The sequence below is a fragment of the Hyalangium versicolor genome (assembly GCF_020103695.1).
Lineage (GTDB): Bacteria > Myxococcota > Myxococcia > Myxococcales > Myxococcaceae > Hyalangium > Hyalangium versicolor.
Genome location: NZ_JAHXBF010000015.1, coordinates 57,672 through 288,357, shown reverse-complemented (window position 1 = coordinate 288,357; position 230,686 = coordinate 57,672). Strand labels below are relative to the sequence as shown.

Sequence of the window (230,686 nt, the reverse complement as noted above, 5' to 3'; positions counted from 1 at the left end):
AAGCTCCAACGTAGCCACGGCGCCCTTGCCCAGGCCCTCGCTCTCCAGCGTGACGCGCCCCCCGAGTAGCTGCGCCGCCAGCGCGCTGGTGTGCAGCCCGAAGCCGTGGCCGTCCTTGCGCGTGGTGAAGCCGTGCATGAAGAGCTTCTCACGCACCTCCGGCGCGATGCCCCTCCCATCATCCCGCACCTCGATGCGCGCCAGCTTCCCCTCCGCGCTGAGCCGCATGGTCAGGTGGCGGCTCCCCTCGGGGGCCGCGTCCAGGGCGTCCTTCGCGTTGCTGATGAGGTTGACGAGGATCTGCAGCACCTTGTGCTTGTCCACCTTCAGCCGCGGCACTGGTGACAGCTCGCGCTGCATGGTCACCCCGTGGCGCTCGAGCGCCGCCAGCTGGATCCGCAGGGCGTCGTCGATGAGCTGCGCCAGGTCGCACTCCTCCGGCATGAGCGCGGTCCGGGCGTAGTTCTGCTGCACATGGACGATCTTGCGGATGTGCTCGATGTGACGGCCCAGCACATCCATGTCTTCCAGCAGCCGGGTCTGCTCTCCCGCCAGATCGTCCGTCGCCGCTGACAGGTACTCCGGCAGGTGATTGCCGCGCGCTCCCGGGGCCAGGAACTCCGCCAGGTGCTCCCGGTTCTCCATCAGCAACTCCGTCGCCCGTTTCAACCGGCCAATGCGCGAGGAGCCCACCTCCTTGGACATCGTCTCGATGTTGATGACGACGCTGGTGAGCACATTGCCCACGCTGTGCAGCACGTTGGAGGCCACCTCGGACATCCCCACCTCGCGCGCCGTGTCCACCAGCCGCGCCTGGGCCTGCTGGAGTTCGCGCGTGCGCTCCTCCACCCGTTGCTCGAGCTCATCGTTGGCCTGGCGCAGCTCCGCCTTGCCGCGCTGCACGTCCGCGTACAGCCGCGAGTTCTCGAGCGCGATCGCGGCTCGGCGCCCGAGCTCCTTCACGAACACGACATCCGCGGGGCCGTACGCAACGCCCGGCGTCGCCGAGGCGAGTGAGAGCGCACCGATCTGCTTCCCGCGGACGGAGAGCGGGACGGCCATCACCGTCCGCGTACCCAGCTCCCGCAGCAAGCGCGCGTGCTCCTCGTCGACGCTGTGCTTGCGGATCTCCTCGTCGGTGACCTGAGACAGCAGGAGAGGCTCGCCCGCGCGCAGCGCGTGAGCCGCGGGCTGAGGCGAGCGGCTGTCGGGCGAATAGCGCTCCGTGAGATCCTTGAGGAGCCCCAGCTTCGAGGAATCCCGATGCGCGGAGCCCAGGCGCCGAAGCCCGGCGTCCTCGATGACGTCGAGCACGCACCAGTCCGCCAGCGACTGCACGCACAGCCGCGGCAGCGCGGAGAGGGTCTCCATGTAGTCCAGCGAGGCCGACAGGCTCTCGGTCGCGGTGGCGAGGAACCGGGCGCGCTGCTCCGCTTGCTCGGCGGCGGCGCGCGCCTGCTGCTCCTTGACGACGACCACCGCCAGGATCAGCACGAACACATTGAGGAACGCGATGTAGAGCTGCAGGTTCAGGACGCGCGTGCCGAGGGCCATGTTCAGCATGGCGAAGGGGCCACGCTCGTGAATCGTGTGCCAGGTCGCCAGCAGATCGAGGATGACCGTGGCCACCGTCGCGCCTCGCACTCCCAGCCGCAGAGCCGGCCAAGTGATCACGGGGAGGAGGAAGAAGGGAAGCGCCGCGTCGAGCTCCCGTGGCTGCATGGTGGCGAACACCCACCACCCCGCGGTCGTCAGCAGCGCGAGCAAGGCCACTCCTTCGACAGCGCGGCTGAAGCGAGGCTTCTCGGGTGCCTTCCAGGTCAGGAAGAAGGGACCGACGAGAATCACCCCGAGGGCATCACTGCTCCACCAGGCGGCCACCTTGGACCAGTATCCACCAGGCTCCAGCCATGCGACGTTGGCCGCCGCCGCGAGGAGCGCGCCTGGGAGTGCGGCGACCCCGGCGCCCAGCAAGACCAGACGGAGGACGTCCCCCGCGCGCCCGAACGCGAAACGCTGGCCTGTCGGAGGGCGGAGGAGCGAGGCGCCGATGAGCGGCAGGAGCCCGTCGATCACCCCCCAAGCCAGGGAGACGGAGAGTGGGATGTCATGCCAGAGGTTGATCAGCAGCTCCGCGCTGGCGCTGGCGAGGAGCCAGGCAGGCCAGCGAGAGCGGGGCGTGCGGACGAACCAGGCCAGGGCCATGCCGCTGGGCAGCCAGAAGATGGCGCTCTTCTGCGGATGGAAGATGAAGACGTAGTTGACCTCCGCGAGGACCAGGTAGGCCACGAAGAAGGCAACGAAGCCGAGGAGCACGGGGAGCGCTTGCTCCATCGCCGGGGGCAGCCCGGAGGGCCAGCGTCGTGGGTTGCTCACGGTCATGACTGCTCCCAAACCCAGGGGAGGGAGCACGCTAGGACATTGCACATGGAAGGGACAGGTGCCGTGGGGAGGCGAGGAGGGGCATGACGCAGCGGAGAGAGGCTGGCGGGACCCAGGGTCCGAGGAGCCCCTACGCCCGTCCGCTGGATCGCCGCACTTCATCTACAGCGAGGTGCTCTGTTTGTTCCAGGGACGTGGAGGCCCGGTCGACCTGCTCGCCGATCGAGCACCCGAGAGCCTTGGACTAGACGAGGCGCCCCGCGTGGGCTGGGCGAGCGATCCACCGCCGGGAGGATCGTGGTCTTCCCGGCATGGGCCTGGCGCTCGACGCCGTCGGGCCAGCGCTCGATGAGGGCATGGAGATCCTGCACAACGGTCGCCTGCACACCGTCGACCGCGAGAATCCCACCGCCAGCGCCGCCGCCATCAAGGACGGCAGATTCCTCCCGCAGGCCCCGCCCGGTAGCGCTCGGCTCGGGTGCGCAGGTGCTGCAACTCGAAGAGCCCCGACTCGGGCGAGCGCTCGGGCCAGCTGAGCCAGCATCTGGATGGCACGGGGCTGGTGGAGAGCACTCCCGAAGCGGAGGGGATTGCCCCGGCCTCGCTGGCCCAGCGGCTGAAGACGGTAAAGCAGCGCGAGGGGACCAGGCGTCTCCCGGTCCCCTCGCTTCACGTCAGTGCCGTCCGCGTGCTACGGCGTCACGCCGAACCTGGCGAGGCCCTTGAAGAAGCCGCCGACCAAGCCGCCGAAGCGGTACTGCAGCTGGCCGCAGTTGGGTGAGCAATCCTTGACGTAGTTGACGCCCGCTCCGTCTCCGCCGAACACGTACGGAGCTGCAGCCTCGCCTACCGCGTAGCCCGCGCCGAAGGACGCGATGCCCGCGACGACCGGCGGAGAAGCACCGGCGACGACCGCCACACCGCCGGCGACATCCGTGGTGCCTTTGATGACAGTGCCGGCGTGCCCGACGACGGACGCGGTGTCACCCCGGGCACTGGCCTTCTGAATTTCTGTCCCACCCTTGTAGACGTCAATGCCGCCAGAGATGATCGAGCCCACGGCGCCCGCCTTCGCCAGGCCGGTACCGAGAGCGCCCTTCCCCGCGATCGTCCCCGCCGTGGACAGGAACCCGTCCGCCACGGTCGCGCCTCCTGCGACGACGGTGGCCGTGTCCCCTGATGCCACGCCTTCGGCAATCTTCGCCGTGCCGCCGACGATCTTCGCGGCGCCAGCGTAGATGCTCCCCCCGGCCGTGCCTGCTTCGCCCACCTCTCCAAATCTCTTGATGGCCACGGGTATCTCACGGACGGCGAGGACGGTGCTGATCGGCTTCTCGACGAGGCCGGCAGCGGTCTGTACAGACTGCGATTGGTCGCTCGCCTGCTGCTGCGCGTTGAGCTCGGCGGACCACGCGAACATCGGGGAATCGGATTCCTGGCCCTCGGTGCCGGTGGGATCCACGAGGTCCAGCGGGCGGTTGCGCACGTAGCTGTAGAGGTTGCACTCCACGGGGCTGGCGCGGCACTTCTCCACGTCCTCGAGGAAGACCGGATCGGGGGTGGTGAAGCGGTTGATCTGCGGGTCGTAGTCGCGCACGCCCATGCGCACCATGCCCAGGTCCGCGTCGTACGCCTTCTCCACGTAGTCCAGCGCGGCCGCGCTCGTGGGGTGGATCGCGCGGTCACCAAACGGGGAGGCCAGGCGCTCGGTGCCATCGACGTCCGCCATCACCGTCCCGCGCTGGTCGGCCGACAAGAGCTGGAACACGCCATTCTTCAACAAGCCCACCAGTTGGCCGTCCACTCGCACCGGCTGGGTGAGGCCCGAGGCATCCAGGTAGTTACCGCCTGCGAGGTATGCCGCGACAGGCGTGCCCGAGGCGTCGCGCTTCAGGAGGCGCTGGCCGCCCTCATCGTAGAGGAAGCTCCAACTGGTGCCGCCCTTCTGCGCCGTGGCCACCTGGCCGTTGGGGCCGTAGGTGAGGGTGAGGTTGCCCCGGGTCACCGTGCGGCCCAGGCCGTCGAACGTGTACGTCACTCCGCCCGCGGCCAGTGTCCCGCTGCCGGCGACAAGGGCGCGTGTGCCCGCGGCGTCCGAGATGGAGCTGGGCAGGCCCGCGGCGTCGAAGCCGTAGCCGTAGCTGTGCTGTGCATCCTGCGCGCTTGTGAGGAAGCCCTGCGCGGAGTAGCCGTACTGGCGTGTCAGCTGCGTGGCTCCGAACTGCATCATCTCCATGCCGGTGAGGCCCCGAGCGTTCAACTTCCAGGCGACCGACGAATTCCATCCGGGCGCCGTGTGCTGGAGGCTCGTGCGGTGGCGCGTCAGCGTGTCGTAGCCGAGCTGGAGGGTCGTCCCACCGCCGAAGTCCACCACCGAGATCTGCCCGTGGGCGTTGTGCCACACGCTGGCCCAGAGATCTCCGTCGAGCTGCAGTTCGCTCATGCGACCGTAGGCGTCCCACGCGTACCCGATGGAGGTGGAGTAGAGCGGCTGGCCATTCTCATCCTTCACCGTCACCAGCTCCTGCTCCACGTCGCCGCCCTCCGCGTAGCTGAGCTCGCCCTCAACGGTGCGCCAGCCGGTGAAGCTGAGCGTCGTCTTGAGCAACGTGCCGTCCACGCGATACTGCATCTGCTTCGTGTACCCGTCACCGGCCGCGGCCGTCAGGAAGCCAGGCCAGCTGGTGTTCCCCGGCTGCGCAGGCGAGGCGCCATCATAGTAGAGGCGGTACGTCTGCGTGCCTCCGCCCACCGCGTTCGTGTGAGTGATATGAGTGCGGCGGCCGATGGCGTCGTACTGGTAGCCCTCGGTGCGCACCAGCGTATTGGCCGGGGTGCGGAAGCGCTTCTCGGACACCAGCCACGTGCTGGGCTTGTACTGGAACTCCACGTTGGCGACGCCGTCGCGCTCCACGCGCTCGATGCGGCCATAGCCGTCGTACGACACCCGGTGGCCCTGCCCGCCTGGCAGCGTCACGCTGCGCAGGCGACCGAGCGCGTCGTAGCCGTAGGTGTAGAGCGTGTTGAGCTCGTCCTGGTAGTGGACCAGGCGCTTGCCGCCGTCCAGGTACTGACGGCGCGTCTGGGCGTTGTTCTCCTGTGTCTCCACGCGCAGGAGGCCTGACGCGATGGACCAGCCCTCCGTCACCTTCTGCTCCACGTCCGCGTGCAGGCGCAGCAGCTTCTCCACCTCGTAGCCGAAGACGGCGCTGCGTGCGCTGGCTGTCTCCTCCACGCCGGTCAGCAGCGTGGAGTAGTCGAGCGCCGACATGTCCGTATTGGCGGGGAGGTTCGGCCGCATGTACCGATGTGTCTCACGCTGCTGGCGGCTGTGCGTGGTCACTCCGTCGAGCACCCAGCCCTCGGGGACCAGGCGCGCGCTGGATACGCTCTCACCGGCGGCTGTGACATAGCCTCGCTTGAAGAGCCTGGCGTTGCTGCTCGCGTCCACCAGCGAAGTGGCCGCGATGCTGCCTGGCTGGGTGGCGGTGGCGAACTGGTAGGTGAGCAGCTCGTTGGGGTTCGCCTCGGTGGCGCCCCCCAGGGTGTCCCATTGTTTCATCAGTCGCTCCATGCCGTCGTAGCGGAAGCGCTGCACGTAGGTATTGGCGCCTCGCCGCGTGGTGAACGTGAGCAGGCCGTCATGCAATGGACTGCGCTCGGTAGCCTCCACCACCACGCCGTCCGGCTGTGTCACCTTCGACAGCAGGAGGCGGCCTGGGGCGTACTCGAATGACGCCGTGCCCTGCCCCGGTGCGCTCACGGTCTTCACGCTGAAGTCCGGGGTGTACGTCACCGCTTGCAGCAGCAGGAGCCCCTGGGGGCCCTGCGACTCCACCTTCTCCACCAGGCCTATCGCGTTGCGCGTGATGGTGCCCTGGTACGAGAAGTCCAGCTCCGGCTGCTGCGGGTGGACGCCGGTGAGGGTCACCGTGCCCGGCAGGCAGTGCAGGTGCTTCACGAGCCCGCTTGGGTTCGCATGCACGTTGGTGGTGGTGAGGGTCCCCCACTGAGAGGTGTGCACCGTTTGCTTCGCGCACACCCCCTCGAAGAGGAGATTCTCGGTCTTCTCGCCGAGCGCCGAGGCCGGCAGGCTTGGGTCCCGCAGCCCCTGGCCCTCCTCCTTCATTCGTTTGAAGGACACGCCCATGTAGGTCGCGTCCTCGTACTGGCGGTAGGCGTACTCCTGCACGAGCGGGGTGCGCGCATCCGCGCGGGTCATGGAGGCGAGGAGGCCCGCGAAGGTGTCCCCGTTGAGGAAGTTGATGGTGTGCGTCTCCTGCGGCGCGGTGCGGACCACGCTGTCGAAGCCCACCAGGTAGCCGCCCTGCGAGTGGTAGTTCGCGCCGTAGTACTGGTAGGTATAGGTGACGGGATCGTAGCCAGACGATGTGGACGTCAGCGAGGCGAGCACGGGCTGGCGGATGCGAGCACCCGGAGCGGCTGGCAGGCGCGTGTACGTGAAGTTCAGCACCGTGCCCTTGCCGTCATCCGCGGACTTCAGCAGGCCCGTCTCGGGCCCATCCAGGGAGGCGCTGTAGGCATCCGAGCCCTTCGTCACGGTGAGGCTGGTGTTCCCGCTGCCGGCGAAGTCGCCCTGCGCCAGCGCGCTCGTCGTGCCGTTGAAGAAGGCGAGGGCCGGGACGGTGACCTCACGGAACGCGGTGCCGTCGTTGACGAAGAGCAGCGCGAGCCCCGGCTTGGACAGCAGCACGTCGGAGAGGCCGTCGCGGTTCACGTCCACGAACATCGCGGAGTAGGTGCTCAGCTGCGCCAGGTTCACGCCGCTCTTTGTCAGCACCGGGAACAGCTTGCTGGAGGCAGAGTCGAAGGCGAACTTGCCGGTGCCCGGCCACACGTGCAGGCCGTTGGTGAGCCGCGCGACGATGTCCGGGATGCTGTCTCCGTTCATGTCGTGCACCCACGTCGCGCTCGCCGACACGCTGGGGCTCAGCGTGCCCGTGGTGATGGCGCCGAAGCTGATGGCTGGCGGCGCGCCGCTGGTGTTGGGCCGCACCTGGTAGCCGCCCGGGACCACGCGGATGAGGTCTGGCTGCTGATCATTGTCCAGGTCCACGAAGCGGGTGTGCGGGCCGAGCTGCCAGGCGCCCGAGAGCGACTGCTGCGCGACGAGCGCGCCCGCGCGGTCGCAGACCTTGATCTCGGTCGTCGAGCCGCTCGGGTTGTTGATGGCGACCACCTCGGACTTGAGCTGGTTGGGCCGCAGCCGCGCGAGCAGGCGCGGCTCGTTGTTGACGCTCGCCGCGGGGCGGCACACGGACTGCGTGCTCCCGTTGGGGGGTGGGAGCGGCTCGGCGCGGAAGCCGGTATCCTCCTGCACGTAGAGCGTCTGGGCCTGGGCGTGCTCGAAGTCGAGCCGGCCGTCCTCGTCCTCGTCCAGCAGCGTGGCGCGCCAGGGCTGGATGGCGTCCTGGCCCGCGGTGGCGAGCGTCGTGTCCAGCTTCGTCACGCGCGTGAACGCGGCGGCGGCGAGCGCGTCCGCGGACTTGTGGTAGGTGTAGTAGGCCGTCGGGGCCGGCGTCAGGTTGGGCGCCGTGCCGTAGGTCTGGTCCACCTGGGTGAGGTAGAAGGCCACGCTCTCGGCGGGGTCCTCGTAGGTGAGCTGGTACTGCCAGCGCGCCTCGAACAGGCCCGTGGAGGTGTTCTTCGCCTTCACCGCCACCGTGGACACGCGCCGGTCCAGCCGCAGCTTCTTGCTCGAGCGGAAGTCGTCCACCGGCTTCGCCAGCGTCGCGTAGCCGAGCTCCACCAGGTACTGGAAGTCGCCACCGGTGCCTCCGTACTGCACCGTCTTCACGAAGAGCCGCCCGGTCGCGTTGGCTTCGTAGGTGAAGCGCGTCTTGCGCCCGGTGGCGCTCACCACCTCGCGCAGGGACCACGCGTAGGTCCCCTGGGGCGTGTTCACCTGCGCCGAGCCCGCGGCGCCGCCCGCGCCGTCACCGAAGCTCCAGACGCTGCCGTCCGGGAGATAGGCGGTGAGGCCCGTGGCTGACTGCTCCACGCGCACCGCGGGGTTCATGTCCGCGGGGTACCAGGCTCCGTCGCTGCCCAGGACGAGGCGGCCCCAGGGGCTCGAGAGCTCGTCGGTCGCGTAGTCGAGGTCTCCGCGCACGCGCCAGCGGCGGATCTCCAGCCGGGTCTGCCAGCCGTGGCCCCACTCGGACAGGCCCGCGTCCGACGAGTAGGTGGGGAACGGAGTGCCGAGCATCTCGCCTCGGTCCGAGGGGAGGGTGAACGGGGATGCGAGCGCGAACCCGCCACGCGCCACGTCCGCCGCGCCAAAGGCCGTCTGCGCATAGGTGCCGATGAGCGAGCCGCGCTGCGGAGCGGTGAGCTGAGGAGGCTGGATCTTCGCGTCCGTGAAGCCGGCGGGCTGCGCGAGCGCCAGGGGTGAGAGGAGCAGAGCGCTGCTACCCAGCAGCCGCCGTAGGAACGATTGCAGTTTCATGGGTCTTCCTGATGAGAGAGGGAGTGAAGCGGGAGGGGCTACTGGCAGGCCTTGACGCCAGCGACATTGCTGGCGACTTCGAGCGCGTCCACCTTCATGGTGATGACCAGCGCGGAGGCCTCGTTGAACAGCGCGGGGGACGCGTTGCCGAGATCGATGGTGAAGGTGCCAAAGGGCGACAGCCCATTGCCCGCCACCGTCGCGAGCGGCTGCTGGATGTCCTGGGCGAAGGTGGTCAGCACGTCGATGTCGTTGCCGAACAGCAGGTGCGGGCCCCCGACGAGGAAGTCCGGGTTGAGCATCACATAGCTCTTGGGGGTCCCCGCCGAGGGGTAGGCGAAGACGTCCGCCCACCGCACCGGCACCAGCAGGCCTGCCTGGGAGTCTGCGCCGTTGGTGCTGCTGAAGGGCCGGACCACCTGCACGCCCAGGTTCTTGATCACGGGCATGTGATGGTTACAGAGCAGCACCCCCCCCTGGCCGCCCGCGCTGTAGAGATCGTCCGGGGTGAGGGTGATGCTCACTTCGCCCGAGCCCTGGAGGATGCTGTTCCACACGGCCTCGGAGCGCTCGAGGTCCGCGCTGCGCCACTGGGTGCTCAGGATGGAGGTGGGGTTGGGGAAGGCGAAGGCGAGCGCGAACTCCTTGGGCGCCTTGTCGTTGATGCGCGCCTGGGCCAGGGCGGTCTCGATGGTGGTGACGGCCGTGAGCGCCTGGGTGCAGAGCGCCGCGAAGTCGTCGGACCAGTCCGCCTGCACCAGGGCCTCCAGGCTCGCGTGCGTCTTGAGTGGGACGAGCGAGCTGGGGTGGCGCAGATCCATGGTGGGGTAGAGGTACTCGGTGACGAGGCTCGTCAGCACGCGCGCCTTCTCGCGCAGCTCCGCGCCGTCCAGGTTGCGCAGCCGCCACAGCGGCAGCAGCCGCAGCAGGCGCGCCTTGTCCGCGCCCGCCGTGAGGTCGTCCGCCAGGGACTGGATGTCGAGCAGCGCCAGCTCGATGGCGCGCTGCGTGGCGCGGATCTGCACCAGGCGCTCCAGCCGCGCGAGCTCCTGGGTGACGAAGGTGTTGAAGAGCGCGTGGAACACCTCGGGCATCTGGCTGGACGAGCAGCCAGGGCACTGGACGGTGTACTCCTGCAAGAGCCGGGTCTGGGCGTTGCTGCGCAGCGCCTCCAGCTCGCTGCCCGTCACGCGCCCCTGGGCGACGAAGGCCGGCGTCGCCGCGCGCAGCTCGGTCATCACCGTGGCCATGGCGTTGCCCAGCGCCTTGGCGGCTTCCCCCGTGGGCATCAGCCGCACGGACTTCACCGTGAGCTGGTGCGAGGTGTCGTCCGCGCACGAGCCGAGATCGTTGACCACGAGGTAGTAGTCGGCGTCCTTGTCCACCACCACCGAGCTGTGGGGCGACTGCAGCACCTGCACCTCGAGGATGCCAGCCTTGCCAGTGCTCCCCGGGCCCATCGCCACCAGCAGCAGGCTGCCAACCGGGGCCTCGGGGAAGGGGGTGTTCGGCAGGCGCAGGCCGAAGGCGAAGCTCGCCGAGCTCCGGTTCTCGGAGCCATTCTGGGTGGAGGTGGTGCTGTCGGTGCCTTTCGTCCTGTCCATGCACCCCTCCGCATACGCGTACGCCGTGACCCCGCTCCCGAACCACTCGGTGCCCACCTGCGCCCTGACGCCGGCGCACGCGCGCTCATTGGTGGAGTCCCTCTGGAAGGCCGACTCGCTCGCGTTCTGCGAGGTGTAGCTGCCGTTGCTGAAGGTGACGGTGTAGCCGCCGGGGCCCGTGAGGGCCGCCGTGCCGCCCAGCCCGATGGCCGTGGGGGCTCCGCTCGTGGGGTGCGGGAGCAGCGCGCTCGAGAGCGCGCAGCTGGGCGTGTACTCGCCCAGAACGTCGAAGTTCAGCAGCTCGCCGCGCTTCGCGGCGATGGTGAAGGGCTGGGAGTTCCCCTGGCCGCTGAGCACCGCGAGCGTGAGGATGTTGAACGTCCCGCCCTGCGCTCCGTGCGCGTCCGCCGCGCTCACGTTGAGCGTCTGCATCGGGCCGCGCTGGATGTCCGTGCCCAGGTTGGGCGACTCGTTGGCGAGGGTGGTGTTGAACGCCGAAGCGAAGTCGCTGAACTGCGCCGCCTGGCTCTCCAGGTTGTCCTGCAGCCCGACGAGATCCGCGTTGAGCGCGTAGAACTCCGTGAGCTTGCGCGCCAGCGTGGCCCGCACGGTCTTCTGGTTCGCCGCGTTGGCCACCTCCCCCAGCACCTCGTTGATCAGCGCGGTGCGATTCTGGGTGTACTCGTTCACCGCGGTCGTGAGCGCACCCTTGCGCGCCGACACCACGTCGTTGATGAAGTTGGACTTGTACTCCTCGATGCCCGTCTTCAGCGTGTCGCGCGCGGTGCTGACGAAGAAGCCGGACTTGGCATAGCTGTCCGAGTAGGCGTCCGCCTTCTCGACCATCTGCGCCCACCTGGCCATCGGTGCGGGTGCGGCATTGATGCCGCTCAGAAACAGGGACGGTGAGTACGAGGGCGCCCCCGTGGTCAACACCACCGCCTGGGTGAAGACGGCGTGGTTGGCGCGCAGCAGGTCAAACACCGTCACCCAGTCCGCGTGGTGGTCGTAGCCCGACGCGGTCAGCTTGTTGGCGTTCGTCACGGCCGTCTGCAGCTTCGAGGACTCGGGCACCGCGCCGAAGAGCGCCCACAGCTCGGCCATCTCGGTGTCCACCGAGCCGCCGCCGCAGCCCTTGAAGCGGCAGCCCAGGTCGTGCAGGTAGCTGAAGTCCTCCATGCGATCGAAGAGGCCGGTGAAGCCGTCCCCCAGGAGCATCAGCAAGGGCGGGCCGCTCATCGCCGGGCTGCCGGTCAGGGTCGCCTTGAGCACCGTGAGGTCCACCAGCAGGCCCGCGTTGAGCGGCTTGGCGTGCACCGGCAGCCCGTTCACGTTGAGCAGCGCGTTCTCGTAGGCCACCTTCCAGAAGATGCCGAAGGTCTCGCTCAACTGCTTCATCAACACCGGGCTGTTGAGCTCCGCCGGGAAGAGCTGCGCCTGCTGCGCCGCGTACCAGTCGCTGATGCTCTGCAGGTGGGTGCGCACGTCGTCCGGGTGCGGGACCCTGCGCTGGAGCACATCCCCCGCCACGTCCTGGCGGCGCATGTCCGAGAGCGTGCGCTCGTACAGCTTCAACCACATGCCGTGGTACTTCTCGCGGTACACGGCACCCTGGCAGGCGCCCGCGGGCACCGCCGCCACCTGAGAGGCCAGGCCCACGCAGTACGGCACCTGCGAGCGGGCCGAGGCCCCAGGCACGTGTGCGGACGCCAGGCGCGTGCAGATGTCCATCGCCGCGTTGAGCGGCACCAGGTTCGTGCCGCAGCCCGAGACGACGGGCGGGACGAAGCCGGAGCTGCACGTGGAGTTGGCCGCCGGGTCGGACTGGTACAGCCCTCGCACGAACTGCGCCTGAGCGACCGTCATGTGGTGGCCGTGCAGCTCGAAGAGGAGCTTGAGCCGGGACACGACCTCGGAGCGCAGCTGCGCGCCCCCGGCGCCCGCCGGGAGCCCCGCGGCCAGCCCCTGCACCAGGCAGTCGTACTTGGCGGTGACCTGCGTCTGCCCGCTCTGGGCGGTGAGCGGGAGCTGGTCACAGGTGCGGCAGAAGGGCTGCTGCACGTAGAGGGGGCTGGCCTCGTAGTTCTTCGGGCTCATCGCTCCCCAGACGGTGTTCGCCGCCTGCTTCACCGCGCCCTGCGTGGTGCCAGCCGCGGCGAACAAGGGGTTGGCGTTGCAAGCGGATGCGACGTCATCGCCGAAGTTGTTGTGACGGCACGTCGGGTAGATGGGCTTGGTCAGGTCGTCACAGAGGTGCGAGCCCGTGGAGGGCCCGCATGCGGGGTCCTCCTGGTCATTGTACGTGGGCCAGTCGCTCAGCGTGTAGGTGCAGGAGCCAGAGGACGAGCTGGATTCGATGTCGCCGCCGTACGAGGTGATGCCGACGAGGTTGCGGTCCGCTACAGGCAGGGTGTTCTTCTTCGCCTGCGCCGCGCTCAGGCAACTCTGATGGCAGTTGTAGTAGGTGACCATCTCGCAGATCTCGACTTCAGGTGTGTGCGGCTTCGGGCGGCACTCCTGAACCTGGTACGGGCTGCATGTCACCGTCTGCGTGAACGTCTTCGACCCGCGGCTCTCGACCCCAAACTGCGGGAGCCGGCACGTCGGGTAGTCGTAGCAGGTCTTCTGCTGGTATCCCGTCAAGGAGCCGCAGGCGCTGGTGCTGCCCGACTTGTTGCAATCGAGCCCGTACTGCCACGGCACCGCGCAGACATTGGAAGGATCGCCGGCGGACGCCCACGCCAGTCCCGTCTCGTCACAGGCGCTGAGCGCCTGCTCGCTCGTCGCGAACGCGGCACCCCCGTTCACTTCCTCCTCGGTGGCTTCTCCGCACGCCAGCAGCGTGCACAGGACACCGAGACACCACAGCTTCAAGGGACGCATCGGACGGACTCCTCCTGCGGAGCTCGCGGACAGGCGCGGACTCCGAAGCTGGCGCCTTCAGGGCGCCTTCGGGCTGGGACTGCGAGGGCCCCCCTGAAGCGTTCAGACCGGGTCGGTCCTCGAGGCTTGGCGAGGGGGAGGGTTATTTCCGAGAGAACGAGGTGGCCTTCGGATCTTCCCCGCACTGCGAATGCCCGCTGTGTTTTCCCGCCAATAGGAATCGACCGGGGGCTGAGATCACTCGCCCAGGAACTCTTCCAGCGCCCGGGCGAGCGCCTGGGGTTCGACGGCATGCGTCTGTCCCTCCAGCGTCCGGTGGCGTGCGCCGGGAATGGCCCGTGCCAGGGTCTGGATCGCCTCGCGCATCCAGCCCGGGCTCGCACCTCCGTCCATGACGAGCGTCGCCGCGCGCACGGCCGACACCTGCTCGAGACGCAAGGGGCCGCGGGCGGTGATGAGAAGATCGCAGCTCAGCGTGTGAGCGAGGTGCTCGAGGCCCGCCCACATCGGTGCCTTGCGCAACTGCGCGACGGCTGGCGCGGGCATCTGCATCACCTTCGTGAAGTACAGCACGACGGCCTCCGAACGCCGATTCCCCGCGGCGGCCTCGTCGAGCTGCTTCGCAAGCTCTTCAAATGACCGGGCCCGGCCCGCATCGAGGATGACGGGAGGCTCATAGACGGCCAGCTTCGGGATCGACAGTCCTCGCGCCGCGGCGTCGATGGCCAGGAGGCCACCCGACGAGTTGCCGAACACGGCGGCTGCTCCACCGGCGGCGGTGATGAGCGCCGCGAGGTCCTCCACTTCCCGCTCGAGGGCATGGGGCGGTGTGTCCTCGCTGTCCCCACGGCCGCGCCGGTCATAGCTGAACACGGTGAAGCGATGGGCCAGCAGGGCCGCCAACGGCGTTCCCGAGGTCGGCGCGGTGCGGTCGCAGAACGATCCGCCGACCAGGATGAGCGGTGGACCCTTGCCGGTGGTCTCGAACGCAATGGACGTCCCATCAGCGGATTTGACGGTGTTGATCTTCATGGCAGATCCTTCAAGGCGAGGCAGCAGGGCGGTAGCCGTGCGTGCGAAAGGGGACGTCGAGCTCGCGGCAGACCTCGGTGAGGACCTCGGGCGCGTGGTAGTAGTTGCGCAGCCGCGCGATGCGCTCGCCGTCCAGTTCGATCCGCACGACGGCATGCACTTCGTCTCCCAACCACCAGAGGAAGATCGATTCGCCGCGGTGTGCGCGGAGCTCGCAACGAGGCGGATCCACGAGCACGTAGCCGCCCTCGGGACAGCCGAAGAGCGTTCCCTTGAACGAGCCGTCCCTGACCGCCTGGGCTCCGGACTCGATCTTGAAGCCCGGATACTCCAGGGTCGCCGTATCGAGCAGGAGCGCCGTGAGACGATCGAGGTCCCGCGCATTGAAGGCGTCGCAAAAAGCGTTGAGGACAACGGGAGCCACCGGAGCTGGCTCATCCGGTTCCGACGTCACCAGCTTCGCCCGCCCCCGATGCAGGGCGGCCTTGATGGCCCCGGTGGTGGTGGAGAGCGCCTCGGCGGTCTCCTCGAGTGACAGCCCGAAAGCGTCCTTGAGAACGACCGCGGCGCGCTCTTGCGGCGAGAGCTGCGAGAGCAGCGTTCCGGCGGCCTCACGCGTCGCGCGAGGCTCGGCGCGCGTTGCCAGCTCTGGGACTTCGACGCCGTCGGGGGCCGGTGCCTCTCGCGTCTGCCGCACCCGGTTGAGCCACAGGTTGCTGGCGACCCGAAAGAGCCACGCCCGCGGGCTGCGCGGCGGCTCCGCCATGATGCCGAGACTCACGAACGCCCGGGACATCGTCTCCTGGGCCATGTCCTCGGCATCCCAGGGGCTGCGCGTCAACTGCCGACAGTACCGGTAGAGGTCCGGGCGGAGTGGCTCGTAAGTATCGAGAAAACGGCGCCAGGACGCCTTGACGGCGGCTCCCAGGGGATCTTGTGACTCAGTGCTCATGCCGGAGAGACACGCGACGGGCGAAAAAGGATACGGCGGCTGCGTGTCACGTTCCTGGAATCGCGAACCTACTTCCAACCACAGGAGCAATGGAGGCCCTGGGGCGGCGGCGCAGTCAACCTCTCCTCGGGATTACCGGGTGGCGCGTCTTCGAGCCAGGATGGCTGCCGTCATGGCAAGGCCACCGGTGATGAGCAGGATCCAGGAGAGGCTCGGCCAGTAGTTTGTGAATCGATGGAGATACGCGCCTGCCCCCATTCCGACGAGCACCCCGCCGAGGAAGAGCAGGCCCTGCGCAAACGCAGGTGTCGACGAAGCATGGGAGGGAGCCTTTGGCGAAGAGATGGACATGACCGTTCACCCAGTCGCACAGCAAAACCGCAGCGGTCAAGGGATGGGCCGTTTCAAGCTCATGGCCACGATGGCGGCCCCAGGCGCCCTCACAGTGCCCGCTGTCGGCATGAGCCCTGCGCAAGTCCCGCGAACTCACCTGTTGAAACGAGGACCCCCGAGATAACGCCTCGAACTGACAAGGACTCGAGGCGTTGCAGTGGCCCGGGCGAGCTTGCTCGCCGCGAGCGAAATCACGCGCTTCTTGCGGATCTTCTCCATCCTCTGCTGCCCGTGGTGCTGGGGCGTCCCCGGCACCGGCAAAGCCTAACGTTTATGACACAGTAGTACTAGGACCCACTATGGGCTTGCAGAACCAGGATCTCGATTACCTCCGGTGAGAGCACTCGGAGGCGCCCCAGCCCGAAGAGAGTGAGCGCCTCTCCTGCAAAGAGTTTGCGCAGGAGTTGGAAGGTGCTTGAGTTCAAATTGAAGTGCTGCCGTGAAAGGTTCATCCGGAACTGCGGGTGCTCACCCGCAACCATTTCAACGAACGGCACTCGGTCAGGATCGGAACGATTTCTCAGGGCGGAGACCGCTGTTCCAGGCCCGAAGCCGCGCTCCAATTCGTGCCCCGCCATGGGGAGCAGTTGCCTGACGACTTGCTCGAACTCTGGGATGCGAAAGGAGTGCGCGAAGTAGACCCACTCGCCATCGAGCTCCGTGCAGGGCGGCCAGCCTGCGAGCTGCAGGGCGGGCATGAACAACACCCGCGCATGGGAGAAGAGGTGGTGCGAGACCTCACTCAGCTGCAGGAAAGTGTTGCCTTCGGAGCCTGAAGACGGCTTGCACAACGAGGCATGGGCCTCGCGGATCTTTCGCGGGCTGAAATACACGCAGTGACTGTCAGGCAGCCCGTCCTCAAGGTTGACGAAGCGCCTCGCGTGCTTGAGGAGGTCGATGACGGCGGCTCGCTGTCTCGTATCTCCCAAGAGCTGTCTCGGCAGGGAGTACTCGAGGTGCTGCTGGTGGTCGCCACGCATGTGGCGGGTGCGGTCATAGACGCTGACCGCCTGGAGACACGCGTTCTGCTGCGAGGGCTCGACGCCGAGGATACCCAGCGCGCGCTGGAGGAGCTCTCGATCCAGTGGCTCTCCGCGGGGCGCTGGAGCCGCCAGCTTCGGGCCGGAGAGGGCGTGCGTCGCGCAGAATTCACCCTCGGGAGTGTTCTCCACGTCGAGGACGAACTCTTTGGAGCGATCGGACCATCGCCTCGGCCAGATCTTGACCTGCAACGTGCCATTCGAGGCGAAGTCGATCGTGCCGAAGCTGTAGCCGTGGCTGTTGGGAACGCCGGGCGGGAGTGCCTCGTTGTGAGCCGCTCCGGCGGAGACCTGGATGATTCCCGCGCCTCTTCCCGTCCGTACGAGCATGGACTCTTGAAGATGGACGTGCCCTGCGAGGTGAACGTGTGCGTACCGGCGGACCCATTGAGATAGCTCGGCACCGTCGGACAGCCAGCCGGAGTTCAGGGGATGATGCGTGAGGAGCACCACCACCTCGTCTGGAGCGATGGGAGGGTCGAGCAACGTTTGGGTGATGGCTCCTTTTCCAAGCTGGAGCTTACCGAAGTCATCATCGCCAGTGCTGAGCAGCGCGGTGTTGAACCCTACCAAGCGGACCTTCAGCCCGTGTTCCGCTGTCAGCAGCTGGCGCCAGTGGAAGACCGAGCCGGGAGCCTGCTCCCGGAAAGCGGGGGCGAAGGCATGGCTGAAGCTCGCGTAGTGGGCGAACCGTTGGGCAAGCATGGCCCGGTCCAGTGGGGATTGGAGGACGTTGTCGAGGGACTCCATCCCCGAGCGAAGCTGTGTGACGAGCCGGCCGACGTTCCGGTCGGACGTGTCTATGCTGCGCTGGACATCATGGTTACCTGGAACGAGGTAGATATCTGTGGACTGGAGGCCGCATCGCCATGCGAGCCGGACGAGCCACTGCTCGGCCTTCTCATACTCGTCTGGTGAACGGACGCCGCCGCTGAAGGCAATGTCTCCTGTGACCAGAATGACCCGTGGCCGGGGACACCGGCCCTCCGTGAAAGTCTTCTCAACATCATAGAGGAGTTGAGACAGCACCAGCTGCTGATCCCACCCGTGCGCCACTCCGCCGTGGCCGAAGTGCAAATCGGAGATATGTAACCAAGAGAAGAGAGGGGACTCCATCTTAGCCAAGGTACCACGGTGCCTGAGGAACGCGGGACACAGGGGCCAAGGTCCGAGGCTCAGGGCAGGCGGAGGTCGAGCGTATGTTTCTTGCGCACCACGGCAGGAATGAAGTGATCGAGCACGTCGTGGGAGAGGCCGATGTAGAGCTGGGCCGGGTTGAGCAGCCTCAGCAGGGTGCGTGACCACTGGCGCTGCACGCCGGCATTACTGCCGCCCCGCATCGTTACGCGAAGGTCCTCCACCATGGGCATGACGTTCTGCTCGACATGCTGGCCATACAGATCGAGAAGGTCGGGCCTGTCGAGCTGGCAGACCCGGATGCTCCAGGCTCCGCGACGGCTCCCGTTGCGAGGCCTGGGAAGCCACTTTCCTGTCTTGGCGACGCCATGGGGCATCCAGACGAACTGAATGTGCTCAATGCCAGACTCCGCTGCCGGGTCGATGAGCAAGGGGCGCTCCTGGCCTGGAGGGAGTTGCCTCTGCTGCAGGACAGCGCTGCCCTCGGCGAGCGGGAACTTGCCGGATTTGGCAGGGTACTGGTTGCAGTTGCGGCACGAGAAGAGGAGGTTCTCCCAGGTCCAAGCCAGCCACCAATAGCCATGGTCCACATGAGAACCAGGGCGCCGGTCGGCTTGCGACTTGGGTCGGAAGTGCTCGACGTCGTTGCGCTTCGATTGCTCCCGGCTTTCGCAGTAGCAGCACTTGTAGTGCTGCGCGTTCCAGAGCGCGTCGTGGGCAACCTTGTATCTTCCTCCAATGTCATCCTGGGTGGGGGGGCGCGTCGCGGCGAGGGCCTGGACTCGGGGCAGTTCGCTTGCCCGAGCTGTCGTGAGCGCCGCGGGTTCCACTCCGCGATGGATGCGGATCATGACGGCTCTTCGCTCCCGTCCGTCTGCTCCGAAAGCTCCCGCACTCTCTGGACCGGTTCCCAGCCCGGGTCGACGCCCGCCTTCGCCAGACGTTCCTGGAGCCTGTACATCTCTGCATCCTCGGAATCGCTCCTGAGCGGGTCGGCGATGAGAAAGCTGTACCGTTGGAGGTCCGCGCCGAGGTTGGCCGGGTGCAGCCGGTCGATGCCGAAGAAGAGGCGATAGATTTCGCTCCCCGTGAGCAGCGCAGGAGTCTCCGGACTCTCCTGGGCAACCACGTTGCCTTCATCATCGGGGCGCAGGATGACGACCTCCTCTCGGGACAGCCCCGGGAGAACCATGGGTGAGTGGGTCGTCACGATGAACTGGAGCTTCGGAAAGACGCGCTTGAGCGTGGGGATGAGGCCGAGCTGCCACTTGGGATGGAGGTGCAGGTCGATCTCATCGATGAGCACCAGCCCTTCCATTTCAGCGAGGGCGACAGGGCCCCCAGCTTCCGAGAACACCTGGCCGATGATGTCCGCAATCCAGGCAATGGTGCTCTGGTAGCCCTGCGAGAGCCACGTCGCGGGGAGCTTCAAGCTTTCGGCACCAATCTTGAGTTCGAAGCGGTGCTTCTCGACGAGGTCGCTTGCTGACTTCACGCCACCACGCCCTCGGAGCTCGACATCGGTCGCGCGAGGGAGCAGTTGGCTCTCGATGAGAGCTGCTCGCAAGGTCCGTGCGAACTCACGAGGATCCTCGAGCAGATCTGCGAAACCCGTTCCGATGAGCCGTCCGCGATCGAAGAGGGGGTTCAATCGGCTCAGGATGGGATCCTCTGCCTTGTCGCTGGAGAGGGGGCGTGGCAGCAGGCGGGAGGTGCCGTAGCCAGCGACAAACCAGAGTGGCAGGTTGAGTGACCGGACATCCTCGATAGGATCGGAGCCTTCCTGTACACCGGAGGGGACATACCTGGAGTAGCCCTTGAGGATGTTGTGTCCGGGGGCAACGGTAAGGCTCGAGGTGATGATGGGCGGCGAAGGGGGACGTGTCCCGAGCCCTGGGTACTCTCGTATCCCGTGTAGCGCTTCGCTGAAGGTAAAATCTGCTCGAATGCTCAGCTCGGCATCGGTTCGCCTGCGGTCCGGCAGCGAGGGCACGTCCGCGAGCTGATTGGCCCGCACATAGCCGCTGGCCGCCATCGCAATTGCCTGCAGGATGCTGGTCTTGCACAGCCCGTTCTCACCGATGAGGACGGTCCACATTCGTGGCCGGCCTTGCTCGTCCCTCGGCGAGAGACGGAAGTCGCGCAGGAGCTTGAGGCCGGATATCTCGAGGTTGAGCAGGTACATGGCTTCCCGTGTCGGGCAACAGCACCCGAGTGCCCTGTGGACATCATAATCACGGGGGGCTTTCGGAAGGGCGGTGACATCAGGAGGAAACACCACGCCCAGTCCCTCTCCTAGAGGAAAGCATGGCGACCTGGACCTCCTCGCGGAGGGCGCAGTTGCGGCTGGGCATACCTGACGCGCGGATCAGCTACCGACGGAGTAGATCTGTTTGATCTCGTAGTCGTGGGAGTCGTGATTCTCGTCACGGCTGTGCGCGGACACGCTCCAGCGGTCACCCACCTTGCCGTAGGGTAGGAGAATCACCGGCCTGAGCTGGAAGGTCTCGGTGAAGCGGTGCCGGATGATCCGCTGGAAGTCGTCATGGCCCGTCAGCGGTCCCTCGAAGAAATAGACCATCTTGCTGTCGACCACCTTGCCCTGGAACCAGGACGTCACTTCAATCTCGGCGACCGCTCCGGGCTCCATCTTGCGGACGGTGCGGACCTTGGCTCGGGCTGCCCGCGCGTAGAAGTCCTTCGCGTGTTGGATGCTCTCGAAGAGCGAGGCGTGTCCCGTCGTCAGCCGCGCCCTGGCCTCTTCCTCGAAGAGGGCCGTGGCCTTCTGCAACACAATGATGAAGCCAGGAAGCGCATCAGGGACGGAGAGACTCAAGCTCCCACGCGACGAAGCGTTTTGATCCTTCCGCCGGCCCATGAGCTTACGAGTGAGGCTCGGTCTCCGGCTCCGGCTCCGGCGGAGGAGCCGCATCCCCCTCCGTGTCCGCGTCCGCCAGCAGCAACTCCCGCACCTTGCGCAGGCTCTCGCGCGTCCGGTCCACGAACGCGCTCTGCGAGCCGATGCGCTCGGCCGCCTCCAGCGTCCGCTCGTAGATGTTGATCGACTTGGTCAGCAGCACGCGGATCTTCTTGCGCAGCTCCTGCCGGTACACCTGCGCCTCCTCCGCGTTCAGCTCCGGCGGCGCCTGCGTGTGCACCATGTGATCGTACAAATTCTCGTACATCGCGCCGATCTGCGCCCCCGCCGCCGTCGCCCAGTACCCATTCCCGATCCGGATCGACCGCAGGTAGTGCCCCTGCGCCGACAAGAGCAGCTCGGCCTTGTAGTTCAGGTCCTCGGCCAGCTTGTCCGTGCCCTTGTTCGGGTCCAGCTTCACGTTCTCGTAGTGCAGCCGGTAGATCTCCCCGACGAAGAAGTGCGCCTGCGCCGGGAAGTAGTCCTCCACCTCGTCCTTGTCCGCCAGCGCCTCGTACTCATTCAACGCCTTGCGCAGCGTGGCCTCGGCCTGTTCGGAGCGCCCCCCCTCCAGCTCGCAGACGCCCTGCTGCACCCGCGCCTCCATGCGGCGGCCCACCGGAACGTCCTGCCGGTTCGCGATCGCCGACAGCACCTTCACCGCGTCCTCGTACCGCTCCAGGTGGTACTGCGTCTCCGCCACCCGGAAGGCCGCGTCCAGCGCGTCCCCGGTGCCCTTCTCCGCGTCCGCCAGCTCCGAGAAGCGGTGGTACGCCTCCTCCCACTCCTTGAGCCGCTGGTGCGAGAGCCCCGCGTTGTACAGCGCCTCGCGCCGGTGCGGGCTGTCCGGGTGGAAGTCCACCAGCCGCCCGAAGTACCGCGCCGCCTGCTTGAAGTCGTTCGCCGCGAACGCCGAGGTACCTCCCGCGAACAGCTCCTCGTCGTTCAGCTTCTCCAGCTCCAGATCCGCCGTCACCTCCACCGGATCGAACTGAATCTCCTGCCGCGGCCGCTTCGCGTCCTCGCGCACGGCCGTCCCCGTCGTGCGACAGCCCATCAGGCCAATCACACCCACCAATACCCACCTGTGCCATGTGCCCGACATGTGCGTCCTCTCGCTCATGCTCACCGTCCAGGCCCTTCCGAGCCGACGCCCTGTCAGGACAGCGCCGCCCGGCCTGGGGTTCCGTTGCCTTCGGGCTCCCAGCTTAATGCGCGCGGGCCGTTCTGGCTTCCCCGGCTGCCCTCCCGAGCGTGGAACAATCCACAGAAGGCGCCAGGCGGCCGGGCGGCCTTCAGCCGATCTGCTCGTCTCCCAGCAGGAAGCGGCCGGTGCGCCACAGCGCGGAGAGATCGTGCACGTCCAGGTCGAAGCGCGGCACCTGGATCAACGGCACGTCCGGGCAGGCGGCCGAGAGCTGGGCAATCGCGGCGGCATCCTGCGCGGCCAGGGCTTTGAGCTCCTCCAGCGTCTCGAGCACCTTGGCGCTGCGGCTGCTCGTCAACCGGGCCGCATCCTCCCAGAGCGACGGAGGCGGGGTGGGGTGCACGCGGTTCACCACCAGCGCCAGCACCTCCATCTGGTTCTGCTTCAGCAGGGTGCGGAAGTGCGTCACCTCGTCCAGCCGCTCCGGGTGGGGGCCCGTCACGAGCACGAAGCCCGTCTGCGGATCCCTCAGCAACTCACGCACGCCCTTGGCCCGCTCGCGGAATCCCTCGTTCATGGAGGAGATGGCCAGCATGAAGGCGGAGAGCTCCTGGAGCGTCTCCACTCCAGTGAACTTGGACAGGGCCTTCGTCGCGTAGCTGCTGCCGAGGTTGAACAGGGACAGGCCGATCTTCCCCGCCTTGAGCGCCGGGGTGAGCAGCCACTTCGCCGCCTCGTTGTCCAGGAAGTCCAGGATGCGGTTGGGCGCGTCCAGGAAGTCCAACGCGTGCGCGGTGGGCGGCGTGTCCAGGACGATGAGCTCGTAGGCGCTGCGGCGGCGCAAGTCCCAGAGCTTCTCCAGGGCGATGTACTCCTGGCTGCCGGCCAGCACCGTGGAGAGCGACTGGTAGAAGCGGTTGGAGAGGATGCGCTCGCGCTGGTCGGGCGCGGCGAACCGGGAGATGAGCTCGTCCCACGTCTGCTTCATGTCCAGCATCATCGCGTGCATGGAGGCCTTGGGCTTCACGCCCAGCCCCTCCAGCACCTGCGAGGACACCTGCGTCTCCGCGTTGCCCAGCGCCGACAGCCCCAGCGAGTTGGCCAGCCGCTTCGCCGGATCAATCGTGCACACCAGGCTGGAGCGGCCCTCCACCGCCGCACGCAGCGCCAGCGTGGCGGCCACCGTGGTCTTCCCCACGCCGCCCGAGCCCACGCACACCAGCACGCGCTTCTTCGCCAGCGCGGTTCCGAGGGAGGTGGTGCTCATTTCGCTCCCGTCACCAACGGCTCGAGGTATTCCATCACCTGCTCGATGGCCTTGCGCCCGAAGGTGGGCGTGAAGATGCGCGGCACCGTGTACACGGGCGCGCCCAGGTTGCGCTCCAGCTTCGTCTCCGCGAGCACCGCCAGCGACACGCGGTCATGGTGCGACCTGGCCACCCGGAGCAGCTCGGGGTGTCCGGCGAGCGCCTCCAGGTCCCCCTCGGAGAAGCGCTCGGTGAAGGCGCCGTTGAGCACGGCGGCGTGCGTGCGGATGCGCACCATGTCCCGCAGCGCCGCGTGCAGCTCCAGCGCCTCGTTCACCGGCAGCTCCTCGGGCATGGCCACCAGCACCGCCGCCGTCACCTGCGGATCCACCAGCAAGTCCCTCATCTTCAGCGCATCCCGCGCCATGGGGCCGGGTGGCACCGTGCGCAGCAGCACCTGCGGCACGTTGAGGAAGGTGATGGCGTGCCCGGTGGCCGGCGCGTCCAGGACGATCGTGTCGTAGCGGAACCGGCCGTCCGGCAGCGTCTCCTGCAGGTGGTAGAGGATCTTCCCCAGCATCACCAGCTCCGCTAGCGAGGGGATGAAGCGCAGGAAGTAGCGCACCAGGCGGTTCTCGAAGACGGTTTTGTAGAGCGTCTCGAAGCGCAGCACCATGAGCGCGTACTCGCGCATGGCCTCCTGGGGGCGCACGTCCACCGCCCAGAGGTTCTCCTCGATGAGCTTCACCTCGGGCCCCACCGGAGGGTGCTCGAGGAAGCGGGTGATGCGCTCCTGGGTGTTCACCTCACATACCAGGGTGCGGCGGCCGGCACGGGCCGAGCGCAGGGCCAGCGCGGCGGAGACGGTGCTCTTGCCCACGCCACCTTTGCCAGAGACGATCCAGAGGCGCTTGTCGAGCAGGCCGGGCATACGGAAGCGGCGAACCGTAAGGACGGCTCCGCCCTCTGTCAACGGGAGTTGACACGTCGCGTTGGCAGCCCCCACAGTGCGCCGTCCTCTTCCCGACGCGCCGGGGGCCCGGACAGCCCCCCTTCAAGGACCCAAGACCATGCTCAGAGACAATCCGGTGATGAAGAAGCTGGTGGAGACGGGCGAGGAGCGCATTGGCAAGATCGCCCAGCAGCTGCTGTCCAACGAGAAGTTCGTCGCCATGGTGCAGGGGCTGGTGTCCCGCTCGCTGGCGGCCAAGGGCACGCTGGACACGGCGCTGCGCACGGCGCTGTCGGCCATGAACCTGCCCTCCACCGCGGACCTGGAGACGCTGCGCGCCAAGGTGGATGACCTGGAGAAGCTGCTCGCCTCCGTGGAGAGCAAGGTGGACGCGCTGGCCAGCAGCAAGAAGCAGTAGCCCTCCCAGGCCCCAGGAGCTGCCATGCGGCGCATCGCCTTCATCAACGAGAAGGGTGGCACCGGCAAGACGACGCTCGCGGTGAACACCGCCGCGTGGCTCGCCCGGGAGCAGAAGCTCCGCGTCCTCCTGGTGGACCTGGACACCCAGGGCCACGCGGGCAAGTCCCTGGGCGTGGATGTCCGCACCCTGCCGCGCAACGTCTTCCACCTGCTCACCGAGGACGGGGTGCGCCTGGAAGAGGTGGTGCAGCCCTGCGCCGTGGAGGGGCTGAGCGTGTTGCCCTCCTATAAGGAGATGAGCGACTTCCCGGTGGCCGTGGCGCAGGACCCGCGCCGCGCGCACCGGCTGGCGGACCGCCTCGCCGCCGCCGAGGCCGCTGGCTACCAGGCCCTGGTGTTCGACGCGCCGCCCTCCATGGGGCTCACCACGCGCAACATCCTCGTGGCCGCCACGGAGGTGGTGGTGCCCGTGGCGCTCACGTACCTGGCGCTGGATGGGTGCGCGGAGATGGTGGAGACGGTGAAGAAGGTCGGCGAGGCCGAGGGCCGGCCGGACCTGCGCGTCACCAAGGTGGTGCCCACGCTCTACCGGAAGACGGCCCTGGCGGACGCCATCCTCGAGCGCCTCAAGGCTTACTTCCCGGACTCGCTGGCCGCCATGCCGCTGGGCTTCAACGTGAAGATCGACGAGGCCCAGAGCCACGGGAAGACCATCTGGGAGTACGCCCCGCGCAGCCGCGGCGCGGAGATGCTCGCGGCCATCGCGCAGGAAATCCACGACGCGCCCAGCCCCAGGAAGGGGAGGGCGCCTCGGGTGGCGTGAGCCGTCAGCCTTCGCCGGCGGCTAGGACTTCTTCTGCTGCTCGATGGCGTCGAGCTTCTTCTCGAGCTCCTCGAGCCGCTGCGTCAGCGTGGCCATGTCGCGGCCGAGCGCCGGTAGGTTGCCCGTGAGACCCTCCACCACTTGCTTCACGCGCTCGTCGATCTTCCGTTGAAATTCCTCGAAGGCGCGCTGGCTGGCCTTGATGAGCTCGGCGGGGTTGAGGCTCGGGCTCGCGGAGGGCTCCGTCGGCTCGGCGGGCGGCGGGCCTGCCTGCTCCTCGGACGGTGGGGCGCCCTCCTTGCCCTCTTCGCGCTTGTCGTCCCGGCGCAGCAGCTTGTCCAGGCGGGACTCGGCCTCCTCGCGAATGGAGGCCACACGCGGAGTCACCTCCTTCTGGATGAAGCCGGTGATGGACTCGCCCGGGTGGCGGATGATCTCCCGCAGCACCGCCAGCGGCATCTGGTTCTTCTTCTTCTCCTCCTCGAAGATGATCTGGGCGAGCGTCACGGAGGTGAGATCCTCCTTGGTCCGATTGTCGACAATCCGGACCTCGACGCCCTCTTTGATCATCGCGGCGATCTCATCGAGAGTGACGTACCGGCTCTCCACGGTGTCGTAGAGCTTCCGGTTGGTGTAGCGCTTGATGACCTTCGGCTCCTTGGTGCTGCTTGGAGCGCTTGCCTGCTCTGCTTCGCTCATGATCGGTACTTCCTCCGCCCACGTCCGGGGAGCCTTCCGCGTGAAGCCAGGAAACTCCGACCCTGTAGCAAAGGGGGGATGGGGGAGCAAGCTGGGTCGGTTGCTTGCTCGCGATAGACGGGCCGGGCGCCTATACTGCCGGACCTGACCGAATGATCGTCAAGTGCGAGCAGTGCCAGACGCGATTCAAGATCCCCGATGAGAAGGTGACGGACAAGGGGGTCAAGGTTCGCTGCACCAAATGTGGCCATACCTTCCGCGTGACGCGGGAGTCGGCGGTGTCTGCCCAGAGCGGACCCGGAACGCTGCCCCCTGTGCCCGCTCCCGGGCCGGTGGACGGCGGATTCGATCCCTTCGAGCGCTTTGGGACAGCTCCCGAGCCGCCCAAGGGAACCCACATCACCAAGCCGAGCTTCTTCGCCGAGGGCGTGGAGGCCAGCCGCGCGGCGCCTTCCCCAGGGCTGCCGCCGTCCCCGTGGAACTCTCCGGACACCGGCCTGCAGTCCGAGGTGTATGAGGAGACCACCCGGGTCATCCCCGTGCAGGTGCCCGTGGAGGCGCGGCCCCCCGTGCCCTCCCTGCCGCCCATGCCGTTCGACCTTCCTCCCGCCACGCCCGCGGCGGGACAGGGTCCGGCGGGACCCGGGGCCGTGTCGTTCCGGCCGAATGCGTCTCCCTCGCGGACGGGCATCCCGAGCGTGGCGCCCTCCGTGTCCCCGGTGGGCGCCAGGAGCCAGCCCACGCCCCCGCCGGTGAAGCCCGGCACGGGATTGCAGAAGCCACCCGGGCCGAAGACGCAGCCGCCCATCCCCGCGCCCGCGGCTCCCGCGGCCAGTGCGCGCCCCACGACGAAGCCCGGGGTACTGGCTCCGGCTCCGGCTCCCGCTCCGGCCGTGCCTGGGGCGGCGGACCTGTTCACCGAGTTCTTCGCCAACTCCCCGGGCGGGTCCCAGGCTCCGCTGGCGGATTTTCCTCCGCCGGGCCTGCCGCCTGTCAGCGCCCCGCCGCCTCCGGCTCCCGCGCCGGCTCGATCCGTGGCGCCCACGCCCTCGTTCAAGCCGCCGGATGACGATCCGTTCGGCCCGATGAGCGGGGACCTGGGTGGGCCCGCGCAGGAGCCCGCTCCCGCGCCCGAGTTCGATCCCATGGCCATGTTCGCGGATGCGCCGCCTGCGGCTCCGCCCGTGGCTCCTCCGGTGAGCCGGCCGACTCCGATGCCGGTGGCGACGCCTGCTCCGGTGGGACGGCCGCTGGCTGCGCCTCCCGCGGGAGCTCCGCCAGTAATGGGGCGGCCTCAGGCTGCCTCGCCCGCGGCGGGCCGTCTGCCTCCCTCTCCCGCGGCTCGGCTGGCGCCCTCTCCGATGTTTCCGCCCGCGGCTCCGGCTCCGGCTCCAGCGCCCGCGGCGATTCCGGACGATCCGTTCGGGCCTTCGAATGCCGATCTGAGCGAGCCCTCGCCCGAGTTCGGCTTCGGGGCCGAGCCCGAGCCCGCGCCCATGGCGGCACCCGCGCCCATGGCGGCGCCCTCGCCCTTGTCCGTCCCGGATGATCCGTTCGGCGCACCGGGCGTGGACTTGAGCGGTGGTGGCTATGAGCACGCCGCATCCGCGCCTTCTCCGTTCGCCGCTCCGGCTCCGATGTCGGCCGCCGATGAGTTCGGCCCCTCCTTCGGGTCTCCGGATTCTCAGCTGCAGGCGGCGCCGGCACCCGCTCCGGTTCCCGCCTTCACGCCTCCCGGTCCCATGGACTTCGGGATGGTGGGCGATGACCAGATGGGGGGAGGCCCCGATCCGTTCGCGCCTCCCTCGCCAGCGGGCGGCGAGCCGGATCCGTTCGCGCCTCCCGCGTCCGGGCCGGGCATGCCGGATCCGTTCGCGGCGCAGGCGGATGCCGCGGGCATGTCGGATCCGTTCGCGGCGCAGGCGGATGCTGCGGGCATGTCGGATCCGTTCGCGGCGCAGGCGAATGCCGCGGGCATGTCGGATCCGTTCGCGGCACAGGCGCAGGCCGGGGGGATTCCGGATCCGTTCGCGGCGGCGGAGCATTCCTTCTCGCCCACGACGACGGGACGGCAGATGATCGGCTCGGGGAGCCCGTCCGAGGGCTTCCTCACCCAGACGGACACGAGCCATCAAACCATCGGCCAGACCGACACGGGCCGGCAGATGCTCGACATTCCCCAGCACGGGGGTGCGCAGGAGATGCCCGGCGCGGGGTTCGGTGAGCCGGGGACGCGCGAGCTGATCGATCTACCGTCGCAGCCGGCGTCGGCTCCAGCGGAGGCGAGACCTGTGCCGACCCTGGCGTCTCCGGCCATTGCCCGCCCCGCGGGCCGTCCGGCGGACATGGGCATCCCCGAGCGGCGCAAGCCCACCGCCGCGCAGCAGGTGACGGGCCAGGTGGCCTACCTCACCATCGCGGCGGGGTTGCTGCTGGCGCTCACCGCGGTGGGTGGCGTGTACATGAAGGAGGGCAAGGTGGACGCGGCGGCCCTGTCGCCCGGGCACCTGATGGAGCTGCTGTCGCCCAGCGACTTCCTCGCGCACAACGTCACCAACGGGCTCTATGACACGCGCGGGGGCGGTTCGGTCTTCTACGTCCGGGGCGAGGTGGAGAACCGCGGCTCCAAGCCCGTGCGCATCAAGGTCCTGGCGGCGCTCTACGACGGGGACCAGCGGGTGAAGTCCACGGAGGGGCTGGCGGGGCAGATGCCTTCGCCGGAGGAACTGCACTCCGTCAACAACGCGGAGACGGCGGCGGCCCTGCGTGGCAAGTTGGATGGGGGCGCCGCGGTGGTGGCTCCTGGGAGCAAGGCGCCCTTCATCGTCATGTTCCACGAGTACCCGCAGGATCTCAGCGCGTTCCGGCTCAAGGTGTCGATGGAGCCGGCTCCCGAGGAGGGGAGCAAGCCGTAGGGAGGCTGGCGATGCCGACCCAGGAACAGGCTCGAAATCTCGCGCTGCGGCTGCATGGGCTGAGCGGCAGCAGCGAGATCCTCCGCAAGGCGGCGGCGCGAGAGATCGCCCGGTACGATCCGCTCGACGCCAACGAGCTGATCAGCCACCTCATCTCCCTGGCCCGCTCGGGCTGGGAGCCTGCCACGCACGTGCTGTCGGCCTTCGTGGCGGCGCTGGCCATGGAGGCGGAGCAGATCCCCTACGCGGATGAGCTGCGGCGGTTGGCGCAGGTGCAGGTGCTGCCCACGGTGGCGGACCTGTTCGCCGAGGGCCCCGCGCGCCAGGAGCTGGATCCGGGCGCGGCGGCCAAGGCGGACGCGAAGGCCTTTACCCAGTCGCTGGGGCACATGAAGCAGCAGGCGCGACTGACGAAGGATCCGGATGTGCTGGCCCGGCTGGCCATCGTGAGCGACCCCTCGGTGGTGCGCAACGCGCTGCTCAACCCGCGCCTCACCGAGCCGCTCGTGGTGCGCATGGCCGCGCGCCGGCCGGCCCGCCCCGAGCCGCTGGTGGAGATCTGGAAGTCCTCGCGCTGGTCGGCGCGCCACCTGGTGCGGCGCGCGCTCGTGTTCAACCCGTACCTGCCGCCCGAGGTGGGGGCGAAGATCGTCCCCCTGCTGAACAGCACGGACTTGGAGGAACTGGCGGCGGACTCCTCGGTGCACCCCTCGCTGCGAGAGCAGGCCGCGCGCCTGCTCCAACAGGGGCCCCTGAGAGGGTAGGGCTCACTGGCAGCTCTGCGTCTCCAGCTTCACGCGGACCGTCTCCGTCTGCAGCGGAGCGAGCAGGCCCGGAGGGCACTTCCAGTACGGGCCATTCTGCACGCAGGAGAGGGCGCACGGCCCCACCGGCATGATGCCGCACAGCGGCGCGTCGTCGCAGATGCGCTTCTCGAGGAGCAGGGGCAGGCCCAGCAGGCCACAGGACTGGGGCAGCAGGGACTCCCAGCAGACGTACAGGTTGAACGCGGGCAGGATTCCGAGCAGGGGCGTGGGGGAGGAGAACAGGTCGCCGAAGACGGTGGACTCCAGGATGGGGTACTGGGGGCCGAAGGTGGCGTTCTGGCTGATGGCGGAGTGGGGCCCCTCGAGGAGGATGGGGACCTCGGTTCCGTAGTAGTTGAGCCGCTGGACCATGCACCCCGTCACGTACCGGCGGCCCGAGGTGTCCAGCACTGCGCCGCGCCACGAGGGCGCCAGCCCCCACCAACCCGAGTAGCTCTCGCCCGTCACCGGATCCGTGACGGATTGGTCCGGCGTGAGGGCGCACTCGACGGCGGAGCGCAGGACGTGCCGACAGGACGTGTCGACCTGGCTCAGGGGGATGTTTGGCAGCAGCCCCGAACCCTGATCGAGCGCGGCGCTCCCCAGCGTCCTGAGTGCCTGCTGGGTGCCATGCGCCCAGAAGCATGAGGGCAGGGTGCCGTTCATGCCGGTGGGCGGTGGGCGTTCGCTGATCTTGGCCTGTCCGATGGTGGAGAGATGAGGCTCCTGCTCAAGGGCCTCCTCGGCGCTTCCACATCCGGCGAGGCCGATGATGATGGCTGTGAGGAACAAAAGACGAGCGAGCTGCGGCTGCATGGGAGTCTCCAGGAGAGTTTGGGTTGGGAAAAGGCAGGTGGCACGGGGCATGGGCTCATCGGACAGGTGTGCGGGCATCGCTCGAGATGCGCTGACACTCCCTTGCGAGGAGCGGGCTGAGAGGGATCGCGTCCTTGCAGGTCGCCTTGGCGCGCTGGCCGTTGATCTCGCCCATCTTCCGCAGCCCTGCGAGTGCCTTCTCCAGAGCCGTGGCCGGATTGCGCCCCTGCCGCCGCTCGTTCTCCACTTCCAGGAGGCGGCCTCGGAGCAACTCGTCGAGCAGCCAGGCATCCGTTGGAGGATCTCCGCCGATGGCGCGGATGATGTCGAAGGCCTTCTCCAACGGTTGGCGTGCATCTCGGCCGAGCGAGAATTCATGGTGGGCCCGGAGTCGCTGCTCGCGCGCCTTCCACAAGGCGACGACCCACGGGCTGGAGCCGATCCGTTCGAACCGGGCCACGGCTTGGGAGAGCGCCGCGAGGGCTTCTGGCGCCTCTTGTCTCCGTGCGCTCGCTGTCTCGAGTCGCAGCGTCGCCGCGTCCAACAGGCCGCCCACGGGTAGTGCGAAGCTGGGGTCGAGCGCCAGAGCCTGTTCGTACTGGTCGACCGCCATCTCTAGCAGGGCGGTGGGTTCTCGCCCCTGCTCGACGGCCTTCTTGGCCTCCTCAAGGTACGCTTCCCCCAACTCGTTGTGAGCCCAGGTGAATCCTGGCTCCAGCGAGAGGACTTGCTGGTACGCGGTGATGGACGGTTCCAGGGAGGCTTCGCGGCCCAGCTCATCCAGGATGCGGGCCTGATGATAGAGGGCCTGGGCCACTGCGTAGCGGGCCATGACATCCTGGGGGCTTGCTCGCAACCCCATCTGCGCGCTCTTGAGCGCTTCGTCCACCATGGTGATGGTGGCCTCCGAGACGTTGCTTCCCAGCGTGAACACCCGCGCCAGGATCACGGTGGCTCGTTGCACCAGAGCCTCGCTCTGCTTCGAACTCGCGTGCACCGCGCGGTCGCAGGCAGCCTCCGCCATCTCAAAAGAGGGGCCAGGGGGCAGGCCCTGCGAGTAGTCCCCCCACCCCATCTTCTCCCAGAGCGTGCACTCCGCCAGGTGGATGGCCGGGTCGCTGCGGCCCATCTCCGCCGCGGCCCGGTAGGCCTGCGCGGCGCGGTCGAAGTAGCCCTTCATCTTCTCGTAGTCGAACGCCGCGTCGTGCCGGTACTTGCTGCCCTCGGCGTACAGCGCGTCCCCCTCGAGCTTCTTCGGCTCATACATCCACGGCGCCTTGTCGAACGCCTCGCGGGCCTTCGCGATCGCCTCCTCGTGGTTGCCCTCGTACAGGGCAATCAGCCCCTCCACGTACTCAGGCACCTCGAGCCGGGCGTCCATGGCCGAGCGCAGGTGGCGCAATGCAGGGTCGCGGAGCTCCTGTTCCAGGAGTGCAACCTTCTTCTGCCGCTCCTCGGCGTTGGTGATGCGCCGGGTATCCTCCAGGGCGCGCCGGAACAGCTCTCCCAGCGCCCGCCCGAGCGCATATTCGAGGCTCGCCGAGGAGTACCCGGCCGCGAGTGCCTTCTCCAGGTGCTCCCGAGCCAGCGCGGGCTCACCGAGCGCGAACTCTCCCAGTCCGAGCGCGTAGTGGCCGGGCCCAGCTCCGGCCTCACCCGTCGCGCGCATGTCCCGGGCGATCTCCTGGAGCCGGGTGCGCACGACGTTGCGCTCCCGCTCCACGTCATGGAGCGGCAGCCCGTACGCTCCACGCAGGAACAGCTCCATCTCCTTCACCGTCTCCCCCAACTCCCGGGCGAGCCGTGCCTGCTCCGCCGCGTGCCGCTGGGCGCCCACCCAGATGGCGCCAGCCCCGAGCACTCCGAGCATGAGCACGCCCAGGCTCACCGTGAGCAGCTTGTGCCGGAGGGCCTGCTTCCACAGGCGGTGGCTCCAGGAGGCCCGCCTCGCCTGGATGGGCACCCCGTCGAGGATCCGCTGGAGCTCCTCCGCGAGGGCCCGCGCCGAGTCGTAGCGACGTGCCGGCTCTCGCTCCAGGCACTTCATCACCACGGTCTCGAGATCCTTGTGGACGCCCGGCTTCACCTGGCCCAGCAGGGGAGGATCCTCCGTCGCCGAGATCAACAGCAGCTTCCACGGATGCTCGGAGACAAAGGGAGGCCGGCCGGCGATCACGTCGTACAGCGTGGCGCCCAGCGAGTACACGTCCGAGCGGCGATCCAACTGGTGCACATCCCCGTTGGCCTGCTCGGGAGACATATAGGCCGGAGTGCCCAGCACCTCGCCCGTCTGGGTCAGCCCCTGCTCCGAGACTTCTCGCGCCAGCCCGAAGTCCACGACATACGGCTTCCACGAGCCGTCCTCGGGGTGCTCGACGAGGATGTTCCCGGGCTTGAGGTCCCGGTGGATCAGCCCCTGCCGGTGTGCCTCATGCACCGCGAGGGAGACTTCCTGGAGCAGCTTCACTTGCTGCTCGATCGTCAGACGCGAGTGCACGCGCGACAGGGGCTCACCGTCGATGTACTGCATGACGATGTACGGCTCGCCCTCCGCGAGCCCGGCCTCATACACGCCGCACACATGGTCGTGCCGGATGCGCGCCTGGGAGCGCGCCTCGGCGATGAACCGGCGGTAGACGGATGGGTCAGCGCTCTTGAGGAGCTTCAGCGCGATGGGGCGGCCGAGCTGTGCATCCTCGCCCCGGTAGACAGTCCCCATCGCCCCTTCGCCAGCGAATTGGAGGTGCTCGAACCGTGTGGCGAGCGTCGCGGGGATGCGCCTGCGAGCCGGAGGCGGCTCCCCCCCTTCCTTGACGAGGGTCGCTTCGAGTTCGGGATTTCGGGGGATGTCCACGCCCACTATCTAGGCATGGACTCAGAGTGAAACTATAGATGGAGTGTTGAATAGACAGTGAGCCTGTAATCCTGCTAAGCTCGGAAAAAGTGCCTGTCTTTACGGCTGCGAGCCCAGCCGCTCGAGCATCCGCACCAGCTCTGGCACTGAATCCACGGACAACTTCTCCATGACGCGGCTGCGCTGCAGGCGCACCGTCTGCTCGGCGGTGCCCAGCTCGGCGGCGATCTGCTTGTTGAGCAGCCCCTGCGCCACCCGCTGGCAGACCTCCCACTCACGGGGAGTGAGAGAGGAGAAGCGGGCCCGGAGCGCTTCGTGCTCCAACTCGGAGGCCGTCGCCGCCTGATCGTGGGCCAGCGCGCGTTTCACGGCCTCGAGCAGCTCGTCGGTGCTGACGGGCTTGGGCAGGAAGTCCACGGCACCGGACTTCATGGCCTTCACGGCCGCGGGGACATCGCCCTGGCCGCTGATGAAGACGACGGGGTGCTTCCACCCGCTGCGCCGCAGCTCCTCCTGGAGCTCCAGCCCGCTCAGCTCGGGCATGCGCAGGTCCATCACCACGCACCCGGGGCGCCGTCCGGGCTTCTGCTCCAGCATCTGCCGCGGGTGTTCGAAGCTCTCGACGGCGTAGCCTTCCAGCTTGAACATGCGCGAGAGGCTGCGCAGGACCGAGGGATCGTCATCCACGACGAACACGGTGGGACGTTCTGGGTTGGAGAGACCGTGCACCGCGCGCCCCCATCTGCGACCAGTCCTTACATGCTAGCACGTTGCTCCTGGGCGAGCGCGAGGGTGCAGCGGAAGAGCGCTCCCCGGCCCGGTCGGCGCTCGCCCTGGAGGCGGCCCTGGTGCATCTCGAGGATGGAGCGGCTGATGGACAGGCCCATGCCCAGGCCTTGGGGCTTGGTGGTGAAGAAGGGCTCGAAGATGCGCGAGAGCGCCTCGTCATCCAGCCCCACGCCGGTGTCCTCGACGGTGAGCTCCACCCGGTCCGCGACGGGGCGGGTGGAGACCCAGACATGGCGCTCTCCGGGAGCGCACGCACCCACCGCGTCCAGCGCGTTGACGATCAGGTTGAGCACCACCTGCTGGAGCTGCACGCCGTCTCCCATGACGGGCAGGGGCGAGGTGGAGAGCTGGAGGAGGAGGAAGACGCCGCGCAGCTGAACGTCATTGCTGATCAGCCGTATCACCTGGCGCACCAACTCGTTGAAGTCATGGCGCTCGAAGGTCACCTCGCCTTTCTTCAGCAGGGCCCGCATGTGGCGGATGATCTCTCCGGCCCGCTTGTTGTCGGAGACGATGTCCTGGAGCATCTCGCGCAGCAGGGGGATGTCCATGGGAGTCCGGTCGAGCAGGCGCTGAGCCATCTCGGCGTTGGTGAGGATGGCGGCCAGGGGTTGGTTCAGCTCGTGGGCGATGGAGGTGCCCAGCTCGCCCACGGCGGAGACACGTTCCATGTGGGCGCGCTCGTCCCGGGCGCGGCGGGCCTCGAGCTCGGCGTGGCGGCGGGAGGTGGCGTCCACCAGGGAGACGACGGCGCCGCCCTCGGGCAGCCGCAGCCGCCGGGCGCGCAGCTCCAGCCAGGTGTCCGCCGTGAAGCCGCGGAGCTCCACCAGGACTTCGTCGGTTCCCCCCGAGAGCACCTCCTGGAGCCTCGCGGCCACGGTGCCTGCCTCCGGGTTGCCTGTGCGCGCTGCCTCATGGAACGTGTTCAGGAAGGAGGCCCCGGACGCGAAGAGCGTGTCGGCGGGCCGCTCTCCCAGGCCTTCGAACTGAGCGGAGGCGGGCGTCGCCCGCAGCACGGTTCCATGTTTGTCGAGAATGGCCACGGAGCCTGGGAGTGAATCCAGCACGGCCAGGTTCAGCACCTGGGCGCCCATGCGGCGGCGGCGCTCCAGCAGCAGCACGACGATGAGCACCGCCTGAAGCAGGCCGGCCGCGAGGGCACCGCTCACCTGCCAGCGATAGCGTTCCCAGAGACTGGGCTCTCGAAACCGCACCACGCTGTTCGGGGGCAGCCGGCTGTCGGGAACGTGCCAGCGCTTCAGCTCCCGGTCGTCGAAGGCGATGAGGTTGGCGTCCAGGGGACCTGGGGGAAGGCTCGAGGCCAGCTCGCCTTGGAGCAGCCGCAGCGTCCGCCGCGCCACGTCCTGGCCCGCCCGCTCGTAGTCCAGCAGCACGCCTCCGACGATGCCCTCACCCAGCATCGTCTTGTGGACGCTGAAGAGGGGAGGGCTGCCGCGGGCGTGCAGGAGGCGCAGCACGTCGCGGGAGATGAGGCTCTGGCCCTTGGCGTCCTGCATGAAGCCCACCAGGAGGACGACGGTGTCCTCGGGGAGTGTGCGGACGCGCTCTTGGAGTTCCTCCAGGGTGAGCCGGTTGAGGGGGATGATGTCGAGGCCCGGGGCGCCGGAGCGGACTTCCTGCTCGACATAGGACCAGGCCTCCAGCTCCCGCTGGCTCGAGCCGAGCACGAGGGCCACATGGTGCGTGTCTGGGAAGAGCTGCAGGGCCACCCGCGTGGCGCCGGGGATGTCGAGATCCGCCCAGTTGGCTCGGAGATAGGGCCCCTGGGTCATGGCATTGGCCAGGAAGTCATCGTTCAGGAGGGAGATGAGCGGCACCTGGGGCCACAACTCCTGCTGGAGCTTGAGCGCGAAAGAGGAGGCATCCGCGAAGGTGACGATGGCGTCGGGCCGCTGCTCCCGGTGCTTGGCGACATAGAAGTCGCGCAGCGTCCGCTCGTACTCGGGGCTGTCGAACCAGGCCAGGTCGAGATACTCGACATTGACGGTGACGGGCCCTGGCTGCTCGCTCTGAAGGGTCTGCCGGAAGCTGTTGGTGAAGTGGGCGATGGCCGGAACGGTGGCGTCCTCGGGCACGAAGAGGAGCACCGTCTTCGCCTGGGGAGGCGCGGCGGGTGAAGGGGTTGCCAGCAGTAAGAGCAGGAGACTCAGGGCGCGCATTTCGAAAGTCCAATGAGCAGACACACTCTCTCTCGGCTGTCAATTCAACAAAGATCCCAATGCTCGGGGTCGAGTCGCTGGCCTAGATCCAATCCTGCTCGCTGGGGGCAATTCCCTGGCATCCAGGGCCCATGAACCTGGGCAGCGCGAGTCAACGGTGTTCTCGATTCTTGAGCAACTGAAAGGGAGTGTCAGATGTATTCGATGGGTGGTCTGATTCCGCCGATTGGTTTGGAAATCCCGATGAGCATGTATGCCGTCAACGTTCCGCTTCAAGTGAACGTCCTCGGGCTCGTGACGCTGGACTTCAAGGGGGGAATCAAGGTTCGGGTCGAGGCCAACCTTGGGGCCGGACTCGGTGGCGTCAAGCTGAAGGTCATTGGCTTCGAGGTGTCGGCGGACAGCCCGGTGCTTGGCAAGGTCACCCTGAGCCAGGCGGATGTTGATACGACACCGCTCAGCTTGTTGGAGCTCGTCGGGAATCTCCCGCCGAAGTTCCGGCAGACGCTGTTCCTTGATTTCGTGACAACGATTGAGAAGCCGCCCGGTGGTGGACCGCCCCTGCAGTTGTCGCAGAAGAAGACGGCCAGGCTGGTCAACGACAACCTGACGGTGTTTCCGCCGCAGGGCTCTGTCTACCAGCTCCAGGAGCCTGTGGAGCTCGCTCCTATCGGCGCGCCGACCCAGGTCGTCGCCCAGCTTCTCCAGTTCCCTGTGACGGTGTCGCACAACCCGTAGCGAGCAGACACGGGCGCCCTGCATTGATGCACGGTCCGGGGGGCTACAGGGGGCTGGCTGGAAGGCTCGCGGGAGCCCGCCCTCAGCTCTTCTTGGAGTCCGTGTACTCGGCGTCCGTGTTGCCGCGCCGAGCGGGGGGCAGGGGCTTCACGTCCACGAAGTCCTCGCCCTTGGAGGCCTTCTTGAACGAGTAGACGAACTTGCCCACGGCGTTGCCCAGCTGGCCCATCCTGGAGGCGGAGAACACCACCACCAGGACGAACCCGAGGACGATGATCTCTCCAAGGCCCAGCCCGAACATGGGCCTCACAGTGCAGCAAACCCCTGGGAGAGGCAAGCCACCTGTCCGTGGAGGACGGAACGGTGCACTTCTGCCTCCCGGGGAGCCGGTTCTGTCGCAGACTGCCGCCATGCTCCTGCTCGCCCACCGAGGCGCCAGCGCCGACGCCCCCGAGAACACCCTGGATGCCTTCGCCGAGGCCGTGCGCCAAGGCGCCGACGGCGTGGAATTGGACGCCATGGTGTGCGGCTCCGGAGAGGTGGTGGTGTGCCACGACGAGAAGCTGGACCGGCTCGCGGGGCTGCCCTGGGATGTCCGCACCACCGCCTGGTGGAAGCTCCAGCGGGCGGACGTAGGCACGCCCCTGGGCTTTCGTCCCGCGCGCATCCCCCTGCTCGAGGAGGTGGTGGAGGCGCTCCCCTCGCACTTCCTCATCAACATCGAGCTGAAGTGTGACCACTTTGACGACAAAGGGCTGGCGAAGAAGGTGGCGGAGCTCGTCACGCGGCGCGGGCTGGCCGAGCGGGTGGTGATCTCCAGCTTCAACCCCATGTGCCTGTTCCGGCTGGCGGCGGCTGCGCCCACCCTGCGCCGTGGCTTCCTGATCGATCCAGACAAGCCGTGGGGGCCTCAGGCCTACGTGCTGAGCCCGCTGGTGTCCTCGCATTCGGTGCACCCGTTCCACGAGGCCTGCACCCCGGAGCGGGTGGCGGAGTGGACGGCGGCGGGGCTGCGCGTGGCGGTGTGGACGGTGGATGCCCCCGAGCGCGCCCGGCAACTGGAGGAGCTGGGGATCTCCTACCTCATCACCAACCGGCCCGGAGCGCTGCGCAAGGCCCTGAGCCAGGCGGCCTGAGTCCCTACGAGCACGGAGGAGGTCCCCTCCGGGCGCAGTTCGAGCCAACCTGTCTGACAAGCAGACAAGTTCGCAAACTCCGCGCCGCCAGGGGGGCTGCTTCGGGTGGCCTCGGGACTAGAAGTCCAGGCCGAGCGAGGTGCTGAAGGTGACGACCGTGGGCAGGGCCCGGGTCTCGGTGGTCGAGGCCTCGTTATCCGGACGTGGGTCTAGCCTCACGCTGCCCAGGCGCGAGAAGGAGATCTCTGCGCCCAACTGCAGCACGCCGCCGATGAAGCGCGCGCCGCCGTAGATGCGCTGGGTCATGTTGTCCGAGAGCTTCACGCGCTTGTAGACGTCCGTGTCCTGGAGCGCCCCGAGTGAGTCCCCATCCAGCGAGTCGTTGTAGGGACGGTTCGGATTGAAGTCGAGCGTGTCCGTGTCGGCGCCCACCCAATTGAAGTCCAGGCCACCATACGGGGTGAGGGTGATCATTCCGCCCAGGGGGAACTGCTTGCCGATGCCCAGGTCCAGGCCGGCCGAGGTGAGGCCGAAGTCGCGCACGCCCATGAGGCGGGTGACGTGGAGCCGTGCCCCAATGTCCGGCAGGTAGGTGAAGCCCTCATTGGCGGCCCACTTCAGCTCGCCGGTGGTGGCCACCATGCGGCTCTTCTCCACCCAGCCCACACGGCCACCCAGCTCGATGGAGAAGGGCAGGCCCTTGCGCACGTGGAAGGAGGGCACCAGCACGGTGCTGGGCTGCGTTCCCTCGGTGGGGAGCTCGATGCTGCTCGGCAGGCTGACGACGGCCAGCTCCATGTTCACGTTGAAGCCGGCGTGCCCCACGGTCTCCGGAGGCATCAGGTTCGTCGAGCTGATGCCGGCCGCGAAGGCGCGGGCGAAGGCCTGGAACCGCGAGTTGCCCGTGGCGCACGTCTGCTGCTGCTCTGGATCACAGGTCGTCTGCACCTCGTTGGGGCGCCCCAACCTGGTGATCTGCAGATCATTCTGATCCGCGTGCGCGGCGGCCCCCGACACGAGCGCCGCGAGGGCCATCCACCGACTGAACGCGTGCATCCTCAAACCGCCTCCCAGGCGCCCGCCGGCAACGGGTGCCAAACCCTTCGGACGCTAACGTGGGCTCGCCGAGAGCGTCAACAAAACGGGCGGCCCACCTGGAGGCCGGAGCCTCCGGGAGAGCCGCCCGGATGAGCGGAGGATGTAAGTCCGGCTACTGCGGCTTCTGCTGCTCGGTGGGGGTGGGCGCCAGCTTCTGGGCCACCGCCTCCGGCCGGCGCCGGATGACCAGCGTCTTGCGGCTGGCGAAGTCCTGGTCCTCGCGCGCCACCACCAGGACGTTGTTGTTGCCCTCCTTGAGCGCGAACTCGGCGGAGAACTTCATCTTCCGAGGCTCCTCGCCCTTGGGGTCCGCGGCCTTGAAGTAGACCTTCTGGTCGTTCACCAGCACGTACATGTCCAGCAGGCCCTGCGGATCCGTCACGGTGCCGGACAGGGTGTACCGGTCCGTGTTGGCCATCACGCCGCCGCGGGAGGTGTCCACATCCAGGTGGATGTCCGGCGGCTGCAGGCTCGTCACCCAGTCCACCTTCTTGGGCAGCACGGCCTTGCCGATCTTCTGCTCGCGAGCATCCGCGGTGCGGACGAAGGCGAAGCGGTCATCCTGCAGGGACACCTTGTAGAAGCCCTTGCCCACGGCCACCACGGGCAGCACCGCCTGCGCTCCCACCTTGGCGATGGGGCGCGCGTCCTGCAGCGGCGCCGACAGCAGCTCGGCCTTGTCCGACAGCTTCACCAGCGTCTTGGTGGGCTCCAGCGCCAGCACGGGCGTGGCGCTCACCGGCAGCTCGAGCTTCTCGGTGACGAACTCCTCGAGCGGCTCGTCGATGATGGCCAGCTTCAGCGGGAAGGTGTCGCCCTTGTAGCCCTTCTTCAGCTCGAGCTGGAAGCGCGCGGACTTCGTCTCGCCGGGCTGCAGCTCGCCCAGCTTGAAGCGGCCCTTCTCGATGAAGACGTTCGGGTCGCCCGCGTTCTTGATCTGCGCGAACGAGTCCAGCGCCACGCCCTTGCCCACGTTGGTGACGTCCAGGGCCACGGTGATGTCCTCGCCCACCTGGGCCACGCCGTCGCCATTGCACGTGGCGCAGTCATCCAGCACCTGCCAGTTGAAGGCGAAGGACGGGCGGGGCAGCTCCTGGAAGCCCACCTCGCTCACCAGCGTCTTGGGCAGCGCGCCATTGTCGTCGAAGAACTTCACCGTCACGTCGTCGCGGCGCGAGGTGAGATCCTTGGGCAGCTTCACCGGCACCTTCCACGTCTTCTTCTCGCCCGGAGCAATCGCGCCGAAGACGAACTCGCGGCGGTCGATGAAGGCGTTGTCGCTCTCGGTCCACGCACGCACGCGCTTGAGCGCCTCGGTGCCCTTGTTCTCGGCGGTGATGGTCAGCTCCAGCGTGTCACCGGCGTGCACGGGCTGATCCGAGGGCGGCGAGAAGGTGGCATCCAGCTGCGCGTTCTTCGGGGTGGGGCCGGGGCTCCAGTCCACACCCAGCGCGGCGATGGCGGAGTTGATGCGCTGCTCCTCCTCCTGGCGCTTCTGGTCGATGAAGGCCTTGCCCTGCTTCATCTGCTCCTGGCGGTTGCTGGAGGATGCCTTGAGCACGAAGTCCCGGGCGAACGTCACCTCGAAGTCCTCCTTGATCTCGTCCTGGCTCTCGGCGTCCAGCTGGTCCTCGAGGTCCTCGCCCTGGCCGGCGAGATCCGTATCGATCAGCGGATCATGCTCGCCGTGCGCCTTGGCGTCCTTGGGATCCTTGGTGGCCGTCTTCGGGTTCTTCGCGGCCGTCTCCTGGTCCTTGGCCTTCTTCTCGGCGGCGGCCTGGGCCAGCTTCTTCTCGTCCGTCTTCAGGTACTTGAGGCTCTCGGCGGGCTTCTCGCGGTCCAGCACATCCTCGCGCTTCTTGGCCACCTTGTCGGAGTCCGGGTTGCCGAAGTGCTGATCCAGATCCGCCTCGCCGATGGAGCGGCGGGGAGCGAACACGTCGATGCTGGCCTCGGTGACGCGCGTGGGCACCAGCTGGATGTCCGGGATGATGCCCACCTCCTGGATGGAGACGTCGCCCGGCGTCAGGTACTTGGCGATGGTCAGCTTCAGCGCGCTGTCATCCGGGAAGTCGTACAGCACCTGCACGCTGCCCTTGCCGAACGTCTGCCGGCCGATGATGACGGCGCGGTTCAGGTTCTTCAGCGCGCCCGCGACGATTTCAGAGGCCGAGGCGCTGCCCGAGTTCACCAGCACCGCGATGGGGAAGGCGTCCTCACCCTCCTGCGGCCGGGCACGCTTCTCCTCGCGCAGCTTGTCGGACAGGCCCACCGTGGCCACCAGCACGCCATTGGAGATGAAGGTGTCGGACACCTGGATGGCCTGCTCGAGCAGACCGCCCGGGTTGCCGCGCAGGTCCAGCACCAGGCCCTTCATGGTGCCGCCCTTGGCCTCGGCCTGCTTGCGGATGTCCGCCAGCGCCGCCTCCAAGTCGCGCGTGGTGTTGCCCTGGAAGTTCTTGAGGCGCACATAGCCCACGTTCTGGGCCAGCAGCTTGTGCTGCACGCTCTCGATGGAGATGGTCGCGCGGCTGAGCGTCATGACGTGCGGCTTGTCCCAGCCCTTGCGCTCCACGGTGATGGTGATCTTGCTGTCCACCGGGCCGCGCAGCTTGGACACGGCCTCGTTCAGGTCCATGTTGACCGTGGACTCCTCGCCAATCTTCTTGATCTGGTCGTCCTTCTGGATGCCCGCGCGGTGCGCCGGCGTCTTCGGCAGGACCTTCACCACGGTGAGGTTGCCCTCGCGCATCTGGATGACGAAGCCCAGGCCGCCGAACTCACCCTTGGTGGACAGCTTCATCTCCCGGTACAGCTCCGGGCGCAGCAGCACCGAGTGCGGATCCAGAGTGGACAGCGCGCCGTTGACGGCCGCGTACTCGATGTCCCGCGTGTCCTCCACCGGGCGCATGTTCTTGGAGATGAAGTCGAAGACGTCCTTCAGCGTGAAGGACAGCTTCCAGGGCGAGTCCACGTGGCTGATGTCGAACTCGCGCTGCTTGCCGTTGACATTGACGTTGAGCTTGCCCGTCTCGGCGTTGCCGTCCACGAGCACGTCCGGCACGCTCTTCTCCACGTACTCCAGCGCGGCGATGAGCATCTCCTTGGGCTTGACGCGCTTGGGGTCGACGTAGTTGTCCTTCACGTAGAGGATGACCTTCGTGAAGACGCGCATCGAGGAGAGATCGTGCTGTGGCTTCTCGCCCTTCTGCTGTGCGAGCGAACCGTCCCAGCCCTGGCTGGCCTGAGCGGCCCCCATTGTCAGGGGGATGGGAGCCCGGTCGCTGCCCACGAGGGCCCAGGCGCCGAGGAGGACAGCGACGGCGATGATCCGGCGAAGCATTCGCGGCATTGGTTCATCCAAGCTGGGGCCCGTGAGGCCCCGGGGTGTTGCGTGAGAAAAGCTGTGTGAAACCGGGTGCTTGTCGAGGACGTGGGACACCAGAAAGCAACCGGGCAAGCCTAATCATGGACTTCGGGTGCTTCAAGGCGTCCGCTCCTCGGTATCGATCAGGAACGTTCCTGGGAGGCACTGCGTTCCCGCCCCCCCTGATCGAAGGGTCCTCTTCCAGGCGGAGACACCTGGGGCCCTTGTTTATTTCGGGAGGTGGGAGGTGGCAGGAGGAGGGGGGAGCTGCCCCGAGGCAACAAGCCCCCGGTAGAGGAGCGTCCCGGCGATGATGGCCACCGGCAGGAAGAAGGTATTGAGGACGGGTACCCAGAGGAGCAGGTAGACGCCCGCGCCGAAGCCGAGGCAGAGGGCGGAGCGCTCGCGCAGCATCCGCCGCACCTCGGCAAAGGGGTAGAGGTGGCGCGTCATGGGGGCGGCCAGGTGCTCTCCGGCCATCCAGATCATGCTCCACAGGCTGCCCAGCACCGTCCAGAGGATGCTCCCCAGCCCGGGGATGAGGTGGAGGGGCAGGAGCACGGCGAGCCCCAGGAGCAGGAAGAGGAGGCGCGCCAGGGTGTGTGCGATTCCGGTTACCAGCCCGCGGAAGAAGGCCCCCAGGCTGAAGGGCGGGGAGGGGGCGCCGCCGCACAGCTCCTCGGTGGCCTCGGAAATCGGATCCTGCAGGGGCGCCAGGAGCAGGGGGGGCACGACATTGGCGCCCACGACAAGGAGCACCACGAAGGTGAGGGTGAGGACCAGGTACCAGAGCGCCTGTCCGTACCAGGCCTCCGGGCGGGCGAAGAAGCTTCCCACCAGCCCTGGCGTGTAATGCCAGAGCAGCACCGAGAGTCCGACCAGGCTGGCCAGCGTGACGATGGCGCAGAGTGTCGAAAGCAGGAACAGCTTTGGGGAGCGGAAGATGAGGCCGAAGGCGCGCCCGAGCAACCCGACCCCTTGAAAGAAGTCCTTGAGGGCGGGGCGAGCGGCGAACTCAGGGACTGGGGAGGGTGGATTCATTCGGGGGGCAATGCGTAATTGGGAGCGGCGGGTTACTCGCACGTTATATAGGCGCGGCCATGTCCCTGGATCTCAAACGAGCGGTCTCCCAACCCATTACTTCTATCGACGCACTGGTGGACACGTTCCGGGCCGCGGAGAAACCCCGGGCCGAGCACCGGCTGGGCATCGAGCACGAGAAGTTCGTCTACGCGAAGAGCGGCGCGAAGCCCGTGCCGTACGAGGGGCCCTCGGGCATCGGGGCGCTGCTGGAGAAGATCGGTGCGGCGGGTGGCTATGCGCCGTTCCGGGAGACTCCGGACTCGCCGGTGATTGCGCTCCAGCGAGGCATCGAGACGATCTCCCTGGAGCCGGGCGGGCAGTTCGAGCTGTCCGGCAGCCCGTTCGTCACGGCTCGCGAGGCCCACGCGGAGAACCTGCGGCACCTGTCCGAGGTGAAGGCCGCCGGTGATGTGCTGGGCATCCAGTTGGTGGCGATGGGGTATCGGCCCTTTGGCACTCCGTCGGACACGCCGTGGATGCCGAAGACCCGCTACAAGGTCATGCGGCGCACGCTGCCGGAGCGCGGCCGGCTGGCGCTGAACATGATGCAGATGACCTCCACGGGGCAGGCCTCGTACGACTGGGCCGACGAGGAGGACTGTGTCCGCAAGACGGTGCTGGTGGCGCGGTTGGCCCCGCTGATGGTGGGCCTGTATGCCAACAGCCCGTTGGTGGAGGGCAAGCCCTCGGGGTACATGAGCTTCCGCTGTCGCGTCTGGGATGAAGTGGACCCCACCCGCTGTGGTTACTTGCCCGCCTTCTTCGATGGCTCGTTCTCCTACCAGGCCTATGTGGAGTGGGCGCTGGACGCGCCGCTGCTCTTCCTGCGCCGGCGCGGCGAGTACCTCCACCCCAAGCTCTCCTTCCGTCAGCTCTTGAAGGAGGGCTTCGAGGGTCAGCCCGCGGAGATGGGCGACTGGACGGACCACCTGTCCACGATGTTCCCCGAGGTGCGGCTCAAGAAGGTCATCGAGGTGCGCGGGGCGGACTGTGCCTCGGCGGAGATGACGGGCGCGCTCGGAGCGCTGTGGCGCGGGCTGCTGTATGACCGGACCGCGCTGGAGGAGGGCGAGCGGCTGTTGCCGAAGCTGTCCTTCGCCGAGCACAAGGCCTTCCACGAGACCGCGCGCACGCAGGGGTTGGCGGGGAAGCTGGGCAACCAGGAACTGCACCGGCTCGCTGGGGAGATGGTGGCCATCGCCCGTCGCGGGCTGGAGCGCCTGGATCCGCAGGACGCGTCGCTGCTGGAGCCGCTGGCCCGGGTGGCGGCTTCGGGCCGCTCGCCCGCCCAGGCGATTCTGGATGCGTGGGAGAAGGACCCGCGCCCGGAGGCGCTGCTGTCGCGCTTCACGCTCTAGGCGCGGGTCGGAGGAGGGGGCGCGTTAGAAGCGCCCTCCCAGGGTGATGCTGGCGTTGAGGAGGTTGCCCCCGTTGGCATTCGGGAAGGCGTCGTCCGCGAAGCCCTCGTCGAACATGAGCCGATAGGTGGCGCGCGCTCCGGCGAAGATGTTCCCGAAGTTGTAGTCCACGCCCGCGGCAAGCGGCACCTCGCCGGCGACGTCATTGTTGAACAGCACCTCGGCGCCATCGCTGGGGTTGAAGTACGTCAGGCCCAGGCCCGCGCCCACGAATGGGCGCCAGTGCCGCTCGATGAGCGGGCCCGCCTTGGCCAGCAGTCCGACGTTGTGACGGTAGAGCGCCTCGCCGTCGCCCACGAGCCTGTCATCGATGGGAAGACGCTGGCCCTCGTAGCCCACCTCGACTCCGAGCAGTGGGTTGAGCTGGGCTCCGGCGGCGATGCCGAGGAGCGGGCCCGTGCCGGTCTCGCGTCCGATGTCGCCCTGCAGCGCGCCGAGGCCGAGCCGCACATCCAGGCCGACCCGGGTCTCCTGATCCTCGAGGTTGAGTCTCCTGCTCACCTGGGTCGCCTCGACCGCGGCCAGAGCTGGTCCCGCGCACAGCACGGTGGCCGCCGCCAGGGCTCCCATCACCGAACGAATCTTCATCGCGTCCTCCAGAAATTGTGAGTCAGGGGACAATCTCTGGGCACGGGGCCTCCACGGGAAGCGGAGGCCCAACAGGGGGGCTCTCGACAGGCGAAGGGTTCGCTGGAGGAGCGCAGCGGAGGCCAGGGGCCCGGCTGCTCGCTTCCAAGGGGATCGGATTGCAAGTTCGGATGATGGCCGTAATATTACGTGTGTAATATGAAAGGACGCACCATGACCGCCAGCTACATCATCGATACCGCCCGCACCCCGCGAGGGCGTGGCAAGCAGGGCAAGGGATCGCTGTCGAACCTCCATCCGCAGGAGCTCCTCGCGCAGGTGCTGAACACGCTCCGGCAGCGCGGCGGGTGGAGCGCGAGCGAGGTGGACGATGTGATGGTGGGGTGCGTGTCGCAGGTGGGCGAGCAGGGGGCGAACATCGCGCGCAACGCGGTGCTGGCGGCGGGCTGGCCCATCGAGGTGCCGGCGGCGTCGCTCAACCGCTTCTGTTCGTCGGGGCTTCAGGCGATCCACTTCGGCGCCATGGGAGTGGCCTCGGGGGCCATGGATCTCGTGGTGGCTGGCGGCGTGGAGAGCATGTCGCGCATTCCGATGGGCTCGGATGGCGGTGGCCAGGATGGCGGCAACGAGCATCTGCGTGAGCGCTTCTTCCAGGTTCCGCAGGGCATCAGCGCGGATCTGATCGCCACGCTCGAGGGCTTCTCCCGGGTGGAGATCGACGCCCTGGCGCTTCGTTCCCAGCGGAACGCGGTGCGAGCCATCGAAGAGGGGCGCTTCGCGAAGTCGCTGTTCCCGGTGAAGGATCCGCGAACGGGGGCTGTGCTCCTGGAGCGTGACGAGTTCCCCCGGCCGGACACCACGGCGGAGGCGCTCGCCGCGCTGAAGCCTTCCTTCGTCTCGCTGGGGCAGCTGGCCGCGGGGCCCGGCGGAGAGACATTGGACCAGCTCGCGCTGCAGGCCTACCCACGCGCCCGAACCATCCAGCACGTCCATACGGCGGGGAACTCGAGTGGCATCGCGGACGGGGCCGCGGCGGTGGTGCTCGCGTCGGAGCGATATGTCCGGGAGAAGGGCGTCAAGCCGCGCGCTCGCATCCGCGCGATGACGACCGTGGGGAGCGAACCCGTGCTGATGCTCACCGGTCCGGCGCCAGCGAGCGAGAAGGCGCTCCGCATCGCGGGCATGAAGGCGCGAGACATCTCCCTGTGGGAGATCAACGAGGCCTTCTCCGCGGTGGTCCTGCAGACGACGCGGGCGCTGGGCATCGATCCGGACCGCGTGAACGTCAACGGCGGAGCCATTGCGCTCGGCCATCCGCTCGGGGCGACGGGGGCGATGCTGCTCGGCACGGCGCTGGATGAACTCGAGCGGACCGGCCAGGAGACGGCGCTCATCACGATGTGCATCGGTGGCGGGCAGGGTATAGCGACCATCATCGAGCGGCTCTGACGCCGCGAGAGGAGGTGCCGGTGAACCAGAAGGCGGAGAAGAAGCAGAAGTCCCACGACGCCATCCTGGCCTCGGCGGCGGCGCTCCTGCGGGAGCGAGGCATCAAGGCCAGCTCGGTGCAGGATGTGATGAAGGGCGCGGGGCTCACCGTCGGCGGGTTCTACGGGCACTTCGACTCGAAGGAGCAGCTCTTCGCGGAGACGATTCGCACCACGGCGAGCGCGCTGTGGATCCGCCTGATGAATTCGGCGAAGGGGAAGTCGGCCCGAGAGCGCGTTCGGAGCGTGATCGGGCCGTACCTGTCACGCACCCACCGGGACCACCCGGAAGCGGGATGCCTGCTGCCGAGCGCCGCGCCGGAGGTGGCTCGGGAAGGGGAGCCGTACCGGAGCGCGCTCTCCACGGAGCTGGGCCAATTCGTCAGCTCGTTGGAGGGCGTGCTCGGTCCAGGGTCTGGGCGCCGGGAGGAGGCCGTCGGGCTGGTCGCGCTCATGTATGGGGCGCTCTCGCTGTCCCGGGCCGTGGATGGCACGCCGCTCAGCGACGAGTTCCTGCGAGCCGCGAAGGCGCTCGCGGACCGTGTCGTCGCCGAGGACGAATCCGGACCGACTGCTGGCTCGGAGTCTTGATGCGCTGACGGGCTACTTCTTGCCGAAGAGCTTGCGCAGTCCAGAGAAGAGCCCGGTGGGGCTCTCCTTGGCCTCGGTGACGAAGGGTGAGCGGGAGATGAGGGCCTCGCGGGCCGCATCGTCCAGCTCCTCGGTGGCGAGCGGTACCGGCTGACGCTTGGTGCCGGGCAGGGTGGCCGCCAGCGAGAGGATCCCGTCCTGGGAGAGGGAGAAGTGGATCTCCGCCTCGCCCTGGCGCTCGAGCTGGAAGTGGAGCGCACCGAGGTACTCGTTCTCGGCGGTGACGGGAGAGGGGCCCTGGAAGATGGCCAGGGAGAGCGGACCCGGGGTGATGGGGATGACGAGCGTCTTGTCGGCGGGCAGGCGGGTGTTGCGCTCGAAGACGCGGCGGAGCACTCCTCCGCGCTCGGCCACGCCGAGGGGAACGGAGAGCACGTCCGAGACGGTGGCTCCCGGCTTGCCGGACTCGATCTCCAGCAGTGAGCGTCCCAGCAGCGCGGCGCCCAGGGCTCCGGCGCCGATCGGATCCACATCGGAGCGCACCGGAACGCCGAGACTCTCTTCGAGCCGTCGCCGCACGAGCGGAGCGCGGCTCTGGCCTCCGACGAGCACCACCGCATCAAGCCCCTGGGGCGTGAGCGAGCTCGACTCGAGGACTTCGCGGGTGGCCTCGGTCACGCGCTGGGCGAGGTCCGCGGTGAGTGCCTCCACGCGCTCGCGGGTGAGGGAGGAGGCAGCCCCATCCGGGAGCCGGACGAGGGCCTCTTCCTGATCGCTGAGGAGCACCTTGGTGGCCTCGGCCGCGGAGCGCAGCGGGCCCCAGTCGAGCGAGGGCTCGGAGGAAGCGGTGCCCTGTGCACGAAGCTCACTGAGCAGGGCTTCGGCGATGCGCGCGTCGAAGTCCATGCCTCCGAGGGCCGGATCGCTGCCCGTGGTGACGACCTCGAGGTCATCGCCGGTGACCTGGACGACGGAGACCTCGAACCCGCCACCGCCGAGGTCCAGCACGAGGACGCGCTTGCGAGCCAGTCCACGGCCGTGCCCGTAGGCGAGCGTCGCCGCGGCGGAGGCATTGAGCACGCGTAGGACGTTGAGGCCAGCCTTCTCGGCAGCCTCGCGCAGGGCGGCGCGCTGGCGGGCATCGAAGTAGGCGGGGACGCACAGGACCGCGCGCGTGGCTTCGCGGCCGAGGAACGTACTGGCGGCGGACTTGAGCTCGCGAAGGAGCTGGGTGGCGAAGTCCGTGAGCGGGATGACACGCCCGTGAAGCTCGATGCCTGCGTCGCCTCGGGGATCAGCCGAGACGGAGTAGGGGAGCCCCACGAAGCTGCGCAGCCGCGGCGAGCGAGCGCGAAGCCCGAGCAGGCGCTTGAGCCCCATGGCGGCGCGGCGGGGCGCACGCTCGGACTCGGAGATAGCCGCCGTCCCCACCAGGAGCTGGCCCGAACCATCCACGGCCAGAGCGGAGGGCATGCTTCGTGCGTCGGAGCCGCTGGTGGGAATGAGGCGGACGGTGCCCTCATGGAACACGGCGACACGGGCCTGAGTGGTGCCCAGGTCGATGCCGAGCACGACCTCGGGCACGGCGGGAGCCACGGGAGCGCTGACAGGCACTTCGAGCAGGGTTCTGCGGCGAGTCCTGCTCTCGGGAGCACGGCGCAGCTCTTCGGGTACGAGGCCTGGTGAGGAATCCGCGCGAGGAGTCTCCACTGGTGCGGAGCGGGGTGCAGGTGTCTCCGGGGTGCGCGGCTCGGGCGGCAAGGAGGGCGCCGCGGGTTGACGCGTGCTGGGAGGATCTTCGGGAAGGGAAGGAGCCGCGGGCGCAGGCGAGGGGAGAGCCGCCTCGACCATGGCCTGGGCAAGGGGCGAAGCAGGCACGGACGCCGCAGGCGCCTGTGCAGGCGTCGCTGGAGCGGCCCGAGGCGCCGATGGTGCCGGTACCTGTGGCGTGGGAGGTGGCTCGGCGCGAGGGCCGGGTGCAGGGTCGACCCGAGGAAGCGACGGCGCAGCCACGGGTGGCACCGGAGCCGGCTGAGCCACGCGAGGGCTGGGAGCTGGGTCCGCCCGAGGAGGTGATGATGCAGGTACCTGGGGCGCCGGACTCGGCTCTGCGCGCGGAGCGGCCGGTGAAGGAGCAGAAGGAATCGCCCACATCTGCCTCGTCGGAGCCTTGGGCTCCGGAATGGGAGCAGCGCGAGGCGTGGGAGCAGGAGGTGGTGCTGCGGGAGCAGCCGGTGCAGGCACGGCCGCCGGCGCAGGCACGGAGGCAGTGGGCGGCTGGGTCGCCCGACGGACCAGCCCGGGGGGAGGAGCCATTGCCCGAGGCGTCGGTGCACTCGGGGCCGAAGCGGGAACAGGGGAAGGCGGAGCGGGTGGCTGCGTCGCCAGACCCGAAGGAGGCGGTGGGCTCGGGGCCGCTGCCTGAGCCGGAATGCCGACCTGCGACGGAGCCCCTGTGCGCGCGGTGCCCCCCGGCTCCGAGCCAGGCGCTCCACCGCGCCGAGCCACCATGCGGTCGATGAGGGCCTTGCTGGGCGCATCCAGCTTCGCGAAGCGCACGGTCATCCCCATGCGTCCATTGCCCTCATCGAGCAGGGCTTTGGCGACGACCCCCTCGCCCCGCAGCAGCCGGGTGCCATCGGCGAGGACGAATTCGAACGCGATGGCGGTGCCCTCTTCCTTGAGGGCGCGGGTGGCGATGAAGACTCCGCCACGCCCCACGTTCGCCCCGTACTTGTCGATGAACTCCTCCTCCGTGGTGTACGGGAGGCGGATGCGCAGCGGGAGGAGCTTGGGCGCGACCGTCACCGTTCACCGTCTCACGGGGAGCTCACCGAAGGGCGAGGCGGACGTCTCCGCTGGTCGCTGGCAGCACCAGCGTCAGGCCGGAGTCGAGGACCGAGGGAGGAATTTCGAAGAAGAACACCACATCCGCGCGCTCCTGAGGTCCCCAGGTATGGGCCAGCTCGCGAGTCCCGGCGGCGATCTGGGCATCCCGAGCCACCGGGTACTCCTTGCCCGCCCCGTCCACCAGCCGCGTCTTCTCCAGCCCGAGCGGAGCCGGGGCCGAGCCCACGTTCTGGGCGATGATCTGGACACGGAGGAAGAGCTCCTCGGTGGTGAGGCTCACCTTGGCTCCCTTGACCGAGTGCGTGGAGGTCAGTCCCGTGAGCTTCACGGCCACGGTGTCCACGTGCTTCGTGTCATTCGGCTCAGGAAGCCGAAGCTTGTGGTCGGAGGCACCCTCTTCCGCCGTGGCCAGCCCCGCGAGGTTCGCGTTGGGATCCTCCGGGGGAGGCGCGAGCTGGGATGGAGGCCCCGAGGGAGCCCCTCCCTTGCCCACGCGGTCCGCCTCGGCGCGCAGCTTGGCGATCGTGCGGTCCTCCTGCGGGCGAGGCTCTTCCTTCGCGCAACCCCACGCGAGGGCCGCGGCCAGGAGCAACCAGGAGGCGGAGGGGCGTCCACTCATGCCCGGGCCTTCACCAGCTCGTAGAGCTTGTCGAGCGCGGCGGGGAGCTTGGTGGCATCGGGGCCGCCGGCCTGGGCCATGTCCGCCTTGCCGCCGCCCTTGCCGCCCACTTCCTTGGCCATCTCGCGCACCAGGTCACCCGCGCTGATGCCCTTGGCGACCAGGTCCTTGGTGGCGGCCACGAGGATGAGCGCCTTGCCATCCTTTTCGCCGCCGATGGCGATGACGCCCGAGCGGATCCGGTCGCGCAGCTGGTCGGCCAGCCCGCGGTAGACCTTGTCGTCGGCCGGGTCCACGCGGGTGGCGAGCACCTTGATGCCATTCACCTCGCGAGCCTGGTCGAGCAGGTCCTTGCTGGAGGCCGACTGGGCCTTCACGGCGACCTCCTCGACCTTCTTCTCGAGCTCCTTCACGCGCTTCTGGGTGGCCTCCACGCGCTTGACCAGATCCTTGGGGGTGGTCTTGAGCACGTCGGCCGCCTTGCGCAGCTCGCGCTCCGTCTCCCGCAGGTACTGGAGCGCGCCCATGCCGGTGACGGCGGTGACGCGGCGCACGCCCGAGGCGATGCCGCCCTCGCTGATGATCTTGAACAGGCCGATGTCACCGCTGCGCCGCACGTGGGTACCGCCGCAGAGCTCGGTGGACTGCGGGTGGACGGTGACGACGCGCACGGTCTCACCGTACTTCTCGCCGAACATGGCGACCGCGCCGGACTTCTTGGCCTCGTCCAGCTTCATGATGCGCGTCTGGGACTCGGCGTTCTCGCGGATCCAGCCGTTGACGAGATCCTCCACCTGATCGAGCTGCTCGGGGGTGGGGACCGCGAAGTGCGAGTAGTCGAAGCGCAGGTACTCCGGCGCCACCACGGAGCCGGCCTGCTTCACGTGCTCGCCCAGGACCATCTTGAGCGCCCGGTGCATCAGGTGCGTCGCCGAGTGGTTCGCGCGGATGGCCTTGCGCCGCTCGCCGTCCACGGACGCCTGAACCATGTCGCCGACCTTGAGGGTGCCCTGCTTCACCTCCACCGAGTGGACGATGAGGCCCTGCACGGGGCGCTGGGCATCGCTCACCTGCGCCTCCGCCTTGCCGCCATGGGCGACGATGCGGCCCGTGTCACCGATCTGGCCGCCGGACTCGCCGTAAAAGGGCGTGCGGTCCAGCACCAGCTCCACCTTCTCGCCCGCCGTGGCCTGCGATACCTCCGCGCCATCCTTGATGATGGCGCGCACGGAGCCCTCGCCCTCGTGGCCCTCGCCCTCGTAGCCAAGGAACTCGGTGGCGCCCAGCTTCTCGATGAGCTTCAGGTAGACGGCGCCCACCGCCGCGCCGGGGCCGATGGGCTTGTCCGAGGCCGCGCCGCGCGGCGTGTTCATGATGTCCCAGAACTTCTTCAGGTCGACATCGAACCCTCGCTCGCGGGCGATGATCTGGGTCAGGTCCCACGGGAAGCCGTGCGTGTCGTGGAGGAAGAACGTCACCTCGCCGGAGAGCACCTTGCCGCCGGACTCCTTCAGCTTAGTGATCTCCTCGTCGATCATCTTCAGGCCGCGGTTGAGCGTGCGCCGGAAGCTCTCCTCCTCGTGGCGGGAGACCTCGAGGACGAAGGTGCGGCTCTCGCGCAGCTCGGCGTAGGCATCGCCCATCAGCTCGATGACGCGGTCCACGACCTTGAAGAAGAACAGTTCATCCAACCCCAGCAGCGAGCCGTGGCGGATGGCGCGGCGCATGATGCGGCGGAGCACGTAGCCGCGGCCCTCGTTGGAGGGCTGCACGCCGTCGGAGATCAGGAACGCGGCCGCGCGGCTGTGGTCCGCGATGACGCGCATGGAGGCACCGTCCTCCTGCGTGTACGGCTTGCCGACCAGCTCGCTCACCCTCTTGAGGATGTCCTGGAACAGGTCCGTGTCGTAATTGGAGCGCTTTCCCTGGACGACCGAGGCGATGCGCTCCAGGCCCGCGCCCGTGTCGATGGACGGCTTGGGCAGAGGAATCAGCGGCGCGTCCTTCTCCTTGCGCTCGAACTGCATGAACACCAGGTTCCAGATCTCCAGCCACCGGTCGCAGTCGCACGCCACGCCTTGACACGCCTTGCCCGCGGCTACCTCGGCACAGGGGATGTCATCGCCCTGGTGGTAGTGGATCTCCGAGCACGGGCCGCACGGGCCGGTGTCGCCCATGGCCCAGAAGTTGTCCTTGAGCCCCAGCTTGTAGATGCGGTCGCGGGACACGCCCTGCCTGGCCCACAGCTCGAACGCCTCTTCATCCCAGGGGATGCCGCCCTCGCCGTTGAACACGGTGACGGCCAGACGCTTCGTGTCCAGCCCGAGCGTCTTGGTGACGAACTCCCAGCCGTACGCGATGGCGTCCGCCTTGAAGTAGTCGCCGAAGGAGAAGTTGCCCAGCATCTCGAAGAACGTGTGGTGCCGGGCGGTGTAGCCCACGTTGTCGAGATCGTTGTGCTTGCCGCCGGCGCGCACGCACTTCTGCGAAGTCGTGGCGCGAGAATAGTCGCGCTTCTCACGGCCGGTGAACACGTCCTTGAACTGCACCATGCCTGCGTTCGTGAAGAGCAGGGTCGGGTCGTTCTGGGGGACGAGGGACGAGGAGGCGATGCGGCGATGGCCGCGCTCCTCGAAGAACTTGAGGAACGCCTCGCGGATTTGAGACGCAGTCAGAGCGGAAGGCATGGTGGTGTGGGTATATGCCACAAGAGGGCGCCTCGCAGGAGTTCTTGCTGCCCAGGCGCCCCCCCGGGGGGCAGTCGAGCGTCAGCCCCGAGCCGGGGCCCCCGCGACACCGGGTAGGGAAGTCTGGGAGATCATTCCAGCAGGTGCTCCCAATGCGCTAGAGTCTTCGGTCACCCCATGCGGCTGCTGCCCGTTGCGCTCCTGCTGTTGGCCCTGCCTGCTCTGGCGCAGGTGGATGCCCGCGTAGCCTTCCTCACGAAGCAGCTCGAGAAGGGCAAGGATCCCCGTGCCCGCTCTCAGGCGGCCCTGGTGTTGGGCGCCACCGAGGAACCCGAGGCCGTTCAACCCCTGTGCGCTGGTCTGCAGGATGCCAGCGAGCTGGTCCGCGCCGCCGCCGCCAAGGGGCTGGCCACGCTCAAGGAGGCCTCGGGCCTGGACTGCCTCAAGAAGCACAAGGAGACGGATGCCGCCACGCTGGTGTCCGTCCGCGAGGCCATCAAGGCACTCGAGGACTTCAAGTCCCGCCCCCCTCGCATCTACGTGGACTTCACGGGCGTGAAGGACAAGACCGGTGGGCTGTCGCCGGAGCTGGTGAAGGTCACCGAGGAGCGCCTCAAGCGGCGGCTCATCCAGACGGGGGCGCTGCTGGCGCCCGCCAAGGAGGCGAAGAAGAGCGCCCAGGGCGTGCTCAAGAAGTACGGTATCTCCGGCTACCGTCTCAGCGCGGAGATCCAGACCACGGAAAGCGGAGGGCTGCGCATCGCCCTCCTGTGCCTCAGCTATCCGGATCTGGCGCTGCTCGGTCAGGTGGACGTGCAGGCTGCCGGAGCCGCTCCCGCGGATCTCCTCAAGGCGCTGGTACCCAAGGCCATCCAGGATGTCGCGCAAACCTTCGAGTGGAAAACATGAGAGCCGTCTCCTCCCCAGCCTCGCAGCAGGATGGCAGCAAGAAGCGCCAGTGGCGCAACTTCCTCATCGAGCCGAAGTTCCAGCTCAAGTTCGCCGCCTACCTCATCACCGTGACGCTGGTGCTGGCGGCGGTGCTGGGCGTGTTCCTGTACCGGAACACCCGGGCGCTGCTGGACGAGGCCGGCCACTCGCTGGAGGCCCGCTCGCGCGCCGCGGACGCCAGCCGGGAGCTGTCCAACACCGCCCTGTCCAACGAGCTCATCCAGAAGATGGGAGACCCGGTCTTCGTGGCGCAATTGCAGGCCACCTCGAAGGCCATCGACGAGCGCTACGAGGCCGAGCGCGCCGCCATCGTCGGGGAGCGGGAGGCGCTGGTGCGTCACCAGCGCAACATGTGGCTGGTGTTCATGGGGACGCTGGGAGGCTTCCTCGTCCTCATCACCCTGGCCACCATCGTGCTGACCCACCGCGTGGCCGGGCCGCTGATGCGCATCCGCCGCATGGTGAAGGACGTGGCCTCCGGGCAGATCCGCCCGCCCCCGTATGGGCTGCGCGAAACGGATGAGCTCAAAGATATTTTCGATGCCACGCGCGGCATGATGCACGTGCTGCGCAAGCAGAACGAGGATGACGTGCTGGTGCTCTCGCATGCGCTCGAGCGCGCCCAGCAGGAGGGCGTGAAGGGCGATTGGGTGGAGGACCTGCGCAGCCTGGAGTCCCGAATCAAAGGCCGGCTGTGACGCATACGAGACGCTCTCCGTATTCCGGGCTTTTTCCATGTTGTCAGGAGGGCGTCGACTGCACATAGGAAGGCTCTCCGCCATGCATCGGCTCCGGGAGAACCTCCTTGCACGACCCCTTTCAGGGCACCCTGCCCCCCGGGCAGAAGATCGATCTCACCAACTGTGATCGGGAACCCATCCACATTCCCGGGCACATCCAGGCCCACGGCGTCCTGTTGGCGCTGGACCCCTCGACTCTGAACGTCCTTCAGGCGAGCGACAACACGCTCCAGTACCTGGGAGTCCCCGCGCAGGCCGTCCTGGGCAAGGGAATGGATGCCCTCCTGGGCTCGGAGCAGTTGGACTTCCTCTCCAGCGCTCTGCGGACGGAGCGGCTGGAGGACAACCCGCTCTACCTCTTCACCGCGCACGTGCTGGGCAGCGGGCCCTTCCACGTCATCGTCCACCTGCACGGCGGGCTGCTGTTGATGGAGCTCGAGCCGACGCGGACGAGCCCTGTGCGCCAGCCGGACTTCTACGAGCTGATGAAGCGCAGCGTGGCGCGCTTCCAGTCGGCCCGGACGGTGAGCGAGTTCTGCCAGATGGTGGCCGAGGAGATCCGGCGCGTCAGCGGCTACGACCGGGTGATGATCTACAAGTTCCAGAAGGACTGGAGCGGTCACGTCATCGCCGAGGACATGGCCCGGGACATGGGCCTGCCGTCTTATCTGGACCTGCACTACCCCGCGAGCGACATCCCCTCGCAGGCGCGGGCGCTCTTCCTGCTCAACACGGTGCGGATGCTGCCGGACGCGCAGTACGCGCCCTCGCGGGTGGTGCCGGAGCTCAACCCGCTCACGGGCAAGCCGTTGGACATGAGCTTCGCCTTCCTGCGGGGCGCCTCGCAGATGTACACGGAGTACCTCATCAACATGGGCGTGAGGGCTTCGCTCACCCTGGCCATCTCGGCGGGCGATCAGCTCTGGGGGCTGGTGGCGTGCCACCACTACAGCGCCCGCCAGGTGCCGTATGATGTGCGCACCGCGTGCGAGTTCCTCTCCCGCGTCGTCTCGCTGCAGGTGGTCGACAAGGGCCGCCACGAGGAGACGAAGTACCGGGAGCGGATGGGCGAGGTCCACCGGTGCATGGTCCAGAACGTGGCCCGGCAGGAGCACCTCGTGGACGTGCTGACCGGGTGCACGCCCGGGGTGCGCGAGTTCGTGGAGTGTGGCGGTGCGGCCGTGCTGGCCGAGGGCGAATGCCGACTCCTGGGCAATACCCCGAGCGAGCTCCAGGTACGCCTCCTGGTGGAGTGGTTGAAGACGGCCCAGGGCAGCGAAATCTTCGCCACGGACCAGCTCCCGGCGCTCTACCCGGACGCGAAGGCCTTCAAGGAAGCCGCCTGTGGCTTGCTGGCCCTGCCCATCTCCCGCCCCCGAGGCGAGTACGTTCTCTGGTTCCGGCCCGAGACGATCCAGACCGTCAACTGGGCGGGAGATCCCTACAAGCCCGTGGAGATCGGTCCCATGGGAGACCGGCTCACCCCTCGCAAGTCCTTCGAGCTGTGGTCGCAGACCGTTGAGGGCCGCTCGCTGCCCTGGGTCGACGTGGAGCTGGAGGCCGCCCGGCGCCTGCGCGAGTCCCTCACGGAGATCGTCTTCCGCCGCAGCGAGGAGATCTCCCGGCTCAACCTGGAGTTGTTCCGCAGCAACCAGGACCTGGACTCCTTCGCCTACGTGGCCAGCCACGATCTCAAGGAGCCGCTGCGCGGCATCTACAACTACGCCACCTTCCTGACGGAGGACTACGCGAAGACGCTCGACGATGCGGGGCGGCAGAAGCTGGCCACGGTGATCCGGCTGAGCAAGCGCATGCAGGTGCTCATCGACTCGCTCCTGCACTTCTCCCGGCTGGGCAAGAGCCCCCTGCGCATCGAGCCGCTCCCGCTGGGCCCGCTGGTGGACGAGGCCCTGGAGAACGTGGAGTCCCGCTTGAAGGAGACGGGCGCGGTGGTGTCGGTCCCCCGGCCGTTGCCCACCGTCCACGCCGATCACACCGGCCTGATCGAGGTGTACTCGAACCTCCTGTCCAACGCGCTCAAGTACAATGACAAGCCCGAGCGCAAGGTGGAGGTGGGCTACGTGGCCGAGGGTGAGCCCGGCTTCCCGGTGGAGGCCGAGGGCTTCAAGGAATGCTTCTATGTGAAGGACAACGGCATTGGCATCCCCGAGAACTCCAAGGAGGAGATCTTCCGCATCTTCAAGCGGCTGCATCCCCAGGCGGACTTCGGTGGAGGCACGGGGGCCGGCCTCACCATCGTCAAGAAGGTGATCGAGCGTCACGGCGGCCGGATCTGGCTCACCTCTCGTGAGGGCGAGGGGACGACGTTCTACTTCACCCTCGGAAGGGAGTAGCGCCCGTCATGCAGCAGCGCCCGATTCTCCTCGTCGAGGACAGCCCGGAGGATGTGGAGGCGCTCCAGCGTGCCTTCCGCAAGTTCCAGTTCACCCGGCCCGTCCAGCACTGCGCCACGGCCCGGAGCGCCTGGGATTACTTGTGCGGGCAGGGCGAGCTCCCGGCGGCCAGTCCGCTCCCGTGCCTCATCCTCCTGGACCTGAACCTGCCGGGGGAGGACGGCCGCTCCTTCCTCCAGCGGCTGAAGGCCAACGAGGAGTTCAAGTCCGTGCCCGTCGTCATCTTCTCCACCTCCAGCAACTCCAGGGACGTGGACTTCTGCTACCGGCACGGCGCCGCCGCCTACCAGGTGAAGCTGATGGATGTGGACGAGCAGCAGCGCCACCTGCACGCGATGCTGGACTATTGGTTTGGTGCCGCGGTCCTGCCTTCGAGTGAAGCGTAGAGGGTACCGGCGATGAAGCCTCAGCGGCGCATCCTGATCGTGGACGACAGCGCGGAGGACCGCAATGCGTTCCGTCGCTTTCTCCAGCAGGACACCGAGTACCGGAACCTCGTCGAGGAGGTGATCACGGGGGATGTCGGCGTCGAGGCCTGCCGGCGCGCTTCCTTCGACGCCGTGCTGCTCGACCACCACATGCCTCGCATGGATGGGCTGGAGACGCTCAAGGCCCTGCACGCCCTGCCGGGCTGGAGCACCCCGGTCCTCGCGCTGACGAGCACGGGGCGCTCGGACGTGGCGAGCCGGATGCTCGAGGCGGGGGCCACCGACTTCCTCTTCAAGGACGACATCACCGCCTCGTCTCTCAGCCGGGCCATCACCAATGCCATCACCAAGGAGCGGCTCCAGCGCAGGGTGGAGAAGACGGCCCGGCGCACCGCCCGGCTGCAACAGGTGACGGCGGAGCTGTCTCGCGCGCGCACGCCGCGGCAGGTGGTGGACGTCTTCCTGCAGCATGCGATGGACATGCTGGGCGCCGCGGCGGGCTTCCTGGCCCTCCTCTCCGAGGACGGGACCCATCTCGAACTGGATGCCAGCCCTGGCTTCGACGAGGACACCGTCCGCAAGTGGCGGCGCATCCTGCTCAGCTCCTCGTTGCCCATCACGGATGCCGCGCGCACCGGAGCGCTCGTCGCCTGCGGCAGCCGGGAGGAGCTGTCCGCTCGCTACCCGGTTCTGAAGGATGCCATCCTGCGGTTCCCGGCGCTGGCCGCCGTTCCCTTGCGCGTGGGCGACAACCGGCTGGGCGCCGTCGTCGTCTACTTCTCCGAATCTCACGCCTTCGATGAAGAGGAGCAGGACTTCCTCCTCGTCCTCACCCGCCAGTGCGCCCAGGCGCTGGAGCGCGCGCAGCTGTACGAGGCGGCGCGCACCGCACGGGATGCGGCCCGCTTGGAAGAGGAGCGCTTCCGCGCGCTCATCCTGGCTTCGTCTCCCGTGGTGTGGCGCGCGGACGCCTTGGGGCAAGGGGGGGCCAACATCGCGGTCCAGGGCACGCGGACAGGCATACCGTTCGAGCAGTCGGTGGGGGTCCGGTGGATGGAGGCCCTTCATCCGGAGGATCGGGAGGCCACCCTGGGCCATTGGCGCGAGGCGGTCCAGTCCGAGCAGATGTTCCGGAGTGAGTTCCGCGTCCGCGCGCAGGATGGGAACTGGCGCAGCCACCTCTCGCATGCGGTCCCCGTGCGAGGCCCGGATGGGAACGTGCGCGAATGGATCGGCGCCAACTGGGACGTCACCGAGGAGCGCCGCGCGGAGGCCGAGCGCTCCCGGCTCTACGCGGCGCTCCAGGAGAGCGAGTCCCAGCGGCGCCTGGCCCTGGAGGCGGCCCGGCTCGGCACGTGGACCTGGGAGATCGGCTCCGGGCACGTGGACATGGACGAGGTCGGCAGGGCGCTGCTGGGGCTGGCTCCGGAGGGGCCTCTGCGCGCCGAGATGCTGGGCACGCATGTGCACCCGGAGGATCTGGCCAGGGCGCTGGCTGCCCTTCAGGGCTTCATCGCGTCGGACACCCAGACGGAGTACGAGCTGGAGTATCGCGTCCTGCCTCTCGACGGGGGCGTCCGGTGGGTGGTGAGCCGGGGCCGCATGGTCCGCGACACACAAGGGCACTCGAAGCGGCTGGTGGGCGTCTGCTACGACATCACCGAGCGCAAGTCCTTCGAGATCGGCCTGATGCGCCAGCGGGAGGCCGAGAAGCAGCGCGCGGACTTCGAGCAGCAGCTCGTCGGCATCGTCAGCCATGACTTGAAGAACCCGCTGGCGGCCATCCTCATGCAGTCGGCGATGGCCGTGCGTCAGGGCGGCCTGGATGCGCGCACCCTCAAGATGATGACGCGCATCCAGTCCTCCGCCGAGCGCGCCAGCCGGATGATCCGCGACCTGCTTGACTTCACCCAGGCGCGGCTGGGAGGCGGAATTCCCCTGCAGGTGCGCGAGCTGGATGCGCGCGAGGTCATCGTCCCGGTGCTGGAGGAGGTGCGCCAGGCCTTCCCGCACCGCCAGCTCTCCTTCGAGTCAGTGGGGGATACGACGGGCGTATGGGATGGGGACCGGCTGGCCCAGGTCATCACCAACCTGGTGCAGAACGCGGTGAAGTACAGCCCTGAGGCCACGGGCATCGAGGTCCGCCTGCTCTCGGATGGCCCGTGCGTGGAGCTGACGGTCCACAACCACGGAGCGCCGATTCCCGCCGAGCGGATCCCCCACCTCTTCGAGCCGTTGCAGCGCGCCACCTCCCTGGAGGACAAGTCCGGTCGGAGCGTGGGCCTGGGGCTCTACATCGTGAAGCACATCGTGGAGGCCCACCAGGGCACCATCGCCGTGAGTTCACATGAGGGTGAGGGCACGCTGTTCCGGGTGCGTCTGCCACGGCATGTGAAGCAGCGCCTGGGCTCCGGTCTCTGAGCGCACCGCCTCGGCGAGGCCCGTGCGTCAGACCGATTCGCCCGAGAAGAGCCAGGGCAGGAGCAGATCCCTCAGCTCGTGCAGGGTCCGGGCCGCATGGATGTTGGCGAGCAGCTTGTCGAAGAGGGGCCGGGTGAACTGGTCGAACGCCTCGACGCACGGCCCATCAGGGAGGGCGATGGGGTAGCGAGACATGTGCTCCCAGCTCGTCCGAGGCATCCGGGTTCCGTCCGAGCCGGCATCCGCGAAGTTGACGAACTCGACGCTGGAGAGGTGTCCCAGCACGAAGCTGAGCAGGGCCTTGCGCGCGGGCTCGACCACGACGATGTCCGTGGAACAGACGCCATCCACGGGGGCCAGCCCCACCTTGTGGAAGTAGGGGCGCAGCTTGCCGAACAGCAGGTGTCCCTTGCGGAAGCGGGACTTCTGGCTCTGCACCTGCGCGGCGGTGCCCCAGTGCGCCAGGGCGATCGACTTCGGCGGCATGTGCTCCAGGCCGATGTAGGGCGTGGAGTGCTCGAGCTCCTCCGGGGAAGTCCTCTCCCGGACCTGCCGCGCCACATCCCCCAGCGTCCCCCACCGCCAGCCCTTGGGCAGGGGACCTTCCTGCGTGAGGACGAACTCGCTCGGGAACCGCGCCGCGATGCCCTCGCTCAGGCCCACGGGCCTGCGCCCCTCGGACTTCGCCATCACGGGGTAGAACTCGACGAACGAGGCCTGGAACAGCTTGGAGGCCAGCGCTTCCAGGGTGCGGTTCAGCTGTCGGGAGAGCTCGAGCCGCTCATCGATCGTCCCGAGGATCTCGGCGATGCGCCGCTGGTCCTGGAGCGGGGGCAGCTCGACCTCCACCTGCTCCAGGGCGGAGGCCTTGAGGTAGGGCAGGGCCGAGCCCTCGATGCGCTCCTCGAAGTCGAGCGTGCACAGCAGGTAGTAGAGGAACCGGGGATCCACGCTCTGGCGGGGGATGGCCGCCATCAGGTTGTTGTCCAGGAGCGTGGGCCGCGTGATCAGCCGCTTGCGGTTCTGGCGGATGGCCTCGCCGACCTTGGCGAAGATGACCGAGGCGGCGGGGACGGGCCGGGCCCTCAAGGTGGAGGCTGTCTCGGCATCCACCCAGTTCTCGGCCTGGGCGATGAACAGCTCGTTGCCGGGGCGGTTCAGGTCGCTGACCTTGATGAAGGGGAAGTCGCCCCGGGTGCGTCCCTGGAAGCGGATCGGGAAGGCGACTCCCGCTCGGAACTCACAGAGCTCACCGAGGGTGGCGATCCTGCGCTCAATGCCCACGGCGGAGCTCCTCGACGAGCGCTCGGAGCCGCTCATCCAGGCTCGCGGACAGGGCAAGATCCTGCTCCAACTGGGTCGCGAGCCGGGGCAACTGCTCCTCGAAGTCCTCGGCCTCGTCCACGTCCGCGGAGCCCACGTACCGCCCGGGGGTGAGGGTGTAGCCCTGGGCTCGGACCTCGTCGAGGCGGGCCACCCGGGCGAAGCCAGGCACCTCCTCGGGATGGCCCGTGCGGCGGAACTCCCGGTAGGCGGCCGAGATGCGCTCCACGTCCTCGTCGCTGAGCTGCCGCTGCCGGCGCGAGCCCGGGATCATCTCTCCCAGCGCCCTGCCGTCGATGAAGAGGATCTCTCCCTTCCGCTTCCGGTTCCCGCGTCCTCCCCCGCGCCCCTTCGAGAGGAACCACAGCGTGCAGGGGATCTGCGTGTTGGCGAAGAGCTGCGAGGAGAGCTGCACCACGCAATCCACGAAGTCCCCCTCGACGAGCGCCGTCCTCACCTCGATCCGCCCCGCGTGGTTGTTGGAGAGCTCTCCGGCCGCCATCACGAAGCCCGCCGAGCCGCCCTCCTTGAGGTGATGCAGGAAGTGCATCATCCACAGTGGGTTCGCGTTGCGGGGCGCGAGCGGCATCTGCTTCCCGGCGATCTTCAGGCGGGGGTCCTTCGCGGAGAGCTTGTCCGCGCCCCATCCATCGCGTCCCTTCGAGCCATCGTTGAAGGGGGGATTGGACAGGATGTAGTCGGCCTTGAGCCTGGGGTGCTGATCATCGAAGTAGGTGTTGCCCAGGCGGATGTCGCCATCGAGGCCGTGGATGAAGAGGTTCATCCGGCAGAGGCGGTAGGTGAACTCCTTGCTCTCCTGGCCGAAGAACATGAGCTGGTGGTTGGATTGGGCGAAGAGGTCCGACTGGACGAACATGCCGCCGGAGCCGCAGCAGGGGTCGTAGACGATGCCCCGCCTCGGCTCCAGCATGGAGACGAGCAGCCTCACGATGCTGGCCGGGGTGAAGTACTCGCCGCCGCGCTTCCCCTCGGAGGAGGCGAACTCGCCGATGAAGTACTCGTAGATGCGGCCGAGCAGATCCTCCCCCCCGTGTTCGTGTGTGAAGGCATCGCGGGCGAACAGGCGGAGCAACTGCGTCACGTTGCGCTGGTCCATGTTGGACGCGGCATAGATGCGAGGCAGCAGGCCGCGCAGCCTGTCGGGATAGGCCTTCTCCAGCGCCTCCAGGGCGTCATCGAGGCGGACCTTGATGTCCTCCTGGTCCGCGTGCGCGAGCAGCGTGCTCCACCGGGCTCTGGCGGGGACGGCGAAGGCTCCGGGACGCCGGTGCTCGTACCTCAGCGAGAGGAAGCGCAGGAAGATGATGGGCAGGACGAAGCGCTTGTACTCCGAGGGCTCGATGGAGCCGCGGAGCATGACGGCGGCCTGCCAGAGCTCCTTGACCAGCTCCATGACGCCAGGGATGTTTGGCTCCCGGGCCTCAAGCTGACTTCGCGCGCCACGCGCTGCTTTCCTGGACACGTTCCCCCCATGGGAAATGCATCACGAATGTATCACTGGGGGTGGATGACTCGCATGCACTTGGTCCGTGGGCAACAAATACATTGAATATGTTTCATTGCGGAGGAGCCAGCGTGATTGCGAGAACGTGCGACATCTCGAAGAGGCCGTGTTTCCCAAACTCTGAGACATCTCCACGGGGAGACAGCTCCGCTCAGGGGCGCGTCAGATCGACCGTGAGTCCCATGGCGCGCAGCTCCGCATGGAGCTTCAGCCGGGCCTGGGCCCAGGGCAGGGCCTCCACCCGGTAGCCTGCGAGCGCGTCGAGGAGCTGGGCGCGGTAGCTCGGGTTGCCCGGGTCGGCGATCACCACCACGCCGCGGTCCGCATGTGAACGGATGAGCCGTCCCACCCCCTGGCGCAGCAGCAGCAGGGCGCGGGGTAACCGGTACTGGACGAAGCCCAGGTATTCGCTGCCGCCTCGCGTCAAAGCCTCCTCGCGGGCCGCCACCAGCGGCCGGCTCGGCGGCTCCAACGGCAGCTTGTCGATGAAGACACACCCCACGCCGCGGCCGGGGATGTCCACTCCCTGCCAGAAGCTCTTCGTCCCCAGCAGCACCGTGCCGGCATCTCGCTCCTGCCGCGCCACCAGCGAGCGCCCGTGGCCGCGCGTCTGCCGCAGCACCTCGATGCCCAGCGGCTCGAGCCGGGTCTGGACCTCGCGCGCCACCAGCTCCATGCGCCGCGTGGAGGCGAACAGTCCCAGGAGTCGGCCGCCCATGGCCTGGGCCAGCCCGGAGATGCGCATGGCCGCCCAGTCCACGAAGGGCTCCTCGTGGGCGCGGGGTGCGTCGGTGACGAGCACCACCAGCGCCTGCTCGCGCAGCCGGAAGGGGGAGGGGGCTCGCAGCATCCGGGGAGCGGGTGTATCGCTTCGCCCGTTGAGCCCCAGGCGCCGCAGGACGAAAGGGTTCTCCTGGCCCGTGCTCAGCGTCGCCGAGGTGAGCACCAACGCCCGCTTCTGCGCCGCGAAGTCCTTCGACACGTACGCCGAGACGTCCACCGGCTGGGCTCCCACGCTCCACCGCTGGCGTTTGGGTTCGGCCGTGGCCGCGTAGCACCGCCCCTGGGATGGCTCGCCCGAGAGCTCCTCGGCCAGCGCCGTCAGGTCCGCCAGCTCGGACACCGCGCCGGACAGCTCCCGCTCCAGCACCGGCTGCCGGGCGGCGAGCTCCGGCAGGAACTCCAGGATGCGTACCGAGAGGAGCTTGTGCAGCTCTCGCAGCGCCCCGAGCACGTCCTGGATGCCTTCGCGCACGGGCGCCCAGGCGGGAGAGGCCCGCACCTGTTCCGTCACCCGCAGCTCGGGGGCATAGGCCGCGTCGTCCGAGTCCTCGTTGGGAGCCGCCGCGGGCTCGCACAGGTCCGTCACGCGCTCGCCCAGGCTCCGGGCGGCGGAGAGCAGGGCACTGAGCGAGGACTCCACCTCGCTCATCAGCGTGCGCCCCTCGGCCCGCCGCGTGCTCGCGAGGGCCTTTCGCAGCTCGGCGAACAGGCCGCGCCTTCCGTCCCGGCCATGCAACCGCTCGGTGAGACGGAAGAAGGCGCCGTCCGAGAGCTCCAGGGCGAGGGCGGTGGTGGCCACGTCCTCTACTTCGTGGGCCTCGTCCAGCACCAGGTGGTCCAGCTTGGGGTAGCGCGGTGGCCAGGCGAAGGCCAGCGACTGGTTGATGACGAGCACGTCCGCCGCCCGCGCCTGCGCCACCGCCGAGTGGTAGTAGCAGCGGTGGTAGTGGGGGCAGCGCTCGCCCAGCGTGGTCGACGCCTCCGAGCGCACTGCCGGCACCAGCGAGTTGAGGATGGGGAAGCGCTCGCGGAACCAGTGGCTCAGCCGGTCCAGGTCCCCGTCCGGGCTGCGGCGCAGGAAGGCGCGCAGGTATGCGCGAGGGGCGCGGGCCTCGTGCCTCATCCCCGGCTCCACCAGCGTGGCATCCAGCGCGCGGCGGCGGCACAGGTAGTTCGTCTGGCCCTTGAGCAGCGCGTAGCCGAAGGCTCCCCCGGTGGCGCGGTGCAGCCGCGGCAGGTCCTTCTCGATGAGCTGGTCCTGGAGCGTCTTGGTGTGGGGCGCCACCGCCACCTTGCGCCCGTTGCGCGCCGCGAACAGCGCCGACGGAGCCAGGTAGGCCAGGGACTTGCCCGTGCCCGTGCTCGCCTCCACCGCGAGCTGTCCGCCCTCGGAGAGCGTGCGCGCTACTGCTTGGGACATCTCGAGCTGCGCGGGCCGGCTCTTGAAGCCGCCTTCCTCCATCCGCTCCAGGGCTCCGCCGGGACCGAGCAGCGCCGCCACCTCCCCGGCCTTCACGGGCTGCACCGGAGTGCCGGGCTCGGGTTCGGGCGGAGCCTTGGCCCCCCCCGCCCGCATGCGCTCGGGTCGGCCCTGTAGGAAGCCTCCAGTCGTCTCCAGCTTCAGGGGCATCGGTGTGGCCCGGCAGGCCTCCCTGAGCCGGGACAGCATCGCCACCAGGGGGCGCTCCTCGAAGGCGCTGTCCAGCTCCGCCTCACCTGCCTCGGCCTGGGCGATCCTCAGCGCCGCGCGCGGGCGGGGATCCAGGACCGTCAGCAGATCCGCCACGTCGTCCGCGCGGCCGTCGCGGATGTAGCCGTCCATCGCATGCATCAGCACGGCGTGCGTGGCCAGACAGTCCGTCACCACCCGGTGCGCCGTGCGAGGCTTCTGCCCCGCCCACCGCAGCATCGCCTCCAGCGAGTGGCTGGACAGCTCCGGGTGCAGGTAGTGCAGCAACTCGCACGAGTCGAGCACCGGAGCGCGGATGGGGCCCAGCAGCTCCGGGAGGAAGCCCTTCTCGAACGGGGCGTTGTGGGCCACCACCGTCCAGCCCGAGAGCGCCTCGCGCAGCTCCGCCATGTCGCTGCCGAAGCGAGGCTTGCCGGCAAGCATCCCATCGTCGATGCCCGTCAGCCGGCGGATGGTGATGGGCAGGGGCCGCGACGCCGAGTACAGCCGGGCGATGCGGTGCACCTCCTGGCCGTTCTCGAAGAAGAGCGCACCCAGCTCGATGACCTCGTCCGTACGAGGGTCGAGCCCCGTCGTCTCGAGGTCCAGGAAGACATGCCGAGTGAAGAGTTCCGCAGCACCACCCATGGGTAGGGCCCAGCCTAACCGCCTTCCGGCGTAGGGCCGAGCCTCACTCCACCATGAACGTGCCGCTGATCATCTGCCCCATCGCGCAACCGTACGTCAGCGTCCCCGTCTTGGTCGGGGTGAACGCGATTTCCACGGGCTGGTTGAGGGGCAGGGGGGCGTTGATGTTGTAGTCCTTCATCACCAGGTCGTTGGCGCAGGTGTGGTCCGTGGTCCGGGTGACCACGAGCTTCACCGGCTCGTCCTTCGTGAGGGTGATGGGGGTGGGCTCATAGCCCTTCTCCGTCACGCTCAGGGTGATGACGCGCGGGCCCTCTCCGGGCTTGCGCGCCTGCGCGGGAGCCTGTTCGGACTTCTGCTCCTTCGAGCACCCCTGATGCGCGAGGCACGCGCCGGCCAGCGCCAGCGCCAGCAGCGGCTTGATCATCTTCGAGAAGAAACGCATGCGGTTCCTTAAGGCTCGGGGGCCGGCTCCGCCGGGGTCTGGGCCTCGAAGCGGAGGATGGCGTGCAGCGGGACGAAGACCTCGCTCCCGGGCTCACCCAGGAGCAGGTCGAACCGCCCCGCCTTCTGCAGCGGCATCTTCAAGGTGATGCCGTTGCGCAGCACCAGGCGCACGGTCTGGCCCACTTGAGGCAGGAAGGGCCTCGGGTCGGAGAACGGGCGCTTGTCCGGCTGCCGGGCCACGCTGGCGGGCTTCTGGGTGAGCTTCTGGTCCCGCTCCAGGGTGGGCAGCAACTTGTCCCAGTCCGACCTGCGGGCCAGCAGCACGACCTGGAGCTTCTCCAGCCGCCCGGTGCGCTCGAACGAGAAGGCGATCGGCTCCTCGGTCAGCAGCGTGTCGAGCACCGTGCGCTCGGCCAACACCACGGCGACTTCCGTCTTCGCCGTCACCAGGCTGGCGAGGAAATCGGCCACTGCGGCGTTGTCCACCTCGCCGCGCGCCTGCTTGATGGCCGCCTTGCGCTGGGTGCGCTCCTTGCGCGCCATGAACTCGGCGACGGTCATCCCGCTCTGGAGCACGCCGAACGCATCCCCGAGCGACAGGCCCGCGTTCTGGCCCATCAGCTCGTACACCTGATCGAAGCGCTTGGCCTCCTCGGCGTGCAGCTTGCGCCAGATGCGGCACTTCATCTTCCCTTCGAGCTCACCCTTGGCGATGCGCGCGGGGACGTGCTCCTTCGTGGCCAGCGCCAGGATCTGCTCGGGAGTCGGCGGCGGGCGGGGAGCGCCTCGCGGTGGCGGCCGTCCACCCATGGGGCGCGACGAGAAGCCACCTGCGCCGCCCGAGGGCCGATAGCCTCCACCCGAGGGCCGGGGCCCGGAACCCATGGGCCGAGGACTCGGTGCGGGAGCTCCCGGCGTGGGAGCGGGCCGGGCCGTGGGCACGGGCGCGGCGGCGCTGGGAGCGGGCCGGGCCGTGGGCACGGGCGCGCTCGGAGACGGAGGCCGGGGAGTGGGAGCAGGGACCGGGGCGCTGGCGGCGGGAGGTCTTGGGGTGGGGGCCGCCGTGGGCCTTGGGGTGGGAGTCGGGCTGGGACTCGGGGACGGGGCCTGCGTGGGGGACACGCTACCCGGCGTCGTCGCTGCGGGGCGCCGGATGACTTCGACTGCGGGAGCCACCCGCCGTGGTTTCCGATCGTTCACGGTCTTACGCTACCTGATAGCCACGCCTTGGGGGAGCACAAGGGGCTCATGGCTTGAGAGATTCTGATAGGTCAATCTTCCATCCGGAGGGCTCGCGGACCAGCTTCACCTCGTGCGGCTGCCCCGAAGAGAGCACGCGCACGGTTGCCACGTCCCCCTCCTCTTTGACCAACGTAACTTCCGTAACATCCGCCGGGGGGGCGGAATTCACGAAGAGCAGGTCATAGGGCTCTGCCTTCATCGTGCCGCCCGAGGCCTCCTTGAGGGACTGTGTCCGGGCCGCCAGGGCGTCACGGGTGGCCTGGGACAGGGCCGCATAGGCCTTCTTGTACTCGCCCTTGCGGACCTGGTCATGGAAGGTGGTGTAGGCATTGACAGGCGTGTCGGCGCGCTTGCAGCCCGTGAGGGCAAGCAGGGTCAGCACGAGGAGCGGCATCGCAAACGAGCGCATGGCGTGGAGATTTAGGCCAAAGGGCGCTCTCCGCAAAGCGTCTCGAAGTCACTCTTCATGCTGGCGAACGCGATTGCGGCCTGCCCCTTTGGCCGCATAGAGGCACTCGTCGGCCGCGCGCTTCAGGTCCGCGGAGGTCTGGATGGTAGAGGAGGGGATGGTGGCCACCCCCAGCGACGCGGTGCAGCGCACCGTCCGCTTCGTGCCGTCCAGAGCCTGGTACTCCAGCTGCAAGGCCTCGATGGCCTCGCGCACCCGCTCGCAGGCGGTGAGCGCGTCCGAGGGGCTCGTCTCGGGCAGCAGGGCGATGAGCTCCTCGCCGCCGTAGCGGGCCAGCAGGTCTACCTCGCGCAACCGCGCCCGAGTCACCTGGGCCACCGAGCGGAGCACCTCGTCCCCGAACGGGTGGCCAAAGGTGTCGTTGATGCGCTTGAAGTAGTCGATGTCCAGCATCACCAGCGACAGCGGCGAGCGGTAGCGCCGGGCTCGGGCGAACTCCTCCTCCAGCCGCTCCTCGAAGTAGCGGCGGTTGGACAGGCCGGTGAGCGCGTCCGTGCGGCTGAGCGCCAGCAGCTCCTCGCGCTTGCGGGCCAGCTCCTTGTTGGCCCGGTCCAGCTCGCGGTTCTTCTCGATGAGCGCGTCCTGCAGGGCCTTGAGCCGCAGCATGGACTTCACCCGCGCGCCCAGCTCCAGCATGTCGAAGGGCTTCACCAGGTAGTCGTCCGCGCCCAGCTCCAGCCCCTCCACCTTTCCGGCCGCCTGCCGCGCCGTCATCAGGATCACCGGGATGAAGCCGAAGCCGCCCTCACCCGAGTTGGCCTTGATGATGCGGCAGACCTCCACCCCGCCCAGGCCGGGCATCTCCACATCCATGAGGATGAGGTCCGGCCGGTGCTCGCGGATGGCGGACAGCGCCTGCGCTCCATCCCGCGCCTCGCGGAAGCGGTAGCCGTGGGGGGCCAGGCCCTCCCGCACGTGCTGCACGTGCGCTGGATCGTCGTCGACGATCAGCACGGTCCGGTCCGAATATTCTCCTGCGGGCCCCGCTCGGCGGCTGCCCTCCAGGGGTCTCTTGCTGGCACTGCTCTCCGGCATCATCAATCCCACCCCCGAAGAACCCTTATGCCGCCCGGGCGTTCCCAGATTCTCTCTAGGTAAGAGGGGGATGCCAAGTCGCTCCCTTGGTGATTTTTCAACCAGGCTTGACGAGCCGACCCCGGTAGACAGGCTCCCCACTTTGGAGGTAACGGCGCTCGCGCGTCGAGGGGACCTCCTCGGGCTCATAGGGATGGAAGGCCCCCTGGCCGAGCGGGTTGATGAAGCCGGCCTCCTCCAGCACGGCCAGCATGCCGTGGGCGCGGTCCTCCACATCCGTGCGCATGTCGAACCGGCCGCCGGGGACCAGTCTGTCCAGAAGGAGACTCGCGAACTCGGGCTGGATGATGGCGCGCTTGAAGTGGGCGCGCTTCCACCAGGGGTCCGGGAACTGGAGGTGGACGGCGGCCAGCGAGCCCGAGGCGAAGATGCGAGGGACCACCGCGCGCGCGTCGGCCTCGATGACGCGCAGGTTCTTCAGCCCCATCTTCTCACCGCGGGACTGGGTGTCGCGGGCGTACTTCTTGCGCCACTCGAAGGCGACGAAGCGGACCTGGGGGTTGCGGCGGCAGTACTCGAGGGCGTGGCCGCCGGCGCCGGAGCCGATCTCCAGCTCCAGGGGGCCGGAGAAACCGAACTCCGCGTCCCAGTCCGGAGGGGCTTCGAGGTTGACGAACTTCAGGCCGACAGGGTCGGGCAGCAGGCGGGGACGGGCCATGGCGTGGGCCGCGCTCTATGCCCGAGGGTGGGTGGCTTGAACAGGGCAAAAACGCGGGGTTGAAGGTATACCCACGGCCATGAAGGTCTTCCAATCGGTACAGGAGGCGCGGGAGCTGGCGGGCGGGGCCATCGCGCTGGGCAACTTCGACGGAGTTCACGTGGGCCACCAGGCCCTCTTCGCCGAGGCCCGCCGGCACGGGCCAGCCGCCGCGCTCACCTTCCATCCCCACCCGGGCAAGGTGCTCCAGCCGGAGTTGGCGCCCAAGCTCATCACCCTGCTGCCGCGCAAGCTGGAGCTCTTCGAGGCGTATGGCCTGGCCGCGGCGGTGGTGCAGCCCTTCAACCGCGAGTACGCGCGCACTCCGTCCTCGGCCTTCGAGGAGTCCCTGCTGGACGTGATGGGCGTGAAGCACGTGGTGGTGGGCAGCGACTTCACCTATGGCGCGGCGCGTGCCGGCACGGTGGCCACCCTGCGCGAGGCCGCGGGCCAGCGTGGAGCCCAGGTTCACGTGGTGCAGCCGGTGACCGTGGACGGCCTGGTGGCCTCCTCCAGCAAGGTGCGCGAGTACATCCTCGAGGGCCGCGTGGCGGCGGCGCACAAGCTGCTGGGGCGGCCCTTTGATCTGGACGGCACGGTGGTGCCGGGCGCGGGCCGGGGGCGGGGCATCGGCTTCCCCACCGCCAACGTGGACACACAGAACGAGCTGCGCCCGGCTCCGGGTGTCTATGCCTTGCGCGTGCGGATCTCGGACAATACGTCTGTCTGGCACCCGGCGGTGGCCAACATCGGCGTGAAGCCTACCTTTGGGGGCTCCGTGGTCACCATCGAGGCCCACCTGCTGGACTTCCAGGGTGATCTCTATGGCAAGGAATTGCGGGTGCAGTTCCTGGATCGGCTGCGTGCCGAGCAGCGTTTCGGTTCGGTGACGGAGCTCGCCGGCCAGATCAAGAGGGACGTCGAGGCTGCTCGCACGGTCATCGCCCGGGCGGACGTCTGAAGGTTTTCACGGGGTTTCCCGTGTCGGTTCAATGGTTTGGCGCTTCTGGAAGCTTCTGGCACTTACCTTGACAGTACGTGCGTGGGTTCTCTCTAATCCAGAGCGGATTCTGACAACAGGTTCGTTCCACCCTGCCTCCTGGCCCGCGCCTGGCGCACCAGAGGCAACTGCCCGTCTTTCTTTCTGCTCGAGGCTGCTGAATGTCCGGTCGACTTGGTGAACTGCTGGTCCGCGAGAACCTCATCACCGTGCAGGCGCTGCGCAAGGCGCAAGAGGAGTCTCAGAAGAGCGGAGCCCGCATCGGCACCGCCCTCATCAAGACGGGAGCCATCGAGGAGTCCAAGCTCACGGACTTCCTCTCCAAGCAGTACGGCGTGCCGGCCATCAACCTCAAGGACTTCGACGTCGACCCGGAGATCATCAAGCTGGTCCCCAAGGAAGTCGCCGAGAAGCACCTGGTCATCCCCGTCAACCGTGCCGGCCCGTCGCTGATCGTCGCGATGTGCGATCCGTCCAACATCTACGCGGTGGACGATCTGAAGTTCCTCACCGGCTACAACATCGAGTCGGTGGTCGCCTCGGAGATCTCCATCCGCGATGCCATCGAGCGCTACTACGCGGAGAAGGGCCCCTCGCTGGACGACATCGTCGGAGAGGTGTCCGACGACATCGAGGTCTCCAAGGAAGAGGACGAGAACCTCGAGGAGATGGCCAAGGCCGCGGACGACGCCCCCGTCGTCAAGCTGGTGAACCTGATCCTCATGGACGCCATCAAGAAGGGCGCGTCCGACATCCACGTGGAACCGTACGAGAAGGACTTCCGCGTGCGCTTCCGCATCGACGGCTCGCTGTACGAAGTCATGCGCCCGCCGATGAAGCTGCGCAACGCCATCACCAGCCGTCTGAAGATCATGGCGGAGCTGGACATCTCCGAGCGCCGTCTGCCGCAGGACGGACGCATCAAGATCAAGATGGGTGGCGGTAAGGAGATGGACTTCCGCGTCAGCGTGTGCCCCACGCTGTTCGGCGAGAAGGTCGTGATGCGTCTGCTCGACAAGTCGAACCTCCAGCTCGACATGACCAAGCTGGGCTTCGACAAGACGCCGCTCGAGTGGTTCCAGGAGGCCATCAACCGCCCCTACGGCATGGTGCTGGTGACGGGTCCGACGGGTTCCGGCAAGACGACGACGCTGTACTCGGCGCTCTCGTCGCTGAACCAGATCGACACCAACATCTCCACCGCGGAGGACCCGGTCGAGTTCAACTTCGCCGGCATCAACCAGGTGCAGATGCATGAAGACATCGGCCTGAACTTCGCGGCGGCGCTGCGCTCCTTCCTCCGTCAGGACCCCGACATCATCATGATCGGCGAGATCCGAGACTTCGAGACGGGCGAAATCGCGGTGAAGGCGGCGCTCACGGGCCACCTGGTGCTCTCCACGCTGCACACCAACGACGCTCCAGGCACCGTCAGCCGTCTGCTCAACATGGGCATCGAGCCCTTCCTCGTGACGGCTTCGCTGAACCTGATCCTGGCCCAGCGTCTGTGCCGCCGCCTGTGCAAGGACTGCAAGCGCCCGGCGTCCACCGTGGACGAGAAGGCCCTCATCGACGCGGGCGTGCCCCCGGAGAAGATCGGCGCCTTCACCATGTACGAGAAGGTTGGCTGCCGCGAGTGCAATGACCGTGGCTACCGCGGCCGCGTGGCCGTCTACGAGGTCATGCCCTTCTGGGACGGCCTCAAGGAGTTGGTCATCAACGGCGCCGCCGCCAACGAGCTCAAGCAGGAGGCCATCCGCCTGGGCATGAGCTCTCTGCGCATGTCCGCGCTGGCGAAGATGATGGACGGCGTCACCACGCTCGAAGAGGTGGTGGGCAACACCGCTCCGGACCGCTTCTAGGCTTCAGTCTTCACCCACACTTCACCGCAGCTCGAAGGACTTCCTCCGTGGCAAATCTGCATCAGCTTCTGAAGGCGATGGTCGAGAAGGGCGCTTCCGACCTCCACATCACCACGGGCTCACCGCCCCAGCTCCGGGTGGACGGCGAGCTGGTGCCGCTGAAGACGGCGCCCCTTACTCCGGTGGAGACCAAGCAGCTCTGCTACTCGATCCTCACGGACGCCCAGAAGCACAAGTTCGAGGAAGACAACGAGCTGGACCTCTCCTTCGGCGTGAAGGGGTTGTCTCGCTTCCGCGCCAACATCTACATGCAGCGCGGCGCGGTGGCTGGCGCGTTCCGGACCATTCCGTTCAAGATCCTCACCTTCGCGGAGCTGGGGCTGCCGCCGGTGGTGGCCGAGCTGGTGAAGCGCCCCCGCGGCCTCATCCTGGTGACGGGCCCCACGGGCTCGGGCAAGTCCACCACGCTGGCGTCGATGATCGACAAGATCAACACCGAACGTCATGAGCACATCATGACGATCGAGGATCCGATCGAGTACCTGCACCCGCACAAGAACTGCCTGGTGAACCAGCGAGAGGTCGGCGCCGACACGCGCAACTTCAAGACGGCGCTCAAGTACATCCTCCGCCAGGACCCGGACATCGTGCTGGTGGGCGAGCTGCGAGACCTGGAGACCATCGAAGCGGCGCTCACCATCGCCGAGACGGGTCACACCTGCTACGCCACGCTGCACACCAACAGCGCGGTGCAGACCATCAACCGGGTGCTGGACGTGTTCCCGCCGTACCAGCAGCCGCAGGTGCGCGCCCAGCTGTCCTTCGTGCTCGAAGGCGTGATGAGCCAGTCGCTGGTGGCCAAGGCCGGTGGCCCGGGCCGCGTGCTGGCGCTGGAGGTGATGATCCCCACGCCCGCAATCCGCAACCTCATCCGTGAGGACAAGGTCCACCAGGTGTACTCCTCCATGCAGGTCGGTCAGGCCAAGTACGGCATGCAGACCTTCAATCAGGCCCTGGCGGCGCTCCTGGCGCGGCGGCTGATCAGCCAGGAAGAGGCCTTCGGCCGCTCCAGCGATGCCGAGGAGCTGCGCAACATTCTGTCGGGAAGTGTACCGGGCATGGCCCCGCAGCGGCCAGGCGGCGGAGCCCCCGGCCGGTAGTTATGAGTTTTCAAGACGCGCGGTAGAGTGGCGGTCCCCCGCGGAGGTCCAGAGTCATGGCGGCACCAGCACAGAAGCAGGCAGCGGTTCAGAAAAAGACGACCCAGTGGCTCTGGGAGGCCAAGACCAAGGGCGGAGAGACCAAGAAGGGCGAGATGGAGGCGGGCGACGCCGAGGCCGTCAACGCGCGCCTCAAGTCGCTCGGTCTCAACCCGGTCAAGGTCAAGAAGAAGCCGTACGAGATCAATCTCAGCATCGGCAGCGGGGTGACGGGGAAGGACATCCTCATCTTCACCCGTCAGTTCGCCACGATGATCGACGCCGGCCTCCCGCTGGTGCAGTGCTTGGACATCCTGGGCACCCAGATGGACAACCCGGCCTTCAAGAAGGTCGTCTTCGCCATCAAGGGCAAGGTCGAGCAGGGCTCCACCTTCGCGGACGCGCTCAAGGAACACCCCAAGGTCTTCGACGAGCTCTTCGTGCAGCTGTGCGCCGCGGGCGAGGTGGGCGGTATCCTCGACACCATTCTCAACCGTCTGGCGGCCTACCGTGAGAAGGCGGAGAAGCTCAAGCGCAAGGTCAAGAGCGCGATGACCTATCCGGCCATCGTTATCCTCGTGGCCATCGGCGTGACGGCGCTGCTGCTGCTCAAGGTGACGCCGGTGTTCGCGAAGATGTTCGCGGACTTCGGTTCCGCGCTGCCGGCCCCCACCCAGTTCGTGGTGGACATGTCCGAGTGGCTGCAGAACTACATCATCCACCTGCTGGTGAGCATCGGCTCCGTCGTCTTCTTCTTCTACTACACGTACAACAACCCGAAGGGCCGCAAGATCCTGGACAAGGTCATCTTGAAGATGCCGCTGTTCGGGCCGGTGATCCGCAAGGTGGCGGTGGCGCGCTTCACGCGCACGCTCGGCACGATGATCTCCTCGGGCGTGCCCATCCTGGACGCGCTGGACGTGACGGCGAAGACGGCCGGTAACCGCACGGTGGAAGAGGCCATCTACTTCGTGCGTGGCAAGATCGCCGAGGGTAAGAACATCGCCGGTCCGCTGTTGGAGACGGGCGTGTTCCCCTCCATGGTGGTGCAGATGATCGGCGTCGGTGAGGCGACGGGCGCCATGGACGCGATGCTCAACAAGATCGCCGACTTCTATGACGACGAGGTGGACACGGCCGTCGCCGGCCTCACGGCGATGATCGAACCGCTGCTGATGGTGTTCCTGGGCGGCGTGGTGGGCGGCTTCCTCATCGCGATGTACCTGCCCATCTTCTCCATCGCCGGCGCTATCAAGTAGAGCTTCGCCGGTGACATCCAGTCGAGCGGCACTCCCCCTGCTCCCGGGGGAGGCCGAGCTGCGAGTCCGGTTGACGTGGCTGACCGTCTTCCGGACCGTCGCGACCAGTCTGCTGTTGACGGTCTTCGCGCTGCGGTTGCTCGCCTCGTCGCCGACGAGTGAGCTGTCGCGCCAGGACACGCTGGGCTTCGTCGGCATCGGGCTGGTCTACGTCCTCTCCCTCATCTACGGGTTGTGGCTGCGCCGGGGCCATGTGGGCCGCGTGGCCGCGGTGGTGCAGGTAGCGGGGGACGTGCTGATCGCCTCGGGCCTGGTGTCCATCACCGGGGCTGCGGACTCTCCGTTCAGCTTCACGTACTCGCTGGCGGTGATTGCCGCCTCCATCCTCCTGTCGCAGCGGGGGGCGTTCGTGACGGCGGCGGCCTGCTCGGGGGCGTATGGCGCCATTGTCGTCACCCACCTGCTGCGGCTCAGCGCACAACCGTCCGCGGCCATGGTGGTGCGCTTCAGCTTCACCTTCGCCAGCAACGTGCTGGCGCACTTCCTCATCGCGGCGCTGGCCGGCTTCCTCAGTCGCCAGCTGCTGGCGGCCGGCGGGCGGCTGTCGGCCAGTCAGGCGGATCTGCGGCGCCTGGCCACGCTGCATGAGCAGATCCTCGACAGCACCCCGTCCGGGCTCCTCACGTGCGAGGAGGATGGGAGCGTCTCCTTCATCAACCGCGCGGCCATGAGCATCCTCGGGCTCGAGGACGCGGCGGTGAAGGGCAAGCGGGTGCAGGAACTGCTGCCGGGGCTGCCGGGGATGGAGCGGGTGCCTCGCTCCGAGCTGAAGGTGGAGACGCCGCGTGGGTCTCGCATCCTGGGCCTCACGCTGGCGCCGCTGGAGGGCACGGGCCGTGCTTCGCGCCTCATCGTGTTCCAGGATCTGACGGCGCTGAGGCGTGCCGAGGACGAGCTGCGGCGGGCGGATCGGCTGGCGGCGCTGGGGACGCTGGCGGCGCAGCTGGCGCATGAGATTCGCAACCCGCTGGCGGCCATGCGCGGGTCGGCGCAGATGCTGGCGCAGGACGGCTCGGAGGATCCGGCCACGTCCCGGCTGACGGCCATCCTGCTGCGCGAGTCCGATCGGCTCTCGCGCCTGGTGGAGGAGTTCCTGCGCTTCGCCCGCCCGCCGAAGCCGGTGCTCCGAGGCGTGGAGCTGGAGCAGCTCGTCCGGGAGACGATGGAGATGCTCCAGACGGATCCGCTCAGCCTGGGCGTGGAGCTGGAGCTGGAGCTGCGGCCGGTGACGGCCACGGTGGATCCGGATCAATTGCGGCAGGTGCTGCTGAACCTGGTGCGCAACGCCTTCGAGGCGGTAGGGGAGGGTGGCCGCGTGCGGGTGTCCCTGTCGAGCGAGGGCGGCATGGCGCGGCTGCGTGTGTGGGACTCGGCGGGAGCCATCCCCGAGTCACACCTGGGGCGTATCTTCGAACCATTCTTTACGACGCGAAGTGGCGGGACGGGTTTGGGGCTGGCTACGGCATACTCCATCGTGCGGTCGCACGAGGGCCGTCTCCAGGTGACCTCCACTCCCGAGGCGGGGACGGAGTTCACGGTGGAGCTGCCGCTGGCCGCGGAGGAGGTGCAGGGTGCACGTGCTAGTAGTGGATGACGAGCTGTCGATGCGCGAGTACCTCGAGATGCTGCTGGCGCGGGTGGGCTACCGCGTGAGCATCGCGGGGAACGAGAAGGCGGCGGTCGACACGCTGAGTTCGGGAGGCGTGGACGTCGTCATCTCGGACATGAAGCTGGGCGCGGGCAGCGGCCTGAACGTGCTGAAGGCCGCACGGGTGCTGTCGGCTCCGCCCGAGGTGATCCTCATCACGGCTTTTGGCACGCCGGCCGCCGCGGTGGAGGCGATGCGGGCGGGAGCCTACGACTACATCTGCAAGCCCTTCGACAACGAAGAGCTGAAGCTGCTGGTGCAGAAGGCGCTGGAGAAGCGCGGCCTGCGCGAGGAGAACCGGAACCTGCGCCGCTCGCTGAGCGGCATGCGCGGGCTGTGGGTGGGCGAGAGCCCGGCGATGCAGGAGGTCTGGGCGCTGGTGGAGAAGGTGGCGCCCAGCCGCACGACGGTGCTCATTACGGGCGAGAGCGGCACGGGCAAGGAGCTGGTGGCGCGCGCGCTCCACCTGCGCAGCACGCGCGCGGGGGCGCCGTTCCTCCCGGTCAACTGCGCGGCCCTCAACGAGGGCGTGCTGGAGAGCGAGCTGTTCGGCCACGTGAAGGGCTCCTTCACGGGGGCGCAGGCGGATCGCTCGGGCATCCTGGTCTCGGCGGGGGAGGGGACGGTCTTCCTGGACGAGATCGGCGAGGTGCCGATGTCCACGCAGGTGAAGCTGCTGCGCGTGCTGCAGGAGCGGCGGGTGAAGCCGGTGGGCAGCTCCACCGAGGTGCCCTTCCATGCCCGGGTGGTGGCGGCCACCAACAAGCGGTTGGAGTCGGAGGTGAAGGCCGGCCGCTTCCGCGAGGATCTGCTCTACCGCCTCAATGTCATCACCGTGGATCTGCCGCCGCTGCGCGATCGCACGGGAGACATTGCGCTGCTGGCGCGTCACTTCCTGGCGCAGATGCGCGAGGAGCTGGGGCGGCCGAACCTGAACTTCTCACCGCCGGCCATCGAGGTGCTGGAGCGCTACTCCTTCCCGGGCAACGTGCGGCAGTTGCAGAACATCGTGGAGCGTGCCGCCACGCTGGCGGACGTGGATGTGCTGGGGCCGGAGACGCTGCCCTCGGCGCTGCGCGGCGAGCGGGAGCCCGAGCAGCAGGCCGCGGGCGCCGTGGAACTGCCGAATGGTTTTTCGCTGGAGCGCTACCTGGACGATGCGGAGCGGCGGTACCTGTTGGCCGCGCTTCAGCGGGCGGGAGGCGTGAAGACGCGCGCGGCGGAGTTGCTGGGGCTGAGCTTCCGTTCCTTCCGCTACCGCGCCGCCAAGCACGGCCTGGGAGATCGCGAGGACGGCGATCCCGGTCCGGCGTAGTTCCCGCCGCTGTCCGCGCGGACGGTGTGCGGCGAGGAGGGGCCTCTCTTTCGGAGAGGCCCCAGCGTGCCTACTTGAAGTCGCGGCGCGCGAAGAGGGCGACGGCGATGGCAATCATCACCGCGGCGTAGGCCACCGCGTAGAGCATGGAGGGCACCAGATCCGTGAGGGGCGTGGGCAGCTCATACGTGGCCTGCACGCGGTAGTTGAGCCGCGAGAGGTTGGGCAGCGCGTAATAGATGGCCTTGCCCACCCACTGGAACAGGGGGCTCTCGGCCTTGCGAGACATCTCGTAGATGTCGCCGCCCAGGTGGCCGGCGAAGTACGCGCCGATCGTCACCGTGGCCGACACCATCTGGCTGGAGAAGCTCGACATCGCGAAGCCGATGCTGCTGAGCACCAGCAGCTCGAAGAAGAGCATCCCGATGGCGACGAACTGGGCCTCCGTGACGACCGTCCCATAGAGGGCGATCTGCCCGAAGAAGAGCACCCCCATGGCCAGTAGCAGCACGCCCAGGGTGAGCATGTTGCCGGCGAAGCGCGCGGTGAGGAACGTCGCGCGGGTGATGGGCTTGGAGACGATGAGGAAGAGCGTCTTGCGCTCGATCTCCCGCGCCAGCATGCCGCTGGAGAGGAAGACGGCGAGCAGCACCAGCACGATGCTCATCACCCCGATGCCCACGTCCGTGAGCACGCGGTCGAACGTGGAGACGCTCAGGTTGGTGAGCAGCGTGGAGGCAACCAGGAGCCCCAGGGCGAACGCGCCCACCACCACGGTGACGCGGTTGCGCCGGGCCTCCCGGAAGCCATTGAGGGTGAGCGCGAGGAACGGCCGCATCATGACTGGATCTCTCCTCCGACAGTGCCGTGCTTGGCCTCGCTCATCGCCTGGAGGAACAGCTCCTCCAGCGAGAAGCGGGCCGGCTGAAGCTGGGTGACTCGCCCGCCCGCGTTCAGCACGCTCTTGAGCAGCGGCTGCACGTGGGCATCTCCGGCGCGCACCAGCACGCGGTTGGTCAGGTCCTGCACCTGCTCGAGCGGGTGGCCCAGGCCCCGGAGCGTGTCCGGTGTCAGGCCCTCGATGGTGAGCTCCACCAGCGGCACCTGCGCCGTGAGCAGCTCCTGCACGCTGCCCTCGCGCGCCTGCTTGCCATTGACGAGCACCGCCACCCGGTTACAGAGCGCCTCCACGTCCGGGATGATGTGCGTGCAGAAGAGCACCGTGGTGCCTTGCTCGCGCTCCTGGAGGATGAGATCGCGGATCTCCCGCCGCCCCACGGGATCCAGGCCGCTGGTGGGCTCGTCCAGGATGAGCAGCTTGGGCTTGCCGACGATGGCCTGCGCCAGGCCCACGCGCTGGACCATGCCCTTGGAGTAGCGGCGGATCTGCAGGCCCGCCGTGCGAGACATGCCCACCGCGCCCAGCACCTCCTTCACGCGCTTGTCCAGCTCGTGCCCGCTCAGGCCGACGAGCTGGCCGGCCAGCCGGACGAACTCCTCGCCCGTGAGGTACTCGTACGGGGCGGGGTTCTCCGGCAGGAAGCCCACGTTGCGGCGGGCCTCCTTGGCGTCCGGTTCGTGCCCGAAGATATGGGCCGTGCCGCTCGTCGCCTGGACGAGGTTCATCAGGATCTTGATGGTGGTGGACTTGCCAGCCCCATTGGGGCCCAGCAGTCCGTAGACCTGTCCGGGGTGGATGGAGAGGGTGAGGCCTTGCAGAGCCAGCACCCGCTTGTTCATCCAGAAACCCAGCCGGTACGTCTTCGACAGGTCCCGGGTCTCGATGGCTAGCGTCTCGGGAGCGCTCATGGCGTGTTGTTGTGTGCGTCCTGTTGGTCCTGCTGCTGCTGAAGCTTCTTGTCGAACTCGGGAGGCCTCAGGCGCGAGTGGCTCATGCTGGAGTAGCTCTTTCCGTCGGGATCGAAGCCGATGTAGCCGCCCAGCGGATCAGCGGGGATTCCAGGCAGGTCTCCCTTGGCGGTCAGCTCGGACATGGCGGTGGGCATCCGGCCCTCACGCTTCTTGAAGGAGGTGATGGCGTCGTCCACCTTCACCAGGACTTGCTCGAGGCGGATCTCCTTGATGCGGTCCTCGAAGACCTGGCGCAGTTGGGGATCCGTCTCGTTATCACGGAAGGACTCCACCATCGCGAGCGCGGCGTCGAAGCGGCGGTTGAACGCCAGCATGCGCGAGGCGAACTCCGGCACGAACTTGGTCGCGTTCGGCAGCGTGGCGGCGATGCGCAGGTGCTCGGCGGCGGCCGCGTACTCGCTGAAGAAGTAGCTCAGGTTGTAGGCGAGGTAGAGGCGCAGGTTGGCGTCGTCGGGGAAGTTCTTCACCCCCTTCTCGAGGATCCTCCGCGCCTCCACCGTGTTCACCCACGTCTCGCGGCCCAGGTTGGTGGGGATGGTGTTGCCCGCGTAGAGGTAGACCTTGTGGAACTTGGGATCCAGGTCCGTGACCAGATCCGCGTAGTAGAAGAGATCCAGGTACCGGGTGGGATCCTTGCTCTCGCTGCCTCGGCCGGCGGCCTGGATGGCCTGGAGCCAGTAATAGTCGGTGACGAGCGAGCGCTGTCCGGCGCCCAGCACTCGCAGCATCTCGAGGCGGGGCAGCAGTGGAGCCTGGTAGGGGCCTCGGGGCGGGTCTCGCGGCGGCTCCGAGAGCGCGACCACGGTCCCAATTCCAGAGAGGAGGATCGCCAGTGTGAGGAGGGACTTCATCGCTTTGGGGCCGCAACACTACCGGCGGGGAGCGCGGCAGGCCAGAGGGGACAGTTCCAGCAGGGAGCGTTTGATTGGCTGGCCGCAGTTCACATCATTGTTGTTGACGTTGAACGGCTCACCCGCGGCGGCATTCCCTGCGGGGGGGGACTACCTAGTCGCAGTTCACATCATTGTTGACGTTGAAGGGCTCGCCAGCTGCGACGTTCTGGGACACTCCACCGGTACTCGGGCAGGCAGGGGTGATCTGGCCATCCGAGGAGGCGACCAGCCAGGTATCCGCCGTATCCGAGATGACGTTGTCCACGTCTCCCGCCGCATAGCCCAGGAAGTCCCAGTTCACTCCCGAGCCATACAGGCCCGGCTTCAGGCTCATGCCATTCTGCGAGGCCTTGGTGTTCCAGGTGACGTTGAGCGGGGAGATCACGGTGAACGTCGCGGGGAACGAGCTGAACTTGAAGTTGTCGACCCCCACGCAGTCGTCGTTGGGGTTCTGGATGATGTTGACGCCTGTCCGATCCTCGGCCGTCGTGCAGGGGTCATTCATGTGGTAGCTGTACCGGTTGCCACGCTCGGGAGAGAAGCCCGGGACACGGATCTGCGCCTGGGGCCGCTTGGGGAGCGTGCGAAGCCCGGTGAAGAGCGTCTTGAGGTTGGAGTTGGCCTCGGACTGTCTGGCGCGCGCCTGGAACCGCAGGAAGTTCGGAATGGCAATGGCTGCCAGGATGCCGATGATCGCCACCACGATCATCAACTCGATCAACGTGAAGCCGCGCGAACGGTTTCGGCGCATGGAGGGTCCTCCTAAATAAAACAGGCCGGGATGAACGAGCATCCCGGCCTGTTCGACATGTCAGCGAAGCGCAGGGATCAGTCGCAGTTCACATCGTTGTAGATGTTGAACGGCTCGCCAGCGGCGACGTTATCGGTGACGCCCGTCGCGGGGCAGGACGGCTGCAGCTGGCCGTCGGAGGACGAGATGGACCAGGTGTCCGCCTTGTCGTTGTCCGGGGTGTTGTCCACGTCGCCAGCGCCGTAGGCCAGGAAGCACCAGTCATCCTGGCTGCCGAAGATGCCGGAGTCAGAGGACATGGCGTTGTTGGTGCACTTGGCGTTCCACACCGGGCCCGTCAGACCCTGAACCTCGAAGAAGGCCGGGAAGGAGGTGAACTTGAACTGGTCCACGCCGATGCAGGTGTCGGTGTTGTTCTGCACGGCGTCGACCGCGTCGCGCTTCTCGGCGGTCGGGGCGCAGTCGTTGTTGAGGTGGTAGCTGTAGCGGTTGCCACGCTCAGGAGCGAAGCTGGTGGCGCGGATGGCCGCGGGCGGCTTGCGCTGCTGGGTGCGCAGCCCAGTGAAAAGGCTCTTGAGGTTGGTGTTCACCTCAGACTGGCGGGCGCGGGCCTGGAACCGGATGAAGTTCGGGATCGCGATGGCCGCGAGGATGCCGATGATCGCCACCACGATCATGAGCTCGATGAGGGTGAAACCACGGTTGCGACGGATCTGGGTCATGTCTGCTGCTCCTTGCAGTCGGCGAGGACTGGGGGTGAACGACGGTCTAGAGTCATAGCAAGGCCGGGGCCACCTCCGCCAGATCTGCTAAGTAGCCTGATCGCTTGGATCTGGGTTGACGGGGGTGGGATCAGGCCGGGGTGGGATCGACAAAATTTGGCAGTCAGCGACGAATTTGGGCACCCGGACCAGAGAGGCTAGCCTGGGGAGCCTCACTATGGCTCAGGAGCTGCCGCCCTTTTTCTTCTCTCTGCTGACGGTCTGGCTGTTCGTCCTGGGCCTGTGCGTCGGCAGTTTCTTGAATGTCGTCATTGCCCGAGTGCCGCAAGGGGAAAGCATCGTCCGGCCGCGCTCGCGCTGCCCGAAGTGCGGGCACACCCTGGCCTGGTACGAGAACATCCCGCTCGTGTCGTGGCTGGCGTTGAGGGGGCGCTGCAAGGGCTGCAAGGCGCCCATCTCCATCCGCTATCCTCTGGTGGAACTGCTGGTGGGCCTGCTCTTCCTGGCCTGCGTGCGCCGCTTCGATTTCACCTGGGAGCTGGTCTCTTCCCTGGTGCTCGTCACGCTGCTGGTGCCGCTCACCTTCATTGATCTGGAGCACTGGATCCTGCCCTTCTCGCTGACCATTCCGGGCATCTTTGCCGGGGTGGTGCTGGCCATACCCAGGGGGATGGAAGCCTTGCGCGATGCGGCGCTGGGCGCGGTCATCGGCTTCCTGTGCTTCCGCCTCATGGAGTACGTGGGGTGGAAGATGTTCAAGAAGGAGGCGCTCGGAGGAGGCGACAAGTTCCTGGTGGCGCTGTTGGGCGCGTTCCTCTCGTGGAAGGCGCTGCTGGGCATCTTGTTCCTGTCCTCGCTCCAGGGGGCCGTGGTGGGAGTGCTGTTGATTGCGCTCACAGGCCGGGCGGGGCCACGCGCGGAGTCAGAGTCGGCGCCAGAGGGGCCCCCTGGGCCGGATGCGCCTCCTCCCGGGGTTTCGGAGGAAAAGGCTCCAGTGGAGGCGGCGCCGGTGGAGACAGCCCCGGTAGAGGTGGCGCCGGTGGAGACAGCCCCGGTAGAGACCGACCCAGTCGCGGCAGCCCCAGCCGGGGCAGGCCCTGAAGAGGAGTCTCCGGAGCCCGAGTCGACGATGACCTGGGAATTCACCCTGCCAGGGATTCCGCTCTGGAAGCGGATCCTGCTGGTGCCCTGGTGTTTGCTGGTCCAGCCCATTCCAGACGAGCCCAAGGACGAGCACGGCGAGGAGGTCGACTGGGTGCCGGGCACGACGAATATCCCCTTCGGGCCGTGGCTGGCCCTGGCGGGACTGGAGATCCTCTTGTTGGCGCCGTGGCTGGCTCATGTCCTGCCGCGCCAGTTCGCGCAGCTGCTTGGAGGACTGCGATGAGTGGGGGCCGGGCGAGATGAAGTGGCGCATCGCCAGCGTGGCCTTCCTGTTGGGCTCGCTCACCACGGGGCTCTCGTGGCTCACGCTGCAGCCTGCGCTCATCCGGCTGGTGGACGTGACGCGCCGCCTGGCTCCCCCGGATAGCCCCGAGGCGGAAGTGCTCTCGCGCGTGCGTGGCTTCCTGCCCTTCGCGCTGGCGCTGGACCTGCTGGTGCTGGGGACGCTGGTGTACTTCGTGTTGGACTTCACCGTGGGCCGGCCGCTGCGGAACACGGAGCTGGCGGTGGAGCAGCTCGGGCGACTCGAGCTGAATCTGCCGCCGGTGTCCCAGGGCGGCCCCCTGCTGTCTCGCTTCCAGAGCGCGCTCAATCGCATGGCCGAAGCGCTGCGTCTGGAGCAGGCCAAGACGCGCTCGCAGCTCGAGGCATTGCGCGAGGCCAACGCGCGCCTGTCCCGAGCCCAGACGGAGCTGGTGGCCGCCGAGCGATTGGCCACGGTGGGCAAGCTGGCCGCGGGCGTGGCGCACGAGGTGGGCAATCCGCTGGCTGGCATTCTCGGCTACCTGTCGCTGGCGCGCATGCGGGCCACGACTCCCGAGCTGAAGGAATTCCTGCAGCGCATCGATCACGAGGTGCAGCGCATCGACGGCATCGTCCGGGGACTGCTGGATCTGGGGAGGCCGAGGCCCGCCTCGCTGACGCCTGTGGACGTGAGCCAGGTGGTGGAAACGTGCGTGAAGCTCGTGCGCGCCGGACCCGAGCTGTCCAAGGTGAAGGTGGACTTCGGGCTCGAGCCCGGCTTGCTGGCCCGCGCGGATGCGGGGCCGCTCTCGCAGATCGTCATCAACCTCATGCTCAACGCCGCGCAGGCCATGGGAGGGGAGGGGGGCGTGCGCGTCGCTACCCGGCGCGAGGGCTCCGAGGTGCGGCTGGAGGTGGAGGACACCGGCCCGGGCATCCCCGCGGACGTCATGCCTCGCCTCTTCGAGCCCTTCTTCACCACCAAGGAGGGAAAGGGCACGGGGCTGGGGCTCGCGGTGTCCATGCACCTGGCTCAGAGCATGGGTGGCCGGCTCACCGCGGAGAATGTTCCCGGGGGCGGCGCCCGCTTCATCGTCCACCTGTCCGCCCCATGAATCCGTTACTCCCTTGCGTCAGGGCGCTGGGGGATGATGGGGTCCATTCAAGATCATGCCTACCTTCCGATCCATCCTCGTCGCCGATGACGAGCCGTCCATCCGCCACGTCCTCACTCTGGTGCTGACCGAGCATGGCTATGAGGTCCGCGCCGTCGCCGACGGCGCGGAGGCCGTGCGAGAACTGGCCGCGCGCAGCTACGACGTGTTGCTGTGTGACGTGCGCATGCCCAAGCGCGACGGCCTCTCCGTGCTGCGCCAGGCCAAGGTCGACCATCCCGGCCTCACCGTGCTGGTGATGAGCGCCTATGGCTCGCAGGAGCAGGCGCTGGAGGCCGTCGGCGCCGGGGCCTACGACTACGTCCAGAAGCCCTTCAAGCCTGAGGAGATCGTCTTCGTCCTGCGCAAGGCCGAGGAGCGCGAGCGGCTGCTGCGCGAGAACCGGCGCCTGAGGACGGCCGCGGCCCCTCCCCCCGAGCGCATCCTGGGCGAGAGCGAGGGCCTCAAGGCCGTGCTGCGCCAGGTGGACAGGCTCGCGCCGGTCAACACCACCGTCCTCATCACCGGCGAGAGCGGAACGGGCAAGGAGCTCATCGCCCGCGCGCTGCACGAGCGCTCGCTCCGGGCCTCGCACCCCTTCGTCGCCGTCAACTGCGGCGCCATCCCCGGTGGCCTCATCGAGAGCGAGCTGTTCGGCCACGCGAAGGGTGCCTTCACCGATGCGCGCACCGCCAAGCAGGGCCTGTTCAGCGAGGCCGACAGCGGCACTCTCTTCCTGGACGAGGTGGGGGAGTTGCCGCTGCCTGCCCAGGTCAAGCTGCTGCGCGTACTTCAGGAGGGGGAGATCCGCCCGGTGGGAGAGAGCCGCGCCGAGCGCGTGGACGTGCGCGTCATCGCCGCCACGCTGAGGGATCTGGGCAAGCTGGTGGAGCGCGGAGAATTCCGGGAGGACCTCTACTACCGCCTCAACGTGGTGAACCTGCGGATGCCGCCCCTGCGCGAGCGCCGCGAGGACATCCCCCTGCTGTCTCGCGCCTTCATCCACCGCTTCAACCGCCAGCTCAATCGCGAGCCGCCCGTCGAGGGACTCAGCCCCGAGGCCGAGGCCCTCATGAACGCCTACGCCTGGCCCGGCAACGTGCGCGAGCTGGAGAACGCCATGGAGCGCGCCGTGCTCCTGACGGATGGCCCCCTGCTGCTGCCCTCCAACCTCCCGGAGCGGCTCTGGGCGGCGCCCCCTCCGGCTGCCGGGTCCCCCTCCGTGCAACAGGCCGGTAGCGATTTGTCGCTCAAGCGAGCCATGCGCGAGCTGGAGGAGACATACATCCGCGCAGCCCTGCGCCGGACCCGAGGCAATCGCACCCGAGCCGCGGAAGTCCTGGACATCAGCCATCGCGCGCTCCTGTACAAGATCAAGGAGTACGGAATCGATCCCGACGCCGAAGCCGAGAAGGGCAGCTGAGCGTCCGACAGAGCACATTGTGGGGATTTGACGTCGCGCGCCGCAGGCCAGAAAATCGGCACTCGCGGCGTTACGAGGGGAGCGGCCGAGGGGTAGCGGGCATGAGCCCGACCGGCCGCGGAGCGAGCGGGCGCCGGTCAACTTTTAGGCGGGGTTGCGCGCTGGTGTTACGCTGGCGCCTCTCCACGGGAGAACTGCATGGCGAAGGGCAAACTGGCACTCGGTCTGGATATCGGATCGACCTCTGTGAAGATGATCCTCCTCAAGGAACAGCGCAAGCGCGGCGAGGTCGGCTACGCGCTTCAGAGCTTCGGCATGAAGCCGCTGCCTCCCGAGGCCATCGTCGACGGTGCGTTGATGAACTCGACGGCCATCGTTCAGGCGGTGCAGGAGCTGATGAACGAGCTGAAGGTGAAGAACAAGGAAGTCGCCATCGGCGTCTCCGGCCACTCGGTCATCATCAAGAAGATCCAGATGCCTCGCATGAGCCAGGAAGAGCTCGAGGAGAGCATCCAGTGGGAGGCCGAGCAGTACATCCCCTTCGACGTCAAGGACGTGAACATCGACACGCAGATCCTCGACGCGGGCGCCAATGACGCCACCGGTCAGATGGATGTGCTGCTGGTGGCCGCCAAGAAGGACATGATCAACGACTACACCACCGTCGTCTCCGAGGCCGGCCTGGCCCCCGTGGTGGTGGACGTGGACGCCTTCGCCGTCCAGAACATGTTCGCCGCCAACTACGACATCCCCGACAAGGAGACCGTCGTCCTCATCAACGCGGGCGCCTCGGTGGTGAACATCAACATCATCGCCAACGGCATCACCGTCTTCACCCGCGACGTGACGATCGGCGGCAACCAGTTCACCGAGGAGATCCAGAAGCAGCTCAACGTCTCCTATGACGAGGCCGAGGCGCTGAAGCTCGGCGGCAACCGCAATGACGCGGACGCCGTGGTGCCCCAGGACGTGGAGCGCGTGCTCACCAGCGTCGCCGAGCAGGTGGCCGGTGAAATCCAGCGCTCGCTGGACTTCTACGCGGGCACCGCCGCGGACGCCAACTTCAGCAAGGTGTTCCTCTCCGGTGGTACCGCGAAGATCCCCGCGCTGTTCAAGACCATTGAGGCGCGCGTGGGCGTTCCAGTCGAGATCCTCAACCCGTTCCGGAAGATCGAAGTGGACAACCGCAAGTTCGACCCTGCCTTCATCATGGACGTGGCGCCCATGGCGGCGGTGGCGGTCGGTCTGGCGCTGCGCCGCCCCGGTGACAAGCTGAACTGATCTCCTCTCCCTCTTCTTGAAGGAACCGACGCATATGATGATTCGCATCAACCTCCTGCCCGTCCGGGCGGCGAAGAAGAAGGAGATGGGCAAGCAGATCCTTGTCCTCTTCGCCATCATTCTCATTGCCGCGTTCGTGGGCAATTACATGTGGTACGCGGACCGCAAGGCCGAGTTCGACCAGAACGCCGCCGGCATCAGCCAGGTCAAGACGAAGATCACCGAGCTGGAGAAGGTCATCGGCGAGGTGAGCAAGATCAACGACCGCAAGGCCGAGGTGGAGAAGAAGCTCGGCGTGCTGGACAACCTGCGCAAGGGCCGCTCCGGTCCGGTGAAGATGCTGGACGCGCTGGCCTCGTCCATTCCGAAGAAGCTGTGGCTCAGGGCCTTCGCCGAGGACAAGGGTGGGGTGAAGATCACCGGCTCGGCCATCAGCCATGACGAGGTCGCCGAGTTCATGAGCAACCTGGGCCACCTGGTGTGGACGCCCAAGGGAATGGGCCGGCTGGTGGAGTCTCGCAAGGACTCTCCCACCTCGCGCGTGGAGCTGCTCACGCCCGACGCCACCATCGAGGAGTTCCCCATCGCCAGCGTCAAGACGTTCTTCACCAACATCGAGCTGAAGGAAGCGGTGCAGAAGGGATCGGTGAGCGCCGATCCCAACGCCTTCCCGACGGTGGATTTCAACATCAGCCTGATCGCCAACTACGCGATCTGAGAGGACCTGGCACTCATGGAACAGTATCTGGACAAGATTGCCAAGGCCCCGGCGGGTGTGAAGTACGGCGGCCTGGCGGGTTTGGTGGTGGCGCTCACCGCGATCAACTTCTTCGCGCTCATCCAGCCGACGGAGGCCGACATCAAGAAGCAGGTGGAGCAGCGCCGCAAGCTGGACATCGACCTCGCGGAGAAGAGCGAGATCGCCCAGAACCTCAACGAGCGCCGGCGCGAGATGGACGTGCTGGAGCAGAAGCTCGCCGAGGCTCTCACCGAGCTGCCGGAGAAGAAGGAGATCGACGAGCTGCTCGCGCAGCTCAACGACATCGGCAAGAAGTCAGGCCTGGAGATCGCTCGCGTGGAGCCGGGCAAGGAGTCGGCGGGCGGCAGCGACTTCTTCGCGCGCATCCCCATCAAGATGACGGTGAGTGGCAACTACCACGAGATCGCCATGTTCATGCAGGAGATCGCGAACATGCGGCGCATCGTCAACGTGAACGGGATCGACTTGAGCAAGCCGACGGTGAAGAACGAGAAGGTCATCCTGCAGAGTTCCTTCGTGGCGACCACGTTCCGGTTCGTCGAGCAACCGAAGACAGCGACAGCTGATCCGAAGCAAAAGGGCCAGAAAGTTGCGCAGCCCAAGAAATAGGGTGACAAGAGGATCCAGAGGATGAAGACGCTCAAGTTCAAGATGACCACGGTTGCGCTGGCCCTGACGCTGGCCGCTTGCGGGAAGGAGAAGCCGGCTGCGGCTCGTCCTGCTCCGCCCAAGCCCGTGGCGGCGGCCGCGGCCGAGACCAAGGACGCGCCTGTCGAGTCCTCCGTGAATTACTCGTACAACCCGGTCGGCAAGCGGGATCCGTTCCGCAGTCCGCTCGAGGAGCTGGGCCGGTCGCGCAACGAGACCCAGGTGCAGGCATGCAACGAGCCGCTGTGCGCGTGGGATATCGACCAGCTCAAGCTGGTGGCGGTCGTCACGGGCGACGCCAATCCGATCGCGATGGTGGAGGACCCGCTGGGACGCGGGCACATCGTGCGCCGCAACGCGCGCATGGGGAGGCAGGGAGGACGGGTGACACAGATCCTTCGGGACTCGGTGACAGTGACCGAGTACATCCCGACGGAGGGCAAGGTCATCCCCAATCCTGTGAGCCTCCAGCTCAAGGAAGATAACAAGCGGGACCCGATGTACGACTTGTCCACGGGCAAGAACTGGCAGTAGCGCCGACGGGCCGGCAGCTCAGCCCGATTCCAACTTGTAGAGGGGTAGCATGCTCGGGAAGAGCGTTGTGACGAGGGGCAAGTGGATGATCGCGGCCGCGTTTGCGGTGGTGATCGCGGGCGCCAGTGCCGAAGGCGCCGAACTCAACACGCTGAGGGACCTGAAGGTCATCCCGACAGGTTCCGGAGCCCAAGTGGTCGTATCGGGGACCCGTCCACCGACCTTTACCGTCTTCCGGCTCAGCGGGCCGGAGCGGCTGGTCGTCGACCTCTCGTCGACGGACGCCACGGGCATCAAGGGCCACCATGACGGCACCGGACCGGTGTCTGGCATCGTGGCCTCCCAGTTCTCGGACGAGCGCGCGAGCGTGGGCCGGGTGCTGGTGGCGCTCGACAAGGCCTCGCAGTACGACGTCCGCGCCGACGGCAACCGGGTGATCATCTCGGTGGACGGCGGCATGGCCGAGGAGGCCACCGCAAGCGCGGACAAGCTCGAGGCGAGCAAGCCCGAGCCCGTTCAGGCCGTGGCCCAGGCTCCGGCCCCGGAGAAGGCTCCGGTCGCCGAGAAGGCTCCGGTCGCCGAGAAGGCTCCGGCGGTTGCCGAGGCCCCTGTGAAGCCCGCCACGCCGGCTCCGGTGGTGGCGCAGGCCGCGGCGCCCCAGGCGGCCCCGGTGGTGGTCGAGGCTGGCGAGCCGCAGCAGGCTCCCGCGGCGGCCCTGCCCGAGAACGTGGTGGCGGCCGAGGCCGATGAGCGCGAGGTGGCCCACCCGGCCCGCCGCATCACCGGCATCACCTTCGCCCGCGACACGCTGGCCGTCCGCACGGATGGCGAGGTCGCCCGCTACGAGGTGCTCGAGCTGGCCGATCCGCCCCGCTTGGCCGTGGATGTGTATGGCGTGGATCTGTCCGCCAAGGCTCCGCGCGTGCACGGCAAGACGCTGAAGGGCGTCCGCGTGGGCGCTCACCAGGAGAAGGTCCGCCTGGTGCTTGATGTGCCGGGCGGGATGCCCGCTTACCGTGTGGACCGCGCGAATCGCGGCCTGGAGATCCTCCTGGGCGGCGCGGTGGCCCGCAAGGCTCCCCCCAAGTCCACTTCCTCCGAGGAGTCTCGCGCGATGGTGGCCGAGAGCGCCCCGATGCTCCCGGCGCCCGCCACGGCCGAGCCGGCTTCTGGCGCGGTGGTGGACGTCAAGGAGCTCACCTTCGACGAGAGCGACACCGGCGGCCGCGTCCAGCTCAAGCTGTCCGGCCCGGCCACCTGGAAGGTGGATCGCCCGGATCCGCGCAGCGCCGTGCTGACGCTGGACAACGCCCGGCTGCCCCGCAAGCTCGAGCGCAGCCTGGACACCAGCGCGCTGAGCACCCCGGTGAAGATGATCAGCGCCTTCACGGTGCCTGGTGAGGGCAACCGCGTGCGCCTGGTGGTGGCGGCCGATGGCGCCATCGAGGAGTCCGTCATCCAGGGCGGCGGCGCGCTGAGCTGGAACCTCTCGGTGCAGGGCGTGAAGACGGAGCAGGTGGCCGTCACCCAGCGCACCGCCGGCTTCACCGCCGAGGCGCCGACCTATGCCGCCGAGGGCGCGCCGCAGCAGGCCCGCTACCGTGGCAAGCGCGTCTCCTTCGAGTTCAAGGACATCGACATCCAGAACCTGCTGCGCGTCATCGCGGAGATCTCGAAGAAGAACATCGTGGTCGCCGACGACGTGAGCGGCAAGGTGACCATCCGCCTGCGCAACGTGCCCTGGGACCAGGCCCTGGATCTCATCCTCCGCACCAAGAACCTGGGCAAGGAGGAGGTGGGCAACATCCTGCGCATCGCTCCGCTGAAGACCCTGGAGGAGGAGGCCCGCCTGCGCCATGAGCGCAAGAAGTCCCTCCAGCAGCAGGAGGACCTGCTCGTCAACCTGATCCCGGTGAACTACGCCGTGGCCGCGGACATGTCCCAGCGCGTGAAGGACATCCTGTCTGATCGCGGCTCGGTGACGGTGGACACGCGCACCAACGTCCTCATCGTGAAGGACGTGCGCGCCAACATCGAGAAGGTGCGCGCGCTGGTGCGCAACCTGGACACGCAGACGCCGCAGGTGCTCATCGAGAGCCGCATCGTCGAGGCGACGACCTCCTTCTCCCGCCAGATCGGTGTGCAGTGGGGTGGTCGAGGCGACGCCACCGCCGCCCTGGGCAACACCACGGGCCTCATCTTCCCGAACACGGTCAGCGTCTTCGGCTCCACGCCGGGCACCGAGCCGGTGGGCTTCGTCGGGGACCCGAACTTCGCCGTCAACCTGCCGGCCGCCACGAACCTGGGTGTCGGTGGCGCTCTCGGTATGCAGTTCGGCTCGGCCGGCGGAGCGCTCTCGCTCAACCTGCGCATCTCCGCCGCGGAGAACGAGGGCTATGTGAAGACGATCTCCGCGCCCAAGGTGACGACGCTGGACAACAACACCGCGCGCATCAGCCAGGGCGTGTCCATCCCGTTCAGCCAGACGTCGGCCCAGGGCACCAACACCATCTTCGTCGAAGCGCGTCTGTCGCTCGAGGTGACGCCGCACATCACCCAGGACGGCAGCATCCTCATGAGCATCACCGCCCAGAACAACCAGCCGGATCCGGCGAACACGGGCGCCAACGGTCAGCCCGCCATCCAGCGCAAGGAGGCCTCCACGCAGGTGCTCGTGAAGGATGGGGACACCACGGTCATCGGTGGCATCTACGTGCGCCGCGGCAGCACCTCCACCGCCGCCATCCCGTTCCTCTCGAAGATCCCCGTGCTGGGCTACTTCTTCCGTCAGAACACGGAGCGAGACGATCGGCAGGAGTTGCTCATCTTCATCACGCCTCGCATCCTCAATCGGCAGACCATCGCGCAGTCCCTGTAACCCGGGGCGCCCATCATGGAGTCCAGTCCTATGAAGCGGATGTTGTTCATCGCAATCCTCACGGCCACTGCGAGCGCCTGCGTCGAAGGGAGCAAGCCGGTCCAGCTGATCGGAGCAAAGCCGCTCAGCCCCACGGAGTGTGGTACGCGGGCGGATGATGTGCTCGAGCAGTACAGTGGCTCGTTGGACTACGCCGCCAGCACTCACTACTTCATGTCCTTTGGTCTGTTCTCACCGCTGGTCGCGGATGACAACTCCTCCGAGGGCACGGGCTTCATCGGCAGCGAGATCATCTTCAACTACGAGTCCCTGGGCGTGAAGGGGACCTTCAAGGAAGAGAGCCGGCCCATCTACCTGGTGGTGGATCCCGGTGCCAGCCCGGATGAGTCCTACGTCGTCATCGACCTGATCGGCTCGGAGGCTCGCACGAAGCTGGACTCCTTGGTGCCCTCCGCGCCGGACACCATGACGCTGCTGGCGACCTTCAAGATCAAGGGTGAGCTGGCCTCGGGCCGCTCCGCGGAGACCAATGAGGTGACGTACCCCATCGAGCTCACGCGCGGCCAGGGCTGCGGAGAGAACACGACGGCTCGTCCGCCGGTGGACTACCCGTGTGTCAACCCCGGTCAGGATGGCTACGGGTATCAGTGCCTCTGAGTCTTGGAGAAACGAGGGGCCTTGACGGGCTCCTCTTCTTTGCCTAATCGCATCCCACCATGTCCTTCCGTGCACACCTGGAGTCAGTGGTCAATCAGGTCGATGGGGCCCTTGCGTGCAGCGTGATGGGCTTCGACGGCATCTCCGTGGAGACGTTCCAGAAGGACGAGGCGGGGGAGCTGGAGCTCAATGGCGCCTGGGTCGAGTACGCCAACCTGCTCACCCAGCTGAAGAACGCCGCGGACGTGCTGAAGACGGGCACCGTCACCGAGCTGAGTGTCAATAGCGAGAAAGTGTTGACCATCATCCGCCTGGTGTCGCCCGAGTACTTCCTCGTGCTGGCGCTCAAGGCGGAGGGCAACTACGGCAAGGGCCGCTATGTGCTGCGGGTCACCGCGCCGAAGGTCCGCGCCGAGCTGTGAGGCAGGCAGGCGCACGACGCGCCGCCCCACCGCTTTCCCCTTTCCAAAGGGGAGTTCCATCGGCTAGACACCCCGGACTTTTTCAGTAGTCCGAAGGAGCTGTCCCATGGCCGGTGTCATTGATACCTCCGAGTTCCGCAAGGGCCTCAAGATCGAGATCGACGGCGAGCCGTTCGAGATCGTCGATTTCCAGCACGTCAAGCCGGGCAAGGGCTCCGCCATCGTGCGCACCACCATCCGCAGCCTGACCAAGGGCCGCGTGCTCACGCCGACCTTCAAGTCCGGTGACAAGGTGGGCAAGCCGGAGATCGAAGAGAAGGACATGCAGTTCCTGTATGTCCAGGGCGACGACTACTACTTCATGGACACGCGCAACTACGAGCAGACCTTCCTCAGCGAGAAGGAGCTCGGGGACGCGAAGAACTACCTGAAGGAGAGCATCAGCGCCTCGGTGCTCTTCTACAATGGCAAGGCCATTGGCGTGACGCTGCCCAACTCCGTGGACCTGAAGGTCACCAAGTGCGATCCGGGCGTGCGTGGCGACACGGTGTCTGGCGCGCTGAAGCCGGCGACGCTGGAGTCGGGCTACACCGTCAACGTGCCGCTCTTCATCAACGAGGGCGACATCCTGAAGATCGACACGCGTGACGGGAAGTACCTCACGCGCGTGGCCACCGGGGGATAATCCGGGCCGCAGCCCGGGTCGGGAGGGGACGCATGGCGACGAAGCGCAAGGCAACGCGGACCGAGGGAGAGTCCTCGCCGGCTGGTGGCAATGGCCGAGACCCGGGGGCGACGTCCCTGGACGTGGACGCGCTCCGGCAGATCGTGGAGATGCTGGAGGCCTCGGATGTGACGAGGCTGGTGTGGCAGCGGGGTGAAGAGCGGCTGTACATCCGCCGCGGCCATGGGCCCGCGCCCACCATCGTCCACCAGGCGGCGCCGGTGAGCCCGTCGGTGAGCCCGGTGCAGGTACCGGCGGTGGAGTATTCGGCGCCCGCGCGGGCAGCGGCTCCGGCGGCGGCTCCGGCTGCAGCAGCGGCTCCGGCGGCGGCTCCGGCCAAGCCCGTGGAGAAGCCCGGCCACCAGGTCACCAGCCCGTTCGTGGGGACGTTCTACCGGACGCCCGCCCCGGACCAGCCTTCCTTCGTCGAGGTGGGCTCGATCGTGAAGAAGGGCCAGGTGCTCTGCATCATCGAGGCGATGAAGTTGATGAACGAGATCGAGGCCGATGTGCCAGGGCGCATCGCCGAGGTTCTGGCGGAGAACGGGCAGCCGGTGGAGTTCGGCCAGGTGCTGTTCCGCATCGAGCCGGCGTAGTCCGGCGGGCCGGCCATTCGCCGGCTTCGGGGCCCACGAGGAGGGCAGGGCGTGTTCAAGAAGGTGCTGATTGCCAACCGCGGGGAGATTGCCCTGCGGGTCATCCGCGCCTGCCGGGAGCTGGGCATCGCCACGGTGGCGGTGCACTCCACGGCGGATGCCAACGCGCTGCATGTGCGCTTCGCCGATGAGGCGGTGTGTATCGGCCCTCCGCCGTCCAAGGAGAGCTACCTCAACATTCCCCAGCTGCTGTCTGCGGCAGAAATCACCCGCGCGGACGCCATCCACCCCGGCTACGGCTTCCTCTCGGAGAACGCCGAGTTCGCCGAGGTGTGTGAGAACTGTAAGATCCGCTTCATTGGCCCGCGCCCGGAGATGCTGCGGCTGATGGGCAACAAGGTCCGCGCCAAGCAGGCGGCCCGCGAGGCGGGGATTCCCCTGCTGCCGGGCAGCACCGGCGTGGTGAAGGATCCGAAGGAGGCCGAGGCGATCGCCAAGGAGATCGGCTTCCCCGTCATCATCAAGGCGGCGGCGGGCGGTGGCGGCAAGGGGATGAAGATCGTCCGCGAGCCGGGCGCGCTGGCGCAGGCGTTCGCCACGGCAGGGGCCGAAGCGGTGGCCAGCTTCAACAACGGCGACCTCTACATCGAGCGGTACGTGGAGAAGCCGCGCCACATCGAGATCCAGATCGTCGCGGACGAGCACGGCAACATCATCCACCTGGGTGAGCGCGAGTGCTCCGTGCAGCGGCGGCACCAGAAGCTCATCGAGGAGAGCCCGTCGCCAGCCATCTCTCCGGAACTGCGCGAGAAGATGGGGCGCACCTCCGTCGAGGCGATGCAGAAGCTGCGCTACAACAACGTGGGCACCATCGAGTACCTGCTGGATGAGCGCGGCCAGTTCTACTTCATGGAGATGAACACCCGCATCCAGGTCGAGCACCCCGTGACGGAGCTCGTCACCGGCGTGGACCTGGTGCGCGAGCAGATCCGCATGGCCTACGGCCATCCGCTGCGCTTCAAGCAGTCCGACATCCAGATGCGCGGCGCCGCCATCGAGTGCCGCGTCAACGCCGAGGATCCCGTCACCTTCGCTCCCTGGCCGGGCCGCATCACCGGCTACAGCGTCCCTGGTGGCTATGGCGTCCGTGTAGACTCCGCTGCGTACGAGAACTACACGGTGCTCCCGCACTACGACAGCTTGCTGGCCAAGCTGATCGTCCATGCGGAGGATCGGGCGACGGCCATCCGGCGGATGCAGCGGGCGCTCGGGGAGTACGTGGTGGAGGGCATTCGCACCAACATCCCCTTCCACCGGGCGGCCCTGGCCGAGGAGGCCTTCCAGGAGGGGCAGTACGACACCCGCTTCGTGGAGCGCCTGCTGGCCAGCGAGACGGGCACCCACCGCCTCAAGAAGGCTATCGAAGAGACGCCGTAAGCTCGCCTGCTAAGCACCCGCCTACGCAACCCCCTGATTCGCCTCGGGGGTGGGGTGGCGATTTCTTGACCGGCAAGAGCGGATTCCGATAGCCTCCGGTCTCCCTCGCTGGATCCCTGAAGGACGCAGGAAACCCCGGAAGTTCCAAGGGGTTGGCCCGGTCGGAAGCCCTGCTCGATGGACAAGAACAAGATCATCGAAGCCGCCGCGAAGCTCGTCGCGAAGGGCGCCTACGACAAGGCCATCAAGGAGTACCAGAAGGTCCTCGAGGCGGACCCCAAGGACGTGCGCGTCCTGCAGAAGATGGGGGAGCTGTACCAGAAGAAGAACGACAACCCCCAGGCCGCGCACTACTTCACCAAGGTTGCCGAGAGCTACTCCTCGGATGGCTTCTTCCTCAAGGCCGTCGCGCTCTACAAGCAGGTCCTCAAGCTCAACCCGAACCTGCTGGACGTGAACCTGAAGCTGGCGGAGCTCCATCAGCAGCTCGGGCTGATGTCCGAGGCGATGGCGTACTTCCAGATCGTCGCCAACCACTACGACAAGCAGGGCGACACCAAGCAGCTGCTCGACACGCTCAAGCGGATGGTCGACCTCGACCCCGAGAACGTGGCGTCGAAGATCAAGCTGGGCGAGCTGTACGCCAAGGAGAACATGCCCAAGGAGGCGATCGCCGAGTTCCGGCGCGCCTCCGAGTATCTCAAGCGCAATGCCCGCACGGATGACTACGTGCGCGTGGCCGAGCGTCTGTCCGCGCTCGAGCCCGAGAACATCGCGCTCGCCAAGGAACTGGCCAGCACGTATCTGGGCAAGGGCGATCAGAAGCGCGCCCTGGCCCGCCTCCAGGTGGCCTTCAAGGCCGATGGCCGCGACGTCGAGACGCTGAACCTGCTCGCCCAGGCCTTCCAGGGGCTGGGGCAGACGTCGAAGACGGTCTCCGTCTACAAGGAGCTGGCCAAGGTCTATCAGGACTCCGGCCGCGGCCAGGAAGCCAACAGCGTCTGGGATAAGATCGCCGAGATCGATCCGCAGGATCCGGATCTGCTCGCGCGCGCCGCCGCGCCGGGTCGGGCTCCTGCCGCCGGGCGTGCCCCCGCGCTCGGCCGCGAGCCGGGTTCTTCCGCCACGCTCAACCGGGCGCCTGCTGCCGGGCCTGCGCCCGCGCTGGGTCGCGAGCCGGGTTCTTCCGTGAATCGGGTGCCTGCGCCTGCCGCCGGGCCTGCGCCCGCGCTGGGTCGCGAGCCGGGTTCCTCCGTCAATCGGGTGCCTGCGCCTGCTGCCGCCGGGCCCGCGCCCGCGCTGGGTCGCGAGCCGGGTTCTTCCGTCAATCGGGCACCTGCGCCTGCGCCCGCCGCGGCTGCGCCCGCTCGTGCCCCCGCGCCAGCACCTGCTCCTGCTCCCGAGCCGGCTCGGCCCGGTCCGCAGACGTCGCCGCCTCGGCCGGTGACTGCCACGCCCGCGCCCACGGGCCCGCTGACGCGCGAGCAGCTCGCCAAGCTGCTCACGGAGACCGACGTCTACGTCAAGTACGGCCTCCACGACAAAGCGCTGGAGCACCTGCGGAAGATCTTCGCCGTCGATCCCGAGAACCTCGACGCGCACGAGAAGGCCTACAACATCTACGTCGCCGCCGGGAACACGGTGCAGGCCTCCGAGCAGTTGCTCAACGTGCTTCGCCTGTGCACCCGCCGCGAGGAAGTCCAGCGCGCGCAGCCGTACCTGGTCACGATCCTCCAGCAGAACCCCAACCACCCCGAGGTGCCCGCCTTCCTCGCCGTGCTGCGCGTGGAGCATGCGGAGGCTCCCGCGGCCCACCACGTCGAGTCTCTCGGCGACGATGAGATCCTAGTGGAGTCCAACGACGAGGAGATCGTCGTTGCCGAGGCTCCCGAGGACGCGCTCGCCCGGCCGCCGGGGGATGACCTGGCGCTGGCCGCGATCAGCGGGTCCGAGTCCGATGAGATCGTCGAGGAGGGCGGCTCCACCGAGACCGTCATCAGCGACGAGGCGCTGGTGGGCGAGACGATCGTCTCCGGCTCCGATGCCGACGAGAGCCTGCTGGCCGACGAGACCACCTCCACCAACCTGCTGGACGAGCCGCTCATGGCCGGCTCCGCGGACGAGGAGATGTCGTTCGCGGATGTGGCTGGCACGTCCGCCGAGTATGTGGTGGACGAGCCCGCCGTCTCCGTCGAGGACGAGCCGATCGTCGAGGACGAGGCGCTGGGCGGTGTGGCGCTCGGGGATGACGAGCCGCCTCCCACGCGTCCGTCGATGCCCTCGGCGGAGCTGCTCCAGAGCGCTGCTCCCACCGCCAGCAACCGGCGTGCGCTGGGCTCCGAGCTGGACGTCCCGACGCGGGTCTCGCGCGTCGTGGAGCCCGTGGAGGACGACTTCAGCGACTCCGAGGTCACCTCGGCTGGCGTCACGGCCTACGAGCCCGAGGAGGCCACCGTCGTCGGTGCCGTGCTGGGAGTCGAGACTCCCGCGGACGAGCCCTTCGCGGCGGACTACTCCGAGCCGGAGGCCGCCACCCATCCCACCGAGGCCGTGGGTTCCGACGAGGAGCCCGCCGCCACCGGTGAGGAGCCGGCCTCCGAGGAGTGTGACGAGGCGAGCTTCTTCCTCGATCAGGGGCTGACGGAGGAGGCGCGCGAGATCCTCGAGACCGTGATGATCGCCTTCCCGGGGCACGTACGCGCCGGCGAGCTGATGGCTCGGCTGGAGGCGCTCGAGGCCGATGGTGGCACCGCCCCGACGACGGAGGAGACCGAGGCCGAGTCGGCTTCGGTGCCCGCCGTCGAGCCCATGATGGATGCGCCCTCGGAGACGAGCGCGTTCGATCTGGCGGCCGAATTGGCCGAGGACTTTGGCGGGCTGGCCGACGAGACGCCCGCGCCGGCCGCGTCCGAGGATGACTTCCAGTACTCGGTCGAAGAGGTGTTCGCCGAGTTCAAGAAGGGCCTGGAGAAGGTCGTCAAGCCCGAGGACGTGGACACCCACTACGATCTGGGCATCGCCTACAAGGAGATGGGCCTCTCCGACGACGCGCTCGGCGAGTTCGCCGTGGCGCGCAAGGGGAGTGTCGGCACCAAGCGCGAGCTGGATTGCATCACCATGATCGGCATGCTCCACGGCATGCGCGGTGAGCATGAGGAGGCGGTCAAGGTCTTCAAGGAGGGCTTGTCCAGCGAGCACGCCAAGGACGAGGCCGCCAAGGCGCTCGGCTTCGAGTTGGCCCTGGCCTATGAGGCCATGGGCGAGAACGGCAAGGCGCTCTACCACTACCAGCGCGTGGCCGAGCTGGACCCGAAGTACCGCGATGTCTCTTCGCAGGTCAGCCGGCTGTCCGAGCTGACCGAGCCCGAGGACGACCCCATCGTCGCCAAGCCCAAGAAGGGGCCCGGTGGAGGTGGAGCTCCTCCCGCGGCATCGAAGGCGCCTCCCGCAGCTTCCGCGGGCGCTCCCAAGGCCCGCAAGGTAGGCTATGTGTAGTCTCCCTCCGGCGAGCCCATGACGACCTACCTGGACTTTTTCGAGCTCACGACGGAGCCCTTCTCCAACGCACCGGTCAGCCGGTTCTATTACAACTCCGTCCAGCACTCGCAGGCCCTCACCCGGCTGATGCACGCCGTGGGCTACATGAAGGGCCTGTCCATCCTCGTGGGTGACATTGGCGCGGGGAAGACGACGCTGGCTCGGCGGATGCTCGACTCGCTGCCCGAGGCCGAGTACGAGGCCGCGCTGCTCGTCATCATCCACTCTGGCATCACCGCCAACTGGCTCTTGCGGCGCATCGCCCTGCAGTTGGGCGTGGAGAACCCGGCCCAGGAGAAGCTGGCGCTCCTGTCCCAGCTCTACCAGCGGCTCTTGCAGATCTACGAGTCCGGCAAGAAGGCCGTCGTCCTCATCGACGAGGCGCAGATGCTGGAGACGCGCGAGCTCATGGAGGAGTTCCGCGGCCTGCTGAACCTCGAAGTGCCCGAGCGCAAGCTCATCTCCTTCGTCTTCTTCGGGCTGCCGGAGATCGAGAAGAACCTCAAGCTGGACCCGCCGCTCGCCCAGCGCGTGGCCTTCCGGTACAAGCTCGAGCCCTTCACCGCCGAGTCCACCGAGGCCTACATCAAGCACCGCCTGCGGCTGGCCGGCTCGCCCCGGATGCCCTTCACGGCCGAGGCGCTGTTGGCCATCCACAAGGCCTCCGGCGGCACCCCGCGCGTCATCAACACCCTGTGCGACAACGCGCTCTTCGAGGCGTTCCTGGCCCGCCAGGAGAGCATTGGCGAGGAGCTCGTCCGTCGCGTGGCGGACAACCTGGGCCTGGTGGGCTCGGCGCTGCCCCCGGCAGAGGGTGCGCCCGCGAAGCCTGCCCCCCAGCCGAGCAGCCGGGCAGCCGGCTCGAAGGTGGATCTCGCGGAGATCGACCGCTACCTCGAGGGGCTCGGTAAGCTGTAGCGGCTTTGGCCACGCAGAGCCGTCAGGGGGCGCTCCGAGCGCTGGGAGTCATTGCCGTCCTCGTCGTGGGGGCGACGATGGCTCTGCGCACGTCCGTGGCCTGGGACACCGCCTGCACGCTGGCGCGACGGAACCTGCCAGACCTTCTCGGGCTGGACGTGGGCATCGGCCAGTGCGAGCTGGATCCCCTCGGGCAGAAGGTCATCATCCGCGGCCTGTCCCTGTTCTCTCCCGGCACGGAGACGCCGTTGTTCGCCGCGGATCTCGCCGAGGTCCAGTTCGGACTGACGAGTCCCTTCTCTGGCAAGGTGGCCCTGGATCTGGTGAAGGTGCAGCGGCCACGCGTGTCGGTGGATCTGTCGCGACCGTCGAAGGGGACTCCGAGTGAGCCGGGCTCGTGCGCGCTGGCGCCCCTGCAGCGGCTGAAGATCTCCCGGCTGGCGCTCACTGGCGCGCAGGTGAAGGTGGCGCTGCCTGGAGGCCGGCGCGTCGAGGTGTCGGAGCTGGACGTGGGGTGGAAGGATCGCTGGGGCGTCTCCGAATTCGATGTGGAGGCCCGGCGCGGTGTGGTGGTGCTGGGGACCGGCGCGGAGCTGGTGCTGGGCCGGCTGGTGCTCGACGGCGGGCTGGATGTGGACGAGCAGTCGCTGGAGCTCAGCCGCGCCGAGGTGGCGCTGGACGATGCCACCGTGAGCGTCTCCGGGCGCGTGGAGGAGCTGTGCCATCCCACGCTCGCGCTGGATGCGCAGCTGTTCTTCCCGCTGCGGACGCTGACCGAGGCGGGAGTGCTGTCCAGGCCTGCTTCCGGGCACGTGTGGTCCCGCCTCACTGTGAATGGCCCGCCTGCGGCGCCGAGCGTGTCCGTGGAGGTCTCCGCGAACAACCTCGCCTATGAGCGCTACGGGCCGACCTCGCTGACGGCGCGGATGCACTACACGGGCGATCGCATCCTCGTGGAGAAGGTGGCCGTGCCCGTGGGCGCCGGGCGGGTCGAGGCCCATGGCACGGTGCGGCTCGCGCCGAATCTGCCCATGGACGTGGAGGTGGAGACGTACGACGCCTCCTTCGGACGCATCATGGCGCAGGCAGGGGTGAAGGGCTCGTGGGTGGACTTCCCAGCGACGCTCTCGGCGCACCTGTCCGGGACGATCCTGCCTCGGCCGCAGCTGTCCGGAGAGGCGGATCTGCGCACCGGCCACTTCGTGCTGGCCACTCGCGCCTTCGATGCGCCCGAGAAGAAGGGGCTCCTGCTGCTCGACTTCGAGCGAGGACGGGTGCAGACGCAGGTGAAGATCCTTCCCGATCGGGTGACTTTCACCGGAGCGCAGGTGGAGTCGGGGCACTCGAAGGTGGGCACGGATGTGACGCTCTTCTACGACGGCTCGCGCGGGCTGGAGGTGCGCGGCGAGGGCGAGCTGGAACTCTCGGACTACGGCGCGGTGGCGGAGCTGCCCTGGGCGGGCCGTGGCAGCGCGACCTTCTCCGTCGTGGGGCCCTACGCCGACGTGCGCGTGGACTCGAGCATGTCCATGCGGGACTTCACCTTCTGGGGCTTCAACCTGGGCGTGGTGCAGGGGAAGATCTCGTACGAGGACATGGTGCTCGACTTCCCGGCCATCACGGGCCAGAAGGGCCGCACCCAGTACTTCGGCAAGGCCGCGCTCACCTTCGGCTCATCGCTGCACGCCAGGGCCGAGGTGAACGTGCCGCAGGGGCGCACGGAGGATCTGCTGGATGTCATCGCCGGCCTCCACCCGAACATCGCCGTGATGCAGGGGACGGTGGCGGGCCTGGCCTCGGGGCGGGTGGAGATCGACAGCCCGGTGGATCGCTTCGAGGGGTTGGCGGCGTTCGACTTCAAGGACACCACCTACTACGGGCGCCGGATGGGAGACGGTTCCTCGCGGCTGCGCTTCGTGGATGGCAAGGCGATGGTGCTGGAGCGCACCACCCTGAAAGGGCCGCTCGGCACGAGCTGGGTGGAGGGCACGTTCACCTTCGCGGGTGGGCTGGACTACCGCTTCGGAGGCGAGAACCTCGCGCTGGCGGAGATGGTGGGGGCGGAGCTCGCCGAGCGCATGGGTGTGCAGGGCCTGCTCAAACTGGAGGGCACCGTGAGCGGCAACTCCACGCTGCCCATCGTCGATGGGACGCTGACGGGCGCTCACATCACCTTCGCGGACCGGGATCTCGGCTCCATGCACCTGGTGGGCAAGATGACGGGCCGCGATCTGGAGATCACCGGCAAGCCCTTCCAGGACGCCAGCGGCTTCCTGGAGATGAAGGTGAAGGAGCCGTTCCCCTTCGAGCTCTCCGTGATGCTCGCGCTGCCGGAGATCCGCCCGCTGCTGCCCGCGAACGTGGTGACGCAGGGCATGTCCGGTTCGCTCTCGGGCACGCTGAGTGTCCAGGGCAACGTCCGCAATGTGGAGGCCGCGCAGGTGACGGCCCTGGTGGACCAGCTGACCCTGGCGCGTGGCAGCTTCCATGGCACCAACGATGGACCCATCACCCTGAACTACACGGGCGGGAAGCTCGTCGTGGATCCGTTCACCTTCCGGGGCCCGGATACGGAGTTGTCGGCCTCCGGCTGGGTGGGGCCTCGCACGCTGGACATGAACGTGCGCGGCAACGTGGACCTGCGCGTCGCGGAGACGCTGCTGCCCGAGGTGGAGCGCACGGGCGGCCGGGTGGAGTTCCAGGGGCAGGCCACTGGCACACTCGACAAGCCCACGCTGGTGGGCGAAGCGTCCGTGTCCGACGTGCGGCTGTCCTGGCGCGGTCGCCCCGTCACCCTGCGCAATGTGTCCGGCCTGGCCACCTTCACCGAGCAGGGCGTGCTGCTCAAGGGCTTCCGAGGTCTGCTCAACGAGGGGCGCGTCACCGCCAGCGGCGAGGTCGTCCTCAAGCAGTTCCTGCCAGACCGGTTGTCTCTGGTGGCCGAGCTGGAGGACGTCACCTACCGCTACACGGACGATCTGCCCATCACCGCCTCGGGCGCCTTGCAGCTCACGGGAACGCCGGATGCCATGCTGCTGGCCGGAGACGTGGACATCCTCCGGCTGCGCTACCAGCGGGGCCTGGAGCTGGACTCCATGCTCAAGAACCTGGGGAAGCGGACGGTCGGAGGCGTGCTGCCCACCACCGCGGACAAGCCTCGCGAGTTCCTCACCTATGATGTGCGCGTCCACCTCAAGGACGTGCGCGTGGACAACAACCTGGCCCGAGCGCGGCTGCTCGGGGACCTGCGCCTGACGGGCACCAACGTGCGCCCAGGCCTGCTCGGCCGCGTGGAGGCCGATGAGGGCAGCCAGGCCTTCTTCCGCAACAACCAGTTCGCCATCAGCCAGGCCCAGGTCGACTTCCGGGACCGCTATGGCTTCGATCTCGTCTTCGACGTGCGAGGCCAGACGCAGGTGCGCGAGTACACCGTGAAGGTGCACGCCTTCGGACCGCCCACGGACTATCAGGTGCTCTTCTCCTCCGAGCCGGACCTGCCCGAAGGAGATGTGGTCTCCCTGCTCACCCTGGGCGTGACGAGCACGGACAAGGACACGGCGGCCTCGGCCAGCGCGGGTCTGGCCGCCGAGGCCCTCTTCAACGTTTCGGGATTGGACCGGCAGGTGAAGCGGTTCCTGCCTAGAAATCGAGTGCTGAGGGACTTGTCCTTCCAGATCTCCACCACGTACAACGATGCGACCAGACAGGCGGAGCCGACCGCACAACTGGAGTCGAAGATCCTCAGCGATCAGCTTAAGATCGGCATGACACAACCCGTCAGCGGGCGTGGGACACGCGCCCGGGCCGAGTACCGCTTCGACAACCGCCTCTCCGCACAGGCCCAGTGGGACAACGAGAACAGCGAAGCCGCGTTCGGCAACCTTGGACTCGAGCTCAAGCTGAGCTGGGAGGTCGAGTAGCGCTCGCGCTATGCCTGCTGACCAGCAGCGTGGCCCTGGCTCGTCCCAATGCGCAGGAGCCCTCCCAGGCGGCCGAGGAGAGCGCGGAGCCTCGGGCGCAGGGCGCTCCGGACGTCATGGCGGTGGAGCTCGTCCTTCCGCCGGGCTCGGGCTCGGATGCGCAGGGGTTGTCCTCCCTGGTGACGGTCCGCCGGGGGCAGGTGCTTTCTCCCCTGGCGGTGCGCCGGAGCCTGGAGGGGCTGTGGAACACGGGCCGTTTCACCAACGTGGAGGCCCGCGTGGTGGACGTGCCCGGTGGCGTTCGGCTGGTGTTCTACCTCACGCCGGTGCAGCAGCTCGTGCGGCTCGTCGTCGAGGGCAACGTTGCCCTGTCCGATGAGGAGATTCGCAAGGCGAGCGGCCTGCAGGAGTACGCCCCGCTGGATCCCGATAGCGTGGACACGGCAATCACCGCCATCGAGGAGGCCTACAACCACAAGGGCTATGACCAGGCCCGGGTGATGGTGTCCCAGGAGCCCTCTCCGGGCGGAGTGGTGCTGGTGTTCACCCTGGATGAGGGCGAGCCCACCCGGTTGGGGCGGATGACGCTCACGGGAAGCCCCGGACTGCCGCTGACTCGGCTGTTGGAGGTGCTTGAGCTGAGTCCCGGTGCCATCTTCGATCAGGCGCGGCTGGATGCAGGGCTCGAGAGGCTGCGCGCGTTGCTGCGCTCGGAGCACTACTACCGGGCCCGGGTGGGGGCTCCCACGGTGACCCTGGAGGCGGGTCGCGCCACGGTGGCGCTGCCGGTGTCCGCCGGGCCTCGCTACAGCTTCCACTTCCATGGCAACTACCACTTCCCGGAGGAGGTGCTGGAGCGCGTGCTGTCCTATGACGGCGCGGAGCCGCTGGATGCCGGGGTGATGTGGAACCTCGCGCGGCGGGTGATGAACTTCTACCGCTACCGGGGCTTCAGCGACGTGCGCGTGACTCCTCGAGAGGTGCGCAAGCCCGACCATGCGGAGGCGGTGATCGTCTTCGAGATCGAAGAGGGCCACCCGCTCACGGTGACGGAGGTGCGGTTCCAGGGAAACCGGGCGCTGCCCAGCGGTGTGCTCCGCGAGGTGCTCGCCGAGCGCATCCGTGCCAGTGAGCCGCTCCCGGACCTGGAGCTGCCGCTGCGAGACGATCCCCTGCAACTCGACGGGCGTGACAGCCGGGGACCTCGCTCGCTGCCGCTCGCGCCGGATCCGCACACCGTCTTCGTGGAGGAAGCCTACCTGGAGGCCGCCGAGGTGCTGACGGAGGCGTACCGCGAGCGCGGCTTCCCCAACGCCCAGGTGCGCTTCCACCGCCTGGAGATGGACGTGAACGGGCGCACGGCCGTGGCGGAGTTCGAGGTGGAGGAGGGCTCGGAGGCGCGCGTCGGCGAGGTGGTCGTCGAGGGTCTGCCGCCAGGGACGAGCTCCACGGGCCTGGAGCTGGCCGAGGGAGACTCGCTGAGCGAGGAGGCGGTGGAGCGGGCTCGGCAGAACCTGGAGCGGACGCTGGCTCGGGCCGGGTACATGTTCGCCCGCGTGCAGGTGGAGGCGCAGCCCGGCGGAGACGATCCGCGCTATATGAAGGTGACGCTGCGCGTGGAGCCGGGCCCTCAGGTGCGCGTGGGCCGCATCCTCTTCCAGGGTCTGGTCCGCACGGACGAGAAGACGGTGCGCGCCATCCTGGGCCTGGATGTGGGCGGCACGCTGGATCCGGAGTCTCTCGCCGAGGGCCGGCGCCGGCTCGCTCGGCTCAACATCTTCCGCCAGGTCGAGGTGCAGCTGCGCGAGCCCAATCGCCGCGAGGAGCTCAAGGACATCCTCGTCACGGTGCAGGAGCGTCCGCGCATCGACGGCGAGGTGTCCGGTGGCTACTTCCTGGTGGACGGTCCCCGCGTCACGCTGGATACGGCGTTCCCCAACGTGGACGGGCGCGGGCTCAACCTGCTGGCTCGCGGGAAGATCAACTACGTGGGCCTGAGCCAGGAGGCGTTCTCTGGCGGGTACTCGGGTGTGGAGGACAGCTCGTTGAAGGGATGGGAGGGGCTGGGCGGCCGAGGCAGCGTGTCGGCGACGCAGCCTCGCTTGAGCCTCTTCCTGCCGCAGGAGATTGGCGGCCGGGCGGACCTCATCGCCGAGCGGGTCCACCGGCCTTCGTACCTCTCCACGCGGTTCGCTACGGTAGGAGGCCTGGACTGGGCGGTGGCTCGCTGGCTGAACCTGTCGCTCCAGGGCGAAGTGGAGCACAACCGCCTGCGCTCCCGGAGCGGCGTGCTCAGCGTGCCGAGCCGCGCGGACCAGGAGCGGCTGCGCTTCCCGTACGGCATCTTCACCCTGGTCTCGTTGCGGCCGTCCGCCACGCTCGACTTCCGGGATGACCCGACGAATCCGCGCAAGGGCGCGCTGTTCTCCACGAGCGCGGAGTTCACGCGAGGTCTGTCGGTGGCGCCCACGGACGCGGCGGGCAACTCCGTGCCGGACTTCCCCATCAACGAGGTGAAGCTGTCCGGGAGCTTGAGCCTGTATGCGCCGCTGGGACAGCGCGCGAGCGTGGCGCTCTCGGCGCGGGCGGGCACCATCGTCCCGCTGGCGACGGGGGCGCAGTCCATCGGCTCGAAGCTTTTCTACCTGGGTGGCTCCTCGAGCCTGCGCGGCTTCCGGGAGGATGGTGTGCTGCCCGAGGACCAGCGCGCGGAGGTACGCCGGCAACTCGAGGAGTGCGCCGGCGTTATCAACCAGGCGGGGTGCTCACCGGAGGTAGCGGCGGTGCTCGCGGGGCAGGTGCCCCTCAGCCAGGGCGGCGGGCTGTTCACCCTGGGCAAGGCGGAGCTGCGCGTGCCGGCCTTCTCCTCGCTGGATCTCGGGCTGTTCTTCGAGGCGGGCAACCTCTGGGCGGACCGTACGAACTTCGAGCTGACGGTGCTGCGGTACACGGTGGGAGTGGGCTTGCGCTATGTGACGCCGGTGGGACCGCTGGCCTTCGATGTGGGCTTCAACCTGGATCCGGACGAGACGTTCAACGAGCCGAGCACCCAGTTCCACTTCAGCATCGGAGTCTTCTGAGGAGGTGCGTGTGTCCGAGGCTCGGAGCCAGCAACAGGTTCTCGTCGCGCTCGTGGCGTGCCTGGGCGCCGGGTGCGCCAGTGCTCCCGCCCCGGTGGAGGGGCCTGTGCGGCCGAAGTGGATGCCTCCGGTGATGACGTGTCCGGCGGAGGCCATCGATCAGATGAAGCGGATGGGCCTCAAGGTGGGGGACCGCATCCCGGTGGTGGTGGACGAGACGCAGAACCGGCCGGGCTCGGCGCACTACAAGAGCCGGTTCGTCATGTCGCTGCCCAAGGTGGAGGAGGGCGAGCTCAAGGACATGAGCATCGCCGGCTATCTGTACGTGGCCAGCCACCGCGTGTTCGGCCGGTACGACCGCGCCTACGTTCGCTACTACGAGAACGGCAAGCTGCGAGACTTCTACGAGGTGTCCTTCTGCGGCGTGTTGGTGGATCCCCGGTGGGACAAGGACGGGGAGGGGATCATCGCCTACCCGGGGCCCGAGCGTGGCACGGCGGTGGTCCAGGACTCGAAGGGCATCATCGAGGTGGTGGACCGCTTTCCCTGAACCCGCGCCGTGGCGGATTGGGGGCCCGGGACGCGTCAGCGCAGTCCCCAGTAGGCCACCATGCCGGCCGCGATGCCGAGCCAGAGCTTGCGGAACTTCCAGCTCACCGCCGCGGCCAGCGCTGCCGCGAGGAGCCGCACCCCGGTTTCGCCTCTCTCGCCCGGGAGCGCGGGGACGACCAGGGCGGCGAAGACGGCGATGGGCACGAAGCGCAGGAAGCGCTCCCAGAAGGGCGGCACGCTCGCGCGCAGCCACAGGCCGGCGAGCCGGGAGGCATAGGTGACCGCGGCCATTCCCAGGATGATGGGCAGGGTGTTCATGGAGCCTCCGCCTCCGTGGGATCGCGAGGTGCGGGCTGCTCCGCCGTGAGGAGGGCCCCGACGAGGCTGCCGACTACCCCCGCGATGAGGAGCGCGATACCTCCGGGAAGCACTCGGGAGACCGCGAATGCGAGGCCGCCAGACAGCACGGCCACCGTGAGCTCCACCCGGCCGCGCAGCATGGGGATGAGCAGCACGAGGAACGCGAGCGGGAAGACGAAGTCCACTCCGAGCCGTGAGGGATCCGGCAGGCCCTGGCCGATGATGGAGCCCGCGAGCGTGAACAGGTTCCACGGCACGAAGATGCTCAGCTCGGTGCCGAGCAAGTAGGCGAAGGAGGGCTGCGGCTCGGCGAGCACCATGCCGTACGCCTCATCCGTGAGGAGGTGCGCGGCGATCCATCTCTCCCCCGGGAGCAGGGGAAGTCGCCGCGAGAGCGACAGCCCGTAGAGCACGTGGCGGACGTTGAGGAGCAGTGTGGTGAGGACGATCTCCACGCCCGAGGCGCCTGCCGCGAAGAGGCCCACCGCGCTGAACTGGGCGCTGCCCGCGAAGACGAGGACGCTCATGAGCTGCGTATCGAGCATCCCGAGCCCCGCGCCTCGGGCGCTCACCGCGTAGGCCAGGGAGAAGGGGATGATCCCCAGCCACAGGGGAAGGACGGCTTGGAAGCCGCGGAGGAAGTCCCGGAAGAAGTGAGGACGACTCATGCCCTCACGTTACGGAGCCTCTAGGGTGCCCGTCTTGAAGGATCCTGCGCTGGCGGCGTAGCGGCCCGGTGTCAGCCCGATGCGCCGCTTGAACTCGCGTGTGAGGTGGCTCTGGTCGCTGAACCCCAGCGCGGCGGCCACCTGGCCCGGAGGCAGCCCCTGGCGCAGCAGCTCCCGAGCCCGGCGCACCCGCAGCTCGATCTGGTACGCGTGGGGAGGCAGGCCGACCTCGCGGCGGAACACGCGCACGAAGTGGAAGACGCTGAGGCCCGCGAGGTTCGCGAGGTGTTCCAACGTGACGTTCTCGCCGGGGTGGGCCTCCAGGTAGTCACGGGCCCGGCGGACCGCCTCGTTCTCATTGCCCACGGAGCGCGCATCGGGGCGCGGGGCCGCGTGTCGGCTCACGAGCGAGACCAGCGTGGCGAAGAGCCGGGACTGGCGCTCCAGCGCGGAGGCGGGCCGCTCCATGGAGTCATGCAGGGCCCGGATGAGCTGGGCGGCGTCGGGATCGTCCACGACGGCGGCTCCGAAGAAGGGAGTGCCTCGCGAGCGGCCGGTCAGCTCGGTGGCGACGTCCTCCAGCAGCCGGGGGGCCGGGTAGAACATCCGATAGGTCCAGCCGCCGTCCTGGACGCTGTGGCCGGTGTGGAGCTCTCCCGGGTTCACCAGGACGACGGTGCCGGCGGGGGCGTACTGCATCTCGCCTCGGTACCGGAAGGCCTCGACTCCTCGCTCGATGACACCCAGCGCGAACCCGTCATGGCTGTGTGGAGCGAAGGTGTGGGTGATGTACGTGGCCTTGAGCAACTCCAGCCCACCCAGCTCCTCGGCTCGCCAGAAGACACATTCCTCTCGAGGGCCCAGCCCCTGAGGGGCTCCATGCGCGGCGACGAAGTCCTGCCGGGGGACGGAGAGTGGGTGGGGAGGAGACATCCAGGTGGGGCTCCCTTGGTGCCAGCCAAGGCTCGATTCCTGGAGCGTAAGAGGGAGGAGACGCCGGGTCTTGAAGAAATTTGCTGCGCTGCCCCTCCTGGGAGGGGAGCCCCCCGTCGGCGGCAGGGTTTCCGAACCTGTCTGCCAGGTGGACAGGTTCGGCGCGGTCGCGCCCGGAGGGGGCTCCTCCCGGGTTCACGGCAGGTGAGTCCGAGTGGGTGGACCTCGGGGCCCGGTGTAGAGTGCCTCCGTGTTCTACGCGTTCATCCGTGGCCTGGTGTCCCTGGCGTTGCGGCTGTTCTACCGGGTGAAGGTGAATGCCCCGGCCGCCGAGCCCCAGGGCCCCGTCATCTTCGTGGGCAACCATCCCAATGCGCTCATCGACCCGGCGCTCGTGTTCGTCATCACCCAGCGCGAGGTGACGTTCCTGGCCAAGGAGCCGCTGTTCCGGATGCCCGTCATCGGGTGGATCCTCAAGGGGCTCCACGCGCTGCCCGTCTACCGGAAGCAGGACAACCCGGGGCAGGCGGTGAAGAACGAGGGCACGCTGGAGGCTGCTCGCACCGCGCTCGTGCAGGGCCGCGCCATCACCATCTTCCCCGAGGGCCGGAGCCACTCAGAGCCGATGCTCGGGGAGCTGAAGACGGGCACGGCGCGCATCGCCCTGGGGGCGGCTCGCGAGGGGGCACCGGTGCGGATCGTCCCGGTGGGGTTCACCTACGGCGAGAAGAACGTCTTCCGCAGCACCGTGCTCATCGAGGTGGGGCCGGCCATCGAGGTGATGCCCTTTCTGACCAAGCAGGGGGCCACGGAGGCCGAGGAGAAGGAGGCCTCTCGTCAGCTCACCGAGCGCATCGCCGCGGGCCTCAAGGCCGTCACCGTGAACATGGAGAAGTGGGAGGACCTGCCGCTCATCCAGACGGCCGAGCAGCTCTACGCGTTCCGTCAGGGAGAGCAGACGGACCGCGAGCGCCTGAAGCACTGGGCGCGAGGCCTGCAGCTGTTCCGCTCCGAGGAGCCCGAGCGCTTCGAGCAGGTGCGCTCCTCACTGATGTCCTTCCGGCGGCGGCTGGAGCTCGTCCACGCGGATCCGAAGGATCTGACGCTGGTGTACCAGTCCGGACAGGTGGCGACGTTCGTGGTGAAGAACCTGCTGGCGCTGTGTCTGGGGCTGCCGCTGTTCGCGCTGGGGCTGGCGCTGTTCCTCCTGCCGTACCAGGTGCCTCGGCTGGCCTCGCGCAAGATCGAGCTGGACACCCAGGCTACGGTGAAGTTCCTGGGCGCGCTCCTCATGGCGTTGCTGTGGTGGCCCGGTCTCACGGTGGTGGCCTGGTTGCTGGGCGGGTGGATCTGGGGCGTGGTGGTGCTGGTGGGCGTGCCGCCGCTGGCGCTCTTCACCCTCTACTTCTCCGAGCGCTGGGTGGGGCTGATGCGGGACATCGGCGTGTTCTTCACGCTGGGCAGTCGGGCTCGGCTCAAGGCCCTGCTGCTGCAGGACGGGGAGCGTCTGGCCGCCGAGGTGGAGAAGCTGGCCGGAGAGTACCGGCCCCGCGTGGAGCAGGCCGTCTCGCCGTGAGGCAGGGATGCCCGAGTCTCAAGACTCGTGCTCGATGTTCTCCAGCTCCTTGCCTCGGGTCTCGCGGATGTACTTGATGGTGAACAGGAGCGAGAGCACCGCTGCGGCGGTGTAGAGCCCATAGGCGAAGCCCAGGCCTGCCTTCTGAAGAGCGGGGAAGGTGGCCGACACCACGAAGTTGGCCACCCACTGCATCGCCGCGGCCAGCGACAGGGCCACCGCGCGGATCCGGTTGGGGAACATCTCACCCAGCATGACCCAGACCACGGGGCCCCACGAGAACCCGAAGCAGAAGACGTAGAGGTTGGCGCAGATCAACGCCACGAGGCCTCGGGTGCCCTGCAGCACCGGATGGCCGTTCACGTCGAGCCCCGCGGTGCCGAACAGGAACGCCAGCAGCCCGAGCGTGAGCGCCATGCCCACCGAGCCCGCGATCAGCAGCGGCTTCCGCCCGAACCGGTCCACGCAGAGGATGGCGAGCACCGTCGTGACGATGTTGGTGACGCTGGTGATGACGGTGATGGCCAGTGAGCTCTGCTCGGAGAACCCCACCGCCTGCCACAGCACGCTCGAGTAGTAGAAGATGACGTTGATGCCCACGAACTGCTGGAGCATCGCGAGGATGATGCCCACCCAGACCACGGGCAGCAGGCCGAACCGCCGGCCGCGAAGATCTCCCAGGCGGGGAACGGTGACGTTGGTCAGCGAGCGGCGGATCTCCAGCACCTTGGAGGGCGCGGTGTCGCCGACGATGCCTCGGAGCACCTCGACGGCCTCCCGCTCGCGTCCGCGAGCGACGAGGAAACGCGGAGACTCGGGGATGAGCATCGAGCCGATGCCATAAAGGACGGCGGCGGGCAGCGCGGAGAAGAACATCCAGCGCCATGCCGGGAAGCCCAGCCAGGACACGGACATGGCGGAGCCGGCCTGGGTGGCCAGGGCGTAGTCCCCCATCAGCGCCGCGAAGATGCCGATGACGATGGCCATCTGTTGAAGCGAGCCCAGCCGGCCGCGCAGGTGTGCCGGAGCAATCTCAGCGATGTAGGCGGGGGCCATGACGCTGGCCATGCCGATGGCGCCTCCACCGATGAGCCGCCAGAAGCCGAGCGTCGTGAGCGAGCCCGCAAGTCCCGAGCCCACGGAGCTGATGACGAAGAGCGCGGCAGCCACGGCCATGGTGCGCGGCCTGCCGAGCCGGTCCGCCAGGTGTCCCGAGAAGAACGCGCCGATGGCCGAGCCCACCAGCGCGGCGGACACCGCCAGCCCCAGGGCCCACTCGCTGGCGTGGAAGGTGTCTCGCACGGCGCCGATGGCCCCGTTGATCACCGCCGTGTCGAAGCCGAAGAGGAACCCTCCGAGCGCGGCGACCGTGGACATGAGGATGGTGCGCGTGGCGGAGAGTTGGGTCTGGATGGACGGAGGTCTCCCCGCTTGGGTCTCGACGGCGCCGGCCATGGTCTGCTCCTCCTCGCGGCTGCCCCCTCAGCGGAGCGAACCCTCGTAAGGCAAAGCTAGGCACCCACCCCAGGCGCTTGGGCAGGCGGTCCAGCAGGCCCCATGTGCCCTGCCTCGGAGGCGCTTCCGGCCCTCCAAAAACAGAAAAACCGTATTTCCCGCTTTCCTTTTGGCGCAGAAGGTCATAAATGACCTTTTCAAGGACATGGAAAAAGTTCAATCAATCACCCCCTGGAAGGGGCAGTTTCACTACATGGAAGCGCTCATCGGGAGCGCGCACAGCCTGCCGACGCTGCCAGTGGGGTGCGGCTCGGAGAGCCGGGAGGTGGAGCAGGGGCTGTTCGCGGGGCGCTACCTGCTGCGTCGGGTGTTGGGGCGAGGGGGGATGGGGACGGTGTACCTGGCGCAGGACGAGGTGCAGGGGGAGCGGGTGGCGCTGAAGGTGTTGGATGCGTCCTTCGCGAGGAACCCGGTGGCGCTGGAGCGGTTCAGCCGGGAGGCGCGGCTGGCGCAGCGGATCTCCCACCGGCACGTGGCGCGGGTGTTCGAGCTGGGCAGCTCCGAGGGGCGGGCGTTCCTGACGCTGGAGTACGTGGACGGGGAGGATCTCCGGGCGCGGTTGCAGCGGGAGGGCTCGTTGAAGGCGATGGTGGCGGCGCGGGTGGCGCTGGCGGTGTGCGCGGGGTTGGGAGCTGCGCACGAGGCGTCGGTGGTTCACCGGGATCTCAAGCCGGCCAACGTGATGCTGGAGCGAGGGGGGCGGGTGGTGCTGACGGACTTCGGTATCGCCCGGGCGATGGAGGATGAGGGGCCGGGAGGGCTGACGCTGCAGGATGGGGTGGTGGGCACGCCGCAGTACATGGCGCCCGAGCAGCTCACCGAGTCTCCGGTGGATGCGCGCACGGACGTGTACGCGGTGGGGCTGTTGCTGTTCGAGATGCTGACGGGAGAGCCGGCGTTCCAGGCCACCACGTTGAAGGGGGCCTACGAGCGGCTGCGTCGGCCGCCGCCGGATCCGCGCGAGTGCACGAAGGTGCCGGCGGCGCTGGCTGCGCTGGTGCTGCGGTGCCTGGCCAGGGCTCCTGAGGAGCGGCCAGCGGGGGCGGCCGAGGTGTCCCGGAGCCTGGAGGCGTGGTTGGCGCAGTGATGAGGGGTACGGCCCTGCTGGAGGTCCGCGCTCTGGCGGTGCGCGGAGTCGCACAGAGTTGGCGGCGTCAGGGGCTCTGGGGACTGAGCTTGTCCGCGCGACGGATCTCCTCAGTCAGCCATGGGAGGTAGCGGTAGGTGCTCGTGAAGGTCGACTTCCTGCCGGGGGAGGTTCTCGAACTGATGCCAACGAGCACGGGACCGATGGATTCCTCACGGAAACAGGGGCCGCCGCTATCGCCCGGGAGAGCCAAGGCTCCGGGGGGCTCGATGGTGAACAGCTCACCGCCGGTCTTTGTCACGATGTTCCTGCCGAAACGGCGAGTGGGCTGGCTGTCAGTGAAGACGACCAGTCCGTTCTCGACGTTGTCCGCGCCATAGCCAGTCGCGATGACGCTCTCATTGAGCTGGATATTCGTCGTGGCAGGGGGTGTCGGTGAAACCGAAGGCTCCATGGCTCGCTTCAGGACGATGACAGCGAGATCCGCTTTGCTCTCCTCCACGACATCCACGAGCACATAGCGCTTCCCTTTGTCGGTCAGGGCATGAGCGACCTTGGCCTCGGGAGGCAGCAGGAGCTTCTTCTTCCGGAGGATAACCTTGAAATCCCGATGGGGGCGGACGTCTCCGGTGTAGCTCGGGAAGTCTCTGGGCTGCACCCCTGTCTTGACGGTGGCCGTCTTCTCACACGTCGAACTGTCGAGGAGGGTGGCTGACTTGTCCTCACGTCCCCGGCACACACAGTGAGCTGCAGTGAGTACGAGCCGAGGATGGATGAGGACGCCACTGCAGTTTTCAAGTGCGGAGAGCGAGACATAGACGGTCGAGGAGAATCGGTTCTGCGTGTCGCCCTCGCCTCGAAGAATGCTCGGGAGTTCATCCGTTGGCTGGACTTCGGGCAGGGCTTGCTCTTCAGCGGACTCCTCGCGCACAGGAGTGCTGCCAGCGCACCCGCTGAGGGCGAGCGGTAGCAGGAAAAGACTGTCTTGGCTGCCTGGCCCACGCGTGCCTTGTTCATCGGGCTGAATCCTTGCTTCTCGACGGAGTTTTCAGAGAAGGGAGGGGACGGCCGAGTTCGGAGAGGATCCACTCCCGATGAGGGAATGTGCTCGTGAACGCAGGTCCATCCTTGGAGTCCAGGGTCGTCACACCCACGAGCATGGGTTCTTTGCCTCCTTCGACCAGGCATGGTTCGCCACTTCCAGTGGTGAAGGGGGTTCCTGCTGGCTCGAACAGGATCTCCTCGGAGGCGGTCATCGGGAGCCGGGTGATCTTCTTCCTGCCGAAGCGGCGACGTCCCTGGATCAAGTCAGATCTCCCATCGAATCCATAGCCAGCAATGGTGAAGGGTTCGGCGAGCGTCACCTCTGCGCTCGGAAGACGAGGTGCCATCGGCACATCGTCGACGGGTTGTTCCAGGACGATGACGGCGAGATTGGCGCGATTGGAGAGTGGAGTTGCCTGCTCACTCAGGAGCACCTCGAGGCTGGGGTGGGGACGCACCCTGCCGTGATAACTCCGCAACTTCTCCGCCATGACTTCTGACGGATGGCTGCCCGCCAGAGAAGAGATGACGGTCTCTACCTTGGCATCTTCGGCGCACCGAGAGCCGTCAATGACGGAATGCACCTCTCCGGCGGGGGAAGAGATCGGGTGGGCCCCGCATACGCAATGGCCCGCTGTGAGAACAAGGTGCGGGCTGAGCAGGACCCCGCTGCAGCGGATGGGCTCCCGAGGTCCCAATGAGACCTCGACCATGACCGTGAACGAAAAACGGTTCCGGACATCGCGAATCCCATCCGAAAAGGAGAAACGCGGGTCGACGGGGAGGGTTTCGTATTCATCCTCCGTGATGAACCCGATGTCGTCATCGTCACCAGCATCACCTGCGTCAGGTCTGAGTGGCTCGGGTGATCCTGTAGATGAATTCGAGGGGCATCCCTTGCAAGACAGCAGGAGCGCTAGCGAGAGCAAGACCGCGGCGAAGCGTGGGCAATGGTCTCGCACAGGGAACAATCCCTCCGAATGGTGCACGGTGCCCGCCGCGAGCGGCGGCTCAGCGCTGACGGGGCACGGCGTCTCGGAACCACTTCGAGCCGATGAGCAGCGCCACGCCCCCCAGGAGCACTGGCACCGCATTCACCTCGATGGCGGTGGTGAGGCTGGAGTTGTCGGCGATGTTGCCGATCAACGACGGAGAGATGGCGTCTCCCAGCAGGTGGATACAGAGCACGTTGAGCCCCATGGCGAAGGCTCGAAACGCCGGCTGCACGCAGTTGACGATGGCCGCGTTGATGGGACCGCTGTTGAGGAACACCAGGAACTGCGCCACCGCGATGACGGCGAACGTCGCCGCCTGGGACTCCAGGTTCACCGCGATGTACATGAACGGTGCGGCGAGCAGCAGCCCCACGCCCGAGACGAACAGACCACCGCCCTCACGCTTGCGGTCCATCCTGTCCCCGAGCCACCCACCCGCCACCGTGCCCAGCAGGCCCGCCGCGGCGGTGATGGCGCCGAAGATGAAGCCCGCCTTGTCATCGGGCATGCCCCGCGTCTTCACCATGTACGTGGGCATCCAGAAGCCGAGCCCGCCGATGGAGAACGTCATCAGCGTGTAGCCCGCCGTCGTGGCCCAGAACGCCTTGTTGCCCGCCAGTCCCTTGAGCCCCACCTTGAAGGGGAGCTTCGTCTGCGCGTCCGGCCCGTCCATGGCCCCGCGCTGGGGCTCGGGCATGAAGAGGGCCATCGTGCCCAGGATCAATCCCGGCACTCCGCCTGCGAAGAAGGCCGTGTGCCACGAGTACGCGCTGCTCAGCCACCCACCCAGGCCGTAGCCCGCCGCCGCTCCCACGGGGATGGCGATGTAGAAGTACGAGAGCACCCGCGTCCGCTGCTCCCGGGGATACAGATCCGAGATGATGGATGGCGCCACCGCGCCATAGCCCGCCTCGCCGATGCCGATGACGGCCCGCGCGATCATCAGCGTGACGAAGGTAGTGGCCAGACCCGAGGCTCCCGTGGCCAGACTCCAGATGAGCACGCCACCGGCTACGAGGAACTTCCGGGGGATACGGTCTCCCAGATAGCCGCCGATCGGCGAGGCCAGCATGAACACCACGATGAAGACGGTGCCCAGCAGGCCCGACTGCGTGTTGTTGATGCCCAGCTCCTTCTGGATGTTGGGCAGGGCGCTCGCGACGATGTACCGGTCCAGGTAGTTGACCAGGTTGATGAGCGTGAGGATGAGGAGCGCGTAGCCCGCGCGCACGCCAGAACTCTCGTGCGGGGGGCTTGCCACGGCGGGCGAGAGGCTCATGGGTGAGAGGCTCCGAAGCGGTGCGCCATCAGTCCCCAGCGCAGGCCGCGATCGCTCACGCGGCACTCGTCGAGCCCCAGGGCGCGCAGGGCCTCCAGCAGGATGTGCGCACCGGCGGGGATGACGTCCGCGCGCTTGGGCTGCAATCCGCGGAACTTCTGGCGCTCAGCCACGGGCACACCGCAGAGCTGGCTCACGAGCTGCTCGAGCTGAACCCGGGTGAGGGTCCCCCCGTGCACGCGCGAGGAGTCGTAGGGATCGATGCCGTTCTGCACCGCGTAGAGCGTCGTCACCGTGCCGGCCACGCCCACCAATTCGGCGGCGGGAGGAGGCGGCGGCAGCGTGGCGAACGTCTCCCGCAGGAACGAGGAGACGCGCTGGCGCTCTTCGGCGGAGGGCGGATCCGAGCGAATGAAGCGCTCGGTCAGGCGCACCGAGCCCACGTCATAGCTGTGACGGAAGTCCACGCGCCCGGCGCTGTTACCGTAGATGAACTCCGTGGAGCCTCCGCCGATATCGATGACGAGCAGAGGCCCGGCGGCAGTGCTGCCGAAGTCCATGTACGCCGACGCGAACGAGAGCTGTGCCTCCAACTCCCCGGAGATGATCTCCACCGCGACACCGGCCCGGTCCCTGGCGGCGGCGAGGAACTCCGCGCCGTTCTGGGCATCGCGCGCCGCGCTGGTGGCGGACACGGCGATGCCCTCGGCACCGAGGGAGCGGGCCTCGTCGGCGAAAGCGGTGAGGATGGAGAGCGTGGCCTCCATGCCCTCGGGGGACAGGCGACGGCTCTGGTCGACGCCTCGTCCCAGCCGGGTGATCTCGGCGCGTTCCAGCACGGCCTGGAAGTCGCCCTCGGGAGATCGGTCCGCGACGAGCAGCAGGACCGAGTTGGTGCCCACATCAATGGTGGCAAAGCGCGGCATTGGCCCGGAGCCTACTCAACGGAGCAGCGCTTCCAAAGCCTCTGCCAGGGTCTGGTACTCGGTGTGGGTGTTATAGACCTGGGCGGACAGCCGGAGGTGGCGCTGAGGAGGCTTGGGCCACGCCGTGATGGGCACCTCGATGTGCCACTCGTGGAAGAGCCGCTCCTGGAGCGGATCCAGGTAGTAAGGAGGAGGAGGCTCGGCCGGAAAGCCATCTGGCAGGCTCACGGTCGCCATGGCGCCCACCATCTCCTCCGGACAATGCGGAGCTACGCGAAGTCGCTCGCACAGCATCCGGTGCGCGGCCAGAGCCTTGGCCCGATTGTCGGCCATCAGCGCGGGCCAGCCGCCAGGGAGCAGTCCACCCATGAATCGCAGGGCGTGGGGGACGCAGAGGGCGGGAGTGGGGTCATCCGTCCCCGTCCAGTCGAAGTCCAGACGGAAGCGAGAGCGATCCTGGCGGGGCGAGTTGTGGCCGTGGCTCACGGAGAGCGGCTTGATGCCGGCCTGGAGGTCCTTGCGCACGTGGAGGAAGGCGGCGCCCTTGGGGGCACAGAGCCACTTGTGGCAGTTGCCGGTGTAGTAGCCAGCGCCGAGCTCACGCAGGGAGAGGGGCACCTGCCCCGGGCCGTGCGCGCCATCCACGAGCGTCTCCACACCCTCCTCGCGCAGGGCGCGGATGAGCTCCTTCAACGGCATGATGAGCGCCGTCTGGCTGCTGATGTGGTCGATGAGCAGCAGCCGGGTGCGAGGGGTGACCTGCTCCAGCACGGCTTCCACGATGGCCCGGGGTGACGGGACGGGCCAGGGCAGTCGGGCCATCACCACCTTCGCCCCCGAGAGTCCCGCGACCCAGTCCAGCGCGTTACGCGACGCGTTGTACTCGTGGTTGGTGGTGAGCAGCTCATCGCCGGGAGCCAGGCGCAGCGAGCGCAGCACCGTGTTCACCCCGGCGGTGGCGTTGGGGACGAAGGCCAGATTGTCCGGATCCGCGTCGAGGAACGAGGCCAGTGCGGCCCGGGCCTCATCGAGCAGCGGCTCGAACTCGCGCACGAGGAAGCGGACGGGCTCTGACTCCAGGCGCGCGCGCAGCTCGGCCTGCGCCTGGAGCACCTCGGTGGGACAGGCACCGAACGCGCCGTGGTTGAGGAAGAGGATGTCGGGATCGAGCGACCAGCGGGCGCGGAAGGGCGAGGGGCTCATGGAGCCCAGTCGGGAGTCAGACCGCCGCTCTTCTCCATGGGCAGGGCGATCTGGTTGTTGCCGTCCGCCGTCATGACATAGAGCCGGGGCGAGCCATCGCGAGTGGAGGTGAAGAGGACGAGGCGGCCGTTGGGAGAGAAGACAGGCTCCTCGTTGTTGCCCTGGTCCTGCGTGAGGCGGCTGATCTTCCCGGTGTCGACGTTGACGTTGAAGAGATCGAACGCGTTGCGCTCATCGCGCGCGGTGAAGGCGATGAGGTCGCCTCGGGGAGACCAGTCCGGAGTCTGGTTGTAGTTGCCCTGGAAGGTGAGCCGCTTGGGGTTCGAGCCGTCCGCGTTCATCACGTAGATTTGCGGCGAGCCGCCCCGGTTGGACACGAAGGCGATGCGCTTGCCGTCCGGAGACCAGCTCGGGCTCGAGTTGATGCCGTAGGGCGTGTCGGTGATGGCCTTGGGAGAGCTGCCATCCGCGTTGGCCACATAGAGCTGGGTGCTCTCGCCCTCGGCCAGGGCGTAGGCGATGCGCTTGCCGTCCGGAGACCAGGCGATGCCGGTGGCCATCTGCCCGTTCTGCACCAGCGCGCGAGCCTCCTCGCCAGGCTTCTGCACGTAGAGGTCCGGCCGGCCCTTGCGGTACGAGGTGTAGCCCACGACGCCTCCGGGCCCGAGGGCGGGCAGCAGGTTGATGCCGCCGTTGGTGAGGGCGCGGGCGTTGTTGCCGTCCCAGTCGGACACCCAGACGTCGCGGTTGGAGCCCGTCTTCCGCACGAAAGTGATGTGGGTGAGGAAGGGGCTGGGCTCGCGGGTGAGGTGGCGGTAGAGCGCGTCCGCGAGGAAGTGCGCCAGCTGCCGGGGCTCGGAGGCGGGCACGTCGTGGCTGACCTTGAGGTCCTCGCGGCCGGTGCCCACGTTGAAGAGCCGCAGCTCACCGCGCAGCGTGGCCCCCTCGGCGCCCAGTTGGACCTTCACGAGCGATTCGGCGCCCACGTCCGTCCAGCGCGCGAAGTTGATGCTGCCGGCGGTGATTCCCTCCTTGGCGTCGGCCGTGAAGCTGGCGCGATCCAGCACCTGGAAGATGCCGGAGGCGCGCAGGTCGAAGAGAAAGGGCGCGTCGAAGTCGTTGGCGGCCTTCTTCCCGCCGTCGTCCACGGTCAGGGGCGCGGGGACGGCCAGGGGCAGAGGGCGGAAGTTGGCGCCGGAAATCTGGATGACCGGGGCCTGGGCGAGCGCCGCGATCGGGAGGAGCAGCAGCGAGATGAGGAGGGCTTTCACGGGCGGAACTCCAGGACGATCCCCTGCTTCTGGAGCGAATCGCGCAGGTGATCGGGGGGAGGAGAGAAGGGCGAGGCTTTCTTCACCGCGGCGAGAACCGCGGCATCGAAGAGATCGTTCCCGCTGGCCGAGGTCAGCTTCGTCTCGATGACCTCACCGGCTCGACCCAGGCGCATCTGCACCAGGGCCTTGAGGTACATGCGCTCGGCATCGGGGATGGTGTCCGCGACGTTATAGTTGCGGCGCACCTGGGAGGAGAGCAGCGCGTAGTAGCGCTCGCCCTCGGCGGTGGCGGAGTCTCCGCTCGGATCGCCGTCCTCGGCGCCCTCCAACTCATCCTCGGGAACCTTCTTCGCCGTCTTGTCGAAGGCGCCAAAGAGCCGCTTGCGCCGGTCCTCCGCGGACGTGTCGCCCTTCTGCGGAGCGGGCGCGGGCTGAGGCTTCGCCGGCAGGACGGGAGCGGCCGTGGGGGAGGGAGGCTTGGGAGGCTCGGCGGAGGGCGGGGCGGGCGGGGCCTTGACCTCCTTGGGAGGCGGAGGAGGCTCTTCCTTGCGGGGCAGCAGCTTCTGATCGCGCGGCTTGCCCAGGCGCACCAGGGACGCCTTGATGACGGGGATGTTCGGGTCCACCTTGGGCCCGGAGGTCAGGAACGAATAGAGCATGCCCACGACGAGGAGCAGGCCATGGCCCGCCACGGACACGCCGAGGAAGATGCCCAGCCGCGAGGGCCGGGACACGAGCATGCTCTGGGAGACGGCCGGGTGAAAGGCCATGGGCTAGCGCTTCGCCTCCTTCTTGGGCTTGGACCCCGCTGAGCCCCCTGCCGGGTCCGGCTTCGCTCCTCCCTTGGACGCCGCCGGAGCCGCCGTCGGGTCGGTGATCATCCCCACGTTGGAGATGCCAGCGCGCTGGGCCGCGGCCATCACCTCCACGACGACGCCGTAGGGCACATCCCGGTCCGCATGGAGGTAGATCTCCTTGTCGGCCTGGGCCTTGGCGTTGGCGGCCAGCTTCTTCTCTAGCTCCTCGAGCTCCACCTCCGCGTCGCCGATGAAGACGCGGCGCCCGGCGTCGATGGAGAGCACCAGCTTCTTCTCGGAGGCCTCCACCGGAGCGGCCTTGGCCTCGGGCAGGTTCACCTTGACGCCCTGCTGGATGAGGGGCGCGGTGACCATGAAGATGATGAGCAGCACCAACATCACGTCCACCATGGGCGTGACGTTGATCTCGCTCATGGTGACGCGGCTCTGGCCCTTGTTGCCTCCGCCCATGCCCATGGCCGAGCCTCCTACTTGAAGAAGTGCCGCTTGATGATGTTGAGGAAGTCCGCCGAGAAGTTGGCCATCTCCGTGTCGAACACCTTGATGCGGCTGACGAACGAGTTGTAGGCCACCACCGCCGGAATGGCCGCGAACAGGCCCGCCGCCGTGGCGAACAGCGCGTTGCCCACCGGCGCGGCCACCGTGGACAGCGTGGCGTTGCCCTTGTCGGCGATCTCGTTGAACGCGTTGAGGATGCCAATCACCGTGCCGAACAGGCCCACGAACGGAGCCGCCGCGCCCACCGTGCCCAGGAACGGAACCCGCGCCTCCAACTCGGTGATCTGCGAGGTGGCCGCCCGGTTCAACGCCCGCTCCACGTTCTCGATGCCGCCCAGCTTGTCGCTCATTGCTCCGTCCGCGCCCTCCTTCGCTTGGGCCAGCTTGGACAGCTCCTCGTAGCCGGCGCAGAACACCTTCGACAGCGGCGAGCCCTCCAGCTTCTGCGCCGACTGGTAGATGACCTCCAGCCGCGTCGCCTTCCAGAAGGTGTCCAGAAAGGTGAGTGACTGTGCGCGAGCCCGGGAGAGCTGGGACTGCTTCATGACAATGAGTGCCCAGGAGCTGACGGACACCCCCATCAGCAGCACCAACACGCTCAGTTCAATGAGCGAGGCGCTGCGGATGATCTCCAGGTAGTTCATGGCGCCGAGCGCCAGGGGCAGGTGCGACATCATGGGCTCAGGCCGTAGCACTCCGATCCGGGGTGGTCAAACAAACCCCGCGAGGCAGGCTGGTTACCTCCGGGGGCAGGGGTGAATAATTCCTGGAGGGTCCCGTCCGAAAGGGCACAACGGGCTGGATGCCCGGTCGCTCCTCTCAACGCCAAGCGGATGCCCCTATGAACTCCCGACTGCTCATCGCATTCCTCTGCATCACATCACTGTCAACCGGCTGCATCATCGAAGACGACTGTCACAGCTGCCACCCCGAGCCGGCCCGGTCGGGCGACGTGACGTTCCTCTGGACGCTCGATGGCCTGCGCTGCGATCAGGCGCGTGACGTGTACGGCGTCAACATCACCATCCCCGGCGAGACGCTGCTCAACAACGGCGAGTACGGGTGCAGCACCTCGGGCGTGGATGGCATCACCCTGCATGACTTCGCGCCTGGCACGTACAGCTTCCACCTCGAGGCCGTCGACTACCGCGGGGTGGTCGTGTTCGAGGGCGCGGGCACCTTCACCATCAACGGCGATGCGCGAGTGACCATCGACCTGGCGCCCGTGGGCCAGCAGGAGTCCTACGCGTACCTGAACTGGACCTTCCCGGGGAACCAGAGCTGCAGCCAGGCGGGTGTCCAGGCGGTGGAGATCTTCCTCGACGGGGTGCGTGTCGCCGACCCCTTCCCGTGCGTCCAGGGGCAGTCCACGCCGGGCCTGAAGACGGGGTACATGTCGCCGGGCAACCACACCATCTCCTTCACGGCGATCGGCTTCCAGGGCGAGGCGCTCTACTACGCCACCGGGCCGCTGACGACGCAGCCGTATGATCCCGTCTTCGCCTCCTACCGGCTGACCGATGGCGGCGCCTCCCTCTCCTGGCGGTTCTCGGATGGCTCGGTGAACTTCGACTGTGCCCAGATCGATCCGGCGGGCACCATGGAAGTGGGTGTGAACCTCCAGGATGTCTCCACGGGCGCGTGGGTCTACGGGAACTCGGGTGACTGGCACCCGTGCAGCGGCAAGCCCATCGTCTACAGGCACCTGCGGCCGGGCAACTACAAGATCTCCCTGTACGCGAAGACGTCCAACAACGTGGAGTACCGCTCCAACCCCAACATCGGCTCGCTCCAGGTGGCCGCTGACCAGTACCCGGGCCCCAACAACTCGCTGGAAGTGGTGATGTACCGCCAGTAACCCAGGTCGGCTGAAAGCAGGGGCAGCGAGAGGGTCGGGGACACAACCCCGGCCCTCTTCGCTTTTGGGGGGCGAAGTGGGCGTTGGCATCAAATGTGATAGGGACTCCGGGTATGCGGCAAGGCAGCCACGGTCCCATCGGGGTGTTCGACTCGGGCGTCGGAGGGCTCACCGTCCTCAAGGCGCTGATGACCCGACTCCCTCACGAGAGCACCCTCTACCTGGGCGACACGGCGCGCGTCCCTTACGGCACCAAGTCTGGTGAGGTGGTGACGCGCTACTCACTCAAGAACGCGCAGTTCCTCCTCGAGCGCGGCATCAAGCTGCTGGTGGTGGCCTGCAACACGGCCTCGGCGGTGGCGCTGCCCGCACTGTCCTCGGCGCTGCCGGTGCCGGTGCTGGGGGTGATCGCTCCCGGAGCTCGCGCGGCACTGCAGCGGACCAAGGGTGGCGGGGTAGGCGTCATCGGCACGCCGGGCACCATCAAGTCCGGCGCCTACCAGCGTGAACTGCAGGCAGCCGAGCCCCACGTCCGGGTGAAGGCGCGAGCCTGCCCGCTCTTCGTCCCGCTGGCGGAGGAGGGGTGGACCGTGGGTGAGGTGCCGCACCTGGTCGCGCGCGAGTACCTGGCGGACTTCGCTCGGGAGGGCGTGGACACGCTGGTGCTGGGGTGCACGCACTACCCGCTGCTCAAGGGCGTGATCGCCGAGGTGGTGGGGCCGAGCATGGCGCTGGTGGACTCGGCGGAGGCCACGGCCGAGGCGGTGGCGGAGCTCCTCACCCAGCGCGAGCTGCTGGCTCCCGAGGGCTCGCCCACGACGCATGGCTACTACGTCACGGACGTGCCCGAGCGCTTCGTGGAGGTAGGAGCGCGCTTCCTGGGGCGCCCCATCCCCTCCGCGGAGCAGGTGGACCTGAGCTTCTAGGCGCTGCTGCCGGCCCTCAGGCCGACGGGCGCGCGGAGGACACGGAGTCAGCGTCCTCGGTGCGCTCCAGCAGTGCCTTGGCGGCTTGCACCACAGGAGCCTCGCCCTCGGCGGCGGAGGCCACGAGCGCCGTGGCGGCCTCCGTGCCGATGTCGTCCTGGCGCGGCAGCAGCCCGGTGGCCCAGGTGACGATCCGCTCCAGCGTGGTGAAGAAGCCGATCATCAGCAGAGGCTTGTTCAGCCAGCCCACGGTGATGCAGTAGTACTTGTTGTACGGCGCGGTGTGATGGATCTGGTGGTGTGCCGGCGGCAGGATCAGGTGCACGCGCTGGAAGAAGGCGATGACCGGCGGCGGGTTGTCCAGGTGGGACCACTTGTGGAACTGGTTGGTCGCCATCACCCAGAAGATCATCGAACCCAGCGAGGCTGCCAGGAACACCCACATGGAGCTGGTGTGGGGCATGGCCACGCACATGATGGCCACCGGGATGGAGATCGCGCAGTTGTTGCCGTTGGTCTCGATGAAGTCGTGGCGGGTGATGGCCTTCTCGTCCACATGGTGCTCGCGGAAGGGCCGAACGAAGGCCTTGCCCAGCACGGGCATGTTCGCCGAGCCCCAGGTGTCCGCCATCCAGTGGACGAAGCCGGACACGAAGTCCGCGGCCAGGTAGCCCACCAGCACCGCGCTCAGCAGCAGCCAGGGCCCCATGTGCGGGTTTCCCCACAGCTGGTACGCCAGCAGCCCCTCCAGGGACATGAAGATGACGATGCTGCCGATGTCCATCAGCCGGATGGCTCGCGTGTAGCCCTTGGCCAGGGTCTGGGCGTCCTGGTGACGGACCTTGTTGGTGACGTTGTTCTTCATCTCACACCTGGGTAGGAGCGCCGTGGAGGCTGCTGTTCACAGCGGAACCGTACGTAGCCTAGCCGGATTCTGGTTTTCAACGAATGCGCCGGAGCTTGGATGGACGGTCGCCAGGCGCCGGTGTGGGGGCAGAGGGTCAGGCAGCCAGGCGCGGGGGGCCGGAGACGAGAGAGCGACGCTTACCTTGTGTCGCTCAAGGTGCACTGCTAGCTTCGGACGTCTCTGGCATGGCGAAAACCTTCGAGAAGGCCGTCACCGGCTTCAACCACAACATCAAGCACAAGGGGAAGGTCTACCACGTCCAGACCGAGGACTCGGGGGTCAACAATCCCCACATCATCACCCACTTGTTCGTGGGTGGTAACATCCTCGCCTCGAAGAAGACGTCGTACGCCGACATCCTCAACGCCGAGAACCTCGCCGAGGTCGTCCGTGAGTTGATGGAGGAGCAGCACAAGGAGATGCTGCGCAACCTCATCAACGGCGTGTACGACAGCTTCGAGGCCGGCGCCTCACGGCACTATCAGCCGGGCCAGTTGGCCACCGACGAGCCCGCTCCGGTCAAGCAGCAGGCTCCCGCCACCAAACCGCCTCCGCCGCCCGCCGCGTCCCAGCTTCCTCCGGAAGTCGCCGCCGCCCGCGCCATGAAGGTCCAGCCCAAGATCAACGAGGTGGGCGTGGAGACCTTGTTCGGCGAGGACCTCATCTCCGAGAAAAGCTTGGATGAGGTGATCCTCAGCTACCTGGCTGGCGAGGGCGAGCAGTCCTGATCGCGTGAGCGCCGCCCCGGGCCTCCAGGGCTCCGGCGCGGACGCTCCATTCAGGCCGTACGAGCCGGACCCGGCTCAGTTCGCGGACAGGGTCCGCAGCGCCTCGGCCGCCATGTCGATCGTGTAGTCGATCTGCTCAGGCGTGTGAGCCGCGGTGATGAAGTTCACGTCGCGGCGCAGCAGGACGCCCCGGCGCGCCATGGCGCCCTGGAACGGCTGCATGCGCTTGGCGTGCTCCGCCGGATCCTTGGCGAAGCGGAAGAAGGGGATGGCGTCGTAGCCGATCACCCGGAGCGAGGAGCCGGCCAGCTCGGCCTTGGCGTTGATGCCCTCGCGCAGCCGCCGGCCCATGTTGGCGATGTGCTCGATGCAGGGACGCTCGCGGTACTCCTTGAGCACGGCCTCGCACACCGCCAGGGTCAGCAGCTCCCCGCCGAACGTCGTCGACACCTGCAGATCATTGAGCTTGCTCAGGTGCTTCGTCGGCCCGGCCACCGCCGACAGCGGCATGCCCGAGGCGAGCGCCTTGGAGAGGCACACGAAGTCGGCCTTCACGCCGTAGAACTCCTGCACGCCTCCGAGCGCCAGGCGGAAGCCCGTCACCACCTCGTCCAGCACGAACAGCACCTCGTGGGCGGTGCAGGTCTCGCGCACCTTCTGCAGGAACTCGCGCGTCAGGGAGCGGTTGTAGGGCACCGAGAGCAGCACCAGCGCGAGCTGCTTGCCGTTCTGCTCGATGGCGGTGAGCAGCGCCGCCTCGTCCGGCTCGGTGAAGAGCGGCATGCGCGTCGTGAGCGAGGCCAGAGCGGCGGGGATTCCCGGTGTGTCGAACATGAAGTGATCGTGCCAGCCGTTGTAGCCCACCGTGATGATGCGCTCCTTCTTGGTGATGTAGCGCGCCAGCCGCACCGCGGCCGACGTCGCGTCAGCACCCGTCTTGAAGAAGCGCGCCATCTCCGCGCCGGGGATGAGATCGATCAGCGTCTTCGCGGCGGTGACCTCGACGGGCGTGGGCAGGGAGTGGATGACGCCTCCCTCGATGTTCTGGCGGAGGGTGTCCACGATGGCCGGGTGCTGATGGCCGAGCATGGTGGCTCCCAGCCCGGAGATGTAATCGATGTACTGCTGGCCATCGACGTCCTCCACCAGCGCGCCCTGGCCGCGCGCCAGGAAGACCGGGAAGGAACCGGGGGAGAACATCTCCGGCCGCTTCATGAGCGACTGGGTGGCACCCGGGACCAGCCGCTGCGCCTCGGCGAACAGGCGGTTCGAGTTCTCCAGCTTCATCTCGCCCTGGATGGGGCGGGGCAACGACGGGTGTCTCTTGGCAGGCATGTCCATGGGGTTCCTCGGGATTGCAAACAGCGGTTCACGACAAGGGATGGGCGAGCCCTGAGAGCGGCTCGCCCGGGAAGGACTCAAGTAGGTGCGGCGCTCAGCGAGGCGGTGCGCCTGCTCAGCGTCCACAGGATGCCGAGCGCGCAGGCCGACATGGCCACCGCGACCCAGCCCACGACATCGAAGCCGCTCAGGGCTCCGTTCGGCGCCGCCGTGATCATCAGTCCGCTGACCCAGGCCCCGAGCCCGGAGGCGCCATCACTGGCCGCCATGTTGACCGCGAGGTAGCGCCCTCGCAGCGCGGGCGGCACGCGGGAGGAGACCAGGGCCATGGTGGGAATGGCTCGGCCGGAGGTCAGCGCCATGAACAGCGCGAAGGCCGCAATCACCACCGGGAGCGGCGAGACGGGCAGGTGCGTGAACAGGAGGTGCGGGACCATGGTGCCAACCAGCAGCGACGCGAGCACCAGCGCCGGACCATGGCGATCGGTCAGCTGGCCAATCCCGCGCGCGCTGAAGAACGTGGCCACACCGCCGAACAGGTAGACCCAGGGCAGCTCGCCGAGGCGCAGGCCCAGATTGCCCACCATGAAGGTACCCAGGTACGGAATCAGCAGGAAGCTGGCGAACACCACGCTGAAGGTCAGCACCCAACCCAGCGCCAGATGGCGCGTCCACACCGACGCGAGGGAGTCCTGACGGACCGCGTCCCGTGACTCGGTGAGGTGCCGGTTGATGGGTGGCAGGATTCGCAGCAGCAGGAGCCACACCCCCGCCGCGAGCGAGCAGATGGCCCAGAAGGGGGAACGCCAGCCCCAAGCGGTGGCGAGCCCCAGCCCCAGCGGCACGCCCGCCACGGCCGAGAGCCCATGCGACGCCAACACCGTGCCGATGGCGCGGCCCCGGCGCTCGGGCGGAACCATGTCTCCGATGATGGCCATGACGACCGCACTCGCCAGGCCGGCACAGGCTCCCGCGAGGGTTCTCGCCAGCAGCAGCCACAGGTAGCCCTGCGCCACGCCGCACGCGAACGTGGCGGCGATGAACCCGGCATAGAGCATCAGCAGTGTGCGCTTGCGATCGAACCGATCCAGCCAGAAGACGCCCAGCACCCCCATGGTCGCGGAGGCCAACGTGTACGCGGACACCAGCGCGCCGAACTGCGCCGCCGAGATGCCGAACAGCCGGATGAACTCCGGGCCCAGCGGCATCACGATCATGAAGTCCAACAGGTGCGTGAACTGCACGGCGGCCAGCAGCCACAGCATCTGTTGCTCTTGCCTGGGCAAGGAAGGAGCGGTCACGAAAGGGTCCAGAGAGGAGGTGGATGAAGAAGAGAGAGCCCGCTCCCAGGTAGGGGGCTGGGAGCGGACTCGGGTGGGGCTGCGTGCCCCGGTACTAGCGCAGCTGCAGGAAGGAGAAGGTGAGGCCCTGCGTGCTGGCCGTCACCTTGCCGCTCTTGTCCGTCAGCTCGCGCAGGTTCGCCGACGACGAGTCGCTGGCGAAGTCGGTGAAGAGGGTCCGGTCATCCGCCTGGAAGAGGAAGGTGCTGCCCGTGCTGGCCGGGAGCGTGTCGACCGGAGTGGCCGCGAACGTGCTGAGGTTCAGCTGCGACCACTTCCACGCCGGGGCGCTCGCCACCGTACGCGGGTGGGTGTCCGCGGTGATCGTGAACTTGCTCTCATCGTAGACGCGCACGTAGGCCGTCCCGCTCGGACCCGCGACGATCGAACCGACAGTGCCGCCATTCGCGAACGAGGAGAGCGCCTTGTAGAAGGTCTGATCGTAGGTGAGCGTCTTCGGGTTGAACCGCAGCAGGCACGGCTCCGGCGAGTCGTTCCCCTTCACCCGCCGCACCGCCGCGCCGTACGCCTCCGTGGCCAGGTAGATCATCCCATCGGGGCCGGCGACTCCATCGCGCACGTAGCCACAGCGCTCATCCTTCACGACCGTCGCCGAGTCGTTCGTCGTGTTGATGACGACGACGCCCGCCACCTTGGTGATGCCCACCGTCGGCGGAGGCGGACGCCAGCCCGCCGGCATGATGAGCAGGTTGTCCTGGCGGATCGGCATCCCCGAGAACGACAGGCCCGCCCCCTGGATGACGAGGTCGCTCATGCTGGTGCTCCCCGTGACGGTCATGTCCTTGGGATTCCAGATGATGAGCTGCGCGGTGCGCGTGTCGAAGTAATAGGCCTTGGTCTCGGAGATGAACTGGAATTGGCCCTGGTACTCTCCAATCGACGCCACGCCCTTGCCCTCGAAGCTCACCGTGGAGCCCTTCTCCAGCTGGCCCGCGCTGTTGAGCGTGTAGCGGGTGACCGTGGGAGACTCACTCCCGGCGACGTAGATGGCTCCCGACTTCGGAACGCCCACGCCGAGCGCACGGCCCGGCAGCTCGATCGCGTTGGCCAGCGACAGCTGCTGGGGCTGGTCCACCGAGTCCATCACGACGAGGTAGCTCTGGGGGGTGTCGGTGCTGAGGCCCACCTGCGTCGTGAGGGCGTAGAGCGGCTTGTCCTCGGGAGTGGGATCGGGGTCTTCGGTGTCGTCACCGCAGCCTGCGAAGAGCGGGAGGGCCAGCGCCATGGCGGCGAGGCGCAGGGAGCGACGGGGGATGGACAGCTTCATGCGAGATGCCTTTCTGCGTTCTGAGGGTTGCTTCGTGTTGCGGGGTGCTGCTGTTGCGTGACTCTGGGGTTACTCGAGGTCCACCACGAACTTGGCGAAGACGCTTCGTCCGGGACGCTGGATGCCGAAGAAGTCATAGGCGCTCGCGTCGGTGAGGTTCTGCACGTCGATCGTCCAACTCATCGTGTTGGAGGTGTCGCGGATGACGTAGGTCAGCGCGGCCGAGTGCAGGAACTGGGAAGGAATCTGCTGCTTGCTGTCCTGTTGCCCGAGCTTCTCCCAACCCCGGAAGAACTCGTGGACGTAGCGCGAGTGCCACGTCAGCGAGAGCTCGTCCTGTGAGCGCAGCACGTTGCCCAGCTGGAAGCGGGCGCTGAGGTTGCCCAGCAGATACGGGCGATTCGGGATGCGCTGTCCCTCGAAGACCCCGAAGGATCCCTGGTCGGAGATGCTGCGGAAGTCCTGCCAGGTGGCGTTGCCGTCGAGGGCGACGTACTGCCCGGGGGAGGTCCACCCGACCGAGCCGGTGACGCCGAGCGAGCGGGCCTTGAAGACGTTCTGGTACGTGAAGAAGTTCTCCTGGCCGATGAGGATGATGAGCTGGTCCGCGAGGCGCCCGAACCCCGTCACGCTGGCCCGCAGCGCACCGGCACGCGTCTGACGCGTATCGAGCGCCAACCCCAGGTTGAGGTTGTGGCTGCGCTCGGGTTCCAGCTCGAGGTTGTCGCCGACGAGGATGCCGTCACCGAAGATCTCGTCCGGACGCGGCAGGCGCGCAGCCCACTCGTAGGAGGCCTTGGCCAGGAGCGTGTCCGAGAGGCGAAGCCGGAGGCCGTCGCCCACTCCGAAGCCGTGCGTGTTCCGGTCGCGCGGCGCGAACACTCCGGTGGGCAGGAGCTTGTCCGAGCGCGCCATCTGCACGTAGTCCTTGAGGAAGGAGATGTTCTCCAGACGGCCCTCGAGGGCGTCGAGCTCGTACTCGACACCGCTGACCAGTGAGAACACGTTCCGCTCTCCTTGGAGCGGGTCCGTCTCCTGACGGGCGCGCAGCTGCCGATCCTCGCCGGTCCGGCCCACGAACGTGGGCGCGAGCGAGAAACGCAGCTCATGGTTGGTGGCGAGCCCCCACTCCAGGTTGAGCCGCGCGAAGCCCGTGTGCTGCCCGACGATGCGGTCGACGGCGCGAAAATCGATCTCACCCGGCTGCGGGAGCTGGATGACGCAGCGGCCGTACCAGTCGTAGTCACAATCGCCGAGATCCGTGAAGCTCGTCCGGCGGTAGGTGTACCCGGCTACCATGTCCGCCGAGAGGTCCTGCGAGAAGCGCTGCTCGAAGCGCAGGGTGGCGCCGCCGGAGCGCTCGCTGGATTCCACCTCTCCGTAGACCGACTCCATGGTGATGTCGTGCTGGATGTCCTGGTCGCGGGCGCTCACGAACGCACGCAGGAGCAGGCGCCTGGCCCAGGGCTGGTCCACGAAACCCGTCTCCACGCCCAGCCCCGCGGCACGGAACGCGTCGTGGAAGCGGGGCAGGCGCATGGGCTGGACCCGTCCCTGCGAGTCCGCGACCATCACGTCGACGGGGTAGTTGTTCTTGGCGGAGTCGACGAAGCCATTGGCTCGGACCAGCAGACCCTTGCTGTCCACGAGGTGCCGGACTCCTCCCGTGAGGCGATGCGTCTCGAAGGAGCCGAGCTCATAGGACGCGGTGGCGGCCGTCCCATGAATCTGCTGATCCGTCACGAGCTGGACGGCTCCGCCCAGAGCGTCGGCGCCGAAGCGGATGGGCACCACACCCTGGAACGTCTCGACCCGCTCGATGAGGTTCACCGGGACGTTGACGAGGCTGGAGCCGAAGCCCGCCAGTTCGAGCGGCACGCCATCCAGGAAGAAGCGAACCTGCTCATCCGTGAGCCCGGCGAGCGAGAAGCGCGCACGGCTGCCGAGCCCTCCCGCACGGCTCACGGTCACGCCTTCGCTTCGGGCCAGGGCCTCGCCCATGTCCGCGGCCTCGCGCTGCACACGCTCGGTCTCGAGCACTTGCACGGCCTCGGCGGACTGGCGCCGGCGCTGCACTTCGGACGTGCCTTGAGCGGTGACCTCGATGGGCGTCTCGGTGGGCGTGCTCGGAGTGGTCTGGGTGGGGGGCGCAGCGGGCGGAGGTTCCGGCGCTGCCGGTGGAGGCTCTGGCTCGGGAGGAGCCGGGGGCGGAGGCAGCCGGAACTCGTAGAGGTAGACGATGCGCGAGGGCATCGGCGCCCCGTTGCGCTTCGCCGGATCGAAGAGGAAGCGCAGCGCCGCGTCCCGAGCCGCCTCGTCGAACCCATGCCCCACGGGCTCGATGACTTCGGCTTCGGTGACGTGGCCCTCGGCATCCAGGGTGAGGCGAAGCTTTACCTTGGCATCGAGACGCTCGCGCGCCGCCTCCTCCGGGTACGGAGCTTCGACGAACTCGCGCAGCTTCGGCGGCTCGAGTTGCGGTGCGGCGGTGGCCTCGGACTCCTGCGCGGGCTGCGCATGGGCCAGGCTCGACACGCAGAGCCAGGCCAGCACGGCCGTGAGGGTTGTGGTTGCTCCCAGACTCATGCCGCTCGGGCCCGGGGTGCGCGGAGCGTGTGGAGCTTCTCGGCCAGCAGGAACGCGAGCTGCAACGCCTGATTCGCGTTCAGCCGAGGATCGCAGTGGGTGTGGTAGCGGCTGGAGAGATCATCCTCGGTCACCGCCTGCGCGCCTCCCAGGCACTCCGTGACGTTCTGGCCGGTCATCTCCAGGTGGACGCCTCCGGGGTGGACTCCCTCGGCACTGGCGACCTCCATGAAGGTCTTCACCTCCGACAGGATGCGGTCGAAGGGCCGGGTCTTGTAGCCGTTGCTCGCCTTCAGCGTGTTGCCGTGCATCGGATCGCTCGACCACACGACGGCGCGGCCACCGCGCCGGGTAGCAGCCATCAGCCGGGGCAGGCAGTCCGCGGCCTTGTCCGCTCCGAAGCGGCCGATGAGCGTCAGTCGCCCCGGACGGTTCTGGGGATTCAGCGCGTCGATGATCCGCAGCAGATCGTCCGGCTCCATCGTCGGCCCGCACTTGAGGCCAATGGGGTTCTGGATGCCGCGCATGAACTCCACGTGGCCGCCATCGAGCTGGCGCGTCCGCTCGCCGATCCACAGCATGTGGGCGGACGTGTCGTACCAGTCGCCCGTGGGACCCTCGCGACGGGTCATCGCCTCTTCGACGTTCAGCAGCAGCGCCTCGTGGCTGGTGAAGAAGTCCACCTGGTGCAGGGTCTTCTTCTGCTCGGGCGTGACGCAGAGGGCGGTCAGGAAGCTCAGGGACTCGAAGATCTGATCCGCCAGCTTGCGGTAGCGGTCGCCCTCCGGGCTGCCCGCGACGAAGTCGAGCGTCCACCGGTGCAGGTTGCAGAGGTCCGCGTAGCCACCCAGGGCGAAATTGCGCAGCAGTCCCAGCGTCGCCGAGGACTGGTGGTACGCCTTGAGGAGCCGCTTCGGGTCGGGCATGCGCTCGGCCGGGTTGAACTCCATGCCGTTGATGATGTCGCCGCGATAGGCGGGCAGGGTCACCCCGTTCACGGTCTCGAGGGAGCTGGTGCGCGGCTTGGCGAACTGCCCGGCGATGCGGCCGACCTTCACCACCGGCCGCCCTCCCGAGAATGTCAACACCACCGCCATCTGGAGGATCAGCCGGAAGGTGTCCCGGATGTTGTCGCTGGTGAACTCCTTGAAGCTCTCCGCGCAGTCACCGCCCTGCAGCAGGAAGGCCTTCCCGTCGGCCACCTCGGCGAGTGCCGCGGTCAGTCGACGGGTTTCGTCCGCGAACACCAGCGGGGGCAGGCGCGACAGCTCGGACTCGGTGTGCGCGAGCGCGAGCGGATCCGGATAGTCGTCCGGCATGTGTTTGACGGGCATGGCCCGCCAAGAGCGAGGAGTCCAGTCTCGGTTCATCACAGGAGGCCGTTTCAAGGTGAGAGAGAGGAATCGTCCCGTGCGTCCTTCCGGGCGCGGGGGGAGGGTGGCAGGAGCCCCTGCTCCACGCAGGAGTCCAGGTAGCGGTACATAAGCGAGCGATCCGTCCGAGGACAGGAGATACCGCTGCCTTCCAGCCCCTGGAGCACGCGCTCGCAGCGGATGGAGCCCAGGCCGAGGGGTGGCTCCGATGCGCCCGCGCGCAGATCGAAGAAGGCCAGCGTGGCGGTGCTGTCGGCGCCTCCAGCACGAGCCTCGACGCGCGCGCGCCATTCCGGCACCGGGCAGAGGTCGACCGGGTAGCCGTAGTCACGGACCCAGCCGAACACGTCGCTCAGCTGGACCTCGGGCGTGGGCGCGAGGTTGAACACGGCGCCGGGCCGAGGCTCCAGCGAGAGCCGGACCAGCGCCCGCGCCACGAAGTCCACGGGCGTCCAGGCCTCGCCCACCGCGAGCTGCGGCAGCGCACCCGCCGGGACTCCCGCGAGCACGATGCGCCACACCAGATCCTGCGTGTTGATGGAGCCGCGTCCGGGCACGCTGACCACGCGGCCCAACCGGTAGACCGCCGCTGGCAGCCCGCGCTCGGCGGCTTGCTGGACCAGCCTCTCCGCCACCCACTTGCTCTGCTGATAGCCATCGGCGAGCCCCGGGTGCGGCGGCACGAAGGCCTCGGGGACCTCGGGGCTCAGGTTCAAGGGTGGGGCGACTGCCAGCGTCGAGACGTAGTGCAGGGGCTTGGAGCGCACGGCCGCAGCCATGCGCAGCAGCTCGCGTGTGCTGCGCACGTTGACGGCCTGCAGGCTGCCGTACTCGCGCACGAGGCTGACGACGGCGGCGTTGTGGTAGATGGCGTCGCACTCGGCGGCCAGGGCGTGGAAGCGCGCGGAGCCGAGTCCCAGCCACTGCTGGGCCAGATCCGCCGGCAGCGCGAGCACCCGATCCAATCCCGACGTAGGCAGGTGCTGGGCCACCAGGGACTCGCGGATCCGGTTCAGGGCCTGCGCCTCATCCTGGGCCCGCACCAGGCAGACGATCCGTGCGTCGGTCTGCCGCAGGAGCTGATCGAGCAGGTGCGCGCCGACGAAGCCCGTGGCACCGGTCAGCAAAACCTGTCGCAGCGAGGTCTGGCCACCGGCCGGGGCGGGAACGATGTCCGCGGGCAGCTCGGCATCCGCGAGCATGGCCGGGGTGAGGCCCCCGTTCACCGCGTGGCTCTTCGCTCCTCCCTGCTCCAAGGCCTGGGCGAGCGCGGCGGCGGTCGGGTAGCGGAACACCGTGGCGACAGGCACCTCGCGCCCGAGCGCGACGCTGAGCCGGTTGGCCACCTGGATGGTCTGCAGCGACTGGCCGCCCAGCTCGAAGAAGTCATCCTGCGCCGACGTGGCGCTCACGCCCAGGACCTGCTCCCACACCTGCAGGACCACGCGCTCGAGTTCGGTGGCGGCGGCAATCGCGGAGGACTCATCGGTGGGCAGCGCGCGGCGCAGCGCGTTGCGGTCGAGCTTCCCCGTGGGCGTCCGGGGCAGTTGCTCGGAGAACACGAAGATTCCCGGCACCATCGGAGCCGGCAGCTTCGCCAGCAGGGCGCGGCGCAGCTCCGCGGCCGCTGGAGGCGGGGACTCGGCGACGAGGTGCGCGCACAACCGTCGCACGCCTCCGGGGAGCACCTGGCCGATCACCACAGCCTCGCGCACTCCAGGGAGCGAGAGCAGCACGCTCTCGACCTCGGCGGGATCGATCCGGTGCCCGCTGATCTTGAACTCGTCATCCACGCGGCCGACGAACACGAGTTCGCCGTCCTCGCGCAGCTTGACCTTGTCTCCCGTGCGGTATGCCCGTGGGCGGCCCGGGAGCGAATCGACGGCGACGAAGCGGGCCGCGTCGACCTCGGGGCGCCTCCAGTAGCCGCGCGCCAGGCCTCCGCCCATCAGGTACAGCTCGCCTTCGGCGCCCGGCGTCGCGGGCTGCCCCTGGCTGTCCATGATCGCCGCACTCACACCGGGGAGGGGGCGGCCGATTGGGACCTCTTCGCTGGCCCTGGGATGCGCGCTGCCATTGAGCGTGGCGGCAGTGGCCACCACGGTGGCCTCGGTGGGGCCGTAGGTGTTGAGCAGGAGCACCTCGGGGGCGACCGTGGCGCGCCAGCGTGCAACACGCTCGGGCAGCGCAGCCTCTCCGCCGATGATCACCAGACGGATGGAGGGCGGCAGGCGAGCCGCATCCGTTGAGATGCTGTAGGCCAGCTCGTGCCAGAACGCCGTGGGCAGATCCAACACTGTGATGCCGTGCTCGGCGCAGGCGCTCAGCAGCCGAGGCACCGACTGGAGCATCTCCTCGGTGCGCAGCACCAGCGTCCCGCCGATGCACAGCGTCAGGAAGATCTCCTCCACGCTGGCGTCGAAGTGGAGCGGCGCGAACTGCAGCACGCGATCGCCGCAGCTCATGTTGTAGCGCCAGGTGGCTCCGGCCACGAAGTGCGCCAGCGCGCCGTGGTGGATCTGCACGCCGTTGGGCTGGCCCGTCGAGCCCGAGGTGTAGATGACGTAGGCCAGGTGCTCGTCGGTGGCTCTGGAGGCGTGAGGCACGGGGCGCGAGGGTGACTCCGCGGTCGCGAGCCGCGGATTCCTGCGCACGGTCAGCTTCCCTGGAGCCGACGGGCTGGTACTGGCGGCCTCGGTCGTGATGATGAGCTCAGGCCTGGCATCCTCGAGGATGGCGTCTGTCCGGGTGGACGGGCCCTGTGGATCGAGGGGCAGGTAGCCAGCTCCGGAGATCAGCACACCCAGGCTCGCGACGATGGCGTCGATGCTCCGTGGCACCATCACCGCCACGGGGCTGTCCGGCTGGACACCCGCGGCGGCCAGTTGGTCCGCCACGGCCCGTGCGGCCTGGAGCAGCTCGCGGTAGCTCAGCCGATGCGTGCCATGCTCGACCGCGATGGCGTTGGGATGCTCCTGAACGCGCTCGGCGATCAGCTCCAGCACCGGACGCGAGGGCGCGGGGAGCGGTCCTCCATCAATGATGACTGCGGGATGCTGGGCGGGGGATTTCGCGGTGCCTTGCTCGTGACGAAGCGCCGAGCGGGGCTCGCGAACCACAGCATCCAAGAGTTGCAGGAAGTCGCGCTGGTGGGCGTCCAGCTCTTCAGCGCTGTAGCAGGCCGGGTTGGCATCGAAGTCAACCCGCAGCCCGTTGCCGCCCGATCTGGCGTACAGCCCGATCGAGAGATCCTCGACCGGTCCCGCGGAGAGGTTGTGCGCGGTGGCGGGCACTCCAGCGAAGCTCAGGCCGTAGTCGAACGGCATGACGTTGACCACAGGGCCAAACAGCCGGCGTGACCCACCCACCAGTTGGAGGTCTCGACGGAGTTGCTCGTAGCGGTAGCGCAGGTGAGGGCGCGCGGCGCGCAGTTCCAGGGCCACCTGCCGGGCCACTTCCAGGAACTCGCCACCGGCAGGCACCTGCACGCGCAGCGGGACGATGTTCATCGCCATGCATGGCACTCGCAGCGCGGCCGAGCCGAGCCGGGACATCACGGGCATGCCGATCACCGCCTCGGTGGCGCCGGTCCGCTGGTGCAGATAGGCCGCCGTGGCAGCGAACACGAGGTCCGGCCAGCTCAGGCCCGCCTGGCGCGAGGTCGCCTCCAACCGCCCGAGATCCCCCGGGGAGAGGAAGCGCGTCTGGCGCACGAAGCGAGAGGACATCGGCGCCGGAGTGGCCAGGCCCACGGGAACGGGCCGGTCGGCCAGCCTCTCCGTCCAGAACTCCCGGTCGCGCCGGAACTGGTCCCCGGCCCGGTAGGCGACGTCCTCGTCCAGCACGGCTTTCAGGGAGCCAAAGCCCCCCGTGGCGGGACGGCCCGTCACCTTCGAGGTGTAGAGCTCCGCCACGCGCCGGGCCAACAGCGAGAAGCCAAAGCCATCCATCGCGATGTGGTGGACGCGCTGGTACCAGAAGAAGCGATCCGGCGCGGCCTTGAAGAAGGCCTGCGCGAAGAGAGGCCCACGGCTGAGATCCACCGTGCGGGTCAGGTCGTCCTGCATCCAGGCCTGTGCCACTTCCCACGGGTCGGTCGCGTCGCTCAGGTCGGCGGTGTGCAGCATCCAGTCCGGCTGCGTCCCGAGCAACTGCACGGGCGCATCCCCATCGGCCACGAAGCGGGCATGTAATGCCTCGGCTTCGGCGATGGTCTGTCGCAGTGCCGCCTCGAAGAGCTCCGGGACGACAGCCCCGTGGAACTCGATGCACTCGGCGGCGTTGTAGACGGGGCTCTGGAGATCGAGCTGCTGGCCCAGCCAGATTCCGTGCTGGGCCGCGGACAGCGGACACCGGACATCCTGTGCGTCGCGCATGACGAGCTGTTCCCTAGGACTGGGGAAGCGCGCTCGAGGACAGCAGCGCGTACCACTCGGTGAGAGTCGGGCGTTCGGCGAGCTGGACGAAGCCGACATCGGAGCCTTGGCTCCGCCAGCGCTCGACCAGGCTCATGATGCGGATCGAGTCGAGTCCCTTCTCGAGCAGGTTGTCATCGTCCCCCAGCGAGGAGACGGGCTGGAGCAACACCTCGGCAACATCCGCGCGCACCTGCTGGAGACTCAAGGACTTCTTGGCCCCGGAGCGCAGCTCCTCCATCACCCGCTGCGTGGTGGTGGTGACGGCGCACAGCTGCGATGCGTACTTCAGCGCCAGGTGGTGGTGATCCAGGGAGAAGTCACCCAGCGCATCGGCGACGAAGAAGGGCTGCACGTCGTCCATGAAGGCGTCGCTGGCCGTCTGCAGGCAGCCGATGTGCGCGTAGATGCCGGTGATGATGAGCTGGTCGCGGTTGCGCTCGCGCAGGAGATCCCTCAGCCCCGTCTTGCGGAGCGCGCTGTAGCGCCACTTGGTGAGGAGGATGTCGTCCTTGGCGGGCGCCAGGTCCTCGATGATCTGCTTCTGGTACGGTCCCGCGTTGATGCCCGGGCCCCAGAAGTCTTGCAGCAGTCCTCGCTGCTCGGGCGTCTGCCCTCCCGGCTGGGCCGAGTAGATGACCGGGATGCCCAGCGCGGCGCACTGCTGCCGCAGTTGGCGGATGTGGGCCACCAGCTCCTTCACAGGAGACTGGCCCGCGGAGAAGGCCTCCACGAAGTAGCGCTGCATGTCGTGGATCAACAGCGCCGCACGGCGCGGCTCGATCGTCCAGGAGACCTTGTTCTTCGGAAGGTCAGCCGGGCCGGGCATGGGGTAGGGGGCGATGGTGGGCAGTGCCATGGGGATGGCTCCTTTCAGCTCACGGAGGGAGAGGTGGGGGTTCGGGTGGGACGGGTGAGCGTCTCGCGCAGCGCCTTCTTGCTGACCTTGCCGACTCCGGTCTGCGGGAAGGACTCGACGAACTCGACCCGGTCCGGGATCTTGTAAGCAGCCAGGCCGCGCTCACGCAGGAACGCGGTCAGCGCCGTGGCGGGAGGCGGTACTTCACGGGGGATGACGAAGGCGCACGAGCGCTCGCCGAGGAACGGATCCGGCATGGAGACAACCGCCGCGTCACGGACGGCAGGGTGCGCCAGCAGGTGGTTCTCCACCTCTTCGGCCGCCACCTTCTCGCCGCCGCGGTTGATCAGATCCTTCGCGCGCCCCTCGACGACCACGTAGCCCTCGGGCGTCAGCCGCACCAGATCGCCCGTGCAGTAGAACCCGTCAGCCGTGAAGGAGCGCGCATTGGCGGACTCGGCCTTGTAGTAGCCGCGGATGGTGTAGGGCCCTCGCGTCAGCAGCTGGCCCGTCTCGCCGGGAGCGACTTCATTGCCGTCCTCGTCGACGACCCGCAGCTCGTCCGCAGGAGAGATCGGCCGGCCCTGCGTGGAGACGACGAGCTCCTCGGGATCGTCCAGCCGGGTGTAGTTCACCAACCCCTCGGCCATTCCGTAGACCTGCTGCAGCGTGCACCCGAGCATCGGACGCACCCGCTGGGCCGCCTCGTTGCTCAGCCGGGCCCCGCCGACTTGCAGGACGCGCAGGCTCGACAGATCGTGGCGCCGGGCCTTGGCGGCCTCCAGCCAGATGAGCGCCAGCGGAGGCACCAGCGCGGTGATCGTGACGCGCTCGCGCTCGATGAGCGGGAACGCCACATCCGGGCTCGGGTGCAGCGCCATCACCGCCGTGCCTCCGGCGTAGAAGGTGCCGAGCGCCCCCGGCGAGCTGAGCGGGAAGTTGTGCGCGGCCGGCAGCGCGCACAGGTACACGCTCGACTCATCCAACTGGCAGATCTCGATGCTGCCCCTCAGGCTGTAGATGTAGTCGTCGTGCGTGCGCGGGATGAGCTTGGGGACGCCGGTGCTCCCGCCCGACAACTGGAAGAACGCCACATCGCTGGGACGGGGCTCCGGCAGCTCCACAGGCGTGGCGTACAGCTGGCTCAGCGGAGTGAACGGCCCGGCATCACCGGCGACGATCACGTGCTTCAGCGTGGGAACCGCGGCGTGGACCTGCGTGGCCAGCGTGCGGTAGTCGAAGCCCGAGTGCTTGTCCGCGATGATGTACGCGACCGCCTCGGTGTACGAGCAGAAGGAGCTGATCTCCGCGCTGCGATGCGCTGGCAGCGCGAACACCGGGAGCGCCCCCAGCCGGAACAGCGCGAAGCACACCTCGTAGAAGCAGCCGAGGTTGGGCAGCTGGATCACCACCCTGTCTCGCGGCTGGATGCCCAAGGCCTTGAACCCGGCGGCCAACTGGTCGGCTCGCGCGTCGAGCTCGCGGTACGTCCAGCGCTGGTCCCCGGCGACGACCGCGGTGCGGTCTCCGTGGCGCCGCGCCCGCTCGCGCAACATCTGCCCGAACGTCTCGCCTTGCCAATAGCCGGCCTCCCGGTAACGCGCGGCGAACTCCTCCGGCCAGGGCGTGCAGCCCGGCAGCAGGTCCGCCTCCTGTGAAGGAGCGGAGAGGCTCACGGTTGCACCTCGGCACCCTGGCCCAGCCCCATCGCCTGCAGCATGGTGCGGAACTTCGCCTCGGTCTCCGCCAGCTCGGACTCCGGCTTCGAGCCCACCACGATGCCTGCTCCCGCGAACAGCCGCAGCGACGTCTCATCCGCCTCCGCGCAGCGGATCGTCACCGCCCACTGCCCATCGCCGCTCGCGTCGCACCAACCCACCGTGCCCGTGTAGAAGCCGCGGTCGAAGGGCTCGATGCTGTCGATCGCCGCGTGGGCCAGCTCCGTCGGGTAGCCGCACACCGCCGGAGTGGGGTGCATCGCCACGGCCAGCATCAGCGAGGAGATGGACGGATCCGCCAGCTCTCCGGTGATCCGGCTCGACAGGTGCCACAGCGTCGGCGTGCTCACCAGCGACGGCCGGGCCGGCACATCCAGCACCTTGCAGAAGGGACGCAGCGCCTCGGCCACCGCCTCGATCACCACCGCGTGCTCGTGGAGATCCTTGGGCGAGGACAGCAGCTTCTCCGCCCGCTCCTGGTCCTCGATGGGGTCGGCGCTGCGCGGCGTCGTGCCCGCCAGGGGATTGGCCAGCACCTGCAGGCCCGAGCGCGACACCAGCAGCTCCGGGCTCGCGCCGATGAGCGTGCGCTGACGAGAGCCCGTGGCGTCCGAGCGCGGGGGCAGGTCCGCCGCGAACGTGTAGCCCGCCGGGTTGCGCTGGGCCAGGTTGCGCAGCAGTTGAGGCAGGTTGATGGGCGTGGCCGCGCTCAGGTGCAGCGAGCGCGACAGCACCACCTTGCGCAGCGGGCCGCTCTGCATCAACTGCAGCGCCTGCGCCACGCCGTTCAGGTACTCCTCGGGCCGGGGCTCGGGCCGGACCGTGAAGCGCGCCGCTGGCGGAATGTACGTGGCCCCTGCCGAGCCGAACTCCAGCGGGCCCGCGCGCTGGATCGTCATCGGGACGACGAGCGAGGCGGGGACGCTGCCGTCGAAGGGCACCGCGCCCACGGCGACGGGGATGTCATGCGACGCCTCCCGCGCCTCCTGGAGCACCGCCGCCACACGCCCGGGCAGCTGCTGCAGAGCGTCCGCGCCCGTGGAGCTCGGCACCGTGGCGAACGTGCCCCGCGCCAGCAGGGTCCGCCGCGGCGAAGCGAAGAAGAAGGATGAACCGGCCTCGTAGCTCTCGAGCAGCTGGGTGGCGAGCGCCTGCGGCGCCAGGGAGTGTGCGTTCATCTCAGTCATCCTTGATGTTGAAAATGAAAGTCGTTCTCAAGATGCGGGCACGGTGAGGTTCGCGCCTGAGTGGGGAAGGAGGAGTGGCTGGAGAAGGGGGCTAGGCGCCCAGGGTGGCTCCGCCGTCGACCCGGAGATCGTGCATGGTGATGTGGCGGGCTCGATCCGAGACGAGGAAGGATACCGCGTTGGCGATGTCGGCGGGCGTGGCGATCCGGCGCAGGGGGATGCCCAGGCGGAACGTCTCCAGCGAGCCGGCGATCACCGCCTGAGCGCCGTTCTCGTCCTTCCACAGGCCCCGCTGCATGGCCGTGTCCGTCGAGCCGGGAGACACCACGTTGCAGCGGATGTTGTGCGGGGCCAGCTCCAGCCCCAGGCACTGGGTGAACATGGTGGAGGCGGCCTTGGAGGAGGCATAGGCGGCCATGTGCATGCGCGGCACGCTGGCGGCGTTGGAGCTCACGGTGACGATGACGCCGGCCTGGCGCGGCACCATGCGCCGGGCCACCGCGCGGGAGACATGGAACACCCCGTGGGTGTTGACCGCGAAGGTGGTGTTCCAGTCCTCGTCGCTGAGCGAGAGGGCCGGGCCCACCCGCAGGATGCCCGCGACGTTCACCAGGATGCCGATGGGGCCCAGCTCGTGCTCGACGGCCTCCACCGTGCGCTCGACAGCGGCGACGTCACGTACATCGGTCGGAAAAGCGGCGGCGCGACCCCCGTTCGCGCGCAGCTCCTTCACCAGCCCGGACAGGCCCTCCGCCTGCGCGTCGATCGCGGCAATGGCAGCCTCGCCAGCCAGAGCCCGGGCGACTGCCGCGCCAATGCCCTGTGCCGCGCCGGTCACCAGAGCGACCCTGGGGGTCGTTCCCATTACAGCCCTCCCTCGGCCTGAAACCCGGATTCACCGTTTATGCGAATGCTTTTCATTATCGTTATCGGAAGCCGGGGCGCATCAGTTGCCATACTCACAGTGCTCCTGTCAAGCAGACGGGGCGTTTTGCCCCAGTGGACGGGTGGAGGGTGAGGGAGGGGAGGAGGGTCCGCCGTGGAGTGGAGCGATCGCCCACTTGGGTCCACAATCACGCCGCCGATGATCCAGATGTTTCATGTGTACAAGGCCTACCCGGGCGATCCGCCCGTGCTCTCGGACATCAACCTGCATGTCGAGAAGGGGGAGTTCGTCTTCCTTACGGGTCCGTCGGGCGCGGGGAAGACGACGCTGCTGAAGCTGCTCTTCTGTGGCGAGAAGGCCACGAAGGGGCAGATCCTCGTGGGCGGGCGCAACATCGCGCGCATCCGCGAGTCGGCGGTGCCCTACCTGCGGCGCAACATCGGGGTGGTGTTCCAGGACTTCAAGCTGCTGCCCCAGCGCACGGTGGAGGACAACGTGGCCTTCACCCTGGATGTGCTGGGAGTGCCCCGGGCCGAGGCGCGCGAGAAGGTGAACCGCATGCTCAAGCTGGTGGGGCTGGAGCACAAGGCGAGCTCGTACCCGCTGCGCCTCTCGGGTGGAGAGCAGCAGCGCGTGGTGATTGCGCGGGCGCTCGTGAATGATCCGACCATCCTCCTGGCCGACGAGCCCACCGGCAACCTGGATCCGGCGCTTACGGTGGAGATCATGGACCTGCTCAACCAGGTCAACATCCGCGGCACCACGGTGATGGTGGCCACGCACGACAGCACGCTGCTGGCGCGCTACCAGAAGCGCACGGTGCGGCTGGAGCGCGGGTTCATCGTCTCGGACGAGGATGGCGTCAAGGCGGCGCGGCGGATGGCGGTATGAGCGCGCTGGCCAAGGTCTCCTACTTCTGGCGCTCGGCGGCGGGAGGCCTGAAGCACTCGCCGTTCGTGCACTTCATCGCCATCACGACGATTGCCATCGCGCTGTTCGCCGCGGGGCTGGCGCGCACCGCGGGCCGGGCGCTGGACGGGTTGCTGGCCTCGCTCGGCGGAGAGGTGGAGGTGACGGTGTACCTGGCGCCGGAGCTGTCTCCGAACCAGGTGGAGGCGCTGCGCACGCAGCTGGAGTCCATCAGCGGCGGGCACGCCGTGCTCGTGAGGCCTGACGAGGCGCTCAAGCGGCTGGCTCATGAGCTGGGCGATCTCGGCGACGCGCTCTCGCAGCTCCCGGAGAACCCGTTGCCGCCTTCGCTGGAGTTGACGGTAGCGCCGGAGAGACGCACCCCGGAGCTGCTCGAGGGGTTGTCGCGGCAGGTGCAGACGATGAAGGGCGTCACCGGCGTGGACTATGGCCGCGAGGCGGTGGAGCGGTTGACGGCGATTGCCCGCGCGCTGCGGTTCGGTGGGCTGGTGGCCTTCGCGGTGGTGCTCTTCGCCACCATCATCATCGTGTCCGCCACGCTCCAGCTCGCCATCTACGCTCGGCGCGAGGAGATCGAGATTCAAAAGCTCGTGGGCGCGACGGATCGCTTCGTGAAGGCGCCCTTCCTCATCGAGGGCCTGCTGCAGGGCATGCTGGGCGCGCTGGTGGCGCTGGCGGGGCTGTGGACGTTCGGGCGGCTGGTGGGGCCTACACTGACGTCCCTCTTTTCGTTCCTGCTGGGGCCCACGTCTTCCGAGCCGCTGGTGCGGCCCGCGCTGGCGCTAGAGCTGGTGGTGGCCGGCAGCGTGCTCGGGCTGGTGGGCAGCTTCATCGCCGTGGGGCGCTTCCTGAGGGTATGAGCCGCACGGTCCTCCTCACGCTGCTGCTGGTTGCCACCACCGCGCTCGCTCAGGACGAGGCGGTGGAGCGGGCCGCCGTGCGCGAGCAGCTCGCCACGCAGCGCACGGCCCTGGCGCTCATCGAGTCCAAGAAAGTGTCCGTCCTGGAGGGGCTGGAGCTGCTGGAGCAGATCTCCGCCTTCTCCCGCAAGCGCGTGCAGGTGGTGGAGAAGGACCTGGCCGTCTTCCGCAAGCGCGTGGCCGCCGCCGAGAAGGAAGAGGCCGTCGCGCGCATGGTGCTCCAGCAGCAGCTTCGCCGGCTCACGCCTCGGATGCGCGCCCTGTACCGGCTGACGCGCCGCCAGCCCCTGGAGGTGTTGCTCACCTCCGAGGACTTCTCCTCGCTCGTGTGGCGCGCTCGCACGCTGGAGGCGACGATGAAGAGCGATCTCGAGCTGCTGCGCGCCGTGCAGCAGGTGGCGCGGCTCGAGCACCAGGCCCTGCTGGAGCTGCGGCGCCTGCAGGGCTCGCTCGCTTCGCGCATGGCCTTTCTCAAGGAGCAGGTGAGCTTCGCCCAGCAGCAGCAGGCGGCCTTGAAGGACGTGGTGGCCACGCTCACGGGCGAGGCGGACCTGGTGAAGCGAACGCTGCGCGAGCTGGAGCAGGCGGACGCGGAGCTGACGCGCATGCTCGAGGACCTGAAGGAAGGGATGACCGCCACCGGGTTCCGCGCGCTCAAGGGCAAGCTGCCCTTTCCCACCCCGGGCGTCGTCGAGGTGGGGTTCGGCAAGGTGGTCAACCCGCTCTTCAACACCGTCACCGTGCAGAAGGGCGTGGACATCCGCGCCGCGGAGGGAGCCCCGGTGCATGCGGTGGCCGAGGGCAAGGTCGTCTTCGCCGGGTGGATGCGCGGCTACGGCAACCTGCTCATCCTGGACCATGGGAGCGGCTACCACTCGCTCATGGCGCACCTGTCCTCGGTGCTGCTCGAGGTGGGCGCGGAGGTTCAGGTGGGGGAGCAGATTGGCACCGTGGGAGACACGGGCTCGCTCAAGGGCGCCTACCTCTATTTCGAGATCCGCAAGGGCGGCCTGGCCGTGGATCCCGCGCCCTGGTTCGCCCGCGGCTCATGACTCGGTGCAAGAGGGATACGGGCCGGTTAGGTTAGGGCCCAGAAGCTGCTCAGGAGCGGGTGAACACCGTGGATCTGCTGGGAAATGTGCAGAAGGTGATGCGCCACGTGCTGGTGAAGCGGGGCGTGGAGTCCAAGGTGGTGACCGTGGCCGGGCAGTCCGTCCACATGTACGACTACCGAGGGCAGGGCCGTGGAGCTCCGGTGGTGCTGGTGCATGGCCTGGGAGGCTCGGCCAACGGCTTCGCCGGGCTGTTCCGCCGGCTGGGGAGCCGCTTCTCTCGCGTGATGGCGGTGGATCTCCCGGGCCACGGCTTCTCCGCGGCGTACTGCGGCGGTCCGGTGTGCGTGCGCGGCCAGTTCGATGTGCTGAGCGCCTGGTGCAAGCAGGAGGTGGGGGAGCCCGCCTTCGTGGTGGGCAACTCGCTGGGGGGCGCCATGGCGGTCAACCTCGCGGCCGAGCACCCCGAGTGCGTGAAGGCCCTGGCCCTGGTGGCCCCGGCCGGCGCCGCGCTGACGCCCGAGGCCACGGATGCGCTGCTCAATTCCTTTGATGTGCGCACGGCCTCCGAGGCCCGCGCGCTCACCCGGCGCCTCTTCCACAAGGCGCCGCTGCCGCTGATCCTCTTCGCCAACGAGATGAAGAAGTTCTACGGCTCTCCCACCGTGCAGGCGCTGGCGGCCGAGGCCAAGGCCACGCGCGCGAGTCTGGCTCCCGAGGCGCTGCGAGGCCTGAGCATGCCCGTGCTGCTCCTGTGGGGAGCAAGCGAGCGCCTGCTGCCCGCCGAGACGCTGGACTACTACCGGGCCCACCTGCCCCCGCACGCCGAGATTCACGTGGTGGAGGGCTTCGGGCACGTCCCCCAGGTGGAGCGGCCCGACGAGCTGGTGTCCCACCTGGTGCGCTTCGCCGACTCAGCGGGCCTCTAGGCTCGGGTGTAGACTGGTCCGGCCACCCGGGGAAAGGACACACCACGTGAACCGCCTGCTCCACTCGTGGCGTGTGGCTCTCGCGGCGGGCTTGCTGCTCGTCGCCGCCACCGCCCGCGCGGACCGCGAAGACGACACCTACAAGAGCCTGGAGGTGTTCGCTCGCGTCCTCTCGTACGTGGAGAACAACTACGTGGAGCCGGTGGACAGCCGCAGGCTCATGCACGGCGCCATCAAGGGCATGCTCGAGACGCTGGATCCGCACACCCTCTTCATGCCGCCCGAGATCTTCAAGGAGATGAAGATCGACACCTCCGGCGAGTTCGGAGGCCTGGGCGTCGAGATTGCTCGCAAGGGAGAGCGCATCGTCGTGGTGGCCGCCATCGACGACACGCCCGCGGCCCGCGCTGGCCTGCGCCCCGGGGACGAAATCCTCCGCATCGATGACGACAGCACGCAGGGGCAGGATCTCGCCTGGGCGCTCCAGAAGATGCGCGGCCCGGCGGGCAAGCGGGTGCTGCTCACCATCATGCGCGAGGGCTTCAGCGCTCCGCGCGAGCTGGCCATCATCCGAGACCACATCCGGATCGTCTCCGTGGAGGGTGCGCTCTACGGCGGCATCGGCTACGTGAAGGTGAAGAACTTCCAGGACCGCACGGACCTGTACCTGCGCAAGGAACTGGATCGGCTGCGCGGCCTCAACGGTGGCAAGGAATTGCGCGGGGTGGTGTTGGATCTGCGCAACAACCCGGGCGGCCTGCTGGATCAGGCCGTGGCCATCAGCGACCGCTTCCTGCCCGGCAACCTGCCCATTGTCAGCACGCGCGGGCGCAATGGCGCCAACGCCACCGAGGAGCGCAGCAAGGACCGGGACACCGAGCCCAACTACCCGCTGGTGGTGCTGGTGAACGCGGGGAGCGCCTCGGCCTCGGAGATTGTCGCGGGGGCGCTGCAGGACCACGGCCGCGCCGTCATCATGGGCTCGCAGACCTTTGGCAAGGGCAGCGTCCAGACGGTCATCGAGCTGGAGGATGGCTCGGGCCTGAAGCTGACCATCGCGCGCTATTACACTCCGAGTGGGCGCAGCATCCAGGAGCGCGGAATCACCCCGGACTTCCTCATCCCCGACGACGCGGGCGGCAAGCCCGGCCGCGAGACGCGAGAGAAGGACCTGGAGCGGCACTTCAAGGCGGAGCCCGTGGTGTCGACTTCCGAGCAGAACTCCAACTCGCGCACACTGCCAGCGAACCTGAAGCCCTGGGATGTGACGGCGAAGCTCAAGGATCCGCCGCTCAAGGTGGCCCTGGAATACATCAATACCCTTGCCGGGGCAGAGCCGGCCGTCCCCTCCCGAGCGGGGGCGACGGATCGGTAGTGTTTTCGCGGCTGGCTTTTCCCCTTGTACTCCAGGTAATCCTCTTCCCATGTCGGGAAGAGTGATGAGACGAACCTGGATCCGCGCGCTGGAGGCGGGGCTGAGTGGCCTCCTGGTGGGGTTGCTCGCCGCCAGTCCGGCGCTCGCGCAGCAACCCGCGCTGCGCCTGTTACCCCGAGTGCTTCCGTCCGCGGCGGCACCGAAGCTCCTTGTCCTGGTGGTGCCGCTCGACGCGCCCGCCCAGGCCGAAGTGCCGCGGCTGACCTGGCTGGCCGAGAAGACGGTGGCGGGCTCTGATCGCTTCGCGCCCGTCCCCCTGGCCGAGGCGCTGGATGCGCAAGGTGTCCAGGAGCGCGAGGAGAAGGCCCAGGAGGCCGCCGCGGCGCTCAAGGAAGGCCTCAAGGCCTATGACGAGCTGGACACCCAGAAGGCGCTCAAGCAGTTCGACAAGGCGGCGCAGACGTACGAGGGCAGCGATCTCACCCGGCACTTCGCGGATATGACGCGGGCGAAGGTGATGAAGATCGCCTCGTACGTGGCCAACGGGGACAACAAGGGCTTTCTCAAGGAATTGAGGGAGATGCTCCCCCGGAATCCCAACGCCGAGTTCTCCTCCAACTACTTCCCCGCGGACGAGCTCGCCACCATCGAGAAGCTGCGCAAGAGCATCCTCAACGAGGCGAACCGGTCGCTCGAGGTGAAGACGGGGGATGTCGTCGCTCGCGTCTTCGTGGATGGAGAGTTCCGCGGCTTTACGCCCAAGACGCTGTCCGGCCTCACGTCCGCCGAGCACTTCGTCACGGTGATCGCGCCGGGCTACGGGCAGGCCCAGGGGAAGGCTCGCGGCGAGGTGAGCTTCACGCTCGAGCCCGTGCCGGCCAGCAAGCAGCTGAAGGTGTTGGTGGACCGGATCGCCAAGGATCCCGACGGGCTGGACCGGGACGCGGCGCTTCGGGAGGTGGGCACGCTGACGGGCGCGCAGCAGGTGGTGGCGCTCATGGTGCGAGGTGCCCCGGGGGCGACGGCTCAGGACGCCATCGGCGTCCGCGTGGACGTGGCGGATGGCCACAACCTGGCCTACGCGACGGTGCCCGTGCCGGGGACGGGCGAGGCGATGGATTCGGCCATGCTGGCGCTGCTGACCAGCGTGCTGCAGTCGGACGCGGCGCGCGCGAAGGGGAAGCCGGTGCACATCCCCGCCGTCCAGACGAGCTCGGGGCGCAAGACCGCGGGCTACGTGCTGATCGGCACGGGCGCGGCGCTCGTGGTGGGAGGGTTGATCTTCGGGCTCCAGGCCTCCACCAAGTCGAGTGACTTCAAGAACGCGGTCCAGAACAGCCCTACGGCGGAGAAGCTCCGCTCCGACGGGAAGACGTTCGCGCTGCTCGCCGACATCGGAGTCATCGGCGGACTCGTGGCGGCGGGCACGGGCTCCTGGCTGGCGTTCGCGGGAGGCGACAGTGGCGGCAAGGCCGCGGCCAAGCCGAGCCGCTCGGCGACTCCTGCCGCTCGGGCGCCTCCTCCGAGCCGTGAGCCGGCGTCCACTCCCGCTCCCGCGTCCACTCGGGAGCCGACGCCCGCGGCCCGTCCGGCGGAGAAGCCGGCGGAGAAGCCAGCGCCCCCCCCTGCTCCTGCGCCCACGCCTGCTCCTGCTCCTCAGAGCAAGCCGGCCGCCAACGCTCGCGAGGAGGAGAAGCGCAAGCGCGAGGAGGAGGCGCAGCTCAAGCGCGAGGAGGAGGAGCGGCGCAAGCAGGAGGAGGAGCGGCTCAAGCGCGAGGAAGAGGAGAAGAAGAAGCGCGAGGAGGCTGCGAAGCGCGAGCAGGAAGAGCGCAAGAAGCGCGAGCAGGAGGAGAAGAAGAAGCGCGAGGAAGAGGAGAAGAAGAAGAAGAAGCCTGCCCTCGACGAGGATGATCTCCGGAACTACTAGACATGCGCTCTCAACGACTCCTGTGGTTGTTCTCGACCGTGGCCGTGCTCTCGGCCTGCAGTCTCCTCTCTGACTTCGATCCCGAGGGACAGCCCTGTGATTCCCAGGGCCAGTGCCTGGAGGACTACGCCTGTGTGGATGGGAAGTGTGTCTCCTCGCCCGGCGCGGTACCCGATGGAGGCCGGGATGGAGGCACCGACGGCGGCACGGATGGCGGTGCCGATGCGGGCGGTGATGGCGGCACGGATGGCGGTGCCGACGGAGGCCGTGACGGCGGTGCCGACGGAGGCCGTTAGCCTCCCGGGAGCTGCAAAATCGTCTGCCTGCCTGCCCTGCTCATGTGGCCCTCCTGCCGCGCGTGGCTGGAGGGCCACAAGCTACATCCCTGTAACCCCGCGAAATCAAAGGGTTACACCCACTCCCGCTGGCAGTTTTCGTGACCTGTAGCACAAGTGGTGTTGGCATTCGGCGTGCTGAGGGACTGACCCAGGAGGAAGTCACCAACATGGGCAAGCGCGTCGGAGTGCTGATGGGCGGGTGGGGCGAGGAGCGGGAGATTTCACTGAAGACTGGCGAGGCGGTGGTTGCCGCGCTCGAAGGGCAGGGCCACTCGGTGACCCGCGTCTTCGCCGGGCCGGGGTTGGACCGGGTGCTGCGTTCGGCCGAGATGGACGTGGCCTTCCTTGCGCTCCACGGGCGCATGGGCGAGGACGGCAAGGTGCAGGGGCTGCTGGAGCTGCTCGGGCTGCCCTACACGGGCTCGGGCGTGCTGGCCTCGGCGCTGGCGATGAACAAGCCCTTCGCCAAGAAGCTCTTCCGGCTGCACAACCTGCCCACGCCGCAGGGCTACCGCATCGGCCGCGACGAGCTGTCCTCGCTCCAGGTGCGCCACGGCGACCTGGGCTTCCCCGCGGTGGTGAAGCCGGCGTGTGGAGGCTCGTCGGTGGGCTTGGCGATGGTGAATGACGTCGAGGCGCTGACCACCGCGGTGGCCGACGCGTGCCGCTACGGCGGCGAGGCCCTGGTCGAGCGCTTCGTGCGCGGCCGCGAGGTGACGGTGGGCATCCTGGGCGGCGAGGTGCTCGGCAGCTGCGAGATCTCCTATCCCCGCGAGGGCTTCGACTACGAGGCCAAGTACAAGGGCGGTTCGCGCTACCACCTGCCGCCGCGCATGTCCGCCACGCGCGTGGCGAACGTGGAGCAACTGGCGCTGTCGGCGTGGCAGGCGCTGGGTTGCCGCGGTTATGGCCGGGTGGACCTCATCTGCTCCGAGGAGGAGAACGATGTGGTCCTCGAGGTGAATACGCTGCCCGGGCTGACGCCGATGAGCCTGCTGCCGAAGATCGCGGCGCAGCGGGGCATCACCTTCCCGCAGTTGTGCGAGCGCATCCTCGAGCTGGCCAGCCGCGACGAGGCCGGGGTGACGGAGGCGCCGGAGACGGCCACCGTGCAGCCCGCGCCGCGCCGTGCCGTGGTCGGCTGAGCCTCCAGGGGCGGACCCGTCAGGCTCTGCCCCTCATTTCTCCTTCGCTTCCCCCAGACCACGGATGAACCGTTCGATCATGTCGTTCACCTGAACGGGAACATCGAGCTGGATGTAGTGGCCTCCTCCAACGGTCTTCCCGAAGACGGCGCGCGGGCACAGGCGGCGCAAGCGCTCGGTGTCCACCGCGCCGTCGACGACGAGCATCGGTACCTGGCAGGAGGCCGCGGCGGCAGCGGAGTCATAGCGAAGCATGTGCTCGATGGCCGAGACGGCGACGAACTGGGGCGTGGCCACCATGTCCGTTACCACCTGCTCCGCGTGCGGGCTCGAAGGGCCCACCATGTGGCGAGCCCACTGCTCGACCGTCCGCGTGAAGTCGGGGCCTCGGAGCATGCTCAGCAGTGCATCGCTGCGCTTGGCATGATCGGCGGGAGGGACCACCGGGGACTCGAGGAGCACGATGGCGCAGGCCAGCTTCGGGAACCGCACGGCCAGCTCCAGCGCGACGAGCCCACCCATGCTGTGCCCGACCACCACGGCCTGCTCGAGGCTTTCCTCGGAGCAGAGGAAGGCGACATCCTCGGCGAAGCCCTCGATGGAGTAGAGCTGGCGGGGAGCATCGCTTCGACCATGGCCCCGGAGATCAGGCGCGAGGATCCGGTGTGTTTGCTGGAAGTGTTTCACCTGGGGCGCGAAGTGGGCGTGTTGGCCCAACCCCCCATGGAGGAATACGAGCGGGGGTGAGCCCTGGCCTTCAGAGACATGGAACAGCCGGATGCCGTCTCGGCTTTTCAGCGCATGCATGGATGGAGTCTAGGCGGTACGGCGCCGTGGCCGAGCCCTTCTCCGGTCGTGAAGTCTGTAACAGCATGAATTTTTCGGCCTGTGCGGAAGATGAAACATTTTCGCATAGCTTGCCTGCGACAGTCCTCCACCGGGGTGCGGAGCTCCATCTCCCCTGCTCCGTGAAGGAATGGATATGAGTCTCAAGAACCTCCTCAAAGGCAGTGCTTTCGCGGTCGCCATCCTGTGGTCCCAGTTCGCGCTCGCTTGGGACTGGAACGCACAGCAGCGAGGGTGGGTGGACAGCGTCTTCCTCGGTCCCTTCCCGAGTCCGCTCCCGCCCAACTCCCAACCGGCTACCGTCAGTGGATGGGCCTGCGTCCGCCCGGATCTGTTCAACGGCGTCACCCCTCCCGCCACTTTCGCCTTGTATCAAGGCGGGCCGCCGGGCATCGGCTACGCTGTGCCGGGCATCTCCTTCACCTCCTACCAGTATCCAGCCGTCGTGGAACTCGGAGGCTGCGGAAACAACGACAATGGCTTCGTCATCTCCTTCGCTCCCATTCCCAACGTGCCGATGAGCTTCTACGTCACCTACAATGGTCCGTACGGGCAGACGCTCCTCGAGGGTGCGCACTGAGCTGCCCCATGAGTTGTTGATCTCCCCAACGTGAGCGCCTCAGCGCGAGGACTCTCTCCGAGCTGACGAGCATTTGGGTTGAGGGGAGGGGTTGCATGAGGCGCGAGACCCAGCTGAAGGCACAGTGTTCAGCGAGACGCCTTCGCCTTGCGTCTCCGCGCTTGTAGGAAGTCCACCAGCGCGCGGAGCTTGGGCGCCAACTGCGTCCGGCTCGGGTAGTAGAGAAACAGGCCAGGGAAGCGTGGGCTGTAGCGGGTCAGGACACGGACGAGACGCTTGCCGGCCAGTTCCTCCTCGATCGAGCTCTCCATCAGATAGGCGAGGCCAACGCCGTCGAGCGCCGCGCGGATCATCACGTTGTTGTCGTTGGTGCTCAGCCGTCCATCGACAGCGAGGGTGATGTCACGGCCCTCGTCGGAGAACTCCCAGCCGGCGATCGTACCGCTCGTGAGGTGCCGGTAGTTGATGCACTCGTGGGCATGGAGATCCCTCGGGTGCTTCGGTTTCCCGCGCGCCGCGAAGTACGCAGGTGAGCCCACCACCGCCATCTGCATGTCATCGGTGACACGCACCGCCACGACATCCTTGTCGAGCAGTTCGCCCAAGCGGATCCCCGCATCGAAGCCCTGCTCGACGATGCTGACGAGGCGGTCGTCGACCACGACATCGATCCGGATGTGCGGATACTCGGCGAGGAATTCCGCGAGGATCGGCTCGAGCACCGTTGCCCTTGCCAGCTGCGGGATGCTGAGCCGCAGCGTGCCTGCCGGGCGCCCACGAACCGCATCGAGCGACTCGAACGCCGCGTGGATGCCCTCCAGCGCGGGCCGAAGCTGCTCAAGGAAACGTGCGCCGGCCTCGGTCAGGCCCACGCTCCGCGTCGTGCGCTGGAGCAACCGCACGCCTACGCGCTCCTCGAGAGCCCGGACGCTCTGGCTGAGCGCCGAAGGAGTGACCCGCAGCTCCGCCGCGGCGGCTGTGAAGCTGCGCTTGTCCGCCACCGCCGCCAGCGCGGCCAGTCCCGAGAACTCATCCTGCATGCCTTGGACTTTTTAGCAGGGCTTAAAAGCCCATCGCAATTCCACCGCTCGTCGCGCCTGCCCGACCCGCCTACCTTCTTCTGGAACTCGGAGTCGAAGGAGTCCGCCATGAGCACCCACAGCATTCCCGCATCGTCCAAAGTCTGGTTCATCACCGGCTCTTCTTCGGGCTTCGGCCGTGCCCTCGTCGAAGAGGCGTTGCGCCGCGGCGATTGCGTCGTCGCCACTGCGCGCAAGCCCGAGGCGCTCGCCACACTCGCCGCGACGGCTCCCGATCGACTGCACCTCGTCGAACTCGACGTGACGCGTCCCGAGCAAGTACGAGCCTCCGTCGCGGCCGCGATCTCACGCTTCGGCCGGATCGACGTCCTGGTCAACAACGCGGGCTTCAGCATCGTCGGTGCGGTCGAAGAGACAGATGACGACGAGCTGCGCTCGACCCTGGAGCTGATGTTCTTCGCCGCGGTCGCAACCACGCGGGAGGTCCTCCCGCACATGCGCGCGCAAGCGAGTGGCACCATCGTCCAGATCACCAGCGTCGCGGGCCTCACCACCGCGCCAGGCTTCGGAGCCTACTGCGCGGCGAAGCACGCACTCGAGGCGATGTCCGAGTGCCTTGCCCAGGAGGTGAATCCCCTGGGGATTCGCGTGTTGGTCGTCGAGCCCGGAACCTTTCGCACCGCCTTGTTCGGCGCGGCGTTCCGGCGCATGCCCTCCTTGGACGCCTATGCCGCAACGGTTGGCCAGATGCGGAGCTGGGTGACGCAGATGGCTGGCGAGCAGGCGGGAGACCCAGCGAAGGCCGCCCGCGCCATCGCCGACGTTGTCGCGCGTCCAGCGAACGAACTTCCGCTCCGGCTGCCCCTCGGAGGCGATGCGGTCGATCAGATCCGCTCCAAGCTGGCGTTCATCGCCGCCGACGTCGACCGGATGGAGGCCATCGCCCGCGAGACCGCGTTCAATGTGAAACCGAGTGATCCTTGTCTTGAACAGGCCTTGAAGTGAAACTCTCCTGGAGGGGTAGATCGTGTCTCTGGCGCTCTATTCTTGTCTCTCCTCATACTGCCCACACTCACAGTGTGTGGGTATGGATGAAAATGAGGGAAGAGAGATGAAAGACCAAGACACGAGACACAGTGTATTCACGGGGGGCAGGGGAGGTGGATTGCACCTGTGGAAGGTGCTCCCCTGCGTGGCGCTTCTGGCTTGCACGCAGGCAGAGGAGAGCACAGCCGCTGATCAGAGCGCGGAGCAGCGGCTCGACGGACGATGCGAAGCCACCCCTCCCTTCACTGGCAACTTCGATCCGGAGCTGGAGTGGGCGTGGACGGGCAGCGGCTCGAGCCTGCCCACCTACAACCAGGTGATGATGACGCCCGTGGTGGTGGATGTGAACGGAGATGGCATCCCGGACGTGGTGTTCAACACGTTCGCGGGAGGTGTCTATCAGTCAAACGGGGTGATGCGCGCGATCAGCGGCGATGACGGACACGATCTCTGGGTCGTGGATGATCCGGCCCTCCGGGTGCGCCCCGGATCCAACATCGCCGCGGGTGACATTGATCACGACGGGCTGGTCGAGATCTGCACGATCGGAACGAACGCGAGAGATCTGCTGTGCTTCGAGAATACGGGCGCCCTCAAGTTCCGGGCCACGACCAATGGCACCGTGGGCTATGGCGCTCCCTCCCTGGCGGATCTCGACGGAGATGGTCAGGTGGAGATCCTCGTGTCCAACGAGGTCTTCAACAGCCAGGGGACTCGCCTCTGGGCGGGCAGCAGTGGCTCTGTGTTCTCCTACGCGGCCGATGTTGATCAAGACGGAGTCCAGGAAGTGATCATCGGCGGGGCCGTGTACCGCGCCAATGGCACACTGAAGTGTGCAGGCACTCCTCCGGGGGCGTTCTCGGCGGTGGGCAACTTCAACGCCGATTCCAAGGGCGAGATCGTCCTGGTGGGGGGTGGCTTGGTCTCGCTGATCGACGCCAACTGCGCCACGATCTGGTCGACTGCCATCCCGGGAGGCGGTGGTGGCGCACCCAACATCGCGGACTTTGACAATGATGGGCAGCCCGAGATTGGCGTGGCGGGCCGGTCCTTCTACTCAGTCTTCGAGACCAACGGCAGCGTCAAATGGTCGAGTCCGACGCAGGACTTCAGCTCGCAAGTGACGGGCTCTTCCACGTTCGACTTCGAAGGGGACGGCCGAGCCGAGGTCATCTACGGCGATGAGCGGCGCCTGCGCGTCTACGACGGCGCGACGGGGGCCATCCGCTTCGATGTTGAGCACGCCTCGGGCACCCTCTACGAGAACCCGGTCATCGTGGACGTGGATGGCGACAACAACGCGGAGATCGTCATGCCCTCGAACAACTATGCCTTCCCTGGCCCGACAGGCATCCGTGTGTTCCGAGACAAGAAGGATGGCTGGGTGAATACACGGCGTATCTGGAACCAGCACGCCTACTCCGTGACCAATGTGAATGATGACGGGACCATCCCCGCGCACCCGGCGACGAACTGGCTCACGCCGGGCTTGAACACGTTCCACTCCAACAGCCAGGGCACAGGCAGCACCAGCCCCTTCGCGGCGTCGGACCTCACTGCCTCGGATGTCGTCAGTGCGTGTGACAAGGAGACGCAGGTGGTGACGCTCAGCGCGCGCGTGCACAACCAGGGAGACGCGGCGGCCTCAGCGGGCTTGAAGGTGGCCTTCTTCCAAGGCAACCCCGCTGCGGGTGGCACGCTGCTGGGCGTGGCGACGGTCCCCAACACCCTGCCGGCTGGAGGCAGCGCCCCCGTCTCGATCACCTTGAGCTCGCCGCCGGGCGGGACGGCCACGGTGTTCGTGGTCGCGGACAACGATGGCACCGGTACCGGTCGTGAGCTGGAGTGCCGCGAGGACAACAACACCGCGGCCGCCGAGGTGAATCTGGCGTGCACCCGTTGCATCGAGGTGCGCCTGAGTGACTCCAACCTGTTCCTGCTCCAGGACTACACGGGGGGCCATGACGTGGAGGGCAAGGTGGCCGCTGGCGGCAACATCTCCATGAGCGACTTCGCGGTGGGAACGAGGCTCCAGGATGGGCAGGTGGCCAACACGCTGGTGGCGGGTGGCAACCTGAGCCTCTCGCGCGGTGGCGTGTGGGGTGATGCGTGGTACGGCGGCACCTACAGCGCGGATACCACCGTGGTCTACCCTCGGGGCACGGTGGCCCAGGGCACACCCGTGAACTTCGCTGCGCGGTTCAACGAACTGCGCGCCTTGTCCTCGCGGCTGGCGGGGTTGACGGCCAACGGCACCGTGACTCGAGAGTCCTGGGGTGGCGTCATGCTGCGCGGCACGGCTGCGGACGTGAATGTCTTTGACGTGAATGCCAGCGCCTTCTCGGGTGCGAAGTTGTGGTCCATCGACGCGCCGGCCGGCTCTCTGGTGGTGGTGAACATCCGCGGGGCGGCGGCCACCTTCGGTGGCTTCGGCATCTCGTTCAGCGGCGGAATCAACCAGCACGGGGTGCTCTACAACTTCGTGGATGCGACGAGCCTCACTGCCCAGGGCTTCGGTTTCTGGGGCACGGTGCTGGCTCCGTACGCGGATGTCTCGTTCAGCAACGGGAGCTGGGATGGTGGCCTCTACGCGAAGTCACTGACGGGCAACGCCGAGGGCCATATCAACCCCCTGGACGATCACGACATCTGCCAGTAGCGGAGAGGGAACCGGGGCTGGTGGAGAGTCCAGCCCCGGTGCTCGATGCCCGGTTGGATTGAACAGCGATCTCCAGGCGTGCCCTACTTCACCTCGCCCATGAGCTTGCGGACGAGGGGCGAGATGGCGAGCAGCACCACGCCTGAGATCAGCGCGTACACCGCCAGCTGCCGGTAGCCCTCCGTGTAGGAGAGGAGCTTGTCCATGGCGGTGGCATTCTCGGCCGGGCTCGTCATGCCCGCGCCGAGCAGGCCGGCGACGTACTGGCCGTACGCGCTGGCCAGGAACCACATGCCCATCATCACTCCCTGCAGCGGCCGGGGCGACAGCTTGGTCATGATGGACAGGCCGATCGGCGACAGGCACAGCTCGCCGAAGGTGATGACGAGGTAGGCCACCGTGAAGAGGTCCAGCGAGGTGATGCCCTGGGCGTTGGCGAAGAAGCGGGTCGCGTAGAACAGGTAGAAGGAGCCGGCGAGGAAGAGGAAGCCGAGGCCGAACTTCACCACCGTGTTCGGCTCGAGGTTCTTGTTCGCCAGCGCCACCCAGGCGAGCCCCACCAACGGGCTGAACGCGATGACGAAGAGCGAGTTCGCCGAGTTGTTCACGCCGTTGGGGTCCAAGGGGATGCCGAGCACCGTCTGGTCGAGGTTGTTGGCCGCGAAGAGGCTCAAGGAGCCGCCCGACTGCTCGAAGAACGCCCAGAAGATGATGGAGAAGAGGATGAAGACCAGCGCGGCGATGAGCTTCTTGCGCTCGTCGGGGGAGAACCGGGTCATCTCGTAGGCGAGGTAGATGAGCGTGAGCGGCCCGATGGTGTACATGAAGTAGTCGGTCAGGCTCGTCTTCGAGACCATGATCATGATGACGGGGATGAGGGCCAGCGAGCCTGCGTAGGTCGCCCAGTCCTGCCACGGCTTCGGCGCCTTGCCAGGCTGGCCGTGCCCCGGCGGGAGCCCGATGGGCCCGAGCAGGCGCTGCGAGCGGGCGAAGGTGAGCACGCTGATGGTCATCACGATGGCCGTCAGCCCGAACGCGATGTTCCACGAGTAGGCCTTGCCCACGGCGATGCAGAGGTAGCCACCGAGCAGCGCCCCCACGTTGATGCCCGAGTAGAACAGGGAGAAGCCCGCATCGCGGCGCGGATCTCCCTCCTTGTAGAGCATGCCCACCATGGTGGAGATGTTCGGCTTGAAGAAGCCGGTGCCCACGATGTTGAAGGCGATGCCCAGGAAGAAGAACGCCTTCGGGTCGATGGCGAGCACCAGGCTGCCGACGATCATCAGCGCGCCGCCCCAGAACAGCGACTTGCGGAAGCCGAGCACCTTGTCCGCGAACAGCCCGCCCACGAACGTGAAGGCGTAGACGAAGGCCTGGGTGGCGCCGTACTGCAGGTTGGCCACGTCCTCCGCCATCATGAGCTGGTGGACCATGAAGAAGGTCAACACGCCGCGCATGCCGTAGAAGCTGAAGCGCTCCCACATCTCGGAGAAGAAGAGCCACCAGAGCTGGCGCGGGTACTTGCCGTGGAACGTCTGGATGCTTTCGAGGTCGGCCGTCGAGGAGGGTGCGTTCACGGAGGTGTCGATATCAGCAATGGCGCTCCGAGGCACCCGTAGACAGGGGGAGCATCCCCTGGAGGGGCGGCGATTCCTGTGTTGCGTTGCGTCAGCCCCCGTGCTCTCGATGGTTGCGCCATGAGACCTGTCCACTGTGTTCCCCTATTGCTCCCGTGTCTCTCCCTCCTTGTTTGCGCGTGCGCGGCCCAGTCCCGAGGAGGGGCGACCCCGCCTCCCGAGACACCCGCGCGCATCGGAGAGGAGGTGGATGCCGCCGCGCTCCGGCTGATGAAGGAGACGGGGCTCCCGGGCCTGGCCCTGGCGATCATCGATAACGGGCGCGTGAGCGACGTGAAGGCCTATGGCCTCCGGGATGTGGAGCAGGGGGCTCCGCTTCGGACCGACACGGTGATGTACGGCGCGTCGCTGACCAAGGCCGCCTTCGCGTACATGGTCATGCAGCTCGTCGACGAGGGACGTGTCGACCTCGATACCCCCATCGAGCGCTACCTGCCGAAGCCCCTGCCGGAGTACCCGAAGTACGCCGAACTTGCCTCCGACGCGCGCTGGAAGCGGCTGACTCCGCGCATGCTGCTGAGCCACACGACGGGCTTCCCAAACTTCCGCTTCCTCAATCCGGACGGGAAGCTCGACTTCAAGTTTGAGCCAGGTACGCGCTACGCGTACTCCGGCGAGGGCATCAACCTGATGCAGTTCGTGCTCGAGAACGGGCTGGGGCTGAAGGTCGGCGAGGAGATGCAGCGCCGCGTCTTCGACCGCTTCGACATGAAGCGCACGAGCATGGTCTGGCGCGACGACTTTGCCGCCAACGTCTCGCAGGGCTACGACGAGAAGGGCAAGCTCGAGCCCCATGACAAGCGCGAGAACGTGCGCGCCGCGGGCTCCATGGACACGACCGTGGAGGACTACGCGAAGTTCCTTGCGGGCTTCATGCGCGGCGAGGGCCTGTCGGCCACGGCTCGGGCCGAGATGCTGCGGCCGCAGATCGCCATCTCTTCCGCCCACCAGTTTCCCACGTTGCTGACGGAGACCGATGCGCGAAACGAGGCCATCGCCCTGTCCGCCGGGCTCGGAGTGGTGCTGTTCAACGGGCGCGCTGGTCCCGCCTTCTTCAAGGGAGGCCATGACGAGTGGACCGATAACTTCGCCCTCTGCCTCGAGCGGGAGAAGCGCTGTGTGCTGCTCATGGCCAACAGCGTGAAGGGGCCCGCTGTGTTCCCGTCGCTGGTGAAGAGCCTCCTGGGCGAGACGGACGTGCCCTGGCGCTGGGATTACAACCCGCCGCCCGCGGAGTGACATGGGCTCGGAGATGGCGGGGACGAACCCCGCTCGATCCGATAGCCGGTCTCTTGCGTTGAGGATAGGGCCGTTCTGACGCACCGAGCGAATGGGAAGGTCAGAGCGCTGGCGCTCAGAAGCGCCCCGCGAGCCCGCCGATGACTCTGCCCCTGGGGCTCGCGGACACCAGCGGGACATACCGCGGCCTCGAACGGGTGAAGGTCTCCCCGATGGCGATCGCGTGGGAGATCTCATAGGCGATGACACCCCCCATGGCAGGGCCCACGATCGCGGGGAGGATCGCGGCAGCCCCGACGGTGGGCGCGAGCGCGAACCCAGCGGTGATGCCTGCCAGTGTGCCCAACAGCGTGCCCACCACCGTGGCCGCAAAGTGCCCGTGGCCGCCCAGCGTGCTGCCCAGATAGTCAATACCAAGAGCGCTTCCGGCGGTCGCACCTCCCACAGCCAGCGCCAGGCCGATGTATTCGCCCTCGCAGTTCAAGCAGTACCTCTGAAACATCAGGAACGCTCCTGGGATTGCACCCACGGCCCCTGCCAGGGTCCCCGCCAGGATCCCGGCAGGGATCCGAGTGGCGCGCGAGTCCAAGCCCCTCACGGAGTCCCTGCTGCTCGCAATGATCTCTCCCTGGGGTGTCTCTTCGGTGGAGTTCTTCTCAGGCTCCTGTCTCAGGGAGAGCCGCAGACCGCCCATGAGCCAAGAGTGTTGCTGCGCGTCATTGACGTTGAGGTACAGACCGATGCTGAACATCGCGAAGGGGCGAAGCCAGAGGGGCCCGCCGACGTGGAGATCGGCGCCAGCCTGCACGTTGAAGAGCTCCAGGCCATGGAAGGAGTGGTCAGCTGGCCTGAGAAGCTCGTACCCCGTTCCCAGCCCGAACCAGGGGCTCAGATGGTTGGATTCCGGCAGGTGATAGCTCAGGGTGGCGCCGAGCCGCAGGCCCAGCGCGCTGCAGTCCTCGTTGATCCGGGGGGGACAGCCGTTGGCGAGCAGCGCACGGGAATACTGCAAGGAGGTACCCAGGTAGACACGCGAGGTGAGGAACAATCCCAAGTCGAGCTGCGCCGGGATGATGCCGGATACACTCTGTCTCAGCGGTTGGTCCTCATGACCATCACCGCCCTGCAGCAGGCCCAGGGGATGGCCGAAACCCGTGCTCAACCCGAGGGAGTAGCGCGGGACAGGATCATCTGCCACCGCGGGAGAAGCCGCCAGGCAGAGGGAGAGAAACAAGAGCGTCGAGAGGACACGCGGGTTGATGAGCAAGCACAGCCCCCTGATGAGGAGAACTGCGGCTTTGTGCCAGCGGTGTGCCGGGTAGGCTCGAGTCTACTCCGCCTGAGAATAAGCGCCTGAAATCGTTCCTGGGTTGAGCAGGTCATGCCTGAAGGTTCAGGCATGCGCCCGGCAGAGCACTGTGACTGACGAGTCAGGGGGCCTCGGAAATGCCAGTGCATACAGGCAGCTTTCTGCAGGCAGTCTGAATTGTGAACTCGCGAAACACTGTTCTTCAGAATGAGCGGATGGCCCAGCGTGCTACCTCTTTGGTAGTACAGCCTTGCGGCCGTTCGCTCAGCACGCTCAGCCCAAGTGCTTGCGCAAGTAACAACCTCCGCGAAAACCGATAGCCATGCCTCAGCTGCTCCCCACTTCATCAGGGGAGGTGAGCAAGATTGTCGGAGAGGAGCGCTTCCAAGAGCGTGGGCGGACCTTCTCCATTCAGGAAGCCCACTCGGAGATCCGGCAAAGACTCGTCCGCTAGCGCCAGCGGGAAGCGCCTATAGCCAAGTATTTCTTCAATCGCGCGAGCCAAGGTGTCCGCCTCGGGCTTGACCGCGCTGGGTGGCCCGAACGTGAGTTGGGGCCGGGAGAAGTGATAGAGCCGAGAGGACTCGTCGTCGGGTGCAGCGCCTGCAGGATGGGTTCCACTCATCTTACCGTAGGCGGTGTAGGTCGGGCGCCAGATCTGGGTCGTGACATAAACTACATAGACAGGCGCGAGGACGCTGACCGCAGCGGCGATGCGAGTTGCGAACCGCTCCCCTCCTGGCATGGGCTCCACGCGATATACAAAACACCGCAGGCAGGCAGAGACAAAGGGTTGAGTTCCACCGCCAACCCCCATCTCAGGGAAGGCGTGCGGAAGCTCCTTCATGAGCTTCTTCCACTCGGGCCAAGCCAGCGCCTTCTCCCAGGCAGCCATGAACCGCTCGTGCTCGGGTGTGCGCTGGTAAGCGGGAACCGGCTCGCTCAGGTCCTCCGCCTCCGCGGGGAAACCTGCAGGGTAGAATTGGCGTGCGATTCCAACCAATGACTCCCGCGTCAACTCACTCATTCGTACTGCTCCTCGCGGGAATGTCGAAATAGACGGTCTCGATGCCCCGGGTCTGGCACTCCGAAACTCGAGACCCCGCGACACTCTCCCAGAGCCTCTGCTGGTACTCCACCTTGAACCTGCGACACAGGATGGCGATCATCTCTCCAGGCTGCGCCATCGAGAGGACTTGATCCGCCGCCTCGTTGGCAATGTACGCCGCCACGTGTTGGGCCACTTCCAGAGAGACCTCCCTCTGTTGGGTGTTCCGAATCGGCAGGCCCACCTCGAACTTACAGATGTCGGTAGCTCCTGAATCCCCATCCGTGATCCGGGCATGGATGCAGACAGCTCGCCATCCATCGGGTTGCGCCTCGTTGGCATCCACCGAGACGACCGTCTTGAACCGGAAGTGCCACGGCGTGATACGCCCAACGACGGTACCGCGCCCGTGGACGCATCCCCCCTGCGCCGTGGCGATGAGAAGGACCGCCACGAACCTCCATGGGCTCAGCCGTCGCCTGACTCCCCCAGTGATCATCGATCTCCGTCGGATGAGGTGCGCCTGGACGCCCAAGGGGGCACCCAGAGCCTAGCCCCCAGGGTATCGCGAAGGATGACCCCTGATGCAGGTAGACTGAGCCGAAAGCTTGTGCGTTGTAGAAGTCGTCGGCTCCCAGAGGAGAGCGACCCACCGTGTACGCCCAACGGCGCATAAGAAGGATAGGGGCACTGTTGAACGGAACGGGCGGTAGCAGAGAGGCAGAGGAGGGCTGCTGCCGAGTGTAGCAGGGACGAGTGCCACGTGGGAGCGCCCACCCCGCAACCCTATCGGGTACACGCCTGCTCAAGTTGCCCTGCCATAAGGACGCGGCAGGCGATGGGCCACTGCTGCTGGAGACTCAACACCACGAGTTCTGGGGTGGCCCCCGCGCTGGGGCTAGGCTCCCAGGCTGCGAGGGCAATCCCAAGCGCTGAAAGGACATCGTCCACTGTCGATAGGGCATGTGCGGCAGTCTTACGGAAACGGCGCTCGACCGGAGTTGGATGGTTCTCGCCAGAAGTTCCAAGCGGCGGGTTCGATTCCCGCCGCTTCCAAGTAGAATACCCCGCCGCTCTCAAGCGCTCTGTCTCTGAGGCATGGCAGGGGCCTGGGCCTTTTGGCTGTCTTGAGTCTCAACACCACGTGGCCTGGAACGCTGCCTCACAGTCCGAGGCTTTGTCTCACTTGCACCGGTCATGTTTCACTTCGCGGAAGCGTTTCCCTGTGAACTCCAGCAGGATCGGAGGCCCGTACGCGGTACAGCTGTCGTAGGCCTTCGAGATCATCAGCCGACTGTTGTTGTGCACTGCGAAGAAGTGGTCCTCGGGAGGGGAGAAGATCTCACCGGTGTTCCAGTCGATGACGAAGATGACCAGGCAGCCGGTGCCGCAGCCGATGTTCTCCACCGCGTAGAAGTGGCCCGCGAAGTTGGGCTCCTTCGCCTCCTCCCAGGCTTGCTTGATCCTCGTGCGGTAACGGCGCGCTTTCGGGTTCCACTGGAGCGAGGCTTTGGCCTTCAAGGGGACCGGCGTAGCGGGAAACGCCTTGAACTGGGCCTCGTAGAAACCGGTGAGGGAATCGGAATCCTCGTCTGCTCGCGCAGTGGAGGCGAGCACAAGCGCGAGGAAGAGAGGCAGGAGGTGCAGAGCTTTCATGGGGCAGTGCCTGAAGCGAAGATACCACGTGGGTCCAATGCCAGAGCTTGGACGCAGGTGCGTCGCCAGGCTCAGCGCCGCGCCATGGCAGCGGCTGCGGTCCAGTCGAGCCGGGAGAGTCCACCCTCCGTGCCGAACACGGCCGCATTCCCTTCCACGAGGATGGCGTACACCCGGGGATCCGCGAGCCGGGGCAGGGGACGCACCGTGCCGCTCGCGGCATCGTAATGTGCCGCGCCCAGCAGCGTCCCCACCAGCGCTCCTCCCGGCACCAGCGCCGCGGCCACCATGTAGCGGCTCGGCAGTCCCTCCGCCTGAGGCACGCGCGCCCAGCGCTCTCCGTCGAAGTAGCTGAAGCCATCCTGGCACGTGCCCACCACCGCGCGTCCCTGGGCATCCACCGCGAGCGCCGTCACCCAGTTGTCCGTGAGATCCCTCCCATCGTGGAACCGCTTCCACTGGGTACCGTCCCAACGCACGAGACCTCGATCCTCGCTCGCCACCCACAGGAAGTGCCCGGCGCCATCGGCCACCGAGGGGTGTTCGCTCCAGCCCTCCGGCAATGCCAGGCGCTTCACCATCGCCAGGGGGCGACTCCTGGGCACCACCAGGGAGGCACCGCGCCCATCCACCAGCGCCACTCCCTGCTCCATGCCCACCACCGCCGCGAGCACTGACAGCCTGCCCAGAGCCACGGGGTTGCGGCCCCCATAGGCCATCTGCGTCCACGTCTTCCCGTCATAGAGCCCCAGCCCGTAGGTGGTGGCCACGTACAGATTCTGCCCGTCGCTGCCGAGCCCCAGCACCTGGTTGCTGGGAAGGGCCGGTGCGCGGAACGTCTGCCAGTGCCCGTCACTGCGCTCCCAGCACACGCCCCTGTCGAAGGTGCCTACCACCAGCCGCCCCTGGTGCCGCGCCAGTGCGGTGACATGGTTTCCGCAGAGCTGGCCCGCAGGCGTCACCCGCTTCCATCCGCCCGCATCGCGCCGGAAGACGCCCTGGCCGCGCGTGCCTGCCCACGCCACCCCGTTCACGTCGAGAGCGCTTGTCACGTCGACGGGCATCGCCCGAGCCTCTCCCTCCCGAGCGCCCCAACGCCTCGCCTCGCCCTCGCTCCCGAGCACGCGCAGCTGCCCGTCCGGGCCTCGCGTGTACGCGAGCGGACCCACCGGCACCGGGTGCTCGGCGAGCCCTTCTTCTCCGAGGGTGAAGGCTCCCTCGGTAGTACCGATCCGCAGTGCGTTGCCGCCCTCGTCGAGCAGCTGCACGGCTCCTGGTACCCTCCACGTGCGCCCCGAATTCAGCTCCAACACCTGGCCATCCGCCGTGCCCACATGGCCCTCGGAGAAGGCCGTGCAGGGGGTCCCCGCCGGGAGCCGGCTCGCCAGCCGAAGGAGCTCCTCGCGGTAGCGGCCCGCTTCCCGTCCCCCCGCCGCCGGCAGCGCGTGCCACCGCGCCTCGAGCACCGGCTCGACTCGCCAGCCCGCGTCGAGCGCCACCACGCCCTCGTCCGTGGCCGCGAAGAGCCGGTCTCCCGCCACCTCCAGTGCGCGGCAGGCATGGCTTGGCAGCCCGTCCTCCACCTTCAGCGTGCGCACCGGCTGGCCGGCGAGAGTGAAGAGCTCCAGGCCTCCCTCGGTGCATGCCACCACGTGGCCGCCGAAGCGGGAGAGCGCGTGCACCGTCTCGGTGTTGGTGACAGAGGCGGTGAGGAGCAGGGCCACCAGGGCGGAGGGCATCATGGGTCAGTCCTCGACAGTGAGGGCGACGCGCACCTTCTCGCGTCGCTCGAAGCGATTGCCAGCGGCATCCCGGGCGATGAACACCAGCTCGTACTCGCCGGGCACGGCGTCCGCGGGCACCTCCAGCTCCTTTGCGAAACGCAGGCCATCGCTCGTCTCCAGCAGGTGCTGCTCCTCACCGAAGAGTTCTCCCCAGACGCTGACCTCCCGGGTGGCCTCCACCGCGTCCACTTCCAACCGCAGGGTGTGGCCCGGTGCCAGCACCCGCGTGGAGAGCGCCACCTCGAAGTCACTGCCCTGAGAGTCCAGCCGGTAGCGCACCTCGCGCCGGCGCACCGTGCCGTCCGCGAGCTCCGCGGAGATGAGCACGTCGTAGGTGCCATCCTTCACGAACAGCGGCACCAGGAAGCGGCCACGCCAGGTGCGCGTCACCGAATCATAGGAGAGCGGCTTCACCAGCCCGAAGGGGAAGTACGCCGTCACCCGGCGGGCATCGCTCGGGGCCACCACGGAGATGATGGGGTCTCCCGGCGGAATCTCCTCGCGGCTCAGCGCCCCGAAGACGCCCGCGTAGGACATGCCTTCCGGCAGCTCCACTGGCACCACCTCTCGCACCGTCTCCCCTCCGGCCTGGGTGCGCGCCACCTCCTCCACCGCGACGAAGGACGTGTACTTGCTCATCAGCCCATGCTTCAGCGCCGTCGCGGTGATCTCCTGGACGAGCTGGGGCGTCTCGCCGCGGTAACCCTGCACCGTCAGCTCCTCGATGCGCTGGCGGGCCCACAGGCTCTGGAGCGCCGCGTGCTCGGGGGCGGTCTCGGGGAAGGTGATGGGCACCTCGAACTGGCGCTCCTGTCCTCGCACCCGGCCGGTGATGCGCAGCAGGCCCGAGCCCGTGCCGTGGAACTTCCCGATGAGGAAGAGAGGCTGGCCGCCGAAGAGGTCCGGCATCTCGCGCGGGTAGAGCTCCGACACCGGCAGCCCCTGGCTGTCCACGCGAACCGAGGTGAGCACCGGGCCTCGGATGCGGGACTCGAACTCGCTGGCCACCTCGGCCTCGGGGCGTTGGAGGTTGACGAACGTGGAGGCGCCACGGCCCACCTCGGCCATCTTCGCCAGCAGGTAGCGGTTGACGTCGTTGCCCACGCCCACGCTGAAGACGCGCGTCTCCTCGCGCAGGTGCTTCTGCAGGGTGGAGAGCACCGCGTCGTCGTTCCCGATGAAGCCGTCCGTCATGAACAGCACCATGCGCAGGCGCGAGGGATCGTTCTCAGGCACCATGGCCTCCTGGGCCGCCACGCCCACATCGGTGCCGCCTCCACCCCAGAAGCTGGCCACGTAGGGCAGCGCCCGGGCCACGTTCTGCGGCGTGGCCGGCACCGCGGCGGGCGAGAACTTCGTCACCCGCGTGTCGAAGTTGAGCACCTGGAAGGTGTCCTCCGGGTGCAGGTGGCGCAGCACCTCGGCGGCAATGGCCTTGGACTTCTCGATGGGCAGTCCCGACTGGGAGCCAGAGGTGTCCAGCACCAGGTACAGCTCGCGCGGCACCACCTCCTCCTGCTTCGGGTCGAGCTGCGGGTTGAGCATCACGAGGAAGTAGCCCTCCTCGGCGCCGGGCTCGCGGTGCACCAGCACCGCCGGGCGGATGAGCGCGTCCGCCACCCGGTACTTCAGCGTGAACGTCTTGTTGGGGATGCGGTCATCCGGAGACAGCTCCACGCGGGCGCGGCTCTGTCCCTCGCGCGCCACCACCACCTGGTGCGAGGGGGAGCTCACCTCGTGCACGGGGACGCCCGCGTCCAGACGCACGGTGAGCTGGATATCGCGGCCGCTGCGCACCTCCGGCGGCAGCACCGGCGGAGTGATGCGGCTCGCGTCGGGAACGGTGGTGGTGTCCGCGGCGGTGCCCTCGCCCTGGCGGACAGGCAGCGACTCTCCGCCGATGTAGCGCGGACCCACCGTCATGGGGAAGTCGAAGCTGTACGCGCCCGCCTCGTACACGAGCCGATCCACATAGTGGATGCGCACGCGGATCTCCTCGCCTGGGAGGATGTTGGCGACAGCCTGGGTGAAGAGGTTGGGGCGCTCCTGGTCCAGCAGCGCGGCGGTCTTTCCCTCGGCACGGGCCCGCTCGTACGTCTCTCGCGCCTGGTCGCGCGTCTGGAGGACACCCCGGATGACGCGCTGGCCGACCACGAGCTCCATCGCGTCCACCGCAGCCTTCTCCGGCAGGGGGAAGACGTAGAGGGCCTCGAGCGGCTCGGAGTAGGGGTTCTCGAAGACCTGAGTCACCGTGACACTGGCCAGGAAGCCGCTCACCTCCGCGTCCACCTGCGTGTGCTTGAGGCTGAACTGCTGGGGCGCGGACTCGGAGCAGCCCTGCGAAGCGGCGTGCTGGCGCAGGTGCGCCACGAGCGTGCCCTGGGTGATGGCTCCGGGGCTCAGGGGAGAGGTGGAGGCGGGGCAGGAGGCCTCTTGAGGCTGGGCCGCAGCGGGGAGACTCAGGAGACAGACGAAGAGCGAGGCGAGTACGGCTCGCATGGGTTTTCCTCGGACGATTGGGGTGTGCCCGCCCTCATTGCAGCCGACGGGCCAGTGCTCCCACCGTGCGAAGTCCGCGGAAAGATTGAGGAGGGCAGGGCGCAAGCTGTGGCTCCCTGGCCACAGCACCGCGCTCCCGTCCATCTGGAGCGCGGTGCTGGTCCTCACGTGCCGACTGTTACTGCGTGGGCGACACCTTCTCCCCCTGCTGCGGCAGGGAGACTTCGGACTGCGCGGAGGCCATCAGCGCCTCTGCCAGCTTCATCCGCTTCGACAGCGGGATGCCCGTGAAGTCGAGAATCGCCTCGCCCTGGTGGTTGCGCAGCTGCACCTTGACAGGGTCTCCCTTCTCGAAGCGCTCCAGCACGGCCTTGCCGACCTGGTCCGCTACCGCCACGTGCTCCTCTGCCAGCGGCTGACTGGAGGTGGGCTTGCGCTTGAGCTGGAGCGCCCGGCGCATCTCATCCACGCTGCACTGGCCGAAGGGCTTGGTCGTCACCACCCCCTTCTTGTCCGGCACCTCGATGGGGGTATCCCCCGGCTGGTCGTGGTTCACCTTGATGCTTGCCAGATCCTTGTAGGTCCGCAGCAGGGACAGGCAAGTGACACCGAACCGCCGGGAGGTCTCCTCGCTGAAGTCGCGAGCCACCACGCCGTACATGCTCAGCGCCGACTGCGACAGGTCGGCCAGCTTCTGCTGGAAGAAGTCCAGCGCGTTCTTGTAGCCGGCCAACTCCGCCAGCTTGCGATCCACCGCGTAGTTGTAGAGCACGCCCATGCGGTAGTGGTTGATGTTCTCCTCCGCCATGAGCAACACCATGGCGGCGCCCACCTGATCGAGCGTCATGTCCTCCTTGATTCCACTCCATACGGACTTCGGCCCGTCCGTCGGGTTCGTCTGAAACAGATGAAACATCGCTTCAAGCCTCGTTTCTCTTGGGATACGCCAGCATCCCCACCGTTCGCTGTTTTTGGCAGCGACCGTGCGCGGACCTAGAGCATGGAACGGGCCAATGCCGAGCCCTCCAGAAAACAAGCACTTACGAGGGATGGCCACTGAGCCAGTCCACGAAGCTGGACGGGGTAGTCCACAGCGGGAGACTGTCATTGCAGCGCACGCAGGGGTTTGTTGCGCAAGCCATTGAATTGTCTGGGGTGCGCTGTGTTTCTTCTCGCGCAACCGCCGTCCGTACTATGAGACGGTGTCAACAAGACCCCAGGAGTGTGGGCTCCTCAGGTACCCCTCGACTTCTAACCAGTTAGAAGTCGACCCCCCTTCCACCCCCCTCGACTACTAACCAGTTAGAAGTCGACCCCCCCTCTGAGCTACGGGAACGTGATTCCGGTGAAGGTGATGCTCTCGGTTCCGTCCTCGCTCCAGATTTTGAGCGTGAACTCGCCTGGTGTTTCCGCCTCCGCCGCTTCCGCTTCGATCACCAACCGCCGCATCGGACCCTCAGGCCCGACGGCCTCGCCTTGCCATGGCGTCGCGAGGCGCCGGCTGCGGTGATCGGGACCCACCAACTCCACCCTTCCGATTCTCCAGAGACTCCCCGCCTTGGGGGACATCAACGTCAGGAGCACAGCCACTCTTGTCGCAGCTCGATAGCTCTTGGCGTTGCCCACCCGGGTTGCCTTGAGCGGGCGCCAATCCAGACCGTTGACGAGGTTTCTGGCAACGACTCCCGTCTCACCCATCAGCTCCATGGCGAGCAGCCCTGTGAGCCCTCCCGGGCTCTGCCCTTCCGCACGCACCCGCGCATGGTCCTCCTGGCAGCGGCGGAGCTGGGTGTTCTTCTCCGCCAGTTCCTGCTGGAAGGACTCGATCGTGCGCTTGTGGCGGTACACCTCTACCCATGGTTCTGCCTGTCCGGGTCGCACCACCAACCAGAAGAACGCGCTCACCGGAGCCGCTCCATCCCTGAAGCGGACCGTCAGCCGAAGGCGCTCCCCCGGCACCATCCGTTCGGAGGGCTCCAGCCGAATGATCGTTCTTCCCATGTCCACCAGCTTGAAGCGCTCCGCCCCTTCTACGGACAAGCTCTCCGGTAGCAACTCCGCATCGTGGAAGAGAAGCGTCGTGGACTCATCCGGACTGATGCACAACACGGGCTCCTGAGCAGATGGCTCCATCCTCAGCTGGATGTATCGCGTGCCTGTTTCACAGGGGGGAGACAGGGATTGTGCCGAAGCCGAAGTCCCCGTCACGAGCACCCACGCGACGAGCACGAGGGACTGCTTCCACGGCTCTGCCCCACGCATGGACCAGAGTCCTCTTGCCCGCCTGCGATTCACTTGAAGCGCTCCACCATTTTGACGTCTTGCACGCCGAGCACCATGACGTTGTTCTCCGTGGAGCCGGGTTCGCGGAGCATGCCCCGCTCGAAATCCAAGCCTCGGACTTCGATGCAGACAGGGAAGGAGGGTCCTCCCCTCTCCGGTCGCGCTTCGGTGAACCTCCCGTAGACGCGGTCGCCTCCGAAAATCAGTCGACCGGACAGCCGGAGGCTCTGCGGAGGTCGCCCCCCTATGACGGGCCAGGCGATGACCTCGGCCTTCCCCTCTTGCACCGGAATCGCATGGTGGTGCCCCTCGGGCTCATAGCCCACGAAGAAGGCGGGCGTTAGGGTTCCGATTTTAAGGCCCACGTTCTTCATGGCCTCGATGGCACCCGGTGGGCACTCCTCAGGGGGAGGCAAGGGCCTCACGGTGGGAGCGCTCGCGCAGGCCACGCCGATGCACAGGGGCAGTACGGGAGCGAATGACTTGATGCCCCGGAGTGGAGACTTCGACTTGGGAGGCAGTGGCTCCGAAGCAGCGGAGGGTGCGGACGGGACTGGCGGGTTCATGCGCGTGTCTTCCTTGGGACGTATCGCCGGAGCGATGGGCACGGGGGTGGAGGCCCCATCATCCGAGGCCACCGCGCCAGTACCAGCATTCAGTGCTCCTTCTGCCTGCGCTACTTCCCAATTCGGAATTCCTACCTCCGGGGTTGGGTGTCCGGACACGGCCTCAAAGGTTGACGCCTGGGGTCGCTCCGGCTCGGGATCTTTGGCATCACGAAGCCATGCGTGGGTTGCCATCCCCAGAGCCATGGTCAACATGAGCATCCAGGCAACAGTCACCCACCCGCGCAAGCGTCCTCTGGGATATTCCTTCTCCAGCGCCGCTTCGGGTGGCCCCTTGCGTGATGGGTGCCCAACTTCCGGGTTCCCCTCGAACAGCAACTTGTCCCAGTCAGGCCCTCCTTCCCGCGCCGCCTGACGAACTGCCTCGGCGACGGATTGGGCGCGCGCGTAGCGTTCCTCGGGCTTCTTCGCCAGCAACCGATGAACGATGGCGGCCAGCTCCGCTGGGACGCGAGGATTGCGCTCGCGCATATCGGGCGCCGCCACGGCCTGCACCGCCAGCCAGAACAGGTCCCTCTGAATGTCCGAGGGGAACGGGTACTCGCCCGTCAGCGCTCGGTACGCCATTACCCCCAGCGCATAGAGATCATCCGCTGGCCGGGCCTTGTAGCGCGCCCGCGAGTCCGAGGCATGAGCTTGTACGTAGGCCATGGCCTCCGGGCTCAGGTACAACTCCGTTGCCGGTGGCAGCACGTGACTGGTGATCGGCGTGGCTCCGTCATAGCCGCCTGCCCCCAGATCCAGCATCATCAGCTCCCGTCCCCCTGGGCGAACGAGGATGTTGGTGCCCTTCACATCCCGGTGCAGGGAGTCCTCACGGTGCACGGCCTCCAGGGCCTCGGCCGCCTGCGCTACCAGTTCCGCCAGTTGCCTGGGAGTAGGGTGGGCGCTCCGCACCCAGGCATACAGTGACAGCCCCTCCACGTAATCCATCACCAGGTAGGGGAAGCCCTTCTCGCGCCCGAGCCACCACCCCTGCCCACGCAGCTTGACCCAGGCAGGGTGGTGCATTCGCCGCAGCAGTTGTCCCTCGCGCTGCAGCCGCTTGTCCCCAGGCCGCATGGCGATCTTCAGCGCGTAGGAGCGCCCCCAGCGCTTCACCAGGTACACCGTTCCGTTGCCACCTTCTCCCAGGCGACGGACGATGCGCCAGGCGCCCACCTTCATTCCCGCCGGCAGCGATCCCGGAAACAGTGTCTGCGCGAGAGGGCGCCCTCCCGGCAGCAGACTTCGCAGCAGACCCATGGTGGCACCCCTCCTCATGGGTCTGCACGCTATCACCCTACCCAGCACGTTCCTACAAGGCCGCGCCACCCGTTTGTTTCGAGCGCTCCCAACGAACGCGGAAGCGCGGCTTCTCGGTGCGCCCGCTCGCTCTCGTCACCGGCTGACTCCCTTTCTGCCTTTGTCACTCTGTCTGCGTGCGAGCTGCGAGGCAGGCAGCTTGTCACTCGGGGGCAGGATGCGGGCGGCGACACGACGGCACGTGACGGGCGATCTCTCACTCGGCGATGCTGGCATGACATGTGCCTGAGCCCCCGCTCGGAGATCACACCATGCCCCAGTCGCCCCAGCCCGTTGTTTCCCTCGAGCCCACTGCTCCATCGCCTTCTCGCGTTCGCCACTCGCGTGGAAGAGCCTTCAGCCTTCCGTGGCTCTTGTTGGCGGGGCTGGTCGGTTGCGCACACGCGTCGGAGACGCCTCCTGCGTCAGTGACGTCCGCAGCCCCCTCCACTCCCATCGCTTCGAAGCTGTTCGCGTTCCATGTCAGCGCATGGGTCAATCTCCACCAGCAGCTGGCCTTCGAGGGACATCCGCCGCGAGGTTTGACGATCAGTCTCCCGGAAGAGGATCGCTGGACCTCCGCCGAGCGGCAGGCGTGGGAGTCGGCCGTTGCCATCTATCGGGATCACACCGCGGATGGGTTCCTCGCGATGCTGTTCGATCCGACGCTGGTATCCATGCGGCGGGCGCTCGACGGCCTACCGGAGGAAGGTTCTCCCGTGGGCGTTCCGGGGATCGATCCGGTGTTGGCGAAGGCCCTGGAGCAGGCCATCGCCCCTTATCGCGCGCACTTCTGGCCAGACGTCACGCGCGAGTCGCACGCCTGGCTGGCCGCGCTCGAACCGGGACTTCGTCAGTACGGCCCAGCCATTGCTCATGAACTGTCCGAAATCTACGGCGTACCCTGGCCCACGCAGCCGTTCTCCGTCCAGGTGAGCCGGCAGGCCAGCCGCTTCGGTGCGTACACGCTCGTGGATCCGACGGTCATCACCATCTCGAGCCGCTCGCCGCCCAACCGCCAGGACGCTCCGCTCGAGTCCATCTTCCACGAGGCCTCGCACGCGTTGGTGGATCCGGTGATGGAGGCGCTCCACTCCGAGTTTCTCCGCCAGGGCAAGACTCCGCCGCAGACGCTGTGGCATGCGCTCTTGTTCTTCACGGCAGGAGAGGTGGTACGCCGTCAGCTGGGGCCCAGCTATGTGCCGTACGCCTACGCCAACCATCTGTATGACAATGATCCGGAGTGGGCCGCCTTCGAGCCGGTGATGAGGCGCGAGTGGACGCCGTACCTGGAGCACAGGGTGGATCTCCAGACGGCACTGCGCCAGCTCGTGGCGGGCTATGTGCCTCCGCCGGCGCAGCCTGGCACACCGGCGCCCTGAGTCCTGCGCTCTTGCTCAATCCGCCAGGGCGTCGGCGACCACCGCCTCGAGCGTGGGGCGAGTCCGCGGCTCCTTCAGTTCGCGCGGCGCCCTGTACTCCGAGACCTTGTACTGGTTCATTCGCTGAGTCCCCCACTGCGCCAGCACCACGTCGAGGTACGTGCTGAAGCTGGACAGGTTGGACTCCAACAGCTCCGCTCCGTGGTCGTCCGCGATCAGCATCCAAGCCGGGCGGTCCTCAGGGCCGAACACCATGTCCGCATGGCGGAAGTTCGAGTAGTAGTCCACCACCACCGCTGGCACGCCCTTGTCACCCCCCTTGACCATGTCGGCGCCGTAGATGGTTCGGTGGCTGGAGGCAGTCCAGTTGATCACGCTGTTCGCCACCCAGTCAGGCGAGACGACCTGGTGGAGGGGCAACAGGTTGATGACGCCAGGCGGCGTGCCGTAGTCCGGCCAGGTGAACGGATCGAGCCGCGTGTTGTACGTCCGATCCTTGAGCCCCCACGACAGGAAGACGCCATCGTGGGCAAGGTAGAACGAACGCATGTCCGCTGGCAGAGGCCGTTTCAAGGCCTCCTCCGCCGCGGCAATGTCATCAGGGCTTGCAGGTGGGCGGATCACGACGTCGTACACGTCCACCTGCGGGTGCGCACGGAGTGCAGCCACCATGTCCTCGAACAACTTCTGGAAGGGCTCGCTCATGGGGACGCGTTCTATCCCGGTCTCCTGAGTCCTTCTCCCCAGGGAAAGCCCCAGGAAGCAGCGCGTCGAGCCTTGGCGGTGGTGGCTTCGTCACGCAGTTGTTTCGTGCGTGGCGGGCTCTCCTGCACCTCAGCTCGCGAGCGAGGCCTTGAGCGTGATGGCAGGGTTCACCCCTGCACATGCAGGATCCCCGCGTTCGGCTAGCTCCGACGCCGCCGCTCCTTGACGATGTCGACGAACGCTCGTAGGGCTGCGCGGACGTAGCTCCGCGATGGATAGAACAGCTGCACCGGCTCGAACCTTGGCGAGTACCGTTCGAGGACGCGCACAAGCTGTCCGGTCGCGATGTACGGCGCAGCGGCCGCGTGCGTGATGTACGCGAGCCCGGCGCCGGCGAGCGCCGCTTCGAGCAGGAAGGCCTCATCATCGAGCACCAGGTGGCCGTCGACATCGACGGCGCTCTCTCTGTCTCCGATGACCAGTGTCCAGCGCCGGACGGGGTTGCCATCCTTGCGATACCGGATGCACTCGTGCCCTGCGAGGTCGCGCGGTGAGCGCGGTGGCTGCCGGCCTCGGAAGTATGAAGGCGCCGCGACGATCGCGATGTGCGAATCGGCCGAGCAAGGAATCGCGACCATGTCGCCGGGCACCATGCCGGCGTAGCGAACGCCCGCGTCGTAGCCCTCGGCGACGATATCGACGGTGCGCGTCTCCGTGACGAGTTCCACCATCACTTCGGGATGCTCGGCCGCATCGCGCAGCCCGACGACGTGGGAGAGGTGATTGCCGCGCTGCTTCAACGGTCCGCACCGGCTCCTCGCGTGCTGGTAATGTAGCTCGCATGACCAGGATCGAACTTCCGACGAGAGATGGGAAGTGTCCGAGCTACATCTTCCGCCCGAGCGGAGCCGGGCCATGGCCGGCTGTGCTTGTCTTCATGGATGGCGCCGGTATTCGTCCGGCCATCCTCGAGATCGGTGAGCGGCTCGCCACGCACGGCTACTTCGTCCTCCTTCCGGATCTGTTCTATCGCTCAGGTCCGTACGAGCCGATGGACGCGAAGGCCATCTTCTCCGATCCGGAGAAGCGGAAGATCCTCGCGCAGTATTTCTCCCTCGCGACGCCGGCGAACGTCATGGCCGATACGGGCACGTTCCTCGATTGGCTCGCCGCGCAGCCGGACGTGAAGCCGGGCGGGGTCGGCACGACTGGCTACTGCATGGGCGGAATGCTGTCTCTCACCGCGGCGGGCACGCATCCCGAGCGCATCATCGCCGCCGCCTCGTATCACGGCGGCCGGCTGGCGACAGACGCTCCGGACAGCCCTCATCTCCTGGCTCCTCGAATGAAAGCGCGCGTCTACGTCGCGGGCGCAATCGAGGACAACTCCTTCCCTGACGACATGAAGGCGAAACTCGAGGACGCGCTCACGAAGGCCGGGGCCGATCACCTCATCGAGACGTATCCGGCCAGGCACGGCTGGGTGCCGCGCGACATGCCGACCCATGATCCCGCGTGCGCGGAGCGTCACTGGAAGACGCTGCTGACACTCTTCGACGCGAAGCTGAAGGCCTGAGCCCCGATTCAGGAGGCGGAGCCCTCCTGCCCTCACTCCTCGTCCAGGTGCGCATTCATGGCGTCCCGGAGCCGGATCATGTCGTCCCGGATCTTCTGGATGTCCGGGAGTGAGAGGCCCGTAGACACCGCGAGTTCGGGCGGAATGCATTCCGCCTTCTCTCGGAGCGCACGTCCTTGTGGCGTCAATCGGATGCGCACCTGCCGCTCGTCCACCGCGTCCCGCGCCCGAGTGACATAGCCCAGGCTCTCGAGCCGCTTCAGCAAGGGCGTCAACGTCCCCGAATCCAGGTACAGGCGATCTCCGATCTCCTTCACCGTCATGTCCTCCTGCTCCCACAGCACGAGCATCACCAGGTACTGCGGGTAGGTGATGCCCATCTCCTTGAGCAGCGACCGGTAGGTCCGGTTGAAGGCATGCGCCGTCGAATAGATGGCGAAGCAGAGCTGATCGTTCAGGCGCAGCAGGTCGGCGGTGGGCTTCTTGGGCATGGCCCCAGGAAGATGGGTTCCAGTCCCATTGTGCGCAATGAAATTACGCTGTACCGCCCTGCCTCCCCTCCGTTCTGGGTGACGATCGCTTGCGCGAATTTAAATTGAGCGCTATTCAATTGCGCACAACAAAAAGCAGCAACCCACTGAGGGACGACACCATGAAGACCCTGTACGACACGAAGGCCACTGCTACCGGCGGACGCGACGGCCGCGCCCAGACTGCTGACGGAGTCCTGTCCGTTGCGCTCTCCACGCCCAAGCAGTTGGGGGGAGCCGGCGGCCCGGGTACCAACCCCGAGCAGCTGTTCGCCGCGGGCTATTCCGCCTGCTTCCTGTCCGCGCTGAAGTTCGTCGCCGGCAAGTCGGGGACCCGGGTTCCCAATGAGGCGACTGTCAGCGCCACCGTCGGCATCGGGGAGATTCCCAACGGCTTCGGTCTCGATGTCAGCCTGGAGATCAGCCTGCCGGGCATTGACCGCGCCACGGCGGAGTCGCTGGTCCACAAGGCCCACCAGGTCTGCCCCTACTCGAACGCCACCCGGAACAACGTCGACGTCAAGCTGAAGGTCGTCTGAGCCACCTGCATTCCATCGAGTCGAAAGGAACCTCTCATGTTGAACTCAATGAAGCGAGTCGTGTTGGCGGTATCCGCTCTCCTGGCCACCCACGCGCTGGCCGCCGGTCCCCAGGAGGCTCCGGCTCCGAAGGCGTCCGTGGTCTTCGTCCACGGCGCCTTTGCTGACGGGTCGAGCTGGAACAAGGTCATCCCCTTGCTCCAGGCCAAGGGGCTGGAGGTCATCGCGGTGCAGAACCCGCTGAGCTCGCTGGCAGACGACGTGGCCGCGGCCAAACGCGCCATCGCCGCCGCCAAGGGGCCGGTGGTCCTGGTGGGCCATAGCTGGGGCGGCACGGTAATCACCGAAGCGGGCAGCGACCCCAAGGTGAAGACCCTGGTCTACGTGGCCGCCGCAGCCAATGATCCAGGCGGCAGCTTCAATGATCTGACCAAGGGCTATCCGGTCCCTGCCGGCTTCGCCGAGGTCCGGGCCGATGCCTCGGGGTTCGCCACCCTCACGCCCGTGGGCGTCGCGAAGCACTTCGCCCAGGACGCCTCGCCGGCCGAGAAGAACCTGATCTCGGTCACGCAGGGGCCCATCCGGGGGGCGAACTTCGACGAGAAGGTCTCGGCCGCGGCCTGGCAGAGCAAGCCGTCCTGGTACGTGGTCGCGGCCCAGGACCACATGATCCAGCCGGACCTGCAGCGCGCGCTCGCCGCGAAGATCAAGGCCAAGACGACGGTCCTCGATACCGGCCACGTGCCGATGCTGACCGCGCCGGAGAAGGTCGCGGCCGTCATCGAGGATGCGGCGAAGAGCGCCAGCAAGTAGTTCGAGGAGCCCAGCAAGGTGGACGCCTTGCTGGGCTCTGGGCTGTAGCGCCCGACGCTACAGGCCCGGGCTTCATTGTGACCTGAAGCGCAACGAGCGGTGGAGCCAGCTCCTCTCCCGGGAGGCAGGTTTCCCATGGCCTGCCTCTTGCTCCGAGTAAACCCGCCTCGCACTTCGCGGGGTCCAATCTTTTGCTCGGAGCTCACTCCATGCCGCAGCACTCCCGGTCTCACCGATGGCCCTTGCTGGCGCTGGTGCCCACCCTTGGCTTCTCCGCCTATGCCGCACCTCCTGCTGCCTCGGCTGGAGCCACGTTCCTGTCCCAGCCCGCAACCTCTGCCCAGGACACCTGCAGCGGAGACACGGATGACGGCTCGGTGAATGCCCCGGCGGAGCTCGTGACGCTGGCCAAGGAGCGCCTCGCCGCTCGCTCGGGTCAGTCCCCGGATGAGTTCACCATCACCAACGCCTCGCCGGTGACGTTCCCGCTCCAGCGCGTATCGGCCTACGACTTCAAGGCCGTGGACACCAAGGGCAACCCCTATGCGCTGGCCCTCACCGCGAGCGGTACCGAGACGGACGACGTCCGCAAGCTCGCGGATGCGGAGCAGGCGCTGTTCGAGAAGAACTACGGCCGGCTGACTCCGGATCTCGTCGAGCGGCTGGGAGGCGTCGCGGACTCGACGGAGCTCGAGATTGCCATCCAGGCGACCGTTCCCGCGGCGAGTCAGGAGGCAGGCCCGGTGCGCCCCGCCACGGACGCCAAGCTCACCGAGGAGGATGTGAACCAGCTGTACGCGTCGGTTGACTCCTACCGCCAGCAGGTCGCCCAGCAGGTGATTGCCCCCATCAAGGCCCGGCTCGAGGCCACTGGCCGCAAGGGTGAGGTCGACCCGCTGGCGCCCATCCTCCACATCAAGCTCTCCGCCAAGGAGATCAAGGAAGTGGCCCGCTGGACGGAGGTCAGCAAGATCTTCGCCACGCAGCAGTACGAGCCCACGATGAACGTCGCCCGGTCCGTCGTCGAGTCGGACGTCGTGAACAGCCGAGGCTTCAGCGGCAGCGGCGTCAAGGTGGCCGAGATCGAGGTGGGCGGAGGGATCGCCGCGGGCAACCCGTACCTGTCCGGGGCGGTCCAGGACACGCTCTATGCCTGCGCGCACCCCCATGCGACGTGGGTGGCTGGCACCCTGCGCAGCACCCACGCCACCCACCGCGGAGTGGCCCCCAGCATCCAGCTGCGCGTGGCGGGCTCCTGCGGCGGGTCGCCCTCGCAGCTCTCGAACCGCTCGAGCGCGGCCTCCTCGTGGGGCGCCCGTGCGTTCAACCTGAGCTTCGGCAGCAACGCGGGCACCCAGCCCGGCTCCCTGGACAACTACTATGACGACCTGGTCCAGAACGGGTGGAGGACGGTGGTCATCTCCGCCGGCAACTCCACTCCCGCGGCCATCGTGGGCAGCCCGGGCCGGGCGTACAACGCCATCACCGTGGGCAGCATGAACGACGTGAACACCATCCCCTGGGCGGGGGATGTGATGAGCACCTTCACCAGCGCGCAGGATCCCGTCTCCACGCACGGCGATCGCGAGAAGCCCGAGGTGGCGGCTCCGGGTACCAACATCACCACCACCTCGCCGTCCTCTCCCTGGGTGGGCGACACCGTGTCGGGCACGAGCTTCTCGGCGCCCATCACCACGGGCACGGCGGCGCTGCTGATGCAGCGCAACACCGGGCTCCAGGTGTGGCCGGAGGCCGTGAAGGCCATCCTGATGGCCACGGCCGTCCACAACGTGGAGGGGGCGACGCGGCTGAGCGAGCAGGACGGCGCGGGTGCCATCGTCGGCGCCCTGGCGGATGACGTGGCCCACGGCGTGAGCGGCAACTGGGGTGGCCGGAGCTACTCGTGCTCCGATCCGACCACGCAGACGCTGACGACGATGTCTCTCACCTCCAACCGCACCACCCGCGTGGCCGTGGTGTGGGACACCAACCCGAGCTACAGCCAGTACGCCAACCGGCCGAGCGCGGACCTGGATGTGACGGTGATTGGGCCCACCGGCGCTTTTGTGGCGAGCTCGAGCAGCTGGGACAACACGTACGAGATGATCGAGTTCACCGCGCCCCAGACGGGCGTCTACACGGTCCGCGTCACCAAGTACCGCTGCGACCTGACGCCCAAGTGGCTGGGCTGGTCCTGGTACCAGCGCTACTGAGCTGGCAGGCCTCGCTGCTCAAGAGAATCTTAAGGACACGGGGACACACTCCTTTCCCACGGTGAGAGGAGTGTGTTCCCATGCTGAAGATCAGATTCATCGTTGTGCTTGGAATCGTCGGCAGCTGTGTCGCTGCCTGCGGCGCGGAGAACTCCGGGACGGATCCGGAGACGGGCGGGGAAGGGTCGGATGAAGTCAGCACGGATCCTTCGAGCTTCAGCTTCTTCGTGACCAGCATCGAGGCGATGCGCCAGCTCTCCGGGAGCCAGAATGGCTTCGGCGGCGATCTCCGCTTCGGTGAGGCCACGGGGCTGGCCGGCGCGGACAAGATCTGCCGGACCATCGCGGAGATGGCCGTGCCCGGTGCCGGGGCGAAGACCTGGCGCGCTTTCTTGAGCGCATCCACGGGTGGCTCGAGTGGGGGGCCCGTCCACGCCATCGATCGCATCGGAGAGGGCCCCTGGTACGACCGCACCGGTCGGCTCGTGGCCTCGAACAAGGCCGGCCTCCTCAGCTCGCGCCCCCAGGGGAACTCGCAGATCATGAATGATCTGCCCAACGAGCGCGGCGAGCCCAACCACCAGGGCGTGGACAACCACGACACCCTCACGGGCTCGACGAAGCAGGGGCAGTTCGTCGGTGGCGGCATGGGCAACACGTGCAATGACTGGACGAGCTCAGCCGGTTCCACCGGTCGGCCGATGATCGGCCACTCCTGGCCTCGCAGCGCCTCCAATCCTTCCAATGGAGGCAACTGGATGTCGGATCATCAGGCGCCGGGTTGCGCGCCGGGAGTCACCCTCTCCAACTCCGGTGGAGGAGGCAGTGGCTCCACGGTGGGTGGGGGCGGTGGCTACGGTGGAATCTATTGCTTCGTCGCCGCCCCCTGACGCACAGCCTCTCGACACTCAGGGCTTGCGCCAGCGCAGCGCGAGCAGTCGAGGCACTCCCGTCCTTGGATCACTGGCATCCCGGCAGTCCTGCGCCTGGGCCAGGACGAGGCCGGCGCTCAGGGCCGCGTTCAAGTAGTCCGAGATGTCGTGCAGGTGGGCCCGCACCATCTGAAGGGTGCCGGTCTGGGGATTCATGAAGTGGGCCTGCTTGCCCTGGAGCTGCCGGAGGGGGTGCAGCTCGCAGACGAAGAAGGAGCCCCCGGGACGGAGCACGCGCTTCGCCTCGGAGAAGACGAAGGAGAGCCCTTCGATGTGCTCCAGCACCAGGTTGCAGGTGACGGTGTCGAATGAGGCATCCGGAGCCGGCCAGGTCTCGCGCAGATCGTGCTGGAGGAACCGGACGTGCTGGACACCCGGGCGCTGGCGCGCGCGCTTCAGCATGTTCTCCGAGCCGTCCAGCGCGAGCACGCTGCGAGCTCTCGGAGCAAGCCACTCGGTGTTCTTGCCGGTGCCGCAGCCGATCTCCAGGACGTCCCCTTGGAACAACGCGGGGTCCTGCGCGTGGAGGACGATGGCATCCAGGTCGCGCGTCGCGTTGGTCTGGGAGTCGTAGACGTCGGCCCAGACGTCGTAGGCGGTACTCACTTCATCAGGGGGAAGCTTCGGGCTCATCTCTACATCCTCTGGGGAGGTGACGAAGCTCGCCACCTCCCCGTGTCTCGGGCATCGCTGCCCACGGGTCCAGGTGACGTAGCTTTGTGCGCCTCCTCGGGGAGGAGACCCGCAGCAGCGTCACTGCTGCGGCCCAGCAAGCGTTGGGTACCACCCGGAGTAGGGCCGGTCAACCCGCCAGCAGAGGTTCTCCCCTCCCTTGAGGTAGGCTGACGCGCCGCCGGCCCGTGTATCGCGGAGCCCGCACCGACGGGGGAGAGAATCGATGGGGAGCGACATCCATACCGGCGCCGAAGCTTCACTGGCTTCCAGCCACGGGCCGCAGGGGACTCGCCGCGTCAAGTCGCACCACCTGTACATCGCCGTCATCGTGGCGGCCGTCGCGGGCGTCATCGTCGGGCTCGCCGCTCCGGAGTTCGCCAAATCGCTCAAGCCGCTGGGCAGCGGCTTCGTCAGCCTCGTGAAGATGATGATCAGCCCCATCATCTTCTGCACCATCGTGCTGGGCGTTGGCTCGGTGCGTCAGGCTGCGAAGGTGGGGCATGTGGGCGGGCTGGCGCTCGGCTACTTCCTGTGCATGTCCACGGTGGCGCTGACCATTGGCCTCGTCGTTGGCAACCTGCTGCACCCCGGCGCCCATCTCCAGCTCACCGAGGCCCTGCGCGGTGCGGGGGCCAAGGCCGGAGGTGGAGAAAGCAAGAGCACGACCGACTTCATCCTCAGCGTCATCCCGTCGACGCTCGTGTCCGCGCTGACCTCGGGAGAGGTGCTCCAGGCCCTGCTCGTGGCGCTGCTCGTGGGCTTCGCGGTCCAGGGCATGGGCACCACGGGAGCTCCCATTCTGCGGGCGATCGCCTACTTCCAGCGCCTCGTGTTCAAGGTGCTGTCGATGGTCATGTGGGCGGCGCCCGTGGGAGCATTCGGCGCCATGGCCGCCGTCGTCGGGGCCACGGGCATCGATGCGCTCAAGAGCCTCGCGGTCATCATGCTGGGCTTCTACGCGACGTGCATCGTCTTCGTGTTCGTCGTGCTCGGGACGATCCTCCGGCTGGCGACGGGCTTCTCCGTGTTCCGGCTGCTGAAGTACCTGGCCCGCGAGTTCCTCCTCATCCTGTCGACGTCATCCTCCGAGACGGCACTGCCCCGGCTCATCGCGAAGATGGAGCACCTGGGCGTCTCGCGGCCCGTGGTGGGCGTCGTCGTGCCGACGGGCTACTCGTTCAACCTCGATGGTACGGCCATCTACCTCACCATGGCCTCGCTCTTCATCGCCAACGCGCTTGGCAAACCGCTGGCGCTCGGCGAGCAGATCTCCCTGCTGTTGTTCATGATCGTCGCGTCGAAGGGCGCCGCGGGAGTGACGGGCGCTGGAATCGCCACCCTCGCGGGCGGCTTGCAGTCCCATCGGCCCGAATTGGTGGATGGCGTCGGGTTCATCGTAGGCATCGACCGCTTCATGTCCGAGGCGCGCGCGCTGACGAACTTCGCCGGCAATGCGATTGCCACCGTGCTCATCGGCCAGTGGACCGGAGAGATCGATCGGGATCGGGCGGAGCAGGTGCTGTCGGGCAAGCTCCCGTTCGATGAGCATCACCATGAGGCGAGCGAAGAGCACCACGAGCCGGTTCCCGTCGAGAGCGGGGCCAAGGCGGGATAGCAGGGCAGGCTTCGAGCCGAACCGGGGGAACCGCATCGGCTTGCGCTCCCCGCGGCGTTGGGCGAGCCTTGCGGCTCCGCCTTGAGCCATCCACGCTACTTCGTTCCCCACGCTGCCTCCCCGGCCGAGCCTGTTCGTCCGGATGCTTCGGCCGTGGTGAACATCGTGGACACGTTCCGCCTGGAAGCGGGCTACCTGGGCGAGCAGGAGTGGATCGTCGGGCTCGACGCGGTGGGCCAGATGATGGCCGTGCCCGGCAGTGAGCGAGCGTCGCTCCCGGCCAGTGCCCAGGTCCAGCTCGCGCACCACGAGGTCGCCTCTGGGCGTACTCCCCGGAGGCTCGCCGCCTCCGAGCTCTTCTTCTTCTCGGTGGAGCTCGTCGAGCACCCCGCGGACGAGGAGGGCGTGAATGATCCGGTTTATCTCTATGGCTCGCTGATGGGGCCGTGGCCGGGCGATGCGCTGGCACGTTTTCCGGGGCAACTCACCGTGAACCGGGGGGCAGTGCTCGCGGGCCTGGTGCATGGCGCGAGCGATGCCTTCGTCTATACGCAGGATCCCGAGAGCAAGACGGCGCCACGCAGCCATCACGCGCTGCTGCCCGGAGATCGCCCCGACGTGCTCGCCCAGGGGCGCGGGCTGGTGCTGGCGTACCCGGCTGTTCCCATGGACATGCAGGTGCGCAACGCCGCGAACGATCGGCTCGTGGCGGACATCCTCCATGACGTGCTGGAGCAGCTCCAGCAGGACGCTCGAGAGCATGGCGGCCCGGAGCTGCTTCGCCTCATGGAGCTGCCCGTGCCCAGCCGCATCCAGGCCCTCGTGGAGCTGCAGGCGCAGGGTTACGAGGTGAATGGCGACGAGGCCATCCTGCGTAGCCCGCGCGGCGGCTTGGTGGGGAAGCTGGCGGGCTGGCTGAATGCGGAGAAGGTGAAGGTTCCCCCCGAGGCCGCGGCCCCCGAGTTCATCGAACTGGCGCGGCGTGCGCTCGGGGTGATCCCCGGCTGGCCCAATGAGGCGGAGCGTGCCCTGCGTGCGTTGATCCGGCCCGGGAACGGTACGCCTGTGAGGGGAGGGGGCATCCCCTCGGTGCCGGCGCACACCGAGCGGCCGGCTCCGTACATTCCTCCGCGTCCGCCCCCGCCGCCCGCTCGCCCGAGCGACTGGATGAATGACTTCCTCGACGCCCATGGCCACACCAAGGGTGGAAAGTCGAAGCTCACTCGCTCGCGGTCGTCCATCCCCGCGCTTCCCCCGAAGGCTCCGGCCGCATCCAAGGCTCCCGAGTGGCTCTCGGACTTCGCTCCCAGCGCGTCTGCCCCTTCGCCCGTTGTCACGCCACCAGCGGCACCTGCGCTCGCTCCGGCCCCGCCCGCCGCGGCTCGTCCGCGACGCGAGCCCACGGCTGCCGAGCCGGAGTCCGCGAAGAAGCCGGATTGGATGTCCGACTTCGAGAGCTGATCTCCCGTCCTCACTCCCAGGAGTGCTAGCGTTCCCCCATCTCAGAAAGGGGAACGATGGGACACGAGAAGCCGGTCGAACCGTTTTCGGATCTCCACCGCGAGGGGGATCACGTCCGCGCCACGCTCTTGCATGACCCCACGGTGGAGGGCCTGGACATGGCCATCTACATGGATGCGTCGGGCAGCATGCGCGAGGAATACGAGTACAAGCGGGCCTCTCGCAGCTTCCTGGAGTGGATCCGGGGCGCTCCCTTGAAGGATCCGGCCAACCAGGTCGAGCCCCAGGTGCAGTGGATGCTCGAGTACCTGGCCACCAAGGATCGCAACGGCATGCTGCGCGTGGCCTACTGGGCGTGCGGCGCCTCCGGGAAGGACGTGGAGGTGATCGGCGAGCTCAAGGGCGTGGACGTCAAGCAGTACAAGTTCCCGGGCGCCAAGAAGCTGGGCAACAACACGTGCCTGGCGCCGGCCATGAAGGACTACGTCCGGTACCTCAAGGAGCAGATCCGCGAGGGCGCCAAGCGGGGCTGCGCGGTCATCGTCACGGACGGCCGGCTGAGCGATATGGACGAGGTGCAGATCTTCTCGGCGGAGCTCGCGCGGGAGATCGCCGCCGGGCGCCTGCCGCGGATCAACTTCATCCTGGTGGGCGTGGGGGACGACGTGGATGAGGAGCAGCTCGAGGAGATCGCCCACGCTGAGTACAAGGGCGTCGGGCACCTGTGGTGCCACCGCATCGCCGCGGAGATCACCCAGGTAGCGGAGCTGGTAGCGGTGCTCGTGGACGAGAACATGACCGTGGCCGCGGGCGGCACCATCTACGACGACAGGGGCAAGGTGCTGAAGAGCTACGAGGGCCGGTTGCCGGCGGTGCTCGAGTTCGAGGTGCCCGAGGGCGCTCGGAGCTTCACGCTTGAGGTGAACGGCCAGCGCTACACGCAGCCGCTGCCGGACGAGGAGCATCACGACGAGGATGAGGAGGACCATCACTGATGGCTGGCCACGAGGTCGTCGTCAAACCGTTCTCGGACGTCCACCGGACGGGGAACAAGGTGGTGGCCACGCTCCTGCACGATCCCACCGTGGAGGGGCTGGATGTGGCCCTCTACATGGATGGCTCGGCGAGCATGGAGAACGAGTATGGCCCGCGCGGCATCCTCGCGAAGCTCGCGCCGGTGAAGAACCAGGTCGAGCCGCAGATGCGGTGGATGCTCGAGTATCTGGCGAGCAAGGACCGCGACGGCATGGTGCGCGTGGCCTACTGGGCCACGGCGGATGGGAGCCAGCTCGAGATGGTGGGGGACCTCACGGGCCCCCAGGCGAAGGACTACCGCTTCCCGGGGCCGAAGTTCTACGGGAAGGCCACGGTGATGCTGCCGGTGCTGCGAGACTTCGTGGCGCACATGAAGCAGCAGGTCCAGGTGGGCGCCCGGCGCGGGCTGGCGGTGATCATCACCGACTCGCAGATCTCCGATCCCAACGACGTGAAGGCCTATGCCACCCAGGTGGCGAAGGAGATCGCCGCGGGGCGCCTGCCGCGGATGAACTTCGTGTTCGTGGGCGTGGGCACCAACGTGGACGAGGAGCAGATGGAGGCCATCTCCCACGAGAAGTATCCGGGAGTGGGCCACCTGTGGTGCCACCGCATCGCCGACCGGATGGAGGAGATGGCGGAGCTGGTGGCCGTGCTCGTGGATGACACGATGACGGTGGCCGCCGGTGGCACGGTCTACGACGAGGGCGGCAAGGTGCTGAAGGCCTGGGAGGGCCGGTTGCCCGCGGTGCTGGAGTTCGATGTGCCGCCGGCTTGCAAGGCCTTCACCCTCGAAGTGGCGGGGCAGCGCTTCACCCAGCCGATCCCCGAGGAGCACGAGGACGAGCACCACGAGGACGAGGAGGAGGAGCACGAGCCCGAACCGGCGAGCGCTCCAGCTCCTCGTCCGCATCGCGGTCATCGCCACTAGGGAGCACCATGTCGCAGCCGAAGAAGTTCGGGCAACTGGTCGGGATCGTCGGCGCTGGGGGCAAGAAGCCCCTGGTCGTCAAGCATGTGCACGGCCCCGAGTGCAAGCATGACCACGACCATGATCATGCCCATGGTCATGCGCATGATCCCGCGCACGGCCACGATCATGCGCATCATGGCCACGAGCATCATGACCACGGCCATGAGCATGGTCCTGGCTGCGACCATGACCACGATCACGATCATCACCCCCCCCCTGCCAAGAGGATCCGGCCTCCGGGGAACCGGCCGGCCGAGGGTGGGGGAGTCGCGCTCCAGCTCGATCTGGAGGGCACGCTCCCGGGCGAGACGGATGACATCGGGCGCTTCGAGAAGTTGGAGGATGCGCTCGAAGCGCAGCGTGGAATCACCGATGTCCACCTGCGGCGAGATCTCGGCTACCCGGAGGTTTGCATCCACTACCGGCCCGAACTGGTGAGCGTGGCGCAGTTGCTCACGCTCGCGCAGAGCACCGGCGAGGTAGTGGCTGCGCGGTACAAGCACTTCACCTGGTTCGTGCGGGGGATGGACTCGGCCGATGCGGCCATGATCATCGAGACCGCCGTCGCCCACATGAAGGGCGTTCTCTCCGCGAGCGTGGCGTATGCCAGCGAGCGTCTCGTCATTGAGTACGACGGCGAGGAAGTCTCGCTGGAGGACGTGGAGGCCCGCGTCAGGAAGCTGAAGTTCGGGCTGGAGGTGCCCACCGCGGGCCATGTCTGCTCGCACCACGCGCACGGTGGAGGTCTGGCTCCCAAGCTGGAGCTGCCGCTGGTGGTGGCGTCGGGCGTCCTGCTCGTTACCGGTTGGCTGCTGGATCGCTTTGCTCCGGTCCCCGCACTGGTCCCGACGATCGTCTGGGCGCTCGGTATGGCGAGCGGTGGGTTCTTCGCCATCCGCGGTTCGATCCAGTCCATTGCCCAGCTCCGCATCGACATCGAGACGATGATGGTGGTGGCGGCCATCGGCGCGGCGGTGCTCGGTGCCTGGTTCGAGGGTGCCTTCCTTTTGTTCCTCTTCAGCGCGGGCCATGCGCTGGAGCACCGGGCGATGGATCGCGCACGCCGGTCCATCGAGACGCTCGGCAAGCTGCGTCCGGAGGTGGCTCGAGTCCGCCGCGGCAGTGACGTCGTCGAGGTTCCCGTGGCCCAGGTGCAGGTGGGCGAGCGCGTCGTCGTCCGGCCCGGAGATCGCATGCCTCTGGACGGTGTCATTCGCGAGGGCAAGAGCTCGCTCGAACAGGCGGCCATCACCGGCGAGTCCATCCCCGTGCCCAAGAAGCCGGGGGATGAGGTGTTCTCCGGCACCATCAACTGCGAGGCGCTGCTGGAGGTCGAGGTCACCCGGCTCTCCTCGGAGTCGGTGTTGGCCCGAGTGGTGGACATGGTCGCCCAGGCCGAGGCCCAGAAGGGACCGAACCAGCGTTTCGCCCAGCGGCTGGAGAAGACTTTCGCGCCGCTGGTGATGGTCGCCGCCGTGCTCTTCCCGGCGGTGTTGGTGCTGCTCGGCACGCCGTTCAAGGAAGCCGTGCTTCGGGCCGTGGCATTGCTCGTCGCAGCCTCACCCTGCGCGCTGGCCATCTCCACGCCCTCGGCTGTGCTCTCCGCCGTGGCGGCGGCGGCCCGTGGGGGCGTGCTCATCAAGGGCGGCATCTATCTGGAGTTGCTCGGAGGAGTCCGGGCGATTGCCTTCGACAAGACGGGGACGCTCACCGTGGGCCGGCCGAAGGTGCTCACCACCACTCCGGCCTTGGGTGTGACTGGCGAGGAACTGCTCGCCACCGCCGCATCGGTCGAGGCGCTCTCCGCGCATCCGCTGGCCCGCGCGGTGGTGGATGCCGCCGCCGAGCAGAAGCTCCAGCCGCCGCCGGGCAGGGATCTCGAAGCCATCCACGGCAAGGGCATCCGTGCGAAGATCGGCGAGGAGGCGGTGGCTGTCGGCAGCCTGTCCCTCTTCGAAGGCGATGCCATTCCGGCGGAGATCAGCGCGGAGGTGCAGAAGCTCGAGGCAGCCGGGCAGACGACGATGGTGGTGCGCAGGGCAGGGCGTTACCTCGGGGTGCTCGGTGTCGCGGACACCGTTCGCACGGGAGCGCATCACGTCATCCAGGAGCTGAAGGGGCACGGCATCGAGAGGACGGTGATGCTCTCGGGAGACAACTCGCGTGTGGCCCACGCGATCGCTTCCCAGGTGGGGATCGACGAGGCGCGGGCCCCGCTGATGCCCGCCGACAAGGTCACCGCCATCCGTGAGATCGGCAAGCACCGAGCGGTGGCGATGGTGGGAGACGGGGTGAACGATGCCCCGGCGCTCGCGGCCGCTGCGGTGGGAGTGGCGATGGGCGGCGCGGGCTCTGACGCGGCGCTGGAGACCGCGGACGTGGTGCTGATGAGCGACGATCTCTCGCGGCTCCCGTTTGCTTTGGGGCTCGCGGACAAGGCCACCGGGGTGATGAAGCAGAACCTGGTGATCGCGCTCGGGGTGAGCGCGGTGCTGATCATCGCCGCCGTCTTCGGGCTCACCCAGATCAGCCAGGCTGTGGTGCTGCACGAGGGCAGTACGCTCGTCGTGGTCGCCAACGGACTCCGGCTGCTTGCCTATCGGCCTCGGGTGCCGGAGGTGGTGCCAGCCGTGGCCGTCGGCAGTCAGCCTGCGGTGGGCTGAGCCGCGAACGGGTCGGGTGAACCGGTTCGAGGCGGCCCCTCCCGGCGCGCTCGGGACGAACTTGTATGCTTGTTGGACAGGTTCGGCCAATCTCCGCCCGGCGGGGACACCCGTCTCAATCACTTCGAGTACGGAGCGGTGATGCACTCGAGGTAGTTCCCGTCGGGATCTTCGAAGTACACGCCGCGCCCACCGTGCAGGTGATTGATCTGGCCGGGCCTCGCTTTGCGCGGGTCGGCCCAGTACGCGATGCCACGCTCCTGTATTCGTCCGAGGATCGCGTCGAATTCGGCATCGTCGACGAGGAACGCGACGTGGTGTCCTTGAAAGTCCACGCCGGACTCGGCGTAGTCGATGCTGGCGTCATCAGCCAGATCGACCACATGGAAGAAGCCCGCCCTTCGAGGTGCGGGAAGGCCCAGCACCTCCGCCATGAAGCGAGCCGACGCCGCGGCATCTCGGGACGGAAGGATCGTGTGGTTGAAGCGGATGGCCATGGAGAGGACCTCGTTCGGTTCACAACAGACGCTTCTTCATCCGTAGCAGGCTGTAGGCCGCCAGCGTCGAGGCGTCCTTGATACGCCCCTCGAGCACGAACTGCTCGAACTGCTCGACGGTGACGCGGGTGCACACCAGATCGCTCTCCTCCGGAGACAGTTGCTGCGGCCCGGCGGACAGCTCCTCTGCCAGGAAGACATGCATGCCCTGTGTCGAATAGCCCGGCGCGTTGAACACGTGCCCCAGGTACGTCATCCGCCTGGCCACCAGCCCGGTCTCCTCCTGCAACTCGCCCGCCGCCACCGTCTCTGGCGAGGCGTCCTTGTGCTCCTCCCACATGCCCTGGGGGAACTCCAGGTAGCGGCCCTGCACTGGATACCGGTACTGCTCCACCAGGTGGAATGCACCGCCCTCGTACGGAATGATCAGCGCGAAGTCCGGCTTGCTGACGACTCCATAGATGCCGTGCGAACCGTCCTGCCGTTCGATGGCGTCTTCCCGAACCGTCATCCACCGGTTGCGGTACACCTCTCTCGACGAGAGCGTCTTGATGCTCATGGTGAGGGCCATCCTACGCCCGGCCCTCGCTCACGGCTCCAGGCCCGCGCACGCTACACTCCGTCTCATGCGCTCCCTCCGTTGGCTCCTCCTGCCCGTGCTCCTGCTCTCCCTGCCCGCGAGCGCGGAAGAGCCACCCGTGCGTCTGGCTCCCGGCGAGCAGCAGGTGCTCGACATCCCGGGCATCCGCCGCGTCGCCGTCGCCGCGCCCGACGTCGCGGACGTGCGGGTGGTTGGCAAGTCCCAGCTCCTCATCACCGCCCAGCGCCGAGGCCGCACCACCCTCACGCTGTGGACGGACACGAAGCAGTTCCAGCGCACCCTCGTGGTGGATACCCCCCGAGCCGAGGATCTCACCCGAGAACTCAAGGCCTTCGGCTTCACCGATCTGGACGTCCGCACCGTCAACGAGCGCCTCGTCATCAGCGGGCACGTGGACTCGGTGCAGGACATGAAGAAGCTGCGCGCCCTGGTCGCGGGCCGCTCGGAGGTGACGCTCCTGGTGGGGCTCGATGCGCGCGTGATCCAGGCTGCCCTCACCGTCACCGCCGAGCAGATCAACACCGCCCTGAAGCGCACCGGTATCGTCTCCGCCAAGGCCGTCGTCGTCGGCCAGCGCATCCTCCTGGAGGGCTCTGTCACCGATGACGCAGAGCGTGACAAAGCCCAGCGGATCGCCGACTCCTACTATGACGAACTGCGCCAGGCGCTGGGACCACAATAGCGCACAAGGTGGGAAAACCCCCTGAAGGAACCAGGGGTTTTGTTTGACACGACCTTGACGCATCCCTATTGTCCGGCGCCATCTCTGCCCAGGGGGTAAAACCCTGTAGTTACGGGTAGATACATGCGGGGGCTCAGCGGACCCAAGGAGCGGCGGTCTGGGGAGAGCGCAGTTCCACGGCCGCCGCGCATGGAAGCACCGCGTGGGAGTCCCCCCGCGGTAGAGGCTGAGCGTCACCGATGACCACTGTCGAGATCATCTTCCTGGGCGTGTACTTCACCGTCCTGTGTGTGCTGGCTGTGTACGGCTCGCACCGATACCGGATGGCGTACCTGTACTACCGCCACAAGTTCAAGCTGCCGACCCCCAAGGGGGTGCTGCCCGCACTGCCCCGCGTCACCATCCAGCTGCCCATCTTCAATGAGATGTATGTGGTGGAGCGCCTGGTGGATTCGGTGTGCCGCATCGACTACCCGCGAGAGCTGCTGGAGGTCCAGGTTCTGGACGACTCCACGGATGAGACGTGCGGCATTGCCCGGGCGTGCGTGGAGCGTCACCGCCAGAAGGGCGTCAACATCGTCTATATCCACCGGACGAACCGGCAGGGCTTCAAGGCGGGAGCGCTGGAGAACGGGCTGAAGCTGGCCTCGGGCGAGTTCGTGGCGGTGTTCGACGCGGACTTCGTGCCCACCCCGGACTTCCTGCGGCGCACGGTGCCGTTCTTCGTGGATTCGAAGGTGGGCATGGTCCAGGTGCGCTGGGGCCACCTCAACCGCGAGTTCTCCATCCTCACCCAGGCCCAGAGCATCTTCCTGGACGGGCACTTCATCATCGAGCACACGGCGCGCAACCGCTCCGGCTGCTTCTTCAACTTCAACGGCACCGCGGGCATCTGGCGCCGGAACACCATTGAGGACGCAGGGGGCTGGCAGCACGACACGCTCACCGAGGACCTGGACCTGAGCTACCGCGCCCAGCTCAAGGGCTGGCAGTTCGTCTTCCTGCCTGAAGTCATCTCCCCGGCCGAGGTGCCGGTGGACATGAACGCCTTCAAGAGCCAGCAGCACCGCTGGGCCAAGGGCTCCATCCAGACGGCCAAGAAGCTGCTGCCCACCATCCTCAAGAGCGACTTGCCCTTCGAGGTGAAGCGCGAGGCCTTCTTCCACCTCACCAACAACATGGCGTACCTGTTGATGGTGCTGTTGTCGGCGCTGATGCCGCTGTCCATGGTGGTGCGCTTCAACCACGGGCTGTACGGCACGCTCTTCCTGGATCTGCCCTTCTTCCTCACGGCCACGGCCAGCGTGTGCGTCTTCTATGTGGCCACCCAGCGCGAGCAGGGCATCCGGGGTTGGGAGCGGGTGAAGTACCTGCCGTTCCTGATGAGCCTGGGCATTGGCCTGGCCATCAACAACGCCAAGGCGGTGCTGGAGGCGCTGCTCAACCAGCAGTCCGGTTTCGCGCGCACGCCCAAGACGGGCGCCGAGGGCCGCAAGGTCGTCAAGGTGAAGCGCAGCTACCTGGGCGCCAAGACGCTCATGCCGCTGGTGGAGCTGGCCTTCGCGGCGTACTTCACCGGTGCGCTGTGGTTCGCCATCGACGCGCGCATCTACACCTCGGTGCCGTTCATCGTCCTGTTCCAGGCGGGCTTCCTGTACGTGGGCCTCTCCAGCCTGTTGCAGGGGCGCCTGAAGCCCGCCGAGTCCGCCCCCAGCCTCAATGCGTCTGGGGAGCAGGCCCGCCGGGCGGCGTGATCGCTCCGGCGTCCGTTGTTCCCGAGTCCGGGGCTCAGGCCCCGGCGTCAGGCTTCGACCCTGCATCCGGGGTCTTGGAGCCGGCATCCGAGGCCGCCGCGCCCGCATCGAGAGGCTTCGTTCCCGCATCCGAGGCCGGCAGGCCCGCGTCCGAGGCTGGCAGGCCCGCATCCGAGGCCGCTGTGCTGAGGCTCTGAGGCGGTGGAGGGCCTCGGCGCAGCTCCTGCTCCGCCCAGGCGAGGGGGCGCTCGCTAGAGGGAGGGCGGCACGCCTCGTCCAGCGACGTCTTCCACACCGAGCGCAGCTTGAGCGCGGCGGGAGTGCACGCCGTGACTTCCGTGGGGAACTTCACCGGGCAGGGAGTGCCCGCGCTGAAGCCCGTGGCGTGGGTGGAGCCGACGAATCCCTCGGGCGTTCGGGCCAGAACGATCATCACGTTGCCACCGTCCGGAGTCCCCCCCACGCCTCCATCCGATAGGGTGTGGAGCAGGTGGAGGGACAGGATGCGGCCGTCATCCTCGGCGAGATAGCGGAAGGCCGGGTTGCCTACATGGTGATACTCGCCTGCCTGGCTCTGCTCGCAGCCGGGGGGAACGTGGACGGGTGGGGGGCCGACGGGAGTTCGGGTAGGGCAGGCGGTAAGGCCCGCGAGGGTGAGGCCCCCCAGGGTGAGGGGCAGGGACCAGGAACGAGACATGGGCGCGCATCTTTCATCACCCTGTCTCGGATGGCACAGGGTTTGACCCCCCACTTACGACTCTCTAACCTTCGAGTCGCCATGCATTTTTCCCGTGCCTTCGTCTGCGCGCTGGCGGTCGCCCTCGTGGCGCCCCAGGCGTTTGCTCAGGACGATCTGATCGTCCCCATCAACAACGAGCCGAAGTCCAAGTCGAAGGCCACCAAGCGCCGCACTCCCCCCAAGAAGGCCACGGCCAAGAAGGCGGAGCCGGCGCCGGAAGAGGACGATCTCGTCGTCCCCATCTCCAACAGCAACGGCAAGAAGTCGACCCCGTCGAAGCCGGCCACGGCCAAGAAGACGGAGCCGGCTCCCGCGGCGCTCGAGGACGAGCTGGTCATCCCCATCGCGGCGGGGAAGACGGAGCTGGCCGTGAAGCTGAGTGGCGGCCTCAAGGGCGCGCGCCTGTACGTGGACAGCAAGGACATGGGGCCGCTGCCGCAGTCCGCGCCGCTGCCGATCACCGCGGGTGAGCACACCGTCGTCGTGCGTCGGATTGGCTTCGCCGACTTCAACCGTCGCATCACCGTGGCGCAGGGCAAGCCCACTGAGGTGGCGGTGACGCTCGAGGCCGTTGCCGGCGTGATGACAGTGACGGCGGACGTGGCCGGCGCCAGCGTGAGCATCAACGGTCAGGTGCGAGGCCAGGTCCCGCTGGCCAACCTCGTGCTCAAGCCGGGCTCGTACGAGATCGTCGTGAGCAAGGACGGCTTCCTTCCCGAAACGAAGAGCCTCTCGGTGAAGGCGGGCAAGGAATACACGGTGGCCGCCAACCTGCGGCCCTCGGACAAGCCCACGGCGGTGGCCAGCACGGATCGCCCGGAGCGGCCGGTGCTCACGCCCTCGGAGAGCGTGAGCAAGACGCCCGTCGTGCCGCTCTCGGAGGATGAGCCGGAGGTGAGCACCAGCTCGCCCTGGTACAAGCGCTGGTACGTCTGGGCGGGCGTGGGCGTGGTGGCCGCGGCCGCTGCGGGCGCCGTGGTGGCCACGCAGAGCGGTGGAGTCAAGACGCTGGGCTCGGAAACGGTCTGCGGTGGGCCCTGCGATGGCACCATCAACGGCGTGGTTCCGCGCGGAGCCCATTGAGGGCGCGAGCTACTGGCCGCGCAGATCGTCCTCGGAGCCCTTGGTGGGGGACTCGAGCAGGAGGAACACGTTGCTCACGCGTCCCACGCCTGAGTAGTCGAGCGCCGTCGCGCGGACCTTGAAGGGGGCGCTCTCGGGCAGCAGGGAGGTGATGTCCACCACTCCCGGCTCGAAGGAGAAGGACATGGGGCCCACGCTGTCGACCTGCTCCTTGCCGACGCGCACCATGTCCGTGAAGCCCACCGCGCCGCGGTTGAGCACATGGCCCTTCTCGTCGAGCACCTCGAGCAGGATGAGGTTGTCCACCGAGAAGCCCTCCTTGCCGGCGGCGTCACCGTAGAGCCGGGCCCGAGCTCCCTCCAGGCGCAGCAGTGGCGTTTCGCCAGTGGCCACCACGTGCGGGGTGCGCTCGAAGTCTCGGGTGTCGATCTCCACGTCCTCGCGCTTCTGGAGGATCTGTGACGTCTCTCGCTCCAGCGTGTCCGCGAGCAGTTGCAGCGCGCGCGGAGGGCCTGTGCGGGTGGGTGTAGCGGGCACCTGTTTCACGCAGGCAAGAAAGCAGACAGCGACAGCGGTCAGAAAGAGTTTGCGGGCGGGCATGGGCTACGGGCTTGTAGCGAGCGGTTCGCAGAGGGGTCAACTCAGTAGAAGCCGTGCTGGGACTAACACGCTCCAGGGGATGCCTCAGTCCTGGGGTGGCATCGTCGAAGCCCCTCCGTCCCGAAGCTCCCCCTCCGCGGAACTGTCCCTATCAGGGGGGCCGATTCCCCCATCGCGTCTCAAGAACGCTGGCAGGGGTGCCACGGGCTCGTCGCTTCCGATTCCTATCGAAGAGTAAGGCACCGGCTCGCCTGCCGGTTCCTGAGTGCCCGCATCTAGCGCTCCCTCTCCCAGGGGGCCATTCGGTTCACCATCGAACCGGCGGCGCAGGATGCGTCCATCCACGCTGATGGCGTACTCAACTCCTGAGTCGAACAGGACCATGCTCGGGCTGCAGGCTGCAGGGTTGGGCCCAAGACTGACGAAGATGATGTCGCCCTGGCGGATGACCCGATACACTTGCGATTCCGGGCGATTCCAACATGAGCGTGCCTGAGTCTCTGGGGGGTAGCGATCCGCCAAGGCAATCATGAGCGCTTTGAGCGTCACTCCGTCCAGCTCATACACTTGTCCTGGCTTTCCAACGACGACTGGAAAGCTCGCGTAGAACTCAGGGAAGACAATGGACTTGTCTTCTTCAAGAGCTGGTGGAGCATGGCGCGGGCACCCCACGAGCATCAGGGTGGCAAGTACCGAGAGCACCCTCACCTCTCTCTCCCTGTTGAACACGAACCATGTTTGGGCACGATCGAGAACTGCACATCGTCATCTGCCCAGACAACGCGGCCTGTCTGTTCGCAGATCCATCCTTCTCGCGTATGGGTCCACTTCAAGATCTGGCTGGTAGCTGGAATATATTGATGGAATCCGTCACAGATGGGGGCTGCCCGGTTGCTCGAGAAAAAGGCCACTGCGGAGAGCCGTGCCATGCCATCTCTCGTCGCGCTCTCAAAGCCATGACGACGCACTTGCGCTACGATAAATTGAATATCACGCTTTGATAAAGGATCATCATAGAGATGGTTATGAAGCGCGCAGATATACTTGAGGCTCCCAGGCGAGTAGCGCCGATCGTCCACGTCCGGCGGTAGTGAGCACGTCCTGCTGCGCTCAGTGGGATCGACCTCTGACTGATCTGTCAGCTTGCTCAGCTCATACTTCTCGTCAGGTGTGTAATAAATCCAGGCGCAGTACTCGCTAGCGACTCGCCAGTAGGTCTCGAAGTTCTGCGAGTCCGGCCGACCCGCAACCGCGTTCGGCTTGGTGATGATCTTGTCGCACGCGGCCAGCAATGCATCTTGGAAAGAGCTGAACGGTTCTCCCAACGGGCCCGGGATGCTCTTCAGGCTTGGCTCCCCAGGGCCGGGCCGCACGATGTCATGATCGACGACACCGGGAGAACACCCCAGCAGGAACAACGCCCACAAGTGCCGATGCCACAGCCATGTCGGAAGCATTCAGTCTCCATGTGTGGCACTTGCCTGGCTCTCGCGGAGCATACACCGCCGCGGACGCCAGGCTGAGCGAGCTCGAAGGCGAACTCCAGCAGCGTCGGCATCTCCCATCTCAAAGATTGGGTACGCAGCGCTCGCTGGGATCTGTGCGGGGGGCGGCCCGAGTCCATGAGGCGAAGGGCCGTCCCCACCCCGACCAGTTCTGGCAAGTAGCAGTGGCCGTCATCGCTACAGGTCGTATGTAGGAGCCGATATGGGGCGGCACTCCGGTACACTCCCAGCACATCCTGTATGGAATCTTCCGCTCGTGGTCGGAAAGGTACGAGAGATTCAGTCCGATGCTCGTAGTTGTTGGCTCGCTTAGGATCAACCCATGGCGCCCGCTCCAAGATGGATGATCCTGATGCTGCTCCTCTGCGCGGCTCCGGCCCTGGCCGGCGGCTCGCCCGAGGTGCAGCTGTGCCTGCAGCACCTCAAACCCTCCGAACGAGAGCGAGCCGAGAAGCAGCTGGGCCCGTTGGAGGAGTTGCCGCTCTACCGCGTGCAACTAGAAGTTGATCCGGCCAAGCGCGAGGTGAAGGGCCGCGTGCAGGTGGAGGTCTTCGCGAAGAAGCGGAAGATCTCGGAGCTGTTCCTGCGCCTGACGCCGAACGCCTCGGGGAAGAAGGTGACGCTGTCGGACGCGAAGGTGGACGGCCAGCCCGTGGCGATGGAGCGGCCCGAGCCGACGCTGATCCGCGTGCCGGTGAATCCTCCACTGGAGCCCGGCGCGGTGGCGAAGCTGGAGGTATCGCTCCAGGCCGTCGTCCCGCGAGGCAAGGGGAACTCGGGCTCACTCCTGGGAGCACTGGGGGCCTCGGGGCCACCGGGAGATTACGGAGCATTCTCGGCCGTGCCGGACTTCCTGAGCCTCGTGGGTATCGTGCCGTTCATGCCTCCGCTGCACGCGGATGGGACGCCGTGGGCCGGGCCGTCGGGGATCGGCGATCTGGCGCTCTACGAGCCGTCGAACGTGCTGGCCACCGTGACGGTGCCCGCGGGCTGGCAGGTGCACGGCACGGGCGTAGCGATGGGCGAGGTGCCCGAGAAGACCCAGGGAGTGCGTTTCAGCTTCGCCGCGGCGCTGGTACGAGACTTCCCGGTGTTCGTCTCGAAGGGCTACGAGAGCGTCTCGAAGACGGTGGGAGACGTCACCGTGGAGAGCTTCTTCGCGAGCCGGGACGCGGTGGTGGGGCGGCGCGTGCTCCAGTACACCGCGGCCGCGCTGCAGACCTTCGAGTCGAAGCTCGGGGCGCTGCCGTACAAGAACTTCCGAGTGGTAGAGGCCCCGCTGTCGGACGGCGCGGGAGGCATGGAGTTCCAGGGCCTCATCACCGTGGGCACCTCCCTGTACCGCGGGGCGGCGGATCCCAACAGCATCTTCGAGGGCGTGCAGGGGATGGAGATGTTCAAGGGGCTGATCGAGCAGATGTCCGCGATGGGCGGCGGGGGAGGGGCCAACCCGTTCGCGCAGATCAGCAAGTCCATCGAGCGCACGCTGGAGTTCACTGTGGCGCACGAGGTGGGGCACCAGTACTTCGCGGGGCTGGTGGGAACGGATCCGATCAAGGAGCCGGTGGCGGACGAGGCGCTGACCCAGTACGCGGCGGTGCTGTACTTCGAGTGGGCGCACGGGAAGGCGGCGGCGGAGTCCCTGCGGCAGGAGGCGCTCGTGGCCGCCTATCAGATGTATCGGATGATGGGCGGCGAGGATGGCCCAGCCCAGCGGCCCACCGAGGAGTTCAGCAGCTCGATGGAGTACGGCGCCATCGTCTACGGCAAGGCGCCGCTCTTCTTCCACGCGGCTCGGAAGATGGTGGGGGACGACGCGTTCCTGCGCGGCCTGCGCTCGTACGTGGACACCTACCGCTACAAGTGGGCCTGCCTGGACTGCTTCCGCAAGGAGCTGGCCAACAAGAGCGCCAACACCTCGGGTGCGCTGGAGCGCCTCCAGGACCACTGGTGGAAGGAGGCGCACGGGGACGAGGACCTGGGCCAGCCGAGCCTCGAGGCCCTCATGGGCGGCAGCATGGGGGACATGAAGCTCGACAAGGACACCCAGAAGATGCTGGAGGACATGCTGCGCGGGACCTCGGGCCAGTAGGCTCGGGGCTCAGTCGAACAGCGCCTTCACGAAGTCGCGGGGCTCGAAGCGGCGCAGGTCGGCGATCTTCTCGCCGACGCCCACCCACAGCACGGGGATCTTCAGCTCGTCGCAGATGCCGATGATGACGCCGCCCTTGGCGGTGCCGTCCAGCTTGGTGAGGGCGATGCCGGTGACGCCCACCGTCTCCTGGAACTGCTTGGCCTGCTGGATGGCGTTCTGCCCGTTGGTGGAGTCGAGCACCAGCAGCACCTCATGGGGCGCGCCCGGCAGGGCCTTGCCCATGACGCGGTGGACCTTCTTGAGCTCTTCCATGAGCGGGGCCTTGGTGTGGAGCCGGCCCGCGGTGTCCGCGATGATGACGTCCGCGCCCGTGTCCTTGGCCTTCTTCACGGCTTCGAAGACGACGGCGCCCGGATCCGAGCCGTCCTCGCCCTTGACGAGCTCGGCCTTGGCACGGTCCGCCCAGACATCGAGCTGCTCGGTGGCGGCGGCGCGGAAGGTGTCTCCGGCGGCCAGCACGACCTTCTTACCGGCGCCGGTGAGCTGCGCGGCCAGCTTGCCGATGGTGGTCGTCTTGCCCGCGCCGTTGACGCCCACCACCATGACGACGTGGGGCGGACCGCCGCCCTCCAGCGAGCGCGGCACGGGCAGATCGACGATGCGCGCCACCTCCTCGCGGATGAGAGCCTTCATGCGCTCGGGGTTGCTGAGCTCGTTGCGCTTGAGCTTCTCGCGCGCCACCTCCACCAGGTTGGATGCGGTGCGCACGCCGATGTCCGCGGTGAAGAGGATCTCCTCCAGCTCCGCGAGCACGGACTCGTCCACCTGGCGGTTCTGCCCGAACAGGCCGTTGAGGCGGGCCATGAAGCCCTGGCTCCTCGTCTTGTCCAGGCCCTGCGCCAGCGTCTTGCCGGCCTCGGCCTGGAGCTTGGCGCGCTCGGCGGCCTCTGCGGCCTGACGGGAGGCTTCGGCCTCCGCGGCGTCGCGAGCCTTCTGCTCGCCCAGGAGCCGCTCGGCCTCCTCACGCTCACGGCGTTTGCGCTCCTTGGCCTCCTCGTCGGCGGCCTTCTTCGCGCGGTACTCGGCGCGCTTCTCCTCCTCCTCCTTCTCCTTGAGAACGCGGGCCTCTTCCTCCAGACGGGCGCGCTCGGTGGCGTCGGTGGCGGCTCGGGCGGCCCGGGCAGCCTCTTCGCGCTGGCGGGCCAGCTCCTCGGCGCGGGTGTGGGCCTGGTCGGCCTCTCGCTGGCGAGCCAGCTCCGCCTCGGACTTTGGCAGCTCCACGCGGATCTGCGGGGCTTCGGCCGGGAGTTGGGGCTTCTCGCCCTCGGCGGGCACGGTGGGGCGTGCGGGCTTCTCGGGGACTCGGGGGGCCTTGAAGAAGAGCTTGCGAGCCGCCAGCACCAAGAGGAGCAGGAAGACGAGCCCCACGCCGTAGCCGACCCATTGGGAGGCGGGGCTGGCCTCGGGGGTGGGCGTACCTGGCGGGGTGCCGGGCTGACCGGGCGTCGTCTCCGGGGGAGCGGGCACGGGAGCGGGGGCTGGCACCTGCGCAGCGAGGACGTCCAAGGCAGTCGGAGTCTTCATGGGGGGTCCGCTTATACCAATCCGCTGTTGGATGCAGCGCCTCTGGACCGGTAAAAACCGGTCCCATGCGCCTCTCGACTCTCTGCCTGCTCATTTCCTCGGCCCTGGTGTGCGGCTGCATCATCGAAGCGCCTGGTGGGGCCACGGAGGCCGAGCGCCGCCAGGCCACGGTGGCGCAGGTTCCGCAGTTGGCGATCAAGAGTGGCGCCAACCTGGGAGGGAAGGTGGAGATCGTCGGTGCGACGATCCAGCCGGGCCGGGTGGTGCCGGGCGAGCAGACGCGCGTCACGGTCTTCTTCAAGGTGCTCGAGCCGCTGGACGCGGACTACATCGTCTTCGCCCACGCGGAGGACAGTGAGGGGCGGTCGGAGCGGATGAACCTGGACCACAAGCCGGCGGGCGGCCTCTATCCCACCACGCAGTGGAAGCCGGGCGAGACGGTGAAGGACGAGTTCTCCTTCTATCTGCCTTCGGGCTCGCCCGTGCGTGGGGTCAACCTATGGATAGGGTTGTGGGAGCCGAACACGGACACGCGTCTGCCGCTGAAGAATCCGCAGGCGGTGCGCAACGACGGCAACAATCGCATCCTGCTGGCGCAGGTGCCCGTGGCGCAGCGATGAGAAAAAAAACCGGAGCGGCCCTGTAAGCCGAGTTTTGTCCCCACCCCTTTCGAGGTGGGCGGCGAACATTCGTCTAGGGCCCTGGTTGCCCAGGGACCTCATCAGCGAGCAACCCGAGCGCAGCGGACGGGCCATCCTTGTCCCCCAACCGCGAGGACGCGCTCCTATTGGCTCTTGCTCCAGGTGGGGTTTACCGTGCCGCCCGAGTCACCTCGGGCGCGGTGCGCTCTTACCGCACCGTTTCACCCTTACCCGCCCCTTGCGGAACGGGCGGTTTGTTTTCTGTGGCACTGTCCTGCGAGTCACCTCGACTGGCCGTTAGCCAGCACCCTGCCCTCTGGAGCTCGGACTTTCCTCCCGCCACCCGTTCCTGCAGTGGCCAGCGTTCACCCAGGCCGCTCCGGCCCTCGCTGCATACAACAGTTGGCGAGCGGGGTCATCCCGCCAGATGAGTCTGTATCTTCTTCAGGATGCGAGGGGGTGGACCCAGATCCACGTTTGCGCCCCAGCCCTTGTGAGAGCTTTTCAGGACAGGGGGTGTTACGAACGCTCCCAGCGCCATGCAGGCATTGCGTTCCGGTTCTCCCCACTCGTGGTCTCTGCGTTGGCACCTCACCTTCCTGATCGGCGGGACGCTCCTGCCCCTGGTTGCCTTCTCGGCCCTGGTGGTGCTGCAACTGGCGGGCGAGATGCAGCACTCCATCGAGCGCCGCCTGCAGCGCTCGGCCCATGTGATGAGCGCCTCCTTCGAGCGGGAGGTGGCCGCCACCGTCCGCACGCTCCAGGCGCTGGCGGAGTCGGCCTCGCTGGAGCGGGATGATCTCGAGGGCTTTCGCGCCGAGGCCTTCCGCGTGAAGCGGACGCAGCCGTCCTGGCTCACCGTGCTCCTGCTGACGCCGGATGGGCGGCAGGTCGTCAACCTGAACTCCTCGCTGGACAGGCCGTTGCGCAGCGCGACAGAGCCCGAGAGCGTGCGCAAAGTCATCGAGACCCGCCAGCCCGTGGTGGGACGGATCGCGCAGAGCCCCATCAGCCATGAATGGGCCTTTCCCATCCGGGTGCCGGTCATGCGCGAGGGCCAGCTGCGCTACGTGCTCACGGCCGTGATTCCCCCGCGAGCGCTGGCGGAGGTGGTGACGCACCAGCAGCCGGCGGAGGAGGGGGAGTTCACCCGCACCATGGTGGACAGCGAGGGCCTCATCGTCTTCCGCACGCGCGATCCAGAGCGCTTCATCGGCAAGGCCGCCACGACGGGTTTCCTACAGAACATCCTGGCCTCCACCGAGGGGGTGTTCCGCAGCGTCACCCTGGAGGGCACACCCTCCTATGTGGCGTTCAGCCGTTCCACCTTGTCGGGCTGGACCTCCGCCGTGGTGGTTCCCTCGGGGGTCATCGACGGGCCTTTCTGGAGGTCGATCTGGGCCATCGCGGCCACCGGAGCCCTGGCCATCCTCCTCAGCGCGGGAGGCGGGCTCATCTTCGCCCGGCGCTTTGCCCGTGGCATCCGCTCGGTGGCCGAGGCGGCGGACGCCCTGGCGAACGGGGAGGAGCCACGCATGGCTCCGTCGGCCATCAAGGAGGTGGACCGGGCGGGCCGCTCGCTCGTGGTCTCCGCCGAGCGCCTGCGCCAGCACGCGGCGGAGGAGCAGCGGGCCCGGGAGGGGCTCGAGGAGGCCGTGCGCGCCCGGGACGAGTTCCTCTCGCTCGCCTCGCACGAGCTGAAGACGCCGCTCACGTCGCTGATGCTCCAGACGCAGCTGGTCCAGCGGCGGCTGGAGCGCAACGAGCCTCTGGCGCGCGAGGCGGTGGGCCGGCAACTGGACCAGACGGCCCGGCAGACTCAGCGCCTGGCCCGGCTGGTGAATGACATGCTCGACATCTCGCGCATCTCCGCCGGCAAGTTGGCGCTGGAGTGGGAGACGTTCGATCTGGACATATTCGCCAGGGAAGTCGTCACCAAGCTCGGCCCGCAGATGAGCGAGGCTCGGTGCGATGTGTCAATCCAGTCCATGGGGGCCGTGGTGGGGACCTGGGACCGCTATCGGCTCGAACAGGTCCTCACCAACCTGCTCACCAACGCAGCGCGCTATGGCGCGGGGGAGCCGGTCGAGGTCTCCGTGGGACAGAGGGAGCGCGAGGCGGTACTCCGGGTGCGCGACCACGGCCGGGGCATCGATCCGGCGGATCACGAGCGCATCTTCCGGAAGTTCGAGCGGGCGGTGGACGCCCACGAGGTGAGCGGGCTGGGGTTGGGGCTGTTCATCGTCCGGGAGATCGTCGAGATGCACGGGGGGGCCATTCAGGTCGAGAGCGCGCTGGGACAAGGTGCTACCTTTGTGGTCGTTCTGCCCCTCCGGGAGCCTGTGGGCCTGGGGGACGTCTCAAAGGAATCCCTCGGATGAGTTTCACCACCAGCGTGTTGCTGGTTGCGGGCCAGCCGCCCGACCCCGTGCTCCTGGGGACCGTCCACGCAGTGCTGGGCGGGAAGGCGGTGCACGCTGCCACGGGGGATGAGGCGCTCTGGTGGGCCCAGCAGGAGGATTTTGTCGCGATCCTGATCGAGGCCGCCCAGACACGCGCCCGGAGTGGCTTCGAGCTGGCGCGGATGTTGCGAAGGCAGGATCGCGCCCGGCACACGCCGATCCTCTTCCTGACGGATGCTCCCCGGGACGTGATGGGGCTGTGCCTGGGGCAGGACGTGGGGCTGGTGGACTTCCTGGCCAAGCCGGTCGAGGCCGATCTGCTCCGCGCGAAGGTGGCGGCGTTCTCGGAGCTGTTCCGCGCGCGGGAGGAGCTGAAGCATCAGGCGGTGAGGCTGCGCGAGGAGGAATCGGCGCGGCGGCAGTCGCTGGCAGAGGAGCGGCAGCGCTTCTTTGCTCTCGTGGAGAACTCGCCGGACTTCATCTGCATCGCGGATGTGGCGGGGGTGCCCGTGTACGTGAATCCGGCGGGGCGCCGCATCGTGGGGCTGGGACGGGAAGACGATGTGGGGCGCACCACCCTGTTGGATTACTACGCGCCCGAGGCGCAGACCCAGGCGCAGGAGACCATCATCCCCGGGATGGTGAGGGATGGGCGGTGGGAGGGCGAGTCTCGCTTCCGGAACTTCAAGACGGGGGCCTCCATCCCCGTGTCCGACACCCACTTCAGCATTCAGGATCCCTCCACGGGGCGGGTGATTGGCTACGGCACCATCACCCGGGACATCTCCGAGCAGCGGCAGGGTGAGAAGGATCGCGAGCGGATCCTCAAGGAGCTGGGCGAGGCGGTGCGGCTGAGGGACGAGTTCCTCTCCGTGGCCAGCCACGAGTTGAAGACGCCGCTGACGCCGCTGAACCTGAAGCTCCAGGCGCTGGAGAGCGCGGCGCGGGCGGACGCGGAGGCTCCACTCGCCCGGCGGTTGATGAAGGACGTGGACATGATGCGCCGTCAGGTGAGGCGCCTGGCGGACCTGGTGAATGATCTGCTGGACGTGTCGCGGATCTCCACCGGGAGGATGAAGCTGACCTATGAGCCGCTGGATCTGCCTCAGCTGGTGCAGGAGGTGGTGGCGCGCTTTGACTCCGAGGCCGAGCGAGCGGGGTGCAGGATCGAGTTCACCGCCGAGAGCGCCATCCCCGGGGAGTGGGATCGGCTGCGGCTGGAGCAGGTGCTGACGAACCTGTTGTCCAACGCGCTCAAGTACGGCGCGGGCAAGCCTGTGCACGTGCAGGTGCGCTCGGGCGTCACGCGCGCCTGGGTGCTGGTGCGGGACGAGGGGATTGGCATCGCGGCCGATGCGATCGAGCGCATCTTCCAGAAGTTCGAGCGGGCCGTGCCCACGCATCACTACGGTGGACTGGGGCTGGGGCTGTACGTGACCCAGCAGATCGTCGATGCCATGGGAGGCGAAGTGCGCGTGGTGAGCACGCAGGGGCAGGGGGCCACCTTCACGGTGGAGCTGCCTCGTCACCCGGGGCGCGAGCAGATGGGCGGCACCTAGGAGCGGCGCGCGGCGAACGACACCTGCCCGAGGGCGTCCGTGAGTGCGCGGAGCGGATCCGCTGGCAGCTCGCTCGAGCGCCACGCCACGTAACCATCCGGCCGGATCAGCGAGGCTCCTCCCGCTCCGAGGCCGAAGGCCTTGTGGAGCGCCTCCGGATCCGATGGGCGCACGTCCGCGCCGATGCGCAGGCTCTCCAGCGGGAGCCCCAGTTGCCGGGCCGCGAGCGTCGCAGCGGGAGCCCATCTCTCGTCTTCCGCGAGCAGCACCCAGGAGCGCTGGAGCAGATCGAGAGTGGACAGCCGCTCGCCGCCCTTGGAGATCCACAGGTGCGGAGCACGCGTGCCGGGCTGCCCGGCCCACTGGTCGGGACGCTGGGCGGGTGGGAGATCGTCGCTGGTGCCGAGCACCGCGGCCGATCGGTACAGCTGACCGAACTCCATGGCGGCATCGTCGATGATCTTCGCGTCCGCGGCGGTCCCGGCCGCCTCTGCCTTGTAGTCCGTCCGGACGAAGATCTGCTGGTGCCGGAGCCACGCGATGGGCCGTCGCTCCGCATCGTAGGTATCGAGCAGTTGCGGCGTCGACGCGCCGGATAGGACCGCGGACAACTTCCACGCGAGGTTGTGCGCATCGTCGATGCCGGTGTTCGCGCCATAGCCTCCCCGGTTCGGCGGCAGGGTGTGCGCCGCATCCCCGGCGAGGAACACCCGGCCGGCCGAGAAACGGTCCGCGATCAATGCGCTCAGCTCCCAGCGGCCCGTGGTGATGAGTTCGATCTCCAGGTCCGATCTGCCGATCGCCTTGGAGACCAAGGTCCTCAGCGTGGGCTCGTCGCGCTCCTCGTCATCCGAGAACATCAGCACCCAGCGGCCATCTCCATAGGTGGTGAGGAACGCGCTGAGCCCCGGCTGTTCGATCTGGAACTGGGAGACCCCCGCTTCCAGATACTTCTCGAGCGGAGCCCGGAACAGGACGCTGCGGACGACCCGCATGGTGCCACGGCCCTGGCGGCCGATCCCCAGCGCCTCGCGGATGGGGCTGCGGTGGCCATCCGCCGCGATCACATAGGCCGCGCGCATCGTGTATTCGCGCCCATTGCGTTCGCGCAGCCAGACCGTCACCCCGTCGGCATCTTGCTCGAACCGGATCAGCTCGGTCTCGAGCCGGATGTCCGCGCCGAGCGCGATCGCCTTGTCGCGGAGGATGGGCTCCAGGCGATCCTGGGCGAGCGCGGCGCCCGAGCACGGCGAGTATTCGATCGGCGATGCCTGGGGATCCTCAGGGGTCCACGAGGATTCCTCGAACCACTTTCCGGCGAGGCTCTCGACCCGGGCCCGGCGCAGCCGGAAGTCGGGCGGGGCCTGGGGGATGCGGGAGCCAAGCCCCACCGCTCGAAAGAGCTCCAGCGTCCGTGGAGTGAAGCCGATCGCACGCGGATGCGGCGAGCTGCCAGGGTGCCGCTCGACCAGCACGGTCGGCACCTTTCGCCACGCCAGGAACATCGCGGCAGACAACCCGGCCAGCCCACCTCCAACTACAAGTACTGAAGTGGAGTTCACGTCGAGAACCCGTCCTTTCAGATACGGTGTATCATTCGATACAGTGTATCGGAGAAGGGTGGTTGTCAACCGTGTTCCCCTGGAGGCAAGACGGGCCGCGATGAAAGAGAAACCCCTGGAGGCGGGTGCCGGGCTTGTGTGGGAGCGTCCGGAGCCCCCTGGCCGTACCGCTCCCGGTCCGCTGAGCCGGGACGGGATCGTTCGCGCCGCCATGGCGATCGCCGACGCGGAAGGGCTCGTGTCGGTGTCCCTGCGCAAGGTCGCGGCTGCGCTCGATGCCGGGCCGATGCGGCTCTACGGCTACGTGGCGACGAAGGAAGAGCTGCTCGATCTGATGGTGGACGCGGTGTACGGGGAGATGGTGTCCGCGGGGCCGATTCGCGGCGAGTGGCGCGAAGCCCTTCGGTCAACGGCTCACCGCATCCGGGGGGCCGCCGGGGCGCACAAGTGGTTCATCGAGCTGGTGGCGGTCGGCCGTCCCAACATGGGGCCCCATACCCTGGCGTTTCTCGAGGCTTCACTGGCCGCCTTGAGTGATGCCCCGGGTTTCAAGGACATCGACACCATTCTTCATGCCGTCCGAACCGTGAGTGTCTACGCGATCGGCGCCATCCAGAGCGAGGCTCGCGATCTGCGCGTCGAGCGGGAGAGTGGCATGGACGAGGCGCAGTGGCAGGAGTCCTTCTGGCCCTACCTCCAGCGGGTCATCGCCACCGGTCGCTTTCCGATGATCGCCCGGGTGGTTCGAGACGCAATCCACCCGAAGCCGGAAGCCATGTTCGATCAGGGCCTGGACTGCGTGCTCGACGGCATCGCAGCTCGGCTCTCACGCTGAACGAGGGCGCCGCGCCAGCTACAGCTTCTCGTCGATGGCGCGGTTGCTCATCTCGTCGGCTGCGGCGTTCATCGCGCGCGGCACGTGGACGAGCTTCACGCGGGAGAAGTCGTTGAGGAGCTTCACGGCCTCCTCATAAAGGGGACGCAGGGAGGGGCTCTTCACCTGGTAGCGGCCGCTGAGCTGGCGGATGAGCAGCTCGCTGTCGGCGAAGAGCTCTATCTCCTTGGCGCCCAGGGTCTTGGCGTGCTTCAGGCCGAGCAGCAGCCCCATGTACTCGGCGTAGTTGTTCGTCTGATGGCCCAGGTACTTGCCCACCCTCGCCACCACCTGGCCGCCGGGCTCGATGAGCACCGCACCTGCGCCACTGGGGCCCGGATTGCCGCGAGCGGCTCCATCCGAGTACACCCTCAGGCGGGGCGTGGCACCGCGAGGCTCCTCGGCAGCGGGTGCAGGCGCGGCGGCGGCAGGGGCCTCGGCGCGGGGCTCCGCCGTTCCGGCCGCGAGCTTCTCGGCGGCTTCTTCCAGGAGCTGACCCAACCGCTCGCGAGTGAGCCCGCGAAACGCCCGCACCGTCGCCGTCAGCGGCTCCTCGCGCGCGATGTGGCGGAGGATGTCGGCCTCGGTCGGCTTCGGCATGGCGGGCGGAGAGTGACGGGCGCGGCTACTTCGAGGTGGGCTCAGCGAGCGCTTCCACCGCGAAGATGATGCGGTGGCACGAGGGGCACACGTCCGTGCCCAGCGAGGTGCGCAGCTGGTTGTAGAGCTGCGGGGGCACGTTCATGTTGCAGCCCTGGCAGGTCCCCGCCACCACTCCGACGAGCGCGGGCAGCTTCTTCTTGCGGATCGTCTCGTAGCGGCGCAGCAGGTTGGCGTCCACGTGGGTGGCCACCCCGGTGCGCTGTCCCTCGAGCGCCTTCACCTGGCTCTCGGCTTCGGCCAGCTTGGTGCGAAGCTCGCCCATGCGCGTCACCAGCTGCTGCTGGCGGGAAGCGAACTCCGCTTCCTTACCCTTCACGGTTTCGCGCGTGGCGCCGAGCGTCTTGGTGAGCTCCACCAGCTCGTCCGCCATGGTGAGGTTCGCCTTCTTGGCGATGTCGATCTCCCGCGCCAGCGCGGAGTACTCGCGAGTGGAGCGCTGCTCAGCGAGCCGCGCCTCCCACTTCTTCACCTTGTCCTTCTCATCGGCGATGTTCTGCTCGAGCTGGAGCTTCTGGCGCTCGATATCGGCGAGCCGGTTGCGCTCGGCTTCCATGGCGCTGCGCGCCGTGCCCAGCTCGCGCTCCAGCTCAGCGATCTGCCGGGGATGGACGTCCGCGGCCTTGCGCAGGCTGGCGGCTTCCATGTCCACCTTCTGCAGCTCGGCCAGAGCCTTCAGTTTCTCCCGCAATGTTGCTGCCTCCCACGAGGACCACACCGGCGTGTGGCCTGCGCTCATCTACCAACAAAACGTATTGGGGTCCAACGCCCAGATGACTCCGTGTTCATCCTTCACCCCGGAGAGGTGGGGTTTGAAACGGATCCTCGGAACCGTTAGACGGGCTCCGTGCACCCTGCTCACACCCTCGGCGCGCTCGTGCTGCTGGCACTGGCGCCCGCCTGCCGACCTTCCTCGGAGTCCAACCCGTCGCAACCTGCCTCCACTCCCACCCCGGCGCCCGCGCGTCCCACCGCGGCGCCTGTCGGGCGGGGGATCATCGAGGGAGTGGTGCGGTTGACTGGTACCCCGCCTCCTCCTCTGCGCTACGAGACCACCCCCAGCGCCGCCCCCACCTGTGGCGTGGACGTGGCCGATCGCTCGCTCACCGTGGGAGAGGGAGGCGCATTGGCGCAGGTCGTCATCTCGCTGGCGGATGGGGCCTCGCTCCCAGCGGATGGCTTCACCCCGCCGCCGCCCGCCGTCCTGGACCAGCGCAAGTGTGCCTACGAGCCCTACGCCGTGGCGGCCCGCGCGGGCACCTCGCTGGAGGTGCGCAACTCGGATCCCGTCATGCACAATGTGCGAGCGGTGGCCGGCGCCCAGTCCGTCTTCAATGTGGCCATGCCCCTGGAGGGGATGACCCTGCGCAAGCCGCTCCCGGCGGCACCGGGCACCGTCCACGTGAGGTGCGACGTCCACCCCTGGATGCGCGCCGTGGTGCGCACCTTTGATCATCCCTTCTTCACCACCACGGATGGCCAGGGCCGGTTCCGGCTCGAAGTCCCGGCGGGGACCCACACGGTGGTGCTGTGGCACTCGCGCCTGCCCGAGGCCTCCAAGCCGGTGACGGTGAAGGCCGGAGAGACCGTTCGCCTGGAGCAGGATTGGGGGGTGGGAGACCTACGCTCGGAGGGGGAGGGTCAGAAGTGACGCCCCACTGTCCGATCCGGGCACAGTATTCCCTGACTACATGCCAAAGCCTGGGCACTTGAGGAGGGGGCTTTCCCCCAAGCCAGCGGAATGTCGAGAATCGAAACCCGGATTCTGCCTTGGCGGCAAAATTGCTATTTAGTGGCGTGAATCGAGCTGGGAGAGGTGGCCCATATGCAAGCCAAGAAGCGAGCACAGAATGGAGCTGAGGTCCGCACCGAGGACGCCAAGGCGCCCCGACCGGTGGGGATGCAGGCCATGGGACCCACGCTCTATGAGCAGATCCGCCGTGTCCTGGTGGAGATGAAGCTGGTGTCCGAGAACTGAACAGGACGCCGGGTCGTCGCGGGAGCCCTCTTCAAGGGCCCCGCGCGCAGTAGGAAGCACCGGGCTCCACCTTTCGGGGAGCCCTTTCCGAGTGAGAACGCGCTGGGGTGGTGGAGACCCACCCCCCGCTCAGATCTCCTCTTCGTCCTCGCTGGCCTCGCTAGGCTCGTCGTCGAAGGAGTCGAGATCCTCCTCCTCCTCGGAAGCCTCTGGCTCCTCGGGCTCCGGCTCGATGACCTTCGGAGCGGCGGCCAGTCGGCTGCGGCGTCCTTCGCTCGCAGGCTTGAGGGCCGGGCTCTCGCGCTGGTCCGCCCCACACTTGGGGCAGAGCGGATCCGGCTTCTTCATGTCATAGAACTTATTTCCGCACTTGAAGCAGACGTACTTTGTCCCGAGGTCCTTCGCCGGCATCTCGCCACCTTCTGCAAACGAGGAAAGCTGAAACCCAAGGCGCGGGTGCATAGTTGGCCCTCGCGAAGGAGTCAACGGGACGTTTTGCACCAGAAGACTCTGGAGTAGCATCCCCCACCCGTTTACAAAGAGCGCACCGGTCGCCCCCCTTGAACTTCTCCTGTGACAAGTGTCAGAGGCGGTACTCCATCGCGGACGAAAAGGTCCGCGGGAAGACCGTCAAGATCCGTTGTAAGAACTGCCAGAACGTCATCTCGGTCCAGGGTCCGCCCGCCGAGATGGAGGAGAGCACCCGCGTGGTGTCTCTCGCCGACGTGGAGCGCATCCGAGAGCAGGAGCGCGCGCTGTCCGCCGCGTCGAGCGCCCCGGCTGCCGCCACTGGCGGCAACCCGTGGGAGGAAGAGCCCACCCGGGCCGCTCCGCCTCGGCCGGCGGCGGCTCCCTGGTTCGTGATGGTGAAGAGCAAGCAGGAGGGCCCGCTGGACGAGGCCGGCCTGCGAGCGCTGGCGGACAGTGGCGCCATCAACCCGCGCAGCTTCTTCTGGCAGCAGGGCATGGCGGACTGGAAGCGGGGCGCGGACCTCGCGGAGCTGGCCGGTGTGTTCGCCGCGCCCGCGGCCCCCGAGCCTGCTCCCGCGCCGCCAGTGGCCCCCGAGCCGGCCACCGTGGCCGCACGGGGTCAGCGGGGAGCCGCGGCCCGGGCTCAGCCGGTGCAGGAGGAAGAGGATCGCTCCTGGGACAACGTGCCCACCACGGTGGGACGGGCCCCGGCGGCGGCGGCGAAGGAGCCGTGGGATCTGGATCCTCCGGCGGCCGAGCAGCCTCAGGGACGGCAGGCGCAGCGCCAGCAGCAGCCGACGTGGGACTTCGACGCGCCCGCGGAGCCGGCGCAGCAGGCCCAGCCGGAGCAGCAGGCGTGGGACGAGCCTCAGCAGGATCAGCCCGCCGAGGAGGAGCAGCAGGATCAGCCCGCCTGGGACGAACCTGAGCAGCCTCAGCAGCAGCACGCCGAGGAGCCGCAGGAGAACTCTCCCTGGGACGAGCCCACGGAGCGGCCCGCGGCCCGCGCGAGCGGCGGCAATGGCTCTGCCAAGGCGGCGGTGGCGGATGATCTGTTCTCGGATCTGGATCTGCCCGACAAGAGCGAGCAGATGGACGACGGTGAGCCGCCGACGAGCGTCACCGGCGAGCCGGATCCGCTGGACTCGGTGCGAGGCAAGCCGGGCAAGGACGACAAGAAGCCCGTTCAGGACACGCGCTACTTCATGGCGAAGTCGGGCGTGACGAAGCGCAACCCGGTGTGGAAGGTGGCGCTCTTCATCCTGATGCCCATCGTCCTGCTGGTGGGCGGGGCGTTCGCGCTGGATCGGCTGAACCTGGTTCCGAAGGTGACGGTGGTGAACGCCCAGGGCAAGCCGGAGCAGAAGTCGCTCCTCTTCTCGGGCGAGGGCGTGAGCGAGCTGAGGGACAGGCTGCTGGGGAAGACGAAGGCCCCTCCGCCCGCGCCGGTACCGGCCCCAGGTCCGGCTTCCAACGACAAGAAGCCGCAGGGTGGCACTCCGCCGAAGACGGAGCCGGGCTCGGTGGACGAGACGAAGGCGGGACCGGACACGGGCAAGTCCGCCGAGGAGCTCAAGGCGCTCTACGGGGATGCGGCCAAGGCCGAAGTGGCTCCAGAGGTGCGTCAGGACGCGGAGGTTGCGGCCAAGGACGCGGAGAGCAAGGGTGGGTTGCCTGCCGAGGACGTGGCGAAGGTGGTGGAGAAGTCCCACGCCGCCTTCCAGGGCTGCGTGGAGACGGAGCTGCGCAAGAACCCGAAGTTCAAGGGCGGGAAGGTGATGTTGGTGGCCACGGTGGGGACTTCGGGCGTGGTGAAGGGCGCGAAGCTGGACCGCAAGGAGCTGGATGGGTCCCCGGTGGGCACCTGCATCAAGAACAGCGCCAAGCGGATGGTCTTCCCCACCTTCAAGCTGGAGGACGGCTCGGGCGAGATGGATGTGGAGATCCCCCTGGTCCTCTCCTCTGGGTCGATGTAACAGGCCGCGCATGTACCTGGGACGCGTCCTCGGCACGGTGGTTTGCGAGCGGAAGTACGAGGGGCTCGAGGGCAAGCGGCTGCTCGTGGTCCAGCCTCTGGACCACAAGCGCGAGCCCATGGGCAGCCCGGAGGTGGCCGTGGACACGGTGTCCGCGGGCCGCGGCGAGCTGGTGTACCTGGTGGGCAGCCGCGAGGCGGCGCTGGCGTTGGAGCCCTCCTTCGTGCCGGTGGACGCCGCCATTGTCGGCATCGTGGACGCGGTGGACGTATGAACCTGTGCAAGGTGCTCGGCAGCGTCACCTCCACGCTCAAGCATCCGGCCTTCGAGGGACGGAAGCTGCTGGTGGTGCAGCCGCTGGATGAGAAGCAGCAGCCCCTGGGCAAGAGCTTCATCGCGGTGGACCACTCGTCCTCGGCGGGGCCGGGGGATGTGGTGCTGGTGATGCGCGAGGGCGGGGGCGTGCGGCAGATCCTCGGGGACAAGACGCTGCCCATCCGCTCGCTGATCGTTGGAGTGGTGGACGAGGTGGACGCGTGAGCGAAGGCTTCGTGCCGCTGCCGAAGCTGCGGGCCGAGCTGGTGGAGACATCCCGCCGCCTGCATGCGAACGGCTGGGTGGCCAACCACGACGGCAACGTCTCGGTGCGGCTCAAGGGCGAGCGGTTCCTGATCACCTGCACGGCGGTGTCGAAGCGGGACATCGACGACGCGTCGCTGCTGGTGGTGGATGCTCAGGGCAAGGTGCTGGAGGGGCGGCGCAAGCCCTTCAGCGAGCTGGAGCTGCACCTGGCCGCGTACCGGGCGCGCCCGGAGGCGATGGTGGTGCTGCACGCGCACCCGCCGGTGGCGACGGCCTTCGGGCTGGTGGGGCAGGAGCTGTCACCCATCGCGCTGCCGGAGATGATGGTGTCGCTGGGGGATCGCGTGCCCACGTTGCCGCGTGCGATGCCTCGGGATCCCGAAGGCGTCAAACGCGTGGAGGCCGCGGCGGCCGACTACGATGCCCTGCTGCTGGCGGGCAATGGCGCCCTGACGTTGGGAGAGGATCTGACGCAGGCGCTGCTGAGGATGGAGCTCGTCGAGCACTACGCGAAGATCCTCATGGCCGCGCGCTCGCTGGGAACGGTGCAGCCGTTGGCTCCGGCGGACGTGCAGAAGCTGCTCGAGGCGCGCAAGAAGGCGGGCCTCGGGCCGCGTCGCTGAAGCCAACCCGAGGGCTACAGGTCGAAGTTCCCGGGAGGCGCCTGTTTCTTCTTCGTCTGGCGTCGTGCCTTGCGCACTTGCGCTCGCAGCTCTTCGGTCGCCTCGGTGTCCACCTGGCCTGTGTCCAGGTCGATGACGTCCCCCTCGCGCACATCCGCGGGCAGTTCGGCGCGAGGCCGGGTCACCTGTCGGCCGTCCACGATCAGTACGGCCAGCTCTTCCTCGAAGCGATCCACCGTGGCCTTCGGCATGGGATGTTCCCTCAGGGGCGGCAGTCGCCGGCGGGCTTGCGCTGCTTCATGGCCTCTTCACGTGAGTTGTACGTGACGAGGTTCTCCGGGTTGATCCGCTTGACGCTCGGGCAGCTCGCCTTGTGGAAGATCGGCTTGTGGCGGCTGGCGTAGTACTTGTCGCCCGTCTCTTTCGCCTTCTTGCTCGTGCGGCTGCTTCGCTCTTCGCCCTTGGAGTTGACCTCCACCACCTTGTCGAAGCGCGAGAGATCCACTTGCGTTGCCTTCGCGCTCACCCCCTTCGCAGGGACCGCCTTCGCGGACTCTTCCGCCGGGGCCTTGGTGAGCGGCACGAGCGGGACAATGGGGTCCAGCTTCTTGTCATCGGGCGAGAAGACATACTGGGTGCTGGGGGACTCGCCGGCACTGATCTTCTGCGGCGTGAGTACGAACTTCTCCCCGTCGCTCACCGCATGCACTTCGCCATTCTCGTCGGTCCGGAAGACGTGCGCGCTCACCGCCTTCAGCCGCTCGATCGTGGCCGGGGCCGGCACTCCCAGCGCCTTGGCCGCTTCGGCGTTGACGCTGATGATGGCGGCCTGTGGCCCCACTTGCTGCAGGAACTCCTCGGTCGTCGCGACGTCCGCTCCATGGGCTCCCACCTTGAGCACCGTGGAACTCAGCTCCACTCCGGCCTTCATCAGCGCGGCCTCCGTCTCTGCTCGGGCGTCACCCGCGAAGAGCACGGACGTCTTTCCATAGGTGAGCCGCAAGACGATGGAGTTGGCTTCGTGCTGCGCGCTCTTGGCGTCTCCGGCGGATGACACAGTGAGCAGGGGCTCGGTGGGCGCGCGAGGCCACAGCACCGTGAGCTCCACGTCTTTCCCCAGCGGAATGCGCGTCAGCTCCTGAGGCTTCGCCGGGTTTGGCGCGGGAGAGAAGATCGCCACCTGCCGCGAGCCCATGGTGGTGAGGAGCCCGTCATACTCAGAAGGGTTCTCGGGCAACTGCGGCTCGATCAACTGGACGGGATCCGTGATCTTCTGCACCACATCCAACGCTCCATAATGGTCCGGGGCAGGGTGGGTGAGGACCACCGTATCCAACCGCGCGGCGAGCAACTCCGGCAGCCGGTTGATGAGGTGTTTGACCGCCGAGGCCGGGCCTGCGTCCACGAGGACGGTCCGCCCCTCGGGAGAGACGATGAGCGCGGAGTCCCCCTGGCCCACGTCGAGGAAGTAGACGTGGAGCTTCCCGTCTGGCGCACTGCCCAGGAAGTGCTTCTCCGGGTTGGCACGGGCAGGTGACGGCGGAGCAGCGGGAGGGGGTTGCTGCTTGCACGCGGCGACGAGCAGCAGCCCCAACAATGGCAGCAGGCGCGCGGTCATGGATTGCAATCCTCAGCGGGACGGCGCTCACGGGCCGCGTCGGCACGGCGGGTGTAGACCTTGCGCTCCTTCGTCTTCGCTCGCTTGAGGGTGGCGCAGTCCTCGCGATGGAAGACCTCGCTGCCCTTGAGGCTGATGAAGCGCATCGTGTTCGAGGGCGCGGGTGCCTCCGTACGCTCGGAGGGCGCAGGGGCCGGCACCTTCCCCGAGGCGGGCACGGGCTCCCGCCCGGTCCGAGCCGCGCCTGCGGGAGCACTCGCGGGGACGGTCTGGCCACTGGCGCTCGGGGAAGAGGCGCTCGCGGCGATGGGCCGTACCTCTCCCGGAACGACCACGCGCGAGGTGCGCCCCTTGGCGGCCTGCAGGGTCACCGTGTTGCCGTCGCTGATCGCCTGGACATCGCCGTCCTGGTCGGTGCGGAACACCTGAGCCCCTACCGCCGCGAGCCTCGACAGTGCCTCCTGGGTGGGGTGGCCATACTCGTTGCGAGCGGCACAGGAGATGACCGCGGCCTTGGGCTTCACGGCCGCCAGGAAGGCCTCCGTGGAGGAGTACTTCCCTCCATGGTGCGCCACCTTCAGCACGGTGGAGGTGTAGTCCGTGTTCTTGCGCAGCAGGGCCTCCTCGGTATCCGCCTCCGAGTCCCCCGAGAAGAAGAACGCCGTCTTCCCATAGGTGAGCCGGGTGACGATCGAATTCGAGTTCGCATCCGAGCGGGTGTTCTTCAGGAACGGCTCGCGCGGGTAGCGCGGCCAATAGACGGTGAGCGTGGCGCCCTCGCCCAGTCCAATGGTGAGGAAGCTGTCGGGCGCCTGGGGGTTCGGTTCGGGCGTCATCACCTGGCCTACCTCCTTGCCCACGTACTCGAGCAGATCCCGGTACGCCGCGCTTGCGTGGTCGAAGCCCGGATCCATGTAGCGCCGGGCCCCCACCGCCTGGATGGCGTCCTTCATGCTCCCCAGGTGGTCCAGGTGCGGGTGCGTCAAAATCACCAGGTCGAGCGGCCCGTGGACGAGTTCCCGCAGCCGGCTGACCAGGTGCTCTCCCGCCTCGGGAGGCCCACCGTCGATGAGCACCGTCTTGCCCGTGGGCGAGACGATGAGCGCCGCGTCTCCCTGGCCCACGTCGAAGAAGTACACCGTGAGGGGCTTGGGAGCGGGGGAGGGCTGCGCCAAGCCTGGCAAGGCCGCGAGGAGGAGGACGAGGAGGCTGAGCAACCGAGAGGGGAACGTCACGGGGTGACTCTAACCCCTCCCACCCCCTGTACGGCACCCGGCAAGCGCCCAGGCGGACCTCGTCCGAATGCTTCCCGAGGGACCCCTATCTGGGCTACATCCGGCTCCATGGCCGAGGCTGATGACGTGAACCAGGTCGTCGACGAGATCGCCGACCGTGTGCGCCGCAGGATGCAAGCCCTCCGAGCAGGCAAGGAGCAACCCTGCACCACCTCCCCCGGGCCTTCGGCTCGGGACTCGGGAGCCTCGCCGCGCGGCGCCGGGGATGGGTCGAGCCACACCGCGAGTTCTGGGGAGTGTGCGCCCTCCTGCGACGTGTGTCCCAACGTGGACAGCTGCGGCACCGTGAACGCGGTGAAGTCGGGCGCGGCGCGCATCTCGCCCGAGTCCATCCGGACCAGCGCGGACATTGCCCCTTATATCGATCACACCCTGCTCAAGCCCGAGGCCAGCCGCGAGGAGGTCATCAAGCTGTCCGAGGAGGCGCGCAAGCACGGCTTCGCCACGGTGTGCGTGAACTCGGTGAACGTGGCGCTGGCGGCGCGCATCCTGGCCGGCTCGAAGACGGTGCCCATCGCCGTGGTGGGCTTCCCGCTCGGGGCGGCGCTGCCCAGCGCCAAGGCCTTCGAGGCGCGCGAGGCCATCCGCTGTGGCGCGAAGGAGATCGACATGGTGATCAACATCGGCGCGCTGAAGGCGAAGGACTACGCGCTGGTGCTCAAGGACATCGCCATGGTGGTGGACGCCAGCCGCCCGCACCCTGTGAAGGTCATCCTGGAGACGAGCCAGCTCTCCCTCGAGGAGAAGATCAGCGCCTGCGCGCTCTCGAAGGCCGCGGGCGCTGCTTTCGTGAAGACGTCCACCGGCTTCAGCTCCGGGGGCGCCACCGCCGAGGACGTGGCGCTGATGCGCAAGGTGGTGGGGGATGACGTGGGCGTGAAGGCCTCGGGCGGCGTGCGCTCGTCCGAGGACGCGATGAAGATGATCCAGGCCGGAGCCAACCGCATTGGCGCCTCCGCGTCCGTGGCTATCATCACCGGCCAGAAGTCCACCGCGAAGTACTAGTGAGGCCCGGGGGAGTGCCGTGACGGACGCTCAGCGAGAGGAACTCCGCAAGCTGCTGCTCGGGTTGCACGCCGAGCTGACCGGCAAGACGCCGCTGAAGATCGAGCCCAACCGGACGGACGACTCGAAGGTGGGCGGCGACGAGGACGAGCAGCCGCTCAACGAGATGATGCAGGCCATCGCCTCCAGCCGGAACCGGAACATGGATGGCGTGCTGGCGCGCGTGGTGAAGGCGCTGGGCAAGCTGCGCAACGACCCGGACAGCTTTGGCGAGTGCGAGGACTGTGGCGACGAGCTGCCGTATGGGCGGCTCAAGGCCATGCCGTACGTGGAGTTCTGCGTGGAGTGCCAGGGCAAGAAGGACAAGCCCAAGGGCGGGCCCACGCGCAAGAAGCTCACCGACTACACCTGAACCCGTCACGCGGGGCCCGGTACGTCCGGGCGAGGAGGGGGACATGGACATCAGCAAGCTGAGGGCGCAGGCGGAAGCGTGGCGCAAGGCGGATCCGGATCCCACCACGGCCGAGGAACTGACGCGGCTGCTGACGGTGGAGGACACGGCGGAGCTGGCGGACCGCTTCGCGGGCAACCTGGAGTTCGGCACGGCGGGACTTCGCGGAGTGCTGGGCGCGGGGCCCAACCGGATGAACCGGGCGGTGGTGCGCCGCACCACGGCGGGGCTGGCGCGCTACCTCAAGGCCCAGGTGCCAGACATCGCCTCGCGCGGCGTGGTGGTGGGGCGGGACGGCCGGAGAATGAGCGCCGAGTTCGCCGAGGACACCGCCAGCGTGCTCGCCGCAGAGGGCATTCCGGCGCTCGTGTTCCCCTCGCTGGCTCCCACGCCGCTGACGGCGTTCGCCGCGCTGCACTTGAACGCGGGTGCCGCGGTGATGGTGACCGCGAGCCACAACCCGCCCGAGTACAACGGGTACAAGGTCTATTGGGGCAATGGCGCGCAGATCATCCCTCCGCATGACAAGGGGATCGCCGCCGCCATCGACGCGGTGGAGCCCGCCAACGAAGTGCGGCTGCTCTCTCCAGCGGAGGCTCGAGCCAAGGGCCTGTGGCGGGATCTTCAGAGCGAGGTGGGTGAGGCCTATCTGAAGGCCATTCTCGGGCTGCGGTTGTACGGGCGTGGCTCGGAAACGCTCTCCATCGTCTACACGGCCATGCACGGCGTGGGCGGCGTGTGGATGGACCGGGCCATCCGGGCCGCGGGCTTCTCGCGCTTCCACACCGTGGCCGAGCAGCAGCAGCCGGATGGCACTTTCCCCACGGTGCGCTTCCCCAACCCTGAGGAGCCCGGCGCGATGGACCTCTCCATCGCCGCCGCCGAGCGCGAGAAGGCCGATCTGGTGATCGCGAACGATCCGGATGCGGATCGGCTCGCGGTCATGGTGCGGGATGGGGAAGGGAAGCTGCGCATGCTCACCGGCAACGAGGTGGGTGTGCTGCTGGGCCATTACGTGCTGACCCAGGGGACGAAGCGAGCCCGGCCCTATGTGGCCGCGACCATCGTCTCCTCGGTGCAGCTCGGACAGATCGCCCGCGAGCTGAACGCCGCCTATGACGAGGTGCTGACGGGCTTCAAGTGGATCGCCAACCGAGCGCTGGATCGCGAGCGCAGCGAAGGCGTCCAGTTCGTCTTCGGGTACGAGGAAGCGCTCGGCTACACCGTGGGCACGGTGGTGCGGGATAAGGACGGCATCAGCGCGGGGTTGGTGTTCGCGGACCTCGCGGCGTGGTGCCAGTCTCGCGGGACGACGGTGCTCGGCTACTTGGAGGAGATCCAGCGCAAGCACGGCCTCTTCGTCGGAGCCCAGCGCAACTTCACGTTCAAGGGCTCCGAGGGCGCACAGACCATCTCGCGCATCATGGAGGGCTTCCGCGCCTCGCCGCCTGAGCGCGTGGGGACCTCCGCCGTCCAGAGCTCCAAGGACTACAAGAAGCGCGAGGCGCGCACGGGTGGCAAGGTGGAGCCGCTCACGCTGCCCTCCTCGAACGTCATCGCCTACGAGCTGGAGGGCGGTGGTCGCGTCACCCTCAGACCCTCCGGCACCGAGCCCAAGATCAAGTACTACTTCGAGTTGAAGGAGACGCTCGGGACCGGCGAGTCCGTGGCCCAGGCGCGTGCTCGGGCGGAGGGGCGCCTCCAGGCGCTCATGGATGCATTCGTGGCGCTGGCCCGCGAGCGTGGCCAGCCTGCCTGAGTCCCTTCGTGCGTTCTTCCCACTCCCACGGGCCGCGGCTTGCGCGGCCTCTTCCCGAGGTTGCCGCGTGAAGGGTCTCGTTCCCGGGTTCTTCCTCTGCTGCGTTCTCGCCTCCACGGCCGCGCTTGCACAGGACGACGAGGTCTTCTATCGCGGGCAGGGCTGGTCCCTGCTCGCCGGAGACACCGTGGGCGCGGGCCAGAACGTGCTCTCCGCCCAGGTCGGCTGGCCCGGCATCTCGCTGGGAGTGCTCCACGGCACCACGCCCAAGCTCGATCTCGGCGGCTTGTTCTCCTTCAACTACAGCCAGGAGGGCATCGCCGACATCGTCGAGCCCGGCTTCAAGTTCCAGGCCTGGGCGCGGCTGATGCTCGTGCGCACGCCGGAGGTGTCCCTGGCGCTCGTCTTCCAGCCCGGGCCTCTCTTCTACTTCCACGATGGAGACACCGACGTGGGCCTGGCCCTACCCGTGGAGTTCGTCGCCGGCATCCCCGTGGGCAGCGCCATCATGCTCAACCTGGCGCTGGACGTGCCCTTCCACGTCTACTTCGGCACGGGGGGCGGCGCTGTCATCCCTCTCCTGGCCGGAGGGGGACTGGAGTACTTCATCGACCGCAGCCTGCAGGTGAACTTCAACGTCCGGGTGGGGCCCTCCATCATCCCGGACGCGGGCAACCGAGGCCTCAGCGATGCGTACTTCACGCTCGAGGCATTGGTGGGTGTGGCCTGGCGGCTCTGAGCCTCCAAGTATTGCTGGCAAACCATCCGGGGGATGCTGGACACGGCTTCAACGTGTCCGACGGTTTGCCGTGCTCGACTGCTGCGTCACTACCAGGAGCGGACCTGCTCCGCGGGGAGCTCCACCGTGAAGATGTTGCCTCCGGTGGGGCGGTTCTTCACCGTCAGCTTCGTGCCCAGCGTCTCCGCGCGCTCGATGGTCGCCTGCAGCGCGTCCTCGACGATGACGCTGGCGCCCGTGTCCTGCACCCGCAGGCGCGGACCGAAATCACCGAACGGATCCGCAGGCTCCACGATGACCCGGAGCACGTGCGCGCGGTTGGCCAGCGCCTTCATGGCCTCGGCCGCCGTGGCCACCATGTGCTCGATGATCTGCGAGAACTGGCGCCGCGGCAGCTCCACCTGCACCGACTCGTTCGGCAGGTGGTAGTGGATGTCCACGTTGTCCAGCCGGCCCTCGGTGAGCATCTGCGCCACCACGTCCTGCGCCAGCTCGCTCAGGTCCAGCGGCAGCGTCTCGCGCAGGTACGCGTCCAGCGAGACGACATTGTCGAAGGTGGCGGAGGCCTGGGGCTGCGCCGTGCCGGTCTGTGGCTCCACCGACAGGGTCTTGCGAGCGGTTACCGTCGTTGCCGGAGTCGCCATCATCTCGCCACCTCACCGAGTGCCGTCTTTGGGACGAACGGGCAGGAGAAGTTCCAAACCGTATTATCCCACCTGCTAGATGCGTGCCGAATTTTTATTCCGAAGTTTTCTTCTCGTATCTCTGGAATTTGCGCGGTTCACCCAGAGATTTCGGTGGCTTATAAGACCACATCTCCTTCCAGCTTTCAAGAAACGAAAGACCCGTCAGAGTAGAAGGGTGGGTCAGTCCTGAATCCTGGTCATTCCTGACCCGGGTGATTTACACCCCTCTCCGGTAGGTGGGGTCTCAGCGAGATTCCTGCTCGTAGGGGGTGCCGAGCGCGGCGGGGGCGCTGCTGCGCTGGCCCTGCACGGTGAGGAGGATCAGCGTGAGGACGTAGGGGAGCGCCAGCAGGAAGCCCTGGGGGATGACTTCGAGGATCTCCGGAGCGCTGGAGGCCAGGCCGATGCGCAGTGCGTTACCGAAGGCGAAGAAGGAGGCGGCTCCGAAAGCGCCCAGAGGCGTCCAGCGGCCGAACACCATGGCGGCCAGGGCCATGAAGCCGAGGCCCGCGGGGGTGTGTTGCTCGAAGCGGTCCAGCACGGCGGTGGAGAGCACGGCGCCGCCCAGGCCGGCCAGCAGGCCGCCTCCGAGCACCGCGAGCCAGCGCAGCCCCGGCACACTGAGGCCCAGGGTGGCCACGGCGTGGGGTTTCTCGCCCACGGCGCGCAGCCGCAGGCCCAGCGGCGTGTGGTTGAGCATCGCGTGGAAGGCGAAGGGCAGCACCAGCGCCAGGTACGTCATGCCCGAGTGGTCGGAGATGGCGCGCAGCAGGGGCAGATCGTGGATGACGGGCAGCGTCCATCGGGGCAACTGGGCGATGGGAGGCGTGCCGTTGGGGCTGTAGAGGGCCTCCAGGAGGAAGGTGCCTCCGGCCAGCGCCACCAGGTTGATGGCCATGCCGGAGACGACCTGATCCGAGCGCCAGCGGATGCTGAGGTAGCCGTGGATCGAGGCCATTGCCGCGCCCGCCACCATTCCCACCACCACCGCCAGGGGCGTGGGCATGGCCAGTGCCGCCACGGCCGCCACGAAGGCTCCGGCGCGCATCTGGCCCTCCACTCCGACGTTCACCACGCCCGCGCGCTCGGAGAGCACGCCGCCCAGTGCGGCGAAGATGAGCGCGGGGGCCGCGTCCAGGGTGGAGAAGAGGAGCGCCTCGAGGATCTCAAGCACGGGGGACCTCGGTGGAGGCAGGGGCCGCGCGGCGTCGGCGCAGCAGCGCGAGCCACACCAGCCGGCCCGCGACGAAGAGGAGCGCCAGACCCTGGATGAGCTCCGGGAAGCTCTTGTGCACGCCCAGCAGCTGCATGCGCGTTCCGCCGGCGCGCAGGGCGCCGAAGAAGAGGGCGGTGAACGTCACCCCGATCGGGTTGTTGTTGCCGATGAGCGCGATGGCGATGCCGTCGAAGCCGTAGGGGGCTCCGAGAGCGCCGGGGTAGCGGAACTCGGTGCCCAGCACGAGCACCGCGCCGGCCAGCCCCGCGAGCGCTCCGGCCATCGCCATGGCCTCGGCCGCGCGCAGCTTCACGGGGATGCCCGCGGCCCGCGCCGCATCCGCGCCCAGGCCCGCCGCACGGGTCTCGAAGCCACGCCGCGTCCGCGTCAGCCACGCCCAGACGAGCACCGCCACGATCAGCGCCACCACGAAGCCCAGGTTGAGCCGGGAGATGTCGCCCAGGAACCGGGGCAGGCGCGCGGTGTCATGGATCTCCGCGGTGCCGGAGATGGACTGGCCGCTGGTGGCCACCGCGCGCAGCGGGCCCACCACGAGCCAGTTGTCCACCAGGCTCACCGCCACCCAGTTGAGCATGATGGTGGAGATGACCTCGTGGACGCCGCGCCACAGCTTCAGGGCCGCGGCGATGAGCGCCCACGCCGCCCCCGTGGCCGCGGCGGCTATCAGGGCGAGGGGAATGTGCAGGGGACCGGGCGCGGACATCTGCGCGCCCACCACCGCTGCCGCCAGCGCGCCCACCACCATCTGGCCCTGGGCGCCGATGTTGAACAGGCCCGCCTTGAAGGCTACCGACACCGACAGGCCGGTGAGGATCAGCAGGGCCGCCTTGCCCGCGGCCTCTCCGAGAGGCCGGGCCAGCAGGGCTCCGTCGCCCACGTCCAGGTACCGAGGCCATTGGCCCAGGCCGCCATAGAGCATCTGGAGGTAGGCCTCGCCGGCGATCTTCGCGTCTCGCGTGAGCGCGATGGCGATCCAGCACACCACCAGCGCGAGCAGCACGGAGAGGATCGACGGTACCGCCGCGCGCCACTTCTCACCCATCAGTCGGTCCTCTTCCCAGCATGCGACAGCCGATATCGCGTTCGTCGAATTCGGGCCGGGTGAAGGTGCCTGTCACGCGCCCCTCGAAGAGCACATAGACGCGGTCCGCCAGCGTCAGCACTTCCTCCAGATCCAGCGAGACGAGCAGCACGCCCACGCCTCGGGCCCGCTCCTCGCGCAGCCGGGAGTGCACCTGCGCCACCGCGCTGATGTCCAGCCCGCGCGTGGGCTGCACCACCACCACCAGCTTCGGATCCGAGTCCAGCTCGCGCGCCACCACCACCTTCTGCTGGTTGCCACCTGAGAGCGCTTGGACGGGGAGCACCGGATTCGGAGGCCTCACGTCATAGGCCCCCATCAGCTTCTGCGTTCGCTCGTGCCGTCCCTTGAAGTCCAGCCACGGGCCGCGAGCGAAGGGAGGCTGGCCCTGCCGACCAAGCGCCACGTTCTCCTCCACGCTCATGCCCTTCACCACCGCTCGCCGCAGCCGGTCCTCGGGCACATGGCTCACGCCGCGCCGCCGGGCCTCGTCCGGAGTCAGCCCCTTCAGCGGCTTGCCCAGCAGCGTTCCCTGGCCACCCTCCAGCTTGCGCAGGCCGGTGAGCACCTCGGCCAGCTCTCGCTGCCCGTTGCCATCCACGCCCGCGATCCCGACGATCTCGCCTGCGTGCACGGTGAGGGTGACGTCGTTCAGCGCTGGGAGTCCGCTGTCAGCGAGGGCCTTCAGGCCCGTGGCCTCCAGCACCGTGGCTCCCGTGGGCGGATGGTAGGGCTCCACCACCTGCGGGCCCGTGCGCGCCTCACCCACCATGAGGTTGGCCAGAATGTCCGCCGTGGTGTCCGCGGCCTTCACCTCCGCGACGAGTTTGCCCCGGCGCATGACGGCGATGCGCTCGGCCACGCTGAGCACCTCGCGCAGCTTGTGGCTGATGAAGACGACGGTGTGCCCCTGCTCCTTCAGCCCGCGCGCCACGCGGAACAAGTCTTCGGCCTCTTGGGGCGTGAGCACGGCGGTGGGCTCGTCGAGGATGAGCACCTTCGCGCCGCGGTGGAGCGCCTTGACGATCTCCACCTTCTGCTGCGAGCCCACGGTGAGCGTGTCCACCCGGGCCTTCGGATCCAACTGGAAGCCGAAGCGCTGGCAGGTGGCCGCCACCTCGGCGTTGGCCCGCTCCAGATCCATCCGGCCCCAGCGCGTGGGCTCGCGGCCGAGTACCACGTTCTCGGCCACGGTAAGGGTGGGCACCAGCATGAAGTGCTGGTGCACCATGCCAATCCCCCGGGCAATCGCATCCCGGGGGCTCTTGAAGCGCAGCGGCTGGCCATCCAGCAGGATGTCACCCGAGTCCGGGTGATAGAGCCCGTACAGGACGTTCATCAGGCTGGACTTGCCCGCGCCGTTCTCGCCCACCAGCGCGAGCAATTCGCCCGCGCGGATGTCGAGCGACACGTCGTCCAACGCCGCGACGCCGCCGAAGCGCTTCTGGATGTGCTGGAGGGAGATCAGGGCGTGGCCTGGAACGCGGAGAGCTCCTCGAGGGTCGCCGGGACCTTCAGCTCGCCAGAGCTGATGCGCTGGCGCAGGGCCTCCACCTTCTGGAGCGCCTCGGCCTTGCCCGGGAAGTCCACGCGGATCTCGGCGTAGCCCACGCCGCCATCCTTGAGGCCCAGCACCTGATCACCCGCGGAGAACTTGCCCTCGGCCAGGTCGCGACAGGCGTTGTAGATGGCCAGGTCCACGTGCTTCAGCATGGAGGTGAGCACCACCTCCGGGGCCACGTGAGACTGATCCGAGTCCACGCCGATGACGTACACCGTCTTGCCGGCCGCCTTGGCCTCCTTCACCGCCTGGATGACGCCCAGGCCGTCCGCGCCCGCTGCCTGGAAGATGATGTCCACGCCCTTCTTCAGCAGGTCCTGCGCCACCTGCTTGCCCGCGGCCACGTTGTCGAAGCTGCCGGTGTAGACAGCGGCCAGCGTCTTCTCGGCCTTGGGGTTCGTCGACCGCACGCCCGCGCGGAAGCCCGCCTCGAAGCGCTTGATGATGGGAACCTCCATGCCACCCACGAAGCCGATCTTCCCCGACTTCGACACCAGACCCGCCAGGGCGCCCACCAGGAAGCTGCCCTCGTTCTCCTTGAAGGTGACCGTGCGCACATTGGGCAGCGTGTAGGGCTTGCCGTCCTTGTCCAGCAGGATGCTGTCCACCAGCAGGAACTTGGAGCCGGTGTTCTTCTGGGCCACCGCCTCCACCGCGCTCTCCAGCAGGAAGCCGTTGCCGATGGTCAGGTCCGAGCCCTGCTCCACGAGCAGCTGCAGGTTGGGCTCATAGTCCTCCGGAGACTTGCTCTGGATCACCAGCGGCTCGATGGGCTGCGCGGTGATGGGGGGCTGCAGGCCCGCCAGATCCTGGGTGATGGCCTCCTTCACCTCCGGGGGGCTGGCGGGAGCATACTTGCCACCGTCGTACCGCTTGGCGGCGGCGAAGGTCTCCAGGCCTCGCAGCGCGGCGTCGTTGAAGGAGTGATCTCCGCGGCCGCCCACGTCCACCACGAGGCCGACCTTGAAGGTCTTCTGCTCCGGGGGCGGAGGAGGCTTGGCCTCGGCCTGGGGCTGCGGCTGGGCCGCGGGGGCGGCCGGGGCAGGAGGTTCTTCCTTCTTGCAGGCGCCGAGCAGCGCCACAAGGGCCAGGGCAGACAGGCGGAGGGTTCGGTTCATGATGCGGTATCTAGCAGATGATGGACCCGATGGAAGGGGTAGGCTATGGCCAGGGATGTGACACCCTACGAGATCATCAAGGCCAAGCGGGAGGGCCGGACGCTGGAGCCCGGCGCCATCCGCGAGTTCATCGCCGCATACACCCGTGGTGACCTGCCGGACTACCAGATGTCCGCCCTGTGCATGGCGGTCTTCTTCCGAGGGCTGGATTCGGAGGAGCTGGGGGCGTGGACGCAGGCGATGCTCGAGTCCGGCGAGGTGTTGGATCTCTCCGAGACGCCCGGGATCAAGGTGGACAAGCACTCGACGGGAGGCGTGGGGGACAAGGTCTCCTTGAGTCTGGCAGCGCTTGCAGCCGCCTGCGGGGTGCCCGTCCCGATGATTTCCGGCCGCGGGCTGGGGCACACCGGCGGTACGTTGGACAAACTGGAGTCCATTCCTGGATTCCGGGTGGACCTGTCGGTGGCGGACTACCGGCGGCTGGTGCGGGATGTGGGGGCGTGCCTCATCGGTCAGACGGCGACGCTGGCTCCCGCGGACAAGAAGCTCTACGCGCTGCGTGATGTGACGGCCACCGTGGACTGCCTGCCGCTCATCGCCAGCTCCATCATGAGCAAGAAGCTGGCGGAGGGCATTGACGCGCTCGTGCTGGATGTGAAGACGGGCAGTGGCGCCTTCATGAAGCGCCTGGAGGACTCGCGCGCCCTGGCTCGGACGATGATCGGCATCGGCGCGGCGATGAAGCGCAAGGTGACGGCGCTGATCACCGACATGGATCAGCCGCTGGGGCGCGCGGTGGGCAATGCGCTCGAGGTCATCGAGGCGGTGGACATGCTTCGCGGCCAGGCCCCCGAGGACTACACGGAGGTGACGCTGGCGCTCACAGCCGAGATGCTCGTGCTGGGCGGCAAGGCGGCCACCGAGAAGGAGGCCCGCGAGCGGCTGAAGCGCTCCGTGGAGGATGGGAGCGCCCTGCGCAAGCTGAAGGAGATCGTCCAGGCACAAGGGGGAAACCCCAAGGCCATCGACGACTACTCCCTGCTCCCCCAGGCCCGCGCTTCCTCGGAGGTGCTGGCCCCACGTGACGGTTTCGTCACAGGCATCGATACGGAGGCAGTGGGGTTGGCGGCTGTGGCGCTCGGTGCGGGGCGGCTGCGCACGGACAGCATCATTGATCCGGCTGTGGGCTTCACGCTGTTGCGCAAGGTGGGCGAGCCTGTGAAGGCCGGCGAGCCCGTGGTGCGCGTGCACTACAACAACGAGGGCCCTCTGCAGGACGTGAAGGATCGGCTGCTCGCGGCCTACCGTTTCGGTCCCCAGGCTCCTCCGCCGCGC

182 protein-coding genes, 1 other RNA gene and 4 pseudogenes (2 of these 187 only partly in view) are annotated in these 230,686 nt (G+C 67.7%); 86 read left to right on the top strand and 101 right to left on the bottom strand.

The window, feature by feature from the left end; all coding sequences use genetic code 11:
- Both KY501_RS30070 and KY501_RS30065 read right to left on the bottom strand, forming a co-directional pair.
- Positions 1 to 1,302 (bottom strand): annotated as a pseudogene (locus tag KY501_RS30070) (sensor histidine kinase); its annotated part reaches 12 nt to the left of the window's first position; the annotation flags it as partial.
- 168 nt (positions 1,303 to 1,470) lie between these two features.
- Positions 1,471 to 2,334: pseudogene (locus tag KY501_RS30065) on the bottom strand (MASE1 domain-containing protein); the annotation flags it as partial.
- Between the two features lie 359 nt (positions 2,335 to 2,693).
- Here KY501_RS30065 and KY501_RS30060 point away from each other — a divergent pair.
- On the top strand, positions 2,694 to 2,918 hold the full coding sequence (locus KY501_RS30060; RefSeq protein WP_224366959.1) for a hypothetical protein: 225 nt from the start codon (positions 2,694 to 2,696) through the stop codon (positions 2,916 to 2,918).
- 155 nt (positions 2,919 to 3,073) lie between these two features.
- Here the strand turns inward: KY501_RS30060 and KY501_RS30055 are convergent, their stop codons facing one another.
- The 11 genes from KY501_RS30055 to KY501_RS30000 all read right to left on the bottom strand — a co-directional run bounded on the left by KY501_RS30055 (position 3,074) and on the right by KY501_RS30000 (position 24,134).
- Positions 3,074 to 8,851, bottom strand: a complete 5,778-nt coding sequence (locus KY501_RS30055; protein WP_224366958.1) for an RHS repeat-associated core domain-containing protein — start codon at positions 8,849 to 8,851, stop codon at positions 3,074 to 3,076.
- 38 nt (positions 8,852 to 8,889) lie between these two features.
- Positions 8,890 to 13,338 (bottom strand): hypothetical protein, encoded by a 4,449-nt coding sequence (locus KY501_RS30050; RefSeq protein ID WP_224366957.1) that lies wholly within the window; start codon positions 13,336 to 13,338, stop codon positions 8,890 to 8,892.
- 237 nt (positions 13,339 to 13,575) lie between these two features.
- Positions 13,576 to 14,370, bottom strand: a complete 795-nt coding sequence (locus KY501_RS30045; protein ID WP_224366956.1) for an alpha/beta fold hydrolase — start codon at positions 14,368 to 14,370, stop codon at positions 13,576 to 13,578.
- Between the two features lie 10 nt (positions 14,371 to 14,380).
- Complete coding sequence (locus KY501_RS30040) at positions 14,381 to 15,322, bottom strand: RNA polymerase sigma factor (RefSeq protein ID WP_224366954.1); 942 nt, start codon at positions 15,320 to 15,322, stop codon at positions 14,381 to 14,383.
- 680 nt (positions 15,323 to 16,002) lie between these two features.
- On the bottom strand, positions 16,003 to 17,871 hold the full coding sequence (locus KY501_RS54635) for a metallophosphoesterase family protein (RefSeq protein WP_507236558.1): 1,869 nt from the start codon (positions 17,869 to 17,871) through the stop codon (positions 16,003 to 16,005).
- A gap of 59 nt (positions 17,872 to 17,930) precedes the next feature.
- Positions 17,931 to 18,743 (bottom strand): HNH endonuclease, encoded by an 813-nt coding sequence (locus tag KY501_RS30025; protein ID WP_224366952.1) that lies wholly within the window; start codon positions 18,741 to 18,743, stop codon positions 17,931 to 17,933.
- Positions 18,740 to 20,077 (bottom strand): AAA family ATPase, encoded by a 1,338-nt coding sequence (locus KY501_RS30020; RefSeq protein WP_224366950.1) that lies wholly within the window; start codon positions 20,075 to 20,077, stop codon positions 18,740 to 18,742. The genes KY501_RS30025 and KY501_RS30020 overlap by 4 nt, the downstream gene beginning before the upstream one ends.
- Positions 20,078 to 20,260: 183 nt before the next feature.
- A complete protein-coding gene (locus KY501_RS30015; RefSeq protein WP_224366948.1) occupies positions 20,261 to 20,728 on the bottom strand; it encodes a hypothetical protein in 468 nt (155 codons plus the stop codon).
- A gap of 46 nt (positions 20,729 to 20,774) precedes the next feature.
- Positions 20,775 to 21,932, bottom strand: coding sequence for a tetratricopeptide repeat protein (locus KY501_RS30010; protein ID WP_224366946.1), 1,158 nt, complete (start codon positions 21,930 to 21,932; stop codon positions 20,775 to 20,777).
- A 172-nt stretch (positions 21,933 to 22,104) separates the two neighbouring features.
- On the bottom strand, positions 22,105 to 23,223 hold the full coding sequence (locus tag KY501_RS30005; protein WP_224366944.1) for an ArsA family ATPase: 1,119 nt from the start codon (positions 23,221 to 23,223) through the stop codon (positions 22,105 to 22,107).
- Positions 23,220 to 24,134: an ArsA family ATPase gene (locus KY501_RS30000; RefSeq protein WP_224366942.1), complete on the bottom strand. Its 915-nt coding sequence runs from the start codon at positions 24,132 to 24,134 to the stop codon at positions 23,220 to 23,222. The genes KY501_RS30005 and KY501_RS30000 overlap by 4 nt, the downstream gene beginning before the upstream one ends.
- 139 nt (positions 24,135 to 24,273) lie before the next feature.
- On the opposite strand from KY501_RS30000, the gene KY501_RS29995 reads away from it, so the two are divergent.
- Both KY501_RS29995 and KY501_RS29990 read left to right on the top strand, forming a co-directional pair.
- Positions 24,274 to 24,573: a phasin family protein gene (locus KY501_RS29995; protein WP_224366940.1), complete on the top strand. Its 300-nt coding sequence runs from the start codon at positions 24,274 to 24,276 to the stop codon at positions 24,571 to 24,573.
- A 24-nt stretch (positions 24,574 to 24,597) separates the two neighbouring features.
- On the top strand, positions 24,598 to 25,398 hold the full coding sequence (locus KY501_RS29990) for a ParA family protein (protein WP_224366939.1): 801 nt from the start codon (positions 24,598 to 24,600) through the stop codon (positions 25,396 to 25,398).
- Positions 25,399 to 25,419: 21 nt separating this feature from the next.
- On the opposite strand, the gene KY501_RS29985 is transcribed toward KY501_RS29990, so the two are convergent.
- The gene (locus KY501_RS29985) at positions 25,420 to 26,097 is read right to left on the bottom strand and encodes a polyhydroxyalkanoate synthesis regulator DNA-binding domain-containing protein (protein ID WP_224366937.1); all 678 of its coding nucleotides are present in this window, start codon (positions 26,095 to 26,097) and stop codon (positions 25,420 to 25,422) included.
- Between the two features lie 152 nt (positions 26,098 to 26,249).
- Here KY501_RS29985 and KY501_RS29980 point away from each other — a divergent pair, with 152 nt between their 5' ends.
- Both KY501_RS29980 and KY501_RS29975 read left to right on the top strand, forming a co-directional pair.
- The gene (locus tag KY501_RS29980) at positions 26,250 to 29,012 is read left to right on the top strand and encodes a zinc-ribbon domain-containing protein (RefSeq protein WP_224366935.1); all 2,763 of its coding nucleotides are present in this window, start codon (positions 26,250 to 26,252) and stop codon (positions 29,010 to 29,012) included.
- An 11-nt stretch (positions 29,013 to 29,023) separates the two neighbouring features.
- Positions 29,024 to 29,776: a hypothetical protein gene (locus KY501_RS29975; RefSeq protein WP_224366933.1), complete on the top strand. Its 753-nt coding sequence runs from the start codon at positions 29,024 to 29,026 to the stop codon at positions 29,774 to 29,776.
- A gap of 3 nt (positions 29,777 to 29,779) precedes the next feature.
- On the opposite strand, the gene KY501_RS29970 is transcribed toward KY501_RS29975, so the two are convergent.
- From KY501_RS29970 to KY501_RS29955, 4 genes are all read right to left on the bottom strand, one after another.
- The gene (locus tag KY501_RS29970; RefSeq protein ID WP_224366931.1) at positions 29,780 to 30,634 is read right to left on the bottom strand and encodes a hypothetical protein; all 855 of its coding nucleotides are present in this window, start codon (positions 30,632 to 30,634) and stop codon (positions 29,780 to 29,782) included.
- 55 nt (positions 30,635 to 30,689) lie between these two features.
- Positions 30,690 to 33,488, bottom strand: a complete 2,799-nt coding sequence (locus KY501_RS29965) for a serine/threonine-protein kinase (RefSeq protein WP_224366929.1) — start codon at positions 33,486 to 33,488, stop codon at positions 30,690 to 30,692.
- A 99-nt stretch (positions 33,489 to 33,587) separates the two neighbouring features.
- Positions 33,588 to 34,217 carry a response regulator transcription factor gene (locus KY501_RS54005; protein WP_224366927.1) on the bottom strand — a complete coding sequence of 210 codons (630 nt, stop codon included), beginning with the start codon at positions 34,215 to 34,217 and terminating at the stop codon, positions 33,588 to 33,590.
- Positions 34,218 to 34,243: 26 nt separating this feature from the next.
- A complete protein-coding gene (locus KY501_RS29955; RefSeq protein ID WP_224366925.1) occupies positions 34,244 to 36,457 on the bottom strand; it encodes an ATP-binding protein in 2,214 nt (737 codons plus the stop codon).
- Between the two features lie 195 nt (positions 36,458 to 36,652).
- On the opposite strand from KY501_RS29955, the gene KY501_RS29950 reads away from it, so the two are divergent.
- Positions 36,653 to 37,195: a hypothetical protein gene (locus tag KY501_RS29950; RefSeq protein ID WP_224366923.1), complete on the top strand. Its 543-nt coding sequence runs from the start codon at positions 36,653 to 36,655 to the stop codon at positions 37,193 to 37,195.
- Positions 37,196 to 37,277: 82 nt separating this feature from the next.
- Here KY501_RS29950 and KY501_RS29945 read toward each other — a convergent pair whose 3' ends face one another.
- A complete protein-coding gene (locus tag KY501_RS29945) occupies positions 37,278 to 37,496 on the bottom strand; it encodes a twin-arginine translocase TatA/TatE family subunit (protein WP_224366921.1) in 219 nt (72 codons plus the stop codon).
- 109 nt (positions 37,497 to 37,605) lie between these two features.
- On the opposite strand from KY501_RS29945, the gene KY501_RS29940 reads away from it, so the two are divergent.
- Positions 37,606 to 38,331 carry a glycerophosphodiester phosphodiesterase gene (locus KY501_RS29940; protein ID WP_224366919.1) on the top strand — a complete coding sequence of 242 codons (726 nt, stop codon included), beginning with the start codon at positions 37,606 to 37,608 and terminating at the stop codon, positions 38,329 to 38,331.
- A 117-nt stretch (positions 38,332 to 38,448) separates the two neighbouring features.
- On the opposite strand, the gene KY501_RS29935 is transcribed toward KY501_RS29940, so the two are convergent.
- The 3 genes from KY501_RS29935 to KY501_RS29925 form a co-directional block, all read right to left on the bottom strand.
- Entirely contained in the window at positions 38,449 to 39,387 is a 939-nt protein-coding gene (locus tag KY501_RS29935; protein ID WP_224366917.1) for a hypothetical protein, read from the bottom strand.
- A gap of 154 nt (positions 39,388 to 39,541) precedes the next feature.
- Entirely contained in the window at positions 39,542 to 42,781 is a 3,240-nt protein-coding gene (locus tag KY501_RS29930; protein ID WP_224366916.1) for an MXAN_5808 family serine peptidase, read from the bottom strand.
- Positions 42,782 to 43,024: 243 nt separating this feature from the next.
- Positions 43,025 to 43,837 (bottom strand): EI24 domain-containing protein, encoded by an 813-nt coding sequence (locus KY501_RS29925; protein ID WP_224366915.1) that lies wholly within the window; start codon positions 43,835 to 43,837, stop codon positions 43,025 to 43,027.
- Positions 43,838 to 43,896: 59 nt separating this feature from the next.
- Here KY501_RS29925 and KY501_RS29920 point away from each other — a divergent pair, with 59 nt between their 5' ends.
- Complete coding sequence (locus tag KY501_RS29920) at positions 43,897 to 45,237, top strand: glutamate--cysteine ligase (RefSeq protein ID WP_224366914.1); 1,341 nt, start codon at positions 43,897 to 43,899, stop codon at positions 45,235 to 45,237.
- A gap of 24 nt (positions 45,238 to 45,261) precedes the next feature.
- On the opposite strand, the gene KY501_RS29915 is transcribed toward KY501_RS29920, so the two are convergent.
- Positions 45,262 to 45,885, bottom strand: coding sequence for an outer membrane beta-barrel protein (locus tag KY501_RS29915; protein WP_224366913.1), 624 nt, complete (start codon positions 45,883 to 45,885; stop codon positions 45,262 to 45,264).
- Between the two features lie 213 nt (positions 45,886 to 46,098).
- Here KY501_RS29915 and KY501_RS29910 point away from each other — a divergent pair, with 213 nt between their 5' ends.
- Together KY501_RS29910 and KY501_RS29905 are read left to right on the top strand one after the other, a co-directional pair.
- Positions 46,099 to 47,334: an acetyl-CoA C-acetyltransferase gene (locus tag KY501_RS29910; RefSeq protein ID WP_224366912.1), complete on the top strand. Its 1,236-nt coding sequence runs from the start codon at positions 46,099 to 46,101 to the stop codon at positions 47,332 to 47,334.
- 20 nt (positions 47,335 to 47,354) lie between these two features.
- Positions 47,355 to 47,963 (top strand): TetR/AcrR family transcriptional regulator, encoded by a 609-nt coding sequence (locus tag KY501_RS29905; RefSeq protein WP_224366911.1) that lies wholly within the window; start codon positions 47,355 to 47,357, stop codon positions 47,961 to 47,963.
- Positions 47,964 to 47,975: 12 nt separating this feature from the next.
- Here KY501_RS29905 and KY501_RS29900 read toward each other — a convergent pair whose 3' ends face one another.
- Genes KY501_RS29900 through alaS form a run of 3 tightly spaced genes read right to left on the bottom strand, consistent with a single transcriptional unit; the run spans position 47,976 to position 54,119 of the window.
- Entirely contained in the window at positions 47,976 to 50,771 is a 2,796-nt protein-coding gene (locus tag KY501_RS29900; protein WP_224366909.1) for an Hsp70 family protein, read from the bottom strand.
- Positions 50,772 to 50,793: 22 nt separating this feature from the next.
- Positions 50,794 to 51,432: a hypothetical protein gene (locus tag KY501_RS29895; RefSeq protein WP_224366907.1), complete on the bottom strand. Its 639-nt coding sequence runs from the start codon at positions 51,430 to 51,432 to the stop codon at positions 50,794 to 50,796.
- A complete protein-coding gene (alaS, locus tag KY501_RS29890; protein WP_224366906.1) occupies positions 51,429 to 54,119 on the bottom strand; it encodes an alanine--tRNA ligase in 2,691 nt (896 codons plus the stop codon). Before alaS ends, KY501_RS29895 begins: the two co-directional genes overlap by 4 nt.
- A 177-nt stretch (positions 54,120 to 54,296) precedes the next feature.
- Here alaS and KY501_RS29885 point away from each other — a divergent pair, with 177 nt between their 5' ends.
- The 5 genes from KY501_RS29885 (at position 54,297) to KY501_RS29865 (ending at position 61,073) form a co-directional block, all read left to right on the top strand.
- The gene (locus tag KY501_RS29885; RefSeq protein ID WP_224366904.1) at positions 54,297 to 55,028 is read left to right on the top strand and encodes a HEAT repeat domain-containing protein; all 732 of its coding nucleotides are present in this window, start codon (positions 54,297 to 54,299) and stop codon (positions 55,026 to 55,028) included.
- Positions 55,025 to 55,768 (top strand): signal protein, encoded by a 744-nt coding sequence (locus KY501_RS29880; RefSeq protein ID WP_224366903.1) that lies wholly within the window; start codon positions 55,025 to 55,027, stop codon positions 55,766 to 55,768. Before KY501_RS29885 ends, KY501_RS29880 begins: the two co-directional genes overlap by 4 nt.
- Positions 55,769 to 55,875: 107 nt before the next feature.
- Positions 55,876 to 58,164: an ATP-binding protein gene (locus KY501_RS29875; protein ID WP_224366901.1), complete on the top strand. Its 2,289-nt coding sequence runs from the start codon at positions 55,876 to 55,878 to the stop codon at positions 58,162 to 58,164.
- A gap of 8 nt (positions 58,165 to 58,172) precedes the next feature.
- Positions 58,173 to 58,610, top strand: a complete 438-nt coding sequence (locus KY501_RS29870; RefSeq protein ID WP_224366899.1) for a response regulator — start codon at positions 58,173 to 58,175, stop codon at positions 58,608 to 58,610.
- 12 nt (positions 58,611 to 58,622) lie between these two features.
- Positions 58,623 to 61,073 (top strand): PAS domain-containing protein, encoded by a 2,451-nt coding sequence (locus KY501_RS29865; RefSeq protein ID WP_224366897.1) that lies wholly within the window; start codon positions 58,623 to 58,625, stop codon positions 61,071 to 61,073.
- Between the two features lie 27 nt (positions 61,074 to 61,100).
- On the opposite strand, the gene KY501_RS29860 is transcribed toward KY501_RS29865, so the two are convergent.
- From KY501_RS29860 to trmB, 8 genes are all read right to left on the bottom strand, one after another.
- Positions 61,101 to 62,357, bottom strand: coding sequence for a restriction endonuclease subunit S (locus tag KY501_RS29860; protein WP_224366895.1), 1,257 nt, complete (start codon positions 62,355 to 62,357; stop codon positions 61,101 to 61,103).
- The gene (locus tag KY501_RS29855; RefSeq protein ID WP_224366893.1) at positions 62,347 to 63,810 is read right to left on the bottom strand and encodes a type I restriction-modification system subunit M; all 1,464 of its coding nucleotides are present in this window, start codon (positions 63,808 to 63,810) and stop codon (positions 62,347 to 62,349) included. The genes KY501_RS29860 and KY501_RS29855 overlap by 11 nt, the downstream gene beginning before the upstream one ends.
- 262 nt (positions 63,811 to 64,072) lie before the next feature.
- On the bottom strand, positions 64,073 to 67,021 hold the full coding sequence (locus KY501_RS29850; RefSeq protein WP_224366891.1) for a helicase C-terminal domain-containing protein: 2,949 nt from the start codon (positions 67,019 to 67,021) through the stop codon (positions 64,073 to 64,075).
- A 43-nt stretch (positions 67,022 to 67,064) separates the two neighbouring features.
- Complete coding sequence (locus tag KY501_RS29845; RefSeq protein ID WP_224366890.1) at positions 67,065 to 67,466, bottom strand: cupredoxin domain-containing protein; 402 nt, start codon at positions 67,464 to 67,466, stop codon at positions 67,065 to 67,067.
- 8 nt (positions 67,467 to 67,474) lie between these two features.
- Complete coding sequence (locus KY501_RS29840) at positions 67,475 to 68,449, bottom strand: hypothetical protein (protein ID WP_224366888.1); 975 nt, start codon at positions 68,447 to 68,449, stop codon at positions 67,475 to 67,477.
- A gap of 265 nt (positions 68,450 to 68,714) precedes the next feature.
- A complete protein-coding gene (locus KY501_RS29835) occupies positions 68,715 to 69,119 on the bottom strand; it encodes a hypothetical protein (RefSeq protein WP_224366886.1) in 405 nt (134 codons plus the stop codon).
- Between the two features lie 48 nt (positions 69,120 to 69,167).
- Positions 69,168 to 70,214, bottom strand: coding sequence for a diguanylate cyclase (locus tag KY501_RS29830; protein ID WP_255636974.1), 1,047 nt, complete (start codon positions 70,212 to 70,214; stop codon positions 69,168 to 69,170).
- Positions 70,215 to 70,311: 97 nt separating this feature from the next.
- Complete coding sequence (gene trmB / locus KY501_RS29825) at positions 70,312 to 70,932, bottom strand: tRNA (guanine(46)-N(7))-methyltransferase TrmB (protein ID WP_224366883.1); 621 nt, start codon at positions 70,930 to 70,932, stop codon at positions 70,312 to 70,314.
- Between the two features lie 79 nt (positions 70,933 to 71,011).
- Here trmB and KY501_RS29820 point away from each other — a divergent pair, with 79 nt between their 5' ends.
- The 6 genes from KY501_RS29820 to KY501_RS29795 all read left to right on the top strand — a co-directional run bounded on the left by KY501_RS29820 (position 71,012) and on the right by KY501_RS29795 (position 79,314).
- Entirely contained in the window at positions 71,012 to 71,932 is a 921-nt protein-coding gene (locus KY501_RS29820; RefSeq protein WP_224366881.1) for a bifunctional riboflavin kinase/FAD synthetase, read from the top strand.
- Positions 71,933 to 72,132: 200 nt separating this feature from the next.
- Entirely contained in the window at positions 72,133 to 73,833 is a 1,701-nt protein-coding gene (gene pilB, locus KY501_RS29815; RefSeq protein ID WP_224366879.1) for a type IV-A pilus assembly ATPase PilB, read from the top strand.
- Positions 73,834 to 73,880: 47 nt separating this feature from the next.
- Positions 73,881 to 74,993, top strand: a complete 1,113-nt coding sequence (locus tag KY501_RS29810) for a type IV pilus twitching motility protein PilT (RefSeq protein ID WP_224366877.1) — start codon at positions 73,881 to 73,883, stop codon at positions 74,991 to 74,993.
- A 56-nt stretch (positions 74,994 to 75,049) separates the two neighbouring features.
- On the top strand, positions 75,050 to 76,291 hold the full coding sequence (pilC, locus tag KY501_RS29805) for a type IV pilus assembly protein PilC (RefSeq protein ID WP_224366875.1): 1,242 nt from the start codon (positions 75,050 to 75,052) through the stop codon (positions 76,289 to 76,291).
- Positions 76,292 to 76,301: 10 nt separating this feature from the next.
- Complete coding sequence (locus KY501_RS29800; RefSeq protein WP_224366873.1) at positions 76,302 to 77,945, top strand: two-component system sensor histidine kinase NtrB; 1,644 nt, start codon at positions 76,302 to 76,304, stop codon at positions 77,943 to 77,945.
- A gap of 10 nt (positions 77,946 to 77,955) precedes the next feature.
- On the top strand, positions 77,956 to 79,314 hold the full coding sequence (locus KY501_RS29795) for a sigma-54-dependent transcriptional regulator (RefSeq protein ID WP_255636971.1): 1,359 nt from the start codon (positions 77,956 to 77,958) through the stop codon (positions 79,312 to 79,314).
- Positions 79,315 to 79,384: 70 nt separating this feature from the next.
- Here the strand turns inward: KY501_RS29795 and KY501_RS29790 are convergent, their stop codons facing one another.
- The 7 genes and pseudogenes from KY501_RS29790 to KY501_RS54345 form a co-directional block, all read right to left on the bottom strand.
- Positions 79,385 to 80,152 (bottom strand): ABC transporter permease, encoded by a 768-nt coding sequence (locus KY501_RS29790; protein WP_373691657.1) that lies wholly within the window; start codon positions 80,150 to 80,152, stop codon positions 79,385 to 79,387.
- Positions 80,152 to 81,123 (bottom strand): ABC transporter ATP-binding protein, encoded by a 972-nt coding sequence (locus KY501_RS29785; protein WP_224366870.1) that lies wholly within the window; start codon positions 81,121 to 81,123, stop codon positions 80,152 to 80,154. Before KY501_RS29785 ends, KY501_RS29790 begins: the two co-directional genes overlap by 1 nt.
- A complete protein-coding gene (locus KY501_RS29780) occupies positions 81,120 to 82,037 on the bottom strand; it encodes a pilus assembly protein (RefSeq protein WP_224366869.1) in 918 nt (305 codons plus the stop codon). The genes KY501_RS29785 and KY501_RS29780 overlap by 4 nt, the downstream gene beginning before the upstream one ends.
- Before the next feature lie 154 nt (positions 82,038 to 82,191).
- On the bottom strand, positions 82,192 to 82,734 hold the full coding sequence (locus KY501_RS29775) for a pilin (RefSeq protein WP_373691656.1): 543 nt from the start codon (positions 82,732 to 82,734) through the stop codon (positions 82,192 to 82,194).
- Positions 82,735 to 82,736: 2 nt separating this feature from the next.
- Positions 82,737 to 82,830: pseudogene (locus KY501_RS54350) on the bottom strand (prepilin-type N-terminal cleavage/methylation domain-containing protein); the annotation flags it as partial.
- Positions 82,831 to 82,907: 77 nt separating this feature from the next.
- A complete protein-coding gene (locus KY501_RS29770; protein WP_373691655.1) occupies positions 82,908 to 83,453 on the bottom strand; it encodes a pilin in 546 nt (181 codons plus the stop codon).
- Positions 83,454 to 83,455: 2 nt separating this feature from the next.
- Positions 83,456 to 83,552: pseudogene (locus KY501_RS54345) on the bottom strand (prepilin-type N-terminal cleavage/methylation domain-containing protein); the annotation flags it as partial.
- A gap of 217 nt (positions 83,553 to 83,769) precedes the next feature.
- Between KY501_RS54345 and KY501_RS29765 the strand changes: the two are divergent.
- The 18 genes from KY501_RS29765 to KY501_RS29680 all read left to right on the top strand — a co-directional run bounded on the left by KY501_RS29765 (position 83,770) and on the right by KY501_RS29680 (position 109,478).
- The gene (locus KY501_RS29765; RefSeq protein ID WP_224366867.1) at positions 83,770 to 84,939 is read left to right on the top strand and encodes a prepilin peptidase; all 1,170 of its coding nucleotides are present in this window, start codon (positions 83,770 to 83,772) and stop codon (positions 84,937 to 84,939) included.
- A 16-nt stretch (positions 84,940 to 84,955) separates the two neighbouring features.
- Positions 84,956 to 86,074: a sensor histidine kinase gene (locus tag KY501_RS29760; protein ID WP_224366866.1), complete on the top strand. Its 1,119-nt coding sequence runs from the start codon at positions 84,956 to 84,958 to the stop codon at positions 86,072 to 86,074.
- 55 nt (positions 86,075 to 86,129) lie between these two features.
- Positions 86,130 to 87,536 (top strand): sigma-54-dependent transcriptional regulator, encoded by a 1,407-nt coding sequence (locus KY501_RS29755; RefSeq protein WP_224366865.1) that lies wholly within the window; start codon positions 86,130 to 86,132, stop codon positions 87,534 to 87,536.
- 198 nt (positions 87,537 to 87,734) lie between these two features.
- The gene (pilM, locus tag KY501_RS29750) at positions 87,735 to 88,817 is read left to right on the top strand and encodes a type IV pilus assembly protein PilM (RefSeq protein ID WP_224366864.1); all 1,083 of its coding nucleotides are present in this window, start codon (positions 87,735 to 87,737) and stop codon (positions 88,815 to 88,817) included.
- 34 nt (positions 88,818 to 88,851) lie between these two features.
- Positions 88,852 to 89,535, top strand: a complete 684-nt coding sequence (locus KY501_RS29745; RefSeq protein ID WP_224366863.1) for a PilN domain-containing protein — start codon at positions 88,852 to 88,854, stop codon at positions 89,533 to 89,535.
- A gap of 15 nt (positions 89,536 to 89,550) precedes the next feature.
- Positions 89,551 to 90,186, top strand: coding sequence for a type IV pilus inner membrane component PilO (locus tag KY501_RS29740; RefSeq protein WP_224366862.1), 636 nt, complete (start codon positions 89,551 to 89,553; stop codon positions 90,184 to 90,186).
- A 21-nt stretch (positions 90,187 to 90,207) separates the two neighbouring features.
- Positions 90,208 to 90,759: a pilus assembly protein PilP gene (locus KY501_RS29735; protein WP_224366861.1), complete on the top strand. Its 552-nt coding sequence runs from the start codon at positions 90,208 to 90,210 to the stop codon at positions 90,757 to 90,759.
- Between the two features lie 49 nt (positions 90,760 to 90,808).
- Positions 90,809 to 93,637, top strand: a complete 2,829-nt coding sequence (locus tag KY501_RS29730; RefSeq protein WP_224366860.1) for a type IV pilus secretin PilQ — start codon at positions 90,809 to 90,811, stop codon at positions 93,635 to 93,637.
- Positions 93,638 to 93,667: 30 nt separating this feature from the next.
- The gene (locus KY501_RS29725) at positions 93,668 to 94,294 is read left to right on the top strand and encodes a hypothetical protein (protein ID WP_224366859.1); all 627 of its coding nucleotides are present in this window, start codon (positions 93,668 to 93,670) and stop codon (positions 94,292 to 94,294) included.
- Positions 94,295 to 94,353: 59 nt separating this feature from the next.
- Positions 94,354 to 94,716, top strand: a complete 363-nt coding sequence (locus KY501_RS29720; RefSeq protein ID WP_224366858.1) for a roadblock/LC7 domain-containing protein — start codon at positions 94,354 to 94,356, stop codon at positions 94,714 to 94,716.
- A 106-nt stretch (positions 94,717 to 94,822) separates the two neighbouring features.
- Positions 94,823 to 95,401, top strand: a complete 579-nt coding sequence (gene efp, locus KY501_RS29715) for an elongation factor P (RefSeq protein WP_224366857.1) — start codon at positions 94,823 to 94,825, stop codon at positions 95,399 to 95,401.
- Positions 95,402 to 95,433: 32 nt separating this feature from the next.
- A complete protein-coding gene (gene accB / locus KY501_RS29710; RefSeq protein ID WP_224366856.1) occupies positions 95,434 to 96,036 on the top strand; it encodes an acetyl-CoA carboxylase biotin carboxyl carrier protein in 603 nt (200 codons plus the stop codon).
- A gap of 51 nt (positions 96,037 to 96,087) precedes the next feature.
- Positions 96,088 to 97,473 (top strand): acetyl-CoA carboxylase biotin carboxylase subunit, encoded by a 1,386-nt coding sequence (gene accC, locus KY501_RS29705; protein ID WP_224366855.1) that lies wholly within the window; start codon positions 96,088 to 96,090, stop codon positions 97,471 to 97,473.
- Positions 97,474 to 97,650: 177 nt separating this feature from the next.
- Positions 97,651 to 100,968, top strand: a complete 3,318-nt coding sequence (locus tag KY501_RS29700) for a tetratricopeptide repeat protein (protein WP_224366854.1) — start codon at positions 97,651 to 97,653, stop codon at positions 100,966 to 100,968.
- Positions 100,969 to 100,986: 18 nt separating this feature from the next.
- Positions 100,987 to 101,928 (top strand): ExeA family protein, encoded by a 942-nt coding sequence (locus tag KY501_RS29695; protein WP_224366853.1) that lies wholly within the window; start codon positions 100,987 to 100,989, stop codon positions 101,926 to 101,928.
- A gap of 5 nt (positions 101,929 to 101,933) precedes the next feature.
- Entirely contained in the window at positions 101,934 to 105,848 is a 3,915-nt protein-coding gene (locus tag KY501_RS29690; protein WP_224366852.1) for a translocation/assembly module TamB domain-containing protein, read from the top strand.
- A gap of 116 nt (positions 105,849 to 105,964) precedes the next feature.
- Complete coding sequence (locus KY501_RS29685) at positions 105,965 to 108,928, top strand: POTRA domain-containing protein (protein WP_224367063.1); 2,964 nt, start codon at positions 105,965 to 105,967, stop codon at positions 108,926 to 108,928.
- Positions 108,929 to 108,938: 10 nt separating this feature from the next.
- Positions 108,939 to 109,478, top strand: coding sequence for a hypothetical protein (locus KY501_RS29680; protein ID WP_224366851.1), 540 nt, complete (start codon positions 108,939 to 108,941; stop codon positions 109,476 to 109,478).
- 35 nt (positions 109,479 to 109,513) lie between these two features.
- Here KY501_RS29680 and KY501_RS29675 read toward each other — a convergent pair whose 3' ends face one another.
- From KY501_RS29675 to KY501_RS29665, 3 genes are read right to left on the bottom strand one after another with little or no spacing between them, the layout of a single operon-like run.
- Complete coding sequence (locus tag KY501_RS29675; RefSeq protein WP_224366850.1) at positions 109,514 to 109,798, bottom strand: AzlD domain-containing protein; 285 nt, start codon at positions 109,796 to 109,798, stop codon at positions 109,514 to 109,516.
- Entirely contained in the window at positions 109,795 to 110,508 is a 714-nt protein-coding gene (locus KY501_RS29670; RefSeq protein ID WP_224366849.1) for an AzlC family ABC transporter permease, read from the bottom strand. The genes KY501_RS29675 and KY501_RS29670 overlap by 4 nt, the downstream gene beginning before the upstream one ends.
- Positions 110,509 to 110,517: 9 nt before the next feature.
- Complete coding sequence (locus KY501_RS29665; RefSeq protein WP_224366848.1) at positions 110,518 to 111,441, bottom strand: AraC family transcriptional regulator; 924 nt, start codon at positions 111,439 to 111,441, stop codon at positions 110,518 to 110,520.
- Between the two features lie 250 nt (positions 111,442 to 111,691).
- On the opposite strand from KY501_RS29665, the gene KY501_RS29660 reads away from it, so the two are divergent.
- A complete protein-coding gene (locus KY501_RS29660; RefSeq protein ID WP_224366847.1) occupies positions 111,692 to 113,017 on the top strand; it encodes a lysophospholipid acyltransferase family protein in 1,326 nt (441 codons plus the stop codon).
- Positions 113,018 to 113,035: 18 nt separating this feature from the next.
- On the opposite strand, the gene KY501_RS29655 is transcribed toward KY501_RS29660, so the two are convergent.
- On the bottom strand, positions 113,036 to 114,472 hold the full coding sequence (locus tag KY501_RS29655) for a sugar porter family MFS transporter (RefSeq protein ID WP_224366846.1): 1,437 nt from the start codon (positions 114,470 to 114,472) through the stop codon (positions 113,036 to 113,038).
- 253 nt (positions 114,473 to 114,725) lie between these two features.
- On the opposite strand from KY501_RS29655, the gene KY501_RS29650 reads away from it, so the two are divergent.
- Positions 114,726 to 115,619: a serine/threonine-protein kinase gene (locus KY501_RS29650; protein WP_224366845.1), complete on the top strand. Its 894-nt coding sequence runs from the start codon at positions 114,726 to 114,728 to the stop codon at positions 115,617 to 115,619.
- A gap of 67 nt (positions 115,620 to 115,686) precedes the next feature.
- Here the strand turns inward: KY501_RS29650 and KY501_RS29645 are convergent, their stop codons facing one another.
- The 9 genes from KY501_RS29645 to KY501_RS29605 form a co-directional block, all read right to left on the bottom strand.
- Complete coding sequence (locus KY501_RS29645; RefSeq protein WP_224366844.1) at positions 115,687 to 116,550, bottom strand: trypsin-like serine protease; 864 nt, start codon at positions 116,548 to 116,550, stop codon at positions 115,687 to 115,689.
- 82 nt (positions 116,551 to 116,632) lie between these two features.
- Positions 116,633 to 117,592 carry a trypsin-like serine protease gene (locus KY501_RS29640; RefSeq protein ID WP_224366843.1) on the bottom strand — a complete coding sequence of 320 codons (960 nt, stop codon included), beginning with the start codon at positions 117,590 to 117,592 and terminating at the stop codon, positions 116,633 to 116,635.
- 82 nt (positions 117,593 to 117,674) lie between these two features.
- Entirely contained in the window at positions 117,675 to 118,937 is a 1,263-nt protein-coding gene (locus tag KY501_RS29635) for a spinster family MFS transporter (RefSeq protein ID WP_224366842.1), read from the bottom strand.
- A complete protein-coding gene (locus KY501_RS29630; RefSeq protein WP_224366841.1) occupies positions 118,934 to 119,863 on the bottom strand; it encodes a Ppx/GppA phosphatase family protein in 930 nt (309 codons plus the stop codon). Before KY501_RS29630 ends, KY501_RS29635 begins: the two co-directional genes overlap by 4 nt.
- Positions 119,864 to 119,878: 15 nt before the next feature.
- Complete coding sequence (locus tag KY501_RS29625) at positions 119,879 to 121,066, bottom strand: aminotransferase class V-fold PLP-dependent enzyme (RefSeq protein WP_224366840.1); 1,188 nt, start codon at positions 121,064 to 121,066, stop codon at positions 119,879 to 119,881.
- Positions 121,063 to 122,337, bottom strand: coding sequence for a DPP IV N-terminal domain-containing protein (locus KY501_RS29620; RefSeq protein ID WP_224366839.1), 1,275 nt, complete (start codon positions 122,335 to 122,337; stop codon positions 121,063 to 121,065). Before KY501_RS29620 ends, KY501_RS29625 begins: the two co-directional genes overlap by 4 nt.
- Positions 122,334 to 123,110: a cell envelope integrity TolA family protein gene (locus tag KY501_RS29615; protein ID WP_224366838.1), complete on the bottom strand. Its 777-nt coding sequence runs from the start codon at positions 123,108 to 123,110 to the stop codon at positions 122,334 to 122,336. The genes KY501_RS29620 and KY501_RS29615 overlap by 4 nt, the downstream gene beginning before the upstream one ends.
- Positions 123,111 to 123,113: 3 nt before the next feature.
- Entirely contained in the window at positions 123,114 to 123,614 is a 501-nt protein-coding gene (gene tolR / locus KY501_RS29610) for a protein TolR (RefSeq protein ID WP_224366837.1), read from the bottom strand.
- Positions 123,615 to 123,625: 11 nt separating this feature from the next.
- The gene (locus KY501_RS29605) at positions 123,626 to 124,333 is read right to left on the bottom strand and encodes a MotA/TolQ/ExbB proton channel family protein (protein WP_224366836.1); all 708 of its coding nucleotides are present in this window, start codon (positions 124,331 to 124,333) and stop codon (positions 123,626 to 123,628) included.
- 164 nt (positions 124,334 to 124,497) lie between these two features.
- Between KY501_RS29605 and KY501_RS29600 the strand changes: the two genes are divergently transcribed.
- Complete coding sequence (locus KY501_RS29600) at positions 124,498 to 125,514, top strand: hypothetical protein (protein ID WP_224366835.1); 1,017 nt, start codon at positions 124,498 to 124,500, stop codon at positions 125,512 to 125,514.
- Positions 125,515 to 125,627: 113 nt separating this feature from the next.
- Positions 125,628 to 126,440, top strand: coding sequence for a glutamate racemase (murI, locus tag KY501_RS29595; protein WP_224366834.1), 813 nt, complete (start codon positions 125,628 to 125,630; stop codon positions 126,438 to 126,440).
- A gap of 16 nt (positions 126,441 to 126,456) precedes the next feature.
- Here murI and carF read toward each other — a convergent pair whose 3' ends face one another.
- Entirely contained in the window at positions 126,457 to 127,305 is an 849-nt protein-coding gene (carF, locus tag KY501_RS29590) for a plasmanylethanolamine desaturase (protein WP_224366833.1), read from the bottom strand.
- Positions 127,306 to 127,532: 227 nt separating this feature from the next.
- Between carF and KY501_RS29585 the strand changes: the two genes are divergently transcribed.
- Positions 127,533 to 128,075, top strand: coding sequence for a RomY N-terminal domain-containing regulatory protein (locus tag KY501_RS29585; RefSeq protein ID WP_224366832.1), 543 nt, complete (start codon positions 127,533 to 127,535; stop codon positions 128,073 to 128,075).
- A gap of 75 nt (positions 128,076 to 128,150) precedes the next feature.
- Here the strand turns inward: KY501_RS29585 and mxcL are convergent, their stop codons facing one another.
- From mxcL to KY501_RS29535, 10 genes are all read right to left on the bottom strand, one after another.
- A complete protein-coding gene (gene mxcL, locus KY501_RS29580) occupies positions 128,151 to 129,416 on the bottom strand; it encodes a myxochelin B biosynthesis transaminase MxcL (protein ID WP_224366831.1) in 1,266 nt (421 codons plus the stop codon).
- Between the two features lie 77 nt (positions 129,417 to 129,493).
- A complete protein-coding gene (gene mxcK, locus KY501_RS29575) occupies positions 129,494 to 130,717 on the bottom strand; it encodes a myxochelin export MFS transporter MxcK (RefSeq protein WP_224366830.1) in 1,224 nt (407 codons plus the stop codon).
- A gap of 94 nt (positions 130,718 to 130,811) precedes the next feature.
- Complete coding sequence (locus tag KY501_RS29570) at positions 130,812 to 132,044, bottom strand: DUF4374 domain-containing protein (RefSeq protein WP_224366829.1); 1,233 nt, start codon at positions 132,042 to 132,044, stop codon at positions 130,812 to 130,814.
- A gap of 69 nt (positions 132,045 to 132,113) precedes the next feature.
- The gene (gene mxcH / locus KY501_RS29565) at positions 132,114 to 134,630 is read right to left on the bottom strand and encodes a TonB-dependent siderophore myxochelin receptor MxcH (RefSeq protein ID WP_224366828.1); all 2,517 of its coding nucleotides are present in this window, start codon (positions 134,628 to 134,630) and stop codon (positions 132,114 to 132,116) included.
- Positions 134,627 to 136,003 (bottom strand): class II 3-deoxy-7-phosphoheptulonate synthase, encoded by a 1,377-nt coding sequence (locus KY501_RS29560; RefSeq protein ID WP_309243005.1) that lies wholly within the window; start codon positions 136,001 to 136,003, stop codon positions 134,627 to 134,629. Before KY501_RS29560 ends, mxcH begins: the two co-directional genes overlap by 4 nt.
- Positions 136,004 to 136,014: 11 nt before the next feature.
- A complete protein-coding gene (gene mxcG, locus KY501_RS29555) occupies positions 136,015 to 140,379 on the bottom strand; it encodes a myxochelin non-ribosomal peptide synthetase MxcG (protein ID WP_224366826.1) in 4,365 nt (1,454 codons plus the stop codon).
- A gap of 13 nt (positions 140,380 to 140,392) precedes the next feature.
- Positions 140,393 to 141,277, bottom strand: coding sequence for an isochorismatase family protein (locus KY501_RS29550; RefSeq protein ID WP_224366825.1), 885 nt, complete (start codon positions 141,275 to 141,277; stop codon positions 140,393 to 140,395).
- A gap of 14 nt (positions 141,278 to 141,291) precedes the next feature.
- Positions 141,292 to 142,953 carry a (2,3-dihydroxybenzoyl)adenylate synthase gene (locus KY501_RS29545; protein ID WP_224366824.1) on the bottom strand — a complete coding sequence of 554 codons (1,662 nt, stop codon included), beginning with the start codon at positions 142,951 to 142,953 and terminating at the stop codon, positions 141,292 to 141,294.
- Positions 142,950 to 144,173 carry an isochorismate synthase DhbC gene (gene dhbC / locus KY501_RS29540; RefSeq protein WP_224366823.1) on the bottom strand — a complete coding sequence of 408 codons (1,224 nt, stop codon included), beginning with the start codon at positions 144,171 to 144,173 and terminating at the stop codon, positions 142,950 to 142,952. Before dhbC ends, KY501_RS29545 begins: the two co-directional genes overlap by 4 nt.
- A 100-nt stretch (positions 144,174 to 144,273) precedes the next feature.
- Complete coding sequence (locus KY501_RS29535) at positions 144,274 to 145,047, bottom strand: 2,3-dihydro-2,3-dihydroxybenzoate dehydrogenase (RefSeq protein WP_224366822.1); 774 nt, start codon at positions 145,045 to 145,047, stop codon at positions 144,274 to 144,276.
- A 219-nt stretch (positions 145,048 to 145,266) separates the two neighbouring features.
- Here KY501_RS29535 and ftsE point away from each other — a divergent pair, with 219 nt between their 5' ends.
- From ftsE to KY501_RS29495, 8 genes are all read left to right on the top strand, one after another.
- Positions 145,267 to 145,959 (top strand): cell division ATP-binding protein FtsE, encoded by a 693-nt coding sequence (gene ftsE / locus KY501_RS29530; protein WP_224366821.1) that lies wholly within the window; start codon positions 145,267 to 145,269, stop codon positions 145,957 to 145,959.
- Positions 145,956 to 146,858, top strand: a complete 903-nt coding sequence (locus KY501_RS29525) for a cell division protein FtsX (RefSeq protein WP_224366820.1) — start codon at positions 145,956 to 145,958, stop codon at positions 146,856 to 146,858. The genes ftsE and KY501_RS29525 overlap by 4 nt, the downstream gene beginning before the upstream one ends.
- On the top strand, positions 146,855 to 147,970 hold the full coding sequence (locus KY501_RS29520; protein WP_224366819.1) for a murein hydrolase activator EnvC family protein: 1,116 nt from the start codon (positions 146,855 to 146,857) through the stop codon (positions 147,968 to 147,970). The genes KY501_RS29525 and KY501_RS29520 overlap by 4 nt, the downstream gene beginning before the upstream one ends.
- Positions 147,971 to 148,038: 68 nt before the next feature.
- A complete protein-coding gene (locus KY501_RS29515; RefSeq protein WP_224367061.1) occupies positions 148,039 to 148,899 on the top strand; it encodes an alpha/beta fold hydrolase in 861 nt (286 codons plus the stop codon).
- 46 nt (positions 148,900 to 148,945) lie between these two features.
- Positions 148,946 to 150,274 (top strand): S41 family peptidase, encoded by a 1,329-nt coding sequence (locus KY501_RS29510; protein WP_373691653.1) that lies wholly within the window; start codon positions 148,946 to 148,948, stop codon positions 150,272 to 150,274.
- A gap of 64 nt (positions 150,275 to 150,338) precedes the next feature.
- Complete coding sequence (locus tag KY501_RS29505; RefSeq protein WP_224366818.1) at positions 150,339 to 152,201, top strand: PEGA domain-containing protein; 1,863 nt, start codon at positions 150,339 to 150,341, stop codon at positions 152,199 to 152,201.
- A 2-nt stretch (positions 152,202 to 152,203) separates the two neighbouring features.
- On the top strand, positions 152,204 to 152,497 hold the full coding sequence (locus KY501_RS29500; RefSeq protein ID WP_224366817.1) for a hypothetical protein: 294 nt from the start codon (positions 152,204 to 152,206) through the stop codon (positions 152,495 to 152,497).
- Between the two features lie 209 nt (positions 152,498 to 152,706).
- A complete protein-coding gene (locus KY501_RS29495) occupies positions 152,707 to 153,684 on the top strand; it encodes a D-alanine--D-alanine ligase (RefSeq protein WP_224366816.1) in 978 nt (325 codons plus the stop codon).
- Between the two features lie 33 nt (positions 153,685 to 153,717).
- On the opposite strand, the gene KY501_RS29490 is transcribed toward KY501_RS29495, so the two are convergent.
- Positions 153,718 to 154,491, bottom strand: coding sequence for an alpha/beta fold hydrolase (locus KY501_RS29490; protein WP_224366815.1), 774 nt, complete (start codon positions 154,489 to 154,491; stop codon positions 153,718 to 153,720).
- Positions 154,492 to 154,666: 175 nt separating this feature from the next.
- Between KY501_RS29490 and KY501_RS29485 the strand changes: the two genes are divergently transcribed.
- Positions 154,667 to 155,110: a hypothetical protein gene (locus KY501_RS29485; protein ID WP_224366814.1), complete on the top strand. Its 444-nt coding sequence runs from the start codon at positions 154,667 to 154,669 to the stop codon at positions 155,108 to 155,110.
- Between the two features lie 128 nt (positions 155,111 to 155,238).
- On the opposite strand, the gene KY501_RS29480 is transcribed toward KY501_RS29485, so the two are convergent.
- Positions 155,239 to 156,150, bottom strand: a complete 912-nt coding sequence (locus KY501_RS29480; protein ID WP_224366813.1) for a LysR family transcriptional regulator — start codon at positions 156,148 to 156,150, stop codon at positions 155,239 to 155,241.
- A 108-nt stretch (positions 156,151 to 156,258) separates the two neighbouring features.
- On the opposite strand from KY501_RS29480, the gene KY501_RS29475 reads away from it, so the two are divergent.
- Both KY501_RS29475 and KY501_RS29470 read left to right on the top strand, forming a co-directional pair.
- Positions 156,259 to 157,155, top strand: a complete 897-nt coding sequence (locus KY501_RS29475; protein ID WP_224366812.1) for an SDR family NAD(P)-dependent oxidoreductase — start codon at positions 156,259 to 156,261, stop codon at positions 157,153 to 157,155.
- A gap of 160 nt (positions 157,156 to 157,315) precedes the next feature.
- The gene (locus KY501_RS29470) at positions 157,316 to 159,856 is read left to right on the top strand and encodes a choice-of-anchor A family protein (RefSeq protein ID WP_309243003.1); all 2,541 of its coding nucleotides are present in this window, start codon (positions 157,316 to 157,318) and stop codon (positions 159,854 to 159,856) included.
- 83 nt (positions 159,857 to 159,939) lie between these two features.
- Here the strand turns inward: KY501_RS29470 and KY501_RS29465 are convergent, their stop codons facing one another.
- Complete coding sequence (locus KY501_RS29465; protein ID WP_224366811.1) at positions 159,940 to 161,433, bottom strand: peptide MFS transporter; 1,494 nt, start codon at positions 161,431 to 161,433, stop codon at positions 159,940 to 159,942.
- Between the two features lie 246 nt (positions 161,434 to 161,679).
- On the opposite strand from KY501_RS29465, the gene KY501_RS29460 reads away from it, so the two are divergent.
- Positions 161,680 to 162,732 carry a serine hydrolase domain-containing protein gene (locus KY501_RS29460; RefSeq protein WP_224366810.1) on the top strand — a complete coding sequence of 351 codons (1,053 nt, stop codon included), beginning with the start codon at positions 161,680 to 161,682 and terminating at the stop codon, positions 162,730 to 162,732.
- A 115-nt stretch (positions 162,733 to 162,847) separates the two neighbouring features.
- Here KY501_RS29460 and KY501_RS29455 read toward each other — a convergent pair whose 3' ends face one another.
- The 9 genes from KY501_RS29455 to KY501_RS29415 all read right to left on the bottom strand — a co-directional run bounded on the left by KY501_RS29455 (position 162,848) and on the right by KY501_RS29415 (position 175,182).
- The gene (locus KY501_RS29455) at positions 162,848 to 163,999 is read right to left on the bottom strand and encodes a hypothetical protein (RefSeq protein ID WP_224366809.1); all 1,152 of its coding nucleotides are present in this window, start codon (positions 163,997 to 163,999) and stop codon (positions 162,848 to 162,850) included.
- A 388-nt stretch (positions 164,000 to 164,387) separates the two neighbouring features.
- The gene (locus tag KY501_RS29450) at positions 164,388 to 165,068 is read right to left on the bottom strand and encodes a hypothetical protein (RefSeq protein ID WP_224366808.1); all 681 of its coding nucleotides are present in this window, start codon (positions 165,066 to 165,068) and stop codon (positions 164,388 to 164,390) included.
- Entirely contained in the window at positions 165,061 to 165,543 is a 483-nt protein-coding gene (locus KY501_RS29445; RefSeq protein ID WP_224366807.1) for a hypothetical protein, read from the bottom strand. The genes KY501_RS29450 and KY501_RS29445 overlap by 8 nt, the downstream gene beginning before the upstream one ends.
- A 728-nt stretch (positions 165,544 to 166,271) precedes the next feature.
- A complete protein-coding gene (locus KY501_RS29440) occupies positions 166,272 to 166,745 on the bottom strand; it encodes a hypothetical protein (protein ID WP_224366806.1) in 474 nt (157 codons plus the stop codon).
- A 71-nt stretch (positions 166,746 to 166,816) separates the two neighbouring features.
- A complete protein-coding gene (locus KY501_RS29435; RefSeq protein WP_224366805.1) occupies positions 166,817 to 168,487 on the bottom strand; it encodes a ligand-binding sensor domain-containing protein in 1,671 nt (556 codons plus the stop codon).
- A gap of 3 nt (positions 168,488 to 168,490) precedes the next feature.
- Positions 168,491 to 171,028 carry a VIT domain-containing protein gene (locus KY501_RS29430; protein WP_224366804.1) on the bottom strand — a complete coding sequence of 846 codons (2,538 nt, stop codon included), beginning with the start codon at positions 171,026 to 171,028 and terminating at the stop codon, positions 168,491 to 168,493.
- Between the two features lie 178 nt (positions 171,029 to 171,206).
- A complete protein-coding gene (locus KY501_RS29425) occupies positions 171,207 to 171,944 on the bottom strand; it encodes a hypothetical protein (protein WP_224366803.1) in 738 nt (245 codons plus the stop codon).
- 410 nt (positions 171,945 to 172,354) lie between these two features.
- Positions 172,355 to 173,290: a DUF2381 family protein gene (locus KY501_RS29420; protein ID WP_224366802.1), complete on the bottom strand. Its 936-nt coding sequence runs from the start codon at positions 173,288 to 173,290 to the stop codon at positions 172,355 to 172,357.
- A 29-nt stretch (positions 173,291 to 173,319) separates the two neighbouring features.
- Complete coding sequence (locus KY501_RS29415) at positions 173,320 to 175,182, bottom strand: serine/threonine protein kinase (RefSeq protein ID WP_224366801.1); 1,863 nt, start codon at positions 175,180 to 175,182, stop codon at positions 173,320 to 173,322.
- A gap of 467 nt (positions 175,183 to 175,649) precedes the next feature.
- Between KY501_RS29415 and KY501_RS29410 the strand changes: the two genes are divergently transcribed.
- Entirely contained in the window at positions 175,650 to 176,603 is a 954-nt protein-coding gene (locus tag KY501_RS29410; RefSeq protein WP_224366800.1) for a hypothetical protein, read from the top strand.
- Between the two features lie 15 nt (positions 176,604 to 176,618).
- On the opposite strand, the gene KY501_RS29405 is transcribed toward KY501_RS29410, so the two are convergent.
- Together KY501_RS29405 and KY501_RS29400 are read right to left on the bottom strand one after the other, a co-directional pair.
- The gene (locus KY501_RS29405) at positions 176,619 to 177,308 is read right to left on the bottom strand and encodes an SMI1/KNR4 family protein (RefSeq protein WP_224366799.1); all 690 of its coding nucleotides are present in this window, start codon (positions 177,306 to 177,308) and stop codon (positions 176,619 to 176,621) included.
- A gap of 200 nt (positions 177,309 to 177,508) precedes the next feature.
- Positions 177,509 to 178,108, bottom strand: a complete 600-nt coding sequence (locus KY501_RS29400; RefSeq protein WP_224366798.1) for a LysR substrate-binding domain-containing protein — start codon at positions 178,106 to 178,108, stop codon at positions 177,509 to 177,511.
- 41 nt (positions 178,109 to 178,149) lie between these two features.
- Between KY501_RS29400 and KY501_RS29395 the strand changes: the two genes are divergently transcribed.
- Positions 178,150 to 178,884, top strand: coding sequence for a dienelactone hydrolase family protein (locus tag KY501_RS29395; RefSeq protein ID WP_224366797.1), 735 nt, complete (start codon positions 178,150 to 178,152; stop codon positions 178,882 to 178,884).
- A gap of 32 nt (positions 178,885 to 178,916) precedes the next feature.
- On the opposite strand, the gene KY501_RS29390 is transcribed toward KY501_RS29395, so the two are convergent.
- The gene (locus KY501_RS29390; protein ID WP_224366796.1) at positions 178,917 to 179,375 is read right to left on the bottom strand and encodes a MarR family winged helix-turn-helix transcriptional regulator; all 459 of its coding nucleotides are present in this window, start codon (positions 179,373 to 179,375) and stop codon (positions 178,917 to 178,919) included.
- A 161-nt stretch (positions 179,376 to 179,536) separates the two neighbouring features.
- On the opposite strand from KY501_RS29390, the gene KY501_RS29385 reads away from it, so the two are divergent.
- The 4 genes from KY501_RS29385 (at position 179,537) to KY501_RS29370 (ending at position 183,869) form a co-directional block, all read left to right on the top strand.
- Complete coding sequence (locus KY501_RS29385) at positions 179,537 to 179,953, top strand: organic hydroperoxide resistance protein (protein ID WP_224366795.1); 417 nt, start codon at positions 179,537 to 179,539, stop codon at positions 179,951 to 179,953.
- Between the two features lie 36 nt (positions 179,954 to 179,989).
- Complete coding sequence (locus KY501_RS29380; protein WP_224366794.1) at positions 179,990 to 180,766, top strand: alpha/beta fold hydrolase; 777 nt, start codon at positions 179,990 to 179,992, stop codon at positions 180,764 to 180,766.
- Positions 180,767 to 180,975: 209 nt separating this feature from the next.
- Positions 180,976 to 182,979 (top strand): S8 family peptidase, encoded by a 2,004-nt coding sequence (locus tag KY501_RS29375; RefSeq protein ID WP_224366793.1) that lies wholly within the window; start codon positions 180,976 to 180,978, stop codon positions 182,977 to 182,979.
- An 80-nt stretch (positions 182,980 to 183,059) separates the two neighbouring features.
- The gene (locus tag KY501_RS29370; protein ID WP_224366792.1) at positions 183,060 to 183,869 is read left to right on the top strand and encodes a hypothetical protein; all 810 of its coding nucleotides are present in this window, start codon (positions 183,060 to 183,062) and stop codon (positions 183,867 to 183,869) included.
- A gap of 18 nt (positions 183,870 to 183,887) precedes the next feature.
- Here KY501_RS29370 and KY501_RS29365 read toward each other — a convergent pair whose 3' ends face one another.
- On the bottom strand, positions 183,888 to 184,544 hold the full coding sequence (locus KY501_RS29365) for a class I SAM-dependent DNA methyltransferase (protein WP_224366791.1): 657 nt from the start codon (positions 184,542 to 184,544) through the stop codon (positions 183,888 to 183,890).
- A 265-nt stretch (positions 184,545 to 184,809) separates the two neighbouring features.
- Between KY501_RS29365 and KY501_RS29360 the strand changes: the two genes are divergently transcribed.
- The 4 genes from KY501_RS29360 (at position 184,810) to KY501_RS29345 (ending at position 189,628) form a co-directional block, all read left to right on the top strand.
- Positions 184,810 to 186,201 (top strand): cation:dicarboxylate symporter family transporter, encoded by a 1,392-nt coding sequence (locus KY501_RS29360; RefSeq protein ID WP_224366790.1) that lies wholly within the window; start codon positions 184,810 to 184,812, stop codon positions 186,199 to 186,201.
- Between the two features lie 81 nt (positions 186,202 to 186,282).
- A complete protein-coding gene (locus tag KY501_RS29355) occupies positions 186,283 to 187,662 on the top strand; it encodes a hypothetical protein (RefSeq protein ID WP_224366789.1) in 1,380 nt (459 codons plus the stop codon).
- Positions 187,663 to 187,718: 56 nt separating this feature from the next.
- Positions 187,719 to 188,657 (top strand): vWA domain-containing protein, encoded by a 939-nt coding sequence (locus tag KY501_RS29350; protein WP_224366788.1) that lies wholly within the window; start codon positions 187,719 to 187,721, stop codon positions 188,655 to 188,657.
- On the top strand, positions 188,657 to 189,628 hold the full coding sequence (locus KY501_RS29345) for a vWA domain-containing protein (protein ID WP_224366787.1): 972 nt from the start codon (positions 188,657 to 188,659) through the stop codon (positions 189,626 to 189,628). Before KY501_RS29350 ends, KY501_RS29345 begins: the two co-directional genes overlap by 1 nt.
- On the opposite strand, the gene KY501_RS53710 is transcribed toward KY501_RS29345, so the two are convergent.
- Positions 189,625 to 189,876 carry a hypothetical protein gene (locus KY501_RS53710; protein WP_304608651.1) on the bottom strand — a complete coding sequence of 84 codons (252 nt, stop codon included), beginning with the start codon at positions 189,874 to 189,876 and terminating at the stop codon, positions 189,625 to 189,627. The two genes, KY501_RS29345 and KY501_RS53710, sit on opposite strands and share 4 nt — an antisense overlap.
- 129 nt (positions 189,877 to 190,005) lie before the next feature.
- Between KY501_RS53710 and KY501_RS29335 the strand changes: the two genes are divergently transcribed.
- Complete coding sequence (locus KY501_RS29335) at positions 190,006 to 192,333, top strand: heavy metal translocating P-type ATPase (protein WP_224366786.1); 2,328 nt, start codon at positions 190,006 to 190,008, stop codon at positions 192,331 to 192,333.
- Positions 192,334 to 192,452: 119 nt separating this feature from the next.
- On the opposite strand, the gene KY501_RS29330 is transcribed toward KY501_RS29335, so the two are convergent.
- On the bottom strand, positions 192,453 to 192,830 hold the full coding sequence (locus tag KY501_RS29330; protein WP_224366785.1) for a VOC family protein: 378 nt from the start codon (positions 192,828 to 192,830) through the stop codon (positions 192,453 to 192,455).
- Between the two features lie 19 nt (positions 192,831 to 192,849).
- Entirely contained in the window at positions 192,850 to 193,389 is a 540-nt protein-coding gene (locus KY501_RS29325) for an NUDIX domain-containing protein (RefSeq protein ID WP_224366784.1), read from the bottom strand.
- A gap of 67 nt (positions 193,390 to 193,456) precedes the next feature.
- On the opposite strand from KY501_RS29325, the gene KY501_RS29320 reads away from it, so the two are divergent.
- Complete coding sequence (locus KY501_RS29320) at positions 193,457 to 194,113, top strand: pilus assembly protein N-terminal domain-containing protein (protein ID WP_224366783.1); 657 nt, start codon at positions 193,457 to 193,459, stop codon at positions 194,111 to 194,113.
- 239 nt (positions 194,114 to 194,352) lie between these two features.
- Positions 194,353 to 195,867 (top strand): cellulose synthase family protein, encoded by a 1,515-nt coding sequence (locus tag KY501_RS29315; RefSeq protein ID WP_224366782.1) that lies wholly within the window; start codon positions 194,353 to 194,355, stop codon positions 195,865 to 195,867.
- A 34-nt stretch (positions 195,868 to 195,901) separates the two neighbouring features.
- Here KY501_RS29315 and KY501_RS29310 read toward each other — a convergent pair whose 3' ends face one another.
- Positions 195,902 to 196,564 carry a hypothetical protein gene (locus tag KY501_RS29310; protein ID WP_224366781.1) on the bottom strand — a complete coding sequence of 221 codons (663 nt, stop codon included), beginning with the start codon at positions 196,562 to 196,564 and terminating at the stop codon, positions 195,902 to 195,904.
- An 81-nt stretch (positions 196,565 to 196,645) separates the two neighbouring features.
- Here KY501_RS29310 and KY501_RS29305 point away from each other — a divergent pair, with 81 nt between their 5' ends.
- Positions 196,646 to 197,689, top strand: a complete 1,044-nt coding sequence (locus KY501_RS29305; protein ID WP_224366780.1) for a PEGA domain-containing protein — start codon at positions 196,646 to 196,648, stop codon at positions 197,687 to 197,689.
- A gap of 9 nt (positions 197,690 to 197,698) precedes the next feature.
- On the opposite strand, the gene KY501_RS29300 is transcribed toward KY501_RS29305, so the two are convergent.
- Complete coding sequence (locus tag KY501_RS29300) at positions 197,699 to 198,289, bottom strand: hypothetical protein (RefSeq protein ID WP_224366779.1); 591 nt, start codon at positions 198,287 to 198,289, stop codon at positions 197,699 to 197,701.
- Positions 198,290 to 198,993: 704 nt separating this feature from the next.
- Positions 198,994 to 199,746 (bottom strand): hypothetical protein, encoded by a 753-nt coding sequence (locus KY501_RS29295; RefSeq protein WP_224366778.1) that lies wholly within the window; start codon positions 199,744 to 199,746, stop codon positions 198,994 to 198,996.
- Positions 199,747 to 200,116: 370 nt separating this feature from the next.
- Between KY501_RS29295 and KY501_RS29290 the strand changes: the two genes are divergently transcribed.
- Complete coding sequence (locus KY501_RS29290; RefSeq protein WP_224366777.1) at positions 200,117 to 201,886, top strand: M1 family aminopeptidase; 1,770 nt, start codon at positions 200,117 to 200,119, stop codon at positions 201,884 to 201,886.
- 9 nt (positions 201,887 to 201,895) lie between these two features.
- Here KY501_RS29290 and ftsY read toward each other — a convergent pair whose 3' ends face one another.
- The gene (gene ftsY, locus KY501_RS29285; protein WP_224366776.1) at positions 201,896 to 203,473 is read right to left on the bottom strand and encodes a signal recognition particle-docking protein FtsY; all 1,578 of its coding nucleotides are present in this window, start codon (positions 203,471 to 203,473) and stop codon (positions 201,896 to 201,898) included.
- Positions 203,474 to 203,538: 65 nt separating this feature from the next.
- On the opposite strand from ftsY, the gene KY501_RS29280 reads away from it, so the two are divergent.
- Positions 203,539 to 204,093 (top strand): hypothetical protein, encoded by a 555-nt coding sequence (locus tag KY501_RS29280; RefSeq protein ID WP_224366775.1) that lies wholly within the window; start codon positions 203,539 to 203,541, stop codon positions 204,091 to 204,093.
- 7 nt (positions 204,094 to 204,100) lie between these two features.
- Here the strand turns inward: KY501_RS29280 and rnpB are convergent.
- Positions 204,101 to 204,495, bottom strand: an RNA gene (gene rnpB, locus KY501_RS29275) — RNase P RNA component class A.
- A gap of 158 nt (positions 204,496 to 204,653) precedes the next feature.
- Between rnpB and KY501_RS29270 the strand changes: the two genes are divergently transcribed.
- Positions 204,654 to 206,495, top strand: coding sequence for a sensor histidine kinase (locus KY501_RS29270; RefSeq protein ID WP_224366774.1), 1,842 nt, complete (start codon positions 204,654 to 204,656; stop codon positions 206,493 to 206,495).
- Positions 206,492 to 208,075 carry a sensor histidine kinase gene (locus KY501_RS29265; RefSeq protein ID WP_224366773.1) on the top strand — a complete coding sequence of 528 codons (1,584 nt, stop codon included), beginning with the start codon at positions 206,492 to 206,494 and terminating at the stop codon, positions 208,073 to 208,075. The genes KY501_RS29270 and KY501_RS29265 overlap by 4 nt, the downstream gene beginning before the upstream one ends.
- Here the strand turns inward: KY501_RS29265 and KY501_RS29260 are convergent.
- Positions 208,072 to 209,850 (bottom strand): FAD-dependent oxidoreductase, encoded by a 1,779-nt coding sequence (locus tag KY501_RS29260; RefSeq protein WP_304608650.1) that lies wholly within the window; start codon positions 209,848 to 209,850, stop codon positions 208,072 to 208,074. The two genes, KY501_RS29265 and KY501_RS29260, sit on opposite strands and share 4 nt — an antisense overlap.
- Here KY501_RS29260 and KY501_RS29255 point away from each other — a divergent pair.
- Positions 209,738 to 210,472, top strand: a complete 735-nt coding sequence (locus tag KY501_RS29255) for a TetR/AcrR family transcriptional regulator (RefSeq protein ID WP_224366771.1) — start codon at positions 209,738 to 209,740, stop codon at positions 210,470 to 210,472. The genes KY501_RS29260 and KY501_RS29255 overlap by 113 nt on opposite strands.
- An 18-nt stretch (positions 210,473 to 210,490) precedes the next feature.
- Here KY501_RS29255 and KY501_RS29250 read toward each other — a convergent pair whose 3' ends face one another.
- The gene (locus tag KY501_RS29250) at positions 210,491 to 211,111 is read right to left on the bottom strand and encodes a ribonuclease HI family protein (RefSeq protein WP_224366770.1); all 621 of its coding nucleotides are present in this window, start codon (positions 211,109 to 211,111) and stop codon (positions 210,491 to 210,493) included.
- 25 nt (positions 211,112 to 211,136) lie between these two features.
- Positions 211,137 to 211,862: a zinc ribbon domain-containing protein gene (locus tag KY501_RS29245; RefSeq protein WP_224366769.1), complete on the bottom strand. Its 726-nt coding sequence runs from the start codon at positions 211,860 to 211,862 to the stop codon at positions 211,137 to 211,139.
- A gap of 156 nt (positions 211,863 to 212,018) precedes the next feature.
- Between KY501_RS29245 and KY501_RS29240 the strand changes: the two genes are divergently transcribed.
- The gene (locus KY501_RS29240; protein WP_224366768.1) at positions 212,019 to 212,822 is read left to right on the top strand and encodes a hypothetical protein; all 804 of its coding nucleotides are present in this window, start codon (positions 212,019 to 212,021) and stop codon (positions 212,820 to 212,822) included.
- Between the two features lie 174 nt (positions 212,823 to 212,996).
- Complete coding sequence (locus KY501_RS29235; protein WP_224366767.1) at positions 212,997 to 213,149, top strand: hypothetical protein; 153 nt, start codon at positions 212,997 to 212,999, stop codon at positions 213,147 to 213,149.
- 129 nt (positions 213,150 to 213,278) lie between these two features.
- On the opposite strand, the gene KY501_RS29230 is transcribed toward KY501_RS29235, so the two are convergent.
- Positions 213,279 to 213,560: a TIGR02300 family protein gene (locus tag KY501_RS29230; RefSeq protein ID WP_224366766.1), complete on the bottom strand. Its 282-nt coding sequence runs from the start codon at positions 213,558 to 213,560 to the stop codon at positions 213,279 to 213,281.
- Between the two features lie 149 nt (positions 213,561 to 213,709).
- Here KY501_RS29230 and KY501_RS29225 point away from each other — a divergent pair, with 149 nt between their 5' ends.
- Genes KY501_RS29225 through KY501_RS29210 form a run of 4 tightly spaced genes read left to right on the top strand, consistent with a single transcriptional unit; the run spans position 213,710 to position 216,801 of the window.
- Complete coding sequence (locus KY501_RS29225) at positions 213,710 to 215,596, top strand: AgmX/PglI C-terminal domain-containing protein (protein WP_224366765.1); 1,887 nt, start codon at positions 213,710 to 213,712, stop codon at positions 215,594 to 215,596.
- Between the two features lie 10 nt (positions 215,597 to 215,606).
- On the top strand, positions 215,607 to 215,870 hold the full coding sequence (locus KY501_RS29220; RefSeq protein WP_224366764.1) for a EutN/CcmL family microcompartment protein: 264 nt from the start codon (positions 215,607 to 215,609) through the stop codon (positions 215,868 to 215,870).
- On the top strand, positions 215,867 to 216,136 hold the full coding sequence (locus KY501_RS29215; RefSeq protein ID WP_224366763.1) for a EutN/CcmL family microcompartment protein: 270 nt from the start codon (positions 215,867 to 215,869) through the stop codon (positions 216,134 to 216,136). The genes KY501_RS29220 and KY501_RS29215 overlap by 4 nt, the downstream gene beginning before the upstream one ends.
- Positions 216,133 to 216,801: a class II aldolase/adducin family protein gene (locus KY501_RS29210; RefSeq protein ID WP_224366762.1), complete on the top strand. Its 669-nt coding sequence runs from the start codon at positions 216,133 to 216,135 to the stop codon at positions 216,799 to 216,801. Before KY501_RS29215 ends, KY501_RS29210 begins: the two co-directional genes overlap by 4 nt.
- A 14-nt stretch (positions 216,802 to 216,815) precedes the next feature.
- Here the strand turns inward: KY501_RS29210 and KY501_RS29205 are convergent, their stop codons facing one another.
- The 3 genes from KY501_RS29205 to KY501_RS29195 are packed head-to-tail and all read right to left on the bottom strand — an operon-like array spanning position 216,816 to position 219,654.
- Complete coding sequence (locus KY501_RS29205; protein WP_224366761.1) at positions 216,816 to 217,052, bottom strand: DUF3006 domain-containing protein; 237 nt, start codon at positions 217,050 to 217,052, stop codon at positions 216,816 to 216,818.
- A gap of 11 nt (positions 217,053 to 217,063) precedes the next feature.
- Entirely contained in the window at positions 217,064 to 218,419 is a 1,356-nt protein-coding gene (locus KY501_RS29200) for a ComEC/Rec2 family competence protein (RefSeq protein ID WP_224366760.1), read from the bottom strand.
- Entirely contained in the window at positions 218,416 to 219,654 is a 1,239-nt protein-coding gene (locus KY501_RS29195) for an MBL fold metallo-hydrolase (protein ID WP_224366759.1), read from the bottom strand. The genes KY501_RS29200 and KY501_RS29195 overlap by 4 nt, the downstream gene beginning before the upstream one ends.
- A gap of 108 nt (positions 219,655 to 219,762) precedes the next feature.
- On the opposite strand from KY501_RS29195, the gene deoC reads away from it, so the two are divergent.
- The 4 genes from deoC (at position 219,763) to KY501_RS29175 (ending at position 223,668) form a co-directional block, all read left to right on the top strand.
- The gene (gene deoC / locus KY501_RS29190) at positions 219,763 to 220,719 is read left to right on the top strand and encodes a deoxyribose-phosphate aldolase (RefSeq protein WP_304608649.1); all 957 of its coding nucleotides are present in this window, start codon (positions 219,763 to 219,765) and stop codon (positions 220,717 to 220,719) included.
- A 19-nt stretch (positions 220,720 to 220,738) separates the two neighbouring features.
- A complete protein-coding gene (locus KY501_RS29185; protein WP_224366758.1) occupies positions 220,739 to 221,131 on the top strand; it encodes a TraR/DksA family transcriptional regulator in 393 nt (130 codons plus the stop codon).
- Positions 221,132 to 221,174: 43 nt separating this feature from the next.
- The gene (locus KY501_RS29180) at positions 221,175 to 222,929 is read left to right on the top strand and encodes a phospho-sugar mutase (protein WP_224366757.1); all 1,755 of its coding nucleotides are present in this window, start codon (positions 221,175 to 221,177) and stop codon (positions 222,927 to 222,929) included.
- A 67-nt stretch (positions 222,930 to 222,996) separates the two neighbouring features.
- Positions 222,997 to 223,668 (top strand): hypothetical protein, encoded by a 672-nt coding sequence (locus KY501_RS29175; protein ID WP_224366756.1) that lies wholly within the window; start codon positions 222,997 to 222,999, stop codon positions 223,666 to 223,668.
- Positions 223,669 to 223,757: 89 nt separating this feature from the next.
- On the opposite strand, the gene KY501_RS29170 is transcribed toward KY501_RS29175, so the two are convergent.
- The 5 genes from KY501_RS29170 to KY501_RS29150 form a co-directional block, all read right to left on the bottom strand.
- Positions 223,758 to 224,315: an ATP-binding protein gene (locus tag KY501_RS29170; protein WP_224366755.1), complete on the bottom strand. Its 558-nt coding sequence runs from the start codon at positions 224,313 to 224,315 to the stop codon at positions 223,758 to 223,760.
- Positions 224,316 to 224,598: 283 nt separating this feature from the next.
- Complete coding sequence (locus KY501_RS29165) at positions 224,599 to 225,528, bottom strand: ABC transporter permease (protein WP_224366754.1); 930 nt, start codon at positions 225,526 to 225,528, stop codon at positions 224,599 to 224,601.
- The gene (locus tag KY501_RS29160) at positions 225,521 to 226,633 is read right to left on the bottom strand and encodes an ABC transporter permease (protein ID WP_224366753.1); all 1,113 of its coding nucleotides are present in this window, start codon (positions 226,631 to 226,633) and stop codon (positions 225,521 to 225,523) included. The genes KY501_RS29165 and KY501_RS29160 overlap by 8 nt, the downstream gene beginning before the upstream one ends.
- Entirely contained in the window at positions 226,626 to 228,083 is a 1,458-nt protein-coding gene (locus KY501_RS29155; RefSeq protein WP_224366752.1) for an ABC transporter ATP-binding protein, read from the bottom strand. The genes KY501_RS29160 and KY501_RS29155 overlap by 8 nt, the downstream gene beginning before the upstream one ends.
- Positions 228,084 to 228,136: 53 nt before the next feature.
- Entirely contained in the window at positions 228,137 to 229,351 is a 1,215-nt protein-coding gene (locus KY501_RS29150) for a BMP family lipoprotein (RefSeq protein ID WP_224366751.1), read from the bottom strand.
- Between the two features lie 57 nt (positions 229,352 to 229,408).
- On the opposite strand from KY501_RS29150, the gene KY501_RS29145 reads away from it, so the two are divergent.
- Positions 229,409 to 230,686, top strand: the 5' portion of a protein-coding gene (locus KY501_RS29145; RefSeq protein WP_224367053.1) for a thymidine phosphorylase. Its footprint extends 27 nt past the window's final position; the window shows 1,278 of its 1,305 coding nt (coding positions 1-1,278); its start codon is at positions 229,409 to 229,411; its stop codon lies off the right edge, out of view.

Bases quoted from the DNA above. Each gene is read 5' to 3' on its own strand.
- efp (WP_224366857.1), top strand. From the start codon at position 94,823: ATGGCCGGTGTCATTGATACCTCCGAGTTCCGCAAGGGCCTCAAGATC.
- KY501_RS29935 (WP_224366917.1), bottom strand. From the start codon at position 39,387: ATGCACGCGTTCAGTCGGTGGATGGCCCTCGCGGCGCTCGTGTCGGGG.
- KY501_RS29305 (WP_224366780.1), top strand. From the start codon at position 196,646: ATGCATTTTTCCCGTGCCTTCGTCTGCGCGCTGGCGGTCGCCCTCGTG.
- KY501_RS29550 (WP_224366825.1), bottom strand. From the start codon at position 141,277: ATGGCACTGCCCACCATCGCCCCCTACCCCATGCCCGGCCCGGCTGAC.
- KY501_RS29865 (WP_224366897.1), top strand. From the start codon at position 58,623: ATGAAGCCTCAGCGGCGCATCCTGATCGTGGACGACAGCGCGGAGGAC.
- pilC (WP_224366875.1), top strand. From the start codon at position 75,050: ATGGCGGCACCAGCACAGAAGCAGGCAGCGGTTCAGAAAAAGACGACC.
- KY501_RS29985 (WP_224366937.1), bottom strand. From the start codon at position 26,097: ATGAGCGAAGCAGAGCAGGCAAGCGCTCCAAGCAGCACCAAGGAGCCG.
- deoC (WP_304608649.1), top strand. From the start codon at position 219,763: ATGGCCGAGGCTGATGACGTGAACCAGGTCGTCGACGAGATCGCCGAC.
- KY501_RS29915 (WP_224366913.1), bottom strand. From the start codon at position 45,885: ATGAAGATTCGTTCGGTGATGGGAGCCCTGGCGGCGGCCACCGTGCTG.
- KY501_RS29490 (WP_224366815.1), bottom strand. From the start codon at position 154,491: ATGCATGCGCTGAAAAGCCGAGACGGCATCCGGCTGTTCCATGTCTCT.
- KY501_RS29675 (WP_224366850.1), bottom strand. From the start codon at position 109,798: ATGAACACCCTGCCCATCATCCTGGGAATGGCCGCGGTCACCTATGCC.
- KY501_RS29695 (WP_224366853.1), top strand. From the start codon at position 100,987: ATGACGACCTACCTGGACTTTTTCGAGCTCACGACGGAGCCCTTCTCC.
- KY501_RS29880 (WP_224366903.1), top strand. From the start codon at position 55,025: ATGAGAGCCGTCTCCTCCCCAGCCTCGCAGCAGGATGGCAGCAAGAAG.
- alaS (WP_224366906.1), bottom strand. From the start codon at position 54,119: ATGCCTTCCGCTCTGACTGCGTCTCAAATCCGCGAGGCGTTCCTCAAG.
- KY501_RS29700 (WP_224366854.1), top strand. From the start codon at position 97,651: ATGGACAAGAACAAGATCATCGAAGCCGCCGCGAAGCTCGTCGCGAAG.
- KY501_RS29405 (WP_224366799.1), bottom strand. From the start codon at position 177,308: ATGAGCGAGCCCTTCCAGAAGTTGTTCGAGGACATGGTGGCTGCACTC.
- KY501_RS29320 (WP_224366783.1), top strand. From the start codon at position 193,457: ATGCGCTCCCTCCGTTGGCTCCTCCTGCCCGTGCTCCTGCTCTCCCTG.
- KY501_RS30010 (WP_224366946.1), bottom strand. From the start codon at position 21,932: ATGAGCGAGAGGACGCACATGTCGGGCACATGGCACAGGTGGGTATTG.
- KY501_RS29850 (WP_224366891.1), bottom strand. From the start codon at position 67,021: ATGGGTGGTGCTGCGGAACTCTTCACTCGGCATGTCTTCCTGGACCTC.
- KY501_RS29970 (WP_224366931.1), bottom strand. From the start codon at position 30,634: ATGCAGCCGCAGCTCGCTCGTCTTTTGTTCCTCACAGCCATCATCATC.
- KY501_RS29325 (WP_224366784.1), bottom strand. From the start codon at position 193,389: ATGAGCATCAAGACGCTCTCGTCGAGAGAGGTGTACCGCAACCGGTGG.
- KY501_RS29230 (WP_224366766.1), bottom strand. From the start codon at position 213,560: ATGCCGGCGAAGGACCTCGGGACAAAGTACGTCTGCTTCAAGTGCGGA.
- KY501_RS29720 (WP_224366858.1), top strand. From the start codon at position 94,354: ATGTCCTTCCGTGCACACCTGGAGTCAGTGGTCAATCAGGTCGATGGG.
- KY501_RS29345 (WP_224366787.1), top strand. From the start codon at position 188,657: ATGGCTGGCCACGAGGTCGTCGTCAAACCGTTCTCGGACGTCCACCGG.
- KY501_RS29795 (WP_255636971.1), top strand. From the start codon at position 77,956: ATGCGCGAGTACCTCGAGATGCTGCTGGCGCGGGTGGGCTACCGCGTG.
- KY501_RS29280 (WP_224366775.1), top strand. From the start codon at position 203,539: ATGCGCCTCTCGACTCTCTGCCTGCTCATTTCCTCGGCCCTGGTGTGC.
- KY501_RS29855 (WP_224366893.1), bottom strand. From the start codon at position 63,810: ATGGAGCTGGTCAAGGAGCTCTGGCAGGCCGCCGTCATGCTCCGCGGC.
- KY501_RS29440 (WP_224366806.1), bottom strand. From the start codon at position 166,745: ATGAAAGCTCTGCACCTCCTGCCTCTCTTCCTCGCGCTTGTGCTCGCC.
- KY501_RS29385 (WP_224366795.1), top strand. From the start codon at position 179,537: ATGAAGACCCTGTACGACACGAAGGCCACTGCTACCGGCGGACGCGAC.
- KY501_RS30025 (WP_224366952.1), bottom strand. From the start codon at position 18,743: ATGATCCGCATCCATCGCGGAGTGGAACCCGCGGCGCTCACGACAGCT.
- KY501_RS29615 (WP_224366838.1), bottom strand. From the start codon at position 123,110: ATGGCCTTTCACCCGGCCGTCTCCCAGAGCATGCTCGTGTCCCGGCCC.
- KY501_RS29370 (WP_224366792.1), top strand. From the start codon at position 183,060: ATGCTGAAGATCAGATTCATCGTTGTGCTTGGAATCGTCGGCAGCTGT.
- KY501_RS29390 (WP_224366796.1), bottom strand. From the start codon at position 179,375: ATGCCCAAGAAGCCCACCGCCGACCTGCTGCGCCTGAACGATCAGCTC.
- KY501_RS30055 (WP_224366958.1), bottom strand. From the start codon at position 8,851: ATGAAACTGCAATCGTTCCTACGGCGGCTGCTGGGTAGCAGCGCTCTG.
- KY501_RS54635 (WP_507236558.1), bottom strand. From the start codon at position 17,871: ATGGAGTCCCCTCTCTTCTCTTGGTTACATATCTCCGATTTGCACTTC.
- KY501_RS29290 (WP_224366777.1), top strand. From the start codon at position 200,117: ATGGCGCCCGCTCCAAGATGGATGATCCTGATGCTGCTCCTCTGCGCG.
- KY501_RS29975 (WP_224366933.1), top strand. From the start codon at position 29,024: ATGCCGACCCAGGAACAGGCTCGAAATCTCGCGCTGCGGCTGCATGGG.
- KY501_RS29790 (WP_373691657.1), bottom strand. From the start codon at position 80,152: ATGCGGCCGTTCCTCGCGCTCACCCTCAATGGCTTCCGGGAGGCCCGG.
- KY501_RS29650 (WP_224366845.1), top strand. From the start codon at position 114,726: ATGGAAGCGCTCATCGGGAGCGCGCACAGCCTGCCGACGCTGCCAGTG.
- KY501_RS29845 (WP_224366890.1), bottom strand. From the start codon at position 67,466: ATGCGTTTCTTCTCGAAGATGATCAAGCCGCTGCTGGCGCTGGCGCTG.
- KY501_RS30050 (WP_224366957.1), bottom strand. From the start codon at position 13,338: ATGCGTCCCTTGAAGCTGTGGTGTCTCGGTGTCCTGTGCACGCTGCTG.
- KY501_RS29415 (WP_224366801.1), bottom strand. From the start codon at position 175,182: ATGGGTCTGCTGCGAAGTCTGCTGCCGGGAGGGCGCCCTCTCGCGCAG.
- KY501_RS29785 (WP_224366870.1), bottom strand. From the start codon at position 81,123: ATGAGCGCTCCCGAGACGCTAGCCATCGAGACCCGGGACCTGTCGAAG.
- KY501_RS29895 (WP_224366907.1), bottom strand. From the start codon at position 51,432: ATGAGTGGACGCCCCTCCGCCTCCTGGTTGCTCCTGGCCGCGGCCCTC.
- KY501_RS29755 (WP_224366865.1), top strand. From the start codon at position 86,130: ATGCCTACCTTCCGATCCATCCTCGTCGCCGATGACGAGCCGTCCATC.
- murI (WP_224366834.1), top strand. From the start codon at position 125,628: ATGCGGCAAGGCAGCCACGGTCCCATCGGGGTGTTCGACTCGGGCGTC.
- KY501_RS29260 (WP_304608650.1), bottom strand. From the start codon at position 209,850: ATGGCGGCGCGAACGATCCCGTCCCGGCTCAGCGGACCGGGAGCGGTA.
- KY501_RS29250 (WP_224366770.1), bottom strand. From the start codon at position 211,111: ATGCCGAAGCCGACCGAGGCCGACATCCTCCGCCACATCGCGCGCGAG.
- trmB (WP_224366883.1), bottom strand. From the start codon at position 70,932: ATGGCCCGTCCCCGCCTGCTGCCCGACCCTGTCGGCCTGAAGTTCGTC.
- KY501_RS29820 (WP_224366881.1), top strand. From the start codon at position 71,012: ATGAAGGTCTTCCAATCGGTACAGGAGGCGCGGGAGCTGGCGGGCGGG.
- pilB (WP_224366879.1), top strand. From the start codon at position 72,133: ATGTCCGGTCGACTTGGTGAACTGCTGGTCCGCGAGAACCTCATCACC.
- KY501_RS29600 (WP_224366835.1), top strand. From the start codon at position 124,498: ATGAACTCCCGACTGCTCATCGCATTCCTCTGCATCACATCACTGTCA.
- ftsE (WP_224366821.1), top strand. From the start codon at position 145,267: ATGATCCAGATGTTTCATGTGTACAAGGCCTACCCGGGCGATCCGCCC.
- KY501_RS29270 (WP_224366774.1), top strand. From the start codon at position 204,654: ATGCAGGCATTGCGTTCCGGTTCTCCCCACTCGTGGTCTCTGCGTTGG.
- KY501_RS29160 (WP_224366753.1), bottom strand. From the start codon at position 226,633: ATGGGTGAGAAGTGGCGCGCGGCGGTACCGTCGATCCTCTCCGTGCTG.
- KY501_RS29955 (WP_224366925.1), bottom strand. From the start codon at position 36,457: ATGCGCGCCCTGAGTCTCCTGCTCTTACTGCTGGCAACCCCTTCACCC.
- KY501_RS29870 (WP_224366899.1), top strand. From the start codon at position 58,173: ATGCAGCAGCGCCCGATTCTCCTCGTCGAGGACAGCCCGGAGGATGTG.
- KY501_RS29330 (WP_224366785.1), bottom strand. From the start codon at position 192,830: ATGGCCATCCGCTTCAACCACACGATCCTTCCGTCCCGAGATGCCGCG.
- KY501_RS29480 (WP_224366813.1), bottom strand. From the start codon at position 156,150: ATGCAGGATGAGTTCTCGGGACTGGCCGCGCTGGCGGCGGTGGCGGAC.
- KY501_RS30040 (WP_224366954.1), bottom strand. From the start codon at position 15,322: ATGAGCACTGAGTCACAAGATCCCCTGGGAGCCGCCGTCAAGGCGTCC.
- KY501_RS29500 (WP_224366817.1), top strand. From the start codon at position 152,204: ATGCGCTCTCAACGACTCCTGTGGTTGTTCTCGACCGTGGCCGTGCTC.
- KY501_RS29360 (WP_224366790.1), top strand. From the start codon at position 184,810: ATGGGGAGCGACATCCATACCGGCGCCGAAGCTTCACTGGCTTCCAGC.
- KY501_RS29380 (WP_224366794.1), top strand. From the start codon at position 179,990: ATGTTGAACTCAATGAAGCGAGTCGTGTTGGCGGTATCCGCTCTCCTG.
- KY501_RS29150 (WP_224366751.1), bottom strand. From the start codon at position 229,351: ATGAACCGAACCCTCCGCCTGTCTGCCCTGGCCCTTGTGGCGCTGCTC.
- KY501_RS29570 (WP_224366829.1), bottom strand. From the start codon at position 132,044: ATGAAGCTGTCCATCCCCCGTCGCTCCCTGCGCCTCGCCGCCATGGCG.
- KY501_RS29885 (WP_224366904.1), top strand. From the start codon at position 54,297: ATGCGGCTGCTGCCCGTTGCGCTCCTGCTGTTGGCCCTGCCTGCTCTG.
- KY501_RS29265 (WP_224366773.1), top strand. From the start codon at position 206,492: ATGAGTTTCACCACCAGCGTGTTGCTGGTTGCGGGCCAGCCGCCCGAC.
- KY501_RS30000 (WP_224366942.1), bottom strand. From the start codon at position 24,134: ATGCCCGGCCTGCTCGACAAGCGCCTCTGGATCGTCTCTGGCAAAGGT.
- KY501_RS29420 (WP_224366802.1), bottom strand. From the start codon at position 173,290: ATGCGTGGGGCAGAGCCGTGGAAGCAGTCCCTCGTGCTCGTCGCGTGG.
- KY501_RS29235 (WP_224366767.1), top strand. From the start codon at position 212,997: ATGCAAGCCAAGAAGCGAGCACAGAATGGAGCTGAGGTCCGCACCGAG.
- KY501_RS29735 (WP_224366861.1), top strand. From the start codon at position 90,208: ATGAAGACGCTCAAGTTCAAGATGACCACGGTTGCGCTGGCCCTGACG.
- KY501_RS29685 (WP_224367063.1), top strand. From the start codon at position 105,965: ATGGCGGTGGAGCTCGTCCTTCCGCCGGGCTCGGGCTCGGATGCGCAG.
- KY501_RS29655 (WP_224366846.1), bottom strand. From the start codon at position 114,472: ATGGCCGGCGCCGTCGAGACCCAAGCGGGGAGACCTCCGTCCATCCAG.
- KY501_RS29920 (WP_224366914.1), top strand. From the start codon at position 43,897: ATGTCCCTGGATCTCAAACGAGCGGTCTCCCAACCCATTACTTCTATC.
- tolR (WP_224366837.1), bottom strand. From the start codon at position 123,614: ATGGGCATGGGCGGAGGCAACAAGGGCCAGAGCCGCGTCACCATGAGC.
- KY501_RS29365 (WP_224366791.1), bottom strand. From the start codon at position 184,544: ATGAGCCCGAAGCTTCCCCCTGATGAAGTGAGTACCGCCTACGACGTC.
- KY501_RS29830 (WP_255636974.1), bottom strand. From the start codon at position 70,214: ATGCCGGAGAGCAGTGCCAGCAAGAGACCCCTGGAGGGCAGCCGCCGA.
- KY501_RS29170 (WP_224366755.1), bottom strand. From the start codon at position 224,315: ATGATGGCGACTCCGGCAACGACGGTAACCGCTCGCAAGACCCTGTCG.
- KY501_RS29375 (WP_224366793.1), top strand. From the start codon at position 180,976: ATGCCGCAGCACTCCCGGTCTCACCGATGGCCCTTGCTGGCGCTGGTG.
- KY501_RS29980 (WP_224366935.1), top strand. From the start codon at position 26,250: ATGATCGTCAAGTGCGAGCAGTGCCAGACGCGATTCAAGATCCCCGAT.
- KY501_RS29910 (WP_224366912.1), top strand. From the start codon at position 46,099: ATGACCGCCAGCTACATCATCGATACCGCCCGCACCCCGCGAGGGCGT.
- KY501_RS29665 (WP_224366848.1), bottom strand. From the start codon at position 111,441: ATGTCTCCTCCCCACCCACTCTCCGTCCCCCGGCAGGACTTCGTCGCC.
- KY501_RS29945 (WP_224366921.1), bottom strand. From the start codon at position 37,496: ATGTTCGGGCTGGGCCTTGGAGAGATCATCGTCCTCGGGTTCGTCCTG.
- KY501_RS29765 (WP_224366867.1), top strand. From the start codon at position 83,770: ATGGCTCAGGAGCTGCCGCCCTTTTTCTTCTCTCTGCTGACGGTCTGG.
- KY501_RS29435 (WP_224366805.1), bottom strand. From the start codon at position 168,487: ATGATGCCCTCCGCCCTGGTGGCCCTGCTCCTCACCGCCTCTGTCACC.
- KY501_RS29630 (WP_224366841.1), bottom strand. From the start codon at position 119,863: ATGCCGCGCTTTGCCACCATTGATGTGGGCACCAACTCGGTCCTGCTG.
- KY501_RS29950 (WP_224366923.1), top strand. From the start codon at position 36,653: ATGTATTCGATGGGTGGTCTGATTCCGCCGATTGGTTTGGAAATCCCG.
- KY501_RS29220 (WP_224366764.1), top strand. From the start codon at position 215,607: ATGTACCTGGGACGCGTCCTCGGCACGGTGGTTTGCGAGCGGAAGTAC.
- KY501_RS29930 (WP_224366916.1), bottom strand. From the start codon at position 42,781: ATGCCGCGAATGCTTCGCCGGATCATCGCCGTCGCTGTCCTCCTCGGC.
- KY501_RS29200 (WP_224366760.1), bottom strand. From the start codon at position 218,419: ATGACCGCGCGCCTGCTGCCATTGTTGGGGCTGCTGCTCGTCGCCGCG.
- KY501_RS29495 (WP_224366816.1), top strand. From the start codon at position 152,707: ATGGGCAAGCGCGTCGGAGTGCTGATGGGCGGGTGGGGCGAGGAGCGG.
- KY501_RS29740 (WP_224366862.1), top strand. From the start codon at position 89,551: ATGGAACAGTATCTGGACAAGATTGCCAAGGCCCCGGCGGGTGTGAAG.
- mxcH (WP_224366828.1), bottom strand. From the start codon at position 134,630: ATGAGTCTGGGAGCAACCACAACCCTCACGGCCGTGCTGGCCTGGCTC.
- mxcG (WP_224366826.1), bottom strand. From the start codon at position 140,379: ATGCGCGACGCACAGGATGTCCGGTGTCCGCTGTCCGCGGCCCAGCAC.
- KY501_RS29310 (WP_224366781.1), bottom strand. From the start codon at position 196,564: ATGTCTCGTTCCTGGTCCCTGCCCCTCACCCTGGGGGGCCTCACCCTC.
- KY501_RS29395 (WP_224366797.1), top strand. From the start codon at position 178,150: ATGACCAGGATCGAACTTCCGACGAGAGATGGGAAGTGTCCGAGCTAC.
- ftsY (WP_224366776.1), bottom strand. From the start codon at position 203,473: ATGAAGACTCCGACTGCCTTGGACGTCCTCGCTGCGCAGGTGCCAGCC.
- KY501_RS29350 (WP_224366788.1), top strand. From the start codon at position 187,719: ATGGGACACGAGAAGCCGGTCGAACCGTTTTCGGATCTCCACCGCGAG.
- KY501_RS29295 (WP_224366778.1), bottom strand. From the start codon at position 199,746: ATGCTTCCGACATGGCTGTGGCATCGGCACTTGTGGGCGTTGTTCCTG.
- KY501_RS29315 (WP_224366782.1), top strand. From the start codon at position 194,353: ATGACCACTGTCGAGATCATCTTCCTGGGCGTGTACTTCACCGTCCTG.
- KY501_RS53710 (WP_304608651.1), bottom strand. From the start codon at position 189,876: ATGATCGTGATCGTGGTCATGGTCGCAGCCAGGACCATGCTCATGGCC.
- KY501_RS29760 (WP_224366866.1), top strand. From the start codon at position 84,956: ATGAAGTGGCGCATCGCCAGCGTGGCCTTCCTGTTGGGCTCGCTCACC.
- pilM (WP_224366864.1), top strand. From the start codon at position 87,735: ATGGCGAAGGGCAAACTGGCACTCGGTCTGGATATCGGATCGACCTCT.
- KY501_RS29745 (WP_224366863.1), top strand. From the start codon at position 88,852: ATGATGATTCGCATCAACCTCCTGCCCGTCCGGGCGGCGAAGAAGAAG.
- KY501_RS29180 (WP_224366757.1), top strand. From the start codon at position 221,175: ATGGACATCAGCAAGCTGAGGGCGCAGGCGGAAGCGTGGCGCAAGGCG.
- KY501_RS29215 (WP_224366763.1), top strand. From the start codon at position 215,867: ATGAACCTGTGCAAGGTGCTCGGCAGCGTCACCTCCACGCTCAAGCAT.
- dhbC (WP_224366823.1), bottom strand. From the start codon at position 144,173: ATGAACGCACACTCCCTGGCGCCGCAGGCGCTCGCCACCCAGCTGCTC.
- KY501_RS29585 (WP_224366832.1), top strand. From the start codon at position 127,533: ATGGCGAAAACCTTCGAGAAGGCCGTCACCGGCTTCAACCACAACATC.
- KY501_RS29635 (WP_224366842.1), bottom strand. From the start codon at position 118,937: ATGAGCCTCTCGCCCGCCGTGGCAAGCCCCCCGCACGAGAGTTCTGGC.
- KY501_RS29995 (WP_224366940.1), top strand. From the start codon at position 24,274: ATGCTCAGAGACAATCCGGTGATGAAGAAGCTGGTGGAGACGGGCGAG.
- KY501_RS29425 (WP_224366803.1), bottom strand. From the start codon at position 171,944: ATGTTTCATCTGTTTCAGACGAACCCGACGGACGGGCCGAAGTCCGTA.
- KY501_RS29485 (WP_224366814.1), top strand. From the start codon at position 154,667: ATGAGTCTCAAGAACCTCCTCAAAGGCAGTGCTTTCGCGGTCGCCATC.
- accB (WP_224366856.1), top strand. From the start codon at position 95,434: ATGGCGACGAAGCGCAAGGCAACGCGGACCGAGGGAGAGTCCTCGCCG.
- KY501_RS29625 (WP_224366840.1), bottom strand. From the start codon at position 121,066: ATGAGCCCCTCGCCCTTCCGCGCCCGCTGGTCGCTCGATCCCGACATC.
- KY501_RS30060 (WP_224366959.1), top strand. From the start codon at position 2,694: ATGGGCCTGGCGCTCGACGCCGTCGGGCCAGCGCTCGATGAGGGCATG.
- KY501_RS29730 (WP_224366860.1), top strand. From the start codon at position 90,809: ATGCTCGGGAAGAGCGTTGTGACGAGGGGCAAGTGGATGATCGCGGCC.
- KY501_RS29525 (WP_224366820.1), top strand. From the start codon at position 145,956: ATGAGCGCGCTGGCCAAGGTCTCCTACTTCTGGCGCTCGGCGGCGGGA.
- KY501_RS29535 (WP_224366822.1), bottom strand. From the start codon at position 145,047: ATGGGAACGACCCCCAGGGTCGCTCTGGTGACCGGCGCGGCACAGGGC.
- KY501_RS29940 (WP_224366919.1), top strand. From the start codon at position 37,606: ATGCTCCTGCTCGCCCACCGAGGCGCCAGCGCCGACGCCCCCGAGAAC.
- KY501_RS29780 (WP_224366869.1), bottom strand. From the start codon at position 82,037: ATGAAGTCCCTCCTCACACTGGCGATCCTCCTCTCTGGAATTGGGACC.
- KY501_RS29450 (WP_224366808.1), bottom strand. From the start codon at position 165,068: ATGAGTGAGTTGACGCGGGAGTCATTGGTTGGAATCGCACGCCAATTC.
- KY501_RS29670 (WP_224366849.1), bottom strand. From the start codon at position 110,508: ATGAGTCGTCCTCACTTCTTCCGGGACTTCCTCCGCGGCTTCCAAGCC.
- KY501_RS29475 (WP_224366812.1), top strand. From the start codon at position 156,259: ATGAGCACCCACAGCATTCCCGCATCGTCCAAAGTCTGGTTCATCACC.
- KY501_RS29835 (WP_224366886.1), bottom strand. From the start codon at position 69,119: ATGCGCTCGTTTGCGATGCCGCTCCTCGTGCTGACCCTGCTTGCCCTC.
- KY501_RS29925 (WP_224366915.1), bottom strand. From the start codon at position 43,837: ATGAATCCACCCTCCCCAGTCCCTGAGTTCGCCGCTCGCCCCGCCCTC.
- KY501_RS29205 (WP_224366761.1), bottom strand. From the start codon at position 217,052: ATGCCGAAGGCCACGGTGGATCGCTTCGAGGAAGAGCTGGCCGTACTG.
- mxcL (WP_224366831.1), bottom strand. From the start codon at position 129,416: ATGGACATGCCTGCCAAGAGACACCCGTCGTTGCCCCGCCCCATCCAG.
- KY501_RS29255 (WP_224366771.1), top strand. From the start codon at position 209,738: ATGAAAGAGAAACCCCTGGAGGCGGGTGCCGGGCTTGTGTGGGAGCGT.
- KY501_RS29990 (WP_224366939.1), top strand. From the start codon at position 24,598: ATGCGGCGCATCGCCTTCATCAACGAGAAGGGTGGCACCGGCAAGACG.
- KY501_RS30045 (WP_224366956.1), bottom strand. From the start codon at position 14,370: ATGAAGATCAACACCGTCAAATCCGCTGATGGGACGTCCATTGCGTTC.
- KY501_RS29505 (WP_224366818.1), top strand. From the start codon at position 150,339: ATGAGACGAACCTGGATCCGCGCGCTGGAGGCGGGGCTGAGTGGCCTC.
- KY501_RS29520 (WP_224366819.1), top strand. From the start codon at position 146,855: ATGAGCCGCACGGTCCTCCTCACGCTGCTGCTGGTTGCCACCACCGCG.
- carF (WP_224366833.1), bottom strand. From the start codon at position 127,305: ATGAAGAACAACGTCACCAACAAGGTCCGTCACCAGGACGCCCAGACC.
- KY501_RS29605 (WP_224366836.1), bottom strand. From the start codon at position 124,333: ATGATGTCGCACCTGCCCCTGGCGCTCGGCGCCATGAACTACCTGGAG.
- KY501_RS30020 (WP_224366950.1), bottom strand. From the start codon at position 20,077: ATGTACCTGCTCAACCTCGAGATATCCGGCCTCAAGCTCCTGCGCGAC.
- KY501_RS30005 (WP_224366944.1), bottom strand. From the start codon at position 23,223: ATGAGCACCACCTCCCTCGGAACCGCGCTGGCGAAGAAGCGCGTGCTG.
- KY501_RS29300 (WP_224366779.1), bottom strand. From the start codon at position 198,289: ATGCCCGCCCGCAAACTCTTTCTGACCGCTGTCGCTGTCTGCTTTCTT.
- KY501_RS29725 (WP_224366859.1), top strand. From the start codon at position 93,668: ATGAAGCGGATGTTGTTCATCGCAATCCTCACGGCCACTGCGAGCGCC.
- KY501_RS29430 (WP_224366804.1), bottom strand. From the start codon at position 171,028: ATGCGAGCCGTACTCGCCTCGCTCTTCGTCTGTCTCCTGAGTCTCCCC.